General features: G+C 66.2%; 221 protein-coding genes, 6 tRNA genes, 1 other RNA gene, 1 pseudogene and 2 riboswitches (1 of these 231 cut by a window edge). Of the genes and pseudogenes, 129 read left to right on the top strand and 100 right to left on the bottom strand.

Going from position 1 to position 221407, the window contains the following annotated elements; translation table 11 throughout:
- Nucleotides 1-2143, top strand: the 3' portion of a protein-coding gene (locus tag VEA80_RS04260) for a DVUA0089 family protein (RefSeq protein WP_325059454.1). 92 nt of this gene lie to the left of the window's left edge; the window shows 2143 of its 2235 coding nt (coding positions 93-2235); its start codon lies beyond the left edge, outside the window; it ends in the stop codon at nucleotides 2141-2143.
- 123 nt (nucleotides 2144-2266) lie between these two features.
- Here the strand turns inward: VEA80_RS04260 and VEA80_RS04255 are convergent, their stop codons facing one another.
- From VEA80_RS04255 to lgt, 4 genes are all read right to left on the bottom strand, one after another.
- Nucleotides 2267-3202 carry a ribose-phosphate pyrophosphokinase gene (locus VEA80_RS04255; RefSeq protein WP_325059453.1) on the bottom strand — a complete coding sequence of 312 codons (936 nt, stop codon included), beginning with the start codon at nucleotides 3200-3202 and terminating at the stop codon, nucleotides 2267-2269.
- A 105-nt stretch (nucleotides 3203-3307) separates the two neighbouring features.
- Nucleotides 3308-4114, bottom strand: coding sequence for a peptidoglycan editing factor PgeF (gene pgeF / locus VEA80_RS04250; RefSeq protein WP_325059452.1), 807 nt, complete (start codon nucleotides 4112-4114; stop codon nucleotides 3308-3310).
- Nucleotides 4072-5115, bottom strand: a complete 1044-nt coding sequence (locus VEA80_RS04245) for a class I SAM-dependent methyltransferase (RefSeq protein ID WP_325059451.1) — start codon at nucleotides 5113-5115, stop codon at nucleotides 4072-4074. The genes pgeF and VEA80_RS04245 overlap by 43 nt, the downstream gene beginning before the upstream one ends.
- Nucleotides 5112-6179, bottom strand: coding sequence for a prolipoprotein diacylglyceryl transferase (gene lgt / locus VEA80_RS04240; protein ID WP_325059450.1), 1068 nt, complete (start codon nucleotides 6177-6179; stop codon nucleotides 5112-5114). The genes VEA80_RS04245 and lgt overlap by 4 nt, the downstream gene beginning before the upstream one ends.
- Nucleotides 6180-6254: 75 nt before the next feature.
- Between lgt and VEA80_RS04235 the strand changes: the two genes are divergently transcribed.
- From VEA80_RS04235 to VEA80_RS04210, 6 genes are all read left to right on the top strand, one after another.
- Nucleotides 6255-6509, top strand: coding sequence for an accessory factor UbiK family protein (locus VEA80_RS04235; protein ID WP_325059449.1), 255 nt, complete (start codon nucleotides 6255-6257; stop codon nucleotides 6507-6509).
- A gap of 249 nt (nucleotides 6510-6758) precedes the next feature.
- Nucleotides 6759-7265: a YbjN domain-containing protein gene (locus tag VEA80_RS04230; protein ID WP_325059448.1), complete on the top strand. Its 507-nt coding sequence runs from the start codon at nucleotides 6759-6761 to the stop codon at nucleotides 7263-7265.
- The gene (gene proC / locus VEA80_RS04225) at nucleotides 7262-8083 is read left to right on the top strand and encodes a pyrroline-5-carboxylate reductase (RefSeq protein WP_325059447.1); all 822 of its coding nucleotides are present in this window, start codon (nucleotides 7262-7264) and stop codon (nucleotides 8081-8083) included. The genes VEA80_RS04230 and proC overlap by 4 nt, the downstream gene beginning before the upstream one ends.
- Before the next feature lie 48 nt (nucleotides 8084-8131).
- Entirely contained in the window at nucleotides 8132-8743 is a 612-nt protein-coding gene (locus tag VEA80_RS04220) for a hypothetical protein (protein ID WP_325059446.1), read from the top strand.
- The gene (locus VEA80_RS04215) at nucleotides 8740-9084 is read left to right on the top strand and encodes a cupin domain-containing protein (RefSeq protein ID WP_325059445.1); all 345 of its coding nucleotides are present in this window, start codon (nucleotides 8740-8742) and stop codon (nucleotides 9082-9084) included. The genes VEA80_RS04220 and VEA80_RS04215 overlap by 4 nt, the downstream gene beginning before the upstream one ends.
- A gap of 98 nt (nucleotides 9085-9182) precedes the next feature.
- Nucleotides 9183-9401 carry a hypothetical protein gene (locus VEA80_RS04210; protein ID WP_325059444.1) on the top strand — a complete coding sequence of 73 codons (219 nt, stop codon included), beginning with the start codon at nucleotides 9183-9185 and terminating at the stop codon, nucleotides 9399-9401.
- Nucleotides 9402-9449: 48 nt separating this feature from the next.
- Here the strand turns inward: VEA80_RS04210 and VEA80_RS04205 are convergent, their stop codons facing one another.
- On the bottom strand, nucleotides 9450-10121 hold the full coding sequence (locus VEA80_RS04205; RefSeq protein ID WP_325059443.1) for a dihydrofolate reductase family protein: 672 nt from the start codon (nucleotides 10119-10121) through the stop codon (nucleotides 9450-9452).
- Nucleotides 10122-10225: 104 nt separating this feature from the next.
- Between VEA80_RS04205 and VEA80_RS04200 the strand changes: the two genes are divergently transcribed.
- A complete protein-coding gene (locus VEA80_RS04200) occupies nucleotides 10226-11209 on the top strand; it encodes an isopenicillin N synthase family dioxygenase (protein ID WP_325059442.1) in 984 nt (327 codons plus the stop codon).
- 74 nt (nucleotides 11210-11283) lie between these two features.
- On the opposite strand, the gene VEA80_RS04195 is transcribed toward VEA80_RS04200, so the two are convergent.
- The 3 genes from VEA80_RS04195 to VEA80_RS04185 form a co-directional block, all read right to left on the bottom strand.
- Entirely contained in the window at nucleotides 11284-12645 is a 1362-nt protein-coding gene (locus tag VEA80_RS04195) for an Hsp70 family protein (protein WP_325059441.1), read from the bottom strand.
- 246 nt (nucleotides 12646-12891) lie between these two features.
- On the bottom strand, nucleotides 12892-14229 hold the full coding sequence (locus VEA80_RS04190; RefSeq protein WP_325059440.1) for an ATP-binding protein: 1338 nt from the start codon (nucleotides 14227-14229) through the stop codon (nucleotides 12892-12894).
- Complete coding sequence (locus VEA80_RS04185) at nucleotides 14230-14937, bottom strand: response regulator (RefSeq protein ID WP_325059439.1); 708 nt, start codon at nucleotides 14935-14937, stop codon at nucleotides 14230-14232.
- A 204-nt stretch (nucleotides 14938-15141) separates the two neighbouring features.
- Here VEA80_RS04185 and VEA80_RS04180 point away from each other — a divergent pair, with 204 nt between their 5' ends.
- Nucleotides 15142-16017, top strand: a complete 876-nt coding sequence (locus VEA80_RS04180) for a branched-chain amino acid aminotransferase (RefSeq protein WP_325059438.1) — start codon at nucleotides 15142-15144, stop codon at nucleotides 16015-16017.
- A gap of 64 nt (nucleotides 16018-16081) precedes the next feature.
- Nucleotides 16082-16732 (top strand): hypothetical protein, encoded by a 651-nt coding sequence (locus VEA80_RS04175; RefSeq protein WP_325059437.1) that lies wholly within the window; start codon nucleotides 16082-16084, stop codon nucleotides 16730-16732.
- Between the two features lie 134 nt (nucleotides 16733-16866).
- Here the strand turns inward: VEA80_RS04175 and VEA80_RS04170 are convergent, their stop codons facing one another.
- Nucleotides 16867-17292 carry a PaaI family thioesterase gene (locus VEA80_RS04170; RefSeq protein ID WP_325059436.1) on the bottom strand — a complete coding sequence of 142 codons (426 nt, stop codon included), beginning with the start codon at nucleotides 17290-17292 and terminating at the stop codon, nucleotides 16867-16869.
- Nucleotides 17292-17789, bottom strand: a complete 498-nt coding sequence (locus tag VEA80_RS04165) for a PaaI family thioesterase (RefSeq protein ID WP_325059435.1) — start codon at nucleotides 17787-17789, stop codon at nucleotides 17292-17294. The genes VEA80_RS04170 and VEA80_RS04165 overlap by 1 nt, the downstream gene beginning before the upstream one ends.
- Before the next feature lie 97 nt (nucleotides 17790-17886).
- Here VEA80_RS04165 and VEA80_RS04160 point away from each other — a divergent pair, with 97 nt between their 5' ends.
- From VEA80_RS04160 to VEA80_RS04150, 3 genes are all read left to right on the top strand, one after another.
- A complete protein-coding gene (locus VEA80_RS04160; protein ID WP_325059434.1) occupies nucleotides 17887-18504 on the top strand; it encodes a TetR/AcrR family transcriptional regulator in 618 nt (205 codons plus the stop codon).
- A gap of 18 nt (nucleotides 18505-18522) precedes the next feature.
- On the top strand, nucleotides 18523-19557 hold the full coding sequence (locus VEA80_RS04155) for an alpha/beta hydrolase (protein WP_325059433.1): 1035 nt from the start codon (nucleotides 18523-18525) through the stop codon (nucleotides 19555-19557).
- 93 nt (nucleotides 19558-19650) lie between these two features.
- Nucleotides 19651-20940, top strand: a complete 1290-nt coding sequence (locus VEA80_RS04150) for an MFS transporter (protein WP_325059432.1) — start codon at nucleotides 19651-19653, stop codon at nucleotides 20938-20940.
- Here the strand turns inward: VEA80_RS04150 and VEA80_RS04145 are convergent.
- The 3 genes from VEA80_RS04145 to VEA80_RS04135 form a co-directional block, all read right to left on the bottom strand.
- A complete protein-coding gene (locus tag VEA80_RS04145) occupies nucleotides 20937-21830 on the bottom strand; it encodes a response regulator (RefSeq protein ID WP_325059431.1) in 894 nt (297 codons plus the stop codon). The two genes, VEA80_RS04150 and VEA80_RS04145, sit on opposite strands and share 4 nt — an antisense overlap.
- 88 nt (nucleotides 21831-21918) lie before the next feature.
- Nucleotides 21919-22611, bottom strand: coding sequence for a hypothetical protein (locus tag VEA80_RS04140; RefSeq protein ID WP_325059430.1), 693 nt, complete (start codon nucleotides 22609-22611; stop codon nucleotides 21919-21921).
- 31 nt (nucleotides 22612-22642) lie between these two features.
- Nucleotides 22643-23128, bottom strand: coding sequence for a Rid family hydrolase (locus VEA80_RS04135; RefSeq protein ID WP_325059429.1), 486 nt, complete (start codon nucleotides 23126-23128; stop codon nucleotides 22643-22645).
- Nucleotides 23129-23222: 94 nt separating this feature from the next.
- Here VEA80_RS04135 and VEA80_RS04130 point away from each other — a divergent pair, with 94 nt between their 5' ends.
- The 3 genes from VEA80_RS04130 to pdeM all read left to right on the top strand — a co-directional run bounded on the left by VEA80_RS04130 (nucleotide 23223) and on the right by pdeM (nucleotide 29354).
- The gene (locus VEA80_RS04130) at nucleotides 23223-25859 is read left to right on the top strand and encodes a ligase-associated DNA damage response DEXH box helicase (protein ID WP_325059428.1); all 2637 of its coding nucleotides are present in this window, start codon (nucleotides 23223-23225) and stop codon (nucleotides 25857-25859) included.
- 772 nt (nucleotides 25860-26631) lie between these two features.
- Nucleotides 26632-28566 carry an alkyl/aryl-sulfatase gene (locus tag VEA80_RS04125; protein WP_325059427.1) on the top strand — a complete coding sequence of 645 codons (1935 nt, stop codon included), beginning with the start codon at nucleotides 26632-26634 and terminating at the stop codon, nucleotides 28564-28566.
- Between the two features lie 23 nt (nucleotides 28567-28589).
- Nucleotides 28590-29354: a ligase-associated DNA damage response endonuclease PdeM gene (gene pdeM / locus VEA80_RS04120; RefSeq protein WP_325059426.1), complete on the top strand. Its 765-nt coding sequence runs from the start codon at nucleotides 28590-28592 to the stop codon at nucleotides 29352-29354.
- Here the strand turns inward: pdeM and VEA80_RS04115 are convergent.
- The 4 genes from VEA80_RS04115 to VEA80_RS04100 all read right to left on the bottom strand — a co-directional run bounded on the left by VEA80_RS04115 (nucleotide 29351) and on the right by VEA80_RS04100 (nucleotide 32090).
- Nucleotides 29351-29827, bottom strand: a complete 477-nt coding sequence (locus VEA80_RS04115; RefSeq protein ID WP_325059425.1) for a DUF3429 domain-containing protein — start codon at nucleotides 29825-29827, stop codon at nucleotides 29351-29353. The genes pdeM and VEA80_RS04115 overlap by 4 nt on opposite strands.
- The gene (locus VEA80_RS04110; protein WP_325059424.1) at nucleotides 29824-30597 is read right to left on the bottom strand and encodes a TIGR02186 family protein; all 774 of its coding nucleotides are present in this window, start codon (nucleotides 30595-30597) and stop codon (nucleotides 29824-29826) included. Before VEA80_RS04110 ends, VEA80_RS04115 begins: the two co-directional genes overlap by 4 nt.
- A complete protein-coding gene (locus tag VEA80_RS04105; protein ID WP_414731491.1) occupies nucleotides 30594-31484 on the bottom strand; it encodes a sulfite exporter TauE/SafE family protein in 891 nt (296 codons plus the stop codon). The genes VEA80_RS04110 and VEA80_RS04105 overlap by 4 nt, the downstream gene beginning before the upstream one ends.
- Nucleotides 31485-31625: 141 nt before the next feature.
- The gene (locus VEA80_RS04100) at nucleotides 31626-32090 is read right to left on the bottom strand and encodes a hypothetical protein (protein ID WP_325059422.1); all 465 of its coding nucleotides are present in this window, start codon (nucleotides 32088-32090) and stop codon (nucleotides 31626-31628) included.
- A gap of 98 nt (nucleotides 32091-32188) precedes the next feature.
- On the opposite strand from VEA80_RS04100, the gene VEA80_RS04095 reads away from it, so the two are divergent.
- Nucleotides 32189-32785, top strand: coding sequence for a DUF938 domain-containing protein (locus VEA80_RS04095; protein WP_325059421.1), 597 nt, complete (start codon nucleotides 32189-32191; stop codon nucleotides 32783-32785).
- A gap of 340 nt (nucleotides 32786-33125) precedes the next feature.
- On the opposite strand, the gene VEA80_RS04090 is transcribed toward VEA80_RS04095, so the two are convergent.
- The 3 genes from VEA80_RS04090 to VEA80_RS04080 form a co-directional block, all read right to left on the bottom strand.
- Nucleotides 33126-34004 (bottom strand): 3-hydroxybutyryl-CoA dehydrogenase, encoded by an 879-nt coding sequence (locus VEA80_RS04090; protein WP_325059420.1) that lies wholly within the window; start codon nucleotides 34002-34004, stop codon nucleotides 33126-33128.
- A 158-nt stretch (nucleotides 34005-34162) separates the two neighbouring features.
- Entirely contained in the window at nucleotides 34163-35107 is a 945-nt protein-coding gene (locus VEA80_RS04085; RefSeq protein ID WP_325059419.1) for an electron transfer flavoprotein subunit alpha/FixB family protein, read from the bottom strand.
- The gene (locus VEA80_RS04080) at nucleotides 35107-35871 is read right to left on the bottom strand and encodes an electron transfer flavoprotein subunit beta/FixA family protein (protein WP_325059418.1); all 765 of its coding nucleotides are present in this window, start codon (nucleotides 35869-35871) and stop codon (nucleotides 35107-35109) included. Before VEA80_RS04080 ends, VEA80_RS04085 begins: the two co-directional genes overlap by 1 nt.
- 120 nt (nucleotides 35872-35991) lie before the next feature.
- Here VEA80_RS04080 and VEA80_RS04075 point away from each other — a divergent pair, with 120 nt between their 5' ends.
- Nucleotides 35992-37398 (top strand): serine hydrolase domain-containing protein, encoded by a 1407-nt coding sequence (locus VEA80_RS04075; RefSeq protein ID WP_325059417.1) that lies wholly within the window; start codon nucleotides 35992-35994, stop codon nucleotides 37396-37398.
- Here the strand turns inward: VEA80_RS04075 and VEA80_RS04070 are convergent.
- The 7 genes from VEA80_RS04070 to VEA80_RS04040 form a co-directional block, all read right to left on the bottom strand.
- Entirely contained in the window at nucleotides 37395-37847 is a 453-nt protein-coding gene (locus VEA80_RS04070) for a YHS domain-containing (seleno)protein (RefSeq protein WP_325059416.1), read from the bottom strand. The two genes, VEA80_RS04075 and VEA80_RS04070, sit on opposite strands and share 4 nt — an antisense overlap.
- Nucleotide 37848: 1 nt before the next feature.
- Nucleotides 37849-38376, bottom strand: coding sequence for a hypothetical protein (locus tag VEA80_RS04065; RefSeq protein WP_325059415.1), 528 nt, complete (start codon nucleotides 38374-38376; stop codon nucleotides 37849-37851).
- Nucleotides 38377-38460: 84 nt separating this feature from the next.
- Nucleotides 38461-39228 (bottom strand): hypothetical protein, encoded by a 768-nt coding sequence (locus tag VEA80_RS04060; protein ID WP_325059414.1) that lies wholly within the window; start codon nucleotides 39226-39228, stop codon nucleotides 38461-38463.
- A gap of 114 nt (nucleotides 39229-39342) precedes the next feature.
- Nucleotides 39343-39978: a DUF1109 domain-containing protein gene (locus tag VEA80_RS04055; RefSeq protein WP_325059413.1), complete on the bottom strand. Its 636-nt coding sequence runs from the start codon at nucleotides 39976-39978 to the stop codon at nucleotides 39343-39345.
- On the bottom strand, nucleotides 39975-40517 hold the full coding sequence (locus tag VEA80_RS04050) for a sigma-70 family RNA polymerase sigma factor (protein ID WP_325059412.1): 543 nt from the start codon (nucleotides 40515-40517) through the stop codon (nucleotides 39975-39977). The genes VEA80_RS04055 and VEA80_RS04050 overlap by 4 nt, the downstream gene beginning before the upstream one ends.
- 178 nt (nucleotides 40518-40695) lie before the next feature.
- The gene (locus tag VEA80_RS04045; RefSeq protein WP_325059411.1) at nucleotides 40696-40956 is read right to left on the bottom strand and encodes a type II toxin-antitoxin system ParD family antitoxin; all 261 of its coding nucleotides are present in this window, start codon (nucleotides 40954-40956) and stop codon (nucleotides 40696-40698) included.
- 37 nt (nucleotides 40957-40993) lie between these two features.
- The gene (locus tag VEA80_RS04040) at nucleotides 40994-41830 is read right to left on the bottom strand and encodes a prephenate dehydratase (RefSeq protein WP_325059410.1); all 837 of its coding nucleotides are present in this window, start codon (nucleotides 41828-41830) and stop codon (nucleotides 40994-40996) included.
- A gap of 57 nt (nucleotides 41831-41887) precedes the next feature.
- On the opposite strand from VEA80_RS04040, the gene VEA80_RS04035 reads away from it, so the two are divergent.
- Together VEA80_RS04035 and VEA80_RS04030 are read left to right on the top strand one after the other, a co-directional pair.
- Nucleotides 41888-42754: an alpha/beta hydrolase gene (locus VEA80_RS04035; RefSeq protein WP_325059409.1), complete on the top strand. Its 867-nt coding sequence runs from the start codon at nucleotides 41888-41890 to the stop codon at nucleotides 42752-42754.
- A 28-nt stretch (nucleotides 42755-42782) separates the two neighbouring features.
- A complete protein-coding gene (locus VEA80_RS04030) occupies nucleotides 42783-43337 on the top strand; it encodes a penicillin acylase family protein (RefSeq protein ID WP_325059408.1) in 555 nt (184 codons plus the stop codon).
- Here the strand turns inward: VEA80_RS04030 and VEA80_RS04025 are convergent.
- Together VEA80_RS04025 and VEA80_RS04020 are read right to left on the bottom strand one after the other, a co-directional pair.
- Nucleotides 43334-45688, bottom strand: a complete 2355-nt coding sequence (locus VEA80_RS04025; RefSeq protein ID WP_325059407.1) for an ATP-binding response regulator — start codon at nucleotides 45686-45688, stop codon at nucleotides 43334-43336. The two genes, VEA80_RS04030 and VEA80_RS04025, sit on opposite strands and share 4 nt — an antisense overlap.
- Nucleotides 45689-45852: 164 nt before the next feature.
- Nucleotides 45853-46569, bottom strand: a complete 717-nt coding sequence (locus VEA80_RS04020; protein WP_325059406.1) for a 3-deoxy-manno-octulosonate cytidylyltransferase — start codon at nucleotides 46567-46569, stop codon at nucleotides 45853-45855.
- 142 nt (nucleotides 46570-46711) lie between these two features.
- On the opposite strand from VEA80_RS04020, the gene VEA80_RS04015 reads away from it, so the two are divergent.
- On the top strand, nucleotides 46712-47365 hold the full coding sequence (locus VEA80_RS04015) for a cytochrome c family protein (RefSeq protein ID WP_325059405.1): 654 nt from the start codon (nucleotides 46712-46714) through the stop codon (nucleotides 47363-47365).
- A gap of 33 nt (nucleotides 47366-47398) precedes the next feature.
- Here the strand turns inward: VEA80_RS04015 and VEA80_RS04010 are convergent, their stop codons facing one another.
- Both VEA80_RS04010 and VEA80_RS04005 read right to left on the bottom strand, forming a co-directional pair.
- Complete coding sequence (locus VEA80_RS04010; protein WP_325059404.1) at nucleotides 47399-48226, bottom strand: NlpC/P60 family protein; 828 nt, start codon at nucleotides 48224-48226, stop codon at nucleotides 47399-47401.
- Complete coding sequence (locus VEA80_RS04005) at nucleotides 48223-48597, bottom strand: MarR family transcriptional regulator (RefSeq protein WP_325059403.1); 375 nt, start codon at nucleotides 48595-48597, stop codon at nucleotides 48223-48225. Before VEA80_RS04005 ends, VEA80_RS04010 begins: the two co-directional genes overlap by 4 nt.
- Nucleotides 48598-48784: 187 nt before the next feature.
- On the opposite strand from VEA80_RS04005, the gene VEA80_RS04000 reads away from it, so the two are divergent.
- The 4 genes from VEA80_RS04000 (at nucleotide 48785) to VEA80_RS03985 (ending at nucleotide 50459) form a co-directional block, all read left to right on the top strand.
- Nucleotides 48785-49036, top strand: a complete 252-nt coding sequence (locus VEA80_RS04000; RefSeq protein WP_325059402.1) for a type II toxin-antitoxin system prevent-host-death family antitoxin — start codon at nucleotides 48785-48787, stop codon at nucleotides 49034-49036.
- Entirely contained in the window at nucleotides 49033-49446 is a 414-nt protein-coding gene (locus tag VEA80_RS03995) for a type II toxin-antitoxin system VapC family toxin (RefSeq protein ID WP_325059401.1), read from the top strand. Before VEA80_RS04000 ends, VEA80_RS03995 begins: the two co-directional genes overlap by 4 nt.
- Before the next feature lie 96 nt (nucleotides 49447-49542).
- On the top strand, nucleotides 49543-50085 hold the full coding sequence (locus tag VEA80_RS03990) for a sigma-70 family RNA polymerase sigma factor (protein WP_325059400.1): 543 nt from the start codon (nucleotides 49543-49545) through the stop codon (nucleotides 50083-50085).
- On the top strand, nucleotides 50082-50459 hold the full coding sequence (locus VEA80_RS03985; protein WP_325059399.1) for a DUF6768 family protein: 378 nt from the start codon (nucleotides 50082-50084) through the stop codon (nucleotides 50457-50459). Before VEA80_RS03990 ends, VEA80_RS03985 begins: the two co-directional genes overlap by 4 nt.
- Here VEA80_RS03985 and VEA80_RS03980 read toward each other — a convergent pair.
- Nucleotides 50450-51835, bottom strand: a complete 1386-nt coding sequence (locus VEA80_RS03980) for a leucyl aminopeptidase family protein (protein WP_325059398.1) — start codon at nucleotides 51833-51835, stop codon at nucleotides 50450-50452. The two genes, VEA80_RS03985 and VEA80_RS03980, sit on opposite strands and share 10 nt — an antisense overlap.
- Before the next feature lie 140 nt (nucleotides 51836-51975).
- Between VEA80_RS03980 and VEA80_RS03975 the strand changes: the two genes are divergently transcribed.
- Nucleotides 51976-52764, top strand: a complete 789-nt coding sequence (locus tag VEA80_RS03975; protein ID WP_325059397.1) for a tetratricopeptide repeat protein — start codon at nucleotides 51976-51978, stop codon at nucleotides 52762-52764.
- A 173-nt stretch (nucleotides 52765-52937) separates the two neighbouring features.
- Nucleotides 52938-53063 carry a hypothetical protein gene (locus tag VEA80_RS03970; RefSeq protein WP_325059396.1) on the top strand — a complete coding sequence of 42 codons (126 nt, stop codon included), beginning with the start codon at nucleotides 52938-52940 and terminating at the stop codon, nucleotides 53061-53063.
- Nucleotides 53064-53242: 179 nt separating this feature from the next.
- On the opposite strand, the gene VEA80_RS03965 is transcribed toward VEA80_RS03970, so the two are convergent.
- The 10 genes from VEA80_RS03965 to VEA80_RS03920 form a co-directional block, all read right to left on the bottom strand.
- The gene (locus VEA80_RS03965) at nucleotides 53243-54148 is read right to left on the bottom strand and encodes a hypothetical protein (protein ID WP_325059395.1); all 906 of its coding nucleotides are present in this window, start codon (nucleotides 54146-54148) and stop codon (nucleotides 53243-53245) included.
- Nucleotides 54149-54225: 77 nt separating this feature from the next.
- Entirely contained in the window at nucleotides 54226-55200 is a 975-nt protein-coding gene (locus VEA80_RS03960) for a type II secretion system F family protein (protein ID WP_325059394.1), read from the bottom strand.
- Between the two features lie 10 nt (nucleotides 55201-55210).
- Nucleotides 55211-56191, bottom strand: coding sequence for a type II secretion system F family protein (locus VEA80_RS03955; protein ID WP_325059393.1), 981 nt, complete (start codon nucleotides 56189-56191; stop codon nucleotides 55211-55213).
- On the bottom strand, nucleotides 56191-57708 hold the full coding sequence (locus tag VEA80_RS03950; RefSeq protein ID WP_325059392.1) for a CpaF family protein: 1518 nt from the start codon (nucleotides 57706-57708) through the stop codon (nucleotides 56191-56193). Before VEA80_RS03950 ends, VEA80_RS03955 begins: the two co-directional genes overlap by 1 nt.
- 9 nt (nucleotides 57709-57717) lie before the next feature.
- Entirely contained in the window at nucleotides 57718-59160 is a 1443-nt protein-coding gene (locus VEA80_RS03945; RefSeq protein ID WP_325059391.1) for an AAA family ATPase, read from the bottom strand.
- A 9-nt stretch (nucleotides 59161-59169) separates the two neighbouring features.
- Nucleotides 59170-59853, bottom strand: a complete 684-nt coding sequence (locus tag VEA80_RS03940) for a CpaD family pilus assembly protein (protein ID WP_325059390.1) — start codon at nucleotides 59851-59853, stop codon at nucleotides 59170-59172.
- Nucleotides 59854-59864: 11 nt separating this feature from the next.
- On the bottom strand, nucleotides 59865-61517 hold the full coding sequence (locus tag VEA80_RS03935; RefSeq protein ID WP_325059389.1) for a type II and III secretion system protein family protein: 1653 nt from the start codon (nucleotides 61515-61517) through the stop codon (nucleotides 59865-59867).
- Nucleotides 61514-62314 (bottom strand): Flp pilus assembly protein CpaB, encoded by an 801-nt coding sequence (cpaB, locus tag VEA80_RS03930; protein ID WP_325059388.1) that lies wholly within the window; start codon nucleotides 62312-62314, stop codon nucleotides 61514-61516. Before cpaB ends, VEA80_RS03935 begins: the two co-directional genes overlap by 4 nt.
- 60 nt (nucleotides 62315-62374) lie before the next feature.
- Nucleotides 62375-62881, bottom strand: coding sequence for an A24 family peptidase (locus VEA80_RS03925; protein WP_325059387.1), 507 nt, complete (start codon nucleotides 62879-62881; stop codon nucleotides 62375-62377).
- 172 nt (nucleotides 62882-63053) lie between these two features.
- On the bottom strand, nucleotides 63054-63218 hold the full coding sequence (locus VEA80_RS03920; RefSeq protein ID WP_325059386.1) for a Flp family type IVb pilin: 165 nt from the start codon (nucleotides 63216-63218) through the stop codon (nucleotides 63054-63056).
- 258 nt (nucleotides 63219-63476) lie between these two features.
- Between VEA80_RS03920 and VEA80_RS03915 the strand changes: the two genes are divergently transcribed.
- The 4 genes from VEA80_RS03915 (at nucleotide 63477) to VEA80_RS03900 (ending at nucleotide 66562) form a co-directional block, all read left to right on the top strand.
- Nucleotides 63477-63917 carry a pilus assembly protein N-terminal domain-containing protein gene (locus VEA80_RS03915; RefSeq protein WP_325059385.1) on the top strand — a complete coding sequence of 147 codons (441 nt, stop codon included), beginning with the start codon at nucleotides 63477-63479 and terminating at the stop codon, nucleotides 63915-63917.
- Nucleotides 63918-63988: 71 nt separating this feature from the next.
- Entirely contained in the window at nucleotides 63989-64540 is a 552-nt protein-coding gene (locus VEA80_RS03910; protein ID WP_325059384.1) for a TadE/TadG family type IV pilus assembly protein, read from the top strand.
- Nucleotides 64537-65079: a TadE/TadG family type IV pilus assembly protein gene (locus VEA80_RS03905; protein ID WP_325059383.1), complete on the top strand. Its 543-nt coding sequence runs from the start codon at nucleotides 64537-64539 to the stop codon at nucleotides 65077-65079. The genes VEA80_RS03910 and VEA80_RS03905 overlap by 4 nt, the downstream gene beginning before the upstream one ends.
- A gap of 37 nt (nucleotides 65080-65116) precedes the next feature.
- Nucleotides 65117-66562: an AMP nucleosidase gene (locus VEA80_RS03900; protein ID WP_325059381.1), complete on the top strand. Its 1446-nt coding sequence runs from the start codon at nucleotides 65117-65119 to the stop codon at nucleotides 66560-66562.
- A gap of 10 nt (nucleotides 66563-66572) precedes the next feature.
- Here VEA80_RS03900 and VEA80_RS03895 read toward each other — a convergent pair whose 3' ends face one another.
- Nucleotides 66573-66944, bottom strand: a complete 372-nt coding sequence (locus tag VEA80_RS03895; protein ID WP_325059380.1) for a four helix bundle protein — start codon at nucleotides 66942-66944, stop codon at nucleotides 66573-66575.
- Between the two features lie 57 nt (nucleotides 66945-67001).
- On the opposite strand from VEA80_RS03895, the gene VEA80_RS03890 reads away from it, so the two are divergent.
- Nucleotides 67002-67778, top strand: coding sequence for a tyrosine-protein phosphatase (locus tag VEA80_RS03890; RefSeq protein WP_325059379.1), 777 nt, complete (start codon nucleotides 67002-67004; stop codon nucleotides 67776-67778).
- A 168-nt stretch (nucleotides 67779-67946) separates the two neighbouring features.
- Here VEA80_RS03890 and VEA80_RS03885 read toward each other — a convergent pair whose 3' ends face one another.
- Nucleotides 67947-68978 carry a ribonucleotide-diphosphate reductase subunit beta gene (locus VEA80_RS03885; RefSeq protein ID WP_325059378.1) on the bottom strand — a complete coding sequence of 344 codons (1032 nt, stop codon included), beginning with the start codon at nucleotides 68976-68978 and terminating at the stop codon, nucleotides 67947-67949.
- A gap of 262 nt (nucleotides 68979-69240) precedes the next feature.
- Here VEA80_RS03885 and VEA80_RS03880 point away from each other — a divergent pair, with 262 nt between their 5' ends.
- Both VEA80_RS03880 and VEA80_RS03875 read left to right on the top strand, forming a co-directional pair.
- Nucleotides 69241-69471 carry a DUF433 domain-containing protein gene (locus VEA80_RS03880; protein WP_325059377.1) on the top strand — a complete coding sequence of 77 codons (231 nt, stop codon included), beginning with the start codon at nucleotides 69241-69243 and terminating at the stop codon, nucleotides 69469-69471.
- A complete protein-coding gene (locus VEA80_RS03875) occupies nucleotides 69468-69800 on the top strand; it encodes a DUF5615 family PIN-like protein (RefSeq protein WP_325059376.1) in 333 nt (110 codons plus the stop codon). Before VEA80_RS03880 ends, VEA80_RS03875 begins: the two co-directional genes overlap by 4 nt.
- A 773-nt stretch (nucleotides 69801-70573) precedes the next feature.
- On the opposite strand, the gene VEA80_RS03870 is transcribed toward VEA80_RS03875, so the two are convergent.
- The 3 genes from VEA80_RS03870 to VEA80_RS03860 all read right to left on the bottom strand — a co-directional run bounded on the left by VEA80_RS03870 (nucleotide 70574) and on the right by VEA80_RS03860 (nucleotide 72626).
- Nucleotides 70574-71233 carry a hypothetical protein gene (locus VEA80_RS03870; protein ID WP_325059375.1) on the bottom strand — a complete coding sequence of 220 codons (660 nt, stop codon included), beginning with the start codon at nucleotides 71231-71233 and terminating at the stop codon, nucleotides 70574-70576.
- Between the two features lie 131 nt (nucleotides 71234-71364).
- Nucleotides 71365-72045, bottom strand: a complete 681-nt coding sequence (locus tag VEA80_RS03865) for a hypothetical protein (RefSeq protein WP_325059374.1) — start codon at nucleotides 72043-72045, stop codon at nucleotides 71365-71367.
- 95 nt (nucleotides 72046-72140) lie between these two features.
- Nucleotides 72141-72626 carry a GNAT family N-acetyltransferase gene (locus tag VEA80_RS03860; RefSeq protein ID WP_325059373.1) on the bottom strand — a complete coding sequence of 162 codons (486 nt, stop codon included), beginning with the start codon at nucleotides 72624-72626 and terminating at the stop codon, nucleotides 72141-72143.
- Between VEA80_RS03860 and VEA80_RS03855 the strand changes: the two genes are divergently transcribed.
- The 6 genes from VEA80_RS03855 to VEA80_RS03830 all read left to right on the top strand — a co-directional run bounded on the left by VEA80_RS03855 (nucleotide 72603) and on the right by VEA80_RS03830 (nucleotide 77119).
- A complete protein-coding gene (locus tag VEA80_RS03855) occupies nucleotides 72603-73346 on the top strand; it encodes a CHAP domain-containing protein (RefSeq protein WP_325059372.1) in 744 nt (247 codons plus the stop codon). The two genes, VEA80_RS03860 and VEA80_RS03855, sit on opposite strands and share 24 nt — an antisense overlap.
- Before the next feature lie 213 nt (nucleotides 73347-73559).
- On the top strand, nucleotides 73560-74207 hold the full coding sequence (locus VEA80_RS03850) for a CHAP domain-containing protein (protein ID WP_325059371.1): 648 nt from the start codon (nucleotides 73560-73562) through the stop codon (nucleotides 74205-74207).
- 74 nt (nucleotides 74208-74281) lie between these two features.
- The gene (locus tag VEA80_RS03845) at nucleotides 74282-75196 is read left to right on the top strand and encodes an ion transporter (protein WP_325059370.1); all 915 of its coding nucleotides are present in this window, start codon (nucleotides 74282-74284) and stop codon (nucleotides 75194-75196) included.
- 67 nt (nucleotides 75197-75263) lie between these two features.
- Nucleotides 75264-75956 carry a molecular chaperone DjiA gene (locus VEA80_RS03840; protein ID WP_325059369.1) on the top strand — a complete coding sequence of 231 codons (693 nt, stop codon included), beginning with the start codon at nucleotides 75264-75266 and terminating at the stop codon, nucleotides 75954-75956.
- 81 nt (nucleotides 75957-76037) lie between these two features.
- Nucleotides 76038-76310 (top strand): hypothetical protein, encoded by a 273-nt coding sequence (locus VEA80_RS03835; protein WP_325059368.1) that lies wholly within the window; start codon nucleotides 76038-76040, stop codon nucleotides 76308-76310.
- A gap of 32 nt (nucleotides 76311-76342) precedes the next feature.
- Nucleotides 76343-77119, top strand: coding sequence for an N-acetylmuramoyl-L-alanine amidase (locus VEA80_RS03830; RefSeq protein ID WP_325059367.1), 777 nt, complete (start codon nucleotides 76343-76345; stop codon nucleotides 77117-77119).
- Here the strand turns inward: VEA80_RS03830 and VEA80_RS03825 are convergent.
- Nucleotides 77116-78126 carry a hypothetical protein gene (locus VEA80_RS03825; RefSeq protein WP_325059366.1) on the bottom strand — a complete coding sequence of 337 codons (1011 nt, stop codon included), beginning with the start codon at nucleotides 78124-78126 and terminating at the stop codon, nucleotides 77116-77118. The genes VEA80_RS03830 and VEA80_RS03825 overlap by 4 nt on opposite strands.
- An 89-nt stretch (nucleotides 78127-78215) precedes the next feature.
- Here VEA80_RS03825 and rnpB point away from each other — a divergent pair.
- An RNA gene (gene rnpB / locus VEA80_RS03820) (RNase P RNA component class A) lies at nucleotides 78216-78607 on the top strand.
- Between the two features lie 5 nt (nucleotides 78608-78612).
- On the opposite strand, the gene VEA80_RS03815 is transcribed toward rnpB, so the two are convergent.
- Nucleotides 78613-78987, bottom strand: coding sequence for a VOC family protein (locus VEA80_RS03815; protein WP_325059365.1), 375 nt, complete (start codon nucleotides 78985-78987; stop codon nucleotides 78613-78615).
- Nucleotides 78988-79086: 99 nt separating this feature from the next.
- On the opposite strand from VEA80_RS03815, the gene rsmH reads away from it, so the two are divergent.
- The 16 genes from rsmH (at nucleotide 79087) to VEA80_RS03735 (ending at nucleotide 93949) form a co-directional block, all read left to right on the top strand.
- Nucleotides 79087-80070 carry a 16S rRNA (cytosine(1402)-N(4))-methyltransferase RsmH gene (gene rsmH / locus VEA80_RS03810; protein WP_325059364.1) on the top strand — a complete coding sequence of 328 codons (984 nt, stop codon included), beginning with the start codon at nucleotides 79087-79089 and terminating at the stop codon, nucleotides 80068-80070.
- Nucleotides 80052-80378: a cell division protein FtsL gene (ftsL, locus tag VEA80_RS03805; RefSeq protein ID WP_325059363.1), complete on the top strand. Its 327-nt coding sequence runs from the start codon at nucleotides 80052-80054 to the stop codon at nucleotides 80376-80378. The genes rsmH and ftsL overlap by 19 nt, the downstream gene beginning before the upstream one ends.
- Nucleotides 80375-82012 carry a penicillin-binding protein 2 gene (locus tag VEA80_RS03800; RefSeq protein WP_325059362.1) on the top strand — a complete coding sequence of 546 codons (1638 nt, stop codon included), beginning with the start codon at nucleotides 80375-80377 and terminating at the stop codon, nucleotides 82010-82012. The genes ftsL and VEA80_RS03800 overlap by 4 nt, the downstream gene beginning before the upstream one ends.
- 23 nt (nucleotides 82013-82035) lie before the next feature.
- Complete coding sequence (locus VEA80_RS03795) at nucleotides 82036-83481, top strand: UDP-N-acetylmuramoyl-L-alanyl-D-glutamate--2,6-diaminopimelate ligase (RefSeq protein ID WP_325059361.1); 1446 nt, start codon at nucleotides 82036-82038, stop codon at nucleotides 83479-83481.
- Between the two features lie 2 nt (nucleotides 83482-83483).
- Nucleotides 83484-84887: a UDP-N-acetylmuramoylalanyl-D-glutamyl-2,6-diaminopimelate--D-alanyl-D-alanine ligase gene (locus tag VEA80_RS03790; protein ID WP_325059360.1), complete on the top strand. Its 1404-nt coding sequence runs from the start codon at nucleotides 83484-83486 to the stop codon at nucleotides 84885-84887.
- Nucleotides 84880-86025 (top strand): phospho-N-acetylmuramoyl-pentapeptide-transferase, encoded by a 1146-nt coding sequence (mraY, locus tag VEA80_RS03785; protein WP_325059359.1) that lies wholly within the window; start codon nucleotides 84880-84882, stop codon nucleotides 86023-86025. Before VEA80_RS03790 ends, mraY begins: the two co-directional genes overlap by 8 nt.
- A gap of 149 nt (nucleotides 86026-86174) precedes the next feature.
- Nucleotides 86175-87599 carry a UDP-N-acetylmuramoyl-L-alanine--D-glutamate ligase gene (gene murD, locus VEA80_RS03780; RefSeq protein ID WP_325059358.1) on the top strand — a complete coding sequence of 475 codons (1425 nt, stop codon included), beginning with the start codon at nucleotides 86175-86177 and terminating at the stop codon, nucleotides 87597-87599.
- Nucleotides 87596-88732, top strand: coding sequence for a putative peptidoglycan glycosyltransferase FtsW (locus tag VEA80_RS03775; protein ID WP_325059357.1), 1137 nt, complete (start codon nucleotides 87596-87598; stop codon nucleotides 88730-88732). The genes murD and VEA80_RS03775 overlap by 4 nt, the downstream gene beginning before the upstream one ends.
- A 6-nt stretch (nucleotides 88733-88738) precedes the next feature.
- Complete coding sequence (gene murG / locus VEA80_RS03770; protein WP_325059356.1) at nucleotides 88739-89830, top strand: undecaprenyldiphospho-muramoylpentapeptide beta-N-acetylglucosaminyltransferase; 1092 nt, start codon at nucleotides 88739-88741, stop codon at nucleotides 89828-89830.
- Nucleotides 89831-89919: 89 nt separating this feature from the next.
- On the top strand, nucleotides 89920-90063 hold the full coding sequence (locus tag VEA80_RS03765) for a hypothetical protein (protein WP_325059355.1): 144 nt from the start codon (nucleotides 89920-89922) through the stop codon (nucleotides 90061-90063).
- On the top strand, nucleotides 90063-90458 hold the full coding sequence (locus VEA80_RS03760) for a hypothetical protein (RefSeq protein WP_325059354.1): 396 nt from the start codon (nucleotides 90063-90065) through the stop codon (nucleotides 90456-90458). Before VEA80_RS03765 ends, VEA80_RS03760 begins: the two co-directional genes overlap by 1 nt.
- A gap of 6 nt (nucleotides 90459-90464) precedes the next feature.
- On the top strand, nucleotides 90465-91007 hold the full coding sequence (locus tag VEA80_RS03755) for an RNA polymerase sigma factor (RefSeq protein WP_325059353.1): 543 nt from the start codon (nucleotides 90465-90467) through the stop codon (nucleotides 91005-91007).
- Entirely contained in the window at nucleotides 91004-91345 is a 342-nt protein-coding gene (locus tag VEA80_RS03750) for a hypothetical protein (RefSeq protein WP_325059352.1), read from the top strand. The genes VEA80_RS03755 and VEA80_RS03750 overlap by 4 nt, the downstream gene beginning before the upstream one ends.
- An 11-nt stretch (nucleotides 91346-91356) precedes the next feature.
- A complete protein-coding gene (locus VEA80_RS03745) occupies nucleotides 91357-91557 on the top strand; it encodes a hypothetical protein (RefSeq protein ID WP_325059351.1) in 201 nt (66 codons plus the stop codon).
- Nucleotides 91558-91621: 64 nt separating this feature from the next.
- Nucleotides 91622-93037 carry a UDP-N-acetylmuramate--L-alanine ligase gene (gene murC / locus VEA80_RS03740; RefSeq protein ID WP_325059350.1) on the top strand — a complete coding sequence of 472 codons (1416 nt, stop codon included), beginning with the start codon at nucleotides 91622-91624 and terminating at the stop codon, nucleotides 93035-93037.
- Between the two features lie 51 nt (nucleotides 93038-93088).
- Nucleotides 93089-93949 carry an HAD family hydrolase gene (locus VEA80_RS03735; protein WP_325059349.1) on the top strand — a complete coding sequence of 287 codons (861 nt, stop codon included), beginning with the start codon at nucleotides 93089-93091 and terminating at the stop codon, nucleotides 93947-93949.
- 3 nt (nucleotides 93950-93952) lie between these two features.
- Here VEA80_RS03735 and VEA80_RS03730 read toward each other — a convergent pair whose 3' ends face one another.
- Together VEA80_RS03730 and VEA80_RS03725 are read right to left on the bottom strand one after the other, a co-directional pair.
- Nucleotides 93953-94318: a DUF6491 family protein gene (locus VEA80_RS03730; RefSeq protein ID WP_325059348.1), complete on the bottom strand. Its 366-nt coding sequence runs from the start codon at nucleotides 94316-94318 to the stop codon at nucleotides 93953-93955.
- 9 nt (nucleotides 94319-94327) lie between these two features.
- Nucleotides 94328-94690 (bottom strand): DUF6491 family protein, encoded by a 363-nt coding sequence (locus VEA80_RS03725; protein ID WP_325059347.1) that lies wholly within the window; start codon nucleotides 94688-94690, stop codon nucleotides 94328-94330.
- A 107-nt stretch (nucleotides 94691-94797) separates the two neighbouring features.
- On the opposite strand from VEA80_RS03725, the gene murB reads away from it, so the two are divergent.
- The 5 genes from murB (at nucleotide 94798) to VEA80_RS03700 (ending at nucleotide 100893) form a co-directional block, all read left to right on the top strand.
- The gene (gene murB, locus VEA80_RS03720) at nucleotides 94798-95712 is read left to right on the top strand and encodes a UDP-N-acetylmuramate dehydrogenase (protein ID WP_325059346.1); all 915 of its coding nucleotides are present in this window, start codon (nucleotides 94798-94800) and stop codon (nucleotides 95710-95712) included.
- 8 nt (nucleotides 95713-95720) lie between these two features.
- On the top strand, nucleotides 95721-95885 hold the full coding sequence (locus tag VEA80_RS03715; protein WP_325059345.1) for a hypothetical protein: 165 nt from the start codon (nucleotides 95721-95723) through the stop codon (nucleotides 95883-95885).
- A gap of 78 nt (nucleotides 95886-95963) precedes the next feature.
- Entirely contained in the window at nucleotides 95964-97334 is a 1371-nt protein-coding gene (locus VEA80_RS03710) for a pyridoxal-phosphate dependent enzyme (RefSeq protein ID WP_325059344.1), read from the top strand.
- Nucleotides 97335-97338: 4 nt separating this feature from the next.
- Nucleotides 97339-98496: a cystathionine gamma-synthase gene (locus VEA80_RS03705; protein WP_325059343.1), complete on the top strand. Its 1158-nt coding sequence runs from the start codon at nucleotides 97339-97341 to the stop codon at nucleotides 98494-98496.
- A 54-nt stretch (nucleotides 98497-98550) separates the two neighbouring features.
- Nucleotides 98551-100893: a glycogen debranching N-terminal domain-containing protein gene (locus tag VEA80_RS03700; protein WP_325059342.1), complete on the top strand. Its 2343-nt coding sequence runs from the start codon at nucleotides 98551-98553 to the stop codon at nucleotides 100891-100893.
- 22 nt (nucleotides 100894-100915) lie between these two features.
- On the opposite strand, the gene VEA80_RS03695 is transcribed toward VEA80_RS03700, so the two are convergent.
- The 3 genes from VEA80_RS03695 to VEA80_RS03685 all read right to left on the bottom strand — a co-directional run bounded on the left by VEA80_RS03695 (nucleotide 100916) and on the right by VEA80_RS03685 (nucleotide 102800).
- Complete coding sequence (locus VEA80_RS03695) at nucleotides 100916-101455, bottom strand: carboxymuconolactone decarboxylase family protein (protein ID WP_325059341.1); 540 nt, start codon at nucleotides 101453-101455, stop codon at nucleotides 100916-100918.
- Nucleotides 101456-101569: 114 nt separating this feature from the next.
- Nucleotides 101570-102124: a peroxiredoxin gene (locus VEA80_RS03690; protein ID WP_325059340.1), complete on the bottom strand. Its 555-nt coding sequence runs from the start codon at nucleotides 102122-102124 to the stop codon at nucleotides 101570-101572.
- 154 nt (nucleotides 102125-102278) lie between these two features.
- Nucleotides 102279-102800 carry a hypothetical protein gene (locus VEA80_RS03685; RefSeq protein WP_325059339.1) on the bottom strand — a complete coding sequence of 174 codons (522 nt, stop codon included), beginning with the start codon at nucleotides 102798-102800 and terminating at the stop codon, nucleotides 102279-102281.
- A gap of 565 nt (nucleotides 102801-103365) precedes the next feature.
- On the opposite strand from VEA80_RS03685, the gene VEA80_RS03680 reads away from it, so the two are divergent.
- The 5 genes from VEA80_RS03680 (at nucleotide 103366) to ftsZ (ending at nucleotide 108336) form a co-directional block, all read left to right on the top strand.
- Complete coding sequence (locus VEA80_RS03680; protein WP_325059338.1) at nucleotides 103366-104286, top strand: D-alanine--D-alanine ligase; 921 nt, start codon at nucleotides 103366-103368, stop codon at nucleotides 104284-104286.
- The gene (locus VEA80_RS03675) at nucleotides 104274-105227 is read left to right on the top strand and encodes a cell division protein FtsQ/DivIB (RefSeq protein WP_325059337.1); all 954 of its coding nucleotides are present in this window, start codon (nucleotides 104274-104276) and stop codon (nucleotides 105225-105227) included. The genes VEA80_RS03680 and VEA80_RS03675 overlap by 13 nt, the downstream gene beginning before the upstream one ends.
- Entirely contained in the window at nucleotides 105227-106546 is a 1320-nt protein-coding gene (gene ftsA, locus VEA80_RS03670) for a cell division protein FtsA (protein WP_325059336.1), read from the top strand. Before VEA80_RS03675 ends, ftsA begins: the two co-directional genes overlap by 1 nt.
- A gap of 60 nt (nucleotides 106547-106606) precedes the next feature.
- Nucleotides 106607-106804: a hypothetical protein gene (locus VEA80_RS03665; RefSeq protein WP_325059335.1), complete on the top strand. Its 198-nt coding sequence runs from the start codon at nucleotides 106607-106609 to the stop codon at nucleotides 106802-106804.
- Nucleotides 106805-106989: 185 nt separating this feature from the next.
- Nucleotides 106990-108336: a cell division protein FtsZ gene (gene ftsZ / locus VEA80_RS03660; protein WP_325059334.1), complete on the top strand. Its 1347-nt coding sequence runs from the start codon at nucleotides 106990-106992 to the stop codon at nucleotides 108334-108336.
- Here the strand turns inward: ftsZ and VEA80_RS03655 are convergent.
- Entirely contained in the window at nucleotides 108323-108853 is a 531-nt protein-coding gene (locus VEA80_RS03655; RefSeq protein WP_325059333.1) for a hypothetical protein, read from the bottom strand. The two genes, ftsZ and VEA80_RS03655, sit on opposite strands and share 14 nt — an antisense overlap.
- A gap of 56 nt (nucleotides 108854-108909) precedes the next feature.
- A complete protein-coding gene (locus VEA80_RS03650) occupies nucleotides 108910-110634 on the bottom strand; it encodes a hypothetical protein (protein ID WP_325059332.1) in 1725 nt (574 codons plus the stop codon).
- 130 nt (nucleotides 110635-110764) lie between these two features.
- On the opposite strand from VEA80_RS03650, the gene lpxC reads away from it, so the two are divergent.
- The 3 genes from lpxC (at nucleotide 110765) to ligA (ending at nucleotide 115050) form a co-directional block, all read left to right on the top strand.
- Nucleotides 110765-111697, top strand: coding sequence for a UDP-3-O-acyl-N-acetylglucosamine deacetylase (gene lpxC, locus VEA80_RS03645; protein WP_325059531.1), 933 nt, complete (start codon nucleotides 110765-110767; stop codon nucleotides 111695-111697).
- 112 nt (nucleotides 111698-111809) lie between these two features.
- Entirely contained in the window at nucleotides 111810-112664 is an 855-nt protein-coding gene (locus tag VEA80_RS03640; RefSeq protein WP_325059331.1) for an outer membrane protein assembly factor BamD, read from the top strand.
- Between the two features lie 64 nt (nucleotides 112665-112728).
- A complete protein-coding gene (ligA, locus tag VEA80_RS03635; RefSeq protein WP_325059330.1) occupies nucleotides 112729-115050 on the top strand; it encodes an NAD-dependent DNA ligase LigA in 2322 nt (773 codons plus the stop codon).
- Between the two features lie 49 nt (nucleotides 115051-115099).
- Here the strand turns inward: ligA and VEA80_RS03630 are convergent, their stop codons facing one another.
- Complete coding sequence (locus VEA80_RS03630; RefSeq protein ID WP_325059329.1) at nucleotides 115100-118909, bottom strand: hypothetical protein; 3810 nt, start codon at nucleotides 118907-118909, stop codon at nucleotides 115100-115102.
- Between the two features lie 199 nt (nucleotides 118910-119108).
- On the opposite strand from VEA80_RS03630, the gene VEA80_RS03625 reads away from it, so the two are divergent.
- The 9 genes from VEA80_RS03625 to VEA80_RS03585 all read left to right on the top strand — a co-directional run bounded on the left by VEA80_RS03625 (nucleotide 119109) and on the right by VEA80_RS03585 (nucleotide 129251).
- Nucleotides 119109-119465 carry an alpha-hydroxy-acid oxidizing protein gene (locus VEA80_RS03625; protein WP_325059328.1) on the top strand — a complete coding sequence of 119 codons (357 nt, stop codon included), beginning with the start codon at nucleotides 119109-119111 and terminating at the stop codon, nucleotides 119463-119465.
- A 447-nt stretch (nucleotides 119466-119912) separates the two neighbouring features.
- Nucleotides 119913-120362 carry a MerR family DNA-binding transcriptional regulator gene (locus VEA80_RS03620; protein WP_325059327.1) on the top strand — a complete coding sequence of 150 codons (450 nt, stop codon included), beginning with the start codon at nucleotides 119913-119915 and terminating at the stop codon, nucleotides 120360-120362.
- A gap of 90 nt (nucleotides 120363-120452) precedes the next feature.
- Complete coding sequence (locus VEA80_RS03615; RefSeq protein ID WP_325059326.1) at nucleotides 120453-122246, top strand: acyl-CoA dehydrogenase C-terminal domain-containing protein; 1794 nt, start codon at nucleotides 120453-120455, stop codon at nucleotides 122244-122246.
- Nucleotides 122246-122716 carry an OsmC family protein gene (locus VEA80_RS03610; protein WP_325059325.1) on the top strand — a complete coding sequence of 157 codons (471 nt, stop codon included), beginning with the start codon at nucleotides 122246-122248 and terminating at the stop codon, nucleotides 122714-122716. Before VEA80_RS03615 ends, VEA80_RS03610 begins: the two co-directional genes overlap by 1 nt.
- Before the next feature lie 122 nt (nucleotides 122717-122838).
- On the top strand, nucleotides 122839-124053 hold the full coding sequence (locus VEA80_RS03605; protein ID WP_325059324.1) for an acetyl-CoA C-acetyltransferase: 1215 nt from the start codon (nucleotides 122839-122841) through the stop codon (nucleotides 124051-124053).
- Nucleotides 124054-124251 (top strand): hypothetical protein, encoded by a 198-nt coding sequence (locus tag VEA80_RS03600; protein ID WP_325059323.1) that lies wholly within the window; start codon nucleotides 124054-124056, stop codon nucleotides 124249-124251.
- 1 nt (nucleotide 124252) lies between these two features.
- Complete coding sequence (locus tag VEA80_RS03595) at nucleotides 124253-126460, top strand: 3-hydroxyacyl-CoA dehydrogenase NAD-binding domain-containing protein (RefSeq protein WP_325059322.1); 2208 nt, start codon at nucleotides 124253-124255, stop codon at nucleotides 126458-126460.
- Between the two features lie 66 nt (nucleotides 126461-126526).
- Entirely contained in the window at nucleotides 126527-127594 is a 1068-nt protein-coding gene (locus tag VEA80_RS03590) for an NADH:flavin oxidoreductase (RefSeq protein ID WP_325059321.1), read from the top strand.
- A 256-nt stretch (nucleotides 127595-127850) separates the two neighbouring features.
- The gene (locus tag VEA80_RS03585) at nucleotides 127851-129251 is read left to right on the top strand and encodes a DEAD/DEAH box helicase (protein WP_325059320.1); all 1401 of its coding nucleotides are present in this window, start codon (nucleotides 127851-127853) and stop codon (nucleotides 129249-129251) included.
- Here the strand turns inward: VEA80_RS03585 and VEA80_RS03580 are convergent.
- The 5 genes from VEA80_RS03580 to VEA80_RS03560 all read right to left on the bottom strand — a co-directional run bounded on the left by VEA80_RS03580 (nucleotide 129248) and on the right by VEA80_RS03560 (nucleotide 132731).
- On the bottom strand, nucleotides 129248-130345 hold the full coding sequence (locus VEA80_RS03580) for a serine hydrolase domain-containing protein (protein ID WP_325059319.1): 1098 nt from the start codon (nucleotides 130343-130345) through the stop codon (nucleotides 129248-129250). The two genes, VEA80_RS03585 and VEA80_RS03580, sit on opposite strands and share 4 nt — an antisense overlap.
- Nucleotides 130346-130419: 74 nt before the next feature.
- On the bottom strand, nucleotides 130420-130842 hold the full coding sequence (locus VEA80_RS03575) for a hypothetical protein (RefSeq protein WP_325059318.1): 423 nt from the start codon (nucleotides 130840-130842) through the stop codon (nucleotides 130420-130422).
- Nucleotides 130843-130887: 45 nt separating this feature from the next.
- Entirely contained in the window at nucleotides 130888-131376 is a 489-nt protein-coding gene (locus tag VEA80_RS03570) for a hypothetical protein (RefSeq protein WP_325059317.1), read from the bottom strand.
- A gap of 77 nt (nucleotides 131377-131453) precedes the next feature.
- Nucleotides 131454-132101, bottom strand: a complete 648-nt coding sequence (locus VEA80_RS03565) for an OmpA family protein (protein ID WP_325059316.1) — start codon at nucleotides 132099-132101, stop codon at nucleotides 131454-131456.
- 90 nt (nucleotides 132102-132191) lie between these two features.
- Nucleotides 132192-132731 (bottom strand): hypothetical protein, encoded by a 540-nt coding sequence (locus tag VEA80_RS03560; protein ID WP_325059315.1) that lies wholly within the window; start codon nucleotides 132729-132731, stop codon nucleotides 132192-132194.
- Nucleotides 132732-132806: 75 nt separating this feature from the next.
- Between VEA80_RS03560 and VEA80_RS03555 the strand changes: the two genes are divergently transcribed.
- Nucleotides 132807-134219, top strand: a complete 1413-nt coding sequence (locus VEA80_RS03555; protein WP_325059314.1) for a HAMP domain-containing sensor histidine kinase — start codon at nucleotides 132807-132809, stop codon at nucleotides 134217-134219.
- Between the two features lie 259 nt (nucleotides 134220-134478).
- Here the strand turns inward: VEA80_RS03555 and VEA80_RS03550 are convergent, their stop codons facing one another.
- On the bottom strand, nucleotides 134479-134898 hold the full coding sequence (locus VEA80_RS03550) for a very short patch repair endonuclease (protein WP_325059313.1): 420 nt from the start codon (nucleotides 134896-134898) through the stop codon (nucleotides 134479-134481).
- Nucleotides 134898-136037, bottom strand: coding sequence for a DNA cytosine methyltransferase (locus VEA80_RS03545; RefSeq protein WP_325059312.1), 1140 nt, complete (start codon nucleotides 136035-136037; stop codon nucleotides 134898-134900). The genes VEA80_RS03550 and VEA80_RS03545 overlap by 1 nt, the downstream gene beginning before the upstream one ends.
- Nucleotides 136038-136101: 64 nt before the next feature.
- Between VEA80_RS03545 and VEA80_RS03540 the strand changes: the two genes are divergently transcribed.
- Nucleotides 136102-136944, top strand: coding sequence for a hypothetical protein (locus VEA80_RS03540; protein ID WP_325059311.1), 843 nt, complete (start codon nucleotides 136102-136104; stop codon nucleotides 136942-136944).
- 3 nt (nucleotides 136945-136947) lie between these two features.
- Here VEA80_RS03540 and VEA80_RS03535 read toward each other — a convergent pair whose 3' ends face one another.
- On the bottom strand, nucleotides 136948-137706 hold the full coding sequence (locus VEA80_RS03535; RefSeq protein WP_325059310.1) for an exopolysaccharide biosynthesis protein: 759 nt from the start codon (nucleotides 137704-137706) through the stop codon (nucleotides 136948-136950).
- Nucleotides 137707-137783: 77 nt separating this feature from the next.
- On the opposite strand from VEA80_RS03535, the gene VEA80_RS03530 reads away from it, so the two are divergent.
- Nucleotides 137784-138260, top strand: a complete 477-nt coding sequence (locus VEA80_RS03530) for a hypothetical protein (protein WP_325059309.1) — start codon at nucleotides 137784-137786, stop codon at nucleotides 138258-138260.
- Nucleotides 138261-138321: 61 nt separating this feature from the next.
- On the opposite strand, the gene VEA80_RS03525 is transcribed toward VEA80_RS03530, so the two are convergent.
- The gene (locus tag VEA80_RS03525; RefSeq protein WP_325059308.1) at nucleotides 138322-138660 is read right to left on the bottom strand and encodes a CC_3452 family protein; all 339 of its coding nucleotides are present in this window, start codon (nucleotides 138658-138660) and stop codon (nucleotides 138322-138324) included.
- A 241-nt stretch (nucleotides 138661-138901) separates the two neighbouring features.
- Here VEA80_RS03525 and VEA80_RS03520 point away from each other — a divergent pair, with 241 nt between their 5' ends.
- The 3 genes from VEA80_RS03520 (at nucleotide 138902) to VEA80_RS03510 (ending at nucleotide 141915) form a co-directional block, all read left to right on the top strand.
- A complete protein-coding gene (locus tag VEA80_RS03520) occupies nucleotides 138902-140038 on the top strand; it encodes a hypothetical protein (RefSeq protein WP_325059307.1) in 1137 nt (378 codons plus the stop codon).
- An 84-nt stretch (nucleotides 140039-140122) separates the two neighbouring features.
- Nucleotides 140123-141313 carry an acetyl-CoA C-acyltransferase gene (locus VEA80_RS03515; RefSeq protein ID WP_325059306.1) on the top strand — a complete coding sequence of 397 codons (1191 nt, stop codon included), beginning with the start codon at nucleotides 140123-140125 and terminating at the stop codon, nucleotides 141311-141313.
- On the top strand, nucleotides 141313-141915 hold the full coding sequence (locus tag VEA80_RS03510; RefSeq protein ID WP_325059305.1) for a hypothetical protein: 603 nt from the start codon (nucleotides 141313-141315) through the stop codon (nucleotides 141913-141915). Before VEA80_RS03515 ends, VEA80_RS03510 begins: the two co-directional genes overlap by 1 nt.
- Before the next feature lie 4 nt (nucleotides 141916-141919).
- On the opposite strand, the gene VEA80_RS03505 is transcribed toward VEA80_RS03510, so the two are convergent.
- The 4 genes from VEA80_RS03505 to VEA80_RS03490 are packed head-to-tail and all read right to left on the bottom strand — an operon-like array spanning nucleotide 141920 to nucleotide 143891.
- Nucleotides 141920-142159 (bottom strand): acyl-CoA thioesterase domain-containing protein, encoded by a 240-nt coding sequence (locus VEA80_RS03505; protein ID WP_325059304.1) that lies wholly within the window; start codon nucleotides 142157-142159, stop codon nucleotides 141920-141922.
- Nucleotides 142156-142680, bottom strand: a complete 525-nt coding sequence (gene ppa / locus VEA80_RS03500; RefSeq protein ID WP_325059303.1) for an inorganic diphosphatase — start codon at nucleotides 142678-142680, stop codon at nucleotides 142156-142158. The genes VEA80_RS03505 and ppa overlap by 4 nt, the downstream gene beginning before the upstream one ends.
- A gap of 11 nt (nucleotides 142681-142691) precedes the next feature.
- Nucleotides 142692-143045: a hypothetical protein gene (locus VEA80_RS03495; RefSeq protein ID WP_325059302.1), complete on the bottom strand. Its 354-nt coding sequence runs from the start codon at nucleotides 143043-143045 to the stop codon at nucleotides 142692-142694.
- Between the two features lie 6 nt (nucleotides 143046-143051).
- The gene (locus tag VEA80_RS03490; protein WP_325059301.1) at nucleotides 143052-143891 is read right to left on the bottom strand and encodes a crotonase/enoyl-CoA hydratase family protein; all 840 of its coding nucleotides are present in this window, start codon (nucleotides 143889-143891) and stop codon (nucleotides 143052-143054) included.
- A gap of 581 nt (nucleotides 143892-144472) precedes the next feature.
- Between VEA80_RS03490 and VEA80_RS03485 the strand changes: the two genes are divergently transcribed.
- The gene (locus VEA80_RS03485; protein WP_325059300.1) at nucleotides 144473-144706 is read left to right on the top strand and encodes a hypothetical protein; all 234 of its coding nucleotides are present in this window, start codon (nucleotides 144473-144475) and stop codon (nucleotides 144704-144706) included.
- A 42-nt stretch (nucleotides 144707-144748) separates the two neighbouring features.
- Here VEA80_RS03485 and trhA read toward each other — a convergent pair whose 3' ends face one another.
- Nucleotides 144749-145411, bottom strand: a complete 663-nt coding sequence (gene trhA, locus VEA80_RS03480; protein ID WP_325059299.1) for a PAQR family membrane homeostasis protein TrhA — start codon at nucleotides 145409-145411, stop codon at nucleotides 144749-144751.
- Between the two features lie 330 nt (nucleotides 145412-145741).
- Here trhA and VEA80_RS03475 point away from each other — a divergent pair, with 330 nt between their 5' ends.
- Nucleotides 145742-146614, top strand: a complete 873-nt coding sequence (locus VEA80_RS03475; protein WP_325059298.1) for an alpha/beta hydrolase — start codon at nucleotides 145742-145744, stop codon at nucleotides 146612-146614.
- A 67-nt stretch (nucleotides 146615-146681) separates the two neighbouring features.
- Here the strand turns inward: VEA80_RS03475 and VEA80_RS03470 are convergent, their stop codons facing one another.
- A complete protein-coding gene (locus tag VEA80_RS03470; RefSeq protein ID WP_325059297.1) occupies nucleotides 146682-147614 on the bottom strand; it encodes a thioesterase family protein in 933 nt (310 codons plus the stop codon).
- A complete protein-coding gene (locus VEA80_RS03465; RefSeq protein ID WP_325059296.1) occupies nucleotides 147611-148072 on the bottom strand; it encodes a transcriptional repressor in 462 nt (153 codons plus the stop codon). The genes VEA80_RS03470 and VEA80_RS03465 overlap by 4 nt, the downstream gene beginning before the upstream one ends.
- A 174-nt stretch (nucleotides 148073-148246) precedes the next feature.
- Here VEA80_RS03465 and VEA80_RS03460 point away from each other — a divergent pair, with 174 nt between their 5' ends.
- The gene (locus VEA80_RS03460; protein WP_325059295.1) at nucleotides 148247-148627 is read left to right on the top strand and encodes a hypothetical protein; all 381 of its coding nucleotides are present in this window, start codon (nucleotides 148247-148249) and stop codon (nucleotides 148625-148627) included.
- A gap of 103 nt (nucleotides 148628-148730) precedes the next feature.
- Nucleotides 148731-149954: a hypothetical protein gene (locus tag VEA80_RS03455; protein WP_325059294.1), complete on the top strand. Its 1224-nt coding sequence runs from the start codon at nucleotides 148731-148733 to the stop codon at nucleotides 149952-149954.
- Nucleotides 149955-150104: 150 nt separating this feature from the next.
- Here the strand turns inward: VEA80_RS03455 and VEA80_RS03450 are convergent, their stop codons facing one another.
- On the bottom strand, nucleotides 150105-151823 hold the full coding sequence (locus VEA80_RS03450) for a VWA domain-containing protein (RefSeq protein ID WP_325059293.1): 1719 nt from the start codon (nucleotides 151821-151823) through the stop codon (nucleotides 150105-150107).
- A gap of 184 nt (nucleotides 151824-152007) precedes the next feature.
- Complete coding sequence (locus VEA80_RS03445; protein ID WP_325059292.1) at nucleotides 152008-153876, bottom strand: DUF885 domain-containing protein; 1869 nt, start codon at nucleotides 153874-153876, stop codon at nucleotides 152008-152010.
- Between the two features lie 165 nt (nucleotides 153877-154041).
- Here VEA80_RS03445 and VEA80_RS03440 point away from each other — a divergent pair, with 165 nt between their 5' ends.
- The 3 genes from VEA80_RS03440 to VEA80_RS03430 all read left to right on the top strand — a co-directional run bounded on the left by VEA80_RS03440 (nucleotide 154042) and on the right by VEA80_RS03430 (nucleotide 157741).
- Nucleotides 154042-154857 (top strand): SapC family protein, encoded by an 816-nt coding sequence (locus tag VEA80_RS03440; RefSeq protein ID WP_325059291.1) that lies wholly within the window; start codon nucleotides 154042-154044, stop codon nucleotides 154855-154857.
- Nucleotides 154858-155003: 146 nt separating this feature from the next.
- Nucleotides 155004-157091, top strand: coding sequence for a protein-disulfide reductase DsbD family protein (locus VEA80_RS03435; RefSeq protein WP_325059290.1), 2088 nt, complete (start codon nucleotides 155004-155006; stop codon nucleotides 157089-157091).
- Nucleotides 157088-157741, top strand: coding sequence for a thioredoxin family protein (locus VEA80_RS03430; RefSeq protein WP_325059289.1), 654 nt, complete (start codon nucleotides 157088-157090; stop codon nucleotides 157739-157741). The genes VEA80_RS03435 and VEA80_RS03430 overlap by 4 nt, the downstream gene beginning before the upstream one ends.
- A 78-nt stretch (nucleotides 157742-157819) precedes the next feature.
- Here VEA80_RS03430 and VEA80_RS03425 read toward each other — a convergent pair whose 3' ends face one another.
- Nucleotides 157820-158218 carry a hypothetical protein gene (locus VEA80_RS03425; RefSeq protein WP_325059288.1) on the bottom strand — a complete coding sequence of 133 codons (399 nt, stop codon included), beginning with the start codon at nucleotides 158216-158218 and terminating at the stop codon, nucleotides 157820-157822.
- Between the two features lie 120 nt (nucleotides 158219-158338).
- Between VEA80_RS03425 and VEA80_RS03420 the strand changes: the two genes are divergently transcribed.
- Both VEA80_RS03420 and hisS read left to right on the top strand, forming a co-directional pair.
- On the top strand, nucleotides 158339-159967 hold the full coding sequence (locus tag VEA80_RS03420; RefSeq protein WP_325059287.1) for an aromatic amino acid ammonia-lyase: 1629 nt from the start codon (nucleotides 158339-158341) through the stop codon (nucleotides 159965-159967).
- A gap of 67 nt (nucleotides 159968-160034) precedes the next feature.
- Nucleotides 160035-161504 (top strand): histidine--tRNA ligase, encoded by a 1470-nt coding sequence (hisS, locus tag VEA80_RS03415; RefSeq protein WP_325059286.1) that lies wholly within the window; start codon nucleotides 160035-160037, stop codon nucleotides 161502-161504.
- 162 nt (nucleotides 161505-161666) lie between these two features.
- On the opposite strand, the gene nhaA is transcribed toward hisS, so the two are convergent.
- Nucleotides 161667-162920 carry a Na+/H+ antiporter NhaA gene (gene nhaA / locus VEA80_RS03410; RefSeq protein ID WP_325059285.1) on the bottom strand — a complete coding sequence of 418 codons (1254 nt, stop codon included), beginning with the start codon at nucleotides 162918-162920 and terminating at the stop codon, nucleotides 161667-161669.
- 880 nt (nucleotides 162921-163800) lie between these two features.
- Nucleotides 163801-164829, bottom strand: a complete 1029-nt coding sequence (locus VEA80_RS03405; protein ID WP_325059284.1) for a DUF2272 domain-containing protein — start codon at nucleotides 164827-164829, stop codon at nucleotides 163801-163803.
- A 93-nt stretch (nucleotides 164830-164922) separates the two neighbouring features.
- Between VEA80_RS03405 and VEA80_RS03400 the strand changes: the two genes are divergently transcribed.
- The 3 genes from VEA80_RS03400 (at nucleotide 164923) to VEA80_RS03390 (ending at nucleotide 166837) form a co-directional block, all read left to right on the top strand.
- Complete coding sequence (locus VEA80_RS03400) at nucleotides 164923-165180, top strand: hypothetical protein (RefSeq protein WP_325059283.1); 258 nt, start codon at nucleotides 164923-164925, stop codon at nucleotides 165178-165180.
- Nucleotides 165181-165182: 2 nt separating this feature from the next.
- Nucleotides 165183-165479, top strand: a complete 297-nt coding sequence (locus tag VEA80_RS03395; protein WP_325059282.1) for a type II toxin-antitoxin system RelE/ParE family toxin — start codon at nucleotides 165183-165185, stop codon at nucleotides 165477-165479.
- Between the two features lie 584 nt (nucleotides 165480-166063).
- Entirely contained in the window at nucleotides 166064-166837 is a 774-nt protein-coding gene (locus tag VEA80_RS03390) for a DpnI domain-containing protein (RefSeq protein WP_325059281.1), read from the top strand.
- Nucleotides 166838-166967: 130 nt separating this feature from the next.
- On the opposite strand, the gene groL is transcribed toward VEA80_RS03390, so the two are convergent.
- Together groL and groES are read right to left on the bottom strand one after the other, a co-directional pair.
- Nucleotides 166968-168611, bottom strand: coding sequence for a chaperonin GroEL (gene groL / locus VEA80_RS03385; RefSeq protein ID WP_325059280.1), 1644 nt, complete (start codon nucleotides 168609-168611; stop codon nucleotides 166968-166970).
- Between the two features lie 139 nt (nucleotides 168612-168750).
- Nucleotides 168751-169068 (bottom strand): co-chaperone GroES, encoded by a 318-nt coding sequence (gene groES, locus VEA80_RS03380; RefSeq protein ID WP_325059279.1) that lies wholly within the window; start codon nucleotides 169066-169068, stop codon nucleotides 168751-168753.
- 173 nt (nucleotides 169069-169241) lie between these two features.
- Here groES and VEA80_RS03375 point away from each other — a divergent pair, with 173 nt between their 5' ends.
- Nucleotides 169242-169772 carry a DUF2306 domain-containing protein gene (locus VEA80_RS03375; RefSeq protein WP_325059278.1) on the top strand — a complete coding sequence of 177 codons (531 nt, stop codon included), beginning with the start codon at nucleotides 169242-169244 and terminating at the stop codon, nucleotides 169770-169772.
- Between the two features lie 73 nt (nucleotides 169773-169845).
- Here VEA80_RS03375 and VEA80_RS03370 read toward each other — a convergent pair whose 3' ends face one another.
- From VEA80_RS03370 to VEA80_RS03360, 3 genes are all read right to left on the bottom strand, one after another.
- Nucleotides 169846-170988, bottom strand: a complete 1143-nt coding sequence (locus VEA80_RS03370) for a hypothetical protein (protein WP_325059277.1) — start codon at nucleotides 170986-170988, stop codon at nucleotides 169846-169848.
- A 113-nt stretch (nucleotides 170989-171101) separates the two neighbouring features.
- Nucleotides 171102-171743: a TetR/AcrR family transcriptional regulator gene (locus VEA80_RS03365; RefSeq protein ID WP_325059276.1), complete on the bottom strand. Its 642-nt coding sequence runs from the start codon at nucleotides 171741-171743 to the stop codon at nucleotides 171102-171104.
- A 182-nt stretch (nucleotides 171744-171925) separates the two neighbouring features.
- Nucleotides 171926-172414, bottom strand: coding sequence for a glutathione peroxidase (locus VEA80_RS03360; RefSeq protein ID WP_325059275.1), 489 nt, complete (start codon nucleotides 172412-172414; stop codon nucleotides 171926-171928).
- 228 nt (nucleotides 172415-172642) lie between these two features.
- On the opposite strand from VEA80_RS03360, the gene ileS reads away from it, so the two are divergent.
- The 7 genes from ileS to VEA80_RS03325 all read left to right on the top strand — a co-directional run bounded on the left by ileS (nucleotide 172643) and on the right by VEA80_RS03325 (nucleotide 182475).
- Nucleotides 172643-175867, top strand: a complete 3225-nt coding sequence (gene ileS / locus VEA80_RS03355) for an isoleucine--tRNA ligase (protein ID WP_325059274.1) — start codon at nucleotides 172643-172645, stop codon at nucleotides 175865-175867.
- A gap of 194 nt (nucleotides 175868-176061) precedes the next feature.
- Nucleotides 176062-176631 carry a signal peptidase II gene (lspA, locus tag VEA80_RS03350; RefSeq protein ID WP_325059273.1) on the top strand — a complete coding sequence of 190 codons (570 nt, stop codon included), beginning with the start codon at nucleotides 176062-176064 and terminating at the stop codon, nucleotides 176629-176631.
- A gap of 128 nt (nucleotides 176632-176759) precedes the next feature.
- Nucleotides 176760-177296, top strand: coding sequence for a DUF3035 domain-containing protein (locus tag VEA80_RS03345; protein WP_325059272.1), 537 nt, complete (start codon nucleotides 176760-176762; stop codon nucleotides 177294-177296).
- 8 nt (nucleotides 177297-177304) lie between these two features.
- On the top strand, nucleotides 177305-178651 hold the full coding sequence (locus VEA80_RS03340) for a pitrilysin family protein (RefSeq protein ID WP_325059271.1): 1347 nt from the start codon (nucleotides 177305-177307) through the stop codon (nucleotides 178649-178651).
- Nucleotides 178648-180012: a pitrilysin family protein gene (locus tag VEA80_RS03335; RefSeq protein ID WP_325059270.1), complete on the top strand. Its 1365-nt coding sequence runs from the start codon at nucleotides 178648-178650 to the stop codon at nucleotides 180010-180012. The genes VEA80_RS03340 and VEA80_RS03335 overlap by 4 nt, the downstream gene beginning before the upstream one ends.
- Nucleotides 180013-180214: 202 nt before the next feature.
- On the top strand, nucleotides 180215-181402 hold the full coding sequence (locus tag VEA80_RS03330; protein WP_325059269.1) for an acyl-CoA dehydrogenase family protein: 1188 nt from the start codon (nucleotides 180215-180217) through the stop codon (nucleotides 181400-181402).
- Nucleotides 181399-182475 carry an acyl-CoA dehydrogenase family protein gene (locus VEA80_RS03325; RefSeq protein WP_325059268.1) on the top strand — a complete coding sequence of 359 codons (1077 nt, stop codon included), beginning with the start codon at nucleotides 181399-181401 and terminating at the stop codon, nucleotides 182473-182475. Before VEA80_RS03330 ends, VEA80_RS03325 begins: the two co-directional genes overlap by 4 nt.
- Nucleotides 182476-182593: 118 nt before the next feature.
- On the opposite strand, the gene VEA80_RS03320 is transcribed toward VEA80_RS03325, so the two are convergent.
- Nucleotides 182594-183178 carry a hypothetical protein gene (locus VEA80_RS03320; protein ID WP_325059267.1) on the bottom strand — a complete coding sequence of 195 codons (585 nt, stop codon included), beginning with the start codon at nucleotides 183176-183178 and terminating at the stop codon, nucleotides 182594-182596.
- 85 nt (nucleotides 183179-183263) lie between these two features.
- On the opposite strand from VEA80_RS03320, the gene VEA80_RS03315 reads away from it, so the two are divergent.
- A complete protein-coding gene (locus VEA80_RS03315; RefSeq protein ID WP_325059266.1) occupies nucleotides 183264-184313 on the top strand; it encodes a transcriptional regulator in 1050 nt (349 codons plus the stop codon).
- Between the two features lie 169 nt (nucleotides 184314-184482).
- Here VEA80_RS03315 and VEA80_RS03310 read toward each other — a convergent pair whose 3' ends face one another.
- On the bottom strand, nucleotides 184483-185334 hold the full coding sequence (locus VEA80_RS03310; RefSeq protein ID WP_325059265.1) for a metal-dependent hydrolase: 852 nt from the start codon (nucleotides 185332-185334) through the stop codon (nucleotides 184483-184485).
- Between the two features lie 62 nt (nucleotides 185335-185396).
- On the opposite strand from VEA80_RS03310, the gene VEA80_RS03305 reads away from it, so the two are divergent.
- Nucleotides 185397-185999, top strand: coding sequence for a TetR family transcriptional regulator (locus VEA80_RS03305; protein WP_325059264.1), 603 nt, complete (start codon nucleotides 185397-185399; stop codon nucleotides 185997-185999).
- Nucleotide 186000: 1 nt separating this feature from the next.
- Here the strand turns inward: VEA80_RS03305 and VEA80_RS03300 are convergent.
- From VEA80_RS03300 to VEA80_RS03255, 10 genes are all read right to left on the bottom strand, one after another.
- Nucleotides 186001-186076, bottom strand: a tRNA-Arg gene (locus tag VEA80_RS03300).
- A gap of 3 nt (nucleotides 186077-186079) precedes the next feature.
- Nucleotides 186080-186154, bottom strand: a tRNA-Glu gene (locus VEA80_RS03295).
- A gap of 35 nt (nucleotides 186155-186189) precedes the next feature.
- Nucleotides 186190-186267 (bottom strand) — tRNA-Pro (locus VEA80_RS03290).
- Nucleotides 186268-186369: 102 nt separating this feature from the next.
- A tRNA-Met gene (locus tag VEA80_RS03285) sits at nucleotides 186370-186456 on the bottom strand.
- Nucleotides 186457-186475: 19 nt separating this feature from the next.
- Nucleotides 186476-186561 (bottom strand) — tRNA-Tyr (locus VEA80_RS03280).
- Nucleotides 186562-186697: 136 nt separating this feature from the next.
- Nucleotides 186698-187906 carry an RtcB family protein gene (locus tag VEA80_RS03275; RefSeq protein ID WP_325059263.1) on the bottom strand — a complete coding sequence of 403 codons (1209 nt, stop codon included), beginning with the start codon at nucleotides 187904-187906 and terminating at the stop codon, nucleotides 186698-186700.
- A 22-nt stretch (nucleotides 187907-187928) separates the two neighbouring features.
- Nucleotides 187929-188003 (bottom strand) — tRNA-Gly (locus VEA80_RS03270).
- 260 nt (nucleotides 188004-188263) lie between these two features.
- Nucleotides 188264-189283, bottom strand: a complete 1020-nt coding sequence (locus VEA80_RS03265) for a GlxA family transcriptional regulator (protein ID WP_325059262.1) — start codon at nucleotides 189281-189283, stop codon at nucleotides 188264-188266.
- 52 nt (nucleotides 189284-189335) lie between these two features.
- Entirely contained in the window at nucleotides 189336-189611 is a 276-nt protein-coding gene (locus VEA80_RS03260) for a DUF4242 domain-containing protein (RefSeq protein WP_325059261.1), read from the bottom strand.
- A 92-nt stretch (nucleotides 189612-189703) separates the two neighbouring features.
- On the bottom strand, nucleotides 189704-190510 hold the full coding sequence (locus VEA80_RS03255) for an LOG family protein (RefSeq protein ID WP_325059260.1): 807 nt from the start codon (nucleotides 190508-190510) through the stop codon (nucleotides 189704-189706).
- A 65-nt stretch (nucleotides 190511-190575) separates the two neighbouring features.
- Here VEA80_RS03255 and mutL point away from each other — a divergent pair, with 65 nt between their 5' ends.
- Nucleotides 190576-192456 carry a DNA mismatch repair endonuclease MutL gene (gene mutL, locus VEA80_RS03250; RefSeq protein WP_325059259.1) on the top strand — a complete coding sequence of 627 codons (1881 nt, stop codon included), beginning with the start codon at nucleotides 190576-190578 and terminating at the stop codon, nucleotides 192454-192456.
- 73 nt (nucleotides 192457-192529) lie between these two features.
- Nucleotides 192530-193447 (top strand): hypothetical protein, encoded by a 918-nt coding sequence (locus tag VEA80_RS03245; RefSeq protein ID WP_325059258.1) that lies wholly within the window; start codon nucleotides 192530-192532, stop codon nucleotides 193445-193447.
- Between the two features lie 55 nt (nucleotides 193448-193502).
- Here the strand turns inward: VEA80_RS03245 and VEA80_RS03240 are convergent, their stop codons facing one another.
- Together VEA80_RS03240 and VEA80_RS03235 are read right to left on the bottom strand one after the other, a co-directional pair.
- On the bottom strand, nucleotides 193503-193943 hold the full coding sequence (locus tag VEA80_RS03240) for a VOC family protein (RefSeq protein ID WP_325059257.1): 441 nt from the start codon (nucleotides 193941-193943) through the stop codon (nucleotides 193503-193505).
- Between the two features lie 40 nt (nucleotides 193944-193983).
- On the bottom strand, nucleotides 193984-194457 hold the full coding sequence (locus VEA80_RS03235) for an NUDIX domain-containing protein (RefSeq protein ID WP_325059256.1): 474 nt from the start codon (nucleotides 194455-194457) through the stop codon (nucleotides 193984-193986).
- A gap of 161 nt (nucleotides 194458-194618) precedes the next feature.
- Here VEA80_RS03235 and folP point away from each other — a divergent pair, with 161 nt between their 5' ends.
- Nucleotides 194619-195446: a dihydropteroate synthase gene (folP, locus tag VEA80_RS03230; RefSeq protein ID WP_325059255.1), complete on the top strand. Its 828-nt coding sequence runs from the start codon at nucleotides 194619-194621 to the stop codon at nucleotides 195444-195446.
- A gap of 1 nt (nucleotide 195447) precedes the next feature.
- Here folP and VEA80_RS03225 read toward each other — a convergent pair whose 3' ends face one another.
- Nucleotides 195448-197046 (bottom strand): lytic transglycosylase domain-containing protein, encoded by a 1599-nt coding sequence (locus VEA80_RS03225; protein ID WP_325059254.1) that lies wholly within the window; start codon nucleotides 197044-197046, stop codon nucleotides 195448-195450.
- 22 nt (nucleotides 197047-197068) lie between these two features.
- Nucleotides 197069-197914 carry a uracil-DNA glycosylase gene (locus VEA80_RS03220; protein WP_325059253.1) on the bottom strand — a complete coding sequence of 282 codons (846 nt, stop codon included), beginning with the start codon at nucleotides 197912-197914 and terminating at the stop codon, nucleotides 197069-197071.
- A gap of 99 nt (nucleotides 197915-198013) precedes the next feature.
- On the opposite strand from VEA80_RS03220, the gene VEA80_RS03215 reads away from it, so the two are divergent.
- The 10 genes from VEA80_RS03215 (at nucleotide 198014) to VEA80_RS03170 (ending at nucleotide 208439) form a co-directional block, all read left to right on the top strand.
- A complete protein-coding gene (locus VEA80_RS03215) occupies nucleotides 198014-199690 on the top strand; it encodes an electron transfer flavoprotein-ubiquinone oxidoreductase (protein ID WP_325059252.1) in 1677 nt (558 codons plus the stop codon).
- A gap of 43 nt (nucleotides 199691-199733) precedes the next feature.
- The gene (locus VEA80_RS03210; RefSeq protein ID WP_325059251.1) at nucleotides 199734-201647 is read left to right on the top strand and encodes a tetratricopeptide repeat protein; all 1914 of its coding nucleotides are present in this window, start codon (nucleotides 199734-199736) and stop codon (nucleotides 201645-201647) included.
- Entirely contained in the window at nucleotides 201647-203305 is a 1659-nt protein-coding gene (locus VEA80_RS03205; protein ID WP_325059250.1) for a tetratricopeptide repeat protein, read from the top strand. The genes VEA80_RS03210 and VEA80_RS03205 overlap by 1 nt, the downstream gene beginning before the upstream one ends.
- On the top strand, nucleotides 203302-204168 hold the full coding sequence (locus tag VEA80_RS03200; RefSeq protein WP_325059249.1) for a 4-(cytidine 5'-diphospho)-2-C-methyl-D-erythritol kinase: 867 nt from the start codon (nucleotides 203302-203304) through the stop codon (nucleotides 204166-204168). The genes VEA80_RS03205 and VEA80_RS03200 overlap by 4 nt, the downstream gene beginning before the upstream one ends.
- Before the next feature lie 44 nt (nucleotides 204169-204212).
- The gene (locus VEA80_RS03195; RefSeq protein WP_325059248.1) at nucleotides 204213-205262 is read left to right on the top strand and encodes a hypothetical protein; all 1050 of its coding nucleotides are present in this window, start codon (nucleotides 204213-204215) and stop codon (nucleotides 205260-205262) included.
- 154 nt (nucleotides 205263-205416) lie between these two features.
- Nucleotides 205417-205788 carry an ArsR/SmtB family transcription factor gene (locus VEA80_RS03190; RefSeq protein ID WP_325059247.1) on the top strand — a complete coding sequence of 124 codons (372 nt, stop codon included), beginning with the start codon at nucleotides 205417-205419 and terminating at the stop codon, nucleotides 205786-205788.
- A gap of 74 nt (nucleotides 205789-205862) precedes the next feature.
- On the top strand, nucleotides 205863-206363 hold the full coding sequence (locus tag VEA80_RS03185) for an SRPBCC family protein (RefSeq protein ID WP_325059246.1): 501 nt from the start codon (nucleotides 205863-205865) through the stop codon (nucleotides 206361-206363).
- Nucleotides 206364-206377: 14 nt separating this feature from the next.
- Nucleotides 206378-206878, top strand: a complete 501-nt coding sequence (locus VEA80_RS03180; protein ID WP_325059245.1) for an SRPBCC family protein — start codon at nucleotides 206378-206380, stop codon at nucleotides 206876-206878.
- Between the two features lie 11 nt (nucleotides 206879-206889).
- Entirely contained in the window at nucleotides 206890-207363 is a 474-nt protein-coding gene (locus tag VEA80_RS03175; protein ID WP_325059244.1) for a VOC family protein, read from the top strand.
- Between the two features lie 5 nt (nucleotides 207364-207368).
- Complete coding sequence (locus VEA80_RS03170; protein ID WP_325059243.1) at nucleotides 207369-208439, top strand: DNA alkylation repair protein; 1071 nt, start codon at nucleotides 207369-207371, stop codon at nucleotides 208437-208439.
- 215 nt (nucleotides 208440-208654) lie between these two features.
- Here VEA80_RS03170 and VEA80_RS03165 read toward each other — a convergent pair whose 3' ends face one another.
- Entirely contained in the window at nucleotides 208655-209647 is a 993-nt protein-coding gene (locus VEA80_RS03165; protein ID WP_325059242.1) for a polyprenyl synthetase family protein, read from the bottom strand.
- Between the two features lie 128 nt (nucleotides 209648-209775).
- Between VEA80_RS03165 and VEA80_RS03160 the strand changes: the two genes are divergently transcribed.
- The 9 genes and pseudogenes from VEA80_RS03160 to VEA80_RS03120 form a co-directional block, all read left to right on the top strand.
- Nucleotides 209776-210525: a tRNA1(Val) (adenine(37)-N6)-methyltransferase gene (locus VEA80_RS03160; protein ID WP_325059241.1), complete on the top strand. Its 750-nt coding sequence runs from the start codon at nucleotides 209776-209778 to the stop codon at nucleotides 210523-210525.
- Between the two features lie 75 nt (nucleotides 210526-210600).
- A riboswitch (glycine riboswitch) is annotated at nucleotides 210601-210691 on the top strand.
- A riboswitch (glycine riboswitch) is annotated at nucleotides 210692-210791 on the top strand.
- Between the two features lie 41 nt (nucleotides 210792-210832).
- Nucleotides 210833-211999: a glycine cleavage system aminomethyltransferase GcvT gene (gcvT, locus tag VEA80_RS03155; protein WP_325059240.1), complete on the top strand. Its 1167-nt coding sequence runs from the start codon at nucleotides 210833-210835 to the stop codon at nucleotides 211997-211999.
- Complete coding sequence (gene gcvH, locus VEA80_RS03150) at nucleotides 211996-212370, top strand: glycine cleavage system protein GcvH (RefSeq protein WP_325059239.1); 375 nt, start codon at nucleotides 211996-211998, stop codon at nucleotides 212368-212370. Before gcvT ends, gcvH begins: the two co-directional genes overlap by 4 nt.
- The gene (locus VEA80_RS03145) at nucleotides 212370-212876 is read left to right on the top strand and encodes a hypothetical protein (RefSeq protein ID WP_325059238.1); all 507 of its coding nucleotides are present in this window, start codon (nucleotides 212370-212372) and stop codon (nucleotides 212874-212876) included. Before gcvH ends, VEA80_RS03145 begins: the two co-directional genes overlap by 1 nt.
- Nucleotides 212877-214220 (top strand): aminomethyl-transferring glycine dehydrogenase subunit GcvPA, encoded by a 1344-nt coding sequence (gene gcvPA / locus VEA80_RS03140; RefSeq protein WP_325059237.1) that lies wholly within the window; start codon nucleotides 212877-212879, stop codon nucleotides 214218-214220.
- Nucleotides 214221-214428: 208 nt separating this feature from the next.
- On the top strand, nucleotides 214429-215946 hold the full coding sequence (gene gcvPB, locus VEA80_RS03135; protein WP_325059236.1) for an aminomethyl-transferring glycine dehydrogenase subunit GcvPB: 1518 nt from the start codon (nucleotides 214429-214431) through the stop codon (nucleotides 215944-215946).
- Between the two features lie 86 nt (nucleotides 215947-216032).
- The gene (locus VEA80_RS03130; protein WP_325059235.1) at nucleotides 216033-218177 is read left to right on the top strand and encodes an FG-GAP-like repeat-containing protein; all 2145 of its coding nucleotides are present in this window, start codon (nucleotides 216033-216035) and stop codon (nucleotides 218175-218177) included.
- Nucleotides 218178-218257: 80 nt separating this feature from the next.
- Complete coding sequence (locus VEA80_RS03125) at nucleotides 218258-220627, top strand: PQQ-dependent sugar dehydrogenase (protein WP_325059234.1); 2370 nt, start codon at nucleotides 218258-218260, stop codon at nucleotides 220625-220627.
- Nucleotides 220628-221035: 408 nt separating this feature from the next.
- Nucleotides 221036-221407, top strand: a pseudogene (locus tag VEA80_RS03120) (hypothetical protein); the annotation flags it as partial.

Below are 221407 nucleotides of genomic sequence, written 5' to 3'. Positions count from 1 at the left end.
TACCGCACGCGCGCCGAACGCGTCTTTCCAGCTGCAGCTCGAGGCTGGTCAGATCGTCAATCTCACGACCTCTTCCGCCGAGGACCTCGACACGGTCCTGAGGCTGACCGACCCCGGCGGCAGAACGGTCGCCGAGAACGACGACTGGCAAGAAGGCGATCTCTCGTCGCGCATCGTCTATGTCGCGCGCACGCGCGGCCGGCACACGGCCGTCGTCAGCGGCTATGGCGACGCAACGGGCGCGTTCCAGCTGCAGGTCTCGTATGGGTTGGATGTCGGACTGTCCGACGCTGCGCGCACGCTGCGCGAGGAGAGGCTGTCGTTCAACGCCCAGCGCCGGGAGGCCCGGTTCGATGTGGATCTTGGCTCCGGCGACGTTTTCGTCGCCTCCACTTTCGCTTTGAGCGATGGTCTCGACACGATCCTCACGCTGCGTGACTCGACTGGCGCCATCCTTGCCCAGAGCGACGACCGCGGCGATGGAACGCTGAACTCCCAGATCATCTACGAAGCGGCCGCCGCGGGCCGCTACACGGTGGTCGTGGGCACATACGACGGCAAGGGCGTGGGCGATTACATCCTTTCGCTCGCACTCGATCCGAACGCTGAGGCGCCGTTCAACTTCGCCGCGATCGAAGGCGCGCCGCTCGCGCAATACGACGGCGAACTCGGCGATGCTCAGCCTTCGCGCAGCTACAGCGTCAATCTCGCCGCCGGTCAGACTCTGTTTGCGAGAAGCGACGTCCTCAGCGGCAACCTGGATCCGGTGCTGCGGCTGACTGGTCCGGATGGACACCCGGTCGCGCTCAATGACGATCGCGGCGACGGTTCGCTCAACTCGGCGCTCGCTTATACAGCGCCGGCGGACGGCGCGTACACGCTGGAGATTTCTCGCTATCGCCAGAGTGGGACAGGCGGCGCATACCGGATCGTGCTGTTGTCGACCGACAGATCCTTGGTCACGACGCTGCAAGCTTTGGTCGAGAACCAGGTGACGCTCAGCGGCCCCGAGCGGATTATCGAAACGGCGGATTTTCGACTGCACTACACGCTCGAGGGCCAGGACGCCTCGACGTCGGAATATGCGCAGGCGACGGCGGAGGCGTTGCAGGCCGCGCTCGAGGAGCAGGTCGAGCGCCTCGGCTGGGCGGCGCCGATCCGCGGGGAGGACGGCCGGATTCGCGCCTACGTCGCCCACGCCGACGGTTCGATGGGCTACGTGAAAGCGGTGCAAATGGTGTTCGACAATCCGAGCACTCCAGGCGTCCGCGAAACGGCGGCCGCGCGGGGCGTACTGGTGATCGACAACGACTTCCGCGGTACGGGAAAGAGCGCTTCTCCGGAAAGTCTGATGCGCGCAACCGTCGCGCACGAGCTCAATCACATACTGCAGCACGGCTACGACTCGCAGGAGGGCTTGAGCTGGCTCTACGAGTCGACCGCATCATGGATGGAAACGGCCACCGCAGGCAGCGATCAAGACGCCACTGGCTACGTGGAGACCGATTTCGCCGCTCCCGAGCGGTGTTGGACGACCTCCGCGGAGGGGCACAACTACGCGCAATGGACGCTGCTGCAATCGCTCGCGGACAGTCACGGCGACCGCATCGTCGTAGGGATTTGGGAAAACAGCGTCCGTTACGACGGCTTCGAAACGATGTCGCGGACACTTGCCGGCGTGGGTACGACCATCCCCGATGCGATTCAGCGCTGGCGGGCGCAGAACTTCGCCCGTGATTACGATTTGGCGCCGCTGTTCGGACGCTCGGTGCGCCTCCATGGCTCGATCGCACGCGACGGCGCATGGACGCCGAACGGGCGCGTCGAGCAGCTCGGCGCACACTATGTCGCTGTCAATCTGCGAGGCGCTCGTACTTACGCGTTGCAGGGAGACGCGAATTTGGAGCTGGTCGGGCTCGGTCGGCGAAACGGCGCCATCGAGGTCATTCCGCTGGGACGCGGCGGCGTCTTCGACGCCTCGGCGTTCGAGAACGCCGCGCTCATGGTGTTCCACCGCGCTTTGCCGGATGCGCCGGGTGTATGTCGCGGCGTGAGCTATTCCATTCAAGTGAGCGGGGCGCGCGGAAGCATGGCGCGTGCGCGATATCAGTTCAGCGCCGAACACTTCGCGCCGCCGTCGTAGCGCAAGTCCACACGCGCACCCGCCTTGGCCGCTAGGCCAAGGCGGGGCGCGGCTCTCGGGAAATCTGCTGAGAGGATGTGGCCAAGCTCGGCCGCTGCACGGCCCAGCGCGTCTGCGGCATGGTTATTCGAACAGCGAGCTGACGCTTTCCTCGTGCGCGATGCGCCAGATCGCATCGCCCATCAGCGGCGCCACCGAGACGGTGCGGACCCTGCCGCTGGCCGACTTACGCGCGTTCGGGTCGATGGAGTTGGTGACGACCAATTCCTTCAGCTTGGAATCTTCCACCCGCTTGATCGCGCCGTTGGAGAGCACGCCGTGCGTGCAATAAGCCGAGACCGAGGCCGCGCCTTCCTTCAGCAGCGCCTCCGCGGCGTTGCAGAGCGTGCCGCCGCTGTCGACGATATCGTCGACCAGGATGCAGTCGCGGCCCGAGACGTCGCCGATAATGTGCATCACCTCGCTGACGCCGGCCTTCGGGCGGCGCTTGTCGACGATGGCGAGATCGGCCCCCAGGCGGTTGGCCAGCGCGCGTGCGCGAACGACGCCGCCGACGTCCGGCGAGATGATCATCAGCTTGTTCACGTCGGCGCAATGTTCGCGGATATCGCGCTCCAGCACCGGCGTGGAGAAGAGGTTGTCGGTCGGGATGTCGAAGAAGCCCTGGATCTGCCCGGCGTGCAGTTCGAGCGTCAGCACGCGGTTTGCGCCGGCGGTGACGATGAGGTTCGCCACCAGCTTGGCCGAGATTGGCGTGCGGCCGCCGACCTTCCGGTCCTGACGGCCGTAGCCGTAATAGGGGATCACCGCGGTGATGCGGCGCGCCGATGCGCGGCGCAGCGCGTCGATGCCGATCAGCAATTCCATCAAATGATCGTTGGCGGGAAACGAGGTCGACTGGATGAAGAACACGTCCTCGCCGCGAACGTTCTCCTGAATCTCGACGAAGATCTCGTTGTCCTTGAACCGGCGCACTTCCGCCTGCGCCAGCGGCGTGTCGAGGTGCTCGGCGATCGCTTTCGCGAGCGTCTCGTTCGAATTGCCGGCGATGAGTTTCATGGGAGCGGGCCCCGCGCGTCCTGATCGGGCCTCCCTTACTCTTCGACTCGGGGGCGGGGAAAGGGATTTGCTGCAGTTTCGTGACGGCAACGGCTTCTGTGGCGCCTAGAGCGCAATCGCCGCGCAATTGCGGCCGTAGTCGCCTTCGCGGCGATGGACCGAGCGGCGGTGGCTGAAGCAGTCGCCCTCGCGGGCGTAGGTGTCGAGCGCCAGCGTCTCCACCTGGCGCACGCCGGCCGCACACAGCCGATCGGCGCAGAATCCGGGCAGATCGAACTGGAAATGTCCTACATCGCCCGGCGCGAAGTAGCGGGCGTAAGCGCCGTCTTCGTCGCGGAATCGCTGCTCGAACTCGGCGCCGACTTCGTACGAGCCCTGATGGATGCACGGGCCGATCGCCGCGGCGATCCGCTCGCGCGCCGCGCCGTGTTCTTGCATCAGCGCAACGGCGGCTTCCAGTACGCCGCCGATGGCGCCTTTCCAGCCCGCATGCGCCGCGCCGATCACGCCGGCTTCGGCGTCGGCCAGCAGCACCGGCGCGCAATCGGCGGTCAGCACCGAAATGACGAGGCCCGGCGTCGTGGTGACCAGCGCATCCGCGTGCGGGCGCTCGCCGCGCCATGGTCCGTTCACGAACACGGCGTGCGGCGAATGCACCTGGTGCACGCCGAGCAGATGCTCGAGCGGCGCGGCGAACGCCGCAGCTATGCGCGTGCGGTTCTCCCGCGTCGCTTCACGATCGTCATTCGAGCCCGTGCCTGCATTGAGCGTGGCGTAGATGCCGCCCGAGACGCCGCCGCGGCGGCCGAAGAAGCCGTGGCGCACGCGCGCCAGCGCATCCGCCGTCCAATGCGGCGGCGCGTCCGCGCTCAGAAGCCCGCGGGCGGAGGAAGGTTGGGGCTCGACAGGCATATTACTTTGAAGAGGGCGCCCATTTGTTCGGGCGAGATCAAACGGTGCAGTTCGCGCGCCAGCCGCTCGGCGTGCGCGGGATTGGCTTCGGCCAGCGCTTTGAAGCGGAGTTCGATGCCGAGCGCGCGCAGGAACTCGCCCTGCGTCACCGGCCCGTACACGGCGAGATCGGCTTGCCGCGCGAGATGGGCGACGCGCGCGAAATCGACATGCGCCGTCAAATCCGCTTCCCCCGGCGTCTCGATCGGATCAATTTTCGTGTGGCTCTTCAGCGCCTGCAGCGTATCGGCGCCTTCGGGCGTCACGTAGCCGTAGTCGATCAGCAGCACGCGGCCGGGCGCATCGTGCAGGCGGCGCTCGATCTCATAAATGAGGCTTTCAAGCCCGGTGGCGATCTCGCGCACCACGCCTGGTTCGTCTTCGCTCTCCGGCGCGGGCAGGGCGGCGCTCAGACCGAAGGTGAGCCGCCCATCCTCGGTGACGCCGACGAGCTTTTCATGCCAGCCGTCTTCGCCGCGCAGGAACTGGCGGATCGGTAGGCAGTCGAGGAATTCATTGCCGATGATGAGCGAAGCTCCGGGCGGCGCGTCCTCTAGTCTCTGCGCCCATTCCGCTTCCGGCACGCGCTCGCCTTGCTCCTCGCGCAGCGGCGCGCTCATCTCCACCAGCACGATGCTGGATGAATCGTGGAAGCCTTCGACACGCCGCGTCGCGCGTAAGATGTCCTGCATCAGCACGCCGCGCCCCGGGCCGAGCTCGATCAGGTTGAACGCCGGCTTGCCCAGCTGATCCCATTCGTGAGCGCACCAGAGCCCGATCAGCTCGCCGAACATCTGGCTCGCTTCCGGCGCGGTGAGGAAATCGGCGCCTGCGCCGCCAATTGACGGGCGGGTGGCGTAATAGCCGTCTTCCGGATCATAGAGGCACGCGGCCATATAGTCCGCGACCGTCATCGGCCCGTTCTCGCGGATGTGTTCGACGAGTTTTTCGCGCAGGCTCACGCCGGCGCCAGTTTTGGTTGCTTCAGCGCGCGGTTAATCAGCCAGGCGCCGGCGAGGATCATCGGAATCGAGAGCAGCATGCCCATAGTGACATAGCCCTGCAGCGCCTCTGGCATATGCGAATCCGGCTCGCGCACGGTTTCGAGCACGGCGCGGAAGAGGCCGTAGAACACCAGGAACAAGCCGACATTCATCCCTGGCCGGCGCAGCGACTCGAAACGAAGTGTGGCGATGTTGATAATGGCGAACAGCGCGACGCCCTCGAGCGCCGCTTCGTAGAGCTGGCTCGGATGCCGCGGGACTTCCTGGCCTGTCCATATCCACTGACCCGTTGTCCAGTCGTAGCCGCCCTGTGGAAACAGCACGCCGAACGGGCCGTCCGTCTCGCGCCCCCACAATTCGCCGTTGATGAAGTTGGCGATGCGGCCAAAGAACAAACCGATCGGCGCGGCCGCCGCCGCAAGATCGCCCAAGCGCAGCAGATCGACCGTATCGGTGCGCGCTTTTTCACGCAGCTCGGTTGCTTCCGCTTTCTTCAGCCAGCCCTGCGGGCCGATGCGCTCGTATTCGCTCTTCTTGTCCGCCGGCGGTTCGGCGACGACGCGTTTCTTCGCGAGGCCCGCGAACTGCTCTTCGTTCACATGCTTCTGCCGCGTGAACCAGTACGCCGCGAGCGCGACCCCGATCAGACCGCCATGGAAGCTCATGCCGCCCTGCCAAATCTGGAACACTTCGAGCGGGTTCAGCCAGATCATGTCCGGCTTGTAGAACAGCACGTACCCGAGCCGGCCGCCGGCGATGACGCCGAGCGTCGCCCAGAATAGAAAGTCATCCGCTTGCGGCACGCTGAGCGCCGGCCGGCCCGGCGCCCAGAGCTTGTCGCGCCGGATCAGCCAGACCATCCAGCGCCAGCCGAGCACGAGGCCGACAATGTAGGCGAGCGCGTACCAGCGCAGGTGGAATGGCCCCCACGTGTTGCCGAACAGCTCGAACGACGGCAGCGTCAGCGCCGCGGGATTAAAATCGGGAAATTGGAACGCCGCCTCGATCATGCCCGCTAACATCCTGACTTCAGCCGTTTCGCCGCATTGCCCCGGCCGTGAGCCGGGTTTCTAAGTAGGCCGAAAGGTTCGGTCCACATGCAAACGACAAGCTCCGTGTTCGACGATCTGGCCCGTTTGATGACCGGCGCGATGGGTATGGCCCAGGGCATGGGCGATGAGGCCAAGAGCTTCATGCGCGCCCAGGCGGACCGTCTCGTCGCCGAAATGGACCTCGTCAGCCGCGACGAGTTCGAAGCGGTGAAGCAGATGGCCGCCGAAGCCCGCGCTGAAGCCGATGCGCTGCGCGACCGCATCGCCGCGCTGGAAGCGGCGCTGAGCGCGAAAGAGTAGCGCCACAGCGGATCGCGCGCGCTAGCTCGTCAGTCCGGGGCTCGTCCAAGCCGAACACGGAACCCAGGGCCGCCGCAATGCACGCGCCGCTCGGGGATAACCTGTCGCGTTAAGTTTCGCGCAACACTCGCGGCGCTTACCTTGTAGGCAGGGGCTTGATTCGACGCGTCCGCTCAAAGCGCGCACCCAAGGCGAAGAGATCGACCACCCGGCCGCCGCTCGCGGCCCTTGAGCTCGAAGGGGACGCTCATGGATCTCTGGCTCGACGACGAACCTGAAGCAGCGGTCGATCCGCTGGACACGGTTGAGTCCGTCATCGCTTCCGACGACCGCTTCAAGAGCGAACGCGCGCCTGACGGGGACGTCCACTTCTCCTTCCGCTGCCATTGGGGCGAGAGCGTCGGCTACTTCTCCTATCGCGGCGAGCTGCCGGCGCTGTTGTTCACGCTCGGGTTCGACATCCAGGCGCCGAAATCGCGCCTCGCCGAAGCGATCCGCCTCGCCGGGCTCATCAACGAGAACCTCTGGCTCGGTCATTTCGACGTCTGGTCCGACGACGGCACCATCATCTTCCGTCACGCCATGCCGATGATCGGCCGCGAGGAAATCTCCATCGGCGAGGTGCAGGCGATGATGGCCGCAGCGATGGATGCGGCGGAGCGCTTCCAGCCGGCGTTCCAATTCCTTATTCTCGGCGGCATGTCGGCGGAGGACGCTTCCAAAGCGGCCTTGTTCGAAGTCTGCGGAGAAGCGTGAGCGGCCTCGAGTCTCCATCGATCGCTCTGGTCGGCGCGGGCGCCATGGGCGGCGCGCTGGTCCGCGGCTGGATCGAGGCCGTCCGCAAGGGCGGCGGGCTGACGCTAACCGTCGTCGAGCCCCATTTCGATCCCGACCTGGAGCGCGAGCTCGACGCCGCCGGCGCGGTGATCAATCCGCCGGACGCGGGCCCCGTCGACGTGCTGGTGCTGGCGGTCAAGCCGCAGACGTTTCCTTCCGTCGTCGAAAGCGCGCGCAAGTTCGTCGGCGAGGACACCCGCATCATGTCGATCATGGCCGGCGTCACGCTGGAGACGCTCGGCCGCGCCTTCAACGCCCAGCGCGTTGTGCGCTGCATGCCGAACAGCCCGGCCCGCATCGGACGCGGCGTCACCGCCTATGTCGCAACGCCCGCCTGCACGGCCGAGGACCGCCGGCTGATCGAGCAATTGCTGGAGCCGCTGGGTGCGGTCGAGCCGATCGCGGCGGAGCGGCTGATGGACGTCGTCACCGCGGTCTCCGGCTCCGGCCCGGCCTACGTCTTCCTGCTCGCCGAAGTGCTGGCCGCGGCGGCCGAGCAGGAGGGGCTGGACCGCGAAGCGGCGATGCGCCTTGCGAGCCGCACGGTCGCGGGCGCCGGCGCGCTGATGCTCGAGACCGGCGAAGCGCCCGGCGCGCTGCGCAAGCAAGTCGCCTCGGCCGGCGGCACCACCGAAGCCGCGCTCGACATTCTCGGCGCCGGCGACGGTCTCGGCCCTTTGCTCCGCCGCGCCGTCTCCGCCGCCGCCCAACGCTCCCGCGACCTCGGCAAGGGCTGAGACTGGTTTCGCCTTGACGGCGTCCGCCGCCGTCGCCTTGATCGTCTCATGTCCCTGCACGATCCCGCGCTCCGGCGCGACCTCGCCCGCGCCGCGCTTTCGCTGGCGTCCTCGGGCGCTTGGCGCGAAGCGACTTTGGTGAAGCTCGCCGACGCGGCCAGCCGCCCGGTCTCCGATTTCTACGGCGCCAGCCTCGGCGAAGCGGCCGATTGCGTCGAGGAGGCGTTCGACCGCGCCATCGGCGAGAACCTCGATCAGCTGACGGCCGGCCAAAGCGTGCGCGACCGTTTGTTCGATCTCATCATGCGCCGGTTCGAAGCGATGGAGCCGCACCGCGAGGCGGTGCTGGCGATGGAGCACGGGCACGATCGCGATCCCACTCTGCTCGCCGCCGCGCACCAACGTCACGTCCGCTGCGCCCGCTGGGTGCTGGCGCTCGCCGGTCTCGAAGCCGACGGCATGACCGGCAATGCGCGCGCGCAGGGCTTGGGCGTCATCATCGGCCAGGCCCGCGCCGCTTGGCGCGGCGACGACGCCGGCGACTTCGCCAAGACCATGGCCTCGCTCGACAAGAACCTCCGCCGCGCGGAGGAGATGTTCGGCAGATGGGCGGGGTTCGAGGCGAAGCCGAAAAGCAGCGACGAAGTCAGTCCGGCGTGAGCGGTAAGCTCCACCCCATCCGCGGCGAGGGCGCGCCCGACTTCAAGCCGATCGACGCCGACCGCATCGTCGACGGCGCGCCGATGACGGAGACGCGGCTCGATTACGAGCGCGATGGAACGTACGTCGGCGAATGGGCCGCCGATGTTGGCGCGTGGCGCGTCCGTTACGACGAGTGGGAGTTCTGTCATATGCTGGAAGGCGTATGCGAATTGACGCCCGAGGGCGGCGGCGCGCAACGCTACCAAGCCGGCGACAGTTTTGTGATCGAGGCGGGCTTCGTCGGCGTATGGCGCGTCGTCGAACCGATGCGCAAGCGCTTCGTCGTGCGCATCGGCTGACAATCAACTGCATTTCGTCCGCGCGTAAACTTTTTGGTCAGCTCTTATTTACGCTTCGCGCGCAATGATGAACGCGCATTAGCCAAGAGGCGCGCGTGATGTTCGGTTATGTCATCGATCTGAGCGGTGTGAAGTCTCGGCTACGTCGCCTCGCCGATGCGCAGTGGCGCATGCTCGGCGGCCTCGCCTTCATGCTCATCGCCATGGCGGCGATCCAGTACGACGAGCTGGTCGCCCCGGAAGTCAGCCGTCTGTCCGACAGCTGGTCCACCGCCGCCACGGACTTCAGCCGCAAGCTCGCAAGCTTCACGCTGTAACGCCGCCGCCGGACGACGGCTCCCCTATCGAAGGGGAGCAGGGGGACGTCAGCCTTCGCGCTTCATCCGCTCGCGCCGCTTCAGTTCGAGTTCGTTCGGCGGAACGATCATGGCGATGTCGCCAGGCTTGACCTCGCCGGCGCGTTCATAGCGGGCGATGACGATGCCGTTCTGCGAGACCTTGCTGTGCGTCAGCTTGAACGCCATCGGCGGCAGGCCTTCCTCGAACAGTTTTTTGCCTTTGCCGAGCACGAGCGGAAAGGTGAGCGTCCTGATCTCGTCGATCAGGTCGTTGGCCAGCAGCGTCTGGATCAGATTGCCGCTGCCCTGGGTGACGAGCGCCGGGCCGTCTTCCTGCTTCAGTTTGGCGACGTCGGCGGCGGCGTCCTTCAGATGCACAGAGTTCTTCCACGTCAGATCGACGCCCTTGCGACTCGCGACATATTTCGTGCAGGCGTTGAAGGGCTTGGCGATCTCGTCCATGCCGAGGCCTTCGGCGAACGGCCAGTGCGCCGCGAAGATCTCGTAGGTCTTGCGCCCGAGCAGCAGGTCGAACGGCTCGCCGAACAAGCTGTCGACCTCCTTGCCGAACTCCTCATCAATGAGCGGCGCGACCCAGCCGCCCTTGTCGAAGCCGCCGGTCGGATCTTCTTCCGGCCCGCCCGGCGCCTGCATGACGCCGTCCATGGAAATGAAGGCGGCGGTGATCACTTTGCGCATGACATGTCTCCTTCGGTTCGACCCTAGGACGAGCGGCGCCGGGATGATCCGACAACGTGGCGCGATTTCTTGCGTTGTCGGACGCCCGTGCTTTGATGCGGGTTATGACCGCCGCTCCACTCCCTGTCATCGACGTTGCGCCCCTGCTGGCCGGCGAGGGGGAACATGCCGCGCGCGAGATCGGCAGCGCCTGTCGCGAACTCGGCTTCTTCTATGCGGCGGGTCATGGCGTCAGCGCCGCAACGCTGGCCGCGCTCGACGCTGCGAGCCGGCGCTTCTTCGCGTTGCCGGAAGCGCGCAAGATGGACATCGCCATGGCGAAGGGCGGCCGCGCCTGGCGCGGCTACTTTCCAGTCGGCGGCGAGCTGACCTCGGGCAAGCCGGACTTGAAGCAGGGCTTGTATTTCGGCGAAGAGCTTGGCCCCGACGATCCGCGCGTCGCCGCCGGCCTGCCGCTGCATGGCGCAAATCTGTTCCCGGCGGACGCGCCCGACCTGAAGCCGGCGGTGCTGCTTTTCATGGACGAAGCCGCACGTGCGGCGCACGCGATCATGGAAGGCGTGGCGCTGAGCCTTGGTCTCGAGCGCCAGTATTTTCGCCGCACGTACACGGCCCGGCCGACCTTGCTGTTCCGCATCTTCGAGTATCCCGCCGCGGCGCACGATCGCGAAAGTTGGGGCGTCGGCGAGCACACCGATTACGGCCTGCTGACATTGCTGGCGCAGGACGAGAATGGCGGACTGCAGGTGAAGACGCCGAACGGCTGGACCGACGCGCCGCCAATCGAAGGCGCGCTCGTCTGCAATATCGGCGACATGCTCGATCGGCTGACTGGCGGGCGCTACAAATCGACGCCGCACCGCGTGCGCAACATCAGCGGCAAGAGCCGGCTCTCGTTTCCGTTCTTCTTCGATCCCGGTTGGGACGCCGAGATTGTCCCACTCCCCGCGCACGCCAACGCGCAAGACGACAGCGGCGAACGCTGGGACCGCGCCAACGTCCACGCTTGGAGCGGCACATACGGCGACTACCTGCTCGGTAAAGTGTCGAAGGTGTTTCCGGAGCTGGCGGGGAAGGTGAGTGAGTAGCGAATAGTGAGTAGCGAATGGGGTGCTGAGGGCTTTTGGCGCCCTATTCGCTACTCACTACTCCCTATTCACCTCTAGGCCGCCGGCATCATCTCCACCAGCGCCCCGCCAACGGACATCGAGATTTGCGGGAAGGCGTCGCGCAGCGAGTGATCGACGCTGGAATAGAGCGAGTTGGCCGGTGAGAGCGGGCCGATGCGCAAGCCGACGCGGCTCGGCTTCATCTGCCCGGCGCTCTTGACCAGATCGATCATGAACGGCAGCCGCGAGCCGCCGCCGGCCAACACCACGTCGACGACATCGGCGCCCTGCGATTCAGCGCGGGCGATGACGCGTTGCAAGCTGGCGGCGATGGTCTGGCGCAGGGCGCCCAGATAGGTGCGGAAGTTCGGGTCTTCCATCAGCTCGTTGGCGCGGATGGTGGTGGCCATCCAGCCGGTCTTCAGCGAGCACTTGCCGGTGGCGAACAGTTCGCGCTTCAAATCGCGCGCCGCGAGCACGATGGTGCGCTTCAGCTTCAGTTCGTCCTCGCGCGTCTTCTCGCCGCCGCGCTTGCGGATGTAGAGCTCGGCCAAGATGCGGTCGATCTCGTCGCCGGCGAGCGCGCTGCATTGGCGCGCTTCCTTGATCTCGGAGAGCGCCGGCGGATCGGTGCGCTCGTCGAACTCGAACGCGGCCATGTCCACAGTGCCGGCGCCCATGTCGAACACAAGCACGTAGCGGGTCGGCGCGTTGGTGAAGGCGAGCGCGGTCGCGGCCGCGGCGTGCGGTTCGAACACGCCGGTTTCCATGAGGCCATTGCCGGGCTGCGCGGCGGCGCGGTCGAGCGCGTCCTTGGCTTGCGCGATCGAGACGCCCTCGGGTTCGATCAGAAGGCGGCTCAAACGCTGTGACACCGCGGCGGCTTCGTTGAAGATCGCTTCGAACGTCTTGTCGACGCCGCTGCCGGGGCGCCACACCGGGCTCGTATAACGCCGGCGCGCATTGGCGGCGATGTTCGGAATGTTGGGCGCAAGATCGATCGCTTCGCGGATCAGCTGGTCGAGATAGGCCAGATAGAGCACGAGCGCATCGCGCGCCTTGAATGTGCCCGTCGGGTCCATGGACGGACGCAGCTTCGCCGCCAGCGCCGCGTTCGGGTCGGTGGCGCCCAGCACAGTTTTGAACGAGAGCAGCGGATCACGCGCGCTGTCGACGCCCCGCCGCGCATGTTCCAATGCGGCTGGGCCGAAGAAAATTCGGCCCTGGTCGACGTAGAGAACCGATGGCGTCAGCAGCGGATGTTCCGCGCGCGCAATGGCGCCAATCGGCAGCGGCTTCACGCCCACTTCGAGCGGCATCAGCGGATCGAGGCAGATCGAGGCCTTCGACAGCGCGGTGCCGAAGTCGATGCAGATCCGCGCGCGCTCGAAGCGCATGCTTTCACCGTCATCCATCGCCGACACCCTGCTTCGAACCCCGCGGTCCCCGCCGAACCCAAGCCTTAAAACTATCCTAACGGCTTTGGAAGCGCCGCGGCGCAGAGATCGGGCTTACTCACAGCCCGAAAGCCAGCGCCGCGCGCAGTGCGGGTTCGGCTAAACCGGCTTAAAGAGCAAAGGCATAGCAGCGCGGGCGAGGCCGGCCGCTGCGCCGTCCACAGCCGCGAACATTGCCGGGCGAGGCGCAATCGTCGCTACAGCTCATGCCGGCCGCGGCAGGCGCAAGGTCGCGCGCAGGCCGCCGAGCGGGCTGCGGCTCAGCAGGATGTCGCCACCATGGCTGCGCGCCACGTCGCGGGCGATGGCGAGGCCAAGACCGACGCCCTTCTGGTTGCGCGAACGGGTGGCGTCGAGCCGGGAGAAGGGGCGGAACGCCTCCTCGTACAAATCCTCGGGGATGCCGGCGCCATTGTCGTCGACGCAGACGAGCACGGCGTCGTCCTCGCCTTGCACCTTGATGCGCACCCGGTCGCCGTGCGCGGCGGCGTTGTCGATCAGGTTGGCGAGGCAGCGCTTGAGCGCGCGGGCGCGCCCAGGCGAGGTCACATCGCCGCTGGTTTCAACCGCCACATCGGCCGCGCCGTTGCGCTCGGCGTTCTCGACGATGTCGTCGACCAGCGCGCCGACATCGACCCGCTCCGGCGCCTCTTCTGCAAGCCCCTTGGCGAAGGCGAGGTATTCGTCGAGCGTCTCTTCCATATCGGCGAGATCGCGTTTGGCGTCATCGATCTCGGGCGCGGGCGGCATCAAGGCCAGCTGCAGCTTGAGGCGCGTCAGCGGCGTGCGCAAGTCGTGGCTGACGCCCGCGAGCAATTGCGAGCGCTGCTCGATGTGACGCGAAATGCGCTCGCGCATGTCGAAGAAGGCGTTGGTTGCGCCGCGGACTTCGCGCGCGCCGCGCACGCGGAAGCGGCCGGTGTCCTCGCCCCGCCCAAACTGCTCCATCGCGTCGGCCAACAGCTCGATCGGCCGCACCTGGTTGCGGATGAAGATCACCGACACGATGATGAGAAACACGGTCGCGCCGGAAATCCAGGCGACGAACAGCGGGCCCGAACGCGCCTGCAGCCGGTCACGGAAAGCTTTCAGCTGCAGCACGCCGCGCGGCGTCTGCACGCGGATGATCACCTGCGGGCCGGGGCAGGTGGAATCATAGAAGATCTCGCGGCCGATATCCTGGCGCAGCGCGCGCAGGAAGTGGCGGTCGAGCGTGGAGCCCCAGGGCCGGCAGCGCGGAATCTCCAGCGGCGCGCCGGGCTGCAGTTCGACTTCGAGCCGGAGCGGGCGCATCGCCAACGCCTGCAAGTCTTCCAGGTTTTCCGCCGTCGGATTGCGCTCGAACAATTGAATGATCAGCGCGACATCGGCGGCGACGCCCTGGCTCATGCGCTTCGACGTCGCCTGCCAGTGATCGTCCAAAAAGACGAGCGTGATGATCAGCTGCAGCAGCGCCGCCGGCGCCACGATGATCAGCAGCGTCCGCCAGTACAAACCCTTCGGCAGGATGTCGCGGATACGGAACTTGGGTTGCGGCTCCATTCAATCCGCCGCCAGCTTGTAGCCGACGCCGCGCACGGTCTGCAGATAGATCGGCGCGCGCGGATCTGTTTCCGTTTTGCGCCGAAGCCGCGTCACCTGGACGTCGACCGAACGCTCGAGCCCGGCGCCGGTGCGCTTGGCCAGCTCTTCGCGGCTCACCACTTCGCCCGGCCGCGCCGCCAGGACGCGCAGCAGCGCGACTTCCGCTTCCGTCAGCCGAACCGGCGCGCCGTCGCGCGAAAGCTCGCCGCGCGCGCTGTTGAAGCTGAATGGGCCGAACGTCACCAGCTCCGGCGTTTCGCCGCGCTGGGCGACGGTGCGGCGGAGGATCGCGTTGATCCTGAGCGCCAGCTCCGCCGGCTCGAACGGCTTCGGCACATAATCATCCGCGCCGATCGAGAGGCCGCGGATGCGGTCTTCGGCAAGGCCGCGCGCGGTCAAGAGCACGATCGGCACTTTCGAGCTGCGCCGCACGCTTTCGGCCAGCGAGAACCCGTCCTCGACCGGCATCATCACGTCGAGGATGAGGAGGTCGAAATCCATGCTCTCGAGCAGCTTGCGCGCCCCGGCGGCGTCGGCGGCAGCCGAGACCCGCGCGCCGGCCTGAGATAAGTAGCGCTTCAGAAGCTCGCGGATGCGGTCGTCGTCATCGACCAGCAGCAGATGCGGCGGCCGGTCGAGCGCGTCGAAGGCGGGCGCGGCACTCATGTGCGGGTGAGCCCATCGGAATGCCGCGACTGAGGCTTATCCATTCGCTTTTGGCTCGGTTTTGAGGCATAGATCGCCGCCACCGCCGCGGCTTGATTGACAGGCATGTCGCGCGACACCGATTATCCTCAAAAACCAACCCTGGCCGCCGGACCTTCCCATTCGTCCGCCGGCTCGGCAAGGGGATCATAGCAGGAGGAACGTATGGCGCAGCCCTATGACGACCGCGACGGCTGGATGTGGATGGATGGCGAATTCATCCAGCACCGCGAGGCGCGCGTCCACGTGCTGACCCACGCCATGCACTACGCTTCGGCCGTGTTCGAGGGCGAGCGCGCCTATGACGGCGTCGTGTTCAAAAGCCGCGAGCACAGCGAACGCTTGCACAAGTCCGCGCGCATCCTCGGCTTCAGCCTGCCGTACAGCGCCGAAGAGATCGACCGCGTCAAAGCCGACCTGATCGCCAAGCAGAACATGCCGAACTGCTACCTGCGCGCCATCGCCTGGCGCGGCTCCGAGCAGATGGGCGTCTCGGCCAAGCGCGATGACGTGCACGTGGCCGTGGCCGCCTGGGAGTGGGGCGATTACTTCGCCGACAAGATGAAGGGCGTGCGGCTCATGATCGCGCCGTGGCGCCGCCCGGCGCCGGACACCGCGCCCGCAAACTCGAAAGCTGCCGGCCTCTACATGATCTGCACGCTCTCGCGCCACGCCGCGACCGACGCCGGCTTCGACGACGCGATGATGTTCGACTGGCGCGGCCAGATCGCCGAAGGCACTGGCGCCAACATTTTCTTCGTCCGCGAGGGCGTGTTGCACACGCCGTACCCGGATTGCTTCTTGAACGGCATCACCCGCCAAACCGTTATCGGTCTCGCGCGCCAGCGCGGGATCGAAGTGGTCGAGCGCGCGATGTGGCCGAACGAGCTGCCGACATTCAGCGAATGCTTCCTCACCGGCTCGGCCGCCGAGATCACCCCGGTGCGCGAAATCGCCGGGCTGACCTTCAAGCCGGGCGCCGTCACCGAGCAGCTGCTGCACGATTTCGCCGCGCTCACCCGGCGCAAGAACGCTGCTTAGGTAGGGGAACGGAACCGGCGGGCACACGTTACCGGTCGAGCAATATTCGACCGGAGGGACGTCCATGGTCGCCTACCTGTTTGAGCCCGACTACACCACGGCGGGGCGCCACTACGCGCATCCATTGATCCAATGGCCGACGATCGTCGCCGGCGCCGTCGCCGCGATCGCGATCGGCTTTCTGTTGAACGTGCTCGGCCTCGCCATCGGCGCTTCGGCGTTCAACCCGTTCGAGATCAACCGCCAGGACGAGACCATCAGCATCGGCGGCGGGCTTTACGTGATCTTCGCGCAGCTGGTGGCGTTCCAGATCGGCGCCTACATCGCCGCGCGCGGCGCGCGCTTTCCCGATCATTTCGGCGGCCTGCTCACCGGCTTCATGGTGTGGGCGCTCGCCGTCGTCGTCGCCATCCTGATCGCGACCTTCACCGCGGGCGCAACCGCGAGCGGCGACGCCATTCCATCGGGCGTCGCCGAAACCATCGGCGAATTGAGCGACGCCACCGACGCCGAGGGCGCCGCCCCGAGCGAACTCGCGACCGCCGAAGACACGGCCGACGCGCTCGCAACGATCGCCTGGTGGACCGTTGGCGCGCTCTCGCTAGGGCTTGCCGGATCGATCGCCGGCGCCTGGCTCGGCTCGCATCACCCGAAATGGGAAACGCGCCCGCGCCTCGACGACGGCGTTGCGTATCAGAGCAAACCCCGGATCTGAGGAGACGCCGCCATGGAAGAACTCGGCAAAGGCTGCATCCTCTGGGCCATCGGCATCCCGCTGCCGATCATCATTCTCTTGTTTCTGTTCGGCGTGCTGAATTAGGGCGCAGCGGGTCGGCTTAGCTCAAGCAGCTACCCGCCCTCCACCTCCGGCGTCATGAAATGTCCGTGCAGCGTGGCGATTGGCTGGCTCTTTTCGCCTTGCCAGGCTTCCGCCTGCACGTTCGCAACGCGTCGTCCAATTTTCACGACGCGCGCCCGTGCGAACGTGTCGACCGGCCGGCCTGAGCGCAGATAATCGATGCCGATGTCGATCGTCTTCGGGAAGCGTTCGCTTTTCGACGCAATCGCCAGTTGCGTCAGCGCCGTCACTTCCATCAGCGCGCCGACCACGCCGCCATGCAAGGCGGGCAGCATCGGATTGCCGATCAGGTGTTCGCTGTACGGCATCACCAAAGTGAGTTCATCGCCTTTGAGTTCGGCGCGCAGATTGAGGAAGCGCGCATAAGGAATGCGCTCCAACGCGGCCGCGACGCGCTGTTGCGGCGTGTCGCTCATCACGTCTTCTTCCGCACGTTCGCGCCGAACTTACGGCCTGCGCTCGAATTGACCATGAAGGCGCACGCCACGTGCGCGATCGGATTGTCGGGACTATCCTCGTAGGCGACGGCGCGCACGAACGCGATCGAGCGGCCGAGCTTGTAGCAGTGCGCCTCCGCCAGCACGTCGCGGCCGGGTTCGGCCGCGCGCATGTAGTCGATGCGAAGATCGATCGTCGCCACCGTGGTCGGGCTCTCCATCGCCGCCACCGCGGCCATGCCGCAAATCGTGTCGAGCAGCGTCGTCAGCACGCCGCCGGCGATGACGCCGGTCTCCGGATCGCCCACCAGATCCGGCCGGTAGGGCACGCGGCCCCAGACCCTTGCCGGCTCGATCCGCGTCACCTCCATGCCGAGCGCGGCGGCCTGCGGCGTAAACCGGATCATCGCCTTGACCCGCTCGAGCGGGTCGTTGCCTGCGGCGTAGGCGGCGGGCGGGGGCGTTTCGTCGCTCATGCCCTTGGCTACCAGCGCCCGCCGCCTGTCGCCAACCATAGAAATTGACGGCGCGTCACTCTTGTGCCGCCATAACGTTGGACATTAAGAGATGCACATGAACGAGACGGCGATCGTCGAGCCGATCGGCAAGCGCGAGCGGACCAAGGTGGCCAACCGGCAGGCCATTCTCGTGGCCGCCCGGCGGGTCTTCGCCCAGCTCGGCTACGAGGCGGCGACCGTGCGCGACATTATCCGCGGCACCGAGCTCGCCTCCGGCACCTTCTACAACTACTTCCGCTCGAAAGAAGAGGTGTTCGAGGCCCTGGCCGACGACGGCGCCCGCCGCTTCCGGCCGATCCTCCGCCATGCTCGTGAGAACGCGAAGTCCTTCGATGACTATCTCCACAGCGCGTTCGTCGCCTACTTCCGCTTCATCGTCGAGGACAACGCGCCCGAAGGCCTACCGATCGACCAGCGCCGACCGCATGTGCGGATGGACACGCCGGAGATGATGGCGGTTTACCAAGAGGTGCGGCAAAGCCTCGAGGACGCCATCGCCCATGGCGATGCGCCGCGCGTCGACGCCGATTATCTGGCTTGCGCCTGCATCGGCATCGCGCAAGAGGTGGGTTCGGCCATGTTGCGCCGTTCGCCGCCGGACATCGACGCGGCTGCGGACTTCGCCACTGGACTCATCCTAAAGGGCCTCGACGGCGCGCCGCGCCAAGGCTGACCCGAGGAGACGCAAGACTTGTCCTGGCTGCGCAAGGCGCTTGTCCATCTTGCTTTGTCGCGTTCGAACGAGGCGCTTGTGAAGGCGTCCGGCGGCGAGCCGCGCACGGTGCGCGGTATGACGCTCGATCCGCGCTTCCAGTTCCTGGAGGCGCAGGCGCGCGCCCGGGCGCTTCCGTGGGAGCGGATGACGGTCGACATCCTGCGCGCGCAGACCGACGCCGGCTCGGACCTGTTCGGCGGCAAGCCGGTCGGCGGCGTTCGCATCGAGAAGCAGTACGTGACGGGCCGCAGCCATTCGGTGCCGACGCGGCTCTATCTGCCCACCGTGCGCGACAATTCCGCGGCGATGCTGGTCTATTTTCATTTCGGCGGCGGCGTCGTCGGATCGCTGGAAACGGCGCACCGCTTCTGCAGCATGCTCGCGAAGGAGGCCGGCGCGCCGGTCATGTCGGTCGAGTATCGGCTTGCGCCCGAGTACAAGTTTCCGGTCGGCCTCGAAGACTGCATCGCAGCCTATCAATGGGCGGTCGACAACGCCGCGCGCTTCGGCGCGCCGGTCGGCAAGGCCGCTGTCGGCGGCGACTCGATGGGCGGGCACTTTGCTGCGATCATCGCTCAGGAATTTCGCAAAACGAAACCGCCGGTGCTGCAGCTCTTGATCTATCCGGCGGTCGATTTCACCTCCGAAACACCGTCGATGCACGATTTCGCCGACGCCTGGCCGCTGACGGCGGAGACAGTCGACTTCTTCATGAAGCAATACCTGCCCGGCGCCGTCGACCCGGGCGACCCACGCATCTCGCCGCTGCGCACCGAGGATCTGCGCGGCCTTGCGCCGGCTCTGGTCTACACCGCCGGCTTCGACATGCTGCTCGACCAAGGCAAGCAATACGCCGATCGTCTACAGGAGGCCGGCGTGAAGACGAGCTATCATTGCTTCGAGTCGCTGCCGCACGGCTTCATCGCGTTTCCCACCGCATCGCCCGCCGCTGAAGCCGCACTGCGGCGCATCGCCGGCGAAACCGCCGCCGCACTCAAAGGAACCCACTAGCTGCCGCCGTCCGCTCGCATCGACCGCGGCGCCTGGAGCTGGGCGCTCTACGAGTGGGCGCGCAACCCGTACGTTCTTTTGTGCGTCATCTACGTGCTGGGCCCGTACATCTCGACCGTCGTTGTCGGCGATCCTGTGCGCGGCCAGGCGATGGTCACCGGCTGGCACAAGATATCGGGCCTGTTCGTCGCCTTCACCGCGCCCTTTCTCGGCGCAGCGACCGATCGCATGGGCCGCCGCAAGCCGATGCTGGCGGCGGTGACGCTTACGCTCGCAGCGAGCGTAGCTGCGCAATATTGGGCGATGCCGGGCGGACAAGGGTTACCGCTTTGGGGCGTCGGCGCCGCTGTCATCTTCGCCGGCATTTCGTTCGCGTATTCCGAGGTGCTGCACAATTCGATGATCACCCGCGCGGCGCATCATGACGTGCTGCCGCACGTTTCCGGCCTCGGCCTCGCGCTCGGCAATCTCTCGTCGGTGCTGCTGCTGATCTTCGTGCTGCTGACGATTGCGTTGCCGGGGCAGGTGGATTGGGCGTTTCTGCCGAACGCGCCGCTGTTCGGGCTCGATCCGGCCGCGCATGAGCCCAGCCGCAGCGTCGCCATCGTCTGTGCGCTCTGGCTGCTCGTCTTCGCCGCGCCGATCTTCCTCTACACGCGCGATCTCGACACGACCGGCGAGCGCTTCTTCGACGCCATGCGCCACGGCGTCGGCAACGTCGTGCGCACCATCCGCAAGCTGCGCGATTATCGCAACGTCGCGCTCTTTCTCCTGGCCCGCATGTTCTACGCCGACGGCAAGACCGCGATCCTGATCGTCAGCGGCATCTACGCCGCCGGCGTGATGGGCTGGGGCCTCATCGAGATGCTCGCCTTCGGCGTCATCCTGACGATTTTCGCCGTGCTCGGCGGCTTTGTCGGCGGCTGGCTCGATCACGGCGTCGGCCCCAAGCGCGCGGTGACATTGGAGATCGGCGTCACCTTTCTCTGTTTGATCGCCATGGTGTCGATGACGCCGACATCGATGCTGTTCTTCATCCCGGTCGATCCCAATGCGATCGCCTGGGACGGCCCGTTCTTTCGCACCGCGCCCGAGCTTGGCTACATGGCCTTCGCCGTCATCATCGCCATCTCCATCACCGCCGCCTATGCCTCCAGCCGCACTCTGATGGCGCGGCTTGCGCCCGCCGGCATGGAAGGGGAGCTGTTCGGCCTCTACGCGCTCGCCGGATCCGCCACCGTCTGGCTCGGACCGCTGCTCGTCGAAACCTTCACCAACGCGTACCAAAGCCAACGCGCCGGCTTCGCCTCGATCGCCATCCTGCTGATCGCGGGTTTTGCGCTGCTGCTGTTCGTGAAGCCGCCCGAGCGGCGTGCGGACTAAGCCGCGTCGCTCGCGAGCTGGCGCAGCTTCTTGTCCACCATCCGCTTCAGGCTCTTGGCCACGGCTTCGCGCTCGCCGCCCAAAGCGTGCGGCAGGTGCGCGAGCTGGTGCAGCGCCGCGACGTGCGTGCGCACGACTTCGGGATCGAGCCGCTCGGTCGCGCCTTGCGCCTGCAGATAGCGCGCCATTTCCCGCGTCGCCGAGGCGAGCATCGCATCGCCGATCTGTTCGGCCACTTCGATCAGCCCTTGCGCCGCCTTGAACACGTGCCGCGCCGCCTTCGCGTCGCCCGAGGTCAGCGCCTTCGCGTGCGCCTCGAGCGCGGCGACGCTGGCGCGAGCGAGCTGCGCCTTCACCTCGATCTCGGCGTCGTCGAGCGAGGCGTCGGCGGCGTCGTCGAGCCGGCGGCGCGGGCCGAGATAGTTGAGGTCCGGCCGCCGCCTGCGCCGGCAGGGGCCGACATAGGTGGGCGTCGCGATGAAGGGCTGGGGATTAGTGACGACCGTGCGCACGCGCTGCTGCAGCGCCAGCGCCGAGATCGGTTTCCTCAAATAGCCGTCGACGCCCGCGCGCCGCGCCGTTTCGACATCGGCCAAAGCGCCGCGCGAGGTCAGCATGAAAATGCTGGCGGCCCGGTTCGGCGCCTCTTCGCTCTGGCGCACGCGGCGGACGAAATCGAGCCCGTCGCCCGCACCGTCGAACCATTCCAGCATGATGACGTCGGGATTCGCCTTCTTGAGCGTGTCCCAGCCTTCCATCGTGTTGGCGGCGCCCAGAGCGCGGCGAAAGCCCATGCTGCGCAGCTGGTCGAGCGAGATGCCGCGTTCGAAATGGTTGTCGTCGACGACCAGCGCGGTCAATCCGGACGGATCGAATTCGTCGCCGTTCATGACTGCGCAAGGCCCCCGAGACAGCCCGCTAAGCTAACGGCGATTGCTTAGAATTCGCTGAAAGGAAGGGTTTACGACTGGTAAAAGCTCAGCCGTGTTTGCCTTCCTCCAGTTCGCCGATCAGCGAGACTTTCTGCCAGATCTTGCGCGCAAGACCGGTGGTCAGGTTCTCAATCTCGGTGACGGCCTCGATCACCACCGGATCGCGCACCCGCTCGGCGTAAAGCGCCGCCAGCTTGCCGATCAGCGCCAGCATCTCGGCGCAATAATCGAGATAGCGCGTCAGCTGGAACGCCGTCATCGCACGTGGCGGCGCCCGCTCCTGCACCAGGGCGGTAGGGTCCTTGGTCAGCTGGTGCATGTCTATGACGTGCGCCAGCGAGCGCAGTTCGTGCAGCGCATCGAGCGCCTGCTGGCGCTTGAACCGCTCCTCCAGCGTCAGCAAAAACCAGGCCGCGCCGCCAAACAGGATGAGCAGGTTGACCGCGGCCTCGAGGCTTCCGAGCAGGCTGATATTGGCCTCGAACCGCTCCAGGTGCAGAAGCTTCGCCGCCGCGAACTGAGCAGCGACGCCGAGCGCCAGGATCACGCCGACGGTGATCCTGAGCGGCCAGTTGCGCTCCGCCAGCTTTGCGGCGTGGCCTGAGGATTGATGCGCGGTCGCCAACAGCTCGCCGCAGACGCGCGAGAGCCCGGCGCCCGGAAAGCGGCTGTCGATCCGCTCCTGCAGCCGCTCGATGGTTTTGACGATATGGCGCGGATCGAGCGACCGATAGCTCATACCACCTTGATGCCATGCGCCGTCGCGCCGCTCAATCGCCGTCGCGCGGCGCGTAGGCAATGACGCGAATCTCGACCATGCCGTCGTCCGGCAACAGCCGGTCGACATCGATCGCGGTCCAAGCCGGATAGGGCTCGGGGACATAGCGGTCCTTCACCCGCGAGAACGCCTCGAACTGCGCCGGCAGATCGGTGTGATAGGTGGTGATCTCGACCACATCGCTCCACTCGGCGCCGGCCTCGCCGAGCACCATTCCGACGATGCGGAAGGCGCGCTCGTACGCTGCGTCCACCGCCGCTGGATCACCGCGCTGGCTCTCGGGCAAGCCGGCGACGACGCCGGACAAGAACACGTAATCCCCGGCCCGCATCGCCGGCGAGAAGTGCAGCTCGTCATAGGCCCGCTGCGCCTGCGCCGGCACGATGGATTCCCGCACGCTCGGCCGCCCCGTTTCGGTGACGTCGACGGCGACGCAGCCGGCCAGCGCCGCGGCGGCGGCCAAGAACACAAAACGCATATTGAAACTCCACATCGGCCCGCCACGTTGGCGGCGCGGGCCGCTTGCGCAATAGGGCGTCGACAAGCGCGCGCCAAGCGAGGATCAACGGTCGATGGACGCCCGCGTCCCCGTTCTGTCGGAGCCGTTCGCCGCCTGGTTCGCCAGCCGCGGCTGGGCCCCGCGCGCGCATCAGCTCGAACTGGTGCGGCGGGCGCAAGATGGGCTCTCGACGCTGCTGATCGCGCCGACCGGCGCAGGCAAGACGCTCGCCGGCTTCCTGCCCAGCCTGATCGAGCTGGCGCCTTTGGCCGAGCAGGGCGGGCTGCGCCGGCCGCACAAGCTGCACACGCTCTACATCTCGCCGCTGAAGGCGCTGACCACCGATGTCGCGCGCAATCTCGAGACGCCGGTGCGCGAAATGAAACTCAGCGTGCGGATCGAAACGCGCACCGGCGACACGCCGCCGCACAAGCGCCAACGCCAGCGCGCGCATCCGCCGGATATTCTGCTGACGACGCCCGAGCAGCTCTGCCTGCTGATCGCCTCCGAACACGCGCGCGTCTTCTTCGAAGACCTGCAGACGATCGTCATCGACGAAGCCCACGCGCTCGCCCCGACGAAGCGCGGCGATCTCCTCGCCCTCGCCATGGCGCGCCTGCAACGCTGGGCGCCGGCGCATCGCCGCGTCGGCCTGAGCGCGACGGTGGCGGACGAAGAGGGACTGGTGCGTTGGCTGTTGGGCTCGCGCGAACAAACCTCCCCCCTTGCGGGGGAGATGGCCGCGAAGCGGCCGGAGGGGGGGCGTTCCGCCGCGCAGGCGCCTGATCGTCTGCACGCCCCCCGCCCCCCAACCCCCTCCCCGCAAGGGGGAGGGGGAATAGCTGGCGTGATTGTCCGCGCTCCGCCCGGCGCGCAGCCGGTCGTCGATGTGCTCGATTCCGACGCGCGCATCCCCTGGGCTGGCCACACCGCGCGCCACGCGATGCCGGAAATCTACGAAGCCATCAAACGTACGAAGCTGGCGCTCGTCTTCGTCAACACGCGCGCACAAGCGGAGATGACGTTCCAGGAGCTCTGGCGCATCAACGACGACGCGCTGCCGATCGCGCTGCATCACGGCTCGCTCGATGTCGGCCAGCGGCGCAAGGTCGAAGCGGCGATGGCCGCGGGCCAGCTCCGCGCCGTGGTCTGCACCTCGACGCTCGATCTCGGCATCGACTGGGGCGATGTCGACCTCGTTATCCAGATCGGCGCACCCAAAGGCTGCTCGCGCCTGGTGCAGCGGATCGGCCGCGCCAATCACCGCTACAACGAACCCTCGCGCGCGTTGCTCGCGCCGAGCAACCGTTTCGAAGTGCTCGAATGCCGCTGTGCGCAGGATGCGGTGATGGACGGCGAACTCGACGGCGAACAGCGCCGCATCGGCGGCCTCGATTGCCTGGCGCAGCACATCATGGGCTGCGCCTGCGGCGAACCGTTCGACGCCGACGAGCTCTACGAGGAAGTGGTCTCAACGGCGCCTTATGCCGATCTTCCGCGCGCGCAGTTCGATCGCACGATCGATCTCGTCGCCACCGGCGGCTACGCGCTCAGGGCCTACGACCGCTACCGCCGCATCGTCCAGGATCCGCACACCCACCGCTGGCGCGCGCGCAACGCCAGCGTCGCGCAGCAGCATCGCATGAATGTCGGCGCCATCGTCGAATCGGAGATGCTCGACGTGCGCATGGCGCACAGTGTCGGCGCCCGCCCGCGGCCGGGCACGCCGAAAAGCGAAGGTCCGCGCCCGCTCGTCGCCGGCCGCAGGCTCGGGCAGATCGAAGAATATTTCATCGAAGGCCTGACGCCCGGCGACACCTTCATCTTCGCTGGCCAGGTGCTGCGCTTCATCGGCCAGCGCGAAACCGACGCGCTGGTCGTGCCCGCCGTCGGCGCCGAGAACCCAAGCATTCCGTCGTACGCCGGCGGCAAGTTTCCGCTCTCGACCTTCCTCGCCGATCGCGTGCGGCAGATGCTGCACGAGCCGAAGAAGCAGAAGAACCTGCCGCCGCAAGTGCGCGAATGGATCAAGCTGCAGAAGCGGCGCTCGATCGTGCCGGCGCCGGACGAGATGCTGGTCGAAACCTTCCCGCGCGCCAACAAGCATTATCTCGTCGCCTATCCGTTCGATGGCCGCCTCGCGCAGCAGACGCTGGGCGTCCTCATCACGCGCCGCCTCGAACGCGCCGGCAAGCATCCGCTCGGCTTCCTCGCCAGTGAATACGCGATGGCGGTGTGGGGCTTGGAGCCCATGGGCGATCTCGATCTCGACGCGCTGTTCGACGAGGACATGCTGGGCGACGATCTCGAAAGCTGGCTGGCGGAATCGACGCTGATGAAGTCGACATTCTCGAAATGCGCCGTCATCGCCGGCATGATCGAGCGCAAGATGCCGGGCGCGGCCAAGAAGACCGGCCGCCAAGTCACGTTCTCATCCGACCTCATCTACGACGTGCTGAAGCAGTATGAGCCCGATCACATCCTGATGCAGGCCGCGTTCGCCGACGCCGGCGAAGGCTATCTCGATCTCCGCCGCGTCGGCGCGCTGCTGCGGCGCGTCAAAGGCCGCATCATCCACCGCGACCTGCCCCACGTCTCGCCGTTCGCCGCGCCGGTGATGCTGGAAATGGGCCGCGTCGGCGTCCAAGGCGAGGCGGAGGAGGCCATCCTGGCGGATGCCGCGGCGCTGATCGAAGAAGCGATGAGCTGACGGCCTTTCGGGCATGGGGCTAGAGCATCCGCCCAAATAGCTACAGCCGCGCCAAGCATAGCGCCCCGCTCCTCCTCGATGGAGGAGCTGTCATCGCGCGCAAGCGCGATGACAGAGGAGGTGAGGCCCGCCGAACTTGCGGAACCGAGTCTGGAGGCGGGGCCTTTCGGCATATTTGGCGAGGCGCCGGCGAGTCCGATCTGCTTCTGAAGCGTCAAGCTCCACGCCTGGATGCGGGGATAGCAACCGCCTCTATCCACGGCTTTTCGCGCGCAACCCGCTGAAAACAAACGAGCCGAACAAAATCAATCCGACCGCTGGAAAGCTGAAGTATAATGCGCTTGCTCTCACACGAGAGGGTTTCGAAGAGCTCCGAAGCTTTGAAATGTGAGGGCTGCGGTCGAGCGTGAGGCGTTGCGAAAGCGAAGCCTGAAGCCGGCGGGGTCATAACCGCTGGGGCCTGCGTCTTCTTCGGGGAAGGCGACACACGCCGCCGGCCGAGCCGCCTCCAGGAGTGAATACACCTCCCGCGACGGCGCCGGCGAGCACAGACCGCAACGGGGCGCGTTCGACGCGCAGCGTTGTCTGGCGACAGCCAACGCACACTAGAGACTACCTCAGCGCGTCCGACGCGCCCCGCCTCTCGCTCTCGCGTGAGGATGGCTACTGCGAACAGAGCGGGTCGCGCCGCTCGCGAGCCATGCGCGCGACGCAACGTCAGCATTGCGCTCGGCCCTGAGCCGGCGCAGCTTGCAACAAGACGGGGGAGACGATGCGCAGCATACTGATAGCGGCGCTCGGCATCGCGCTGATCGGCGCGGCCGAAGCTCAGGTCACCGACGCCACGCGCGCCGCGAATGCGGAGTTTTCGCGCACGCTGCCATGGAGCGATCGCGAGGACGAGGATTTCGCCGCGCGCGGCTTCATCGCCGCCAACCCAGAGCCGCAGATCCGCACCGCCGACGGCCGCGTGGTGTGGGACTTCACGGCGTATGATTTTCTGCGAGGTCCGGCGCCGGAAACGGTGAACCCGAGCCTGTGGCGTCACGCTGGCCTGCTCGCGCGCGCCGGCCTCTTCCAGGTCACCGACCGAGTCTACCAGGTGCGCGGTTTCGATGTGTCGAACATGACGATCATCGTCGGCGACACTGGCCTCATCATCGTCGATCCGCTGACCAGCGCCGAATCCGCGTTCGCAGCGCTGATGCTCGCGCGTCATCGCGAGGACATCGGCGCCAAACCGGTCGTCGCCGTCATCTATACGCATAGCCACGTCGATCATTTCGGCGGCGTGCGCGGTGTGGTGGATGAGGCTGCTCTGGCGGCAGGGCGCGTCGAGATCATCGCGCCGGATGGTTTCATGGAGCACGCGGTGACGGAGAACGTCATCGCCGGCAACGCGATGGGCCGGCGTGCGCTCTACCAATTTGGTTCTGGGCTCACGCCCGGACCCGAGGGACAAATGAGCTCCGGCATCGGTCTCGCCATCTCGGCCGGCACGTTCACGCTGATCCCGCCGACTCGCACGATCGCGCGCACCGGCGAGACGCTGGCGATCGACGGTGTCCGCATCGTGTTTCAGCTGACGCCCGAGACCGAAGCGCCGGCGGAGATGAACTTCTTCCTGCCCGATCTCGGCGTGCTGTGCCTCGCCGAGAACGCCAACGTCTCGATGCACAACGTGCTGACGCCGCGCGGCGCGCTCGTGCGCGATGCGAAGGCGTGGGCGGACTATCTCACCGAGTCGCTGCGCCTCTACGGCGATCAATCGCAGGTCATGGTCACGAGCCACGGCTGGCCGCGCTTCGGCAACGCGCGGGTGCGCGATTTCATCGCCAGCCATCGCGACGCTTACAAATATCTACACGATCAGACCGTGCGGCTGATGAATTCCGGCTACACCGACCGCGAGATCGCCGAGCAGGTGCGGCTTCCGGAGCCGCTCGCCAGCCGCTGGTTCAACCGCGGCTATTACGGCACGATGATGCACAATTCCCGCGCCATCTATCAGCGTTACATGGGCTGGTACGACGCCAATCCCGCCAATCTCAATCCATTGCCGCCGGAGGAGGAGGCGACGCGCTTCGTGCGCGCCATGGGCGGCGCCGAGCGTGTATTGGCGGAAGGCCAGCGCGCGTTCGATGAAGGCGATTATCGCTGGGCTGCGCGCGTGCTCAATCACCTCGTCTTCGCCGCGCCGGACAACGCCGCGGCGCGCCAGCTGCTCGCGCGTACGCACCGGCAAATGGCGTATCAGGCCGAGAGCGCGATCTGGCGCAACATGTATCTGGTCGCCGCGCGCGAGCTGGAAGAGGGGCCGCCGAACCGGCCGAGCCAGGTGCAGAGCGCCGATCTCGTCGCCGCCACGCCGACTTCGTACATCCTCGATCTGCTGGCCGTGCGCCTCAATCCCGAGCGGCTGGGCGAGCGGCGCTTCGCCTTCAACCTGGTCTTCCCGGAGCGCAACGAGCGCTTCGCCGTCAGCATCGCCAATGGCGTCTTGGTGCACGAGCGCGACGTGACGCTGGAGCGGGCTCCCACGCTTACGGCATCCCGCGCCGACTTCCTTCGGGCGATGGCGACCGGGACGATGCGGCGGGCGGTGATATCCGGAACCATCCGCATCAGCGGCGACAGACGCGCCCTTGAAGGCTTGAACCAGGTGTTCGATACACCGGACCCCAACTTTCCCATCGTCACGCCCTGAAGAATCCGGTCTGATCGCCGCCCATGCCGATGCTGCATCGCCCCGCCGCGAAGCCGGAACGTCCGCGCCGTAAGAGCGCGCGGGCGATGCCGCCGATGGCGATCGCGGGCGCCAATGTCGAATTCAAGCTCGGCGACACGCTGGCGACGGCGCTGCCGGAAGGCGCGCTCTGGGTCGCCGACGCGAAGACGCTGATCGTCTCCGACATCCACTTCGAAAAGGGCTCGGCCTACGCGATCCGCGGTCAGATGCTGCCGCCCTACGACACGCACGCGGCGCTGATGAAGCTCACCGATCTCATGCTGCGCCTCTCGCCCGACATCATCGTCTCGCTCGGCGACTCGTTCCACGACGGCGGCGGCCCGCAGCGCATGGATGCGCGTGACCGCGATCTGCTGAAGCTGCTCATGTCGCGCTGCGATTGGATCTGGGTCGAAGGCAATCACGACGGCCGCGCGCCGGAAACGCTCGGTGGCGCTGTGCGCGAGGTGCTGCACATCGGCTCGCTCGTGCTGCGACACGAACCGACGGAAGGCGCCGCGCCCGGCGAGATCGCCGGCCATCTGCATCCGTGCGCGAAAGTCAGCGGCCGCGGCCGCAGTGTGCGGCGGAGGTGCTTCGCGACAGATGGGACGCGCTTGGTCATGCCGGCGTTCGGCGCGTTCACCGGCGGGCTCAATGTGTGTGACGACGTCTACGCGCCGCTCTTCGCTGACGGCGTGACGGCGCTGGTGCTGGGCAAAGACCGCGTGCTGCCGGTGGTGGGCGATCGGCTGCTCGCCGACTAGATCCGGTGCAAAGCCGTCGCGAGAGGAATGAGCAAGCAGATGATCATCGCCCCGCCCGTCAGCACTTGGCGCAGCAGCGGATACCAGAGCGGCGCGCCCGCGTCGGCGGCGCTGCGGTGATCCCAGGCATATTGCGCCGCGAACAGTCCCGCGAACGCGGAGGCCGCCGCAATCGCCGCGGGCACGAGCACGACCAACAACGCCAGCGCCCACCCGGCAAGCGCCGGCAAAGCGCTGAACAGAAGCCGCAAACCCTCCGGCGCCTGCGGCGCGCGCATCAGTTCGAAGCCGCAGCGGACGCCGCCCAGAAACGAAAGCAACACCGCCGCATAGAGTGAAAACCCAATCGCCCCCAACAGCGCCGTTTCGTGATGCTGCGACAACGACACCAGTGCGCCGACCGCAAGCGGCGCAAGGCCGAGGAAACCCAGCCGCAGCGCGGCGCGCGGAAGAAGGGGCGGCGGCTCGTTCACGTGCGCCGGAACAGAAACGCCGCGACCCATCCCGCGGCAAGCGCGAGCATCACCGTCAAAAGCCCATAAATGAAGGGAAACTTGGTAGCGAGATCATGGATGCGCCGTTCGATGCCGACACGTCTGATGCTGATCGGAATGCGTTGCGCCGAAATCAGCCGCCCGTCGCGGAAAAGATAAGTGTCGGCGTGATATTGCGCGATCGGCGCATTCGCGGGCAAGCGCACGACGGCGCGGAAGAGCCCGCCCTGGTACATGGTGAGCCCGCTGCGCTGATCCGGCGTCGCGCCGCTGGCGAACTCCTGATACAACCCTTGCGCCCGCCGCAACCGCACCAAGGCGGCGCGGTAGGCCGAAGGGTCGGTGTCGCCCGTCGAACTCTCGAGCTGAGCCGACGCCGCAGGATCGAGCTGATAACGCCAGATCGATTGCGGACTCGCGATCGAGCGGAGCGGCCGGTTGCTCAAGACCGCGAAGAACGAGGGCGCTTCGCTGAAGCGCACGGGATCGCCGTTGACCAAAAGCCCGAACACACGCCGTTTCTGCATCACCACGGCGCTTTCGTTCGGCCCGCGTACGACGACGACGATGTCGCCGCGCCCGCGGCGGTCGGGATTGACGCCGAACACCGTCACGTAGGAGCCGCGGTAATCCGAACTCACGACGATGGATTCTTCGGCGACGCCCGCGGGCAAGTCGGCTACGTCCGCCGGCGCCTGCGCCGCCGCCGGCGAGCAGAGCAAGAAGAGCGCGAGAACGAGCCGCTTCACCACAGCCCCCCGCCCAACACGTACCGTTCGGCCGGCGGCACCACGAGATCCCAAAGGAATTTGGCGCTCGCCGCCAGCAGCAGCGCACCGAGCACGCCGCGAACGGTCTCGCCTTTGAGGCCTGCGCCCAGCCGTACGCCCATCTGGGCGCCGATGACGCCGCCGAGCATCAGCAGGCCCGCGAGCACGAGATCCACTGTTTGCGTCGCCGCCGACTGCAGCACGACGATGAGCGAGGCCGTGATGAGCACCTGAAACAGCGACGTGCCGATGACGACGTTCGTCGGCATCCGCAGGAGATAGATCATCGCCGGGATCAGGATGAAGCCGCCGCCGATGCCCATGATCGCCGCCAGCGCGCCGATGCCGAAGCCGAGCACGAGCGGAGGAATGACGCTGATATAGAGTCCCGAACGCGGAAACCGCAGGCGAAAGGGCAAGGTGTGCGCCACTGTCTTGATCGGGCGGCGCAGGATTGAAACGCCCTGCGCCTCGCGGCCGCGCCAATGATGATAGCTCTCGCGCAGCATGAGAAAGCCGACGCTCGCGAGCAGCAGCAGATAGAGGAGCGAAACGATGAGATCGAGCTGGCCGAGCGCGAGCAAACGCTCGAACAGCCACACGCCCGAGGCGCTGCCGACGATGCCGCCCGTCGACAACAGCATGCCCATGCGCCAGTCGACCGACTTGCGCCGGGTCTGCGTCATGATGCCGGAGAACGAAGTCGCCGCGATCTGGCTCGCGCCGGTCGCGACGGCGACGGGAGCAGGCACGCCCATGAACATCAGCGCCGGCGTCATGATGAAGCCGCCGCCGACGCCGACGAGACCGGACACGAAGCCGACCCCGCCGCTCACCAACAAGATGAGCAGCACGTTCACCGGCATTTCGGCGATCGGCAGGTAGATCAATTGTCCAGCTCTGTACCTGGGAGCGTCCCGCGCCAGCGCTCCTTATGGGCGCCGTCCGCTTCCGGCGCAACGGCGGCGAACGGGAAAATGCCGGCGCCCGCAACGGCGCCGAAATGTCTAGGTCTGCGCGCCGCGCGCCAACGCGAGCCAGGCGAAGACGACGCCCGAGACGGTCGCGATGGGGAGGCCGACAATCAGCGCAAGCGGAGCCATCGCCACGCCGAGCGAGACGGCGGAAACGGCGCCCGATTCGAGCCCCGTTTGCCCCGATGCCGCGGCGAGCAGCTCGGTCAGCGCGAAGGGCGCCAGCAGGGCGACCGCCGCGCCCGCGCCGACGACGTGGAGAACGGCGGTCAGCCGCGTCCTCGGCGCGCGTCCCAGCGTCCAGCTCGCGCCAAGCGAGCAGAGCGCCAGCGCGAATACGATCATGCCGGCCGCCAGCGTCAGCCGCTGTATGTTCGGCTCTTGCCAGAAGGCCGCGGCGGGCCAGCCGATCGCGCAGATCAGCGCAAGCGGCGTGCAAAGCACGGCCGGCTTGCGCCAAGTCAGCGGCGCGATGCGTTGCGGGATGGGCGCGCGCATGCCGCGGACCATAATGGCCGAGCCCAACGCGTCACCAGCGCGCAACCAAAGGGCGCTGCGCTTTCCTCTGGAGTGTGGCTAATGGTTGTCGTCCTGCCATGACCGACGCCCGACAGCGCTCGCCCTCCACAGCCCGCAATCAGGATGCGATCCTGGCCGTGCTGCGGCGTGTGCTCCCACGTGAGGCGCGCGTCCTGGAGATCGCCTCGGGAACGGGCGAGCACGCCGCCTTCTTCGCCAAGGCCGAGCCCGGCTGGCGCTGGCAGCCGAGCGACCCCGACGCCTCGGCGCGCACGAGCATAGCCGCATGGACCGAAGGGCTGCCCAATGTCGCGCCGCCGCTTGCGATCGACGTGCGCGAGCCGGAGTGGGGCGTCGAAGGCCTGTTCGACGCCATCCTCGCGATCAACATGATCCACATCTCGCCCTGGGAGGCCACGCTTGGGCTCATGGCCGGCGCGGGCCGGCTGTTGCGCGAAGGCGGCGTGCTCTACACTTATGGCGCCTACAAACGCGGCGGCGCCCACACCGCGCCCTCCAACGAACAGTTCGAGCAATGGCTCAAAGCCCGCGATCCGGCTTTCGGCGTCCGCGACGTCGCTGACGTCGAAGCGGCGGCAAATGCGCAGGGCTTGCGCCTGCGCGAAATCATCGAGATGCCTGCGAACAACTTCTCTCTGGTGTTCGAGCGCTGAGCGCGTGGCTCGAGCAGCTGTTGCATCCTTGCAAGCGCTGGGATGAAAGCGGGCGAATTCAACGCGATTTAACGCTGGCGCCATTTTGCCGTTGCGCATCGCCCTTATCTCCGCGGCGCGGACACCTCCCCGTCCGTGTTGCCGAGGGACATCAATGCGCAAAGCAATCACACTGCTCGAACTCGCCATCGGCGGCGCGTTCGCCATCGCCGTCGCGGCGTATGTGGCGCACGGCTATGTGCTGATGGCGGGCATGGCCGCGTGACGCGCATGAAGCGGGGCGCGTGGGCAGAACGCCCGCGCGCCCGCACTTCTCTCGATGTGAAAAAGCCGACGGCTGTCAGCGCGTCGGCGTCGGAGGATCGGTGCGATAGTCGTAGAAGCCGCGCTGAGTCTTGCGGCCAAGCCAGCCGGCTTCGACGTATTTAACGAGCAGCGGGCAGGGGCGATACTTGGAGTCCGCGAGGCCCTCGTAAAGCACCTGCATGATCGAAAGGCAGGTATCGAGGCCGATGAAATCCGCAAGTTCGAGCGGACCCATCGGATGGTGCGCGCCGAGCCGCATCGATTTGTCGATCGCCTCGACCGAACCCACGCCTTCATAGAGTGTGTAGATCGCCTCGTTAATCATCGGCACCAGCACGCGGTTGACGATGAACGCCGGGAAATCCTCGGCGTTGGCGATGTTCTTGCCGAGGCTGTTCACGAACGCGATTGACGTGTCGTACGTCTCCTGGCTCGTGGCGAGACCGCGGATGATCTCGACCAACTCCATGACCGGCGCGGGGTTCATGAAGTGAACGCCGATGAATTTATCCGGGCGGTCCGTCGTGGCCGCAAGGCGCGTGATCGAGATAGAAGAGGTGTTCGACGCAAGGATCGCTTCCGGCTTCAGCACGCTGCGCAGGTCGGCGAATACCTTTTTCTTGGCGTCGTCCTGCTCGACGATGGATTCGATCACGAAGTCCGCAGCGCCGAACTCCTTCAGCGAGGCCGCCGGCTTGATCCGCTTCAGGGCGGTATCTGCGTCCGCCTGGCTGATCGTCTCGCGGTGGACTTGGCGGCCGAGGTTCTTGCCGATGGTTCCCAGCGCCGCGTCGATTCGGGCGGTATCGGCGTCGTGCAGCAGCACGTCGTAGCCGGCCAGCGCGCAGACGTGCGCGATGCCGTTGCCCATTTGCCCGGCGCCCACCACGCCGACCGTTTTAATGTTGGTCATGTTACCAGCCATAGGCGCTCAGGCGCCGCTGAAATGCAAATCTTGTTGCAGTGCAGCATAGGGCCGGGCGGCGCGCAAGGGTTCTGTGGAGCGCGTGCGTCGCCGCCCGCGCTCTCGATGGCAAAGAATAGCGCGGGCGAGGACGCCCGCGCTCCACTTCAGACGCCCGCTTTGCTCAGTTCGTCCATCAGCTCTGGCACCGCGGTCTTGTAGTCCGCCACTAGGCCATAGTCGGCGACTTGGAAGATCGGCGCGTCTTCGTCCTTATTGATGGCGACGATGACCTTGCTGTCCTTCATGCCGGCGAGGTGCTGGATCGCGCCGGAAATGCCGACCGCGACGTAGAGTTCCGGGGCAACCACCTTGCCGGTCTGGCCGACCTGATAGTCGTTCGGCGCGTAGCCGGCGTCGACCGCCGCGCGCGACGCGCCGACCGCGGCGCCCAGCTTGTCGGCCAGCGGCTCGAGCACTTTGTGGAACTCTTCGCTCGAGCCCAGCGCACGTCCGCCCGAGACGATCCGCTTCGCGGCCGTCAGTTCCGGGCGATCCGACTTCGCCAACTCTTCGCCGACGAACGCCGACTTGAACGGACCCGATGGGGCGGCGGTGGTTTCGACCGCGGCGTCGCCGCTGGCGCCGGCCGCCTTGAACGCAGTCGGCTGCACCGTCAGCACCTTCTTCGGCTGGCTGTCCTGCACGGTGATGATCGCATTGCCGGCGTAGATCGGGCGCACGAACGTGTCGGCGCCTTCGACGCCGATCACGTTCGACACTTGCATGACGTCGAGCTTCGCCGCCACGCGCGGGGCGACGTTCTTGCCCGTCGTCGTCGCCGGGAAGAGCACAGCGTCGTAGTTTGCCATCAACGGCGTGATCAAGGCTTCCATCGGCTCGGCCAATTGCTTCGCCAAAGTCGCGCCGTCGGCGTGCAGCACCTTACGCACGCCGTCGATCTTCGCCGCCGCCTGCGCCGCGGCGCCGGCGTTCGAGCCGGCGACCAGCACGTCGACATCGCCGCCCATCGCCTTCGCGGCGGTCACGACCTTGTTGGTCGCGTCCTTCACCGACGTATTGTCGTGCTCTGCAACAACGAGAACGGCCATCAGAGAACTCCCGCTTCCTTGAGCTTGCCGACCAGTTCAGCGGCAGTCTTGACCTTGATGCCGGCCTGACGCTTGCCCGGCTCGGCCGTCTTCACCGTCTTCAAACGCGGCGCTGTGTCGACGCCGAAATCGGCCGGCGTCTTGACGTCGATCGGCTTCTTCTTCGCCTTCATGATATTCGGCAGCGAAGCATAGCGCGGCTCATTCAAGCGCAGGTCGGTCGTGATGATCGCCGGCAGGTCGACGTCGATCGTCTGCAGGCCGCCGTCGACTTCGCGTGTCACTGTCGCCTTGCCGTCGGCGAGCACGATCTTCGAGGCGAACGTCGCTTGCGGCCAATCGAGCAGGGCGGCGAGCATCTGGCCCGTCGCGTTGTTGTCGTCGTCGATCGCTTGTTTGCCGAGGATCACGAGGTCCGGCTTCTCGGCGTCGATCACGCCCTTGAGAATCTTCGCGACCGCGAGCGGTTCGACTTCGCCTTCGGCTTTCACCAGGATGCCGCGGTCGGCGCCGATGGCGAGCGCGTTGCGGATCGTCTCTTGCGCCTGCTCCGGGCCGATCGAAACGGCGACGACTTCCGTCGCCGCATCTTTCGCGTGTCCGCCGCCGCCTTCCTTCATGCGCACGGCTTCCTCGACCGCGATTTCGCAGAACGGATTGATCGACATTTTGAGGTTCGACAGATCGACGCCCGATCCGTCCGGCTTGACCCGGACCTTCAAATTGAAATCGAGCACCCGCTTGACCGGGACGAGGACTTTCATCGTTGAAATCCTTGAGGATTGGGCCGTGTTTCCACAGCTGCGCGCGAGGCGGACATAAACCCCGTCATAAATCCCGCGTCAATGCGACTATAGGGACAGGGCAAAGGCGAGGGAGAACTCATGTTGACGCGCAGACCGCTTATTCTAGGCGCCCTAGCGGCATGGCTGCCGTGGTCGGCGGCGTGCGCGCAGGAGGCCGCGCCCGGCGCGTTCGCCGGCGAATGGAACGGCGTGCTCGAAGCTGGGTCGCAGCGGCTGCGGCTGCGCCTCGTCGTCCGCGAGGGCGGCGCCGATCTCTACAGCCTCGACCAGGGCGAGGATGCTATCCCGGCGAACTCCGTCCGGGTCGAAGGCGATCGGCTGCGGTTGCGCTTCCCGTCGATCAACGCCTCTTACGAAGGCCGGCTCGTCAACGGACGCATCGACGGCGTGTTCACGCAGGGCGCCCGGCTGCCGCTCGTGTTCGCGCGCGGCGAAGTGCAGGCCGCGCCGGTTCAGCCGCTGACGATCGAGCGCTTGCGGGCGCTTCGCGCAGAAGCCGGTGCACCGGCGCTTGCGGCTGCAGCGGCGCATCGTGACGGCCGCCGTCTCGATCTCGCCGATGGCGTTCGCGTCCAGGGCCGTAGTGAGCAGGTAACGACTCAAGATGTCTGGCACCTCGGCTCGATCACAAAGTCGATGACATCGACTTTGGTCGCGCGCTGCGTCGAGGCCGGCGCCGTCTCGTGGGACGATACAGTGGGCGCCGTCCTCGCTGGCGCGATCGCTGACATGCGGCCTGAGTATCGCGACGCCAACTTCCGGCATTTGCTCAGCCACCGCGCCGGCCTCCAGGCGAACCTGCCGATCACCGATTTCGTCCGCTATCGGCGCGAGAACGAGGATCCGCGTGAGGAGCGCGTGGCGTTTGCGCGCCAAGCGCTGCGGCAAGAGCCGATCGGGCCGAAAGAGCAGAGCTTTCTCTATTCCAACAACGGCTACGTCATCGCCGGCGCCATGCTGGAAGCCAAGCTCGGCGCCTCCTGGGAGACGCTGATCCGCCGCCACGTGTTCGAGCCGCTCGGCATGGCGAGCGCCGGCTTCGGCGCGCCAGGCGCGCGCGCGGCTTACGATCAGCCGGCGGGGCACGCGGGCGGGCTCGTCGGCGGCCTGCGCCCGCACCTGCCCGGCGACGCAATCACGGATAATCCCGCCGTGCTCGGCCCCGCCGGGCGCGTGCACGCCGCGTTCGACGACGTGCTCAAGTATCTCGCCGCGCATCGCGACGGCGCTGCGTTCCTGAACGCCGAAAGCTGGCGCACTCTGCACACGCCGCCGTTCGGGGGTGACTACGCCATGGGCTGGGTCAAGCGCGGCGACGCGCTCTGGCACAACGGCTCGAACACGCTCTGGTACGCCGAAGTGACGTTCGATCGCACGAGCGGCGTCGCCGCCGTCGCGGCGGCGAACGACGGCCGTCTGCAGCGCGTCACGCCCGCGGTCGGCTCAGCGCTCGCGGGCGCTGCGGCGGCGGTTCAGACCGGCTAGCGCCGCAACACGCCCGGCCAGTTCGCGTTCGCGCTGCGGATGAAGCCCGGAATGCCGCGCTCCCAGCGTGATTGAATCTCGTCATTGTAGTTCAGATAGAGCTTGCCATCGACGATGCGCCAGTTCTGCGGATTGCCAGCGGCGGTGTAGCCGTTCGCCACCGCCCAGGCGCAATAGCCGCCATATTGCGGCAGGTAGCGCGCAGGCGCGGCGCGGAAGGCGGCGGCGTTCGCGGCGCTGGCGAAGCGATACTCGTAGCCCTGGTGCGTCACGCGATGCTCGGCGCTGCCGCGCACGGGGCGGCCGTCGGTGAAATACGCCACCGGATCGTAACCGCCGACGGCGACGCGCGAGAGCAGGCCTGTGTGCACCGGCGGGGTGTCGGCGTGGGCGGGCGTCGTCATGAGCGGGGCGAATCCTAAAACGAGAGCGAAGACGAGTTTGCGCATGTTATCCTCGAGCGTGAGCAGGCGCGCGCATGGGCGCAGAGAGCGGTTGCGGGGAGGGGACGAAGGCGCAGGCGAGATCGGTCAACAGTCCGGCGATCTCGTTGCGGCGGATGACGAGCAGCGCGATCGACGTGAGCCAGATCGTCACCGCCGCCGCGAACAGACCGCCGCCGTCATTGTTCGGATCGATGCCGAGCGGCGTGAAGAGATGAAAGCTCACCGCCCCGGTCATGACAGCGAACCCGATCGCGGCGCCGAGCGCATTGAGCCGGGCGAAGCGGGGGAGGAGGCCGAGCAGCAGCAGCGTCGAAGCGGCGAGTTCAGCGCTGCCGATTGCGTATTGGCTGAAAAGGCCCGTGTGGGCGAACAGGCCCGGCGCGCCGAGCGAGCCGGCCCAGCCGTCGAGCCGGCCGAAAATTTCCTGCGTGTTCGGGTGATCGGTGAATTTGTAGCGCAGGCTGTCGAGAAAGACGGCAGCCGCGAACAGCGAAATCGCGGTGGGAGCGTAGCGTTTGACACGAGCCAACATGGGCGGCGGCCCTCCTTGGTGGGAAGGTCGCGCGGAGGATGCGTGCGGTTACACCACCGCATCGCTTTTCTTAGGCTGAATGACTCAGCGATGTTGCGCCAGTGCTTCGCGGAGCCGAGTTAAAAGAGGGTCGGTGTTGTCCCTAATCGGGATCAAGGATTGCATGTTGAAGGACACGCGCTCCCTGAGACCCCGTGATCGAAATTCCGCGTCGATTGTCAGCGGAAAGCCGCCGGAAGAAGGATAGAGCCGCCCAATATTGTCACGGAGCGCAATGAAGGTTTGACCGACGTCGACGAAGTAGGGGCCGTTGCATTCGCCGAGGCCAAGCCCTGCTTCTTGTGTCGCCCCGCCGGTGAACGCCGTGCCGTTGTCGCCCGGGCGCTCCGGTAGCCAGTCGGGCAGCCGATTTGGGTGCGAGGCGACGGCGTCCGCTTGCCGACCATATGCTTGGAAAAGCTCCGTTGCACCGTACGCCAGAATGCGAGGATTCTGTTCGTACAGGAACGACGCCGTGTCCGTTGCGCCCTTCAGAGTCTCGACCACGGAGAGCGCATAGACGAACTGATCAACGTACTCCGGTTCGTGATCAGGGACGTTGGTATCTCCGTTGCGTAAGTACCACTCTCCTTCCGTATAAGTACGCCAAACGAGGTGCCGCGCTGTGACGCGAACAATCTGAATGGTGTCCGCTTTACGTGCGATTTGCGTGATGAGGTCGCCGCCAACATAGCGCCCATCATCTTCATACGCGGGCAAAGAGCAGGCCTTGGCGGGTTCAACCGCAGCTAGTGTCACCGCCGCCGTCAGGGGGGCGATCACTGATCGGAGCAGATTGAGCGGGCGTGACATACGCGAATCTTCGCCGGGCGGTGCTGTCCATGCAAGAGCCAACTATGCCTTCCGCCTCACCCGCACGTGAATGTTACATCCGAGGCTGCTAGAGCTGCGCCGACTCGCTGGGCGTCACCACCGCAAAAACCGCGACACCACAACCGCCCCCAGCGCCGCGCTCACGGCAATGCCCAGCGCATACCACGTCGTCACGAATGCCACCGAATCCACGGGGCAATACATCGCGTACGCCATCGCGCCGACGCCGCCGGAGAGCGCGCCGATCGCGGCGCCGGCGAGCGTGAGGCGCGTCGGCGCGAAGGCGCGCATCAGCAGCGTCAGCAGCACGGCCGCGGGCGCGGCGAGCAGCGGAATCAGCACGACGCACCATGGCATCGAGCCGCCCATCCACGCTTCCCAGCGCCGCTCCGGCATTTCGCCCATGAGCGCGATCCAGGTCGCCAGCGCGCAAAGCGCAACGAACAGAACCACCGCGCCGATGCGCCAACCGAGCGGCCGGCCCGGCCGCATCAACTGCACCGTCAGCGGCAGCACCACCGCGGCGGCGGCGGCCGAGAAGATCGCCTTCCACATGATCGGCATGCGCGCCGCGCCGATGTCGGGCCGCACGCCCAGCCAGATCGCCACCAGCGCAACAGCGACCACGAGCCCCGTCGCCAGCGTGATCGCCAGCTTGCGCCGCCAGTGCGGGCGCTCGGCTGGCCCGGCGCCGCGCGCGAGCGCATCGATGAGGTCGTTGGTGTTCACGTCGCCTGCTCCCCGGCCATCAGCCGCATCAGCGTCTTCAAGCCGCGATGGATCGAGATCTTGATGTCGGATTCGCTGAGGCCGGTGGCGTCGGCGGTTTCGCGCACGCTCCTTTCCTCGAGCTTCACCATTCGGATGGCGGTGCGCTGCTTCTCAGGCAGCTTGTCGAGCAGCACTTTGATGTCGTGCTTGGCGTCGGCCGCATCGTACTCCGGATCGGGTTCGCCGAAATCGTGCCCGTCGAGCCCTGCATGGTCGCGGTGCTTGGCCCGGCGCAGGAAATCGATCAGCCGATAGCGGGCGATGGCGTAGAGCCAGGCGGTCAGCGGATAATTCGGATCGTAGCTGTCGCGGCGCGTGTGCAGCGCCACCAAAGTCTCCTGCACCAGATCCTCCGCGTCTTCGGCGCGGCCGCGCAAGCGGTTGCGGAAATAGGCGCGCAGCAGCGCCGCCGCTTCGGTCAGAAACGCGCGGTGCGCCGCCTCTTCGCCGGCCAGCCCCTTGAGCAGCAGGGCCCTCAATGCGGCTTCGTCCGCCATTCGCCTCCGGGAGGTTTATACGTGAAGACGAGGCGGCGGGTTACGTCTCGTTCGCATCTCGACCGGCTCGTCAAAAAGGTCGTCGACGTATGCGTTCGCCTGACGTTCGGACCAAGTCTCTGCGGTGTACTCCCAGATCTCGCGCACATCTCTGTCGGCGAGTGGACTGAGGTCCAGCCTAGGCATTGCGCTTCTTGGCGCTGTACTCGCTGCGTACTTCGGCGAAGAATTTCTCTCGATCGAGCGGGATCGACTCGCCGCTCTCGTCGCCTTCGCGGATCAGTTCGCGCAGCTTTTGCAGTTTCGCTTCGCGCTCTTCGAGCAGGCGCAGCCCGTCGCGCACGACTTCGCTGGCCGAGCCGTAACGCCCTGAGGCGACCAGGGACTCGATGAAATCCGTGAAGTGAGCGCTGAAGGAGATCGAGGTGTTTTTGCTCATAATAGCGAGAGTACCAAAAATTGGTACTCGCTGCAACTCACGTCCGGCGGAACGGATCGGCCGGGTAGACGCCCAGCACTTTCAGCGAGGCGGAGAAGAACGCCAGCTCCTCCATCGCCAGCTTCACGTGCCGCTCTTCCGGATGCCCCTCGATCTCGGCGAAGAACATGGCCGCCGAGAAGGCGCCGCCTTCGATATAGCTCTCGAGCTTGGTCATGTTGACGCCGTTGGTGGCGAAGCCGCCGAGCGCCTTATAGAGCGCCGCCGGCACGTTGCGGACGCGGAAGACAAAGCTCGTCATGCAGGGGCCGGAGCCAAGCGCCGCGTTCTGCTCGGTGCGCGCGAACACCAGGAAGCGCGTCGTGTTGTGCGGCGCATCGGCGATGTCGGCCTTCAGCACCTTGAGCCCATAGATTTCGCCCGCCAGCGAAGAGGCGAGGGCGCCGACGCGCGGATCGCCAAGCTCGGCGATCTCGCGCGCCGCGCCGGCCGTGTCCGCCGTCTTCACCGCCGCGACGCCGAGCGCGCGCAGCTGCTTGCGGCATTGGCCCAGCGCCTGCGGATGCGAGCGCACGTGCGTCAGGCCTTCGAGCGTTGCGTCCTTCAATCCCAGCAGCTGATGCCGGATCGGTACGAAGCGCTCGCCGACGATGTAGAGCCCGCTTTCGGGGATGAGCGTATGCACGTCCGCGACGCGGCCGGCGACCGAGTTCTCGACCGGGATCATCGCATAGCGCGCCTGGCCCTCGGTGACGGCGGCGAACGCGTCCTCGAAGCTGGCGCACGGCAGCGGCTCCAGGTCCGGATAGGCTTCGCGCGCGGCGATGTGTGAGTTCGCCCCAGGTTCGCCTTGAAACGAGATATAGTCAGTCATCGGCGGCGAGCGTTAGCGTAAGCGCCGCTGCTGCGGTAGGGCGAAAGCGCAATGGGCGTGGCGCAGAGTGTCGAGAGGGCGATCCTGGCGCAGACGCGCCGGGGGCTGCGCACGCTGCTTGCCGTGCCGGCCGCGCGCGCCGCTGGCCTAAAGCGCGTCGAGGATCTCGAAATCTCCGGCGCCGCCGGGCCTCTGCGCGCCCGCTATTACGAAGCGCAGGACGCGCCGCCGCAGCCGCTGATCGTCTTCTTCCATGGCGGCGGCTTCGTCTGCGGCGATATCGACACGCACGATTCGGTCTGCTCTTGGCTTGCGAAGTGTTCGCACGGCCGTGTGCTTTCCGTCGGCTATCGGCTGGCGCCCGAGACGCCATTTCCCGGCCAGCTGCACGATGCGCGCGCGGCGTGCGCTTGGGCGTTCCAGAACGCGCATCTTTTCGGCGCCGAGTCCAACCGCATCGCGCTCGCCGGCGACAGCGCCGGCGCTTATCTCGCGGCGACGATGGCGCTGGAGCTCAATCGTGCGACGCCGGGCGCGGTCGCGCTGCAGGCGCTGCTCTACCCACTGATTCATGTTCAGGACACGATGTGGGCCGACGAGGAGCTGCGCAATTTCCGTTTTCTCGGCCGCGTCGCCTGCATCTACATCGCCAAGAGTCTCGGCGCGGAAGCGCTGCCGTCGCTCTTGGATATCGACCTCGCCGCAGCGCCGCCGACGATCGTCGCCGGCGGCGGCCCCTTGGATCCCGTCCGCGCCGACGTGCGCGCCTTCGTGCATGCGCTCGGCGCCGCCGGCGTGCGCGTCACCGAGAAGAAGTATCCCGCTTTGATGCACGGCGGCCTCAACTTCACCGCGTATTCGAAGACTGCGACATCGGCGCTGCAGGACGTCGGCGCACTGGTGCATGCGGAATTCGGCGGCTAGGCTCGCCCGAACTGGGAGGGACTACACGATGCGTACTCTGTTGAGCCTTGGCGCACTCGCGCTTGCCGCCGCATGCGCGCCTGCCGAAATGGCGCAAACGGCGTCGGTCCGCGGCTGCGATGCCGTGGCGACCGAAAGCTGGCAAGCCGGCGCGGAAACGCTGACCATTCAAGCCACAGCGGCCGGTCCCGATTGCGAACATGCAGTGGCGACGCTCGTCGTCCGCAACAGCGAAGGCGCGGTCTGGTGGACCGCCGCGCACCCGACGGCGCAAATCATGACGCTCGCCGGCGCGCGCGACATCGAAGCGATGCAAACGGCGCTGCGCGAATGGATCGCGCCGGCCAACAACACCATGCAAAGCACCTCGGCGCTGCCGGTATGGCCCGAGAATGCCGACTCGCCCGCGGCGGGCGAATTTCCGTTCCACGTCGCCGACGGCTGGGACCGCACCAGCTACGAAAGCATCCGCGCGGACGATCGGGCGCTCTTCTGCTACGTGCAAGGCATGGAAAGCCTCGCCTGCGCCGCCGCCGTCGACGGGCGCCTCGATCTCGTCGGCGTGCAGCAGTTTCCCGGCTAAGCGCTGAGCTTCAGCGCAGTCGCTCGCGGCTGCGGGCGGATGCGCGCGAGCCGCAGCGCGGCGGCGCAAAGCAAGTCCCGCGTCGCCGGCTTCACCAGGTGCTCGGCCGCGCCCAGCTCGATCGAGCGGCGGCGGTCTTCCTCGATCGACAGTACGACGATCGGAATCGGCGCCGTCTCCGGGTCGACGCTCAGATCGGAGATCACCTCCCAGCCTTCGCGGTCGGGCAGGTTGATATCGAGCACGATCAGCGCCGGCTTAAGCGTCCGCGCCAGCGTGATGCCCGCATCCGCCGTGCGTGCGCACTGGACGGCGAAGCCGACCTGCGTCAACGCTCGCACCGCCAGATCGCGGGCGCTGGCCTGATCGTCGATCACCACCGCAAGCGGCGCGTCCTCGTCGCCCTCGCGCTCGAACACGTCGCCGCTGCCGCTCGCGCCGAAACCCTGATAGAATTGCGGCACCCAGAGCGTGAACACGGCGCCTTTGCCGAGTTCACTGGCGACGCTGACGTCCCCGCCCATCATCTGCGCCATCCGGCGCGTGATCATGAGCCCAAGCCCGGTTCCGCCGAACTCGCGCGCCGTGTTCGCGCTGGCTTGCTCGAACGCCTGGAACAGGCGGCCAATCTGCTCTTCGCTGAGGCCGATCCCCGTGTCGGCGACGGTGAAGACGAGGCGCGCGCCGCTGTCGTGCTGCTCGCGCCGCATGGCCAGTTTCACCTCGCCCTGCTTGGTGAACTTGCAGGCGTTCGAGAGCAGGTTGAGCAGGCACTGGCGGAGCTTCTGCGCGTCAACGAACGCTTCTGCGACCTCTTCGATGTCGCAATCGAGGGCGTTCTGGTTCTTGCTGGCGAGCGGACGCGCCGTAGCCATAGCTTCGGCGGCGACAGCGCGCGGATCGGTCGGCGCCGCCAGCACGTCCATGCGGCCCGCTTCGATCTTGGAGAGGTCGAGGATGTCGTTGATCACCGCAAGCAGGTGACGCGCGGCCATGTTGATGCGCTGCAGGTCGGCGATCGAGGCGCTATCGCCGCGGTCTTCGGCGTCTTCCGCTAGGATCTCCGCATAACCTATGATCGCGTTCAGCGGCGTGCGCAGCTCGTGGCTCATGTTGGCGACGAATTGCGATTTGGCGCGGTTGGCCGTCTCGGCGGCGATGCGCGCGGCGTCGGCGCTGATCCGCGCTTCGGCGGCGTCGCGTAGCACCGCGAGCGCGCGCGCCATCTCGCCGATCTCGTCGCCGCGGGTCAGCGCCGGAATCTCCGAATCATAATTGCCGTCGGCGATGGCGCGGATCGAAGCGGAGATCGAGTCGATCGGCTGCACCAGGCCGACCCGCAGCAGCGCCACGACGAAGCCTAGCACGACGATGAACAGCGCCGCCGCCAGCAGCAGCGTGCCGGTGCGCTCGTCGGCCAGCCGCTTGGCGCGCGCTTGAAGCATCGTGTCGAGCGCGGTGGAGACGCGGCCGCTCAGATCGGACAGCGCGAACTGCGCGCCGGCTTCCGTGGCGATCAGTTCCTCCAGATCGAGTCGCCCGCGCCCCAGCGCCCGTTCGACGGAGCTGCGATAAACCGCGAAATTGGTCAGCACCGCATAGACCGGTGGCTCGAGTGAATTGCTGAGTCTTTGATTGGCGGCGCTCTCCGTCATGGACGTCATCGCGTTGCTGAGCGCGCCGGACGTGCTTTCAAGGAGAGCGAGGTGCTGCAACAGCTCCGTGCGCTCGCCTTCGCCGATGCGTCGATCCGCAAACACGGTCTCAGTGAGCGCGGCGAGCTCCCGCGCCTGCTGCGCCAACATCGGTGCGCGTTCGATGACGACGCCCGCCGCAAAGTGGCTCGCGCGTTCGGGGTCACGGACCAAATGCGCCCGGTCGCCCACCTTGTGTGCGAGATCGCAGAGCGCCATCACCGCCGCTCCGGCGGCCGTGGTCCGCGCGCGATCGTTGTTCAGCACCGTGCGCATCGCCGTGATCGCGCGATCGGATATTTCGGCTGTCTCCAGACCCTCGCCATAGCGGCGCTCGGCCGAGCGCAGCGCGCGGATGGCGGCGGAAATGTTGTCGACATTCTCATGGCCGAGCTGCTGGGCGCGCATTTGCATGTTGAGCAGCGTGTGCGCTTCGTTGATGACGCGCAGATAAGCCGCGCCATCGCGCTCCTGGCGTACGACATCGACCGAATGCTGCTGCTCGTCAGCCAGTTTGCCGGCGACGTACGCCAGCGGGATCAGGAACAGCGCGAACGCGACGGCAAGCTTCTGGCTGGTGGAGGCCGACTGCACCATTTTCCAGGCGCCTTGCCGCGCGGTCGCCAAACGGCGCACGATTGCTTCTTTCGCGTCCATTCTTTCCCCCCGCCGCGTACGCGTGCGCGGGACGACTAAACGCGCGCAGGTGATAACGAGCGCTGAAGGGAAATCACAAAAACGAGAGCCAAGAGTGTGCAAATCGCAAACGCGACTGCCTCGTCTATTAATCCGCGCTCACACCTGTGCGCGAAGCGTAAACGTCAGCGGCCGGCCAACGTCGCGCGCGCCGCTTCGAGATCGGGCGGGCTGTCGACGCCCTTGGGAAAGTCCTCGATCGCGTCCGCGGTGATGATCATCCCCATCTCCAGCGCGCGCAATTGTTCGAGCTTCTCGCGCAGCTCGAGCGGCGAGGGCGGCGCCGCCACGAAGCGCGCCAGCGCCGCACGGCGATAGACGTAAATTCCAACGTGTCGCTCGATCGGTCCTTCGCCCCATGGCGCCGGCGCGCGCGTGAACGCAAGACAGCGCCCATCGGCGGCGCGGATCGCCTTCACGATATTCGGATTGCTGCGCTCGCCCTCGTCGCGCGAGGGCGACACCAGAGTGGCGATGTCGGCCCCTGGTCTCAGCGCCGCCACCGCGCGCGCGACATCGGCCGCGCGCATGGTCGGCATGTCGCCTTGCAGGTTTACCGCAACGTCGAAGCGCCGCTCGGGATCGAACGCCTCCAACGCGGCGTGCACGCGATCCGAGCCCGACGGCAGATCCGGGTCGGTCAGCGTCACGTGCGCGCCGGCCTTCAGCGCCGCTTCGGCGACTTCCTCCTCCGCCGCCGCCACCAGCACCGGCCCGGCGTTCGCCGCCTTTGCCAGTTCGATCACCCAGGCGATCATCGGTCGCCCGTGGATATCGGCGAGCGGCTTACCGGGCAGACGCGTGGAGGCCATGCGCGCGGGGATCACGACGACAGAGTTCATCGCCTCCGATTGCCGTGCGGCGGTTCGCCGCGCAAGGCCGATGCGGCGCGTCCGCGTCACAGCCGCCGCTTGGCGCGGCGCGCAACGCACGCCATAACCCGCCCGTCAGTTTGGGCCGGACCGGGCCAGCCAGGGCAGGGCAATGAGCGATCTGCGGATGAATTCGATTTTCGGAGCCGTGTTGGCTTCGGTTCTCGGCGTCATGGGCGTCGGGGTGTTGGCCGATTCCGTGGTTCAGTCGCACTATCCTGAGAAGGCCGGCTGGCTCCCAGAGGTGCAGCTCGAGACCGCCGGCGGCGGCGCCGCGACGCCCGCCGGTCCGCCGGACTTCGGCCGCCTCTTCGCCGACGAGGCGCAGCTGCAGGAACTGATCGCCCGCGGTCAGCGCGTCAGCGCCCAGTGCACGGCTTGCCACACGCTCGAAGCCGGCGGCCCCAATCGCATTGGCCCCAACCTCGCCGACGTGTTCGGCCGCGCCGTCGCCAGCCATGCCGGCTTCGAGTTTTCGGACTCGATGCAGGCCCACGGCGGCGCCTGGGACTATTTTGCTCTGAACGATTTCCTGCTCTCGCCGGCGCGCGACGTGCCCGGCACCAAGATGGCGTTCGCCGGCGTGCGCAATGAGCAGGATCGCGTCGCGCTGATCGCCTATTTGCGCTCGATCTCGCCGCACAACGTGCCGCTTCCGGCGCCGTTTCCGGAAGCCGCGCCGGCCGAGGGCGAAGCGCCCGCCGAAGGCGCCGCTCCCACCGAAGCGGCTGCGCCGGCCGCGCCAGCGCCAGCGGGCGGCCACTAAAAAGAGCGAGGGTCTAAACGCCCGCGCGCTCCTCTAAAGCCTGCGGATCGTCCGCGGCGGGCCAATGCGCGTGATCGCGTCGGCCAACGGCTCCGCCACCGTCTGCATGTGAAAGCCATTGGCGTGCAGCAATTCCGTTTCGCTGCGCATGAGCCCCACATGGCCGGGCCAGAACACGAGGTCGCCCCGGCGCAGCTTGGAATCGAGCGGGATCGCTTTCCCAACCACGGCTTCCTGCATGTCCGCATCGCGCGGCGCGCGCACGCCGGCGGTCTCCAGCGCGCTCTCCACAAGTCCTGAGCAATCGACCGCGCTCGAATCCTTGCCGCCCCATAAATAAGGCAGGCCAATAAAGCGCTCGGCGCTCGCCACCCAATCGTCGACCTTCGTCTCTAGCGGCGCGATGTGCGCGGCGTAGACCCAACCGCCGCGCGAGAGCGGGGCGAACCCGTTCTCGATCGGCCCGTTCACACTGACCTTCGCGTTGAGGCTGAGCGGTGAGGGCGGCTGCGATTTCTTATCTGGCGCCGGGAACACCAATGTCCGCAGCACCGCGATGCGATGCGTCGGCGCGTGAATGTCCGTGTCGAAACTTTCGGCGCGCGCGTAGCCGACGTAGCCGTCGAGCTGGGCCTGGCCCCACACCCATCCATCGTCGTCGCGATCGTAGACGTCGAAAACTTCGCCGTAGAGCAGCTGTGTCTCCAGCCGCGCCTGAAAATCCGGCGCCTCCCGCAGAACGGTGGCGCCGACTTTCACTTGATGCGGAACGGCTTCGACGAACCGTTCCGCATCAACTTTGCCTTTGAGCTTCGCCGCCGCCACATCGCTGCGCGCCGGCGTCAGCCGCGGATCATTCATGAGACCGCTTGTAGCATCGGCCGCTGCTGCGCGCCGCCCTCATCCTGCAGAATGGTCGCGCCCAGTTGTTCCAGGAACGCATCGCCCTTTTCGGTGCGCTCGACGAACACGTTGCGCCCGTCCTTCGGGTCGCGCCGGCGCTGGACGAAGCCGAGGCGCGACAGCGTGTCGAGCGCCCGGGTAATCGCCGGCTTGCCGACATTCAGCGTGGCCGCGAGGCCGCGCACCGTGTGCGGCGCCGGCTGCAGCCGCACCGTCATCAGCACCGCCAACTGGCGGGCTGTCAGGTCCGGGGCGTCCGAACGCACCGTGCTGACGGTGACCCGCCGCCAAAGATCCAGGGCTTCCACTTTATTTTGGACGAGGTCCATGCCGCTCCCCTCCGGTTGAATCGCAAGTGGAAGATTCGCTGATTTGGTGGTCCTTGCAAGCGCGAAACCACAACATGTTGTGGAAGATAAGAGATGATTAACGCGATATGTTGTTTGGCTCCTGGAACGAGCCTCCGCCACGCAAGAGTAGGCTAGAAATTAGCCGGAGACTGGCTATATCTGGCGCATGAAGCAGGTTGCGCTCTACGACGCCAAAAACAAGCTCTCCTCGCTCATCCAAGAGGTCGAGGAAAAGGGCGTGGAGGTGATCATCACGCGACACGGAAAGCCGGTCGCGCGGCTGTCGCCGGTGCGGAGGCTTTCTGCCGCTGACCGTTCGGCGGCGATCGAGCGCATGATCTATTTGCGCGATGGCTTCACCGATGCCGGCCTGGAGCCGTTCGATTGGAAAGCTGCAGTTGAGGATGGGCGCGAGTGAACGTCGTCATCGACGCGTCACTCGCGATTGCGTGGACGGTCGCATCTCAGCGCACATCAGCGGCGGATTCCTTATTGCGCACAGCCAACGCGGTGTTTGTCGCGCCTTCGATCTTTGCTTTCGAGGTGCGAAACGCCTTGGTGAAGGCGGAGCGGCAGCAGAGGATTACCCGGGAAATCGCCGACGAAGCGATAGCCTTCATAGCCAATCAGCTGACGGCGCTCGAAGCTCTGCCGGACGAGAGTCTGCTGGCCGACATAGTCGCGCTCGCGCGTGGCGAGGGTCTCTCGTTCTATGATGCCTGTTATCTTGAAGCCGCATCGCGTTTGTCGGCAACTCTGGCAAGTCGCGATGCGCCTTTGTTGGCGGCAGCCGCGCGGCGCAATGTGGTGATCTACGATGCACGTTGAGGTGCGGCCTGCCTACGGGCGCCCGCATCGCTGACGTTAAGCCATCGAACCGTTTGGCCCGAACCAGCGACTTAAGAGCCGGAAAGGGCATGCATCGTGCTGCGGGGTCTGGATCAGGCGTTGGACGAGTATCTCGTCCTGTTGGCCCAGGCCGGCGAGCGCGAGGCGTTCGAGCGTCTTGCCGCACGCTGGAGCCCGAGATTGCTGGCGTTCGCCGCCCGCAGTCTCGGCGATCCGGAAACGGCGCGCGATGCGATGCAAGAGACTTGGATGAGCGCCTGGCGCACCATCGATCGGCTCGATGATCCGGCCAAGCTGCGGCCGTGGCTCTACGCCATCGCCGCGCGCAAGTGCACCGACGCGCTGCGGCAATCGTATCGCCGCCGCCGCATCGCCGACGCGCTACCGGCGCCGCACGAACCGCCGCCGCCGGCCGACGCGTCCGACGCGCGACTGGACCTCGCCGCGGCGTTGAAACGGCTGCCGCCGGAGCAGCGTATCGCCGTCGGTCTGTTCTTCGGCGAGGACATGAGCGTCGCCGAAATCGCCGCAGCGACTGGCGTTCCGGCCGGCACTGTGAAGTCACGTTTGTTCGCCGCGCGCAAAGCATTGCGCGCGAGCTTTGGAGAAGGGCAATGACCAATCTCGATCAAGCCATCCGTCAGGCCTTGTCGGCCGAGGACGCCGAATTTCTGGCGCGTTTCGACAAGGAAGCGCCGCTGCATTCGCAAGTGCTCGGGACCTTCAGCGGCCCGATGGGGGCGCTCAATGTGTTCGCCGCCATCATCACGTTCGCGATGTTCGGCGCGGCCGTGTACTGCGCCTACAATCTCTTCTTGGCGTCGGATGCGCGGACGGCCGTGCTGTGGAGCGTCGGCGTCGTCGTCAGCATGCTCGCGGTGGCGATGCTGAAAATCTATTTCTGGATGGAGATCAACAAGAGCGCCGTGCTGCGCGAAGTGAAACGGCTCGAGCTTCAAGTCGCGCGGCTTGCGGCGCGCGCTCAGGCTTGAGCTTTCGCAAACCGCCCCTTGATTACCCGGTACGCCGCCCGCAGCGCCTGCGCTTCGCCGCCTTGCGGGCGGCTGGGCTTCTCTTTCGGGGCCCAAGCGAACACGTCGAAATGCGCCCAGGCCGGCGTCGTCACGAAGCGGCGCAAGAACAGCGCGCCGAAAATCGCCCCGGCGAACGCGCCGTCGCCTGTGTTCTTCAGGTCGGCGATCGGCGAATCCATGTCGCCCTCGTAAGCGTCCCACAGCGGCAGCCGCCAGATCGGATCGTTGGTCTCGAGCGATGCGGACGCGAGTTCCGCCGCGAGCGCTTCGTCGCCGGTGAAGAAGGGCGGAATGTCCGGCCCTAGCGCCGTGCGCGCCGCGCCCGTCAGCGTCGCGAAATCCAGCAGCAGCGCCGGCGCATCTTCACACGCGCGCGCCAGCGCGTCCGCCAGCACTAGGCGGCCCTCGGCGTCGGTGTTGTCGATCTCGACGCTCAGCCCCTTGCGGCTGACGATGACGTCGCCTGGGCGGAATGCGTCGCCCGAAATCGCGTTCTCGGCGACGGCCAGGAACACGTCGAGCTTCACGTTGAGCTTCGACTGCATGATGAGCTGGCCGAGCGCCAGCGCATGCGCGGCCCCGCCCATGTCCTTCTTCATCATGCGCATGCCGGCGGCGGGCTTGATGTCGAGCCCGCCGGTGTCGAACGTGATGCCTTTGCCGACCAGCGCCACGCGCGGCGCGCCATCGTCGCCCCAACTCAAATGCAGTAGCCGCGGCGCCTGCGCCGCCGCGCGGCCGACCGCGTGCAGCAGCGGATAGTTCTGCGCCAGCAAGTCCTCGCCGACGATCGCCTCGAACGCCGCGCCATTTTCCCGCGCGACCTTCTCCGCCGCCGCCTGTAGGTCATCTGGCCCCATGTCGTTGGTCGGCGTGTTGACGAGATCGCGCGCCAGCCATGAGGCTTCGACAACGCGCCGCGCCTCATCTAAGTCCGCGCCTTCCGGCGTCGCCAGCCGCGGCGCTGGCCGCTTGCGCTTCTTGTAGCGATCGAACGCATACGCCCCGAGGCCCCAGGCGATGGCGATCGAGGCGCCAGCGAACTCGCGAGGCGCGAAGGCGATGCGGTAGTCGCCCGCCGGCAGGTGCTGCGCCAGCGCGCCCATCACCATGACGTTGGCCTTGTCGCCGACGCCGAACAGTACCCGCTCGATCGATCCGTCCGTCGCCGGAACGAGCAGGATGCGCGCGTTCTGCGCCTGAAAGTCGTGCGCCGCCGCCAGCCGCCGCAGCGTCTCCGAATGCCGCTCCGCCCAGTTTTTCCACTCGCCCGAGCGGATGGCGTGAATGGGAACGGCGGAGCCGTTGGCGTCGGGGAGGAAGGGGAGAGTCATTGGGGTCTAGGTTCTAGGGGTTAGGTTTTAGGTGTCCGGAGAGGGCCGCGGGACAGCCCCGAGTCACCCCTAACACCTAGAACCTAAAAGCTAACACCTATTAGCTCTTTATTGAGCAAATCCCCGCAGCCTCCGCGCCTATGCACCGTCTGCCCCTCGCGCTGCTCGCCGTGTCCGCGCTCGCCGCCTGCGCCACCAGCGGGGGCGGCGAACAGGCGGTCGACACGACCGGGGCGCTGCAGGGCGTGCGCCCCGTCGACCGCGAGGCGCGCGAGCGCATCGTCCGTGAGGACATGCTGACGCAAATGGCGTTCTGGGCCGGCGAGTATCAGACGTTCCCGAACGATCTCGAAGCCGCGCAGCGTTTCTCGGAATCGTTGCGCAAAGGCGGCCGCGCCGACCGCGCCGTACAGATCGCCGGCGAAGCGCTCGGCCGCTTCCCGGACGATCGCCAGCTCCTCACCACGTACGGGCTCGCGCAGATCGCCTCGTCGCGCCCGCACGAAGCGTTGCGCCCGCTAGCGGTCGTCGCCGCGGCGGAACCGGAGAATTGGCGCGTCCGCTCGGCGCTCGGCGCCGCGCTCGATCAGCTCGGCCGCTTCCCCGAAGCGCGCCGCGCCTATCAGGAAGCGTTGGCGCTGCAGCCGAACGATCCGCGCATCCTCACCAATATGGGCGTCTCGCACATCATGGCCGGCGAACCGGCCGAGGCCGAGCCGCTTCTGCGCCAGGCCGCCGAGCTGCCGAACGCGCCGCCGGAAGCGCGCGCCAATCTCGCCATCGCCATCGCCCTGCAAGGCCGCTTCGACGAAGCCGAACAGATCGAACGCATCGACCTGCCTCCCGCGCAAGCCGCGCAAAACATCGAATACCTCCGCGGCCTACTGAGCGACCCCCGGCGGTGGGGTGATCTGGGGCGCGCGGGGTAGGTCGCGCCGGGTGAGGCGACGTGACATACAGTCATACCTACGTGTACGACTATATTGTACAACTCGCGCCGTGAGTGTGTGTCACCCCGCATTGGCGGACGGAACAAGAATGTGTTCGCCCTTTCAGATGCTGGGAGATCTGTTTTGGGCGCCGTGATCGCGGCCTGTGTGTCATGAACATTGAAGATCTTCGCGCCGACGAGTTCAACACAATCGCAGACGTCATCATGATAGCGATCCTGCTGCTTGGCGTCCCTTTGGGATTGCGGAACTTCGCCTCTATCGCCGGTCACGTGTGAGGCTTGCGCGAGCCGGAATACTACATCGCTATTGGTGGTCCGTGTCTGCGATGGTCGTGCTTCTGGTCGGAACGCTGCTTCTTTCTGCTCTCATACCCGGGCATGACTGGGAGAGCAGACGAGCGTTATCGATTGTAGCCGGCGTGTTGTTCGTCGCGATTGGTGTTTTTCGCTTCGCCTTAATCAAGCACCGATGACGCCAACCAAACCCCTGGAAAATGCGAGGCGCAGGCCATTACGTGCGTGATCGCTTCCCGGTCGTACTCGTCGCCGGATCGGTAGCTTTCGAAATAGGCGTTCAGCCGCTCGACCCGGTCGAGATGCTGGCCCGCCGCCTGCAGGCCGATGGACACGCCGTAATTGGTGAAGGCGAAACGCAGATCGCGTTGGCGCCGGCTGCGGCCGAAATAGCCCGGCGGATCGACCCACAAGCGGTCGAGCGCAGTTAAAGCCCGCGCCGCATGCAGCTTCGCCCAGTCTTCTTCGGGGAAGAAGTGCGCGAGCCACAACATCATCCCGAGTCCCAGATCCTGATCGATGTCGAGCTTCCTGTAGCTCGCCTCGATCAGCGCCTTCATGTCCGCGATCTCGTGCGCCAGGGCCTGCTCATCGAGCAGCCGATAAGCGATGTAGCCGTCGAACGCATCCATCGCGCCGAGCCCGTAGCCAGGATAGGGGCCGCTCAGATCCTCCTCCATCTTCCAGATCACGCCGACGCCGGGAACCACGAAGGCGGCGTGAATGTCCTTGGCGATGGCGATGGCGCGCGCGCGATAGTCGGGCCTGTGCTCGCCCAGCCGCGCCAGCGCGAACAGCCACATCGCTAGATAATGATAATATTGCCCGTCCCGATCGGGCGCTTCGCCGATCCGCAGCCCGCGCGGCCGGCCGAGCACGCGCTCGACATCTCTCACCAGTTCTTCGGCGCGCTCGAGCCAAGCGTTCTCGCCCAGCTTGCGGTAGAGCGACACGAACAGCACGACGCCGAACGCGTCGGTCCAGAGATAGCGCAAGCCGTTCGGCCAGATGCGCTCTGCACGCATCCAATCGAGCTTGGCCAAAACACGATCGATCTCTTCGAGCATCGGGCTTGCGCCCTCGCGTGCGGTTCTCCGCAATCACGAACAACGGCCCGCCGGGGAGAGCGTTCCGCGGAAGACGACTACTGGCTGCCGAGGATCTCGTTGATCTGGATGATCGCGGGGCCGATGATCACCGCGAACAGCACCGGCAGGAAGAATAGGATCATCGGCACGGTCAGCTTCGGCGGCAGCGAAGCCGCTTTCTTCTCCGCTTCCGACAAGCGTAGCTCGCGGTTTTCCTTCGCCATCACCCGCAGCGCCTGGCCGACTGGCGTGCCGTATTTTTCCGCCTGCGTCAGCGCCATGGCGACGGCCTTCACGCCCGGGTGGTTGGTCCGGCGGGCCAGGTTCTCGTACGCCATGCGCCGTTCGGGCAGATAGGAAAGCTCCGCCGTCGTCAGCGCGAATTCTTCCGCCAGCTCCACCGAGGCCGGCGCGATCTCCTGGCCGACGCGGCCCAGCGCCATTTCGATCGACATGCCGCTCTCGACGCAGATCAGCATCATGTCGAGGCTATCCGGAAACGCCTCCATGATCTTCGTGCGCCGTTTGTCGGCGAGGTTCTTCAGATAAAGGTTGGGGCCGTAGAAGCCGGCCGCGACGCCGCCGACCACGGCGATCAGCTTGAGGTGCAGCGGCATCTGCGCGCCGAGCGCCAGCACGTAGAGCAGGGCGAGCACGCCGAAGCCGATCGGCAGCGCCGCGCGATAGAAATAGAACATCGTCTGCGCAGCCTGGCCGCGGAGGCCCGCGCGGATCAGCTTCTCGGCCAGCGAATCGTCCGCCAGCGCCTTCTGCAGGTTGAGCTTGTCGACCAGACCCTTGGCGAACTGGTTGGCGTTTTTGTGCTGCAGCGAAGCGCCGCTCTTGGCGAGATCGGCGCGGCTCTTCTTGCGCAGCTCTTCGCGCTTCTTCGCCACTTCCTTCAAACGCGAGCCGAGCCTGTCTTCCGACATCGCCGGCGCCGCGACGGTGACGATGGTGGCAAAGCACGCGCCGGCGGCGAGAACGCCGGCGATGGTCAGCGGATCGGTGAGGAGCTTGACGAAATCCACGCTCGCGCCCTCAGAACTTGAAGTTGACCATCTTGTGCATCACGAAGATGCCCATCGACATCATCACCGCGCAGCCCAAGAGGATGAGATTGCCGACCGGATGCTCGAACAGCACCGCGATGTAGGCCGGGCGCGTGAACCAGACGAGAATGCCCACCAACACTGGCAGCGAGCCGATGATGCCCGCCGAGGCTTTGGCTTCGGCCGAGAGCGCCTTCACCTTCTCCTTCATCAGCTTGCGCGAGCGCAGCACGGATGAAAGATTGCCCAGCGATTCCGACAGGTTGCCGCCGGTCTTCTGCTGAATCACCAGCACGATCGAAAAGAAGTTCACTTCCGGCAGCGGCATGCGGTCGTACATGCGCTGCATGCCGGTTTCGAGCGGCACGCCCATGGCCTGCGAATCCACCAGCGCCTGGAATTCGCTGCGCAGCGGCTCGGGGCTTTCGCTCGCGATGATGCGCAGACATTGGCCGAGCGGCAGGCCCGACTTCACGCCGCGCACGATCACGTCGATCGCGTCAGCGAGCTGGTTGGAGAATTTCTTCTGCCGTCCGCCGACCATGACGCTCAGCACCCAACGGGGCAGGCCGAGCGCGCCGATGAACAGGCCCGCGAGCGCGCCGACCGGATGCTTGCTGACCAGAAAGCCGACCAGCGCCAGCGCCAAGCCCGCGGCCACGGCCATCATCCAATAAGCAGGGACGGAGAGCTTTATGCCGGCCTGGGCGATCTGGCCTTTGACCGAAAAGCGCCGCTTGCGCGACTGCTTCTCGCTGGCCGAGAGTTCGCGCAGGGCTTCCTGCGTGGTTTGCTTGCGCTTCAGCGCCGCCATTTCCGTAGCTTGCTTGCGGCGATCGACTTTGGTCGCGCCGGCGACCGCTTTCACGCGCTTGGACGCCGCCGCGGGTTGTCCGCCGCCGCTGAAGGCGATGCCGGCGCCGCCAATCGCGACGAAGGCAAGCACGGCCGCGACAATGGCCGGATCCATCAGCTCGACTCCGACTCGTCCAGCGCCTGCGCCAGTTCCTTCTCGAGGCCGAAATAGCGCGCGCGCTCCCAGAAGCGGGGGCGGCCGACGCCGGTGCCGCGGTGGCGGCCCTGGATGCGGCCGTTCTGATCTTCGCCCTGGATCTCGTAGACCATCAGATCCTGCGTGATGATCGTGTCGCCTTCGAGCCCGAGCACTTCGGTGATCTGGGTGATGCGGCGCGAACCGTCGCGCAGGCGCGCGGCCTGGATGACGACGTCGACGGCGGCGACGATGATTTCGCGGATCGTCTTCGGCGGTAGCGAGAAGCCGCCCATCGTGATCATCGACTCCAGACGCGAGAGCGCTTCACGCGGCGTGTTGGCGTGCAGCGTGCCCATCGAGCCGTCGTGACCGGTGTTCATGGCCTGCAGCAAGTCGAACGCCTCGCTGCCGCGGACTTCGCCGACGATGATCCGCTCAGGACGCATCCGCAGACAGTTCTTGACCAGGTCGCGCATGGTGACCTGGCCCGAGCCCTCGAGGTTCGGCGGCCGCGTTTCCAGGCGCACTACGTGCGGCTGCTGCAGCTGCAGTTCTGCCGCGTCTTCGCAGGTGATGACGCGTTCGGTCGGATCGATGAACGCAGTCAGCGTGTTCAGAAGCGTGGTCTTGCCCGAACCGGTGCCGCCCGAGATCAGCACGTTGCAGCGGCACGCGCCGATGATCTGCAGGATCTTCGCGCCGGCGGGCGAGATCGAGCCGAACTCGACCAGGTTCGAGAGCTTCAGCTTGTCCTTTTTGAACTTCCGGATCGTCAGCGTCGGCCCGTCGATTGCGAGAGGCGGCACGATGACGTTGACACGCGAGCCGTCCGGCAAGCGCGCGTCGCAGATTGGGCTCGATTCATCCACCCGCCGGCCGACTTGGCTCACGATGCGTTGGCAGATGTTCATCAGCTGGCCGTTGTCGCGGAAGCGGATGCCCGTCTTCGAAATCTTGCCGCTGACTTCGATGAACACGGCGTTGGCGCCGTTGACCATGATGTCGGCGATGTCGTCGCGCGCCAGCAGTGGCTCGAGCGGGCCGTATCCCAAAACGTCGTTGCAAATGTCGTCGAGCAGCGATTCCTGCTCGGCAATCGACATGACGACGTTCTTGATCGAGATGATCTCCGCGACGATGTCGCGGATTTCGTCGCGCGAAGATTCCGGGTCGAGCTGCGCCAGCTGCGTCAGGTCGATGGTTTCGATCAGCGCGTTGAAGATCGTCGATTTGACCCGGTAATACGCTTCGGAGCGATATTCAGGCTGTTCCGACGGGTCGGGCTCACGCTGGCGCACGGCGGGCGCGCTCGCCGATGGCGCGGCTGGACGCGGCGCAGCGGGCGCGGGCGTGGCTGAGCGCGGACTCGGCGCGGCGGCGGGGCGCGGTGACGGCGCAGTCGCGGCCGGGCGCGCGCCAACGCTGGCCGGCGCGGCGGCGGGCGCCGCCGGCGCAGCGTTCGGTGCATCGCCTATGCCTCGCTTGCCGAACATTCAAATTCCCTAGCGCTTCAGGAACGGGATCTTGTCGGCGAGAGACGCCTTCTTCGCCTCCACCGGCTTGCGTCCCGTGAGCGATGCCGCGAGGTCATCGAGAATAAGCGCAGTCTTCGACTGCGCGGCGACTTCGCCGACCATCTGGCCGTTGTTCGCGGCCATGCCGAACAGCTGCGGATCGAACGGAATCGAGGCGATCGGCTCGGCGCCCAGCGCCTCGGCGAAGTCCTTGAACGGAATCTCCGGCCGCTTCGGCACGCCGACCATCGACAGCACCACCGTCGGCGGCGAGTCGTAGGGGCGCATCGCCTTCAACAGGTCCATGATGTTCTTGGTGTTGCGCAGGCTGGCCAGGTCCGGCCCCGCGACGATGATCGCATCGTCGGCCGAGAGTAGCGTGTGCTTCACCCAGGAGGTCCAGATGTGCGGCAGATCGAGCACGACATAGGGGCTGGTGCGCCGCACACGCTCGATCACCATTTCGTAGGACTGCGGATCGAGTTCGAACTCGCGCTCCAACGTCGCCGGCGCTGTCAGCATCTGCAGGCGCTGCGTCTGCTTGGTCGTCACCCGCTCGAGGAAAATGTCGTCGACCCGGTCGGGCGCCATCAGCGCGTCGGCGATCGACTGTGGCGGGTCCTGGTTGAAGTCGAGCGCAGCGGTGCCGAACGAGAGGTCGAGATCGAGCAGGGTGGCGCTCGATTCCTGCCGCTCGGCGATCGACCAGGCGAGATTGTGCGCCACTGTCGACGCGCCGATGCCGCCGCGCGCGCCGATCACGGCGACGACGCGGCCGGCGAACGGCTTGTCTGGATGCACGTAAAGCCCGCACACGGTGCGGATCAGGTCGAGCGGCTGCAGCGGCGGCACGATGTATTCGCTGACGCCGCGCGCCATCAGCTCGCGGAAGAGGGCGATGTCGTTGACCGCGCCGATGATGACGACCTTTGTGCCTTCCTCGATCACCTGCGCCAGGCGGTCGAGGTGGTGCAGCATCGCCGCGCCCTGCAGCAGCGTGTCGATGATGAGGAGATTGGGGCTGCCTTGCGCCGCGAAGCGCGCGACCGCCGCGTCGATGCCGCCGGGCTCCACTGTCACTTCCGCGCGCGCCATGCGGCGGTCGGCGGCGATGCCGGCGATCAGATCGGAGATTTCCGGCCTGTCGCAGCTTGCATGAATGCTGATGCGCGGCACCGGCTGTTCGGTGACGCGCCCGGTTTCACGCGGCGTCGCCGGCAGCGCGGCGGCGACCACGGCCGGCGCGCCGAGGCCGAACGGATCCTCGTCGGTCAAGGGCGATGCCGGCGCTTCAGTCGCATGCGCAGCTGCGCCGTCATCGAACGGCGGCAACTCGGCGCCTTCGAGGTCGCCGACGCCGAAGCTCTCGTCATCTTCGAGCACGAAGTCGTCGTCCGTGCCGAGGCTCCAGGCGGGATCGGGGTTGCTCATCCGCTTTCCCTAATTGCTGACCGCGTTGCTGATGGCGACGCGCTCGTCGCTGCTCCGCTCGGCGTGCGTCGGATCGCCGTTGCGATAAGCGTCCATGACCGTCTCGCGGCGCCCGCTGTCGCGCGGATCGGCGTTGCGCGGGCGCAGCAGGTCGGCCGGGTCCTCGACCAAAGCGGCGAGATTGGCTTGGGTGGCGCAGCCGAAGCTGGCCCACGGCTGGTTGTTGCTTTGATGCGCCAGGTCTTGCTCCCACAGCGGCGCGCATTCCGGCGCGTGCGCTTCGAACCGGGTGAAGCTTGCGACGATCGGCGCGTCGCCGCCGGACCCGTCATAGGTGGAGCCGGCCACCGCGGCGTAGGAAACGCCCGCATCGACCAGCGACATGCGCGCTTCGTGCGCCAGCACGGACGCGGCGTCGGTGTTGGCGCCGCCCGACGGCGAACTCAGCACCAGCGGTCCGTGGCCGTAGCGCAGGTAATTGCTCGCGAGCATGCGCAGGTGTGCGCGCGCTTCGGGCGAAAGCGAAACGTCGCCGGACTCCACCAGAATTTCGACGCGCTCCGCCGTTTGCGTCACCTCGATGCGATGGCGGTCGGCGGCGCTGGCGACCGGCGGGCCCTCGGGCGTCGGCACGCTTGCGCAGGCGGCGAGGGTGCTGACGCCGAGCAGCAGAACAGGCAGGCGGGATTTCATGGCGTGCCTCATCATTCGATCACGTGGCCATGCGGGCCCTGGAGGCGCGCATTCTCGCGCGCGCCGTCGGAGCCGCGCGCGGGGCGGTAGATGGAGTTGAGCCGGCCGGTGAGCAGGCTTTCGCCTTCGCTCGGGTTCATGAAGCCGTCGGCCGGCGTGCGCAGCTGATCCGGGCTCGTCGGCCGCACAAGGTACGGCGTCACAATGATGACGAGTTCGGTTTCGTTGTTGACGAAGTCGCGCGAGCGGAAGAGCGAGCCCAGCACCGGCGTGTTCATCACGCCCGGCACGCCTTCGAGCGCATGGCGCGTGCGTTCTTGGATCAGGCCCGCGAGCACGATCGAGCTGCCGGACGACATTTCCAGCGTCGTCTCCGCGCGCCGCACCTGCAGGGCAGGGATGGTGATGCCGCGGATCACGGTGGTGGTGCCGTCTTCATTGCGGATTGGCGTGTCGCCGGTCGAGATCGCGCCTTCCGTGGTGAGTTCGCTGACTTCGGTCGCGACCTTGAGCGAGATGCGCCCGCCCGACATCACCACGGGGGTGAAGGCGAGGCCGACGCCGAACGGCTTGAACTCGACCGAGATCTGGCCGTCTTCGGAATTGACCGGCACCGGGAATTCGCCGCCGGCCAGGAAACGCGCCGCTTCGCCGGAGATCGCCGTCAGATTTGGCTCGGCCAGCACGCGCAGCAGGCCCGCCCGCTCGAACGCTTCGATCGAAGCGTCAGTGCGGCGGGCGCTCTGCACCGAAGCGGGTCCGTACGTGATTTGCCCCGTGTCCGGATCGAACTCGTACCCGCCGACTCCGGCATCGCCCGTCGTAATGTTGGGGTCGACCGTGCCGGAAGGGTAGGTGTAGCTGTTCGGTCTCAGAATATTCTCGGCGACGCCGCCTGCGGCGCTGAGGCCGCCGAGCAGCGATCCGTTGATCGAGAAGCCGTTGCGGGTGGCGATGTCGATGAAATCGTCTTCGCCGACCAACTGGTTGATCAGCTCCTCGTAGTTCGTGTTGATGCCGAGCTGGCGCACCAAAGTGCGGCTCATCTCGACGACGCGAACGCGCACCAGCACCTGTTCGCTGCCCTGAACCTGGATCAGATTCACGATGCGATCAGGGCTTTCCGCTCCGCCGGATGCGCCCCCGCCCGTGGTGGCGACGTATTGCGTGGCGATCTGGTGCGCGCGATCGGCTTCTCCGGCGCTGCGCGCCGTGCCCGAGAGCACGATCGAGCCGTTCACGGCCTCCGCTGTGATGTTCGCATCCGGCGTGTATCGGCTCAGGATGTCGTTGAGCGGCTCCACGTCCGGTTCGACGCGGATCTCCACGTTGGCGATCTGGCGCCCGCTGGCGTCGAAGAAGAAGATATTGGTCTGGCCGAGCTGGCGGCCGATCACATAAGCGCGCCGCGCCGTGCGCACGGTGGCGTCGGCGATCTGCGGGTTCGAGATCAGGATGTCGCGCGCGTCCGCGGGCAAGTCGATGATCGCCGACTTGCCGAAGGGGAGAACGAGCGACGCCGATTGCGCGCCGCCGCCCCCGGTGATGCGCATGCTCGTTGCGCTGGCCGGCTCGACCTGCGCAACGACCTGGCCGGGCGTCAACGCCACGGCTGCGGTCAGCGCCGTGGCGAGCGATACGCGAAGGGACCTGCCCCGATTCATCTGCCACCCCCGAGCACCGAGCCGTATGCGTGTATCCGCACAGCGCCCGACGATTGGCCGACACCATTGTTGCGTCGCGTGCTGGTCATGCCGACTGTGTCGACCTGCACGCCGCGCAGCGCGAGCGAGATGTCGCCGAGCTGATCGGCCTGCGCGAGGACGCGCGCGTCATCGGCGGAGAGCTCGAGCACCGCGAAGTTCGCGTCCACAGTCGCCGGCGCTTCGCCGCTGGTCTGCGTTTGCGTCGTATCGCCCAACGCGAGCACCCGGATATCCTCGAGCACGATCTCGCTGGCGACGCGCTCCTCTGAACCCTCGTTGAACTTGTGCGACATGATCACGTCGACGCGGTCGTTCGGCTGGACATAGCCCCCGACCGCCGTCTCGCGCTCGATCTCGATCGCCACGGCGCGGAAGCCTGGCTGCAGCTGCGCCGCCAGGAAGCCGCGCCCTTCGGGCTGCACGATGTAGTTGGTGGTGATCGGCTCGCCTTGAACGAACGCGCGGCGCGTCACCGCGCCAACGAAGTCGGATTGCGCCGACGGGTTGTCGGCCACGCGCACGAAGCTCGGCGCGACGGATTCTTCGGGAAACAAGGCCACGGCGAGGTCGCTCGGGGTCAGCGCCGCGCCTTGCGGCACGTCGCGCGCCGCGACGAGAACCTGCTGGCCCGCAATCGGCGACGCTTCCTCGGACGTGGCGGTGTCGTCGTCGCCGCCCATGCTGCGGATGAGAAAAAGCGCGCCGATCGCCGCGATCGCGGCGATGACCAGGACAATCAGCTGACGCGCTGACATACTCTCACTCCCCGCGTGATCCGGCCCCGAACACCCCGGCCGAACAGACCACGCTCATGGCTAAGGCAGGGTTAACGGGCTCGTCATGAACGGAAGGGCCGGAATCGCCATCAGGCCGCCGGCCATGATGGCCACGCCGTAGGGGATTCCGCCTTTGTGCTTTAACAATCGATTTACGAACGAGGGGTTCGTCTCCGCTTGCTTGATGAAAGTGCGCGCCGCGAGCAGCGCGAGCGCCATCACGCCGCCGGCGAGCGCGGTCCAGAACACGAACGGCGCGAACGCCGGAAAGCCGGTCCACACCGTCGCCGCCGCGAGCAGCTTGGCGTCGCCGCCGCCAATGATGTTGGCTTGAAACAGAAAGAAGCCGACGACGAGCACGCCGAGGCCGAAGAGGAGGTGCAAGCCGATTTGGTAGAGCGGGGCGCCGGCGAGCATCGCCGCCGGAACGAACAGCCCCGCCATCGCGAGCGAAACCCAATTCGGAATGGTCAGGCTCGCGACGTCCGAGCACGCCGCGTAGATCAGCAGAGCCGCGAAAACACAAAGGGCGAGCGCTTCGACCATAGCCGCGGAGCATGTCGCGCCGCCTCTCAAGAAAGAGTTTAAGGAGAGAAACGACGCGCTAATTTCCGCCGAAAAAACAAAAGCGCCGCCCGAGGGGCGGCGCGAGGAGGAGGGGAACTTGAAAGGACGCTCGCGCTGCGCGCCCGAGGGACGCGCAGCGCGGCCATAGCGATTAGTTCGCGTTGTTGAGGTCCGTCGAGATCTGCGTGAACACGCCTTCGAGGCTGTCGCCGACCAGCGTGACGGCGGTGATGATCGCGACGCCGATCAGGGCGGCGATCAGGCCGTATTCGATCGCGGTGGCGCCGTCTTCATTCTTCAGGAAACGCTTCAACATGTGACTACTCCAGTTTGTCGAGTGCTTTTTCACCGGCCCGGTGGAGGCGTCGCACCCGACACCCATCCCAGACGCGAAGTCGACGATACGCGGAAGTGTTTAACGGCCCGCCCAACGAGAAGAGATAATTCTAGATTAACAACGAATGCGATTTTTCAGCGCGTACGCATTTGTAATGCGCCTGCGTGAAGCGCCTCTTAGCGATCCCGCAATAAATGGCGCGTAGCTCTCTATGAGAGCATTACGAGGAAACGCCCCATGCGCGCCTTGCGCACGTTCGCCGCCGCCCTTGCGGTCGTTTGTACTGTCGCAACGCCCGCGCTCGCGCGCGACGTGCGCGTCGCGCTCGATCAAGCCTTTCCGATCCGATTAGCCGAGCCGGCCGAAGGCGTCGCCATCGGCAATCCCGCGATCGCCGGCGTTTCCGTGCAGAATGATCGTTTCCTGTTCGTCACCGGCCGCTCCTACGGTTCGACCAACCTGGTCGTCGTCGGCGCCGAGGGCCGGGTGCTCTATTCCGGCCGCGTCGTGGTGACGCCGGACGAGACCGACGTCGTCATGGTCACGCGCGGCGTCGAAACCGCGCGGCTCGAGTGCACGCCGCTCTGCCGGCCGCGTCCCGACATCGGCGACGGCGCCGCCTCCGAGGCGGTCACCGAACAGATCACCAGCCGCGCGGCGGCGAGCGGGGTCCGGTAAATCGCCGATTTACCTCTTGGTTTGACGGTTTCTCAGCCCTTCGGCGCCTAAGCTGCGCGTTCGGAGGCGCCATGGCCGCGGCCAAATCATCGATGAAAGCGTCGCTGCGCCGCTTCAAGCGCGCACGCAAGGGCTCGGCCGCGGTCGAGTTCGCGCTCGTCGTGTTTCCGTTTTTCCTATTCCTGTTCGGCCTCGCCGAAGTCGCCATGATCGGCTTCGCCCAGACCAGCCTCAATTATGCCGTCGCCGAAACGGCTCGCCAGATCCGCACGGGCGAGGCGCAAATGTCCGGCGCGTCGGCGGGCGACATCCGCCAGGAGCTCTGCGACGAGCTCAACAAGTTCATGATCATGACCTGCGAGGGCAACCTCTATCTCGACGTCGATCGTTTCGACTCCTTCACCAGCGCCAGCAATGACGAAGCCGACCCGATCCAGAACGGCGAGTTCAGCGAAAGCGGCTTCGGCTACACCCCGGGCGCGCCGTCCGACATCGTCGTCGTGCGGGCCTATTATCGCTGGGAAGTCATGACGCCGATGTTCGCGCCCGTGTTCTCGAACGTTTCGCACGGTCAACGGATCATGGTCTCCACCATGATGTTCCGCAACGAGCCCTACCAATGAGCCTGAAGCTTCGCCTGCGCCGCTTCGGCCGCGACAACAACGGCGCCGCCGCCGTCGAGTTCGCGCTCGTCGCCGTCTTCATCATGGTGCCCTTGCTGCTGGGCTCGGTCGACCTGATCGATGCGATGAACGTCAACAGCCGCGCCCAGAACGTCGCCGCTTCGCTCGCGGACGTGGTCGCGCGCGACACCGAAGTGTCCGACGCCGAAGTCGCCGGCTATTGGGACGCGCTCGACGTCCTCATGTATCCAAGCGACGGCGCCGATGTCGGCGTGCGCATCACCAGCATCCGCATCGTCAACAACAGCACCGCGACTGTGGTCTGGAGCGAGGGCCACGGCATGTCGCCGCGCGGCGCGGGCGATCCCGTGCAGGGGCTCGCCGACGGGATGATGAACCCCGGCACCAGCATCATCATGGCGGAATCGAGCTACACGTACGAAACGCCGCTTGGTTTCCTGTTCAAGGATGGCGTGACGCTCGAGCACACCGCCTACCGCCGCTCGCGCCTGGTCGATCCGATTCCGCGGGTCGACTAGGCCTTGACGCCGCGCGCGGGTAGGGGATGCTCTCGCGATGGAAGATCCCAAGACGCCCGCTGAAGCCGTCGATCGCCTCGAGTTCCTGCACAACCGCGCCGTCACTGCGCTGATCGAATCCGTCCGCCGCTTTTCCGAAGGCGGCGCGCCGCCTTCGTTCGAGGAGCGCGCGCTCTTCCGCTATCCCGAACTGCGCGTCACCTATCTGCCCGGCGCGCCGGCGCCGCGTCTGGCGCGCGCCTACGGCCAGCTCACTTGGCCCGGCGAATACGCCGTCACCATCACGCAGCCGAACTTCTACCGCGAGTATTTGATCGAACAGCTCACGCTTCTCGTGCAGGATTACGGTGCCGAACTCAGCGTCCGCGTCAGCGAAAGCGAAATTCCCTATTCCTACGTGCTCGACGCCGCTGGCGCCGCGGCTTACGAAAAAGTCCCGGCCGAAGAGCTCGCGCGCTATTTCCCCCACCCGCGTCTCACCCAAGTCGGCGACGCCGTCGTCGATGGCCTCCGCATCGATCGCCTCGACGGGTCGCGGCCGCTCGCTCTGTTCGATGCGCTGCGCACCGATTATTCGCTGAAGCGCATCCAGCACTATACCGGCGCGCCATGGGCCGATGTGCAGCCCTGGATTCTCTTCACCAACTACCAGCGCTACGTCGATGAATTCATCCGCTGGGCCGCCGCCGGCGTCGCCAACGGCCCGAAAGGGTGGAGCCTCTCATGCCCCGGAAACGTCCACATCGAAGCGGGCGATAAAGACGCCGAACAAAAAGCGCTCGCCGCGCCCTGGCGCAAATACCAGATGCCGGCCTATCACCTGACGACGCCCGAACGCGACGGCGTCACGCTCGTGAACATCGGCGTCGGCCCCTCCAACGCGAAGACGATCACCGATCACCTCGCGGTGTTGCGTCCGCATTGCTGGCTGATGATCGGCCATTGCGGCGGTCTGCGCCACACCCAGCGCATCGGCGATTACGTGCTCGCGCACGCCTATCTGCGCCGCGACAAAATCTTAGACGACCGCGTGCCGCTCGAAGTGCCGATCCCCGCCATCGCCGAAGTGCAGATCGCGCTGCAGAATGCGGCGAACTCAGTGCTCGGCGGCGACAAGGAAGAGCTGCGCCGGCGCCTCCGCACCGGCACCGTCGTCTCCTACGCCGACCGCAATTGGGAGCTCAACTACAACCAGGAGCGCCAGCTGCTCAGCCAATCGCGCGCCGTCGCCGTCGACATGGAAAGCGCCTGCGTCGCCACGCAAGGCTTCCGTCTGCGCGTGCCGTACGGCGTTCTGCTCTGCATCTCCGACAAGCCAGCGCACGGCGAGATCAAGCTCCCCGGCGTCGCCGATCGCTTCTACGACAGCGCCATCGGCGCGCACCTGCGCATCGGCCTCGAAACCGTCGCGCTGCTCAAACAACAGCGCGATCGCCTGCATAGCCGCAAACTCCGCGCCTTCGACGAGCCGCCGTTCCGGTAGGTCTTAGGCGTTAGGGGTTAGGGGTGGCTTTGAGTTTGGCGTGGAGGGCGTTCAGCATCCGGCCAACTTCTTCAATGTCTGACAGTACGGGATCGACGTCGCGAGCTGAAAGGAAGGCGACATCCACCGCCAGCATCAGCAACGTTTCAAGCTCAGCAGTGGATCCGCGTGCGATTGAAATGAAGTGAGCAAAGTCCTTGCGGGTTGCCCTGGTGCGGCCTTCAGCGATATTGGCGGGAACTGAAATCGCCGCGCGGATCATCTGCGCCGTTAGCCGATACTCTTCCTTCTTCGGCATTAGCTCCGCTAAGGCGTAAACTGCCTTCGCCACGCCCATGGCCTTCGTCCACACCGCAAGATCGCGGTAATTTCGAATTGTCATGGGGCCCGTCCATCCCTAACACCCAACACCTAACACCTAACACCTAAAACCTCCCAAATGCACGACCGCCTCATCCCCTTCGACCGCATCCTCAATTTCCGCGACTACGGCGGTTGGGAAACGCCGCACGGCAAGATCACGCGCGGCAAGCTCTTTCGCTCCGCGTCCTTCCATGACGCCACGGAAGCCGACATCGCCAAGCTCAACACGATGGACCTCCGCTTCCTCGTCGACCTCCGCCGTCCCGAAGAGCGCGCGCACGAACCGAGCAAGTGGTCGAACGAAAGCTGCCGCATCATCTTCAATGACGAGGGCGGCGGCGGCCACGCGCTGCCGCCGCATCTCGTCGCGCTGATGCAGAGCGAACTGACGCCGCAATCGACGCGTGACTACATGCTCAGTCTCTATCGCGAAATCCCGTTCGATCCGCGCCTCGTCGGGCTCTATCGCGACTGGTTCGCCGCTTTGGGCGAGGGCGGCGCGGGCGTCGTCCACTGCGCCGCCGGCAAGGACCGCACCGGCATCATCTGCGCGCTGACTTTGACCGCGCTCGGCGTCGACGAGGACGCCATCTTCGCCGACTACGAATTCACCAACGAGGCCGTCGATCTCGAAGCCCGCATGCCGCGCATCCAGCAGCGCATCGAAGAACGCCTCGGCCGCAAACTCGACAGCGCCGCGCTCAAGCCGATGCTCGGCGTCCACGTCGATTATCTCCGCGAAGCGCTGAATGCGATCGACGCGAAATATGGTTCTGCGCTGAATTACATCGAGCAGGAGCTCGGCGTAGGCGCAAGCGCGCTTGCGAAGCTGCGCGATAATCTGAGCGCTTGAACTCCACCCATTCCCGGGGCTTCGCGCAGCGAAGAGCTCGGGACCCATAAACACGAATGTGCGCGATTTTGAGCGCAGCGCTCAGATACATCCCATTCGCGTTTATGGGTCCCGGACTTGGCGCTTCGCGCCAATCCGGGAATGGGTGGTGTAACGAGAAGCGCGAAACTAACCCGCCGCCTTCCGCTTCTCCATCATCTGATCGAAGTTCGACCACACGCCTTCGCCGCCGTGCCAATCGCCCTTGGTCGCGGCTTTCGAATATTCCGTCGCCCGCGCTTCGAAGAAGTTCGCGTGCTCGACGCCGTTCAAAATCGCCGTCAGCCACGGGATCGGGTGCTCGGTCACGCCATAAATCTTCGGCAGCCCCAGCTGACCCAAGCGCCAATCGGCGATGTAACGGATGTATTTTTTGATGTCGTCCGCCGTCATCCCCTGCACCGGGCCCATCTCGAAGGCGAGATCGATGAACTTGTCTTCCATGCCGACGACGGTCTTGCAGCATTCGATGATGTCGGCCTTCACCGCGTCCGTCAGCGCGCCGGTTTCCTTCGCGTACGCATGGAAGAGCTTGATCATGCCTTCACAGTGCAGGCTCTCGTCGCGCACGGACCAGGTGATGATCTGGCCCATGCCCTTCATCTTGTTGAAGCGCGGGAAGTTCATCAGCATCGCGAACGACGCGAACAGCTGCAGCCCCTCGGTGAAGGCGCCGAACATGGCGAGCGTGCGCAGAATGTCTTCATCCGTGTCGACGCCGAACTTGCCCATGTAATCGTGCTTGTCGCGCATCGCCTGGTAGTCATAGAAGGCGGCGAATTCGCTATCCGGCATGCCGATGGTTTCGAGCAGCAGCGCGTAAGCGGCGATGTGCACCGTCTCGATGTTCGAGAACGACGCGAGCATCATCTTGATCTCGGTCGGTTTGAACACGCGCGCATAGCGCTCCATGTAATTGTCGTTCACCTCGACATCGCTCTGAGTGAAGAAGCGGAAGATCTGCGTCAGCAGATTGCGCTCCTCGTCGCTGAGCTTCGAAGCCCAGTCCTTCACGTCCTCGCCGAGCGGCACTTCTTCCGGCAGCCAGTGCACCTGCTGTTGGCGGCGCCAGAATTCGTACGCCCACGGATAGCGGAACGGCTTGTAGCCCACCGATGGCGTGCGGAGCCCCGTCAGCTTGCTCCCGTTTTCACCAGCCATCCGCGAAACTCCCTTTCGAAGCCGAAACGTAACCCTAGATATAGGGATTTTGTGACCCGCGGGCCACCACATATGGCGCATGAGGGCGCGAGTCGCCTTTCAAAAAGGTTACCGCCGCCCGGGTCCGACCATGCAGCGATTCACCGGCCTAGCGAGCCGAGCAGGGGCTGCCAGCTGTGGATTAAGGCAGCCGGCCTCTGAGCGCGCCGCTCCGGCGGAGCCCTCCTCGCTGCGGGGCCGGAAAGCGTGCTATATTTGCTCTATGACCGCAGACTATCACGGCATTATCACCCAGGAGCCGGGCAAGCGCGGCGGCCGTCCCTGCATAAGGGGCATGCGGATCGCCGTTGCCGACATTCTGGGATGGCTCGCGGCCGGCATGACGCCGGCGGAGATCGTAACGGACTATCCTGAACTGACGGAAACGGACATTCGCGCGGCGCTGGCCTACGCCGCCGATCGCGAACGCCGCATCATGACCGCGACAGCGTGAAGCTGCTGTTCGATCAAAATCTCAGCCATCGTCTCTGCCGCATGCTGGCGGACATTTTTCCTGCGACCGCGCAGGTGAAAGCGCTCGGACTCGATCAGGCAAGCGACGACGCAATATGGGACTTCGCGCGCCGCGAAAGCTGCACGATCGTCACTTTGGACGCGGACTTTGCGGAGCTGGCGGCGCTCCGAGGGGCGCCGCCCAAGGTCATCTGGCTGCGCTGCGGCAATCAGCCGACACGCGTCGTCGAACGTCTCATGCGCGATCGAGCCGTGCTGATCACAGACTTCATCGAAAGCCACGACGCCGCGTGCCTTGAACTCTACTGATCGCAGCAGCAGGCAAGGAAGAACGGGGATAGCCGCGCCATCTATCCTACACTTTCGCGCGCAAAATCCCAGCGCAATCAACGATCGCGGCAAAATCAATCCGACCGCGCCAAAGCTGGGGTATAATGCTCTCGTTCTCACATGAGAGGATTTCGAAGAGCTCCGAAGCTTTGAAAGGTGAGAGCGTCAGCTGGCGCGGCAGGCGTCGCTTCGATGGAAGGGAGAAGCTTTGTGATCGTTGTGCGGCCTTTGCGCCTTCGTGTTGAAAAACACAAAGACACAAGGAGACTCACGAAGGACACGAAGCGACAGCTTCCCATCGTTGAGGAAGTCCGCGGACGTGGGAATGTCGAGAGGGCCCTTGCAGAGGGTACGACGCTTTCCAGGCCCGAAGGGCGAAGCGAACGATGTCTGCATTGCCTGCGGGGCGTGAAACCGCAGGGTCCAGAGTTTTTTCGGAAGACTCTGACGCGCTGAACCGGCTCGTGGCCATAAGGAGCCAAGGCCCCTGCGTGCTTTCCATGCTGGTGCGCCACAAACTCCTGGTCGCCAATCCGGGACAAACAGCCGATGTGCGGGGCGCGTTCGACGCGCGCGTCGTTCGAGCGATCGGGCGACGCATTCTAGAAACTAACTCGGCGCGTCCGACGCGCCCCGTCCTCTTGTTGGGGGAGTAGGCAATGGCTGGAAATTCGAGAACCGGCATCGGCCGGCGCACGAACGCGCCTATTGCCTACTGCCCATTGCCTATTGCCTGTGACACGCGCAGCGCGTCACCGCCGCATCGTCACGGTTACGCCAGTGAAGCTCTCGTCCTGGCTGTAGGTCTGATTGCCGACGCGGGTGGATTCTTCGCGCTCGACATAGGCGAGCGAGGTCTGCACGCCGTTGCGCTCCCAAGTGACGCCGGCGGCGAGATCGCCGACTTCGACTTGGTCCTGCAGCGCGAACGAGGCGCCTTGGCCGCCGAACTCGTTGCGCGAGCCGGGCTGCCAAGTCAGCGCTTCGTCTTCGGAAGCGACGAACACATAAGTGGAGGAGCCGCGATTGCCGCTGTCACGCTCACCGACGAGGCCGCGACCGACGCGCAGTTCCGAACCGCGCCCACGTCTGTCGATGTCGCCATCGGCGTTGGCGCCGATCGAGGCGCGCTGGGCGATCGAGACGTCGAGCGGAGAATCGCCGCCGCCGGCCGCGAGTTCGAGTTCGACGCCGCGGCGATCGCCGTCGCCTTGCGTCGGGCCGATCGGTGAAATCGGTTGGCTGTTGTCGTCACGGACGGAAAGGTTGAGCGCGGCGCCTTCCGGCAGGTCCGCTTCGGGATCCATCAGATTGACCAAGAGCGCCGGTTGCGCAGCTTCCTGCGCGCCCGCGAGGGTCACGCCCACCGCGCTCGCCGCGATCACGGCGCCTGCCAGCAGTGCTGTTCGCAAGACTTTCGTCCCACCCATTACAGCCTCGTACTGAAACGATCCAACGAAGCGGCAATGCACAATGGCTGCCACGGGTTCCGGCGCATGTGAAGACCTGACGGGGGCGTGATGAAAAGGAATCACAGCGATTTTCAGTGTCGCATGGTTAGCGTCAGACCGGTGAAGTCCTCGTCGTGAGAAATCGTGCGGGCTCCGGTGCGGACGCTGACTTCGCGCTGCACATAAGCCACCGAGGCCTGCCAGCCGTCGCGCTCGTAGGTGACGCCAGCCTGCATATCGCCGATCTCGACCCGGTCCTGCACCGTGAACGAGGAGCCCCGGCCGCCGAAATCGTTGCGGACGCCCGGCCGCCAAGTCAGCGCTTCGTCCTCGGAAGCGGCAAAGAAGTACCAGGTCGGCTCGGAGCTCGGCTCGTCGCTGCGAACCCGGCCGAACCGAAGTTCGGAGCCGCGGCTCTCACGCTCGAGATCGCCGTGCCGGTTGAAGCCCAGTCCCGCACGCTGGGCGAAGGCGACGTCAAATCCGGCGCCCGCATGGGCGACCAGTTCGACTTCGTAACGGCGATAATCGGAACGGTTCGCAGCGTCGTCGCCGGAGGGCGAGGGGGCGAAATTGATGAAGCGGGGGTCTGATGCTTCGCCGAAACTCAGATCGAAACGATCGGCGAATGCCTCGCTCGGATCGACAAAACTGGCGTTGTCGACGCCAACCAAAGTGGAGTGAGGCCCGCCCGCGTCTTCGGCTGTGGCGATATTGGCAGCGAAACTTACGAACCCGACCAACCCAACGACCACGAGCTTGCGTAAAAGCATCGCGATCTCCTCCCAATGCGCACGAGCATGAAGTCGGCATGGTTACCGATTTCTTACTCGCGCTGGGCGCGCGCTGCAGTCGATTTACAGTCGGCTCAGGTCGACGACCCGAGCGGAGGAATGCTGCGCTGCATCACGACGACGTCGAGCAAGCGTCCGAATTTCTCGCCGACATTCGTCAGCGTGCCGACATGGCGGAAGCCGAGCTTGGCGTGCAGGCCGATCGAGGCGGCGTTGTAACTGTCGCCGATGAACGCCAGCGCTTCGCGCACGCCATCGGTCTGCAGCGTGCCGAGCAGATTGCGCAGCAAGAGCGCGCCCACGCCTTGGCGCATCGTCGTCGGGGCGCTGTAGATCGAGACCTCGAACGTCTTCGCGTAAGCGGCCCGATCCCGGTACTGCGTGGCATAGGCGAAGCCCATCACCCGGCTCAGATTGTCGGCCGGGGAGGCGACCAGGAACGGCCAGCCGCGCTGCACCACATGGCCCCAGCGGGCGCCGATCTCGTCGAGGCTGGGCGGCTCGATCTCGAACGTGCCGGTCCCGGTCAGGACGTGGTGGGCGTAAATAAGCTGAACCATTTCCAGGTCTTGCTGGAAACAGGGCCGGACGATCAGGGCGGGGCGCTCGCTCATCGCTCCGGCCTGACGCGGAAACCGCCGCCCGGTCAAGTGCGGCGGCAGGGCGCATTCACCCAATACCAACCGCCCTGGTCTAAGATCGGCGCCGAAATGATGAGTCTGAGGTTAACCTGGCCGGCGAAGGCGCTGGGCCTGGCGGGGCTGGCGTTTGCGCTCGCCGCCTGCGCCTCGGCGCCGGCGCCGATCAGCGCCACCGCCGTGTCGGCGCCGCGGCTGGACCTTCCGTACGAGCCCTCGGCGCCGCCGCAGGTCGCCGATTATGCGGCCCGGCTCCAGTGCGTCCCCTTCGCCCGCCGCGCCTCCGGGGTGGAAATCTACGGCAACGCCAACACCTGGTGGCGCCAAGCCGAAGGCCGCTACCCGCGCTCCAACTCCCCAGCCCCCGGCTCGGTATTCGTGCTGCGCGGCCACAACACCCCCCACCGGGGCCACGTCGCCGTGGTCAAAGAGATCGTCTCCAACCGCGTCATCCGCGTCGATCACGCCAATTGGCTGAACGGCGGCGAGATCAGCGTCAACGTGCCGGTGATGGACGTGTCGGCGGCGAACGATTGGAGCGAGGTCCGCGTCTGGCACATCCCCGGCGGCCATTGGGGCGGGCGGACCTACAGCGCCGAAGGCTTCATCCACCCGTTCACGATGCATGCGGCGACGAGTTAGTGAGCGGCGTTAAGATTTATTGATGAGGTCGCCAGACTAAAATTAAGAAGTATTACTGCGAACACTGAACTAGATGTAGTTCTTCTGCGCTTCCATTTACCATATTCAACGCACCTTTCTAAGAGTTCAGCTTCGCAATTAAGCGTTCTTTAAGTCCGTTGGCGCGTTTGTGTGTGCCAGTTTGGGGCAAAGGCCTCGCCTGGGCATCAGGGCATGTTGGATTCCCGCGCGCTTCTCCTCGCCGCCGCGGCCGTCGCCGGTTTCGCGGCGCCGTCCGATGCGAGCGCTTTGACGCCGCTGTCGATGGATTTGGCCATCGATCCGAGCGTCACGGACGGAGCGTCCGATCATTCCAGGCTCGCGCCCAGCGCGTTCGAGCGCCTGCCGGACGAAGTCTACGAACCGACCGCCCGGGTCACCAACGGCCGGGCGCGGCTGCAATGCGTCCCATTCGCCCGCCGCGAATCCGGCGTCGATCTCTACGGCAACGCCAACACCTGGTGGCGCCAAGCCGCCGGCCGCTACGAAACCGCGGAAGACCCGAGCGAAGGCGCGGTGCTCGTTCTGCACGGCTACGCCACGTCGAGCCGCGGCCACGTGGCGGTGGTGAAGGAAATCGTCTCTTCGCGCATGATTATCGTCGATCACGCCAACTGGTTGAACGCCGGCGAAATCACCCGCGACGTGCCGATCCAGGATGTCTCAGAAGCCGGCGACTGGTCCGAAGTGCGCGTCTGGCATGTGCCCGGCCGGCATTGGGGCGGGCGCACCTATCGCGTGCAGGGCTTCATTCTGAATGTCCTCGCCGAAGCGGCTCGTCAGCAAACGGCGGCGAGCGCCGCCGGGGTTCCGGTCGGCTAAAGCTTTCCCGACGCATTGCAAACGCGCTAACCTGCGCTGCCGGTGGAGGGACCGGCGGTGGAGGGGAAGTCGACATGGCCAACGGCGCTGCGACGGCGACGGTAGGCGTGCAAACGCCTGTGGGGAAAGTCAAAGCGAAGAAGGCGCGTCGCGGCGGCATCGCGCTTTTTCGCTGGCTCACGCGCAACTGGCTCTGGGACGGCTTCATCCTTGGCTGCATCATCGCGAACGCAGCGATCCTCGGCTACGATGCGCACTACGGAGAGGCCAACCCGTATCACGCGCAGATCGATCAGTGGAATGTCTACTTCCTCTGGATCTTCACCGCCGAACTCGTGCTCGAGTTTTTCGCCCAAGGTCCGAGGCGCTACTTCAAGAGCGGCTGGAATTGGTTCGACATCATCGTCATTGGCCTCAGCTACGTCGCCGTGAACCCGGCGATCTCGGCGCTGCGCACCTTGCGCGTCGTTCGCGTTTTCCGCCTGGTCAGCGCGGTGCCGCAGATGCGGCGCGTGGTGGAGGCGTTGTTCGGCGCGATGCCCGGCATCCTCGCCACGCTCGCGATCCTTGCGATCGTGTTCTACATCGGCGCGGTGATGGGCACGACGCTCTTCCACGAGGAGGAGGGCTTCCGCGATCTCGGCGAAAGCGCGCTTTCGCTCTTTGCTTTGTCGCAGTTCGACGGCTGGGGCGACACGATCGCCCGGTTGCAGCCTGAATATCCGTACGCTTGGTTCTTCGTCCTGAGCTTCACCGTGATCGCCGCGTTTGCGGTGCTGAACCTCTTCATCGGCGTCATCGTCGAAGCGGTGCAGCAGGCGCCGCAGGAGGCGATCAAGGAAGAGCTCGAGGACGTGCAAGAAGACGTCGAGGAGATCGCCGAGGCGCAGGAAGACGCCGCTGTCGTGCAGCACCGCATCCTCGACGAGGTGCGCGCCCTGCGTTCGGAAGTGGCGGCTCTGCGCGGCGCCGCGCCGCCCGCCGGCTGAGACAATGGTCGGCTGATCTGCGACCGGCGGGGTGGCGCCGGCGTCCGCCATCGGCGACAATGGCGTCATGTCAGTTTGGTCCCGCATTGTGGAAATGGCGGCGAAGGCCTTCGATCCGGAGGCCGAGCCGCCGGAGTTTGCCGAGGAGTGCGCGCCGCGCCCGAACGATGTCGGCTTCACCGCAGCCGTCATCGGGCTTGCGGCGAAAATGGCTAAAGCGGACGGTGCGGTAAGCGAAGCCGAGCTCCACGCTGCGGCGCAGGTGTTCCGGCCGCCGCCCGGGGAAGAGCAGAACTTCCGCCGCGCATTTTCGCTGGCGAAGCAGACGGTTCTAGGATTTGAATCCTATGCAAAGCAGATCGGGCGCAAGTACCGCGCTCGGCCTTGCCTGCTTGAGGACGTGCTGGACGGCCTGTTCCACATCGCCGGCGCCGACGGCGCCGTCGGCGACGCGGAACTGGCCTATCTCGAGCAGGTCGCTGCGCATTTCGGGTTCAGCGAGATGGAGTTCCGCCGGATCAAGGCCACCAATCTCGGCCCCGAGGTGGGCGATCCCTATGCCATCCTGGGCCTGCTGCCGGGCGCGGACATGGACGAGGTGCGCCACGCTTGGCGGCGGATGGCGGCGGAAAACCACCCCGATCGGATGACTCAGCGCGGCGCCCCGCCCGAGTTCGTCGAGATCGCCCGCGACAAGACGGCGGCGATCAACGCCGCCTACGCGCGAATTCGTGAAGAGCTCAGCGTCGCGGCGAAGTGAGCGGCGAGGGACCCCGCCGTAGGAGCGCCGCATTGAACCAGCAGACTCACCAGCCATATTGAAGCGAGGAGCTGTTCCTTCATGACCGCTAACGCTGTTGATTTCGGGTCCGCTGCGCTGTCCGCCTTCCTGCGCGCGGCAGGGCTCGCGGTCCTCGCGGTCGGGGCGGCCCTCGCTCTCTTTTTCGCGTTCGCCGCGGCGGTGATCGTCGGGTTGATGGTCACCGGCGCTGCGGTCGCCATGCGGTTTTGGCCGCGGCGGCGCGAAGCCCGGAGGGGCGGCCCCGACGTGCTCGAGGCGCGCAGCACTCCAGCCGGCTGGGTGGTCGAAACGGCCGCCAAACGCCAGGCCTGACGGATCAGCTCGGAACGCGCATAGTGCGCGCCGTGACTCGATACATCGAACGACCCTCGCCGAACTTCGACGCGCGCACGCGGCCGATCGATCTTGTCGTGCTGCATTATACCGGCATGCAGGACGCCGAGACGGCGCTGGCGCGCCTGACCGACCCGGCGCCCGTGGCCAGGCGATATCCGGGGCCGTGGCAGAGCGATGACGCGCTGCCCGATGCGCCGTTGCCGAAAGTGTCGGCGCATTATGTGGTCGATGAGAGCGGACAGATCTTCAGCCTCGTGCCGGAAGAGCATCGCGCTTGGCACGCCGGGGCGTCGAGCTGGGAAGGCGAAGGCGATGTGAACGCCCGCGCGATCGGCATCGAAATCGTCAACGGCGGACATGATTTCGGGCTGCCGGAGTTTCCCGACACGCAGATCGAAGCCGTGATCCAATTGCTGCGCGACATCTTCGAACGCTGGCCTGATTTGAAGCCTGCGCGCGTGGTTGCGCATTCCGATATCGCGCCCGACCGCAAGTCCGACCCAGGCGAGAAGTTTCCGTGGAAACGGCTCGCTGACGCAGGCGTTTCGATCTGGCCGAATCCGGCGCACACCGTGCTCGCAATCGACGACGATCCCATTCCCCATGTGCAGCAGCAGCTCTCCATCATCGGCTATAACGTGCGCCAAACCGGCGTTATGGATGGCGAGACCAGGGCGGCGCTTATCGCCTTCCAGCGCCGCTTCCGTCCGTCGGACACGAGCGGCGCAGCGGATCAGGAAACGCGCCGCTTGCTGGCGGCGCTCTCGCGTCAGCTCTCGGTCTAGTCGATCGATCCGCCGCGTCGTTGCGCTTCGGCCCCGTAGGCCTGAGACATGTAAGTCCATTGCGCTTCGGTGCTTTGCACCATCTGCCGCGCCAGCGAGAGTGCGCGCTGAGCACTGGCGCAACGGGCGGGCTCATCGACGCCGGATTCGAACTCCATCAGCGCTCCCATCATGCCCAGGACCGCGCTCATGCTCGTTTCCGTGTGCCGCGCGAATTGGGGGTCGCCCAGGAGCCGGAGGCCGAACTGACTGGAGTCTTCTTCGGTCCATAAGCCTTGGGCGATCATCTGGCGGCTCTTCCAATGCATGAGCGTCTCATTGTATCGCGCCGCTTCGCTCCCATAAGCCATGATGTCTTCCATGCGGCCGTAGAAATCGGCGACGAACGCCGCGCGCGCGTCGCTCGCCTCGCAAACGCCGGCTGGAAGCGCGGCCGGAAGTGCGAGTTGCGGCGGCGCCGGCTGCGGGGAATCCGCAGTGACGTCGCGGCCTGCGATCTCGTCCATGGTGCGCTGGAAGAGAGCGGCGTCGACGCAGAAGAGCGAGAGTTCGCGGCCCATCAGCGAGACCTCGGCGCGGAAGCCGGAGGCAGCCTCAGGCGGGCCGCTGTAATAAGTGACGCTGTCCTCGTACTCGCTGGCTTGCGAGGCGAAGCGCTGATCCTGGTCGAAAGCGTCGAGCGCCGCATCGTAGGCGGCGCCTGCTTCCTCTTCGCTGTCGAAGCGGGCAATGCCGGTGATGGTGTGGACCAGCCGAGAGCGGTGAGTAACGACCACTTCGGCTTGGTTGAATGGCGCGTGCGCGGCGTCGAGCGTGACGAATTGCGAGTTCATCATGCGCATGCCGAGGCCGCGCTGGCCGGCCGGCGCTTCGGCGCCGAAACTGACCCCGAACGCGCCTGTGCTCGTGCACTGAGCGGCCATCGCCGCGCCGTTCACTTCGGCTACGGCTGCGCCGCACCACATCAAGGCGATCGCTGCTGTGATCGCCGCGCCAAGCCGCTGCATCCGCATGTCCTCCCCGGAGCGGCACTTTGGCTGGCGTGCGGTAACGGTCAAGCTTTGTGGTTTGACCTTGCGATCCTATATTGGCGGCGCCAGTCGGCTGGACGGCCGCGAGCGCAAGTCCCGAAAGGGCGCGTTCGAGGAAAGTCCGGGCTCCACGCGGATACGGCGGCGGGTAACGCCCGCCGGAAGCAATTCTAGGGATAGCGCCACAGAGAACAGTCTGCCGATGGCCGGCGAAAGCCGGCACAGGTCAGGGTGAAACGGTGGGGTAAGAGCCCACCGCCGCGACTGTAAGGAAGCGGGCACGGCAAGCCCCGCCGGGAGCAAGACCGAATAGGGATGCGCGCAGCGCACGCTGCAAGCCCGTCCGCGGGTTGCATCCGGGTTGGTCGCGAGAACCATGCGGCGACGCATGGTCCAGAGGAATGGTCGTCGCCTCGGCAACGAGGAACAGAACCCGGCTTACAGGCCGACTGGCGTTTTTCTCTACATGCTGTTGATGTGCAGGATGTTGCCGTCCGGATCTTTGAACCAGGCGGCCTTGAAACCGTCCTGAACGTGCATGTCGCCTTCGATCTTCATGCCAAGTTCGGGATAGTGTTCGAACTGCACGCCACGCTTCTTCAACTCGGCGACAATCTCGTCGATCTCGTCGCCACAGTCCCAGACCACGGCGTTGGCCCGGTTGGTGCCGGCCTCTTGGCTCCGATACACATTGAGGTGGGTCGCGCCGGTCTTAACGCTGAACACCTCGTCAGATTCATCGGCAAGCTCAAGTCCAAGCGTTTCGGTGTAGAACCTTTTCGCTTTGTCGAGATCGCGGCTGGCGACGATCGCGCTGGAGTTCTGATCGCTTAGCATGTGGTATGCCTCCGCCCGTTGAACGCGGGCGGGCGGCATTTGCTCCGACGTGAGAACGATCGGTGACCGGCGGTTCGGGACTCGTTGTAGACTGGCGCCATGAACTCCGGACATGCTCCCGTCCTCCTCGCAGAAGCCATGGACGCGCTCGCCCTGAAGGATGGCGGCGTATACGTCGACGCGACGTTCGGGGGCGGGGGCTATTCGCGCGAGATGCTGCGGCGGGCGAATTGCCGGGTCATTGCGTTCGATCGCGATCCGGACGCGATTGCGCGCGGGGCGGAGCTGACTGCCGAGGCCAAAGGTAAATTCACGCTTCATCAAGGCCGGTTTGGCGATCTCTCGCTGGATGAGCCGGTGGACGGCGTCGTGTTCGATCTGGGCGTTTCCTCGTTCCAGCTCGACCAGGCCGAACGCGGGTTTTCGTTTCAGGCGGACGCGGATCTCGACATGCGGATGGAGAAGGAGGGACCAAGCGCCGCCGACGCCGTCAACGGCTTGAGCGAAACCGCGCTCGCCGAACTGATCTACCGCTACGGCGAAGATGACGAGAGCCGCCGTATCGCCCGCGGCGTCGTGCGCGAACGCGCCGCGGGCAAGATCACGCGGACGTTGCAGCTGGCGAAGATCGTCGAAGACAGTGTCGGCGGCCGCAAAGGCGCGCGCACGCATCCGGCGACGAAGACGTTTCAAGCCTTGCGCATGCTGGTGAACGATGAGCTGGGCGAACTGGCGCGCGGACTTTCGGCGGCGGAGCGGGCGCTAAAGCCGGGCGGGCGGCTCGTTGTGGTTTCGTTTCACTCGCTCGAAGATCGGATGGTGAAGCTCTTCATCACCGCGCGCGCCGACGCGCAGGGGCGCGGCTCGCGCTATGCGCCGGACCTGCCGCCGGAGCGGGCGCCGAGCTTCACGCTTGAACGCAAACGTGCAACTGCGCCCAGTGATGAGGAGACCGCGGTGAACCCGCGCGCGCGCTCTGCGTCCCTGCGCTGGGCGACGCGCACCGATGCGCCGGCATGGGATGAACTCGAGCCGCCGTCGCTCGCGCCGAAAGCGGAGGCCGAATGGGCAAAGCTCAGCTGATCCGCATGCTGCAGATCATCGCCGCGGTCGTTATCGTGGTGCTGGCTGTCGGGCTTTACCGCGCCAAGAGCGATGCTGCGCGCACGCAGGCGCATGTGCGCGAGTTGCAGAACGAGATCGAGGCCCGCGAAGCGGCGCTGCGGGAGCTGCGCGCGGAGATCGCCGAGCGCGAAAGCCCGGCGAACGTCGAACAGCTAGCGCAGGATCGACTGGGCGTCGCGCCCGGCAGCGCGAACGCAACCCTTCCGGAAGGCGAGATCGCACGGCGCTTGCCGGCGCCCGAGCGAGCGCGGGAGCCGCGCTCTTGAGGCCGTTCGGCGCGACTGGCGCGGTCGGTCCGCAACAGGCCTATGTCGCCGCCGAGGCGGCGCCAGCGCGCAACCGCGTGCGCGCGCTAGCGCTCGGCATCTTTGCGCTATTGCTGCTACTGGCGGGCCGCGCAGTGCAGCTCGCATTCTCCGACGATCCGCTGGCGGAGCCGCGCGCCCCTGGCGCAGCCATCGTTCTGCCGCGTGGCGACATCGTCGATCGCAACGGCGTCTTGCTTGCGACCACCGTGCGCGCCTATGCGCTGACGGCGACGCCGGCGCGCGTGTGGGATGCGCCTGCGATCGCCGACGCGCTGCGGCGCGTCTTTCCCGATCTCGACCGCGAAACGACGATCCGTCGGCTGACCGACACGTCGCGGCGGCTGGTTTATCTGCGCCGGGGGTTAACGCCGGAGCAGCGCACGCGTGTGCACGAGCTCGGCCTCGCGGGCGTCGGTTTCGAAGCCGAGCATCACCGCGCGTACCCACAAGGCGCGTTGGCGGCGCATGCGCTTGGGTTCACGGATGTCGATCTCAATGCGTTGTCCGGCGTCGAGCGCGGCCTCGACGCGGAAATTCGCGCCGCTGGCGCTGAGGGCCGTGCAGTGCGGCTCTCGATAGACATCCGCATGCAGTACGCGCTCGAAGAAGAACTCGGCGCAGCGGCGCGCGCGGCGAACGCATCGGGCGGGGCGGCGATTTTGCTCGATGGGCGCACTGGCGAAACGCTGGCGCTCGCCTCGTGGCCGGCGTTCGATCCGAATGAAGCGGGCGCGGCGCCGGCGAGCGCGCGGCGCGATCGCGTCGCCGGCGACCTGCACGAGTTGGGCTCGACGATTAAGCCGTTCACGGTGGCGATGGCGCTGCAGGAGCAGGTGACGCGCAGCGGCGAGCTGTTCGACCTGATGACGCCGTACGTGGTCGACAGCAGCACGATCATCGATCACGAACGCATCGAGGGCGCCTCGACGCTCGGCGACATTCTCGCGCACTCTTCGAACATTGGCGCGGCGCGGCTCGCCGTGCGGCTGGGCGGCGCGCGGCAGCGTTCCTATCTCGATCGGCTTGGTCTGACGGCGGCGGCCGGCCTCGAACTTGGCCGCAACCAGGCGCCGCTGGCGCCGATGGCGCGCACGCGGCGCGACATCGCCGGCCTCGGCTTTGGCTACGGGCTTGCGGCGACGCCGGCGGCGCTCGCGGGCGCGTACACGGTGTTCACCAACGAAGGCGCGCGGGTGATCCCGACTTTGCGCGCTCTGGCGCCCGACGCGGCGGTCGAACGCGCGCCGGTGTTTTCGCCGGAGGTGACGCGGCAGCTTTTGATCTATATGCGGCAGGCGGTCACCGAAGGCACCGGGCGTGCGGCGGACGTGCCAGGCCTCCTTGTCGCCGGCAAGACCGGAACGGCAGAGAAGCTGGACGGCGCGGCCGGCTATGACGAAGGCCGCAATTTCTCCTCGTTCGCAGGCGTATTTCCGGCGAACGATCCGCGCTACGTCATCGTGTTGGCGCTCGACGACACCGGCGAGGGCGCGGCCGGCGGCATGGTCGCGGCGCCGGCGGTGGCGCGGACGCTGCGGCGGATAGCGCCCATGCTCGGATTGCGTGTGGAGGCCCGCGCCCAGAACCGCTAATGAGGGCGCGCTACGGAGAAGGAATGAAACTCGGCGCACTCTTCTCGACCGGCGTGCCATCAGGCGCCGCCGAGGTCGAGATCACCGGCCTCACCGCCGACTCCCGCAAAGTGAAGCCTGGCTTCTTGTTCGCGGCGCTCGCAGGCGCTGCGGCGCACGGGCGCGATTTCGTTGCGCAGGCCAAAGCCAACGGCGCGGCGGCGGTGTTGTCGGCGGGCGATTTGGGCGCCGACCCTGGAATCGCGCATGTGGTTGCGGGCAATCCGCGGCGCGCGTTCGCGTTGGCGGCCTCGGCCTGTTATCCGGCGCGGCCGGAGACGATCGTCGCCGTCACCGGCACCAACGGCAAGAGCTCGACCGTCGACTTTCTGCGTCAGATCTGGACGCACGCGGGCAGGCGCGCGGCGAGCCTCGGCACGCTGGGCGCTATCGCGCCAAGTGGCGTGATCGATCTTGGCCACACGACGCCCGATCCGGCGGCGGTGCATGCAACGCTTTCGGCGCTTGCTGCGGACGGGGTCACGCACGCGGCAATGGAAGCGTCGAGCCATGGGCTCGAACAGCACCGCATCGACGGGCTGACGTTCGCGGCCGGCGCGTTTACGAACCTGACCCAGGATCATCTCGACTATCACATCGACATGAGCCGCTATCGCGCCGCGAAAATGAAGCTGTGGGCGCTGGTGCGCGACGGCGGCGTTGCGGTGGTGAACGCCGACGCGGCGGAGGGCGAAGCGTTCGAGCAGGGCGCCGAAGCGCGCGGTCTCCGTGTCGTGCTGTGCGGCTGGAGGGCGCCGCGGGGCGATGCGCTGAAGATCGTCGAGATCCAGCCGCGCCCGAACGCGCAGACGATGGCGCTCTGCTGGCAAGGGCAAGATTACAAGAGTATCGAGCTGCCGCTGATCGGCGAGTTTCAGGCGATCAATGCGGTCACCGCGGCGGCGCTCGCGCTTTCGCTCGGCGAAGCGCCGGAGGCGGTGTTTGCGGCGATGCAGACGCTGAAGCCGGTGAAGGGGCGCATGGAGCATGTCGGCCAATCGAAAACCGGCGGGCACGTGTTCGTCGACTATGCGCACACGCCAGATGGCTTGGACGTGCTGCTGCGCGCGGCGCGGCCGCATGCGCCGGGGCGGATCATCGTCGTGTTCGGCTGCGGCGGCGACCGCGACACCGACAAGCGCCCGAAGATGGGCGCAATCGCCGCGCGGCAGGCGGATGTCGTGATCGTCACCGACGACAATCCGCGCAGCGAAGAGCCAGGCGCGATCCGCAAGCAGATTCTGGCGGCGGCGCCGGGGGCGCTGGAGATCGGCGACCGCGCGCAGGCGATCAAGGAGGCGGTCGCGATGCTGAAAGCAGGCGATGCGCTGATGATCGCCGGCAAGGGCCACGAGACTGGGCAAATCATCAAGGGCGTCACGCATCCGTTTTCGGATCAGGACGTCGCGCGCGGGGCGCTGGAGAGCTGAATATGAGTGAACTCTGGTCCGCACGCGAAGCCATGAAGGCCACGGGCGGGCGTCTGATCAATGGCGATAGCTGGAACGTCAGCGGCGTTTCGATCGATACGCGCACGCTGGAGCCGGGCGATCTGTTCGTTGCGTTGAAGGACGTGCGCGATGGGCACGACTTTCTCGCGCAAGCCTATGTCAGCGGCGCCAGCGCAGCTTTGATTTCCGATGCGGATAAGGTGGAAGGCTTGGGGCCAGCGCTGGTCGTGCCTGACGTGCTGGAGGGGTTGCGCAAGCTCGGCGAGGCGGCGCGCGATCGCAGCATGGCAAAACGCGTCGCGGTGACCGGCTCGGTCGGCAAGACATCGACGAAGGAAGCGCTTGCGGTGTGCCTCTCCGCCAGCGGGCAGACGCACCGCTCAGTGAAGAGCTACAACAATCATTGGGGCGTGCCGCTCACGCTCTCGAGGATGCCGCGCGAAGCGCAGTTCGCCGTGTTCGAGATCGGCATGAATCATCGCGGCGAGATCCTGCCCCTGACGCAATTGGTGAAGCCGCACGCGGCTTTGGTGACGACGATCGCGCCCGCGCACGTGGAGAATCTGGGCTCGCTCGAAGCCGTCGCCGACGAGAAGGGCGACATCTATGCGGGGCTCGAGCCCGGCGGGGCGGCCATCGTTCCCAACGAAGCGCCGCACGCGAGCCGGCTGATCGCAGCGGCCGAGCGCAATGGCGCGACTCTGGTTCGTTTCGGGCGCGGCGAGGAATGCGAAGCGCGGCTCACAAGGTTCGACATGGACGAGACCGGTTCGACCGCGGAGGCGGAAATCCTGGGGCGCACCATCCGCTATCGCATCGGCGTCGAGGGCGCGCATTGGGCGCTGAATTCGGTGGCGGCGTTGGCGGCCGCGGACGTGGTCGGGGCCGATCTCGATGCGGCGGCGCATGCGCTGGAACATTTGCGCGCGTTCGACGGCCGTGGGGTCGCGGCCAAGATCGAAGCGCCGTTCGGCGCCTTCATGCTTGTGGATGATTCCTACAACGCCAACCCCGCTTCGATGGCGGCGGCGTTCGCAACGCTCGCGGCGAGAAAGCCAGGGCCAGGCGGGCGGCGCATCGTCGCGCTTGGGGATATGTTGGAGTTGGGACCGGACGAGCGCGCCTACCACGCCGGCCTCGCTGCGCCGCTGGAACAAGCTGGCGTCGATCTCGTGTTTTGCGCAGGTCCGCGCATGGCCGCGCTCATGGAGGCGCTTCCGCCGGCGCGCCGCGGCGGCTATGCCGAAACTTCGGACGCGCTGATTCCGGTCATTGCCAATGCGCTACGACCTGGGGACATCGTGCTCGTGAAGGGATCGAACGGCTCGAAGATGAGCCGCGTGGTGAGCGCGCTGCAGCGGCTCAAAGGGGACGCGAATGCTTGAGCTGTTAGGCCAGTACGCAGAGCAGTCCCAGTTCTTCAACCTCTTCAACTACATCACCTTCCGCACCGGCGGCGCGATGTTCACGGCGATGATCATGGCGTTCGCCATCGGCGCGCCGTTCATCCACTGGCTGCGCAAGAAGCAAGGCAAGGGCCAGCCGATCCGCACCGACGGCCCCGAAGGCCATCTGCTGACCAAGAAGGGCACGCCGACCATGGGCGGGCTCATCATCTTGATCAGCCTCGGCATTTCCGCGCTGCTTTGGTCCGACCTTCAAAACCCCTACGTCTGGGCCGTGCTGATCGTGACGGTCGGTTTCGGCGCGATCGGCTTCGTCGACGATTTCGCGAAAGTGACGAAGCAGCACCATGGCGGACTGTCGGCGAAGCTCAGGCTCTTCTTCGAGTTTTCGATCGCGCTTGTCGCGATCATCGCGATGCTGGCGGCGGAATGGGTGGCGACGACGCCTGGCCAGACGCACGACGTCATGGGGTTCCTGAATGCACTGATGGCGTCGGAGCCTCTGACGGCGGTGGCGCTGCCGTTCGTGAACGGCTGGGGCATCCAATTGCTGGCGTTCTACGTGCTGTTCGCGATGTTCGTGGTCGTGGGCTTCGGCAACGCCGTTAACTTGACCGACGGTCTCGACGGATTGGCGATCGTTCCGGTGATGATCGCGGCCGGCACGTTCGGCATGATTTGCTATCTCGTCGGCCGCGTCGACTATTCGGAATATCTGGGCATTCCGCACGTCGCCGGCGTCTCGGAACTGGCGACGCTGCTGGGCGCGCTGCTCGGCGCCTCGCTCGGGTTCCTCTGGTACAATGCGCCGCCCGCGCGGGTTTTCATGGGCGACACCGGGTCTTTGGCGCTGGGCGGTTTGCTGGGCGCGGTGGCGGTGGCGACCAAGCACGAGATCGTGCTGGCGATTGTCGGCGGCCTGTTCGTGCTGGAAACGCTCTCGGTGATGCTGCAGGTGGCGGTGTTCAAGCGCACCGGCAAACGCCTCTTCCTGATGGCGCCGGTGCACCACCATTTCGAGAAGCTCGGCTGGCAGGAACCGACCATTGTGATCCGGTTCTGGATCATCTCAGTGATCTTCGCGCTGGCGGGACTTGCAACGCTGAAGTTGCGTTAAGGACGCGAAGCAGCGCAGGAGTCCGCTGGTTGGAGGCGGCGCGTGATTCTGAACCAAGGCAGTAGGCAGTGGGCAGTAGGCAGTAGTGCGTCGCGCACCGCTGCGTTCTACTGCCTACTGCCGAGTGCCTATTGCCTCATGGCGAAGCCATGATCCCCATCACGGAATTCAAAGGCCGCGACGTCGCCGTGTTCGGGCTCGCACGCACGGGGCTGGCGGCCGCGCGGGCGCTGACGGCGGGCGGGGCGCGCGTGCATGCGTGGGACGATAACGACGTTACCCGCGCCAAGGCGGAAGCGGCGGGCGTGCCGGTGTCCGACATCAACAGCCGCGACTGGCGTTCGTTCGCGGCGCTGGTGCTCTCGCCGGGCGTGCCGCTCACGTTTCCTGAGCCGCACCGCGTCGTCACGCTTGCGGATGCGACCGGCGTGCCGATCGTCAGCGACATCGAATTGTTCGCGCGCGCCGTGAACGCGCTGCCGGCGACGCAGCGGCCAAAGCTGATCGGCGTCACCGGGACGAACGGCAAGTCGACCACCTCGGCGCTGATCGCGCACATCCTCAAGGAAGCCGGCAAGGACGTGCGGCTTGGCGGCAATATCGGCGAGGCGATCCTCGACCTGCCGCCGCTGCATCCAGGCGCCTACTACGTGATCGAGCTGAGCTCGTATCAGCTCGATCTCACTTCGAGTTTGCGGCTTGACGCGGCTGTCTGGCTCAACACGACGCCGGATCACCTGGACCGCCACGGCGACATGAACGCCTATGTCGCCGCCAAGAAGCGAATCTTCCTGAACCAGGGCGCGGCGGATTGGGCGATCATCGGCGTCGACGATCTCTATTGCGCCAAGGTCTGCACCGATCTCACGCGCGCGGCGGTGCAGCACGTTGCGCCAATCTCGTCCGGCCAGGCGCTCGGTCGCGGCGTGTGCGCGCTCGACGGCAAGATCGTCGACGCACTGAGCGGACGCTCGGAGATCGTCGCCGATCTCGCGCAGGCGCCGGCGCTGGCGGGCAAGCACAACGCTCAGAACGCCGCGGCCGCCTATGCGGCGACGCGTGTGCTCGGCGTCGATGCCAAGGCGATCGCTCAGGCGATGAACACATTCCCGGGCCTGCCGCACCGGCTGGAGCGCGTCGCCTCGATCGGCGGCGTGCGCTTCATCAATGACAGCAAGGCGACCAACGCGAATGCGGCGGCGCAGGCGCTTGCTGTCTATCCGCGGGTCTATTGGATCGCCGGCGGCGTCGCCAAGGAAGGCGGCATCGAGGAGCTGGCGCCGTTCTTCCCGCGCATCGCCAAGGCGTATCTGATCGGCCAGTCCGCCGGCGATTTCTCGGACACGCTGCGCGGCAAGGTCCCGGTGACGATGGCTGGGCACCTGGAGGCCGCGGTGAGACTTGCGTTCAACGATGCGCGCGCCTCCGGCGAACCGCATCCGGTCGTATTGCTCTCTCCCGCCTGCGCCTCGTTCGACCAGTTCAAGAGCTACGAGGATCGCGGCCAGCAATTCAAAGCGTTCGTCGCCGCCTTGGCGGACGCGCAGGCGCAGCGCAACGGAGGCGCCGCTTGAACGCGGCCTCCGAGCGGTTGGGCGCCGCGCTCGATCGCGTCCGCAGCTACGACCGCCCGCTCCTGATCATCGCCGCGGCGCTGTTTGCGCTCGGCATTCTGTTCTCGATGGCTGCGAGCCCGGCGGCGACCGCCCGCATCCGCATCGAGGAGGCGTTCTATTTCGCCGGCCGCCAGGCCGCCTACGCCGCCGTCGGCGTGATGGTCATGCTGGGGGCGGCGGCGCTCGATCCGCGCCAGGTGCGGCGCATGGCGACGATCCTAGCGGCGATCATGCTGCCGCTCTGCGCGCTTGCCGCCCTGTTCGGCCCCGAGATCAAAGGCGCGCAGCGTTGGTTCGATTTCGGCGTCTTCTCGCTGCAGCCATCCGAAATCCTCAAACCCGCCTTGATCGTGGTGTGGGCTTGGATGCTCGGGGAGAGTATGAAGCAACGCCAGTTTCCTGGCCGCCTCGTATCGCTTGGCCTATTCGCGCTCGCGGCCGCCGCGTTGCTCGCTCAACCGGATGTTGGACAAACCGCTCTCCTGGCGCTGTGCCTTGCGCCTTTGTTGGCGCTCTCCGGCATCGCGTTGCGTTGGATGCTCGGGGCCGGCGTTCTCGCCAGTGTGAGCGCATGGGCGATCTACAGGTTCTATCCGCACGCGCGCGAACGCGTCGACACGTGGCTCAATCCGGAGGGCGACGGGGCCTATCAGGTCAACCGCGCGCTCGACGCGATCGCCGCGGGCGGCGTGTTCGGGCGCGGGCCGGGCGAGGGAATCATCAAACGATCGCTGCCGGACGCACATGCGGACTTCGTGTTCGCCGTCGCTTCCGAGGAGTTCGGACTGCTTGCTTCGCTTGGGCTCATCGCGCTGTTCGGCGCGCTCGCGTTCCGCGGGCTTTCGCGCGCGAGCCGGTTGAACGAACCGTTCGAACAGCTTGCGGCCGCCGGCCTGATCACGCTTCTGGTCTTGCAGGCGAGCATTCACATTGCAGTTAACTTGAGTTTGCTCCCGGCCAAGGGCATGACGCTGCCGTTTATTTCGTTCGGGGGTTCCTCGATGATCGGCTCGGCGCTGGCATTGGGGTTCTGTCTTTCCCTTCTGCGCAACCGTCCCGGCGCCTATCTCTTTGCCGGACGTGGGACGTAAGTGTCGATGGCAAAGAAGATCGTCGTCATTGCTGCGGGCGGAACGGGCGGTCACCTGTTTCCCGCCGCTGCGTTCGCGGAGGAGATGTTCCGCCGCGGCTGGCGCGTGGTGCTGATGACAGACGCGCGCGGGCGCCGCTACGCCGAAGGTTTTCCGGCCGAGCGCATCATGGACGTGCCAGCGGCATCGCTGTCGATGAATCCGTTCACGGCGCTTCCGGCGATGATCAAAATCTCGCGCGGCATCGACGCGTCGAAGAAGGTGTTCGACGAGTTGAAGCCGTCACTGGTGGCGGGCTTCGGCGGCTACCCTTCGTTTCCCGCTTTGATGGCGGCGCGCGCCAAGCACGTGCCGATCATCATCCACGAGCAGAACTCCGTGCTCGGCCGCGTCAACCGCACGATGGCCGCCAGCGCGGCGATCGTCGCCTGCGGCTTCGAGCGGCTCGACCGTCTGCCGGCGAAGGCGGCGGACCGAAAGCGCGTCGTCGGCAACCCGGTGCGACTGCCGATCCTGGCGGTGCGCGAGCGGCCGTATCCGGAAGCGCCCGCCGGCGGGCGGATGAACCTGCTCATCATCGGCGGCAGTCAGGGTGCGCGGCTGTTCGGCGAGGTTATTCCGGCGGCGATCGCGCTGCTGCCGCAGGTGCTGCGCGCCCGGCTCGATGTCGTGCATCAGGTGCGCGAGGAGCAGGTCGCGCAGGCGAAGAAGGTCTACCAGAAGGCCAACGTGAACGCCGAGGTGTCGCCGTTCTTCAGCGACATGGGCCAGCGGTTGGGCGCGGCGCATCTGGTGATCTCGCGCGCCGGCGCATCGTCCGTGACAGAGCTGCAGGTGGCCGGCCGGCCGGCCATCCTGGTGCCGTTCGCGGCCGCTGCGGACGATCACCAGACGGCCAACGCCGAAGGGCTGACGGCTGTCGGCGCGGCCGATCTCTTCACTGAGGACGACTTCGAGGCCGCGCCGCTCGCGGCCACGCTCGAACGGCGCCTCGCCGATCCGCACGGGCTTGCGGTCCGCGCGGCGGCCGCCCGCGCCGCAGCCAAGCCCGAAGCGGCCAGCACCTTGGCCGACCTGGCCGAAAGCATCGCCGCTTAACCAAGATATTTTCACGTCCCTGCATCCAGGCCTCCGCCGTGCGGCGATTAAGGGTCAGAGCGCCTGTTTTGGCGCTGGAGGGTTGGACGATGACCGAAGAGCTTTTCCGTGATTTCTGGTGGCTCATGTTCCCGGTGTTCGGGATGGTGATGGCGCTGATCGGTCTGCTGCAGGACGGCGCGAGCCGCGACCACATTATCGAGAACGCCCGTCATGAGCTGGAGCGCAAGTGATGACCTTCGAGGAGTTCTTCCACGATTATTGGTGGCTGATGTTTCCCGTGTTCGGGATGATCATCGCGCTGATCGGGATGTTTCAGGCCGAAGGGCGCAACCGCAAGGTCATGGATCTCATCAAGGCGTACGTCGACCAAGGCAAGGAGCCGCCTCCGGAGCTGCTCAAGCTTGCCGGCGAGAACAGCGACTACGACATGAGCTTTCAATCGCCGAAGCCGCGGCACAGCAGCGCCTGGTCATTCGTCGTCTTTCTGGCTCTCGCCGCCGGTTTTTCGGTTGGCTACTGGTTCGTGCGAACTGAGGATTATGCGTTCGCCTTTGCGATCGTAGCGGTGACGATGGGCGTCATGGCACTGGGCGCACTGCTGTTGCTGCTGCTCGGCCGCAAGTAGTGCGACATGGACGCGGGCGAAGAAGCGCGCCTGATCGGACTGGCCCGCAACGGCGACATGCGCGCCTTCGGTCATCTGGTCGATGCGCACCAGCCGGCGGTGCGGGCGTTTCTGCGCCGCCTGGTCGGCAATTACGCCGATGCGGACGATCTGGCGCAGGATGCTTTCGCCCGCACCTGGGAGGTGCTCGAGCGCTATGACGGCAGCTCCAGCCTGCGCACTTTCATTTGCGGCGTTGCGTTCCAATACTGGCGCCGGGCGCGGCGGTCGCAATCGCGCCGCCAAGCGCGCGAGGACGCTTATGCCGAACTCGCCGATACCGAGAGTGAGCCGCCGGCGCGCGCAGCGGCTCGTCTTGCCCTCAGGAAAGCGATGGACGATCTTCCAGGGGACCAGCGCGCGGCGCTTGCGCTGTGCCTGGGTCAGGATTTCACCCATGCGGAGGCGGCCGAAGTGCTGAAGCTTCCGCTGGGCACGGTGAAGTCGCATGTGACGCGCGGACGCGCGCGGCTGCAGGCGGCGCTGGGTGTGACGGAGAAGGCGTCATGAACGACGATCTCGAATTGGCCGATCTGCTGGGCGAGGCGCCGCCGCGCGGCCCCGATCCCGGCTTCCGCTTCGATGTGCTGGCGCGTGTCGCCGAGCGCAATCGCCGCCGGTCAATGGCGGCGCGGGCGCTGCGGCAGGTGGCGGTGTTCTTCGCGATCGGCCTCGTGTTCCCGGTCGTGCAGGCGGCGGGACTCGACTGGAGCTCGGCGCAACCGGTGCTGATCGTGGCGGGCGCTTTGACGGCCGCCGCCGCCACGGCGCTCTTGACCATCGGTGGGCCGGGCTTAGTGGTCTCCCGCTCGCGGGCGCTGCTGCGCGCGCCGTTGCTGCGGGTGTGACGGAGGGGGGAATGAAGCGGTTTACGATCGTGTCGCGGCTCTTGGTGACGCCGGCGCCGAGCGTCGTTGGTTATGCCGATACGCCGCAGGAGGCCGTCAGCATCGCGCATAAGGCCACCCAGGACGGCAAGCGAGATGTGCGCATCGGCGACAATCAAGCCGAAAAGCATTTCGACACCGAGAGCTTCGCCAAGCAATACGGCGTCCGCTGATCCGCCTTTGATACGCCCCGGACGCGCGCCTATAGTGGCGCGCGTTCCCGTTTTCGGAGCATCCATGTTGCGACGCGCCATTCCGTTCGACACCGGCCCCATCCATTTCGTCGGCATCGGCGGCATCGGCATGTCGGGCATCGCGTCGGTGATGAAGAACCTCGGCTACGACGTCACCGGCTCGGACGCCAAGGAAGGCGCCAACATCGAACGGCTGCGCCAATGCGGCATCGCCGTGCACATCGGCCACAAGCCTGAGAACGCCGCGCACGCCGGCGTGGTCGTGATCTCGTCGGCGATCAAAGAGGGCAATGCCGAGGTGGATGCCGCCCGGGCGCGCGGCGCGCCGATCGTCAAGCGCGCCGAGATGCTGGCCGAGATCATGCGGCTGAAATGGACCGTCGCGGTGGGCGGCACGCACGGAAAAACCACGACGACCTCGATGATCGCCGCGCTGCTCGACGCCGGCGGCAAAGACCCGACGGTCATCAATGGCGGCATCATCAACGCCTATGGCGCAAACGCCCGCATGGGCGAGGGCGAGTGGATGGTCGTCGAAGCCGACGAGAGCGACGGCACCTTCACGCGCCTGCGCGCCACGGCGACGGTCGTCACTAACATGGATCCTGAGCATCTCGACCATTACGGCTCGGTCGAGGCGATGAATGAGGCGTACCGGCAATTCGTCGAGAACATCCCGTTTTACGGCTTCGCCGTGATGTGCCTCGATCATCCGCAGGTGCAGGCGCTGGCGGCGCACGTGCGCGACCGGCGGGTGATCTCCTACGGCTTCAATCCGCAGGCCGATGTCTGCGCCGTGAACGTTCGGCCCTCGCGCGAGGGCTCAACCTTCGATGTCGTGGCGCGCAAGAAGGGCGAGGGGCCCGGCGTCACGCTGCACGATCTTTTCCTGCCGGTGGCGGGACGCCACAACGTCCAGAACGCGGTCGCTGCGATTGCGGTGGCGCGCGAGCTGGGCGTGACCGACGCCGGCATCCGCAACGGCTTGAAGAGATTCTCCGGCGTCAAGCGCCGCTTCACCACCACCGGCTACTGGAACGAAGTGCGCATCGTCGACGATTACGGCCACCATCCGGTGGAAATCGCGGCCGTTCTCTCCGCTGCCCGGGAAATGACGGGCGGGCGCGTGCTCGCCGTCGTGCAGCCGCACCGCTACACGCGCCTGCGCGATCTGTTCCAGGACTTCTCAACCTGCTTCAACGACGCCGACATCGTCTGCGTCGCGGACGTCTACAGCGCGGGGGAGGCGCCGATCAAGGGGATCAACGCCGATGCGTTGGTGATCAGCCTGAAGAGCCATGGCCACCGCGACGCGCGCCGGATCGCCAATTTGGATTCGCTTCCGGAATTCGTGCGCGCGGAGGCCAAGCCGGGTGACATCGTCGTCTGCCTCGGCGCGGGCGACATCACGGCCTATGCGAATGCCCTGCCGGGTAAGCTCGGCGCTGCGGCGGCGTGAGTCGCAGCCGAAACATTTGACCCGCGCCGCGACTCTGCGCAGCCGGGTAGAATGCCGGACACAGCCCACCGCGCGCCGAAGCCGCTCCGCGCCGCGATCGTCTATGATTTCGACGGCACCCTGGCGCGGGGCAATCTGCAGGAGCTCAGCTTCATTCCTGAACTCGGCATCGACCACGACGTGTTCTGGAAGGATGTCCGCCGGCTCGCCCGCACGTCGGACGCGGACGAGATCCTCGTCTACATGCAGCAGATGATCGAGCGCTCGCGCGCGCTGGGCCGCATCGTCACGCGCGACATGCTGCGCCGGCACGGCTGCGAGCCCTCGTATTTCGACGGTGTTGAAAGCTGGTTCGCGCGGATCGATTCGTTCGCGGCGGATCAGGGGCTTGAACTCGACCATTACGTCGTCTCTTCCGGCATCGAGGAGATGATCGAAGGCTGCTCGATCTATCCGCACTTTTCGCGCGTATTCGCCTCACGCTTCATTTACAACGAGAAGGGCGAAGCGGTCTGGCCGGCGGTGGCGGTCAACTACACCAACAAGACGCAGTTCCTCTTCCGCATCAACAAAGGCATCCAGAACGTCTGGGACACCCAAGCGATCAATCGCTGGATGCGCGCCGAGGAGCGACCGCTACCGTTCGACCGCATGATCTTCATCGGCGACGGCGACACCGATATACCGTCGATGAAGATGGTCACCGAGCAGGGCGGCACGGCCGTGGCGGTGCTCGATCCGGACCGCTGGAACGATCCGCTTAAAGTCAGTCACATCCACATGCTGATCGCGGAGGACCGCGTGAACTATGTGGCGCCGGCGGACTATCTGCCGTCGAGCCAGCTCGACGTCATCGTGAAGGGGGCGCTGCAGCGGATCGCGCTCCGTGCTGGCCTTCCGATCGTGAGCTGACGTCTAACTGCCGGGCGGCGTGTCGTCCGGCGCGCGCTCGATACGCGTCACCTGATACGGAATCGCCGGATCGCCGCCGAGCACCTGAACGCCGGCGCCGTTGCCGACGCAGATGAAGCTGGTCGTCGAGCGAATCGCGATGGCGTGATTCCAGTCGAGATCGCGCGTGTTCTGCGCGATGGTTAGATAGTATTCGCGCGAGGTGCTGACACGGGCGCGGATACGGTGCTCGTCGACGACGCCGTAACCACGGACATCGACCGTGCGGAAGCAGTCGCGGCCTTCGGCGGAGCTTGCGGTGTCGGTGGTCGCCGACGCGCAGGCGCCAAGGGCGAGCAGGGCGGCGGCGGCGGCAAGTTTGCGAAGCATGTGTTCTCCTCAGCTGCCTTGTGCGGCCGGCTCTTCCGGCGCTCTGGTGATGGATGTGATCGGATAGGTGCGGCGCGGCTCGCCGCCGATGACCTCGACGCCAAGCCCGTTGCCGGTGCAAATCCAGCCGGTGCTGGAGCGGATGGCGATGGCGTGAGTCCAGTCCAGGTCTCGGGCGTTCCAAGTCGTGCTCAGGATGTAGTCGCGGCTTGCGCCGACGCTGACGCGGACATTGTGGTCGTCGATCACGCTGTAGCCATTGATGTTGCTGGCGCGAAAGCAATCGCGGTCGGCGGCGGCGCTCGTGCCGGCCGGTTGTGTCGCGCAGGCCGAAAGCAGGAGCGCGGCGGCGATAAAGCCCTTGCGGCGCATGTGGGCGTCTCCGTCCTCTGTCGTATGCCAGTATGGCGCGGTCTCATGACGCCGACGAGCGGACCCGGCTTTGCCGGCGTTCAAAAGCGTGAGATAGGCCATCAACTATGAGTGAACTTGATCTGCCGAGCGTCCGCGGCCAGCTGCTGCGCGGCGAAAGCCTGGCGCCCTACACTTGGTTCCGGGTCGGCGGTCCGGCCGACGCGATCTTCTTGCCGACGGACGAGGAGGATCTCGCCGCATTCCTAGCAGCTTTGCCCACAAGCGTGCCAATTCTGCCGATCGGCGTGGGCTCGAACGTGATCGTGCGCGACGGCGGCGTGCCGGGCGTCGTGATCAGGCTGGCTGGCCGGGCGTGGGCGCAGATCGATACGCTGGACGGCGCCCGCGTCCGCGCAGGCGCTGGCGCGCTCGACGCCATGGTGGCGAAGGCGGCGGCGAAGGCGGGAATTACCGGACTCGAATTCTACGCGGGCATTCCTGGCACGATCGGTGGCGCGCTGACCATGAACGCCGGCTGCTACTGCGCCGAAACGAAGGACGTGCTGGTCGACGCCGTCGCGCTCGATCGCACGGGCAAGCGCCACGTGTTCAGCAACGCCGAGTTCGGCTTCACCTATCGCCACAATGCGCTGCCCGAGGGGCTCATCTTCTTGAGCGCAACGTATCAGGGCCGGCCGGATGATCCGGCGGCGGTAACCGCGCGCATGACTGAGATCACGGCCAAACGCGAAGCGTCGCAGCCGATCCGCGAGAAGACGGGCGGCTCGACGTTCAAGAATCCCATCGCTGCGAATGGCGAGAAGCTCTCGGCGTGGAAGCTGAACGACGAAGCCGGCATGCGCGGCTATCGCCGCGGCGGCGCGCAGGTCAGCGAGAAGCACGCGAACTTCCTGATCAACACCGGCGATGCGACGGCGGCGGATATCGAGGGACTCGGCGAGGATGTGCGCGCCGCGGTGAAAGCCAAGCATGGCATCGAGCTCGAATGGGAAATCAAGCGCGTGGGCCGCCCGGCATGATGCGGCTCATGCGCGTCGCCTTCGGCGCGCTGTTCGTTTTGCTGGGCCTCGCGATGCTGGTTGTGGTGCTGCGCCGGGGCGGGCCGGACGCCAGCCAGGCTATGATCGGCCCGCTGGCGCTCATGGGCGCGGGCGCGCTCGCGATTTCCAGCTCCCGCAAGCGCAAACCGTGAACAGCGGCGTCCTGTGCGCTGGCTAGGCGCTCCGCAAATGGCTAAACAGCGGCCCAACTTCCTCCACGAGAGCTTTCGATGAGACTGAAACCGAACATCCTCGCCGCGATCGGCAACACGCCGCTCGTGAAGCTCAACAAGGTCGTGCCGAAGGGCGCGGCGGAAGTCTGGGTGAAGTGCGAGTACCTCAATCCCGCCGGGTCGATCAAAGATCGGATGGCCAATTATATCATCGAGAAGGCTGAGGCTGCCGGCGTGCTGAAGCCGGGCGGGCTCATCGTCGAGAACACGTCAGGAAATACGGGGCAGGGTCTCGCGATGGCGGCGGCGATCAAGGGCTATCGCTGCGTCTTCACCATGCCGGACAAGATGAGCAAGGAGAAGCAGGACTCTTTGCGCGCGTACGGCGCCGAAGTGATCATCACGCCGACGGATGTGCCGGGGGACTCGCCAGAGCATTACGTCAACGTCGCCAAGAAGATCGCCGAAGATACCCCGGGCGCGTTCTACGTCGATCAGTATCATTCGCAGTGGAATATCGAGGCGCACTATCATTCGACCGGGCGCGAGATCTTTGAGGATACGGACGGCGGCAAGTTCGACGCCTTCGTCGGCGGCACCGGCACGGGCGGCACCGTTTCCGGGGTCGGGCGCTGGTTCAAGGAGCACGCGCCGCACGTGAGGATCATCGGCGCCGATCCGCTGGGCTCGGTGCACTATCATCTCTTCCACACCAAGACGCTGCCGACGGCGCACGTCTACATGGTCGAAGGCATCGGCGAAGACATCGAATGCCGGGCGATGGACTTCTCCGTCGTCGACGACATGCGCCAAGTGAACGACCGCGACTCGTTCGTGATGGCGCGGCGGCTGGTGAAGGAAGAAGGCCTCTTCTGCGGCGGCTCATCAGGCTCGAACGTGCATGTGGCGATCGAGATCGCCAAGGAGCTTGGGCCCGGCAAGGTGGTCGTCACTGTGCTGCCGGATCACGGCAATCGGTACGTGTCGAAATTCCTCTCCGACAGCTGGATGAAAGAGCACGGCTTCACCGAAACCGAGCAGGAGCTGGGCTTTGTCGAGGAGCTTCTGAAGGGGCGGACGGTAAGGCCGATCACAGCCGACGCAGAAGCGCCGCTGCGCAACGTCGTCGACCTCATGCGCGAGCACGGTGTCAGCCAGATACCACTGATCGAACGAGGCAAGCTCAACGCCATCGTGCACGAAAGCGACATCCTGGCGAAGATGCAGAAGCGCGACTTCGATCTTGATGCGCCCGCAAAATCGATCGCCTCGCCGATTGCCGGACTGATCTATCCCAAAGCCCGGATCGAAGAGCTGTTCCATATCTTCGCCACCGATCACGTCGCCGTCGTTGTCGACGCCTCGAACGTTGTCGGTGTGATCTCGAAGATCGATCTGATCGAATATCTCGCCGCCAAGGGCCGCTAAGACCATGCACCACGACAACAAACGCTTCGGCACCCGCTGTATCCATGCCGGTCAGCAGCCTGATCCGACCACCGGCGCGATCATGACGCCGGTCTATCAAACCTCCACGTATGTTCAGAAAAGCCCGGGAGTCGTGATCGAGGATTACGATTACGCGCGCTCGGCTAATCCCACGCGCAAGGCGCTGGAGGCCAACATCGCCTCGCTCGAAGGCGGGCGACACGGCGTCATGTTCGCCTCCGGCCTCGCTTCGCTCGCCGCCTGCATCCACTTGCTGCAGAGCGGCGATCATGTCGTGTTGTGCGACGATGTTTATGGCGGCACCTATCGTTCACTCGACAAAGTATTCAAGCAGTTCGGCGTCACCTACACCCGCGTCGACATGCTCGATCTCGACGCCACCGAGGCGGCGTTCACGGCGAAGACGAAGCTGGTCTGGATCGAGACGCCGACCAATCCGCTGCTGAAGGTGATCGACATCGAGGCCGTGGCTCGGATCGGCAAGGCGCGCGGCGCCATCGTCTGTGTCGATAACACGTTCGCGACGCCGGTGCTGCAGAACCCGCTTTCGCTGGGCGCCGATATCGTCAGCCATTCCTGCACGAAGTATATCGGCGGCCACTCCGACGTGATCGGTGGCGTGCTGATCACCAATAGCGACGAGCTGGCGGAGCGGCTGCACTACATCCAGAACGCCGTCGGCGCTGTCAGCGCGCCGTGGGACTGCTTCCTGCTGCTGCGCTCGACCAAGACGCTGCACGTGCGGGTGCAGCGCCATTGCGAGAACGCCGCCAGAATCGCGGACTTCCTGGCCGAGCAGCCGCAGATCGAGCGGGTGATCTATCCGGGGCGCGCCGATCACCCGCAACACGCCATCGCCAAGAAGCAGATGCGCGGCGGCTATGGCGGCATGATCACGGCGACGCTGAGGGGCGGGCTGCCGGCGGCGCGCTCGTTCTTGGAGAAGGTGCAGCTCTTCTCATTGGCGGAGTCGCTGGGCGGGGTGGAATCGCTGATCGAGCATCCGGCGATCATGACGCACGCCTCGATCGACAAGCCGCTGCGCGAAGCGCTCGGCATCAGCGACGGCCTCGTGCGCTTCTCGGTCGGCATCGAAGACGTCGACGACCTGATCGCCGATATTGCCGAGGCGCTGGGCTAATCGGCCGCTTGCCCAGTCGGGGAACGCCGTGGCCGAATCCCGTGTTGAGCAGCCATGCGTCGGGAAGTCCGTCCGGCGTCGGGCCAGCCCGACGTCAGCCTCGTCAAGCTGCGTCCGCGCGCCGACACGCTCTATGTGAGCAGCGGGCGCACTGTGCTGGCGACGGACCGTGACGGGTTCATCGACGATGGTCCGGACATGGGCCTATTCGTGCATGAAACGCGACTGCTCTCGACCTATCGCTATCGGATCGAAGATCGCGCGCTGCACCCGGTTGCGGCGAGCAATGTCTCGCAACGTTCCTGGCTTGGCTATTACATCGCGCCCGCGCCGCTGCGCGAAGATGCGAGTTGTTTCGCCGCTACGGCGGCTGCGAACATCTACAAAGCGGCGCAGCAGACGGTCGAGCTTCGGCTGTCGCGCTTCGTCGGCGAAGGCATGCACGAGGATGTCGACGTTTCCAACTTCACTCAAGAGCCGGTTCGATTCCGGCTCTTGCTGGAGATAGGCTCGGACTTCGCCGACCAGGCCGAAACGCACGATGAGCGTCGCCAGCGCGGGCGCGTGGCGTCACACTGGACACCCGGCGAACGGAGCTGGGAATTGCGCGCTGACTACGAGGTCACGCATTCGTACAGCCATCAGGGGGAAGTCGGAGTGGCGCGCCTTCGGCGGGGCTTGGCTACTCGTTTTTCGAATGCAGGTTCGCCGCCCGTTTGGAAAGACGGGGTTGTCGCCTTCGACATCGTGCTTGAGCCGCAGGGCGCCTGGCACTGTTGCGTCGATCACGCGCCGATCATTGAGAACGAGCGAATGTCGCCGCGTTATGGATGCCGCTCGTTCGCGTCGCAGGACAACGATTACGACCGGCGTTCGCGCATCTTTCTCGATGAGTCCACGCGTTTCGCCAGCGCCGAAAGCGATGCTTTGTCGGGCGTGGTCGTGGGCGCGCTGGAACAGGGCAAGCGCGACCTCGCGGCGCTGCGCCTGTTCGATCTCGACTGCAACGACCGCGCCTGGATCACGGCGGCAGGCCTGCCGCTTTACGTCGCGTTGTTCGGCCGCGACACGCTAACGGCGGCCTGGGAGGCCGCGCCGCTGGGGCCAGAATTGATGCAGGGCACGCTGCCGGTTCTGGTCGATTGGCAAGGGCGCGCCTCTAATCCGTGGCGCGACGAGGAACCTGGCCGCATGCTGCACGAGGCGCATTCCGGTCCGCTTGCTGCGCTCAACTACATTCCACAGGGCCGCAACTACGGCTCGGTCACCACGTCAGGATTTTTTCCCTTCGTCGTGGCGCAGCTCTGGCACTGGACGGCCGACAAGGCGCTCGTTCGGCCTTATCTCGAGCCTGCCTTGGCTGCGCTCGAATGGCTCGACAAGCGCTGCGACACCGATCGGGACGGTTTCTGCGCTTATCACACCAAGTCCGAACAGGGCGTCGAAAACCAGGGCTGGAAGGATTCCGGCGACGCCATCGTCTACGAAGACGGGTCGCAAACGCGCCCGCCGATCGCCACGTGCGAGGAGCAGGGCATCGTCTATTCGGCCAAGGCCAATCTTGCCGAAGTGCTCTGGTGGATGGGACGGAAGGACGAGGCCAAGCGGCTCTTGCACGAGGCGAGCGAACTGAAGAAGCGCTTCAACGAAGCCTTCTGGATGGAGGACGAGGGCTTCTTCGCCATGGCGCTGGATTCGGATCGCCGGCAAGTGCGATCCATCGGCTCAAATGCACTGCATTGCGTCGCAACCGGCATTGCCGACAAGGCGCTGGTGCCGCGGACGATGCGTCGGCTGTTTGCGCCGGACATGTTCACAGGCTGGGGCGTGCGCACGCTTTCCGCGGCGCACCCCGCTTACAATCCCTACGCCTATCACCGCGGCACAGTGTGGCCTGTCGAGCATGGACCGTTCGCAGTGGGCGCCTATCGCTACGGCCTTCACGACGATGTCGAACGGATTTGTCGCGGCCAGTTCGAGGCCGCGGCTTTCTTCGAGCATCATCGCCTGCCCGAATGCTTCGCCGGCCATCAACGTGACGATGACCATCCGTTTCCCGCGCCCTATCCGGCAGCGAACTCGCCGCAGGCATGGTCGGCGACCACGGTTTACACGCTTCTGCAGGCGATGCTCGGTCTCCAGCCTTATGCGCCGCTGCGTGTGCTTTTCGTCGATCCGTTCCTGCCGGCATGGCTGCCGGAGATCACGATCTCAGGCTTGCGGGTCGCAAACGCGACAATCTCCATTCGCTTCCGCCGCAAGCGAAGCGGGCGTACGGACTACGAGATTCTGAGCCAGCGCGGCCTGCTCTTCGTGGTGCGCCAGCCGAGCTATTGGTCGATGACCGCCGGCCTTGGCGAGCGCATCGGCGACGCCGCGAGCAGTCTGTTCCATTGATCGCAATGGGGGCGGCCGTTGATCACGACGCGATCGCGTGAGCACTTTCGGCGCGTAGGACGGCGGCGCCGGCGTTCACCACCGCCGCGATCTTCAGCGCCGCTTGCACTTGCACCGCGCTGAATCCGCGCTTGCGCAGCTCTGCTTCGTGACTGTCCAGGCACATGCCGCAGCCGTTCACGGCCGAGACGGCCAGCGACCAGAGTTCGAAGTCGCCCTTGTCGACACCCGGATTGGCGATGATGTTCATCCGGAGGCCTGCGCGCAGTGTGCGATACTCTTCGTTCTTCATCAGGTGCAGCGAACGATAATAGACATTGTTCATGCCCATGATCGCCGCGGCTGCCTTGGCGGCGTTCGCTGCCGCCGGCTCGAGCTTGCTCACGACCTCAGCTTCGATCGCGCGCAGCAGCGAAGGTTCGCCGATTGCGTGCGCGCAGGCCAGAAACGCGCCCCACTTCTGCTGCTCGTTCAGCGTCGTGTCGCCGGCGAGCGAGCCGAGGTTCAGTTTTATGTCCTTCGCATAGTCCGGAAGAGTGTCGCGCAGCGTGTCGAAGGCCATGGCTGGATTCCTCTGTGACTAACAAGCGCCGGCGGGACGCTTGAGCCCAAACGTCCCGCCGGTTCTCCCGCGCGCTCTCGGGGGGAGGGTGAGTGGCGCGCAGTGTTCTGTGCGTTAAGCCGCCTTCAGCGTCTCACCGCCAACTTGGCGATTGCACGGGCACAGTTCATCGGTCTGCAGCGCGTCAAGAACGCGCAGCGTGTCCTGCGGATTGCGGCCGACATTGAGGTTCGTGACGTAGACGTGCTGGATCGTGTTGTCCGGATCGACGATGAACGTCGCGCGCAGCGCAACGCCGTCTGCCGAACGCACGCCAAGACCGTCGACGAGCGAGCCGTTGGTGTCAGCGAACTGCCAATGCGCGAGGTTGGCGAGATCCTTGTGATCGCGCCGCCAGGCGAGCTTGCAGAATTCGTTGTCGGTCGAGCCGCCGAGCACGACGGCGTCGCGCTCTTCGAATTCCTTGTTGAGCTTGGCGAACTCGGCGATCTCGGTCGGGCATACGAAGGTGAAGTCCTTCGGATAGAAATAGATGACCTTCCACTTGCCCTCGAAGCTCTTCTCGGTGACCTCTTCAAACGCCGAGACGCCGTTTTCTTCGTGCTGCATGAACTTGGGCTTCACGCCCGTGACTTTGAAAGACGGCAGCTTCTGGCCGATCCCCAGCATGTGGTGCTCCTCGGTGTTTTGGGTGGTTCGAGGCGCATATGTAACCCTGCCTACGCGGTGTTCAAATTGATCGTGAGCAAACGCAGCATAGGAAAAACCTATGCAGCACTTATGCTTAGGTCGCGGGACTGGTCTGCATTTTTGCAGTGCGGAATCATGAGCAGGGGCTCTCGCTGGGCGCTTCGAGCCCGAGCAGCGCTCGCAGCGTGACGGCTTCGCCAGCGCCGGGCGTCGGTTCGTCGTGAACATCGACGGCGACGATGTCGTCTATGCGCCATTCGCCGTTGGGCAGACGGCACATATTCCAAGTCAGGTTCATGCCCCCAGTCAGGCCGGTTTGCGTGAATCGGGTATTGATCTCGGAGCGGTTTTGCGTCGCGTGCTGGCCGACGGCGTAGCGGATGTCGACGATCTCGGGATCATTGGCCCAAGAGCGGAAGTCGAAATCGAGCCGATCGGCGTCCGGACCGGTCGCGTTGGCGACGATCGCCGTGGCGAGTTCGTGGCTGAACCAGACGGTGAGCTGCTCCTTGTCGGTGCGCGCGATCTCGCCGGAGTCGTAGAAGCCGGCGACGACTGGCATCGGCCCCATATCGACCGCGCCTTCAGTCGTGCTCTGTTGTTGTTGGCAGGCGGCGGTGAAAAGCGCCGCGGCGGCGATTACGAACGTACGCATCAGAGTCCCTCCCCGTTTCATTGATCAGTCTTGCGGCGCCCTAGTGACACAGCGTGCCGCATCGGTCTCGATCGTCGCGACGTCTGCGTCATCCTGTACGGCGACGCTACTGGCTTCGTATTGCGCAAGCTCGCTGGCGCTGAGCGCATCGTCTGCGGCGGCGCGCCACGCTTCGAGCGCTGTGCCACTGCCGCTTCATCGTCCCGGGAGCAGCCTTCGGCGATCGCAGTGCGCTGGAGCAAGGGCCGCGCAAGCGGGGACGAAGTGTGGCCGCATCAATTCAGTTCCCTTGGCGCTGCTCGCGCGACAGCATTGTGCGTGCTGCGCGTGTCAGAAGTACAGCGAAGTAACTTTCGTTCGGCTTCAAAGGCCAAACGTCCCGCGAATTTGGCCGGGGCATGGTTAAGCGGCGACAATACGTCTGAAGTGAAATTTACCATAAAAATCAGCAACTAAAGCCTTTGCCCTCATCATGCCTTAACCCTGGAGCGTTTCATTATGACACTCCCGGAATGAGGCGCGGCGAACGCGTCCGGCGGGGTTTGGTGTTGGACGCGAGGCGCAAATGGCGCGGGTGGCGGTGCTTCTTGGGGGCTTGAGCCCCGAACGGCCAGTGAGCCTGAGCTCGGGCAAGGGCTGTGCTGACGCGCTGCGTCGGCTCGGTCACGAAGTGATCGAGATCGATCCGCAGCACCACGGCTGGATCGCCGAGCTTCAGGACGTTCGTCCCGACAAGGTGTTCAACGCCCTGCACGGCGAATGGGGCGAGGACGGCCGCACCCAAGGCGTGCTCGATTATCTCAAGCTCCCCTACACCCATTCCGGCTGCCTCGCTTCGGCGCTGGCGATGGACAAGGATAAGTCCAAAGCCGTGTTCGCGCAGGCGGGGCTTCCGCTCGCCAACGGCAAGCTGATGCATCGGCTTGACGCCGCGAAGGCGCACCCGATGCCGGCGCCGTATGTCGTGAAGCCGAACGCGCAAGGCTCGTCGGTCGGCATCTTCATCGTCCGCGAAGGCGCCAATCGCCCGCCTGAACAATTGCTCGATCCGGACTGGACCTTCGGCGAGGAGGTGCTGGTCGAGGAATTCATCGACGGCAAAGAACTGACCGTCGCCGTGATGCACGAGCGCGGCGCGCTAGCCGTCACGGAAATCTTCGTCACCAGCGACGGCGATTGGTACGATTTCGACGCCAAGTACGCCGAAGGCGGATCGCGCCACGTCGTGCCGGCGAACATTCCGCAAGGCGTCGCCGATCAGCTCATGCGCGCGGCGGAAGCGGCGCACCACGCGCTCGGCTGCCGCGGCGTGACGCGCGCCGACTTCCGTTATGATCCCAAGCGCGACCGCATCGCGCTGCTCGAAGTCAATACGCAGCCCGGCATGACGCCGACTTCGCTCGTGCCGGAGCAGGCCGCCCATATCGGCATGTCCTACGACGATCTGGTCGCCTGGATTCTGGAGGACGCGTCATGGCCGCGGTGAGAGCACGCCGATCCGGCGGGCGCGCCGCTGAGCCCGCGCGCGGCAAGCGCCGCAAGACGCCGGCTGTGTCGTCTTACGACAACATGCCGCGTCTAGCGCGGATCAAGCTGTCCGGCGGTCTGACGCCGGACGACGTGCAAGTTACGTCGAAGAGCCTGCTGGTGGCGTTGACGGGCGCGGTGCTGTTCGTCGGTATCGCTGTGGCCTCTGCCGCGTGGCTCGGCTCATCCTTGTTCGACGCGCGCGAAGCGTTCGCGCGTTCGGCCGATTCTGCAGCCGCGGGCGTTGGCTTCAACATCGCGTCTGTCGACGTCGACGCGACCCCCGGCGGCCCGGCGATCACCGATGCGCGCCGTGAGGAAGTGCGCGCGCTGATCGTGCCGGACGGCCGCCGCTCGATCCTCGCGCTCGAACCGAACGAGGTGAAGGCGCGCGTCGAGAGCCTCGACTGGGTCGCGTCCGCGCGCGTGCGCCGGCTGTGGCCGTCGACGCTCGAGGTCGCGGTGGAGCGGCGTCAGGAATACGCGCTGTGGGAAGAGGACGGGCACGTTTCCGTCATCGACATCAATGGCGAACGTCTGCTCGCCGAACGCGCGGCGGATCATCCGAATTTGCCCCTGATCGTCGGCCGCGGCGCTGGACCTGCGGCCGAGCCGCTGCTCCAGGCGCTGGAGAGCCTGCCCAACGTGCGCTCACGGCTGGTGCAAATTGTGCGCGTCGGCGACCGGCGCTGGAATCTGGAACTGAACTCCGGCGCTATGGTCGCACTGCCGGAGGAGGGCGCGCCGGCGGCTCTGGCGCGGCTGGAGTCGCTGCACGCGCGTTACGCCTTGCTCGACCGGCCGGTGCGGCAGCTCGACCTGCGCACGCCGGGACAGCTCGCCGTCCGCGTCCATCCCACTCTCGCCGGCGGGCTCAATCCGCTGCTCGGAGGCGTGTGATGACCGCGCTTCTCGACCGCATCGAAGAGGGCCAAGCCGAGCCGAACCCGCTGGCGCCGCTGCTGGCCGCGCTCGATGTAGGCGTCTCGAAGACCATCTGCCTCGCCGCGCGGCGTGATCCGGTGCTGGAGATGCATCCGGAGCGGCCGCTGCGCGTGCTTGGCGTCGGCTTGCAGACCGCGCCGGCGATCGCATCTGGCAAGGCCGCCGACTTCGACGCCTGCGCGCGCGCCATACAGGTTGCGATCGAAGAGGCCTCGGCCATGGCCGGCGCGCCGATCAAGCGCGTTGTCGCGTCCTATGCCGGCCCGGGCATGCGCGCCGATATCGTACGCGCCGCGGTGCGGGTGAAGCGCGGGACCATCACCGGCGCCGACGTCGAGAATGCGATCAACGCGGCGATGAAGTCGCTGCCGACGCCGCAGCGTTCATTTCTGCACGTCGAGCCGCTGAGCTATTCGATCGACGATGGCGAGCCGATTGCCGATCCGCACGGCCACAGCGGCAAGATGCTGGCGGTGGAGGCCTGCGCCGTCACTGCCCCGACCGAGGCGCTGAACGCGCTGCGCGCCTGCATTCAGCAGGCCGGCGCAGAGGTGGAAGACATTATCGCCGCGCCGAAGGCCGCGGCGCTCGCGGTGCTGACGCCGGAGGAACGCGAAGAAGGCGTGCTCGTCATCGATCTGGGCGCGGGATCGACCGGCGTTTCGATCATCATGCAGGACACGCTCGTGCACGCCGAGACGATCTCCATCGGCGGCGTGCGGCTGACGCGCGATCTCGCCGCCAGGCTGCAGACGACGTTTGCCGCCGCCGAGCGGGTGAAGCTGCATTTCGGCGCTGTCGGCGCCGCCTGCGATCCGCGAGAGGCGGTGCAGGCGCCGAAGCTGGGCGAAGACGGCCGCCTCGAGGCGTCGACGACGCTGCGCGGCGTCATTGCCGACACCATGAGCCCCAGGCTGCAGGAGATGTTCTTGCAAGTGCGCGATCAGCTGCGCCGCGCCGGTTTCGATCATGAAGATGGCCCCCAGCGCGTGGTGCTGGTCGGCGGCGGCTCGCTCATTCCCGGCGTCCGCGAGCTGGCGATCGAGTCGCTGGCGATGCCGGTGCGTATCGGCCGCCCCTTCGAACTCTGCGGCTTCGATCACGGCGACGCCGGCCCGGCATACGCTGTTGCCGCCGGCATGCTGCGCCACCGCTTCGACACTCCCTCGCTTGAGGATGTGGAAGACAGTTTCCAGCCGTCGTTGACTCAGCTCGCGGCGGCGATGCGCAATACCGCGCGTGGCGCCTGGGCTTGGCTGCGCGAGAACTTCTGATCCTTGGAACACGCGCGGGCGGCGGGCCGTTTGCCCGTCGTGAGTACGCGTAAGGTTGAGATGGACACGCCGAACGGGCGTGACGAAGTGCCGGCCGCTACGGACCGCCTCCGTGGGGCGGACCGTAGCGGCCTTCACGACGAGGGCTGGGCGGAAGTGCCGGCTGACGGCGTCGGTCATCCGGACGACAACAATGTCGGACCGGAATACTACGAGGATGCTTCGCTCCTGCCGGCCAATCCAGAACAGCGCACCTGAGCTCTTCTGCGGGGGCTGGAAGCGCCTACATTTCCTTTGCCAGCCGGGTTTGGACGCCGCAGCGCCGCAAAAGCGCCGTGTAATGTTTCGATGGCTTAACAAAGGCTCAAGCACCGTCGCGGACGGTGCAGTACGAGTGGGCGAATCGTGAGATCGATCGTCTTGGAGCGGGTAAGAGCGCGAAAATGCAGGAATTGAGACCGCGCATCGTGGTGTTCGGCGTCGGCGGCGCCGGCGGCAACGCCGTCAACAACATGATCGACGCCAAGCTTCAGGGCGTCGAGTTCGTGGTCGCGAACACGGACGCGCAGGCGCTGACGCGCGCGCGTACGCCGAACAGGCTACAATTGGGCCATTCCATCACCGAAGGCCTCGGCGCCGGCGCCCGTCCTGAAGTAGGGCAGGCGGCCGCGCAGGAAAGCCAGCCCGAGATCATCGAATTCCTCGACGGCGCGCACATGGTGTTCGTCGCCGCCGGCATGGGTGGCGGCACCGGCACCGGCGCGGCGCCGGTGATCGCGCGCACCGCGCGCGAGCGCGGCATTCTGACGATCGCGGTGGTGACCAAGCCGTTCCACTTCGAAGGCCAGCGCCGCATGCAGCTCGCCGAGCAGGGCGTGCAGGAGCTGCGCAAGCACGTCGACACGCTGATCGTCATCCCGAACCAGAACCTCTTCCGCGTCGCCAACGAGCGCACGACGTTCGCCGAAGCATTCCAGCTGGCGGACCAAGTGCTGTACTCGGGCGTGCGCGGCGTCACCGACCTCATGGTGATGCCGGGCCTGATCAACTTGGACTTCGCCGACGTGCGCACGGTGATGGCCGAGATGGGCACGGCGATGATGGGCACCGGAGAAGCGCAGGGCCCGAACCGGGCGCTACAAGCGGCGCATGGCGCCATGGCCAATCCGCTGCTGGACATCGTCTCGATGCGCGGCGCGAAGGGCGTGCTGATCAATATCACCGGCGGCTTCGACATGACGCTGTACGAGGTCGATCAGGCCGCCAACGAGATCCGCGCCGAAGTCGATCCGAACGCGAACATCATCCTGGGCTCAACGTTCGACGAGAACCTGGAAGGGTCGATCCGCGTCTCGGTGGTGGCGACCGGCATCGATGACGAGGCGATCGTCACGCAGCAGACGGTGGTCGAGCCCGCGCGCCGCGCCAGCGAGGCGCCTGTGCGTCGACCGGTGGTCACGCCGCGCGCTGAGCCGACGCCGGCGCCCGAGCCAGTGCGCGAAACGTACGAAGACACGCGGCCGAGCTTCGCCAACGACATAGAACCCGAGCCGCGCCGCAGCGGCGGCGGTGGCGGCGGTTTCAGCCTGTTCGGTTGGAAAAAGCCCGAGCCGCGCGAGGAGGCGCCGACCTCGTACCGCGAGTTCAATCTGGACGAACCGGCGGCGGTGGAGCCCGCGCTTGAGCCGGCGCCGCCCCGGCGTGCCCACGAAGACGTGGTGCGTGACCCCGCGCTTGACGAAGAGCTGGAAATCCCGGCCTTCCTCCGCCGCCAGATCAACCCGCGCTAGGAACCAGCAAGAGAAGCGAGGCCGCGGCCGCGCCTGCGACGGCGCCGACCACGACTTCGTTCAGTGTGTGCCGCTTCAGTTCAAGTCGCGACCAAGCCACAGCGGCGGCGAACAGAGACAGCAGAACGGCGGCGATCGGCATCGCTGGCCAGAGCACGCCTGCGCCGAATGCGGCGAACGCCACGTGAAGCGAGAGCTTGAGGAGGTGGCGCAAGGCCAGGGCGGCAAGCACGATCGCGCCGGCAAGCGCGAAACCTGCGACAAGTCTGATCGGCTCGCCGTTCATATACGACAGCGCGGCCGTCCCGGCGAGTAATGCGGCGAGGAAGAGATTCAGCTCCACACGCTCACTCGGCGCCGATGCGTCGCTGTCCCGCCACCGTCCGGCGCGGACCTGCATCATGCCAAACACGACCACACTCGCCGCAACTGCAGCCGTCACGGCGACCGAGAGCAGCTTCGTGCGCTCGGCGGCGTCTGCGCTGGCGCTTATGGCTGCGAGTGCGACGAGCGGCATCACTAGAGCGGGATGACTCGCAAGCGAGAGCGCACGAGCCGTTGCGCGAAGCGCGTTCATCCGCGCCACAGCCGTTTTCTCAGCTCGGCTTCGCGCTCCGTCATGGCGCCCGCCTTCGCGAGTTCGTCAAAGCGCGCAAGAGCTGATTTGCGGTGGGCTTCAGCGCTAAGCGGATCAGCCACGCCGAACAGATGCGTCTCGACGATCGCACGAAAGCGCAGCGCCTCGATGTCATGCTCGTCGCTGAAGATGCGATCGGCGAGGATGAGTTCGTCTTCCCAAGCCGCGCACGCTGTCGCCTTGTCGCCTTGCGCCAGCGCGACTAGGCCGAGTCGTTCCAGCGCGACAGCGAGCGCTTGCGCCGCCCTCGGATCCTCCGGCGCGGCGTCATACATCGTGAGCCGCATTGTAGCGCTTTCCTGGAACGCTGCGCGCGCGCCCGCTAAAGCGCCGGCTTCGAGAGCGGCCTCCCCGTGCTTCACCAGCGCCGCCGCCAGTCCGCGGGCGGAGCGCGCATTGTCCGGCTCACGATCGAGCGCCATCCGCCTGAACTCCACCGCGCGCGCGAACGCCCCTTGCGCCTGGTTCAAGGCCCGCAGTCCGCGCGCCACCTCGCCGAGACGGTCCCAGGCGGCGGCGATATCGGTGAGCCAAATGGGCGCCGACAGTGGAATACGCGCGACTGTTTCCGCGTGCATGCGGGCCGTGTCCGCCGCTTCACGGGCGAGATTGGTCTCACCCGTGCGCAGCGCGTGGTCGGCCTGGTCGAGCAGCGTGTGGATGAAGAAGCGGGCGGCCGCTTCGGGGCAGGGGGGCGCGGCCAATTGCTCCGCAAGCAGTCGCGCCTGACAGAGGGACTCCGCAGCTGCCTGATGATCGCCCAACGCCGCCCGCAACGCGCCGCGGATGCGCCATGTGCCCGCTAGCGCCCATGCTTCGCGCGGGTTCTTCGCCGCGAGCCGCAGCCGCGCCTGCAGCGCTTTGTCCATGGCCTCGCGAGCGCGGTCGTGCGCGCCGCGCGCGTAATCGGCTTCTGCGGCGAGCGCCCACGCGTCCGACAAGACCGCCCGCCAGTGCGGTTCGTCCGGCTCGGTGACGGCTAGCGCTTCGTAGCGCCCGATCGCCTCGGCGAATCGGCGCCGCGCCGATGCCGCTTGGCGCTCGTCCAGTTCAAGCGCTCCGAGGCGGAGCTCAGCGTCGGCGATGTCGGCGGCGAGCACCGGGGGCTCGCCAATGGCTGCCGCCGTCGCCCGCAGCATCGCCAGCGCGCCCTCGGCGCCCACCCGGGCGCGCTCGCGCTGGCCTTCGCTAGCGTCGAGCTCCGCCAGACGGCCGCGGGCTCGGGCGTACCAACGAGCGGCCGTGGCGTCGGCCCGGTTTGCGCGAAGGATCTCATCCTCGATCCGCAGCACAGCCGTGTAACATTCGCGCGCGGCGACCAAATCGCCTTCAACCCTTGCGATCTCCGCGACGATGAAGGCGGCGCGGGCGCGGGCGGCTTGGTCCACGGCTTCGTCCATGACCCCGCGGGCCTCGGCCCTGGCGGTGCCAAGGTCGCCTTGTTCCGCCGCCAGGCGCGCGAGCGCCAGGCGCGGCGCCGGGTCCATCGGCTCGAGCCGGATGGCGACCGTGAGCGCCTCGCGCGCCAGGGCTGGGTCGTCGCGCTCCGCCAGCCAGGCCGCACGCCGCGCAGCCACCGCCGCATGCGCGCCGCCGGCCCTTGCCGCCGCTAACAGGGCGGCCGCGTCGGGGGCGCTCGGAGGAGGCGGATTTGTGACCATTTTCAGAGACTTCCGCCTATTCGCTTAACAGTCACAAACCGTAACGCAACGTGTGTTGTTGGGACCGGAACCGGCGCCTTACATCAAACGTCGGGTCGGGGGGCCCAGAGCCCTGCGGGGGGACAAAAAGGTGACTTCGTTGCGTAAGCAGCAGACCATAGCTGGTCCCGCTATGTGTGCGGGTGTGGGCGTCCATTCCGGCACGCACGTGCGCCTCGCGCTGACGCCGGCGCCGGCGGACGCCGGGATCGTGTTCGTCCGCTCCGACGTGCGCGGTGTGGATAATGTCATTCGTGCCCATGCCGATAGCGTCCACGATACCCGCAGCTGCACCACCATCCGTAACACCTCGGGCGTGGAGCTGGCGACGGTTGAGCACCTGATGTCGGCCTGCGCTGGCCTCGGCATCGACAATCTGATTGTGGAAGTGGACGGCCCGGAACTGCCGATCCTGGACGGCTCGTCCGCCCAGTTCGTGCAGGTGCTGCTGAACGCCGGAATCAAGCAACAGCACGCACCGCAACGGTTCATCCGAATTCTCGAGCCGATCGAAGTCCGTATGGGCGCGAAAAGCGCGGCCTTGACGCCATCGGAAGGCTTCGAAGGCCTCGATATGGATGTGACGATTCGCTTCGCCGACGCCGCTATCGGCGTGCAGCGCCGCCGCGTCCATCTCACGCCGGAAAGCTTCCTGCACGATATCGCCGACGCGCGCACGTTCGGCTTCCTGGCCGACGCCGAAGCAATGCGCGCGGCGGGGCTTGGCCTCGGCGCCTCGATGGCGAACACGCTGGTGGTGGATTCTGGCCGCGTCGTGAACCCCGAAGGACTTCGCTTCGACGACGAATTTGTCCGTCACAAGATGCTCGACGCGGTGGGCGATCTGGCTATGGCCGGTGCGCCGATTTGTGGCCGCTTTGTGGCTGACCAGCCGGGCCATGCGCTCAACGCGCTGCTGGTGCGGGCTCTGCTGGATACGCCGGAAGCATGGCGTTGGGAGTACGACTCCGAGGCCGAAACGGTTCGCGAGCATGCGCCGGCGCTGATCGCAGCTGCGGGCTGAAACAGCTGTTCGTCCCACAGCCGCAGGCGCTTTGCGGCGCGGCTTTCATCCTGTATCAGGCCAGGGCAGCGTTTCGCTGCGCGTCCTTCCTGAGCAAGAAGAGGCCAGGTAAATGAACTCTCGACAGTTGCACGCCGCCCGCATGCTGGGCGCCGCCCTGTTGGCCGCCGGCCTTGGGGCATGCGCTTCGCTGAACCGCGAGCAGGCGGAGCAGCAGCAGTATGTCGATGAGCCGGTCGAGCGCATCTACAATCGCGGCACAGACGCCTTGGATCAGGGCCGCTATCCGCGCGCACTGCGCAATTTCGAGGAAGTCGAGCGCCAGCACCCGTATTCGTCTTGGGCGCGCCGCGCGATGCTGATGGAAGCGTACGCGCACTATCAGAACAACCAGTACGATGAGGCGATCGAGGACGCGCAGCGCTTCATAGCGCTCCACCCCGGCAACGAAAGCGCGCCGTACGCTTATTACCTGGTCGCCATTTGCCACTTCGAGCGCATCCTCGATGTCGGCCGCGACCAAGCGACGACCGAGCGGGCGCTGCAGGCGCTGAACGATGTCGTGCGCCGCTATCCGGAGAGCTCCTACGCGCGCGACGCGCGGCTGAAAATCGACATGGTCTATGACCAACTCGCCGGCAAGGAGATGGCGGTCGGCCGCTTCTATCTCGAGCGCGACATGCACCTCGCCGCCATCAACCGCTTCCGCAATGTGGTCGAGAACGAGAATTATCAGCGCACCTCGCACACGCCGGAAGCGCTGCACCGGCTCGTCGAAGCTTATCTCTCGGTCGGCATGACCGAGGAGGCGCAACGCATGGCCGCGATCTCCGGCCACAACTTCCCGGGCAACGAATGGTATCAGCGCTCCTACACGCTGATGACCGATTCCGGCGTCGCCCCAGTTGCGGAAGAGGAGGCCGAACGCCGCGGCTGGTTCGGACGCACCTTCGGCGCGGTGTTCTGATAACGAGCTTGGGGGCGCTTAGGGCCTTGATCCGCCCCGCGGACTCCCGCCTAAGATGCCGCCGATGGCGGACAAGGCAGTCGAGAAGCTGACGGAGAAGGAGGCGGCCGCCGAGTTGGAGCGGCTCGCGGCCGAAATCGCGCGGCACGACAACCTCTACTACCTGAAAGACGCGCCGGCGATTTCCGACGCCGAGTACGACAAGCTGCGCGTGCGCAATTCGGCCATCGAGGCGCGCTTTCCCGAACTCGTCCGCGACGACAGTCCCTCGATGCGGGTGGGCGCAGCCCCGACAGAGAAGTTCGGCAAGGTCCGCCACAGCGTGGCGATGCTGTCGCTAGACAATGCGTTCGACGCCGACGACGCGCGCGCGTTCGTGCAGCGCGTGCAGCGCTTCCTCAATCTGGGCAAACCGCCTGTGCTTACGGCCGAGCCCAAGATCGATGGCCTGTCGGCATCGCTGCGCTACGAAAACGGCCGCTTCGTGCAGGGCGCGACGCGCGGCGACGGGCGCGAGGGCGAGGACGTCACCGCCAACCTGCGCACTATCGGCGACATCCCGCAGACGATCAAAGGGGCGCCCGCCGTGCTCGAAGTACGTGGCGAGGTTTACATGGAGAAAACCGCGTTCGCGAAGATGAACGCAAAGCTCGAAGCCGAAGGCAAACAGACCTACGTCAATCCACGCAACAGCGCCGCCGGCGCGCTGCGCCAGCTCGATCCGAAGATCACGGCGTCGCGGCCGCTGCGCTTTTTCGTGCATGGCTGGGGCGAGCTATCCGAGCCCTTCGCGGCGACGCAATACGACGCGATGCGGCGCCTGGGCGATTTCGGTTTCCCGCTCGCCTCCATCAAGCGCGCCAAGGACGCCGAGGAGTTGCTGTCGTTCTATGAGCACATCCTCGCCGGCCGACAGAAGCTCGCCTACGAGATCGACGGCGTCGTTTACAAGGTCGATGAACTCGCGCTGCAGCAACGGCTTGGCTTCGTCTCGCGCAGTCCGCGCTGGGCCATCGCGCACAAGTTCGCGGCCGAGCAGGCGGAAACGACGCTCGAAGCCATCGACATTCAGGTCGGCCGCACCGGGGCGATGACGCCAGTTGGGCGCTTGAAGCCGGTGTTCGTCGGCGGCGTCACGGTCACCAACGTGACGCTGCACAATCCAGACTACATCGCCGGCGTCGGCGCCGATGGCGGGCCGATCCGCGGCGGCAAGGATCTGCGCATCGGCGATACGGTGATCATTCAGCGTGCGGGCGATGTGATTCCGCAGATCGTCGACGTCATCGAGTCAAAACGCGCGCGCACCGCCAAGCGCTACGATTTTCCCGATGTCTGCCCGTGCCCGCTGAAGACGCCGGTCTCGGCCGAAGAAAGCTCGGTACGGCGCTGCACCGGCGAGTTTGCTTGCCCTTACCAGCGCATCGAACATCTCCGACACTTCGTGTCGAGGCGGGCGCTGGACATCGAGGGGCTCGGCGCGAAGCAGATCGAGGAGTTCTTCGAAGCGGGCTTCATTAAAGAGCCGGCGGACATCTTCACACTATCGAAGCACAAGACGGCGATCCTCGAGCGCGAGGGCTATGGCGATAAGAGCCTCGCCAATCTGTTCGCCTCGATCGAAGCGCGCCGCGAAGTGGAGCTGTCGCGCTTCATTTACGCGCTCGGCATCCGTGATATCGGCGAGACGACGGCTGGCGTGTTGGCGCGCAGGTTCGAGACCTGGGCGGCGTTCCGCGATGCGGTGGACGCCGCCGTCGCGGCGCGGCCGGGCGAGGAATACGAAGCGCTCGAGCTTATCGAAGGACTGGGCGAGGGTGCGCGCAACAATCTCGTCGCCGCCGCGCCGACGCTGAAGGCCGGCGGGGGCGATCTGTTCGAAGATGCGGAACCGCCGAAGATCAAAGGGGTCAGCGCCAAGGCCTGGGAGTCGCTGAAAGCCCATTACGGTTCGCTCAGCGACGCGTTCGCGGCCGTAAGGAAGGCCGCTAGGCAAATTCCTGGCGAGGATTATCTCGATCTTGCGCGCGTCGACGGCGTGGGTCCGGTGGCGGCGGGCCATCTCGTCGACTTCTTCGCCGAGAAACACAATCGCGCCGCGCTCGAGCGCCTGTTGAAACAGGTGACGCCGAAGGCTGAGCCCAAGGCGGCGACTTCGAGCAAGGTTGCCGGTCTCACGATCGTGTTCACCGGCACGCTGGAGAAGATGACGCGCGATGAAGCCAAAGCGCGCGCGGTGGCGCTCGGCGCCAAGGTTTCCGGCAGCGTGTCGAAGAAGACCGATCTCGTCGTCGCCGGGCCGGGCGCCGGCTCGAAACTCGCCGAGGCGGAGAAGTTGGGCGTCAAAGTGATCGACGAAGACGCTTGGATCGCAATGAGCAAGTGACATCGTAAGCGGCACGGGCCGCTCACGATGTCACATTGATCTCTGGCGCTTACGTTCCGGCGCGCGCCCAGGCGCGTTGCCCGAATTCACCGTTGGCGACGGCGCTGGCGGCGCGCGGGCGGAATGCTTGTGCGCGGGCTCGGGCTTGCTGCACCTGAATCTGCGGCAGCTGCGATTCCAGCGCGGTGGCGCGTGCGCCAGCGTCCTGATCCCCTTGGCGTGCGGCGACCAAGAACCAGAACAAGGCTTCCGACGGGCTCGCGTTCACGCCCCGGCCCTGCTGGTAGAGGACGCCCAGGTTGTACTGGCTGTCGGCGACGCCCAGTTCGGCCGCTTGCCTGAACCAGCGGAACGCCGCCGCTTCGTCGAGCGGCGCGCCTTCGCCGCGGGCGAAGTAGACGCCGAGATCGTGCATCGCGCGACGATTTCCTGCGGCGGCGGCGCGTTCGGTCCACTGCCGCGCCACGGCGAGATCCGCCTGCACGCCTTCGCCGCGCTCGTAGAGCTTGGCGAGGCGATATTGCGCCATCGGAAAGCCGCGGTCGGCAGCGCGGCGCAGCATGGTGACGCCTTCCTGCGTGCGCCCGGCCGCGATGCGCTGCAGCGAAAGTTCGTACTGCGCGGTGAGGTCGCCCGCTTGTGCGGCTTGTTCGAGCGAGACGTTGCGCGGCGGCAGCGGACCGGCGACGGTTGGCTGCGCTTGCGGCGTCGCGGCGGCGATCGGCGTGTCGTTGGCGCCGGTTGCGGTTTCGGCGTTACTAGGCGCTTGTGCGAACGGGTCGTCCGCGGGCGCTTCGAACGGGGCGTTCGGATCGACAGCTTCCGAAGCCGGCGGCGCAGCCTGCATTGCCGGCGCAGGCGGCGGCGCTTCCGGTTCAGCTTGGGTATCGGCGCCGGTGTCGCCGCCGCGAATGTAGAGCGCGCCGCCGACAAGCAGGGCGGCGACGATGCCTGTCGCGCCCCACAGCACGACGCGGCTCGATCCGCGCAAGCTGAGCTTCGGCGTCGCCGCTTGCTCCTTCTCGCGCGTCTTCGGCAGCGATTGCGCCTGCGCGGCTTTGCGTGCTTGGGCGAGATAGTCGTTCTTGCCTGGCGGCGTCTCCGGCGCCGGCGGATCGGTGAGGTCGAGCGTCGGCGGCTCGAACGCAGGCGATTCCGGCAACGGCGGCAGCGGATCGGGCTCGGCGCCGGCGTGCTCGCTCATGAGCGGCTCGAACGCGTCGTCTTCAAAAGCCGGTTGGGTGACCGTCGGCGTGTCGGACGGCGCCGACAGATCGAGATCATCCGGCGACCAGAACGGATCGTCGTCTGCCGGCGGCGGCGCAGCGACGGCGTCGGCGGCTTCCAGCTCCGGTTCGTCAATCAGCAAATCGTCGTCAGGGGAGACGATGGGCCTGGCTTCGATCGGCGCTTCGGCCTGCAGCGCGTCCAGCGTGTCGGAGGTGAACGGGTCTTCGCCGAGATCGTCGGTCAAGAGATCGTCGACGTCTTCGGCGAAATAGATGTCGTTGTCGGCCTCGGTCTGCCGCAGCACCGGCGCGGCGGTCGGTGTCGCTGTCGCGAGCGGCGGCAAGGGCGCTGCGCGCACCGGCTGCGCGGCGTCCAAGGGGGCGACGTACGGCTGGGGCTCGGGATCGGAGAGATCGTCGCCGAAGTTCGGGAAGTCCTCGATACGGCGCGCGGGCGTCGGAATGCTCGCGAGCGGGGGATTGTCGTCCTTGGCGCTCTCGAACTGTTCGAGTTTCGAGGCGACCGAGGAAACCGCCTTCTGCACTGGCGCGATCGCTTCCTGCGAGTGCTCTTCCACCTCCCGGAGGCGCTGCATGATCGAGCCGATCGCTTCGGCGACACGCGCGCCGGAGCGCTCCTCGCTGTCGAGCATCCGCTCGGAGAGCTCGCGCGACAGCAGTTCGTGGCGCTGGTTGAAGCGCTCGGCCATGCGCGCGACTTGTTCGCCCACATGTTCGATCGCTTGGGCGCTGCGGGTCTCGACCGCGCCGACGCGCTCTTCGAGGCGCTCGGAGAGGCGGCCGACCTCGAGGCCCATCCGGTCGAAGGCGGCGGCTTCTCGGCGCTCGATGTCGTCGAAGCGCTGCTCGAGTGTTTGCGCCATGCGCGAAAGCTCTTCGCGAACCGCCGACGCGGCTGCGTCATCGTTGCGGGCCTCGACAGCGCGTAGGCGCTGATCGACGCCTTCGCTCATGCGCTTGATCTCAAGCGAGATGGCTTCGATCGTTTGCGCTTGGCGACGCTCAGCGGCGGCGAGGCGGCGGTTCACGTCCGCCAGTGCGCCTTCAAGACCTTCGCCGGCGACGCCTTCGAGCGCCGCTTGCAGTTGGCCCGCGAGTTCGTTGCGCGCTTCGCCGACCATCTGTCCGACGGATTGCGCCATCGAATCGAGGCGGTGCTCCAGCAGGGCGCGCAGCGCCTCGGTCTCCTGTGCGGCGCCGCCGCCTTGCTCGACCTTGGCGCCGAGCGACGAGACGGTTTCTTCGAGCGTGCGGATCGCCGTGTTGGCGGTGTTTTCGGTCTCGGCGATGCGGTCGGCCAGGCGCTGCAGCGCCTGATCGAGCGTCTTTACCGCACCGTCGACTTCGTCGAGCTTTTGCGTGCTCGCGCCGGCGGTCTCGACCGACGCGAGGCGGCGCTCAAACGCGGCGAGCGCGTCCGCGACCGGGTTCGTTTCGGTTTTGCTTTCGAGCGTCGAGAGGCGTTCGGCAATATCGGCTTGGGCGTGGCGCAGATCGGACAGGTCGACCGCGCCGCTTTGACCGGCGATGTCCTCAACCTGCTTGACGCGCGCGGCAAGTGTGAGCTGCGAATTGCGCAGATCGGCGATCGCGGCCCCGGCGGCTTGACGCAGGCCCGCGGTGCTTTCGCGCGCGCCGGCCTCGGCCCGCTCAATCCGCGCGATGAGCGCGGCGTGCTCGCTCCTCAGCTCATCGACGCTGCCGACGCGGCGCGCGATCTCGCCTTCGAGGCGGACGACCTCTTCCAGCAGCGCTTCGCGCGTGCCGCGACTGTCGGCGCTGACCTCGGCGACGGCGGTTTCGATGGCGCGGCGGGTGGAGGTTTCGCTCTCCTCGACGCGTTCGGTGAGCTCCTGCTGCAACCGGCGCAGTTCGGCGACGGCGTCGGCCGATGCTTGCGCGGCCTGACGCGCGGCCTCCTCGGCGACGCTGCGCGCTTCCACGAGCGTCTGCGCGACAGCCGCGTCGCGGTTTTCCATCTCACCGGTGAGGTAGCTCGCGGCGGCTTCGGCGCGGCGGGCGACTTCCTCGGCGACGGTCACTTGCTGTTCGAGGCGGTGTTTCACGCTTTCGATGCCGCCGGTCGCGCCATCGAAAGCTTTTTTCGCTTCGACCGCTTCGTATTCGGCGCGCTCCAACTTCCCGCTCAGCGTCTCGCCGGCGATGCGGAATTGTTCGAGCGCCTCGCTGACGCGCTCAGCCGCCTCGTTGGAGACAGCTTCGGCGTCGTCGATGCGGGCGGCGAGGCCCATGACCGAGCGGTCGATGGTGGACACGGCGCGGTCGAGACCGGTGACAGCGAGTTGGGTGCGGCGCTCGATCGACTCAAGACGTTGCGCGAGGCGGGACGGATCGCTGAGGCGCGGTCCGCCGACAGCCCAATCTTCGTCGTCGTGATCGATGGTGGCGGGTAGGCTCGAATAGCGCGGCCGCGGGCGCGGCGGCTGTGGCCCCGCCTGCGGCGCCTGCGGCGGCGCCTGGCCGTGGCCGGCGAGCGCTTGGTTCAGATATTCGCCGAGGCTCATGCCCTGTCGAGCGGCGGCTTCGCGCGCAGCCTCTCGCACTTTCGGGTCGATGCCCTTTACGCTCCAGCTTTGCGCGCCGCTCATTTTGCCCTCGCCGCATGTCGCCGCGCGTCCGCGGCTCACGCCCTAACCCCAATCGCCGTGGAAGATTCGAGAATCGCTCACGACTTTGCAGTGTCGATCAAAGGGGTTGGCGTGTTAATGGCCGGTAAAGTCGTAAACGTGGATTAGCCATGTCGGACACGCCCCGCGATTTCGAGTCCGAATCCAGGGCTCCATCTACGTGCGCGGACTGGGCGGCGTAACGCCCGAGATCCCGACGCACTTCACTGCGCTCGAAGCGGCGGCGCAGAAGAAGATGGCGCCGCAAGCGTGGGCCTACACCGCAGGCGGCGCGGGTTTGGAAGCCTCGATGGACGCCAATCGCGCGGCGTTTTCGCGCTTTCCGAGCGCGCCGCGCATGCTGGTCGAGGCGAGGCAGTGTGATCTCGCTTGCGAAATATTCGGCGTCACGCATTGCGGCGCCGACCATGTCGTCACCGACCAGCGTGCTGGAGATGATGCGCGCGGAAGCGGACCTTGCCGTTGCGCGGGCGATGGCGCGCCTCAACCTCCCTGTCCAACCTGGCGTACCGACTGATGCTTCCGCAGCTGCCGGAGGAAGACCCGCAAAGCCGCGGCGAGCGGATCGCCAAGACCAGATCGTAAACGAAACTGCCCGTGGTGCTGAGGGGAGCCATGTGCATGACGGTGCGGCATGGCCTCCGCCGAGGGGTGTGACGGCATCATGGTCCTCGAACGGTGGTGCCTCAGCTGCCCCCTGGGGCGCAGGCAGTCCGGATCGGCCCTCCTTAAGTTTATGGCATGCGATGACGCTTGGCGGCGACCAGGGTGTGTAGGCGATGATGACGCGCCTGGCGGCTGAGTTCGACATTACTATGGGCTGAACGGCTGCCCGACGCCGGTTCGGCACTTAAAGGCAAGCTTGCCGTGAACTCGGATTAATGACGCCGCCGTCAACTTGAATTGACGCTTCCGTAAACGGAAGCTACCGTCGGGTCTGCTGGGCGAACCCGAGGGACTTCCGATGACCAAAACCGAGCGCACCTACACGATCTCACAACTGGCCCGTGAGTTCGACGTCACCCCGCGCGCGCTCCGCTTCTATGAGGACAAGGGGCTTCTGACCCCGCGCCGCGACGGCATGAACCGGGTCTACTCGCATCGCGATCGCGCGCGCCTTCAGCTCATCCTGCGCGGCAAACGCGTTGGTCTTTCGCTGATCGAGATCAAGGAGATCCTCGACTTGTACAAAGTCGATCAGCGCGCCCAGGCGCAGACGGCGCTGAAGAAATACAAAGCGCGCATTGTCGCGCTCGAAGCCCAGCGCGAAGACATCGACGCCGCGATCGAGACGCTGACGGATTCGATCGCCAAGCTCGAGAAGTTCCTGGCCAAGCCCGCGGCGCCGGCGGCGATGGGCGCGGCGCGCGCGTTCGAAGCCGAAGCCAAGAAGCGGCTCGAAGAAGTGCACTAAAGGCAGTAGGCAATAGGCAGTAGGCAATAGGGCCGCCGCTGCCGCTATTGCCCATTGCCGATCTGCCTATTGCCTCGTTCGGAGCAGCCGATGCCGACGTACACCGCCCCGCTTCGTGAATATCGCTTCCTGTTGAAGGACGTGCTCGACATCGAGCGCTATTCCAATCTGCCGGGCTTCGCCGAGGCGCCGATGGATCTGATCGATCAGGTGCTCGAGGAGGGCGCGAAGTTTTGTGAGGGCGTTTTGGCGCCGCTGAACAAGGTCGGCGACGAGCACGGCTGTGTGCGTCACGACGATGGCTCGGTGACGACGCCGCCTGGGTTCAAGGAAGCGTATCAGAAATTCGTCGAAGCGGGTTGGCCCTCGCTTTCGAGCGATCCCGCTTATGGCGGACAGGGTCTGCCGCACGTCGTCGGGCTTGCCTGGAACGAGATGGTCGCGAGCGCGAATATGGCGTTCGGCATGTATCCGGGCCTTTCGCACGGCGCCTATGAGGCAATCCATCAGCACGGCAGCGATGAGCAAAAGCAAACCTATTTGCCGAAACTGGTCAGCGGCGAGTGGACCGGCACGATGAATCTGACGGAGCCGCATTGCGGCACCGATCTCGGCATGCTGCGCACCAAGGCGATCCCGCAAGCCGATGGCTCCTATCGCATCACCGGCCAGAAGATTTTCATCTCCGCCGGCGAACACGATCTCGCATCGAACATCATCCATCTCGTGCTGGCGCGCATTGAAGGCGCGCCACAGGGCACGAAGGGCATCTCGCTCTTCATTGTGCCGAAGTTCATCCTCGACAAGGATGGCAATCCCGGTCAGCGCAACGGCGTCGTCTGCGGCAAGATCGAAGAGAAGATGGGCATTCACGGCAATTCGACGTGCGTGCTGAACTACGACGACGCGACCGGATACCTGATCGGCCAGGAGAACAAGGGCCTCATGGCCATGTTCGTGATGATGAACGTGGCGCGTTTGGGCGTCGGCCTGCAGGGGCTGTCTCAGTCGGAAGTCGCGTATCAGAACGGCGTCGCCTACGCGAAGGATCGGCTGCAGGGCCGCTCGATCACCGGCGCAAAGAATCCGAACGGCCCGGCCGATCCAATTATCGTGCACCCGGACATCCGCCGCATGTTGATGGACGCCAAGGCATTCAACGAAGGCGCGCGCGCGTTTGCGTTCTGGACGGCGATCCATGGCGATCTGCTGCACGCCTCGCCGGACGAGGAGGTGCGCGAGAAAGCCGGTGATTACATGGGCCTGATGACACCCGTGATCAAAAGCTATCTGACCGACAAGGGCTACGCCAACGCCACCAATTGCCAGCAAATCTACGGCGGTCACGGCTACATCGAAGAACATGGCATGAGCCAGTTCGTGCGCGATGCGCGCATCACCATGATCTACGAAGGCGCGAACGGCATCCAGGCGCTCGACCTCGTCGGCCGCAAGCTGGGCGCTAATGGCGGTCGCGCGATCTTCTCATTCTTCAACGAGATCGACGATTTCGTGCATAATCACGAAGACGACGCGGAACTGAAGGAGTTCACGACGGCGCTCGCCGGCGTGAAGGGCCAGCTGCAGGACGGCACGATGTGGCTGATGCAGAACGGCATGACCAATTTCGACAATGCCGGTGCGGCGAGCCATGACTATCTCAACCTCTTCGGCATCACGGCGCTGACCTACATGTGGGCGCTGCAGGCCAAGGCGGCGTTGGCGGCGAAGAAGAACGGCGGCGCGTCTGATCCCTACTTCGACACGAAGCTGGCGACGGCGCGTTATTTCCTGGCTCGGACGCTGCCTGACGCTGGCGCGCATTTGGCGAAGCTGAAGAGCGGGGCCGATCCCGTGATGGCGCTAGCGGCGGAGGCGTTCTGATGGGCGCCTACACCGCAACGCTCACCTGGACGCGCGGCGAGCAGCCGTTCAGCGACGGCAAGTATTCACGCGGGCATGACATCGCGTTCGACGCCGGGTTCTCGATTCCCGGCTCGTCGTCCCCGCATGTGGTGCGTCCGCCGCTTTCCCGCGAAGACGCCGCCGATCCGGAAGAATTGTTCGTGGCGGCGCTGTCGTCCTGCCACATGCTGTTCTTCCTAGATTTCGCACGCAAAGCCGGGTTCGTGATCGATTCCTACATCGATAAGGCCGAAGGCGAACTGGCGAAAGGCGCCGACGGGCGCATGCAGATGACGCGCATCCAACTCAATCCGGTGATCGCATGGGCCGGCGAAACGGCGCCGACGCCTGAGCAATTGCGCGAATTGCATCACAAGGCGCACGACGCCTGTTTCATCGCCAACTCGTTCAAAGGTGATGTCGATATCGCCGGCGGGGAGGCGCACTAAATTTACCGCGCTGTCGCCGGCCCGGCGGCAGCGGTCAGCGGAGTAGGCGCGGTTCGCGCCGGGGACGACTCCGGTCCCAACAGGGTGCGAAGCGGCCGATGCCGCTGGTTGGAGTGAAGACGATGGCTGAAGCCTATATCTATGACGCGGTGCGTACGCCGCGCGGCAAAGGCAAGAACACGGGCGCGCTGCACGAGGTGACGGCGCTGTCGCTGGCTACGCAGGCCCTGCAGGCGGTGCGTGACCGCAACAATCTGGACACGTCGAAGGTCGACGACGTCTATCTCGGCTGCGTCTCGCCGGTGGGCGAGCAGGGCTCGGACATCGCCCGCATCGCGGTGCTGAATGCGGATTACGCCGAGAGCGTCGCCGGCGTGCAGGTCGACCGCTTCTGCGCCTCGGGGCTCGAAGCCGTGAACATCGCTGCGGCGAAGGTGAAGTCGGGCGAAGCGGAGATGGCGATCGGCGGCGGCGTCGAGAGCATGAGCCGCGTGCCGATGGGCTCGAACGGCGGCTCCTGGGCGACCGATCCCTCGATCGCGATGAAGACCTATTTCACGCCGCAAGGCGTCGGCGCCGACTTGATCGCCACCAAGTACGGCTTCTCGCGTACGGACGTCGATGCGTACGCGGTGCAAAGTCAGCAACGCGCGGCGAAGGCGTGGAAGGAAGGCCGGTTCAAGAAGTCGATCGTGCCTGTCAAGGATCAGCTGGGCGCTACCTTGCTCGATCACGACGAGCACATGCGGCCGGACACCACGCTGCAATCGCTCGGCGCGCTCGAAGCCAGCTTCAAGATGCAAGGCGAAGTGATGCCGGGCTTCGACGGCGTCATTCAGCAGCGCTATCCGGAAGTGGAGAAGGTCAATCACGTCCACCATGCCGGCAATTCATCCGGCATCGTCGACGGCGCGGCGGCGGTGCTAATCGGGACGAAGGAGATGGGCGATGCACTGGGCCTGAAGCCCCGCGCGCGCATCCTGGGTGGCGCTTCGATCGGATCGGAGCCGGCGATCATGCTGACGGGTCCCGAGTTCGTGACCAAGAAGCTGCTCACCAAACTCGGCATGACGCAGAAGGACATTGATCTGTGGGAGCTCAACGAAGCTTTCGCGGCGGTGGTGCTGCGCTGGGTGCAGGCGCTCGATCTCGATATGGAGAAGGTCAACGTCAATGGCGGCGCCATCGCCATGGGCCACCCGCTGGGCGCAACCGGCGCGATGATCCTCGGCACCGTGGTCGATGAACTGGAGCGCTCGAACAAAGAGCGCGCGCTGATCACGCTCTGCGTCGGCGCAGGGATGGGCACCGCGACAGTGATTGAACGGGTGAACTGAATGAACGGCGGGGTATTCGCAGCCGGCATTGGGTTCGGCATCGCCATCGGCGTTGCGATCGGGCTCTCGACGGGCAACCTCGCGTTAGGTCTTGCGGCCGGCGTCGCCCTCGGCGTCGGCCTCGGGACTGCGCTCGGCGTCGCTACGGCGAAGAAGAACAGCAACGACGGGTCGGATAAGACCGGGAAGGATGGGTAGGATGGAAAACTTCAAGATCGACGTCGACAGCGACGGCATCGCGCTCATCACGTTCGACGTGCCGGGCCGCTCCATGAACACGATCACCGCAAGCGTGATCAAAGACATTTACGAGATCGTCGGCCGCATCAAGAGCGACGACGCGATCAAGGGCGTCGTCTTCACCTCGGGCAAGGCGAGCGGCTTCTGCGCCGGCGCCGATCTCGGCGAGATGAACGAGCGCGGCGTCGGTGGGGGCGGCGAGCCGAAGAGCGAAGACGAAAAGCTGAAGGCGAATTTTGAGCGCGGCTTCGGTCTGAACCGCGTCTATCGCGATCTTGAAACCTGCGGAAAGCCGGTGGCGTTCGCGCTCGAAGGCTTGGCGCTCGGCGGCGGCTTGGAATTCGCGCTGGCGGGCCATTACCGCGTCGCGGCGGACAACCCGAAGATCAAGCTCGGCCTGCCGGAAGCGAAGGTGGGTCTGCTGCCGGGCGCTGGCGGCACGCAGCGTCTGCCGCGCCTCATCGGAGTGCAGAACGCGGCGATGATGATCCTGCAAGGCGCTGACAAATCACCGCAAGAAGCCAAGGGGCTTGGCTTCATCAATGAAGTCGCGCCCGCTGGCCAAACGGTCGAAGCGTGCAAGACGTGGTTGAAAGGCAAGCCGAACCACGTCGCGCCATGGGACGTGAAGGGCTACAAGGTGAAGGACGGTCCGTTCACGCCCGGCGGCGCGATGGCGAGCGTCGGCGGCAACGCTATGGTCTCCAAGCAGACCAACCTCAACTATCCGGCCCAGCGCAACATCCTCTCGTGCATCTACGAAGGCGTGCAAGTGCCGATCGACGCGGCGTTGCGGATCGAGTCTCGATACTTCTTGAAGACGGCGGCGACGCCGCAAGCCAAGGGCATGGTGCGTTCGCTGTTCGTGAACATGCAGGCGCTCGGCAAAGGCGGAAATCGCCCCGAAGGCTATCCGACTTACGAGATCAAGAAGGTCGCCGTCCTCGGCGCGGGACTGATGGGCGCGGGCATCGCCTATGTGCAAGCCAAGGCCGGCATCGAAACGGTGCTATTGGACGTAAGCCAAGAGAGCGCCGAGAAGGGCAAAGCCTACTCGCAGCGCATCGTCGATAAAGACGTCTCGCGCGGCAAGATCACGAAAGAGAAGGGCGATGAGATCCTCGCCCGCATCACGCCCTCGACCGATTATTCGCTGATCAAGGGCAGCGATCTCGTGGTCGAAGCGGTGTTCGAGAGCCCGGCGCTGAAGGCCGAAGTGACCAAAAAAGCAGAAGCCTTCCTCGGCGACACCGCGGTGTTCGGCACCAACACATCGACACTGCCAATCACCGGTCTCGCCGAAGCGTCGGTTCGTCCGAAGAACTTCATCGGCATCCACTTCTTCTCGCCGGTCGAGCGCATGGGCCTGGTCGAGCTGATCATGGGCAAGGAGACGAGCGCCGAAACCCAAGCCAAAGCGATCGATTACGTCATCAAGATCAGGAAGACACCGATCACGGTGAACGATTTCCGCGGCTTCTACACCTCGCGCTGCTTCGGTACTTATCCGGCCGAAGGCGTCGAGATGCTGATGGAAGGCATTGCGCCGGCAATCATCGAGAATGTCGGCCGCCAGTGCGGCATGCCGATGGGGCCGCTGGAAGTGTCCGACTCCGTGGGCCTCGATACAGCGCTGAAAATCGGCAAGACCAACGCCGAACTGACGCAGCAGGATTACAAGAAGGACCCGCGCGCGAACCTGCTCTCATGGATCGTCGAGGACAAAGGCCGCGTCGGCCGTAAGGGCGGCAAGGGCTATTATGAATACGGCGACGACGGCAAACCGACGCGCATCTGGCCAGGCATTTCCGAACGCATCGAAGTGAAGGTGAAGGAATGCCCGCCGGCGCTGAAGCAGGAGCTCACCAAGCGCTTCCTCTTCCGCCAGTGCATCGAAGTGGCGCGCTGCTTCGAGGAAGGCGTCATCACCGATCCGCGCGACGCGGACGTCGGCTCGATCCTCGCCTGGGGCTTTGCGCCCTACAGCGGCGGCTGCATCAGCTACATCGACCTCTTCTGGGGCACGAAGAAGTTCGTGGAAGAAGCCGATCGCCTGGCTGACGCCTACGGCGATCGCTTCCGCCCGAACAAGCTGCTGCGCGACATGGCCGCCAAGAACGAGAGCTTCTACGAGCGGTTCGGCGCGAAAGCGAAGCAGGCGGCTTAACCCACGGTTTAGCGATTGAACTGAGTTAGGGGGTGCGCTTTTCGCGCGCCCCCTTATCTTTGGCCGATGACCTCGCTCTCCGATCCGCTGACGTTCTCCTCCGGCGCCGTGCTGAAGAACAGGTTCGTTCTCGCGCCACTGACGAATTTGCAGTCGCATCCGGATGGGGTGCTCAGCGAAGACGAGTATCGCTGGTTGACAATGCGCGCCGAAGGCGGCTTTGCCCTGACGATGACCTGCGCGGCGTCAGTGCAGGAAAGCGGCGTCGGCTTTCCCGGCCAGCTTGGGTTTCATGACGAGAGGCATTTGCCAGGCCTCTCCAGACTGGCGGCAGGTATCAAGCGACACGGCTCTCTTGCGATCGCGCAGCTGCATCATGGCGGCCTTCGCGCGCTGAAGAACCCGAAGGCGCCGTCGGCGGATGAAAAGCTCAAAGCGGAGGGCATGACGATCGATGAAGTGCACGCCTCGCGCGATTGCTTCATCGAGGCGGCGGCGCGGGCTGAGCGGGCGGGCTTCGACGGCGCCGAGCTGCACGGCGCGCATGGTTATCTGATCTGCTCCTTTCTGTCGCCGGAGCTGAACCGGCGTGAGGACACGTATGGCGGCTCGCCGGAAAACCGGGCGCGTTTCCTGTTCGAGATTATCGATGGCGTGCGCGCGGCGACCAAGCCGGGTTTCTCGCTGGGCGTACGCCTCTCGCCGGAACGCTGGGGCATCGATCTGATGGAAATTCGCCATGTGGCGCAGCGGCTGATGCGCGAAGGGAAGATCGACTTTCTCGACATGTCGCTCTGGGATTTGCGCAAGGAGCCGAACGACGAAGCGTATCAGGGCCGCACGTTGGCCTCGTACTTCGCCGAGTTGGAGCGCGGTCAGGTCCGCCTCGGCGCTGCGGGCAAGATCATGCGCGCCCAGGATGCGCGCGATGTGCTGGCGATGGGCTTCGATTTTTCGGTGATCGGCCGCGCCGCCATCCTGCACCACGATTTCCCCACGCGCGTTGCGATGGATCCGAACTTCGCCGCGATCGCGACTCCGGTGAGCGAGGCGTACTTGCGCGAGGAGGGCCTGGGGACGGCCTTCGTGCAGTACATGCGCACCTGGAAAGGCTTCGTCGCCGAAGCGGCGTGACGTGGTTTTGCCGTATTCGGGCTTCGGCCGACGGGCAGCTATGCCCTTTGGCGTTATTGACTTTGTAACCTTCTACCCTGATATCCGCACTCAGCGACCGTTCCTGGCTGCGCAAATTGCCTGGAACGCGGTCCCTTCTGGAACGCCACCATCGACGTTCGGCTTTGAGCCTCTCGCTCGCCGCCCTTCTTCGCCGTCGCATCGTTCCGAGCTGATAGAGTCGCCCGCGATGACGCGCGCGGCTGAAAGATTTTACGTGACCACTTTCCAAGATCTCGGCGTTTCCACGCCGATCCTCAAGGCGCTCGACGCCGAGGGCTATTCCAAGCCGACTCCGATCCAGATCCAGGCGCTGCCGATCGTGCAGACGGGCAAGGACCTAATCGGCCTCGCCCAAACCGGCACCGGCAAGACGGCTGCGTTCGCGCTGCCAATTCTTGATCGCCTGCACAAGGACCGCAAGCACGCGGGCGAGAAATCGTGCCGTACCTTGGTGCTGGCGCCCACGCGCGAACTCGCCGCGCAGATCGGCGACAGCTTTCGGGCCTACGGCAAATTCCTTGGGCTCTCGACCGCCGTCGTGTTCGGCGGCGCCTCGATGTTCAAACAGAAGCAGGCGATGTATCGCGGCGTCGACGTCCTCGTGGCGACGCCGGGCCGGCTGCTCGACCATGTCAGCCAGCGTTCGATCCGGCTCGACAAGGTCGAAATCCTCGTCCTCGACGAAGCCGATCACATGCTCGACATGGGCTTCATCCACGACTTGCGCAAAATCGCAACGATCCTGCCGCGCACGCGCCAGACGCTGTTCTTCTCCGCCACCATGCCGCCGGCGATCGAAGAGCTCGCAGCCCAGTTCTTGGATCGCCCTGAGAAGATCGCGGTGACGCCGGTCAGTTCGACCGCCGAGCGCGTCGAGCAGGCGGTGATCCACGTCGACCAGGCCAAGAAGCAAGATCTGCTGCACGCGCTGCTGGCCGACAAGTCGATCAAACGCGCGCTCGTGTTCGCCCGCACCAAGCACGGCGCTGACCGCGTCGTGAAGAAGCTCGAAAGCGGCGGCTTCGAAGCGGAAGCGATCCACGGCAACAAGAGCCAGGGCCAGCGCATGCGCGCGCTCGAAGCGTTCAAGAAGGGCCATGCGCGTTTGCTGGTCGCGACGGAAGTCGCCGCGCGCGGCATCGACGTTGACGACATCACCCATGTCATCAACTACGACCTGCCGAACGTGCCGGAGCAATACGTCCACCGCATTGGCCGCACCGCGCGCGCGGGCGCCCGCGGCGTCGCGATCTCGTTCTGTGCGCCGGACGAGCGCGCATACCTGAAGGACATCGAGCGGCTGACGAAGCAAGCGGTGCCGGTGATGGAGACGGATTTCTCGCTCGCTGCGCCGAGGAAGGACGAGCGTCCGGCGCGGCCGAAGGGCCCCTCCGGCCGTTCCGGCTCGGCGCATCCGGCGCGCAAACATGCGCCAAAGAAGCATCACGCTTCGGAAGCGCACGGCCAAGCGCACGCGAAGCAGGGCCATGCGCCGTCGCGCGCCCGCGAGGATGCGGCGCGAGATCGCGGCGACCGCCGCGACCGCAAGGGAAACGCCGTCTGGTCGAACAGCGCGCCGCCGAAATATCGCAAGCAGCGCAAGCCGACAGTCTAACGCCTCTCCTCGTCGCGCAGCGTTATGTCCTGGATCGGGTCGAGCAGCGTCCGGGTCCAGACGTTCTCGCGCGAGCCGTTGGTGAGATAGACGATCACATAATGATCGCTCAGAGACTCATCGCGGAAGACGATGCGCACGCGCACCTTGACGCCGCCGTCGAGACCAACCTCGCGGTAGCGGCCGCTCTCGCCATAGTCCCAGCCCGCGGCGAAAACGCCGTCCTCGCCGCTCCGTAGCTGGTAGGGGCGCCACGCGCGAACGAGCGTTTCTTGCCGAACCAATTCGCCTTGCGCGACCGCTGTCAGGAAGGCGCCCAGATCGTCCGGCGTCGTGTAGAGTTCGGCGTGAGCGATGCTGTAGTCCTGCCATGGCGGGGTCGGATCGGGAACGAGTTCGCCGTTCTCGCCGCGATAGGGTGAAACGAGCCGGCCGCGCGGCGCGTGCGCGAGCCCTAGGTAGGTGTCGTTGAGCGCGAGAGGCCGGAGAATGCGATCACGAACGATGTCGCGATAGGACGCTCCGTGAAGGTTCTCCAGAATGGAGAGCAACACCACATAATTGGTTTGGCCGTAGCGGGTTTCGGCGCCAGGCGCGAACAAGAGCGGCCTGTCGGCGAGACTCCTAAAAACATCCTCCTTCGTCGGCGGAAGCGCACGCTGCGGATCGGCGCCGTCGAAGAAATCCGGGAGGCCGGAGGTGTGGCTCAGCAACTGGCCGACGGTGACTTCGCTCCATGCCTCGGGCAGATCGGGTGCGTAAAGCCGGGCAGGCTGCTCCAAATCCAGTCGGTTCTGATCGACCAATTGCAGGATGAGAATGCTGGCGAACAGCTTGCTCACCGAGTAGACGGCATAAACGTCGTCGGCCGCGACTGCGCGGCCAGTGGCCGTGTCCGCGAGCCCTCGCTGAGTGCGATAGAGAACTTCGCCGTTCCGCATCACGAGCACCGATTGCGCCGGAATGCCGTATCGCTGAGCGTCAGCCGCCAGCTTCGCATCGATTGACGGGCGAAGATCCGCAGAGCTAGTCGCGCTCGAGCAGGCCGTCAGCAGCAACACACAGAAGACGCTGGCGATACGCTTAAGAGTCATTCCAACACCCCGCAGCGAAAAAGAAGCGCATACCTGTCGAAAGCGAGATCAAGAAGCGCTGCGCTGAGCGCAGGCTAGAAGCCGCGTCCGCAGCCGGTGAACACCCGGTCGTCCAACCTTATCTCGACCCTGATCGGATAGACCGCGCGATCCGCGCGCTCGCATGGGCGATCGTTGCGGATAGCGACGTAGAGCTCGTGCGTCCCGGCGGTCGTCGCATAGATCGAGCCGTTCCAGCGCGGAAGTTGCGGTTCAGGCTTTGCGAACGTGAGCGTCTCGCCGCTCGCGGTCTGCGTCAATCGAATGACGTCCTCGCGCATGATCTCCAGCACGAACCCCTCGCCGACGCCGCGGAACTCGACGCCCTCGGCGCGCGCGGCGACGAGCGGATCGACGCCGGCGCGCTGCGGCAGCTCCGGCGGCGGAAGCTCGCGCGGCGGCGCGCTCGAACAAGCGGCGCACGCGAACGCGGCGATTAGCGTGAAGCGAAACGGCATGCTGGAGTTTTCTCCCGGTTGATTTCGGATGACGGCGGAAGGGCTTTAGACGCTCTTGCCGCAGCCGTTCAATGTGCGCCCGTCGATCACCACTTCGACAGTGCTCGGATAGGGCGCGCCGCTCATGGCGTCCTGACACGGCGCGCGGCGAATGGTGACGGCGAGGGTGCGTCCGTTCTGTGCGGCTTCGTAGCGCGTAGCGCCTTCTTGCGGATAAGTCGGCGGTGTCAGCGGAAAATCCGCGGCGCTTTCGCCGTAATCCCAAACCAGCCGCATGCGCCGTTCCGTGTAGATGTCGAGAATCCAGCCGGGCTCTTGGCCGACGGCGCGAAAATCCACGCCCGCGGCGCGCGCGCCTTCCCAGCTCGGCATCCGTGCAAGTGCGTCCTGCGCCGTGATCGGCTGCTGCGTTTGCGTCGCCGCCGCGTCCGCTTGCGGCTGATCCGGCGCTTCTGCGCCGCCGTCCGCCTCGGACGAAGGCGCTTCGCCTTGCGTGCAAGCGGCCAACGCGAGTGCGAGAAGAATGGCGCGCATCACCGTCTCCTGATTGTGGAAACGCCGCCGCGTGCGCACGCGACGGCGTTTCTCATGGTCATCGGCGCTCGCTCAGCTCAGCCCTGGAAGGCGCTGATATAGACTTCGACGCGGCGATTGCCGGCGGCGCTGCACGGTTCGTAGCGCGGCTGGCTCTCGCCATAGCCCTGCACAGCGAGGCGCTGACGGATCACGCCGCCCTGCATCAGCACCGATGAGACGTTCATCGCGCGGCGCTCGGACAAATCCTGATTGTGCGCATCGGTGCCCGTGCAATCGGCGTGGCCGTAAACGTCGACCGTGGTCTGATCGTATTCGCGCAAGATGGAGCCCACGTCGCGCAGCGTCGGCACGAACTGGCTCTTCACTGCGTCCCGATCGAGGTCGAACGTCAGATCGGCCGGGAAGTTCAACAGGATCTGCGACTGGTTCACGCGCGTGACGCCGACGCCGCTGCCGGCGAGACGTTCGCGCAGGTTCTGATAGGTGCGGTCCATGTAATTGCCGATCGCAGCGCCCGCGAGCGCGCCGACGCCGGCGCCGATCATGGCGTTGCGGCGGTCGTCGCCGCCGGCGAGTGCGCCGGCGCCTGCGCCGACGATCGCGCCGATGATGGCGCCCGTGCCGGTGCGGTTGGTGGTGCGCTCGCCGGTGACCGGATCGACGTTGGTGCAGCCGACCAGCGTCAGCGCGGCGGCGGCGATGGCCACATATTTGCGGATCATGAAATCCCTCCAAACGAAAAGGCGGGCGGGCAGGCCCGGTCCGCTGCGGAACTTCCTACCACCATCCTGAGCCGGCGATGAACGTTCCTTCTAATCGGGCGAGCCCGACGCCGTATATCGGCTGAGACGCCCGAACTGTTCCATGAGGACTTGGTCGACGAGCGGCGCCAGCCGATCAAGGTTGAGTCCCGGCTCTCCTGAAACGCGATAGCTCATCGTGATCTTCGCGCCTGAGGCGTGCGGCGCGACGGTGAAGGTCAACACGCCGCTGACGCCCAGCTCCTGCAACGGGCCCAGACCGCCCACCAAGCGCAACGTGCGCACCCCCTCGTGCTCCATCACCAGCGCGACCCGCCCGTGCTCCACCGACTGGCCGTCTCCCCAGCGCTCGCACCAGCAGCCGCCGGCGCGGGGCTCGAGCGTCATCCGGCGCGCATCGCCCGAATATGTATGGGAAGAACTCCACCAGCGATTCAGCCGGGTGAGGTCGCGCCAGGCTTTCTCGGGGGAAGCGGCGACATCCGCCTCAGCCTCGATCAGGAACGCTGCAGAGGAGGCCGATGCGACCTCCGCCCGCGCCGGCGAAATGAAAACGGCGGCGAACGCCGCGGCGGCGATCACAAAACGCATGCTGCTTCTCCCCGGACAAACTCGCGTCCTTCGCCCCATGAGAGCGCTTGTTTGAATGATCATTCAAGTGGACGCTTGTTAACGTCCGGGCAGGGCTGCGACGGCCACACTGGCGGCGCTTTGATGGGCGGGATGGGCACCTTGGACGCGCAACAGACGCGCGCGGGCCGGGCGCGGGCGATGGTCGCGGTCGGCCGGGCGCGCGTGTCCAATGCGATGCTGAGACTGGCCGCGTGCGGCGTGGTCGCCTTGGTGGCGATCTCCGCCGTCGGTCACGCTTGGCCGCTGCTCTGGTTCGCGGGCCTCATCGCGGTGATCCTCGCCGACCGAGCCATCTTCGCGCGCGTGCTGGCCAAAGCCGAAGCCGGCGAGCCGCCGGCGCGCACGGCGCCGCTGGTCGCGTGGACCGCTGCGCAGAGCCTCTACGGAAATTTCCTCGGCGCCGTGCTCTGGTTCTCGACCTATCTGCCGGGCGAGACGCTGGCGATGATGTACGTGCTTGGCGGGCTCGCCAACGCGGCTGCGACGCTGCGCTATTCGCACGCACTCTCGATCGCGGGCGCAGGCCCGACGATTGCCTTCATGCTCGGCCTGCCGCTCGTCGATTATGCGCTCAGCGGCGCCAACCCGACCGATCTCTTGCAGGTGGTCGCGGGTCTGCTCGTGCTCGGCTTCGGCATTCCGCTGTGGCGCAGCCTTCTCGCGTCCGACGCCGCGCAGGCGCAGGCGGAAGCGGCGGTGCTGCGCGAACGGCAAACCGCTGCGGCCGCCGCAGCCGCCAAATCTGACATGATTCAGCGCATGAACGACGAGTTGCGCACGCCCATGGCCGCGCTTGTCGGCGCAGCCGAGCACTTGCGCCGCGCGGCGGCCTCGCCGCAAGCGCGCGCGCATATCGCCACGATCGTGCAAGCCGGCGAAGTGCTGCAGCTTGTGCTCGGCGATTTCTCGGATCTCGATAGGCTCGAGAACGGGCAGCTGCGCATCGAGACCAAACCCGCCGATCCGCGCGACATTGCGCGCAGCGTCGTCGCCGCCTTTCGGCCGGCGGCGCAGGACAAGCATCTTGAACTCTTCCTCGACGTGGCCGCGCACGTGCCGGCGCAAGTCGAGATTGACGCGCTGCGCGTGCGCCAAGTGTTGTTCAATCTGCTCGCCAACGCAGTGCGCTACACGACGCATGGCGGCGTGCGCATCGGCCTCAGCGCCGAGCCGTCCGAGATCGAAGGGCGAACCGTTCTGACGTTCGTCGTCGCTGACACTGGGGCAGGCATGTCGCGTTCGCAGCTGGCCATGATCTTCGGCCGCGGGCGCGTCTGCGGCGAAGGCGAGGGGCCGGGGCTAGGGCTGTCGATATCGCTGCGGCTCGCGAAGCTGATGGGCGGCCAGCTGCAGGCGAGGAGCGAATTGGGCGAAGGTTCGGCGTTTTCCTTCAGCTTGGAGACGCCGGTGGTCGCCGCAGCGCGCGCGCCGCGCACCGCAGCCTGAGCGCGCGATTGGCTTGACGAGCGGTTGCCGCCGTGGTCTGCTAATGCGAAGCAGTCGCACAATAGGAGCCGCATGACCGCACTTGGCCCGCTTCTGCGGCGCGAACGCTGATGCCGGCGCTGCTCATGTTCGGCGCCGGCCCGCTGGCTGCGGTGATGGCGGCCGAACGTCTCCAGTCGGGTCGCGCAGGCGCGTCCTCCCGCGTGGCGCGCCCCGACGAGGCTCCCGCCGGCGCCGCGTCTTCGCCGGCGGGAGCGCTTCAGTCCGCGAGGAACGCGCCCAGCTTGCGCGACAGCGCCGAGTTATCGCGCGTTTCGCACTCCCACACCACGAGCGCCGACCAGCCGTCCGCGCGCAGAGCTATGAGCGAAGCGGCGTCGCGCGCGCGGTTACGTGCGATCTTCGCGCGCCAGTAGCTCGCATTGTCCTTCGGCTGACGCGCGCCGCGCTTGCAGTCATGCCCATGCCAGAAACAGCCGTGCACGAACACGACCTTGCCGAGCGACGTGAACACGAGATCCGGCTTGCCCGGCAGCTGCGCGCCATTGAGCCGATAACGCCGGCCGTAACCAAGCCCGCGCACGGCCGCGCGCACCGCCAGCTCCGGCGAGGTGTCGCGCGACTTCACCGCGCGCATGATTGCGGAGCGCTTGTCGCTGTCGAAAATGTCGGCGCGCATCAGGCTGTTTTGCGCTGAGACGCGGCGCCCGCAAGCGGGGCGAGCAGGTGCTGCGACAGCCAGCGCACGGCCGGCACGCACACGGCGTCGCCGACGAGATGCAGCGCTTGGGTCTGGCTGGCCGGCAGCGGATAGTGATCCGGAGCGCCCATCAAGCGCGCGGCTTCGCGCGGCGAAAGCAGGCGCGAACGCGTCGTTTCGCCCTCCACGAACAACAGCAACTGCCGGCTCGATCCGCCCGCCGGCGTGCGCAAACAACCCGCAATCCCGTCAAATCGCGCTTCGGCACGCTGCACTCGCTTGCCGTGTTCGACGCGGATGCGTCGAAAAACTGCGCCAATCTCGCGCCGGCCCGTCTCCCTTAGGGCCTCGACCCGCATGCGCTGTAGCGGGCTCATTTGCATGAGCAATCGCGCGGTCTGGTCCTCGCTCTGCCACGCGACCGCGGCGTCGTCGTCAAGAAGATCGACAAGTCGCGCATTGCGCTTCGGCGGCGCCGGGATGCGCCACCAGACGAAATGCTTGCGCAAGCCTTCCGGCAGACGGGCCGCTACGCCGCGCAGCGCTTGTGTGTGAAATGGTTCGATTGGGCCCGACGATGTGAGGTGCGCCGGCGCGTGACGGGCGGCGACGATGAACAGCCGCGGCCGCGACTGCGGCGTGAACAAGGAAGCGTCGATCTCGAGCGCGCCGGCGCGATAGCCGAGATCGTCGAGCGCATGGATCAGCGCCGTGAAATCGGCGCCCCCGTGCGAACTCAGCAACCCCGTCACGTTCTCCAGCGCCAGCACGTCGGGCGCGCGGCCCTCGTGCGTCAGCTTCTCGATCAGGCGGTGGAAGCCCCAGAACGCGCCTGACCGCGGCGCGGCCAAGCCGCGGCGGGCGCCGGCGAGCGAGAGGTCCTGGCAGGGAAACGAAGCCCAGGCGAGCGCCGCCTGACCCGGCAGGTCGCCCGCGTTCAGCTTCCAGATGTCGCCTTGGCGCATGTCGTCGTCGCCGAAGGCGGCGCGATAGGCGGCGGCCTTGGCCGGTTCGATGTCGTTGGCGAAAACGCAGGCGAAATCCGGCTCCAAACCGAGCCGCGCCAGCCCACCGCCCGCGAAAAACTCGTAAAGTGGGGCGCCGGAATCACGCTGCATGGGTCTATACTACACTCAAGCGGCGCGAGCGGCCTCCGCCGTCTGCGCCGAACGGGGGGATGCCATGCGGACCGTGATCCGCGGCCTATGCTTGGGCGCCGCGCTCGTGCTCGGCGGCGCCGCGCTTTCAGCCTGCCAGCGTCAGAGCGAAGCGCCGGCCGAAGCGCCGGCCGCGCCAAGCGACGCCGAACGCGAGGCCGCCATCGCCGCCGAACAGCTTGCCGCGCTTGGCGGTCCCGCCAGCGCCGAACAGCGCGCGGCCTACGCAGGCGATTTCCAGGCCTCTGGCGGCCTCGACGCGCTGAGCATGGGCGAGGGCGCCTGGGAACTGCGGCTGCTCGAGGACTACGCGCAATTCTCCCGCCCCGGCCTCGGCGAGGACGGCGGCATCCCAGGTGAACGCGATTACCGCGAACGCGGCATGCGCGTGGTCGCCGGCGCGGTCACGATCACGATTATGCAGCAGCCGTGTACGGCGAGCGGACTCCAGCTGCCTTATGTCGCGCACGTGCTGTACGAAGGCGTCGCCTACCAAGGCTGCGCGCGGCGCGGCATCAACGAAGGCGAAGGCGGCGGCTGGGCCGCGGTGCTGCCAGATCTCATTCCGGCCATCGACACCTGCATCGCGCGCGCCGAGGCGCAGCCGGCGCGGGTGACGTTCGCCACGCCGCTCGGCGAAGGCGAGACCGCCGTGCGTCTGCGCGAAGCCAACGGCTCGCGCCGCGAATGCATCGCCGCCGGCGGCCAGGTCACCGTGTATGAAACGCTCTCCGACGTCGACAGCCGCCGCAGCGAGGGCGATCCCGAATTCCAGCGCGGCGGCGCGCGTCCCGCAGGTGCGTGCGTCGAACCGGCGGTGTCCGGTTCGGGCGCTCAGCTGGGTTGGTTGATCAGGCGCTCCTGCTGACGCTCAGAACAGGTTGACCGCGGGCAGCACGCCTTCGAGCCAATTGCCGAGCCATGCGGCGGCCATGACGCCATACTTCGTGAACAGATAAACCCACACGATCGACCCGATCGCGCAGGGCACCGAAAGCAGCATCAAAACGCCGTCGCGCTGCATCAGCGCGAGCGCGGTGAGCGTCACGGTCACGCCGGGCGTGAGATTGGCGCCCCAGATCGGCAGGATCAGCACCAGCGCCATCAGCAGCGTCTGGAAGCCGACCGCCGACGTCACCGGCCAGCGGGTCAGGAGCGACAGCCGCGGCTTGATTAGGAATTCCACGCGCCGCAAACCGGCGATGGCGACGTTGAGCGCGCGCGTGAATCCCTCGCGCGAAAACTTCCAGTCGCGGACCTTCTGCGGCACCCAGAGGCGCCGCTGGCCGAACAGCAGACCGAGCGCCGGCGCGATCATCAGCACGCCGAAAATGGTCGAAATGCCCGGAATGTTCGGGATGCACATCGGCAGCGCGAGGATCAGCAGCAGCACCCCGTGCGCGCGCGAATCCAATCGATCCAGCAATTCGCCGACGCTGATTTTGTCGCCCTCGAACGCTTCAGTCAGTTCCTTCAGCACTTCGGAGGCGGTGCGGCCTTCGAACTGGGTCGGACGCGGCGGCGGCTGTTGCGGCGGCGCAGCTGCAGGCGGTGCTTCGATCACCGCATGACCGGCGTCGGGGGGAGGGGCGGAGGCCGGCATATCCATCTTCGGTGCGATTTGTGACATGGGGCGCCGGGCGGAAATAAGCCAGAGGCGTAGCGACGTTCAGACACCTTCAACCATACGAGCGTAGCGAAGGCGCCATGGCGCGTGCGGCCATCGCCTTGTTTGGCCTTTTTTTGCTCGGATGCGCCGGACCGCGTCCGCCTCAGGAATTGGCTGGTCTTTGGAGCGTCGGACCGGCGGCGTGCGCCGCCGGCGTCGGCGTGCGCTTCCGCGCGGGCGCCATCGAGGCGGTGTACGACGATGAAGCGGAAACGCTGTTCTCGCGCCCGCGATATGAAATCCAGGACAGAACCGAGACCGAGTTTCGGGTGCGCATCGTTTACGATTTGCCGCCCGCGCCCGGCGGGGCCGGCATCGCCGGCGCGCACGGCGTGTTGATCCTGGCGCGGCAGCCGGACGGCGGCATCGCGCCGGAAGCGCACACGCTGATAGATGGCCTCACCGGGGCGGCGCGCGTGCGCATCGCCGACGATCCGGCGACGGCGCTGCTTTCGCTCGGGCCGTGCGGCGCCCACCCGTGGCGCGAGGATCTGCGCGGGCGCGTCTCAGCGTGACGAAAACGGGCCGCCGGCTCTGCGCCAGCGGCCCGTCCGATCAGCCAAACGGCCGTGCGTTTCAGTTCTGCGCCTGGTGCGTCACCGCCGGCGCGGCGTCGCCGTTGCAGCGCGCGAGTTCGTCGGCGGTCAGTTCGCCGCCTTCCGGGCCGTAGGCGAGGATGCGGGCGCCGCCGAGTTCGCGCGCGATTTGGCGGCAGGCGCGGACGCTGGCGGCGTGGTTCGGGCGGGCGCGGCAGGTGTCGCCTTCGCAGAGCCAGACTGTGTTTTGGGCGATGACTTGGCGCTCGGCCGCCGCGCCTTCGATTTGCACGGTGAAGACGACGTCGCGGGCGGAGGCGGCGCCGGCGAAGCTCATGCTGGCGAGGGCGGCGATCACGATCGAACGGAGGGCGGACATCTCGAAAACTCCTGGGCTCAAGTCGCGCTGTCGGGGAGGAGCGCAAAACCACCCTGCCATTGCCGCTGACTGCTGACAAGAGAAAACTGAAGGAAACGAAAAATATTCACTGGTGATCGATTACGCCACGGCAAGGAAGCGGCGCCTCCGCGAGTGTGGTTAAAAAAGCGCAACTGTTCCAAGCAACCGGGCTAAGGTGCGGGACCGCTGGGAGAGCGCGCAGCAGGGGGAGTGGCCGGCGATGACCTTCTACAAATTCGGCGTGGGCGTGGTGCTGGCGGCGGTGATGATCGCCGTGCTGGTGATGGGCGCGCTCGTGTTCAGCGCGCGCGACTTCCAGTTCGGCGTGCAGCAGCTGTCGCCTCAAACCGGCGGCATGATCTCGTTCGAAAAGCTCGAACGCGCCAATGCCGGCATCGACGAGATCGAAGCGGCGACGAGCGGCCCGCGCGGCGAAGCGCGCGATCTCGCCAACCAGCTCGCCGGGCTCGATGCGCAGATTCAGACGCTCACCAACGACGCGGACGAGGCGCGCGCCGCCATCGTCGGCGCCATCGCCGAGATCGAGCGCAATGCGAACATCCAAGCGGCGAGCGCTGCCGTCGACACCTCCGCGCGAGCCTTGACGCAGCGCGTGAACAGCCTCGCCGCCCGGCAAGGTCTGTCGCCGACCGACCAACAGCGCGTGGCGCAATTGCGCGCGCAAGCGCAACAGCTGACAGAGCAGGAAGCGGCGTTGGACGAACGTGACGCCGAGCGCGCCGCCTTGGTGGCGCGCCAGCGGCTGGTGAACGGGCAAGTGCAGGAAGCCGACCGCCGCGTGCTGGCGCTGCAGGCGAGCGTCGTGCCGGAAACCGATCAATACGCGCGGGTGCGCGGCGAAGCCGAGGCGCTGCAATCGATGAGCCCGTTCGGCGTCAGCGCGCACCTGGCGCAGGGCCATCCGGCGCTGCTCTCCAGCGCGCTCGTGCTGCTGATGGGCTCGCTCGGCGCGCTGCTTTATCTCTTTCCGGCCTATCTCACGCGTCCCGCGCCGGTGACGATCGCCGAGATCATCGTGCGCGTGATCTTCGGCATGTGCGCGGCGCTGGCGTTCTACGTTCTGGCGAATGCGGCCATCACCGGCTTCGCCGTCGGTTCGACCACAGCCGCTGCGGCGACCACGTCGGCCTCGCTCAATCCGTTCACGGTCTCGCTGGTGGGAATCGTCGCCGGCGTCATGTCGGAGGACATCGCCAAGTGGATTCAGGAGCGCGGCCGCGGCTTCTTGCAACAGGGCGGCAGGCCGGCGACAGCGGGCGCGCCGGCGTCCGCTCCAGCCGCCGGCGAAACCGCGCCGGGCGGCGGGCTCGTGAACAACCAGGCGATCTCCAACTAGAACCGGCGGGGCTGACGCCGCGAAACGCGCTTCCGCGCGCGGATGTGCGCGACTAGGGTGCGGGCCGCATTGACGGAGAATTTCATGGGACGCGCAGTCATCGTTTCTTACGCACGCACGGGCCTCGCCAAATCCGGCCGCGGCGGCTTCAACGAAACGCACGGCGCGGTGATGACCGGCCACGCGATCAAGCATGCGGTGCAGCGCTCGGGGCTCGATCCGGCGGAGATCGAGGATGTCGTGATCGGCTGCGGCGCGCCGGAAGGGGCGACGGGCCAGAACATCGCGCGGCTTTCGCTGATCCGCGCCGGACTGCCGGTGACGACCTCGGGAACGACCGTGAACCGGTTCTGCTCCTCGGGCCTGCAGGCGATCGCGCAGGCTTCGCACTACATCATGAACGAAGGCGCGAAGGCGGCTGTGGGCGGCGGCGTCGAATCGATCTCGCTGGTGCAGTTGAGCGGGAAGGCGAACCGGTTTCACATCACCGAAGAAGAGCTGATGAAGACCAAGCCCGAGCTTTGGATGACGATGATCGAGACCGCCGACATCGTCGCCAAGCGCTACAATGTGAGCCGCGACTATCAAGACGAATACTCCTTGCGCTCGCAGCAGCGTATCGCCGCCGCGCAAGCGAACGGGACGTTCAAGGACGAGATCGTGCCGCTGCCGACGAAGATGAAGGTGATCAACAAGGAGACCAAGGAAGAGAGCCTCGTCGACTACACAGTGACGAAAGACGAGTGCAATCGCCCGGACACGACGCTCGAAGGGCTGCAAAAGCTCGAGCCGGTGCGCGGGCCGGGCAATTTCGTCACCGCTGGCAATGCGAGCCAGCTCTCCGATGGCGCAGCGGCTGTCGTCATCATGGACGAGAAGGAAGCGGAGCGGCGCGGCGCCGAGCCGCTTGGGCTGTTCAAGGGCTTCGCCATCGCCGGTTGCGAGCCGGACGAGATGGGCATCGGCCCGGTGTTCGCCGTGCCGCGCCTCTTGGAGCGGCAGGGCATGAAGGTCGACGACATCGATTTGTGGGAGCTCAACGAAGCGTTCGCGTCGCAGTGTTTGTACTGCCGCGACAAGCTCGGCATCGATCCGGAGAAGTACAACGTCAATGGCGGTTCGATCGCGATCGGCCATCCGTTCGGCATGACTGGGGCGCGGCTGGTTGGCCACGTGCTGATGGAAGGCAAGCGGCGCAAAGCCAAGCACGCGGTCGTCACCATGTGCATCGGCGGCGGCATGGGCGCGGCCGGCCTCTTCGAGGTGTTCAGCTGATGCGCGTCGCCGCGCTTGCGCTGATGGCCTGCGCGCTTGCCGCTTGCGGCGAGGCGCAGCAGAGCGCCGATAGCGCAAACGCGACCAGCAGCGCGCTGGAGGGGCCGAACAAGACGATCGGCCCCGACGGCGCGGCTGGACTCACGTCGGCGTTGCCGATGGATGTCGCGGCGATCAGCCGGGCCGCGCCGCACTTCGCGGTGGCGGAGGTGCAGGACCAGGTGGAGGGCGATCCCTTCACCGCGATCACGCTCTCGGAAGGCGCCGACGAGATCTTCCGCCTCACGCCGACGGCGGACCGCCGGCGCGTGCATTCGGTGGTGACGCGCTCGCCGCAGGTCCGCGGGCCGGCGGCGGACATTATCGGCGAAGTGCGCTTTGCCGTGGCGCCGCCTGAGCAGGTGTCGTTCTGCCGCGCCGAGACCATCGACGGTGCGCCGGGCTTCGCTTGTTCGACGGCGCCCAACGGCCAGTTCTGGCGCGTCTACAAGCTGCCGGAAGGCTACACCGGGCCGAGCGCCGCGTTCGAGGAGATCGATCCGGACGTGCTGCACGATGCGTTGCTGGCGGAGATGCGCTGGATCGCGCCGCGGGCGGAGTGACACCTTAGCTCTTGATCTTGTGCACGCTGGAGGCGGTGGCGATCGGCGCGCCGTCCGGCGATGTCGCATCGGCCGTGACGAACACGAGTGTGCGCGTCTTGCGCGCGAGCTTGGCGGTGACGCGCGCATCGGCGGCTTCGCCCACGAATTCCACCGACACGGAAACGAGCGGCGCTTCGGCGCCGGCGCTTGCATTGGCGCAGGCTTTCAGCGCGGCGATCAGTTGCGCGGAGAGATCGCTCATTTCTTGCGCTTGATCGCCAGCATGATGCGCTCGTGCGCTTTTTCGAGCGTCGCCCACTCGCCGACGCTGGCGCGTTTGCCGGGTTCGAGATCCTTGTAGTGGGTGAAGAAGTGCTTGATCTGCTCGACCAGAAGCGGCGGCAAGTCTTCGTGCGTCTTCACGTCCTTGTAGAAGGGATTGAGCGCATCGACGGGGACGGCGAGGATTTTCTCGTCGACGCCCTTTTCGTCGTCCATCAGCAGAACGCCGACCGGGCGTGAGCGGATGAGACAGCCGGGCACGACCGGCATCGGCGTGACGACCAGAATGTCGAGCGGATCGCCGTCTTCGCCGAGCGTGTTGGGGATGAAGCCGTAATTGCTCGGGTAGAGCATCGAGGTGTGCAGGAAGCGGTCGACGAAGAGCGCGCCGCTCTTTTGATCCAACTCGTATTTTACGGGCAGCCCGCCTTGTGGAATCTCTACGAAGGCGTTGACTTCCTGCGGAGGGTTCGGGCCGGGCGTGATGAAGCGGATATCCATGATGAATCTGTCTAACCGTTGGGAAGGAAGTAGAGGTCATAGCCCTCGCTCGCGAACGCTTGAAGAGCTCTGAGCTCCTTTAGATAGTCGTCAGCAAACTCGAGCGGTGAGAGCAGGGTCGTGAGGGCGTCGAAGTCGATCGTCTGCGGATCAACCTTGTGCTGATTGAAGTCCCAGGGATTGTCGATCCCTAGGGCGAGAGCGAATTCAGTTCCGACGTGCGTACCTTCAAGGATGCCGAACAGCTTGCGCACGACTGGCACGCCCTCTTTTGTGCGGGCGTAATGCTCGGCGGGATATTCGTAGTGAGGCACCAGTTCATGCTTGAACGGGCCGACCGCGAACATTTCGACAAAGAGCACCACGACGCGTCACATCTCCTTCCTAATCGGCGCCAAGTCCGGAAATATCGGCTCGCGCTTCTGCGCTTTGGCGGCGAAGGCTTCCATCATGTGCGGGGGCGAGAACATGCCGGCTTGCCAGGTGGCGATGTAGTCGAGGCCATCGGCAATGGAGTGATCGCGCGCGTGATTGATCATGCGCTTGGAGCCGGCGACGGCGACTGGGGCTTTGGTTGCGATCTCGCGCGCCAGGTCCATCACGTGCGCGAGCATGTCTTCGTGCGTGGCGAAGACGTCGTTGACGAGGCCGATCTCTTTGGCGCGCTGCGCCGGCAGGCGGCGACCGCTATAAGCGAGTTCGCGCACCCAGCCTTCCGGGATCAGTTTGCACAGGCGCGGGAAGGTGCCGACATCGGCGGTCATGCCGATATTGATTTCGGCGACCTGGAAAAACGCGTCTGCGGTCGCATAGCGGATGTCGCAGGCGCTGGTCATGTCGACGCCGGCGCCGATGCAGCCACCTTGAATCGCGGCGATCACCGGCATGCGGGCGGTGTCGAGACAATTGAAGCTGCCCTGCAGCGTCAGCACGAATTGGCGGAACGCCTCGGCGCGCGTGTGCTGATCGCCGCCTTGGGCGGTGATGCTTTCGCCATCGGTGAAGACGGAAATGTCCATGCCGGCGGTGAAATGCTTGCCGGTGGAGGAGATGACGATGACGCGCGCTTTGGCGTTGTCGTTGATGTCGTTGACGATCTTCGGAAGCTCGTTCCAGAACGGGCGCGGCATCGCGTTGAACGCCTTCGGGCGATTCAGCACGATGTGGGCGATGTTGTTCTCGATGCTGACGGCGAAACAGGATTCGGTCATGCGGCGTGCCTCCGGACATTCAGATTAGAGCGAATGGCGAATAGCGAATAGGGGATTGCGCGCAGCAGTCGCGAGCGGCGCGACCCGCTCTACTCGCTACTCGCTACTCGCTACTCGCTCCCCAAGGGGAGACGGGGCGCGCGATCCGCGCTTGGTTTGCTCTTAGGGGTGCGCTGATCGTCTCCGACCAACGCCGCGCGCTTCGCGCGCCCCGTTGCGATCTGTGCTCGCCAGGCTTGGGTCTGCGCTGTTCACGCAGGTGAACCCCAAGTCCCTGGCGGCGTGCGGGCCTGCCATGGTCCCGGACCCCGGCGCTTATGTGGGTCTACCACCTCCACACGCCGGCTATCTCACGCTCGACCGCGTCCCTCGCATCCGCTCGGCTCGGCTAGCCAAATGAACCTCCCGTGCGAGGGACGAGCGCATTATACGCCAGGACTCCGCCCGGTCGGATTGATTCCGCCGCTTTTTTTCGATGCGGTTGATTTTGCTGGGAATGCGTGCGCGAGAGTGTGGGATTGGGCAGGATTCTATCCCCCTATTTTCGCCGCTGAGCGATCTATCGATGGGACTGCGCGATAATGGACTTCAAAGACCTGTCGGATCGAGATCGCCTGATCCTAGGGCTGCGCTTTCGCTTGAAGCATATCCGCTTGGCGATGGCGGAGGTCGATGCAGGGCGCGCGCCCGACGGGTTCGAGTTTTCGGAGGACGACAGCGCAGAAGAAATGCGCGCGCAGCTCCGAACGCTCGAGGCCGAAGTGCAGGGCATGCTTCGCAACCACGGCGCCGATGAGAGCGGCTTGCTGAACTAGGTAAGCGCCACGTGTTTCGGCCGGCGCACGACGCCGTCTTCCTTACGCAAACACGACGCCCGTCAGCACGGCGGCGTAGTGCACGGCCGCCGCGGCCATGACGAAGCCGTGCCAGATGGCGCGGCGGAAGGGGAGTTTTTCGGCGATGTAGAACGGCACGCCGGCCATGTAGAGGAGGCCGCCGATCGCGAGCAGGATGATTCCGGCGAGCGGCACGCCTTCGACCAGCGGCCCCATCGCGGCGACGACGAGCCAGCCCATGGCGATGTAGAAGACGAGCCAGACCCGCTTGGCGATGCCGGGCAGGAAGAGCTTGCCGGCCGCGCCGATGAGCGCGAGCGCCCAGACGATGCTCGTCATCGAGATCGCCCAGGCGCCGTCGAAACGGATGGTGGTGAAGGGCGTGTAGGTGCCGGCGATCATCAGGAAGATGGCGGCGTGATCGAAGCGGCGCAGCAGCGATTTGCGCTTGTGGTTCTCGGCCAGATTGTAGGCCATCGAACAGCCGATCATGGTCATGACGCAGATCGCGTAGATCAGGACGGCCATCGCCATGCTGAGCCCGCCTTGCCAGATGGCGAGGCCGATGGCTGCGCCCACCGCGAACGTGAACAGCACGGCGGCGACACCGTGCACCCAGCCGTCGACGAGCTTTTCGAGGCGGGTGGGGTAGTGGAGCTTGGGCAGGAGGTCAGAGAGCGTCATCGCGGAGGACAATGACGCGGCGGCGTGGGTTTGTCAGGGCGCTCGTAAGGTCAATCTTGGCGACGGAATGTGACGCATGCCGCCCGGCCGGTGCGTGGCGTCGTGCTTCGACAGGCTCAGCATGACGCCATTTCAAGCTGCAGCGAACCCGCCGACCATGGCGTCAGCGGCTGCATTCGCGTCACCCTGAGCTTGTCGAAGGGCGACGCGACGCGCCGACGGCTGGAGTTGCGCTGACTTGCGCGCAGGCGGCGGGTGTGGCCTTACGTCAGCTGGATGACAGAATTTACAGGCTTCCGTCGCGTGAGCTTCGACGTGCGGGGCGGGCGCATGGCTGGGATCGCGTTCGGGGCGGAGACGCCGAACCCCGACATCGTGTTCTCGCACGCGACCGGGTTCAACGCGCTGACCTACCGGTCGCTGCTGGCGCCGCTGGGGGAGAAATTCCACGTGTTGGCGCTCGATGCGCGCGGACATGGGCGCACGGAGCTGCCGGCGAAGCTGTGGGGCTATACGTCCTGGGCGCGCCATCGCGACGATCTGATTGCGGTGCTGGAGCATTTCAGCGCGCCGGTGACGCTCGCTGGCCATTCGATGGGCGCGACGGTGAGTTTGCTCGCGGCCGGCAAGCGCAACGATCTGGCGTGCGGGCTGGCGCTGATCGAGCCGGTGATCCTGCCGGCAGCGATGTATGCGGGCGCGCAGCTGCCGCTCGGGCCGCTCGTGCAGCGCTACAACATGCCGCTGGCCAAGGGCGCGCTGAAGCGGCGCAACGCGTTCGCGTCGAAGGAGGAAGCCGTCGCGGCGCTGACGGGGCGGGGCGTGTTCAAGACGTTTCCGGCCGAAGTGGTCGCCGATTACGTCGAGGACGGCCTGGTCGAGGACGGCAAGGGCGGCTTCAAGCTCGCGTGCGCGCCGGCGTTCGAGGCGGCGACCTATTGCGCGCAGCGGCACGATCCATGGGGCGCGCTGCGCAGAGTGACCGATCCCCTGGTGCTGCTGCGGGCGGAGAGCCATTCCACCATCAGCGAAGCGGCGATGCACCGGATGGCCGCGATCAAAGCGGACGCGCGCGTGGCGACGGTGGAGGGCGCGGGGCACATGCTGCCGATGGAGCGCCCGGACCGCGCGCGCACGGCGATCGAAACGGCGCTGATGCTGGGGCGCGCGGGCCGGAAGTTTCACGACGCGGCGTTGGAGTAACTCGGGGTTCGGTTATCGCTTATCGGGATTCGACCGGCTCACCGATAACCGACAACCGATAACCGCATCAGGCGCTCAGCCCGGCCACCACCAGCTTCGCCACCCGCTTGCGCGCTTCGGCGCTGGGCGCGAGCGCTTTGCGCGTCACAGTGTCGAAGGTCAGCGCGACGGCTTCCATGCTGGCCCAGCAGGCGCCGCTTTCGGGATCGACGAGCCAGTGGACGAGACGCAGCGTCTTGTCGCCGACCTCGATGATGCCGGAATGCACTTCGATCAGATCGCCGGCGCGGGGAAAGCGGCGGAAGACGAGACGCGCTTCGACCACGGCGCCGGCAGGCGAGGCGCCGTTGTCGGCGGCGGCTTTGCGCCAGTCGGCGAGCAAGTTCGGCACCGAATCGGAGACGCGGCCGACGACGTGTTCGCCGCGCAGGCGGCCGAACGCGTCGCACTGATCTGGCGTGACCAAAGCTGCGCCGATGCGCCTAGCGCCGAGCTCGATTGCGCGTTGGCGCGAGGCTTCGGCAGGCGGTTTGCCCAAGTCGATCGAGCGCGGCTTGCTGTGCTCGGGGGCGGCGATGAGCAAGCGCTCCGCGGCTTCGCGGGTGCGCGCGGACCAGGGGAACGGCCGCAGTGCGCGCGTTTCGACATGCGCGGCGCGGAGCGTGAAGCACGACGCGGGCGCGCCGTCGGCGTGGCGCATGTCGAGGCAGAAGGCGGCCTCGCTCTCGCCGAGTTCGACGACGCCGCCGTGCATGATGAGCGCAGCGCCCGGACGGGCCTCCTTGAGGAAACGGATGTGCGCTTCGATCGGCAAGAGCGTCGAGCTGGCGGCTTCGCCGAATGCGCGCGGGAGTTCAAGCGCGGCGGCCATGTGCGCGAGGCCGGCGAACGCGCGCTCGAGATGGAAGCGCACGTTCAAATGGCCGCCGTCGTCGCATTCCCAGGTGTTGACGCTGCCCTGATACAAAGGCGCGGGCAGGGGCGCAGGATGTGCGCTCATGCGGCCGCGTGCTGGCAGGCGGAGCAGAGACCGCTGGCTTCGATCATGGTGCGGCGGATGGAAAAACCGTCTTTCTTCGCCGCTTCGGCGAGATCGACCAGCGCGTGGCCGGCGTCGAACTCCTCGGCGGCGCCGCAATTCTCGCAGATGAGGAAGATGGTCGAGCGCGCGCAGGCGCCGACATCGCAGGCGACGAAGGCGTTGAGGCTTTCGATGCGGTGGGCGAGGCCCATGCGGACGAGAAAGTCGAGCGCGCGATAGATGGTTGGCGGCTTGGCGGTCTTCTCGTCGTTGAGGAGCGGCAGCAGGTCGTAGGCTTTGGCCGGGCCGTGCTGATCGAGCAGCAGTTCCAACACGCGCTTCCTGAGCGGGGTCAGGCTTTCGCCCGCCGCGCTGCAGCGTTGTTCGGCTTCGGTGAGTTGCGCGGCGCGATCGTGCGCGCCGTGGTCGTGCGGCATGGGCGCCATGATCGCAGGCTCCGGGGTCACGCGAAAGGTGGGGAGGAGGCGGCGAGAATTTGAGATCGGAATTTTGAGATCGCGGACGCAACAGAACTTTACAAGAACACCTGAGTCGCGTATCAAATCAGAACATTCAGCGAACGATAGTGATTGAGAAGACGGGGGCGTCCGATGTCCGAAGCTATTTTCCGTGGAATTTCAGGCCGTTTGCACCGCTTCAGCGCGCATCGCCCGCACGAGCAGTTCGCGGCCGCGCCGGCCGTGTACTGCTTTGCGCGGCCGGGGCCGGGCGGGCGCGGCTGGACGCCGCTGTTCCTGTCGCGGACCGGCAACTTGGCCAAGCGCCTGGCGGCGCACGAGCAATGGCCGGAGGCGACGCTCCTGGGCGCGACGCACATCCTGGTGCACGAGCACGACGAGCGCGACGCGCGCGAATATGTCGAGGCCGATCTCGCCGAGGCGCTGCGGCCGGTGATGAACGGGCCGATGTTCGAAGCGGAACTGGAAGAGCGGGTCGAGGCCGGCGGCGTACGATTGATCTGGGCCGCTTAGCGTTTGATGTGGAGGCGCTTCGGCGTCTCGGCTAGCGTGCCCAGCGGGCGGGACCGGCGGCGCATCTTTTCGGTGCGCTGCGAGCAAAAGCTGGGGCCCGCCGATGACCGACGCTGAACCGTCGCCGCTTCAGAAAGCGCGAATCTTTTCCCGTTACGCTTATGTGCCCGAGCCGGACTGGAGCGTCTTGCGGCTGTTCGCGGACGACGTGTTCGCCGAACAAAAGCGCGAGTTCGCCGCCCGTAGCATCGCCGAGCTGTTCAAGCTTGCCGACGCGCAAGCGCGCGCGGTGTTCGCGGACGCGTTCGACGGCCTTTCCGGCGACATCGTCATTCCCCTGAGCGGCGGCCGCGACAGCCGCTTCATCCTGGCGATGGCGCTGGAAGCGGGGCTGGGGCCGCGCGTCACCACGCTGACCTGGGGCGTGCCGGGCGGACTCGATTTCGAGATCGGCCCCAAGATCGCGCGCTATCTGGGCGTCCGGCACGAGTCGGTGAACGTTCTCGCAACGCCGCTCAAGTTCGAGGATCTGCAGCGCGCCTACGACACCGGCGGGCGTTGGACTGACCTCGTCTTCGCGCACTACAACCGGGTTTGGCGCAGCATCGCGCCCGGCGCGCAGGCGGTGATCGGCTATCTCGGCGGGCCGCCGGTGGGCTGCCATTACAAGCTCGGCGACGAGCATCTCGATTTAGACGCCGCGGTCGCGGCGTTCGAAGCGGTGAACCGGCGTATGCCGCGCGGCGCGCCGATGTTCGGCGACGTGCGTGATCGGCTGATCGGGGCCGAGCGTGTGTCGCTGCCGGAGCAGCTCGATCTGGTTTTCCGGCAGGAGGGATATCTCCGCCGCATCGTCGCCTCGCACAGCGCGGACGTGCGCACGCCGTTCGCGCATCCGCAATGGCTGCGTTTCATGTACGCGCTGCCGGGCCGGCTGCGCGACGACAGCCGCTTCTTCTCCGCCTATCTGCAGCAGCGTTTCCCGCGCGCATTCAGCCTCGGCGTGGCGAAATCGTATGGCGCGCGGGCCAACGGAGCGGTGTGGGAGCGGCGGGCGATGCGTCAGCTGGTGAAACTGTCCCACACCGGCGCCAACGCCTTCCGCGAACGCGGTTTCCGCACCTTCGACAAGTACGGCGACGCGCGCGATCTCTGTCTGCTCCTCACGCCGGGCGGCGGGCCGCACGCGTACGAGCGCCTGCTCACGCGAAGGCCGCAGCGGCCGACGATCAGCCAGGCTGCGGATTGGCGCCTGCACGCAATGCTGATCGCCAACCTGCTTTGCTCCGGCGTAAGCGCCGCGCGCAACGAGGTGCGCGCGGCGTAGTGGGCGCCAGGTTTCACCCACTCCCGGGCCGCCGCGCAGCGGCGAGCCCGGGAAACACGAACGCCTGAGGCTACCCCCGAGCGATCAGTGTTATGGGGACTTGCGCTTCGCGCAATCCGGGGATGGGTGATCTGACCTGACACCTGAGCTTCAGCGCGTCGTGCGCGGCTGCGGGTCGGGGGCGCCGCCGGCGGTTTGCGTCGGCAGCGCCGCCGCGGTCTGCGCATTGCGGGCCAGTTGGATGAACTCGGCGCGCCAGCCGAATTCGTCATTGCCGCGGGCGGACTGGGCGAGGCTGATGACGTCGTCATAGCCGTAGCCTTGGCGCAGATAGGCGTCGCCGCGCAGCAATTGGCCGTAACCGGCGACGGCCGCCGCCCAGCGCGTCGATTCCGAAGCGCGCATGATGTCCGGCACGATGTCGGCGTTGGTGATCGGCCGCTCGATCAGGCGTGAGTCGTCCTCGCCCGGGAGCTTGTAGCGGATGCGCAGGAAGGCGAGTTCGCTGGCCGTGCTCGGGGCCTGGCGCGCGCCTTCCTGGTAGCGCAGCGGCTCGGTGAAGGTCGGCCCGCCGACGGGCGTGATCTCGTAGATCGCCGTCACCGAATGGCCGGAGCCGATCTCGCCGGCGTCGATCTGATCGTTGTTGAAGTCCTCGCGGCGGAGCATGCGCGTTTCGTAACCGATCAGGCGATATTCGGCGACGCGGGCGGGATTGAACTCGACCTGAATTTTCACGTCGTTGGCGATCGTGAACATGTTCGAGGCCATCTCGTCGCGCAGCACGCGGCGGGCTTCGTTCAGCGTATCGATGTAGGTGGCGACGCCGTTGCCGTTCTGCGCCAGGCGCTGCATCAGGGCGTCGTTGTAATTGCCGCCGCCGAAGCCGAACACGGAGAGATAGATTCCGGTTTCGCGCTTGCGCGAGACGAAGTCCTGCAGCTGTTCGGGATCGGCGATGCCGACGTTGAAGTCGCCGTCGGTGCCGATGATGACGCGGTTGACGGCGTTGCGGTCGAAGTTCTGCTCGGCCAGGGCGTAGGCTTGCCGCAGGCCCTCGGCGCCGGCGGTCGAGCCGCCGGGGGTCAGGCTGTCGAGCGCGGCGAGGATGCGGCCGCGTTGGTTGCCGGGCGTGGGCTCCAGCACCGTGCCGGCGGCGCCGGCATAGACGACGATGGCGACGCGATCGCGTTCGTTGAGCTGGTCGATCAGAAGGCGGAAGCTCTGCTGCAGCAGCGGCAGCTTGTTCGGTGCGTTCATCGAACCGGAAACATCGAGCAAGAGCACCAGATTGAGCGGCGGACGCTCGCGCGGGACGATGTCGTAGCCTTGCAGGCCGATGTGCACGAGTTGGCGGCCTTCGGCCCAAGGCGAGGGCGCGACGGTGACGTTGGTGGAGAAGGGCTGCGCGCGGGTTTGCGGCAGCGGGTAGGCGTAATCGAAATAGTTGATCAGTTCTTCGGTGCGCACCGCATCGGATGGAGGCAGGCGGCCTTCGCTCAGAAAGCGGCGCACGTTGGAATAGGAGGCGGTGTCCACGTCGATCGAGAAGGTCGAGACCGGCTCTTCGGCGACGAGATGGATCGGATTGGTGTCGACGTCTTCATACTGATCGCGATCGACATCACCCGGCATCGGCTGCGGCGCCATTTGCGCGTACGGCGCGACTCCGCGCGCACGCCCGGCTTCCATCGCCATCACGGGCGGCGGAGGCGGCGACAGCGGCGCGACGACTGCTTCTTGATCTTGTCGCACTGTGCGATTGCCGGTGACGACAATGCCGTCATCCGCGGTTTGCGTGGATTGCGCGCATGAAGCGAGCAGGATTGCGCACAGCACAAAGCCGATGCGCCGAGTGTTTCTCAGCATGGATGGTCCCTCCCGACCCGTCCGGACACTGGGTGTGTGACGCGGTAAACGAGCACGCCGAACGCGGCCAGTTTGAGGCGCGTGCGCGGCGTTTTACGCACGAGCGCGTGAATCACGCGGATGTGTGCAAGCGGTGACGTCGCCGTTCGACGAGCTCAGGGTGACGGGACGCGCCCGCGCCTCGTCACTCCGCCCGCCCGGTCCGCCGTTGTTCGGGGATCCAGTCGCGCACCAGGCCTTCGAGCACGCTCAGCGGCACTTCGCCGTGGAGCAGCACGGTGTCGTGGAAGCCGCGCAGATCGAAGTCGGGGCCGAGTTCGTTGCGGGCCATTTCGCGTAGTCGTGAAATCTCGCGGCGGCCGAGTTCGTAGCCGCAGGCCTGGCCCGGCCAGACGATGTAGCGATCGACCTCGGTGACGATCACGCCGGGCGCGTCGCCAGTTGTTCGAATGAGATAATCGATCGCCTGCTGGCGCGACCAATCCTTGGAGTGGAGGCCGGTGTCGACCACGAGCCGCGCCGCGCGCCAGAGCTGCCAGCGCAGATAGCCGATGCGGCCGACCGGATCGGTGTCGTAGAAGCCGAGTTCGTCGGCGAGTTCTTCCGCGTAGAGGCCCCAGCCTTCGCTATAGGCGTTGAAGCTGATGAGCCGCGTCAAGAGCGGCGCGTCGGTGATCTCCTGCGCCAGCGCGATCTGGAAGTGATGGCCGGGGACGGCTTCGTGATAATCCTGCGTCGGCAGATCGATGCGCGTCATCTCGGCGAGATTGCGCAGGTTGATGTAGTAGATGCCGGGCTGGGCGCCGTCCAAGGAGGGCGGCGAATAATAGGCGCCGGGAGAGCCCGCTTCCGCGAACACCGGCACGCGGCGCACTTCGAGCGGCGCGCGCGGCAGGCGGCCGAACCATTGCGGCGCGCGCTCGAGCATGCGGTTCACCCGCCCTTGCACGTCGGCGATCAGCTGAGCTCGGCCTTCGTCGCTGTCGGGATAGAAGTAGCGCGGATCGGCGGTCATTTGCGTGAGGCGCTCGCCGACGGGCCCTTGCGTGAGGCCAATGCGGCGTAGCGCGATGTCGAGCTGGGTGGTGAGCGCGCCGACGCGCTGCAGGCCGATGCGGTGGATCTCGTCCGGCGTCAGATCGGTGGTGGTCTCGATCTTCAGCGCGGCGGCGTAGAACTCGGCCCCGCGCGGCAGGCGCGAGACGCTGGGCAGATCGCCGGCGTTGGCGCGGTCGGCGCGCAGGAACGCGGCGGCGCGCGCATGCGCCGGCAGCACGTGATCGCGGACGATGACTTCGGCGCGGGCGATGTAGGCGAGGTTGCGCCGCTCCATCTCCGGGCGCGCGTTCGCCGGCGCTGCGGCGAGCAGCGCATCGAGCTTGCGGCGGAAGCCGGTGACGTAGGGCTGTGCGATGGCCGGCTGCGACAGCACGTTCTGCAGCATCGCGAGCGTCGTATCCATGATGAAGAGCGGCGGGCGCACGCCGTTCTCGGCGTCGCGGCGCGCGCGCTCTGTCTCCTGATCGATCGCATCGGCGACGGCGCGCAGGCGCCGCAGGTACGCTTCCGCATCGGCCGGCGTCTGCACCGGATGGCGTTCGTCGAGGAACGAGGGAAGGGTGATGAAGGCGCTATCGAGCTGGTTCAGCACGTAGGGCTGGACGCCGCCGAGCGGGGAGAAATTGCCGTAGCTGAAGGCGGCGCCCTCGGCGGCGTTGGCGAATTGCGCGGCGAGGATGTCGTAGGTCAGCTGGTCGTCTTGGCGGACGCTGGTCTCGTCGAGCGCGCGCAGTTCGGCGTAGCGGCGGAGGGCCGCGCCGCGCCGCGCCTCGACGGCGATGGCGGAGCGGTCGTCGAGGCGATCGTTGAACGGCCCGCCCGCCTCCGCGGCGCTGACGCCGGCTTGGGAGGCGAGTTCGGGGCTGTCGGCGAGAAGCTGCTGCGCCCAATCGACGAGGCGGCCGTCGAAGGCGGTGAGGGGTTGCGCCTGGCGCGGGCCGCAGGCGGCCGTTGCGGCCAAAGTCAACGCCAAAGCCCAATGGATCGGCTTCATTCCATCCCTCGCCCAAATCGCCGCTGAATTTCCGGCGCGGGCCACGACATAGCATGCGTCGCCAACGGGGAAAGCGCGCCCGAGGCAGCGGACGACTGTTGCAGAAAGCGCGCATTCGTGGTTGGACAGCGCCTCTGGTTTTTAGGGAACTCGCGGAGATACCCAATGACGACCGCCAGCGGCGGCCAGCAGACGCTGGGCTCAGTCCTCTTCTATCGCCAGCTCGAGCCGCTCTCGATCGAGAAGCACCGCTCTCTCGGCGTCAGCCAAGTCTCCAACCCGTTCTCGTTCCTGGCCGACACGCACCTCGTGCCGCTCACGGTCGACGAGTTCGGCCTTGCGGCGGTCTGTTATCCAATCATCTTCGACACGCAGTCGAAGACGCCGCTTGCGGTGATGGGGCTGCGTCCGGGCATGAACGTGTTCTTGGGCGCCGACGGCTCGCTCGACCCGGAAGTCTATCTGCCGGCGTTCGCGCGCCGCTATCCGTTCCTGCCAGTGATGGCCGGCCAACAGGGCCAGCCGCAGCCGGCTCAGGGCCAAGAAGGCGACCGCGTGCTCGTCTGCATCGACCGCGCCGCGAAGATGCTGTCGTCGACGCCGGAGCTGCCGTTCTTCGAAGGCGACAAACCCTCGCGCTACACGCAGGAAGCAATCCAGTTCTGCCGCGAGTTCGACATGCTGGGTAAGCGCACCCAGGAATTCGTGAAGCTGATCGAAGAGAACGGCTTGTTCGAGCTGACGCCGCTCTCGCTGCCGAGGGCGAACGCCGACGGCACGCCAGGCGAGCCGCAGAAGATCGGCGAATACCTGCGTATTTCGGAATCGAAGCTGAACGCGCTGCCGCAGGACAAGTACCTGCAACTGCGCGACCGCGGCGTTACCGCAGTGATGCACGCGCACCTGCTCTCGCTGGGGCTCTGGCCAAAGATCCTGAGCCGTGCGGCGCGGATCCAAGCATCGACGCCGCTCAGCAACTGATCGACCATCTCTTGCGTATGAATGAGCGCCTCTCCCAAGCCGGGAGGGGCGCTTTTTCTTTGCCGCATTGGCGGCGTCAGGCAGCTCGGGTTATCTCGCCGGCGATGGTGCGTCTCTTCTCCCTGTTTGCGTTGTGGTTTTTGGCCATGCTGGCCCCGGCCGCGGCGCAGGCGCCGCCGCTGCCAGGCGAGCGGCAGGTGGATGGGAGCCTGCATTCTGCGCGCGCGGCGGTCGCGCCGGGCGAGACCTTCACCATCGTGCTCAGGCAGGACATCCGCGAGCATTGGCACACGTACTGGGTCAATCCGGGCTCGAGCGGCGAACCGACCGAGCTGACATGGACCGCGCCCGCCGGAGCAAGCGTGGGCGAGATTCAATGGCCGGCGCCGAAGGCCATCCCGTTCGCGATGCTGGTGAACTTCGGCTACGAGGGCGAAGTTCTCTTCCCGATCGAGATCACCGCGCCGGCGAATGCAGAGCCGGGGCAGGTGCTGAACTTCGTCGCCGACGCATATTGGCTCGTCTGCTCCGACATCTGCATTCCGGAAGAGGCGCGGCTGCAGCTCTCCGTGCCGGTGGCGCCCGAGGGGCGTGACGATGCGACGTGGGGCCCGCGCGTCGCGGCTGCGGTCGCGGCGTTGCCGCGGGCGCAGGAGGGCGTCCAGGCGCACATCACGGCGGGATCGCCGGCGCGGCTCAGCGTTGCGCTGCCGAACGCCGCCGATGTGCGCAACGCGCGCTTCTTCGCCTTCAACCGCGACGTGGTCGCGCCGGCGGAGCCGCAACGGCCGCGCATGGGCGCAAGCGGGTTGAGCTTCGATCTGGCGCCGGGCGTAGCCAACAATCTAGGCCAAGTCCCGCTCGAAGGCGTTGTCGCGTTCGACGTGCAGGAAGGCGGCGCCTGGGTGCGGCGCGGCGTGGAGATCACGGCGGAGCCCGGTGAGACGCTGGCGGGCACGAACGACGAGGCCGCGCTGTTCACCGACGATTACGCGCTGGCCGAACTCGAAGGCGCGGCGCGACCTGGGGCGGCGGCTGGCGAGAGCATGACGGCGTTCGCGTTGTTCGCGGCGTTGGGGCTCGCGCTCGTGGGCGGGCTCATCCTCAACGTCATGCCGTGCGTCCTGCCGGTGCTTTCGGTGAAGGCGCTGTCGTTCGCGGGCGGCGTGCAGGCGGGCGACGCGCGCCGGCACGGGCTGCTCTATTTCGCCGGCGTGATGGCGACGTTCCTGGCGCTTGCTGCACTGCTGATCGCGCTGCGTGAAGCGGGCGAAGCGGTGGGCTGGGGCTTCCAGTTGCAGGCGCCATGGGTAACGAGCGCGCTGGCGCTGCTGTTCTTCGTCATCGGCCTCAATCTGCTCGGCGTGTTCGGTTTCGGCGGTTCGCTGCAGAACGCCGGGGGCAATCTCACAGTGCGCGGCGGCGACGCCGGCGCGTTTTTTACGGGCGCGCTCGCGGTGATCGCGGCGACGCCATGCACGGCGCCGTTCATGGCCGGCGCCATCGGCGCGGCGCTGACGCAATCAGCTGGCGTGACGTTGCTCATCTTCGCCGCGCTTGGTCTCGGCTTTGCGCTGCCGCTGACGCTGCTGCATTTCGCGCCGGGTTTGCAACGGCTGATCCCGAAGCCGGGACCGTGGATGGAGCGGGTGCGCAACGTGCTGGCGTTCCCGATGTTCGCCGCGGCGGTCTGGCTGGTCTGGGTGCTGGCGGCGCAGACCGGCGCGGATGGCGTCGCGGCTTTGCTCGGCGTGATGGCGGCGATCGGCTTTGCGCTGTTCGTCGCGCGTTGGGGGCGCGGCTGGATGGTTGCGGGCGCTGTCGCGATTGCGCTGACGGTGACGTTCACCTGGCGGCCGCTGGTCGGCGCGGAGACGCGTGCGCTGCTGACGTCGGAGCCGTGGAGCGTCGCGCGCGTGGAAGCGCTGCGCGCCGAAGGCCGCGGCGTGTTCGTGAACTTCACCGCGGCTTGGTGCGTGACCTGCAAAGTGAACGAAGCGGCGGCGTTGACGACGCCGGCGGTGGCACAGGCGTTCGCGGATCACAACGTCGCTTATCTGGTCGGCGACTGGACCAACCGCGATGAAGACATTGCGGCGGCTTTGGCGGACAACGGTCGCGCCGGCGTGCCGCTTTATCTCTATTTCCCGCCTGGAGGAGGCGAGGCCGTTGTCTTGCCGCAGATGCTGAGCCAGGATTTAGTCATCGCAACGGTTTCAGGAGACACGCCATGAAGGAAGCATCACGACGCGCTCTACTGATCGGCGGCGCGGCCCTTGGCGCATTCGGCGTCGCCGGCGGCGTCAGCATGCTGCTGGGCGGCGATACCGCGCAGGCGGCGGTCGCGAACGGCGCCCAGGCGCCGAACTTCTCCGCGCCGGATGCGAACGGGCAGACGCGCTCCTTGCAGGAGTTCCGCGGCCGCACCGTCGTGCTCGAATGGACCAATCACGGCTGCCCGTACGTGCGCAAGCACTATGACAGTCGCAACATGCAGACGCTGCAGCAAGAAGCGACGGCGAACGGCGTCGTGTGGCTGCAGATCATCTCTTCCGCGCCAGGCGAGCAGGGCCATCTCGACGGCGCCGGCGCGCGTGCGCGCGTGCAAACCGACGGCGCGCATCCGACGGCGACGCTGCTCGACCCGTCCGGAACTATCGGCCGGACGTACGGCGCGGCGACCACGCCGCATATGTATGTCATCAACCCGCAAGGCGTGCTGGTGTACCAAGGCGCGATCGACGATCGCCCCTCCGCGCGTCCGTCCTCTCTCGAGGGCGCGAACAATTATGTGCGCGCCGCGCTCGCCGATCTCGCCGCCGGCCGCGCCGTCACGACGGCGCAGACGACGCCGTATGGGTGCAATGTGAAGTACGCTGGATGAGGCAGTAGGGGAGTAGGGCAGTATGTGAGCGTGAAGCCTCGCCTACTCCCTTATTCACTACTCCCATACTCCCTTCCCTTAGTCCCGCAACGCCGTGTTGCGCGTCTGCGCCGCGTCGGCGGCGGCGCTGGCGGCCATTGGCGCGATCAGGATGGCGTCGTCCAACAAGATGCGCAGATTGGTGAATGCGGTTTCGCGTTCGGCGGCGGTGTTGGCGGCCTGAAGCTCGGCGGCGCGTTCGCGCGCGTCCTCGGAGATGCCGTGGAAGATGCAGGGCAGATCCTGCTCGACGCCGGCTTCGCGGAGGCCCGCCGAGAGGCGCTCGGCGTCGGCGGAGAAATCTTCGATGTTGGCGATCAGCGCCGGTGTGACTTCGGTTTGCGCCGTGAGCGCGCGGGCTTCGGTCTCGACCTCGGTGGCGAGGGCGGGGATTTCGGTCAGGTTGACGCTAAGCATAAAAGCGAGACAGGTGAGCATGGGCGGGCGCCTTCTCCGGATTGGTGAAGGGGCGTTGAGCAAGAGCGGCGCCGGGCGCCGCCCTCGCATCGCGCCATGGTTTACGCTAGGGCTTCGCGCCTCCGGGCGAGGATGATTTCAATGCGCACGATCATGCTGGATCAGGCGGGCAGCCTGACCATCGCGGATGTTGAAAACGTGGCCTACGGGCGCGCCAAAGTGGGGCTCGACCCCGCCGCGCGCGATCGCTTGGCCGCGTTCCGCGCCAGGGCCGAAAGCGAGCTGAAGACCGCTCTGGATCGGGACTCGGACACGCGCGTCTACGGCCTCAACACCGGCTTTGGCTCCAACTTCAAGGAATATGTCAGCCCCGGCGATCTCAAGCAGCTGCAGGAGAACCTGATCCTTTCGCACTGCGCCGGCACGGGCCCCAGCGCGCCAGCGCCGGTGGTGCGCGCCACCATGCTGCTGCGCGCCGCTTCGCTGGCGCGCGGGCGCAGCATCGTCCGTCCGGTCGTGGTCGAGACGCTGGTCGACATGCTGAACACCGGCGTGACGCCGGCCGTGCCGCGTTATGGGACAGTCTCGGCCAGCGGCGATCTCGCGCCGCTTTCGCATGTCGCCGCCGTGGTTATCGGCCGCGGCCGTGTGCTCGACGGCGAGGGCCGCGCCGTGCCGACGGCAGATTTTCTGAAGACGGCGAAGGGCGCCTTCACGCCGATTGCGCTGGAGATGAAGGAAGGCCTCGCCCTCAACAATGGCTGCCAGTACTCCAACGCGTGGGGCGCGCTGGCCGCGACGATGATGCGCCGGCTGATCGAAGCAGCGGCGCTCAATGCGGCCATCGGCGTGCAAGTGATGCGCGGGGCCGGCCGGCCGTTCCGGGCCGATCTGCATGCGCTGCGGCCGCATTCTGGTTCGCAGCAGGTGGCGGCCTGGGTGTTCGATCTGCTCGACGGCTATCAGTTCCGCGATGTCGGCACGGACGCGAAGTACGATTACGATCAGAAAATCCAGGATCCCTACAATCTGCGCTGCGCCGCCCAGGTGCTGGGCCCATGCCTCGATCTGATCGAGCGTGCGGAGACGACGCTGACGATCGAGGCGCGCAGCGTCACCGACAACCCGATCGACCTGAACACGGACGTCGACAGCTACGATCTCGATCTCATCACGTCCGGCGGCCATTTCCACGGCATGCCGCTGGCGGTCGATACTTATGGATTGCTGCAGGCGGCGGCGATCATGGCGCGGCTCTCGAACCTACGCTGCATGCGCATCGTCGATGCGGCGCGCAATAAGGGGCTGGGGCCGCAGGTGCGCGGCGCCAATGCGAAGGCGACCGAGTCCGGGCTGATGATCAGCGAGTACACGACGGCGGGCCTCTGCAATCACATATGGGGGCTCGCGGCGCCCTCGCACGTGATGTCGATCTCGACCGACAGCGGCCAGGAGGACCATGTCAGCATGGCCGCCAATGTGGCGATGCGGGCCTACGAGGCGGCGGAGCGGCTGGCGGAACTGTTCGCGATCGAGCTGGCGTTCGCGGCGCAGGCCGAGCGGGTCAGGCAGGCGGAAATGGGCGAGCCGCACGCGCTCGCCCCGGCCGCGCTTGGCAAGGCGACGCAGGCTGCTCTAAAAGCGGTCGACAAAGCGTTCCCGCCGCTCGATGGCGATCGAGAGCTCTCCTGGGATTTGATGCAATTGGCTGAGAAGGTGCTCACCGGCGAGATCGCGCAAGCGAGCGGCTACGCCTTCGCGCGACATTGAAGCGCGTCCGAACGGCGCGCAAAGGCGCCCGCACTGATCACGCCAGCATGCAGTCCAGGAAATCATCATGAGCACCGAACCTAAACTCGTCACCGCTGAAAAGCCGCGCGGCTTCGCCGACAAGCTCGGCGAAGAAGCCGGCGCCGAGGAGCGCATCGTTACGGCCGTCGGACGCGTTTTCGAGAAGTGGGGCTTCGATCGGCTGGAGACGCCGGCGATCGAATACACCGGCGCGCTCGGCAAGTTCCTGCCCGACACCGACCGGCCGAACGAAGGCGTGTTCTCGTTCCAGGACGACGAGCGCTGGCTTTCGCTTCGCTATGATCTCACCGCGCCGCTGGCGCGCTTTGCGGCTGAGAACCGCGATGCGCTGCCGAAGCCGTTCCGGCGCTGGCAGACCGGGCCGGTGTGGCGCAACGAGAAGCCGGGGCCGGGGCGTTTCCGCCAGTTCGTACAATGCGACGCCGACACCGTGGGCTCCGATAGTCCGGCGGCGGACGCCGAGATCGTCGCCATGGCCGGCGAGGCGCTGGAAGCGATCGGCGTGTCGCGCGAGGGTTATCAGTTCAAGATCAACTCGCGCCGGATCCTCAACGGCGTTCTGCTCGGCGTCGGCGCCGCCGACGACAAGGCGCGTCTCACGGTGATGCGCGCGATCGACAAGCTCGACCGCGTCGGCGTCGACGGCGTCGCGGCGCTGCTCGGCACGGGGCGCAAGGACGAATCCGGCGATTTCACGCCGGGCGCCAATCTCGATCCGGCCAGCGTCAAGAAGGTGATCGACTTCGTGACGCTGCCGACGGACTCGCGCGCCGCCGTGCTGAGCGGACTCGAGCGGATTGTCGGCGACAATGACGAAGGCAAGGCGGGTTTGAAGGAGCTTGCCGGCATCGATGCGGTGCTGAGCGCGCTCGGAGTCGGTGACGCGCGCGCGCGGATCGATCCGTCGGTGGTGCGCGGGCTCGAATACTATACCGGCGCCGTCTACGAGGCCGAGCTCACCGCGACGGTGCAGGACGAGAGCGGGCGGCTCGTCCGCTTCGGCTCTGTCGGCGGCGGCGGGCGCTATGACGATCTGATCGCGCGCTTCACCGGCGAACGCGTGCCGGCGACCGGCTTTTCGATCGGCGTCAGCCGTTTGATCGCGGCGCAACGGGCGCTGGGCCTCGGCGGCGCGCATGGCGCCGATCCGCTCGTGATCGTGCTGGCGATGGATCGCGAGCGTATGGGCGATTACTTCGCCATCGCCGGCGATCTGCGCGCCGGCGGCGTGCGCGCCGAAGTCTATCTCGGCGGGGCCGGGATGAAGGCGCAGCTCAAATACGCCGATAAGCGCGATGCGCGAATCGCCGTGATCCAGGGCGGGGACGAACTGGCCAAAGGCGTGGTGACGCTGAAGGATCTGAAGCTCGGCGCGGAGATCGCCTCCAAGCTGGGCGAGGACCGCGAGGCCTACGCCAAGGCGCGCGAGCAGGTGCAAAGAGAGGTTCCACGCGCCGAGGTTGTAGCCGCGGTGCAGCAAATGCTCGCCCGCTGACGGCAAGCGGGCAAATACGACACTCGGCGCTTGACCGGTCGTCTTGTAGGCGTAATTTCGCCTTGATCGTCGCCGTCGCGGGCGGTCGCGTTTCGGGGAGGAGACGCCTTCAAATTGCGACGTGAAGCGGCCGCGCCAGGGAATGGTGCGGCCGTTTTATTTTCAGCGCTTACGCGGCGCGTCGATGTCTTCGAGCAGGCCGTGGCGCTCGGCCGCTTCTTCGTCAGGACCCAGGGTCGCGTGCGCGGCGCCGGCGCGCCGGCACGCCCACGCCAACACGGCCAGCCCCGCGCATGCGGAGATGAGCGAGCCGCCCAGCACGCCGAAACGCACCGGCGTCGCAAGCTCGCCCGAACCGAATGCGAGCGTGCCGATGAAGAGGCTCATGGTGAAGCCGATGCCGGCGAGCATCGCCGTGCCGAGCATTTGCGCGAACGTGCCCGGCGCCCGCTGCTTCATGATCGCGCAAGCGAGGTAGGAGCTCAGCGTGATGCCGATCGGCTTGCCGAGCACAAGTCCGGCGGCGACGCCGAGCGCGATCGGATGCAGAAGCGTCGCGGCGCCGGCGCCGGCGAGCACGACGCCGGCGTTCGCCAGCGCGAAGATCGGCATGATGCCGAACTGCACCCAATATTTGAGCGTGTGCTCGGCGGCGACGAGCGGCGAGCGTCCGTCCGGGCGGCGCATCGGGATGGTCATGGCGGTGAGCACGCCGGCGATGGTGGCGTGCACGCCGGAGAGCAGCATGAAACCCCAGAGCACGAGCCCGAGCAGCCAGAACGGCGCCAGCGCCTTCACACCAGCGCGGTTCATCAGCAACAGCGCGCCGAACGTCACCGCCGCGCCGCCGAGCGCCCAGCCGGTGAGCTGCGTGGAGTAGAACAAGGCGATGACGAGAATGGCGCCGAGATCGTCGATGATGGCGAGCGCCAGCAGGAAGAGACGCAAGCCGCCGGGCACGCGCGAGCCGAGCAGCGACATGACGCCGACCGCAAACGCGATGTCGGTCGCCGCCGGAATGGCCCAGCCGCGCAGATAAGCCGGCTCGTGCGCGTTGAGTGCGACGTAGATCAGGGCCGGCGCGGCCATGCCGCCGAGCGCGCCGACCATTGGCAGCGCCGCTTCGCGCGGGTTTTTGAACGGGCCCTCGACGGTCTCGCGCTTCAGCTCGAGGCCGACATAGAGAAAGAAGATCACCATCAGCCCGTCATTGATGACGAGGTGGAGGTTCAGCGGATGGGCCGCCGCGCCGAAGCCGACGCTGAGGCCAGCGATCTGGTCATCGAGCAGGTGGTGGAAGGCTTCGCCGGTCGGGCCGTTCAGCAGGATGAAGGAGAGGATGGTCGCCGCGACGAGGACATAACCAGGCGTCGTGTCGCGTTCCCACCAGTGCTTCGTCTCGCCCGTTGCCGCCATTTTATCCGCTTCTCTCGATTTGAAGGGCGCAACCTAATGCGCTGCGCCGATTGGACAACATAAACCGAAGGCGGCGCGCGCGTTCGCCGCAACGTGGAGCGCCGTCGCCCTCGCAGACGCTTGCGCACGCAAAGCGCGCAGCGTTCGCGAGCGGCGCGACCCGCTCCATTCGCCATTCGCTATTCGCCATTCGCTCGCGCAGCGAGAGGCGGGGCGCGTCGGACGCGCTGGGGTAGTGCCGAGTGCGCTACGCATCGCTGCGCAACGCTGCGCGTCGAACGCGCCCCGTATCGACCGTTTGTCCCGGATTGGCGACCAGGAGTTTTTGGCTCACCAGCGCACAGAGCACGCAGGGGCCTTGGCTCCTTATGGCCACGAGCCGGTTCAGCGCGTCGGAGTCTTCCGAAAGACTCCGGACCCTGCGGTTTCACGCCCCGCAGGCAATGCAGACCTCGTTCGCTTCGCCCTACGAACCTGGAAAGCGTCGTACCCTCTGCAAGGGCCCTCTCGACATCCCACGTCCGCGGACTTCCTCAACGATGGGCGTCACGTCGTTTCTTTGTGAACGGTGTGCCTTCGTGTTTTTTTACCACGGCGACACGACGACTTCACAGCGATCACAACGCTCCTCCTCCATCGAAGCGACGCCTGCCGCGCCGGTCGATGCGCTCACATTCCAAAGTTTCGGAGCTCTTCGAAATCCTCTCGTGTGAGAGCAAGGGCATTATACGCCAGCTCAGGCGCGGTCGGATTTCTTTTGTGCGCTGCGTGTGTTTTCAACGGCTTGCGCGAAAAAGCGCGGGGATAGAGACGCCGCCCATCCCCGCAAAGGCCCCGCCAAGCGGCAAGCGTGAGCGGCCAACTCGCGAGCCAAACCTTGCTATCGGAAGCGCGGCGGCGGTTGCTCCGGGCGGGCCGTGAGATGAGGCGCGCGCATGAGCGCAGCGTCGCTGGCGGGCGCGTCGAGCGCGAGCACGGCGAACAGGCGCTCATCGGAGCAGAGCTTTTCTCCATGGCAGACCGAGCGCACGCGCCAGGCGCCGCCGATGAAAGTGAGGCGATAGGGGACGAGCGAGACGGCGTTGTCGACATTGCCGCCGATGGCGAGCGCGAGGCCGGTCGGCCCATCGATGGCGACGACAAGATCGCAATGCATCTGCGCCTCGTCGCGGTTGTCGCGGCGGGCGGCGAGACCGTTCGGGCGATAGTCGGCGCGGCCGCTGCAGAGCAGATCGCCGATGGTCGGCAGGCGATCGGTTTCGTGTGCAAGATAGCGATGCGCGGCGCGTTCATCGCTGGCGGCGATGGCGGCGTCGACATAGTCGCGGTGGGCCCAGGAGCGGCGGAAGTTTTCGGCGCCGGCTTCGCACATGAGCCAGGAGATGAACGCAGCCGACCACGGCGTCGACCAGCCCGGATTGGCGCGGTGCTCGCGCGCGTGGCGGCGCCAGAGCGCGTTGGCGTTGCGGATTTCGTAGCGGCCGGTGTTGGCGACGCGGCCGCTGCGCACGCCGCTGAGCGCCGCCCAATAGCCGCCGACCGCTTGCAGCATGACCGGATCGCGTTCGGTGTAGGGGCGCGCGTTGGTGTGCGGCAGTTCGGGGAAGACGTGGCGCAGCTCGCTCGCGCTGGCGCGCTGCGACAGCGGATAGCCGAAGCGCGCCCATTCCTGCACGGCGAGATCGACCAGGCGCTGACGGAGATCGCCTTGCGGCGCGGGCGCGCAAGTCTGCGCGCGGTGCGCCCGGTAGGTGGGATATTGTGCGCCGTTGGCGGCGCGGCGGAAGCTGATTTCGCCGCGCGCGAGCGGGGAGAAGCGCGGGTAGGTGTGGCGCGGCGCGTCCGCATGCGCGCAGGCGGCGAGGAGCGCTGCGGCGCAGAGGGCGGCGATGCGGCGGAGGAAGATCACGGGGCAGTTTTGGCCGCTGGGCTCGGTGAAGGTCAAATCGGGCGGAGGCGCCGGGCGCTGGCTCGGGAGCCGCTGGCGTGATAAAAGGACGCCATGCAGGTGGTGCTGTCCCCCGAGTTGTCCGCCATTGTCGCGCGGCTGCGCGCGACTGGTCAGTTCGAGAGTGACGAGGCGATTTTCCGAGCCGCGCTGGTCGATCTCGACCGTCGCGCCAGTGCTTGGGAAGAAAAGCGCGGCGCTCTTAAAGCCGCGATCGCCGAAGGCGTCGACGGGCCGTTCGAGGACTGGGACATGGACGACGTGCGCCGGGAAGTGGCCGCACGCCTCGCCGAACGCGCTGCTGCCGAATAGGCATGATACGGCGGTCGAGCAGAGCGCGGGCCGACCTTATCGAACTTGCGCTTTTTTATGGCGAACGCAGCCCGGCCGCGGCGTACAAGCTGCTTGATCGCATCGAACAGGGCGCGCGATTGCTGGAGGAGCATCCTCTTGTCGGCCGCCTGAGGCCGGAACTCCGTCAGGACTTGCGCTCTTTCCCTGTGCGACCGCTCGTGCTGTTTTATTTGCCGCGCGTGGACGGGATCGAGATCATCCGTGTGTTGCACGGCTCCCGCGACATCGGCTCGGACATGTTCGAGGACGTGCAGTAGCGCGGACCTGAGCGGTTACATGTCGAAGAGCGCCGCTTTCTTCACGGAAGCCGAATGGTGCGTAGGTCTTCCAAGACTCCCTGCGGGTGCCCGAGGCCGTCGGGCCCTTGCGCGTGCCGCGTGCCGAGGGCAATGCCGCCGCCGCACGCCGTCCGCGCCTCCCTCCTTGCGCGTCTTCTACCAGACGTTGGATTTGTGATTGAAGGTGGGTAGATTGGCGCGCGCAGATATGGAGCCGTTGCTCATGCACGTACCGCGTCCGCGACTTCCCGAAAATCCACCGGACTGGCTCGATTCAGTCGACAATCCGGATGGCTTCGATCCGCCGTGGCCGCCGGAGTTTGGCGTATATTTTGAACGCCGGTTCGAGTGCGAATGCGGCGAGGTGTGGGTCGATCTTCACGACTGCGACTGCAATGATCGCTGCCCCTCGTGCAATCTAGAAGTTGAGCCGAGCGAAACGAAAGAGAGGGACGCCTTAACAGGCGCTTATCTTTGACGGCTTTGCGTGGCGCGCGAGTCCGTTTGAATGATCATTAACCGGGCGAGACGATCCTCGGCGCTGCGTAAGGTCGAGGGCGAAGGTGAGGCTCGGATTTCGCGAAGAGAGCGTTCCGTATGATAGCGGAAGTCAGCGCGCCCGTTTCTGGACTGAGGAATGGGCGGGGCGGGAGCTCTATTGCCTGAATTGCGGCGCGGAACGACTGCGCCAGCTTCCGAACAATACGCCTGTGGGCGATCTCGTTTGCGACACCTGCAAGGAAGAATACGAACTCAAGAGTCAGGCGCGGAAGAGCGACCGAGTGCCGGATGGCGCGTACCGAACGATGTTGGAGCGGCTGGCCGCCGGCAACAATCCGAGCCTTATGCTGCTCTCGTACGATCGTGCGCGGCATGCGGTGACCAATGTCGCTGTGGTGCCGAAGCACTTCTTCGTGCCGGACATCATCGAGGCGCGAAAGCCGCTGAAGGCGACCGCGCGCCGCGCGGGTTGGGTCGGCTGTAACATCTTGCTGAGCAAGGTGCCCGAGGCTGGCCGCATTTACGTCGTGCGTAACGGCGCAGCTCTGCCGAAGGACTTGGTTCTTGAGAATTGGAGCAGGACTGCGTTCCTGCAAGACATGCGGCTGGAGAGCCGAGGTTGGCTGCTGGAAGTGCTGAAGTGCACTGAGTCTATCGGACGCGCCGAGTTCGAGTTGTCCGATGTGTATGCGTTCGAAGCGCACATGCAGCAGCTCTATCCTGGCAATCAGCACGTACGAGAGAAGATGCGTCAGCAGCTTCAGGTGTTGCGAGACAAAGGCTTCATCGAGTTCCTGGGCCGGGGGCGTTATCGGATGGCGAAAGGCGTAGCCTGAAATATGGACCGGGAGCGGTCACAAGAAAAACGGCGGAGCTTGCGCTCCGCCGTTTCCGTTTTGGTGCTTGGTCTTGCATGGACCCCGGAATGGCGATGTGTCGCCATCCGGGGTGATCGGCTGTGGCCGATCAGAAATCCATGCCGCCCATGCCGCCCATGCCGCCGCCGGGCATGCCGCCGCCGGCGGCTTCCTTCTTCGGCGCTTCGGCGATCGAGGCTTCCGTGGTGATGATGAGGCCGGCGACCGAGGCTGCGTCTTGCAGCGCGGTGCGGACCACCTTCACCGGGTCGATGATGCCCGCCTTCACCAGGTCGACATATTCTTCGGTTTGCGCATTGAAGCCGAAATTGTCGTCCTTGGAGTCGCGCAGCTTGCCGACCACGATCGAGCCTTCGACGCCGGCGTTTTCCACGATCTGACGGATCGGGGCTTCCAGCGCCTTTTTGACGATGGTGATGCCGACGTTCTGGTCTTCGTTGTCGCCCTTGAGGTTGAGCTTGAACGCCGCGCGCAGCAGCGCGGTGCCGCCGCCGGGGACGATGCCTTCTTCCACCGCGGCGCGGGTGGCGTTCAGCGCGTCGTCAACGCGGTCCTTGCGCTCCTTCACTTCGACTTCGGTCGCGCCGCCGACCTTGATCACCGCAACGCCGCCGGCGAGCTTGGCCAGACGTTCTTGCAGCTTCTCGCGGTCATAGTCGGACGTGGTGTCCTCGATCTGGCGGCGGATCTGGCCGATGCGGCCTTCGATGTCGGCCTTGGCGCCGGCGCCGTCGACGACGGTGGTGTCGTCCTTCTTCACGACGACCTTCTTGGCCTTGCCGAGCATGTCGAGGGTAACGTTCTCGAGCTTGATGCCGAGGTCTTCGCTGATGACTTGGCCGCCCGTCAGGATGGCGATGTCTTCCAGCATGGCCTTGCGGCGGTCGCCGAAGCCCGGCGCCTTCACCGCCGCGACCTTCAAGCCGCCGCGCAGCTTGTTGACGACGAGCGTGGCGAGGGCTTCGCCTTCGACGTCTTCAGCGATGATCAGCAGCGGGCGCTGCGATTGCACCACGGCTTCGAGCACCGGGAGCATCGGCTGCAGCGAGCTGAGCTTCTTCTCGAACAGAAGAATCATCGGGTCGTCGAGCGTCGCTTCCATCTTGTCGGCGTTGGTGATGAAGTACGGGCTCAAGTAGCCGCGGTCGAACTGCATGCCTTCGACCACTTCGAGTTCGGTCTCGAGCGACTTTGCTTCTTCGACCGTGATGACGCCTTCGTTGCCGACCTTGGCCATCGCGTCGGCCAGGAACTTGCCGATGTCGGTGTCGCCGTTGGCCGAGATGGTGCCGACTTGGGCGATCTCTTCGGAGCCCTTCACTTTGCGCGAGCGGGTCTTTAGGTCTTCGACGATGGCGGCGGTCGCCTTGTCGATGCCGCGGCGCAGATCCATCGGATTGCGGCCCGAGGCGACGGCCTTCATGCCTTCGCGGACGATGGCTTGGGCGAGCACGGTGGCGGTGGTGGTGCCGTCGCCGGCTTCGTCATTGGTCTTCGAAGCGACTTCACGAATGAGCTGAGCGCCCATGTTCATGAACTTGTCTTCGAGTTCGATTTCCTTGGCGACGGTGACGCCGTCCTTGGTGGTGCGCGGGGCGCCGAACGACTTTTCGATCACGACGTTGCGGCCCTTCGGGCCGAGCGTGACCTTCACCGCGTTGGCGAGGATGTCGACGCCTTGGAGCATGCGCTCGCGGGCGTCGGAGCCGAAGTTGACTACTTTGGCAGCCATGGTGTGTGTACCTCTGAGTTTGAATTCAACCGATGGAGAAGGGCAGTAGGCAGTAGGCAGTGGGCAGTAGGGGCGCTGAGCGTGAGGCTGGCGCGGTGCGCCTACTGCCTATTGCCCACTGCCTACTGCCCGGCAGCCGTTAGGCCGCTTCCTTCTTCGCCTTCTTCGTCTCGATGACGCCCATGATGTCGGACTCCTTCATGATGAGGAGGTCCTCGCCGTCGATCTTCACTTCCGTGCCCGACCATTTGCCGAACAGGATGCGGTCGCCGACCTTCACGTCCATCTTGATGTACTCGCCGTCTTCATCGCGGGCGCCCGGGCCGACGGCGACGACTTCGCCTTCTTGCGGCTTTTCCTGAGCGGTGTCCGGGATGATGATCCCGCCCTTGGTCTTCTCTTCTTCCTTGACGCGCTTCACGACGACGCGGTCGTGCAGGGGACGAAAGTTCGCCACGTAGCTACTCCCTTGTTTTAAGGCCTTTTAGCTCCGAGCGGCCAGTTTGGCACTCGCCGCGCTCGGTTGCTAACGGGCGGCATTTAGGGGCCCGGCCGCGGGAGGTCAACAGCCGCGCGGCGGTAAGATTTTCTCATTGCCATGACAGAGAACTTTGTATATCAAAGTAACTCATGGATTTGCCGCTGAAGCATTCCGACAGCGCCCGCGACCGTCGCACGAGCCTCGTCATTTTCATTGGCTGCTTCGTCGTGATGGTGGCGGTGCTCGCGCTGACGCCCGGCGCGCTCGGCGTGGCGGCGCCGCAGCGGCTCAAGTTCGACCTCGCGCCGTTGCTGCAACAGAGCTGGCTGGTGCAATTCCACGTCTGGACGGTCGCGACTGCGCTGCTGCTGGGGCCGGTTCAATTCGTGCTGCCGAAGGGGACGGGCGCGCACCGCGTGTTCGGCTGGATCTGGGCGAGCGCAATGTTGGCGACGGCGATCGCGACGTTTTTCATTCGCGACATGCGCGACGGTCAGTTGAGCCCGATCCACATCTTCTCACTAATGGCGCTGATCGGCGTGCCGCTGGCGGTCTGGCTCGCGCGTGTGAAGGCGATGTCGCACGCGCGGGCCATGACCGGGCTCTATATCGGCCTCGTCATCGCCGGCGTGACGGCGATTGCGCCGGGGCGGGTGATCTGGGCGATGTTCTTCAGCTGATCGCTGGCAAAGAAAAGAGCCGCCCCTTGCGGGGCGGCTCCAGTTTCTGTGCGTACAGAGACGATGCGCTGGGTCAGTAATACATCAGCGCATCGAGGATCAGGCCGCTCGACACCACGATAAGCAGGATGTCGCGATCGACCATCACATAGCGGCAGCCGTACGGGGCAGGCGGCAGCCGGTAGTAGAGATCGTAGGGGATCGGCTCCCAGTAGAGCTCGTACGGCAGCACGTAGCCGACGCGCCACGGGCGGTACGGACGGCGCCAGCCGTCGTAGCCCCACCAATAATAATTGTGGCCCCAGAAGCCGCCGACGATGATCGAATAGCCGCGATCGAAGTAGTAGCCGTGCCGGACATGGCGCCAGTCGCGGTAGCGCGGGCGATCCCAGTCGCGGTGGGTGTGGCGCCAGCGGCGCCAGCGATCGTCGTCGCGGTGACGATCGCGGCCCCAATCGCCGTGCGAGAAGTCGCGCCCGCGGCCGCGCCAGTGACCGTCGTTGTCGCCGCGCCCGCGTCCGTCCCAGTCGCCGCGTCCGCGGCCATCGTTGTCGCGGCCACGTCCGTCCCAGTCGCCGCGGCCACGGCCGTCGTTGTCACGACCGCGACCGTCCCAATCGCCGCGGCCATGGCCGTTGTTGTCGCGACCGCGCCAGTCGCCACGGCCGTCATTGTCGCCGCGACCGCGGCCGTCCCAGTCGCCGCGTCCGCGGCCGTCATGGTCGCGGCCACGGCCGCTGTGGTCGCCACGGCCCCGGCCGTCCCAATTGCGGCCGTCGTTGTTGTCGCCGCGTCCGCGGCCGAAATCGCCATGACCTCGGCCGTCATTGTCGCCGCGGCCACGCCATTCGCCACGACCGCGGCCACGCTCGTCGCCGCGGCCCTGGTTGACGACCGCCGGCTGTTGCGGGCGGTGACGCGGCGCATCCGCGCGCGGGCCGCCATGGTCGCGGGGCCCGCCGCGCAGTCCGGAATTGTCGCCGCCGCGCCGGCCGCGATCGCCGTTGTCGTGATCGCGTCCGCGATCGCCGCGATCGCCGCGGTCGCGGTTGCCGTCGCCGCGGCCGCGATGATTGTCATTGTCGCCGCGCCGGCCGCCGCGGTCGTCGTCGCCGCGTTCGTGCCTGCCTCGGTCGTCGCGCTGAGCATAGGCAGGCGTCGCTACCCAGGCTGTCGCGCTCAAAGCGGCCAGCGCCGCAATGAGGGCTTTCTTCATGTTGAGGCTCCCTGTGTGTCGCACGGACACACCCTCGCAATGTTGAAGATGCGGGAGCGCGGCTGAACCGTAGCTGAATGAACGCTGAACGCGCCGCGGCGCCAAGATTCAGCTCAGTAGAGACGCAGGCCGTTGACGATGAAGCGGACGGCGTGGCCGACATGCGCCGCGAATTCGGCGTCGCTCAGCGCATAAGCGTCGTCGGCGAGCGCGCGGTATTGATGGCGGCTGCGCAGCACTTCGAGGAAATAGGAGGCGACGGAATCGTAGTCGCCTTTGAACTCGGGCGCGGCGTGGCGGAGGTACTTGACCACCACTTCGCGGACCTTGTCGGCGCCGGTGAAGACGTAACGCTGCACCGATTGCGGGAATTTGCGTCCTTCGCCGACGACGATGCGGAAGAACGCGAGGCTTTCGCGGGTCAGGATCGTGCGCAGGAATTGCTCGCCGATCTGCTGCAGGCCCTGCTCAAGCGGCAGGTGATCGACGCATTTCGGCGTCATCGCTTCGGTGAGGCGTTCGTGCTCGTCCTGGATGATCGCGAGGAAGAGGCCTTCCTTGTTGCCGAACTGAGCGTAGAGCGTCGCCAGCGATCCGCCGGCGAGGCGCACGACATCGTTGACGCTGGCGGCTTCGTAGCCCTGCTCCAGGAATACCGTGCGCGCTGCGTGGAGGAAGGCCTGCCGCCGGGCGACGCCCCGATCGGGCGCGCGCGCGACCGTTTTTTCGTCTGCACGATGTGCGCTAGCGTTCATAATCCATCCGCCAATGGCACAATAAACCTGCGGGAATACGACGCAAGCACTGCTTGAAGCGGCCAGCGATTGCACCCGGTGTCGTGAGAATGCTTCGCGTTCGCGTACGCGCTGCGCGGAAGAACTCAGAACGACGTAGCCTGGGCAGTTCAGTGTTTCGCGCCCGACGCGCTGTTTTGGTCTTAGGCCGCGAGCGCGTGATTGATGGCTTCGAGCATGTCGGGGCCGAGCGGCGCCGCTTTGGACGGGAAGGCTTCGAGCAGCGCGCCGTCCTTGCCGATCAGGTATTTGTGGAAGTTCCAGCGCGGCAGCGCGCCGTCGCCCAGTTCATCGGCGACCCACTGATAGAATGGATGGCGCCGCGCCGACGGCACGATTTCGACTTTGGCCGTCATCGGAAACGTCACGTGATAAGAGGCGTCGCAGAATTCGCGGATCTCGCGCTCGCTGCCGGATTCCTGATGGCCGAAATCGTTGCATGGCACGCCGACGACGACGAGGCCCTTGCCGACCTTGGCCTCGTAGAGCGCTTCGAGCTCGCGATACTGCGAGGTGAAACCACACGCCGAGGCGACGTTCACCACCAGCACAGCTTTGCCGGCGTAATCGGCCAGCTTGATCTCGCCGGGCTCGTTCAATTTGACGAAGGAGAAGTCGTGGGCGGTGGTCATCGGAACGGTTGCTGTTCTTAACGGGCGGCGGGGCATGTAAACCTCTCGGGTCCCCGGAGCAATGCATGTGGCGTTCCGCGGACGGGAATGTTACAGCCGAACGCATGGCCGCCGTTTCGCGTTTCCGTCGCATAGCGCCTCGAATTTGAGGCCCGGCCCGCGTCGAGCTCTCGCTCCGCGGGACCGGGATCGGCTAGATCACATTCGCTTCACTGGAGAACCAGACCGATGGCCGATGCGCCAACTGGTCGCGATTATCGCGAGACCGTGTTTTTGCCCGACCTGCCGGGCGATCCCTTTCCGCTGCGCGCAGGGCTGCCGAAGAAGGAGCCCGAGCGCGTGAAGCGCTGGGCCGAGATCGGGCTTTATCATTTGCTGCGCAAGGAAGCGGCGGATCGGCCGAAGGTCGTGTTTCACGATGGGCCTCCGTACGCGAACGGGCCGATCCATATCGGGCACGCCGAGAACAAGATCCTCAAGGACTTCGTTGTCCGCACCAAGCAGATGGCGGGCTACGATTGCGATTATGTGCCGGGCTGGGACTGCCACGGCCTGCCGATCGAGTGGAAGGTCGAAGAGGATTTCCGCAAGGCGGGACGGAAGAAGGCGGACGTGCCGGCGGTCGAGTTTCGCCGCGCCTGCCGCGCGTATGCGGACAAGTGGATCCCGCTGCAGCGCGAAGAGTTCAAGCGCCTCGGCATCGAAGCGGATTGGGACAAGTATTACACGACGATGAGCTTCGAAGCCGAAGCGGCGATCGCGCGTGAGTTCTTGCGCGTGGTGCGGACGGGGCTGGTGTATCGCGGCAGCAAGCCCGTGATGTGGAGCCCGGTGGAGCGGACTTCGCTGGCGGAAGCGGAAGTGGAGTACGCGGAGAAAACGAGCCCGACGATTTGGGTGAAGTTTCCGGTGGTCGGACATCGCCCTGCTGTCGCGGCGGGGGCGACTCGCGCGAAGAAAATCGCGGCTGAATACGAAGAAACTTACTTCGTCAGCGACAAGCCTATCTCCGTCGTCATCTGGACGACAACGCCGTGGACGATCCCGGGCAACCGCGCGATCTCGTTTTCGCCGGCGATCAAATACGGCGTCTATCAAGTGGAGAGCATCGAGCAGGGCTTGGCGTTCGAGCCTTGGGTGAAAGTCGGCGAGCAACTGGCGATCGCCGACAAACTTGCTGAAGACGTGATGCGCGCGGCGAAAGCTGCGTCGTGGAAGCGCGTGGCGGACTTCGATCCAAGCGGTTTGATTTGCGCGCATCCGCTGCGTGACTGGCGACCCTCCCCCCTTGCGGGGGAGGGTAGGGAGGGGGGGCGTTCCGACGCGCAGGCGCCGGAGCGTTTGCACGCCCCCCACCCCCCAACCCCCGCCCCGCAAGGGGGCGGGGGAGTCGCTTACGAATTCGACGTTCCGCTGCTTGCTGGCGATCACGTCACCGACGACGCGGGGACGGGGTTTGTGCATACGGCGCCTGGACACGGCCAAGATGACTTCAACATCTGGGTCGCGAACTTCGGCCAGGAGGGGATTCCGTTCACGGTCGATGAAGACGGGCGCTTCACGAAGGAAGCGCCGGGCTTCGAGGGGCTCGAAATCCTGCAGCTTGAGGGCAAGAACCTCGGCAAGGATGGGCCGGCCAACAAAGCGGTGATGGATAAGCTGATCGAAGTCGGCGCGCTGCTCGCGCGCGGGCAGTTGAAGCACTCCTATCCGCACTCGTGGCGCTCCAAGGCGCCGCTGATCTTCCGCAACACGCCGCAATGGTTCATCGCGCTGGATAAGCCGTTCCACGGCGGCAAGACGCTCCGCCAGATTGCGCTCGATGAAATCGACCGCGTCGACTGGGGGCAGAAGCGCACGGGCGAGACGAAGGACTACAACCGCATCCGCGGCATGATCGAGGATCGGCCGGACTGGCTGGTGTCGCGCCAGCGCGCCTGGGGCGTGCCGCTGCCGATCTTCGTGAAAAAGAGTGACGGCTCGATCCTGCAGGACGACGAAGTCGATGCGCGCATCTTCGCGGCGATGAGAGAAGGCGGCGCTGACGTGTGGTGGGCGACGCCGGCGCAGGAGTTTCTCGGCAGTAAGTACAAGGCCGAGGAATTCGAGAAGGTCGAGGACATCCTGGATGTCTGGTTCGACTCAGGCTCCACGCACGCCTTCGTCATCGGCAATCCCGAGGCGCCGACGCGTCCGTCCTTCGTGAACCCGGTCTCGACCATCTATCTCGAAGGCTCGGACCAGCATCGCGGCTGGTTTCATTCGTCGCTGCTGGAGAGCTGCGCCACGCGCGGGCGCGCGCCGTACGACGAAGTGATCACGCACGGCTTCACGATGGACGAGGAGGGCAAGAAGATGTCCAAGTCCATCGGCAACACGGTCGAGCCGCAAAAGGTCGCCGAGCAGAACGGGATCGAGATTCTGCGCTTGTTGATCGCAGCGGCCGAATACGGCGACGATCTCAGGCTCGGCAAGACCATCCTCGATCAGTCGAGCGAGATGTATCGCAAGCTGCGCAACACGCTGCGGTATTTGCTGGGGGCGACGAAGGGGTTTGAGGAGAGTGAGCGCGTTCATGCTCCCCCGCTCGCGGGGGAGCTGTCGAGCGCGCAGCGCGAGACTGAGGGGGGAGTCGACAACACCCCCCTCCCGCTCGCTTCGCTCGCGACCTCCCCCGCAAGCGGGGGAGGAGAAGCGTTGCCGCTGCTCGAACGCTGGCTCTTGCATCGCCTTTGGGAGCTGGACCGCACCGTGCGCGACGCCTACGCGACGTATCAGTTCCGCGTCGCGCTCTCGGCGATCGTCGAGTTCTGCAACGTCGATCTTTCGGCCTTCTACGTGGATGTGCGCAAGGACGCGCTTTATTGCGATGCGCCGTCCTCGTTCCGGCGCCGCGCCTGCCGCACGGTGTTGGATGAGACGTTCTCGCGGCTCACGGCTTGGCTTGCGCCGATCCTGCCGTTCACTGCGGAGGAGGCGTGGCTGGTGCGCTTCCCGGAGACGATGTCGGTACACCTGCGCACGTTCCCCGAGACGCCGGCGAGCTGGGAAGACGATTTCGCCGGCGAGGAGATGGCCAAGCTCCGCGAGGCGCGCGCGGTGGTCACCGGCGCGCTCGAAGTGGCGCGGCGCGACAAGGTGATCGGCGCGGCGCTCGAAGCGGCGCCGCGCGTGTTCGTCGCCGACGACGGCTTGCGCGCGAAGCTGCGTGCGGTGGACTTCGCCGAGCTTTGCATCACCAGCGGGATCAGCATCGTTGAAGGAGATGGGCCTGCCGATGCGTTCCGCTTGCCGGAAACGGCAGGGATTGCGGTGGTCGTGGAGAAAGCGCCCGGCGTGAAGTGCGCGCGGTCGTGGAAGTATTTCGATCCCGCGACCGCCGATCCGGCCTATCCCGACATCACCCCGCGCGACGCGGAAGCGGTGCGGACTTGGGACGCAGCGCGGGGTTAGCGAGGAGCGACGTGCATTTGGCGCCGGTGGGTGGCGTCGCCCTTCGACAGGCTCCGGGTGACGCCACTTCCTCAGGCGGCGCGGCTCCGTCAGTAGCGTCAGCCTGAGCTTGTCGACGGCGGCGCGGCCAAGAACGCGGTGGACCGAACGCCCCGCCTTGCCGCCGCCTTGCGGCGCAGCCATAACCCGCGGCCATGTTGCGCTTCGGCTTGTCCCTGTCGGCCATCGTTTTGGTGGCGGACCAGATCACCAAATGGATCGTGCTCGAGCGCGCCAATTTCAGCCCGCCGGGCTGTCTGGAAGCCAATTACGGCTGCCGCTTCATCGAGCTTTCCCCGTTCTTCGACCTGCAAATGGTCTGGAACCGCGGCGTCAGCTTCGGCCTCTTGCGCGCCGATCAGGACCTTGCGCGCTGGGGATTGGTGGCGCTTTCCTTCGTGATTTCAGGCGTTTTCCTGTGGTGGCTGCGGGGCGCGGAGCGGAAGCTGACGGCGGTGGCGCTGGGGCTCGTGATCGGCGGGGCGCTGGGCAATGTGATCGACCGCATCCGGTTCGGCGCGGTCGCCGACTTCCTCGACTTCAACGGCCTTTGGTTCCCGTGGGTGTTCAACGTGGCCGACGCGGCCATCACCGTAGGCGCGATCCTCTTGGCCGCCGACATGATCTTCCTGGCCGAGACCGAGCCGGGGAAGGGCACGGCCTGGAGCCAAATCAAGGCCTGGTGGCGCGGGGTGCGCTCCGGCTCTCGCGGCTCAGGCAGCTGAAACAGCGACGGATTCGCCCCAGAACGGTCAAACTGAAGCGGGATGCCTCGTCGCTGCTGTCCGGCTTGGCTTGGGAGCCGGGGCTCAGCTAGAACCTGCGCTGAAGATTTGAGGGAGGCGGACGTCCGATGTCCAAACTAGCACTGATGGCGGTCCTGGCCGCGGCTACGGCGGCGAGCGGCTGCGCGAGCGTTTCGCGCGCCATCGGCGCGACCAAGACCTCGCCGGACGAATTCCGTGTCGTGACCCAAGCGCCGCTGACGCTGCCGCCGGACTATAATCTGCGTCCGCCGCGTCCGGGCGAGCCGCGCCCGTCCGAGATCGAGCCGACGCAAGAGGCGCGCACGGCGCTGTTCGGTGAGACCACCGGCGCCGCCGCCAGCCAGGGCGAGCGCACTTTGGTCGCAGCCGCCGGCGCAACGGCAGCCGATCCGGAAATCCGCGACACGATCGATTTTGAAAGCCAGGGCGTCGTCCGCCGCAGCGAAGGCTTTGTCGATCGCCTGCTGGCGTTCGGCGGTTCGAGCGCGCCGCGCTCGGCGCCGCTCAACGCCGAGGAAGAGGCGCGCCGTCTGCAGGATGACGAAGCAATCCGCCGCGCCACCGGCGGCGGCCAAGTCGTGATCGAGCGCGATCGCGGCGGCTTCAAGCTGCCGGGCACCTGAGCGCTTTGTTGAGGGCAGGCCTTCGCGCCGCCTTCGCGGCGTGCGCTCTGGCATTTGCGTTCGTCGCGAACGCCGATGCGCGCGAGCTGCCGCGGCCGGAGACTTTCACGCTTCGCAACGGGCTGCAGGTCGTGGTGATCACCGATCGCCGCGCGCCGGTGGTCACGCACATGCTCTGGTATCGCGTCGGCGCCGCGGACGAGCCGCGCGGTTCGTCCGGCGTGGCGCACTTCTTCGAACACCTGATGTTCAAGGGCACGCGCCGGATCGCGCCGGGCGAGTTCTCGCGCACCGTTGCGCGGAATGGCGGCGACGACAACGCGTTCACCGCGCAGGATTACACGGCCTATTACGAGCGCATCGCCCGTGACCGGCTCGAGCTCGTCATGAGCATGGAAGCGGACCGGATGCGCAATCTGCGTTTTTCGGACGAGACCTTCGCGTCCGAGCGCGACGTGATCGCCGAGGAGCGGCGCCAGCGCATCGACAACAATCCGGGCGCGGTGCTCGGCGAGCGCATGCGGGCGATGCTGTGGCCGCATCATCCGTACGGCACGCCGGTGATCGGCTGGCTGCACGAGATCAACGCGCTCGACCGCGAGACGGCGCTGCAATTCTATCAAACCTGGTACGCGCCCAATAACGCGATCCTCGTCGTCGCCGGCGATGTCGACGCGGCCGAGCTGCGGCCGCTGGTCGAGCGCCATTACGGGCGCCTCCGGCCGACGCGCGATCTGCCGGCGCGCGAATGGGTCAGCGATCCGCCGAGCGTCGGGCCGATGCGGGTGACGCATCGCGACGAGAAAGTGCGCCAGCCATCGCTGTCGCGCATGTACCGCGCTGTCAGCTACGGCACCGACGAGGGCCGCCAAGCGCATGCGCTCGACGTGACCATCGAGATACTCGGCGGCTCGGAAACGAGCCGGCTCTATCGCGCATTGGTGGAAGAGCAGCGCATCGCCGTGAGCGCCGGCGCCGGCGCCAACGCGTCCGGCCTCGGCGGCGGCAGCGTGTCGGTTTATGCGACGCCGGTCGAAGGCGTGTCGCTGGAGCGGTTGGAAGCGGCGGTCGATGACGTGATCGCGCAATATCTGCGCGAAGGGCCGACGCAAGCGGAACTCGATCGCGCCAAGTCCTCGCTGTCGGCGGCGGCGATCTATTCGCGCGACAGCCAAGAGAGCATGGCCAACATCTACGGCGCTTCGCTGGCGCAGGGCGAAAGCATCGACGATGTGGTGAATTGGCCGAACGACATCGAAGCGGTGACGCGCGAGGAAGCGCTGACGATGGCGCGCGCGACGCTGGTGCTGGATGCGTCTGTGACGGGTTGGCTGATGCCGGAGGGTGAGCAGTGAGGGCGTTCGTCGCGCTCGCGCTGGCGCTCGGGTTGGCGGCGGCGCCGCTCGCGCCGGCGCACGCGCAGCCGCGCGCCGAAAGCGCCGCGGCGCGGCACGCGATCCCGGTGCGCGAGATCACTTCGCCGGGCGGGGTCAGCGCCTGGCTGGTTTCCGATTCCACGGTGCCGATCATCATCATGCGCGCCTATTGGCGCGGCGGTTCGGCGATCGAGCCGGCGAACCTGACCGGCGTCACCGGCGTGATGACGGACATGATGACGGAAGGGTCCGGCGCGCTCGACGCCAACGCGTTCAAGGAGCGGCTGCAGGAGCTCAACATGTCGGTGGGCTTCGCCGCCGGCTGGGACGGCGTCGCCATGAGCCTGACGACGCTCAGTGAAAACCGCGAGGCGGCCGTCGAAATGGCGCGCCTGGCGCTCAACCAGCCGCGCTTCGACGCCGAGCCTTTGGCGCGGATCAAGCGGCAGATGCTGGTCGGCATCCGCACCCGCGAGACCAATCCGAGCTACATCGCCAACCTGGCGCTGGATCAGGCGATGTATCCGGATCATCCCTACGCGCGCCGCACCTCGCGCGAGAGCGTCGAGGCGATCAATCGCGCGGCGCTGCAGGAACGCCGCGCCGCTCTGTTCAACCGCGCCACGCTGCAGGTGACGATCGTCGGCGACATCGACGAAGCTGCGGCCGGGGCGATGCTCGATGCGATCTTCGGGCCGCTGCCGCAAGGCTCGGCGCCGCCGACGCCGGCGGAGACGCAATTTGCGCCGCCGACGCCGCTGATCGTGCGCGAGCTGCCGCAGCCGCAGAGCCTCGTGCTGTTCTCGGCGCCCGGCATCCAGGACGAGGATCCCGATTGGGTGCCGCTGGCGGTCGCCAACTACATTCTGGGCGGCGGCGGATTTTCCTCGCGGCTGATGAGCGAAGTGCGCGAGCAGCGTGGGCTGGTCTACGGCATCGGCATGAGCCCCTCGGTGCGCGATTTTTCCGCCGTCATCCGCGGCTCGGCGCAAAGCGAGAACGGCGACGTGCGTGAGGCGATCGAAGTCACCCGCGCGGAGATGGCCCGGCTCTACAACGAAGGCGCGACACAGGCCGAGGTCGATGACGCCATCACCTATCTGACCGGCTCGTTCGCGCTCGATCTCGATTCCAACGCCAAGATCGCTTCGGTCGTGCATTCCTATCAGGCCGCCGGCCGCGACGCGGATTACGTCAACCGCCGCAACGATCTGATCCGGGCGGTGACGCTGGAGGACGTCAACCGCGTCATCCGCCGGCTGTTCAATCCGGAGGCCTACACGTTCGTGGTCGTGGGCCAGCCGGAAGGGCTGGAGGGCGCAGAGGCGCCCTCCAACTGAGGTGCGACGCGTCGCCCTTCGACGGGCTCAGGGTGACGCGACTGACAAGCCTGAGCCTATTCTTCTCAGCGTCTGACTAAATCTCCAGCGTCAGCCTGAGCTTGTCGAAGGCGGGTCCTCCTAGCGCTCGCACGCCCTTACCGAACGTGATGGTGACGTACACCTCTGTATGGTGCTAACTCGCGCGCGAGGAAGACGCGCGATGACCGATCACTTGGAAACCTTCCGCGCCGAGACGCGGGCTTGGCTGGAAGAGAATTGTCCCGCTTCGATGCGGACGCCGCTGGCGGGCGAAGAGGACTTCGTCTGGGGCGGACGCAATTACGAATTCAAGCACCCGGACCAGAAGCTCTGGCTCGAGCGCATGGGCGCCAAGGGCTGGACCGCGCCGACTTGGCCGGCAGCGTACGGCGGCGGCGGCTTGAGCGCCGACGAAAACCGCGTGCTGCAGAGCGAGCTGAAGCGCATCAATGCGCGGCCGGCCCTGTTCTCGTTCGGCATCTGGATGCTGGGGCCGGTGCTGCTCGAATATGCCAACGAGGAGCAGAAGAAGGAGCACTTGCCGAAGATCGTGCGCGGCGAAATCCGCTGGTGCCAAGGTTATTCCGAGCCAGGCGCCGGCAGCGATCTCGCCGGGCTGCAGACGAAGTGCGAGGACAAGGGCGATCACTGGCTGATCAACGGTCAGAAGGTGTGGACCTCGTACGCGAACTACGCCGATTGGTGCTTCTGCCTGGTGCGCACCGATACGAGCGTGAAGCACGAAGGCATCTCGTTCGTGCTGATCGATATGACGACCAAAGGCGTCGAGACGCGGCCGATCAAGCTGATCTCGGGCTCATCGCCGTTCTGCGAAACCTTCTTCAGCGACGTGAAGATCCCGAAGGGCAATATGGTCGGCCGCCTGAACGGCGGCTGGGAAATTGCCAAGCGTCTCTTGCAGTACGAGCGCACCAATATTTCCGGCTTCGGCTCCGGCGCGCGCGTCGATGTGGTCGACATCGCGCGCCAGCATGTCGGGCTGGAGGATGGCGCGCTGGCCGATCGTGATCTCCGCGCGCGCATCGCCGCGCACAAGATGACCGAACGCGCCTACGCGCTGACGACGCAGCGCGCGCAGGAAGAGGCGAAGGCGGGCGGGAATGTCAGCCATATGGCCTCGATGTTCAAAGTCGCGGGCGCGACGTTGAACCAGGAGCGTTGCGAGCTGATGGTGGAAGCGGCGGGCAACCGCGCGCTCGGCTGGGCCGGCGAAGGCTTTGCGCCGGACGATCTCGCCATCACCCGCGGCTGGCTGCGCTCGAAAGGCAATTCGATCGAAGGCGGCACCACTGAAATCAATCTCAACGTCGTCGCCAAGCGCGTGCTGGGCCTGAGGGACACGCAATGACGTTCACACTCACTGACGACGCGCGCATGCTGAAAGAGTCCGCGCGCGATTTCTTCCGCGAGCAGGCGCCGGTGGCGCGGCTGCGCAAGCAACGCGACGCCAAGCAGAACGGGCGCGACCCGGAGCTCTGGCGCGAAATCGCGGCGCTCGGTTTTGCCGGGGTGATCGTGCCGGAAGAATACGGCGGCGCGGGGCTTGGCCATGTCGCGCTGGGCGCGGTGCTGGAAGAGGCGGGGCGGACGCTGGTGGCGTCGCCGCTGCATTCGAGCGCGTGCGCGGGCGCGAGCGCGCTGCTGCTCGCCGGCACGGACGCGCAGCAGGCGGAGTGGTTGCCGAAGATCGCTGCGGGCGACGTGATCGCGACGATTGCGATCGAGGAGACGGCGCACCATGCGCCGGGCAAATCGAAGCTCGAGTTCGAGGGAGGCAAGCTGAGCGGCGAAAAGAAGTATGTCGCCGACGGCCATATCGCCGATCTCTTCATCGTCGCCGGCGCCGATGCGCTTTATCTGGTGAAGGGCGATGCTGCGGGGCTCACGCGTCGCGAGCTGATCACGGCCGATTCGCGCGGCGCGGCGGATTTGAAGTTCGATGCGGTTGCTGCCGAGAAGATGAACGGCGGCGCCGAAATCGTCGACGCCATTCTCGACCGCGCCCGCATCGGACTTGCCGCGGAAATGGTGGGACAGGCGAGCGAAGCGTTCGAGCTCACCAGTGAGTATCTCAAGACACGCCGCCAGTTCGGCCAGGTGATCGGGGGCTTCCAGGCGCTGCAGCACCGCGCGGCAAAGCTGTTCACCGATCTTGAATTGACGCGCTCGTGCGTGCTCGCCGCGCTCGATGCGCTGGATCGCAGCTCGAGTAACATTGCCGAATACGCCAGCCTCGCAAAGGCGCGCGCTTCGGAGACGGTGCATCTCGCCAGCAACGAAATGGTGCAACTGCACGGCGGCATCGGCATGACCGATGAACACGACGCGGGCCTTTACCTGAAGCGCGCACGAGTCACTGAGGCGCTGTACGGCGGCGCAAGCTTCCATCGCGATCGGTATGCCGGTTTGCTCGGGTTCTAAAGCGTCATCGTCAATGCGGGGCAATGCGAAGCATTGAACCCGGATCCCAGGGGCAACTGACGCGCGTCGTGGCCCCTGGGTTCCGGGTTCGCGCTCCGCGCGCCCCGGAATGACGAAATTATTCTTTCGCTGAAGCGCGGCGCAGCGCTTCGTGGAAGAGCCGCGCCGAGAGCAGCCAGCCGATGGTGAGGACGCCGGTGGCGGCGATGACTTCAGGCGCGAGTACGTCGCGGCGCGGATCGGCGACGCCGGCATAGTAGGCGATGAACGGAACGGCGGCGGTCGCCAATGCGACGACGGCCATCGCCCATCGCATCCATGCGGCGGCGCCGAGGGTGAGGATCGCGCCGAGGATCGCCAGCGCCACCGTGCCGAGATAAAGCAGATTGCCCGGATTGTTCTCGCTGCCGATGATGCCGACGGCGCCGGTCACCCACATGGTGAGCACGCCCGTTCCCAAGGCGACGACGACGCCGGCTTGATAGGCCAGGTTTCCAACCCGCGCGGCCAGCTCATAGGTGATGCCGGAGCCGAGCAGCAGGGCGCCGGCGAACACGAAATCGCCGACCGTCCAGTTCACTTCGTCGGTGAACTGCATCGCGACCAGCGGCGTCAGCAGGATGATGACGCTGATCGTGGTCCACGCCATCGTCAGCCATTTGTTGCCGCCGCGTCTGCTGGAATTCTGCACATTGTCGGCCATTGCCACATCTCTCCTGTTTACGAGAGCTCGAGTCTTGCCGCGGCGCGCGGTGAGCGGCATGAGCAAGGCCTGAGGTTTCGCTGATTTGACGCCGGGCGCCTTCCATTTCGACCGTTTCCGGCTCGATCCGGCTGACCGGCGGCTCTGCCGCGGCGAAGCGCCGGTGGAGCTGAACGCGCGCTATCTCGATGCGCTGGCGCTGCTGGTGCGTGAGCAGGGCAAGCTGGTGTCGAAAGAACGCTTCCTCGAAGAAGTGTGGCAGGGCGTGCCCGTCACCGACGAAGCGCTGACGCAATGCATCAAGACGCTGCGCAAGCAGCTCGGCGATGATGCGGCGCGGCCGCGCTTCATCGAGACCGTGCCGAAGCACGGCTACCGCTTCATTGCGCCGGTCGAATGGGTTGAAGGCGGGGTGGCGGCGGGCTCGGCGCCGGCGAGAGAAACGACGCGCGCATTCATCCAGCTCGGCCTCGCCGGGATGTTGGGCGGCGGCGCGGCCGGCGCGATCGGCGGCTTGCTCTACAGCTTCGTCAGCGCCTGGGAGCCGGCCGCGCCGGGCGGGGCGGCCTCGTTGGTGTTGGTGCTGGTCTGCATTACGACGCTCATCGGCTTGCTGGGCGGCGCCGGCGTGGGGTTCGGCATCGCTGCCGCGCGCTTTGCGCGGGGACGGCTCGGGCAATGGAGCGTGCTCGGCGGCGCTTTGGGCGGATTGATCGTGGGCGGCGCCGTGAAGCTGATTGGGCTCGATGCGTTCAATCTCTTGTTCGGCCAGACGCCGGGAAACATCACCGGCGCGCCGGAAGGCGCGTTGCTCGGCGGCGCGGTCGGGCTTGGCGTTTGGCTCGCGGCGCGCGGCGGCGCATCGTTTCGGCGCAGCGTGGCCTTGGCGGCGCTCGCGGGCGCAGTCGCGGGCGTGCTGATCCACTTGCTCGGCGGGCGGCTGATGGCCGGCAGCCTTGCCTTGCTGGCGGAGCAGTTTCCGAACTCGCGGCTGCGGCTCGATGCGATGGGGCGGCTGTTTGGCGAGGACGGCTTTGGCCCGATCAGCCAGATGGTGACCGGCGGCCTCGAAGGCGCGCTGTTCGGCGCGTGCGTGGTCGGCGCGATGTTGTTGGCGCAGCGGCGCTTGGGTTAGTGCAATTCACGTTTTGCTTGGCGCACGAAATTACCCATCCCCGGAGGCTCGCGAAGCGAGCGGTCCGGGGCCCATAAACACCACTGTCGCAGTTTTACGCTGAAGCCGTCGTGTTTATGGGGCCCGGGCTCGACGCTTCGCGTCGCCCCGGGAATGGGTGGAATAGCGGTTAGGCCGGCGCGGGCGCTGCGGCGGCGGCGTCGAACTCGGCTTTCCATTCGGCGACCAGCGCGCGATTGTCTTCGTCCCAGGGATGGAAGCCAGGGCGATACCAGGCGAAGTAGGTCTTGGCGTTGCGGCTGAAGAGGCCCGGCTTACGCCAGACATACGCCTTCACGGCTTTCAGCGCATCCTTGTAGGAATAGCCGTCCGCTTCGAGCAGACGCGCGGCATAGTGCGAGATGTTGCGGGTGAAAAAGTAAGTGATCAGCGCCATCGCCAAAGTGCGGCGGAAGTAACGCTGCCACGGCGACCAATGCCGCGTTGCGTGCAGGAACACATCGTAGGCGACCGCTTTGTGCTCGGTCTCTTCCACCGCATGCCAGCGCCACATGCGCTCGATGCCGGGATCGACGTCGTCGAACAAATCTTCGTGCCGCGCGTGCGCATCGGCCATCATCGCGGTGAAATGTTCGAGCGCGATGGTGGAGATCAGCATCCGCATCGGCCCGCGCGAGCGGGCGAAGGCGACGCGCTCGCGGATCGCCGCTTCGATCTCGTTGACCGGATAGCGGTTGCGATCGATCAGCTGATTGAGCTGGTGATGTTCGCGCGAATGGATCGCTTCCTGGGCGATGAAGCCTTTCACGTCGTCCGCCAGCTTGCCGCCGAGTTCGCCGCGATATTGGCGCACCGCGTCGATGAACATGCGCTCGCCGTCCGGGAAGGTGAGCGAGAGCGCGTTGAACACCGCAGTGCCGACCGGATCGCCGCCGAGCCAATGGCTGGACTTGGCGGCGTCGACATCGAAGCGGATGTCGCGCGGCGGGATATTGACGTCGGCGGGCGTGGTTTTGGTCATGGGGCGCCTGGGAGGAGTGGGCGAACTTGCGCTTTCCGGCGAATTTCGCTTTACTGACAAAAATGTCAATAGTGAAAGAGCGTAAGAGTCGCGTCCGCCGCGCGCCTGAAGCGGCGCGGGACAACATTCTGGCCGCGGCGGAGCGGCTCTTGGTCGAGCGGGGGCCGCTGGCGCTGAAGCTGGCGGATGTCGCCGCCGCGGCCGGCGTCGCCAACGCGTCGGTGCTGCATCATTTCGGCTCGATCGACGGCGTGCACGCGGCGCTGATGGACCGGATGGTGCAGCAGCTCGTCGCCGACGTGCTCGCCATCGCCGAACAGCCCGGCGCGCGCGAAGAGCATCAGGAAGCCGTGGTGCGGAAATTGTTCGACGTGTTCGAAACCCGCGGCGCGGCGCGGCTCGCCGCCTGGCTCGAACTCACCGGCGAATGGCGCCGGCTGACGCATGTGCGCGAGGCGGTGCAGAGCGTCGTGATGAAGCGCGCGTCGTTCGGCGACAGAAGCGTGGAAGAGACCGAAGACCTGGTGCTGATCAGCGTCGTGCTGGCGATGGGCGCGGGCCTGTTCGGCGGCTCGTTGGCGCAGCTGGTGGGCAAGCCGGGAGGGCACACGCGCGCAGTCGCGGCGGATGTGCTGCGGGCTTATGTCGGAAGGCAGAAAACGTGACTGGCGTTCGCGGCAGGACTCAAACCCACATCTCGGCGTTCGTAGCGCCGCATTCTCTTCAGTTGAACTACGCGAACGAGTGGCAGCGCCGACGGGACTCGAACCCGTTTCCCCGCGGTGAAAGCGCAGGATCCTAACCCATAGACGACGGCGCCGTGTGCAAACGGGCGCTCATGTCGCTTTGAAAGAATGGTCTGGGCGGCTGGATTTGAACCAACGACCTCCTGCGTCCAAAGCAGGCGCTCTTCGCATGCTGAGCTACGCCCAGGCATGCGCTAGCGCCACATGAGCGCTAGCGCATCTCTCGGAGGGAGGGGGTCGGTCGAAACATGATGTTGTACAACATAGTCGAAGTCACGTCCGTTTGCAATGGTCGACAGGGTTGGATTCGAACCAACGCGCCCTTTCGGGAACGAGATTATGAGTCTCGGGGCTTCGACCGCTCGCCCACCTGTCAGCACTTCCTTTCGCAAAACTGGTGGAGAGAGTTGGATTCGAACCAACGCGCCGATTAAGGACGGGGTCTACAATCCCGCGGTTTCAGCCACTCACCCATCTCTCCAAGCTTTCGTCATTCCGGACGCGCGAAGCGCGATCCGGAACCCAGGGGCGACAGCTCGTCGCTTGCCCCTGGGTTCCGGGTTCTTCGCTGCGCGATGCCCCGGAATGACGAGGTGTGAGATCACTCACACTTCGCTTCACCCCTTCACGCACACCACCTGGCGCAGCGTGTGCACCACGTCGATCAAGTCGGCTTGCGCGGCGATGACGGCGTCGATGTCCTTGTAGGCCATCGGCGTTTCATCGATCACGCCCGCGTCCTTGCGGCACTCCACGCCTTCGGTCGCCTTCTTGTGGTCGGCGAGCGTGAAGCGGCGCTTGGCTTCGGTGCGGCTCATCGCCCGGCCTGCGCCGTGCGAGCAGGTGCAGAACGAATCCGGGTTGCCCTTGCCGCGCACGATGAACGATTTGGCGCCCATCGAGCCCGGGATGATCCCGAGTTCGCCCTCGCCGGCGCGCACCGCGCCCTTGCGGGTCACGAACACGTCGGCGCCGAAGTGCCGTTCACGCGCCACGTAATTGTGGTGGCAGTTCACGGCGTGCTTCTCGAGCTTGAACTTCGGCAGGTTGTCGCGGAGCGCACGCAGAGTACGCTCCATCATCACCTCGCGGTTGGCGCGCGCATAATCTTGCGCCCAGCCCACCGCCGCCACGTAATCGTCGAACAGCTCTTCGCCTTCGAGGAAGAAGGCGAGATCCTTGTCCGGCACGTGGTAGCCGAGCTCACGGCGGAGCAATTCATCGCGCGCTCGCTCGATGAAGTACTTGCCGATCGCATTGCCCGAGCCGCGCGAACCCGAGTGCAGCATCACCCAGACGCGATCCGCTTCGTCGAGGCAGACCTCGATGAAGTGGTTGCCGCCGCCGAGCGTCGCCAATTGCGCGGTTTGCGCCTTGGCCGACGCCTTCGGGTGCTTGTCGATGATGCGCTCATAGCGTTCATCGAGGCCGGAGCTGCGATAAGCGGTCTCCACCGCAGACGGCGTGTCGCGGTGATTGCCGTTCGGGCCGTTGCCGTGCGGCACGTTCCGCTCGATCGCGCCGCGCAAGCGGGACAGCGAGTCCGGCAGATCGTTCGCCGTGAGCGAGGTGCGCACAGCCATCATCCCGCAGCCGATGTCCACGCCGACCGCGGCCGGAATGATCGCGCCCTTGGTCGGGATCACGGAGCCCACGGTTGCGCCAATACCGAAGTGTACGTCCGGCATCACCGCGATGTGGCTATGGATGAACGGCAGCGAAGCCACGTTGCGCAATTGGTTTTGCGCCTCGTGCTCCACCGGCACGCCTTCGATCCAGGCCTTGATCGGCGCACGCGCGCCCAGAATTTCTTCATAACCGGCCATGACCGGTTCTCCTTCCAAAAGTTGGAGCGGATAGTGGGAGTCGAACCCACCACCTCCACGATGGCAACGTGGCGCTCTACCGCTGAGCTACATCCGCGAAATAGTCAGACTGCAAGCGGCCTGGAGCGCATATGAAAAACCCCTCCAGGCCGCGCCTTGGAGGGGTTCTTCATGCTCCGATGTCCGAAGACGTCAGTTCGCCGAACTCCTCCGCGCGTGCGTACCCTCTTGCGCGCCGCGATCTGCGACGAGCATCGGGTAGCAGGGGATTTGGTTCAGCGTTTTCACGACACGTCTCCGAAAGGACGGCGCGTGTAACACAGGATTTGCGGCGATTCAACGCAGAAAATGCGAGGCTCACACGGTGGTGCGATCCGGCTCGTCGTGCTGGCGCACGTTCATGCTGGCGAAGCGGGCGCGATACTCGGCCGGAGTCATGCCGGTCTCGCGCTTGAATACGGCTCGGAAGAACGAAACGTCGTCGTAGCCGACAGTGGATGCGACGGTCTGCACCGAAGCGCGCTCACGCTCCAGCATCGCCTTGGCGGTTTCAACGCGGACGGCTTGCAAGTAGGCGCCCGGCAGGCGGCGCGTCGCGGCCTTGAACCGGCGCAGGAACGTGCGCGAACTGACGCCGACGCTTTCCGCCAGCGCGTCGACGGGAATGTTCTCGCGAAACCGCGTCTGCAGCATACGCTCCGCCTCGCGCACCTGCACGTCGTTGTGCGGCGGCGAGAGCGGCAGCATCGCGTAGCCGGACTGGCACGCGCGCGGCATCGTCAGCAGCAGCGCCTTCGCCGTCTGCACGGCGATCTCGTGGCCGCAGAGTTTCTCGACCAGATAGAGGCTCACGTCCGCGGCCGCTGTGAGGCCGCCGCTGCATAGGAGCCGCGAGTCTTCGGTGACGAACTCGTTGGGCCGCCAGAGCACTTTTGGATAACGCTGCGCGAGATCGGGGGCGACCGCCCAGTGCGTGGTCGCGCGCTTGCCGTCGAGCAGGCCGGCCTCGGCGAGATAGGCCGAGCCCATGCAGACGCCGGCGATATAGGCGCCCGCCGCATAGTGCTTGCGCAGCCACGGCAACAGCACGCTGTTCTCGATCAGCTTCTCGTCGAGCGCGAGGCCCGAGGTCGGCACGATGACGATGTCGGTGCGGACGACGCTGTCGAGCCCTCCCTGCGGCGTCATCATCAAGCCGGCGTAAGGACTGCGCACGGCCTGGCCGTCGAGCGACACGGTGGTGACGTGGAAGCGCGGCTCGGGCGCCTCGCCTTTCAGCTCGCGCCAGAGTGCGCCGGCGGAGTGAAAAATCTCGATCGGCATCAGCGCCGTCGAGGCGTAGCCGTCATCCAGCAGCACCACCGTGACGTCGAGCATGCGAGCCCTCCGACGATCGCCGAACTCTAGATCAGGACGCCGCCGCACGCCATCAGGCGCGCGCCGTTGTGGGATCGATCACGCCGGTGATTTCGGTGATCTTGTTGGCCGGGAAGCCGGAAATCCGCGCGTGTTCGCGGATCGCGTCCTCGCTCTCGGCCAGATAGACGCAGAAGGTCTTGTCCTTGGCGACGTAGGACTGCACCCACTGCGCCTTGGGCGCCAGTTGGGCCAATGCCGCGTTCGATGTCTTCGCCGCGCCGGCGAGGTCGGCCGAACCCATACGGTCGACGCCCGGAATGTCCCGCTCGATGATGTACTTACGCATGTCGTCCTCCTTGACGCGCGGACACTGCCGCGGCGTAAGGCGACCGGGGAGCGGCTAAGTTGACATTGAGCGGGGGCGATTCCGCCAATCGCTCAGATGTCTTTCTGCACCACGTCCGGCGCGCTTTCGTCGTGCGCGCGGCCGAAGCCTTGTTCCACGAGCGCCTCCCAGGCGGCTTCCGCCGTGTCGGCATAGCGGAAGAGCGTGAGGTCGGCGGCGTCGATGGTGCGATGCTCGACCAGTTTGTCGAAATTGATGATCGAACGCCAATAGGCCTCGTCGAACAAGACGATGGGCACCAGCGGCGCCTTGCGCGTTTGCCGAAGCGTCAGAATTTCAAACAGCTCGTCCAACGTGCCGAACCCGCCGGGAAATACGACCAAGCCGTTCGCGCGCATCGCGAGGTGCATCTTGCGCATCGCGAAATAGTGGAAGTTGAAGGTGAGCGCGGGCGTTGTGTACGCATTCGGGAATTGCTCGTGCGGCAAGGTGATGTTGAAGCCGATCGAAGGCGCGCCAACCTCGATCGCGCCGCGATTGGCCGCCTCCATGCAGCCCGGGCCGCCGCCGGTGGCGATGACATTCTTGCACTGCTTGTCCGGACCATGCAGCGCGCCGCCGCGCTCGGAAGCCAAGCGGCCGAACTTGCGCGCCTCGGCGTACCAGTGCGCTTCCTTGCCGGGCCCGTTCTCGCGCACGCGCGCGCCGCCGAACACCACGAGAGTCGACAGCACGCCCGCTCTTTTCAGCGCGAGCTCCGCCTTGGAATATTCCAGCAGGAACCGAACCCCGCGCATGTCTTCGCTCAGCAGGAAATCCTGATCGAGCGCCGCCAGGCGATAGGTCGGCGAGTTGATCTGGTCGAGACTCTGGATAGGGGGCAGGTTCTTTTCTGTCATGTGAGCCAACATAAGGCGCATGGCCGCTTTGTCTGCTAGCTTGCCGGCTCATCCCGCGAATCGCCATGACCATCCGCCGCCTGCCCCCCGAAGCCGTCAACCGCATCGCCGCGGGTGAAGTGATCGAGCGTCCCGCCGCCGCGGTGAAGGAGCTCGTGGAAAATGCGCTCGACGCGGGGGCGAAGCGCATTGCGGTGCGGATCGAGCGCGGCGGTCTGGGCCTCATCGCCATCGAAGACGACGGCTGCGGCATCCCGCGTGAGGAGCTGCCGCTGGCGGTCGAGCGGCACGCGACCTCGAAGCTGCAGGCGGGCGCCGGCGGCGATGTCGATCTGCTGAATATCCACACGATGGGTTTCCGCGGCGAAGCGCTGCCCTCGATCGGCGCCGTGGCGCGGCTTTCGATCACCTCTCGCGCCCGCAGCGAGGCCGACGCTTGGACGCTCGATGTCGAAGGCGGCGCGCTGCAGGCGACGCGTCCGGCGGCATGGGCGGCGCTGAGCCAGCACGGCACGCGTGTCGAAGTGCGCGATCTCTTCTTCGCGACGCCGGCGCGGCTCAAATTCATGAAGTCCGAGCGCGCCGAGATGATGGCGGTGTCGGATGTGGTGAAGCGCCTCGCCATGGCGCGGCCGGACGTCGCGTTCTCGCTGGAGCATGATGGGCGCGTTTCTCTGCGTTACGCCGCCGAAGCCGATCCCGAGAACGAGGGCCGCCGCGCCCGCCTCGCCGCAATCCTTGGCGCGGAGTTCGCGCCGAACTGCATCGCTCTAGACCAGACCCGCGCCGACGTGCGACTCTCCGGCTTCGCCGGTTTGCCGACGTTCCACCGCGGCACGCGCGAGCACCAGCATTTGTTCGTCAACGGCCGGCCGGTGAAGGATAAGCTCATCGTCGGCGCCGTGCGCGCGGCCTATCAGGATCTGCTGGCGCGTGACCGGCATCCGGTCGCCGCGCTCTTCCTCGATCTGCCGGCGTCTGACGTCGACGTGAACGTGCATCCGGCGAAGACGGAAGTGCGCTTCCGCGATGCGGCGCTGGTGCGCGGGCTCATCGTCGGCGCGCTGTCGCATGCACTCGCCGGCGCCGGGCATCGCGCCTCGACGACGACCGCGGCGACGATCTTCACCGCGGCGCGTCCGCACTATGCGCCGCAGCCGGCGCTGCGCGTCTGGGGTGTGGCGGAGCAGGCGATCGCGGACGCCGACTTCATCATGCCGAGCGGGCGTGTGGAATCCTCCCCCGCGTACGGAGGAGGCGCCGAGCGGAGCGAAGCGGAGGGGAGCGTCGCGCCACTTTCGGCTCAATCCGCTTCGCTGACAGCTCTCCCGCAGGCGGGGCACTATTCAGACGCCGACGCGCAATACTTCCCGCTCGGCGCGGCGCGCGCGCAAATCCATGAGACCTACATCGTCGCGCAGACCGAAGACGGCATCGTCATCGTCGACCAGCACGCCGCGCACGAGCGGCTCGTCTATGAGCGGATGAAGCAGATGCTGGCGAACGGCGGCGTGCGCCGGCAGGCGCTGCTGATCCCGGAAGTGGTCGAACTCGATCCCGGCGAGGCCGAAGCGTTGGCGACGCGCGCCGAGGAGCTGGCGCACCTGGGCCTTGTGATCGAGCCGTTCGGCCCTGGCGCGATCCTGGTGCGCGAGACGCCGGCGCTGCTCGGCCACACCGACTCCGCCGGTTTGCTGAAGGATCTCGTCGACGACATCGCCGAGCTTGGCGAAGCGCACGCCTTGAAAGAGCGGCTGGAGGAGGTGTGCTCGTCGATGGCCTGCCGCGGCTCGGTGCGCGCCGGCCGCCGGCTCACCGCCGATGAAATGAACGCTTTGCTTCGCCAGATGGAAGCGACGCCATTCTCCGGCCAATGCAATCACGGCCGCCCCACCTACGTGGAGTTGAAGCTCGCCGACATCGAGAAGCTGTTCGGCCGCCGATGAGGCGCGACTGGATTTCGCTTGCCTTCGGCAAAGCGTGGCAGATGATGCGCGGGCGAGGATTCAGGGGACCTACATGACAGCACTCGGACGGGTTATGGCCGCCGCGGCGGCGCTCACGCTGCTTGCGGCGCCGGCGTACGCCCAACAGCTCAACAGCGGCGCCAGCGGCCGCTACGGCCAAGTCTCATTGCGTTCGGGCTTCACGCCCGATCCGCACAACAGCACGGTGAGCGCGGGCGGCGCCTATGACGCGGCGCAAGTCGGCGAAAGCTGCCGCGGTTACATCGACACCCGCGCGAGCTTCACTTTGCGCTATCGCGCCGGCGAGCTGCCGCTCTTTATCGGCGCGGTCTCCGACGCCGACACCACCATCGTCGTGCGCGCGCCGGACGGCTCCTGGCATTGCGACGACGACAGCGGCGGCAATCTCAATCCGGTCGTCAGCTGGGAAACGCCGCGCAGCGGCCGCTATCAAGTCTGGGTCGGCCGCTTCGGCGTGCAGAGCGAGTTGGCGGCGGCGGCGGTGCACATCTCCGAGGTCGGCGGGCCGTCGCAGCCGGAGCAAGCTGGCGAACCCGACTATTCGCTCGACCCCGCGTATGGCGCGATCGATCTGGCCGCGGGCTTCATGCCAGATCCGCATTCAGTTGAGGTCGCAGCCGGCGGCGGCTTCGACGCCTCAGCGATCAGTTGCGCCGGCTGGATCGCGACCGCGCCGGATTTTCGCGTGAACTGGACCGCGGGTTCCGGCGAGCTGCCCTTGACCTTCCACGTCACGTCCGAGGCGGACACGACGCTGGTGATCAACGACGCGCAAGGCAATTGGGTCTGCAACGACGATACGGACGGGCTGAACCCGGTCGTCTCCTTCGCCAATGCGCCGAGCGGCCAGTACGATGTCTGGGTCGGCACCTTCATGCAGGGCGAGCTGCAGAATTCGACGCTGCACGTGACGGAAGTCTATGCCGGCGGCGAAGGCGACGAACACTAAGGCGGCGCGCGCGAGCGTGAAGCAAGGCCGCGTCCTCGAGGGCGCGGCCTTTTGCTTACCAGCTGCCCGTGTTCGGCATCGACGCCCAGGGCTCCTGCGGCGGCAGGCGATCGCCCTCCTGCAAGAGTTCGATCGAAATGCCGTCGGGCGAGCGCACGAATGCCATGTGCCCGTCGCGCGGCGGCCGGTTGATGGCGACGCCGCCGTCCATCAGCTTCTGACAGGTCGCGTAGATGTCGTTCACGCGATAGGCGAGGTGGCCGAAATTGCGGCCGCCGCCGTATTCGCGTTCGTCCCAATTGTAGGTCAGCTCGACCATCGGCGCCTTGCGCTGTCGGGCCATCTCGACGTCGTCAGGCGCAGCGAGAAACACAAGCGTGAAACGCCCGGCTTCGTTCTCCATCCGCGACATCTCAACAAGCCCGAGCTTGGCGCAGAAAAAATCCAAAGCGGCGTCGAGATCGCCGACGCGGATCATGGTGTGCAGATATCGCATAAAGGCATCCTCGCTCGTTACTTAGGCGCGCTGTCCGCCGTCACCAATCCGGACTGACCGGCGCGCTCGCGAACATTTCCTTCAAGCGCCGCCGCGTGCCCTTGGTGACATCCTCCGGCAGCGCGTCGAGCGCGAAGAAGCCGCGCTCGGCGATCTCCTGATCGGCGCGCGGCGGGCAGGGCCGCCACGTGTCGAACATGTAGAGCGCGATGTGGTCGTTCGGGAAGTTCGCGTGGTTGGCGTAGAAGCCGATCAGCTTCGGCGGACTGACGGCCTCGACGCCCCCTTCTTCCGCCATTTCACGCACCACCGCCTCGACTGCTGTTTCGCGGTGTTCGACGCCGCCGCCGGGCAAGTGCCAGCCCGCAGCGTAGGTGTGCCGGACCAGCAGCACCCGTCCGGCCTCGTCCTGCGCTACGCCACGCACGCCGAGCGTCGCGCCGCGCCGCAGCCGCCACCACCAGCGGAAAACCGGCGTGATCATAGGCTCAAAGCGGATGCGCCAGCTGCTCATGTTTGCAGCCGTGCTCTGCGCCAGCGGCGGGCGAAGCGCTCGCCGCGCCGGTAATCACTTGATCTTGTTGCTCTCATGATCGTGAAGCGCGACACCTGCGCGCGGTAGCCGCTGCGCGTCAAGCTTGCGCATGGAGGTGGGCTTTGTCATCCGCGCCGCCGATGAAACCGATTTTCTTGCCGCCGCCGAAGCTTGCGGGCGGTCCGTATGTCATGGGCATCCTCAACGTGACGCCGGATTCCTTTTCCGACGGCGGCGTCTGGGAGGGCGCGGCCGCGCCGCGCGCCCTGGCGATGCTGGAAGCGGGCGCCGACATCATCGACATCGGCGGGGAGTCGACGCGTCCGGGCGCCGAACCGGTGGACGCCTCCGAAGAGATCGCCCGCGTGATCCCGGTGATCGCGGCGCTGCGCGCCTCCACCACTGCGCCGATCTCCGTCGACACGATGAAACCGCACGTCGCCATGGCGGCGATCTCGGCGGGGGCCTCGATCTGGAACGACGTCAATGCGCTCCGCGCGCCGGGCGCACTGGAGACGGCGGCGTCGCTGCATCGACCGGCGATCTTGATGCACATGCTGGGCGAGCCGCGCACGATGCAGGCCGATCCGCGCTACGACGACGTCGTCGCGGAGGTGATCGCGTTCTTGCGCCATCGCGTCGACGCCGCCCGCGCGCGTGGGCTCGAAACGGTCTGGGTCGATCCCGGCATCGGCTTCGGCAAGACGCTCGAGCACAATCTGGCGCTCTTGAACGCGACGCAGCGCATCGCCGACGAAACCGGCGCGCCGGTCGTCGTCGGCGCGTCACGCAAGCGTTTCATCGCCGCGATCGATGCGCGGGCGAAGCTGGCCGGCAGCGATCGCCTCGGCGGTTCGGTGGCGGCGGCGCTGATCGCCGCGCAGAAGGGCGCGGCCATGGTGCGCGTCCATGACGTCGCCGAGACGGTTCAGGCGCTCAAGGTCTGGCGCGCGCTGACGCCGGCCTAGGTCAGCGCGCGGCCGCCGTGCGCATGTCGAGCGGCGTGTAGACCGCGGCGCCGCCGCTGGCGATGCGGTCGAGCTCAGGCGTCGGCTGGCCATAGCGCTTGCGGCAGAGCGCCATGTGCGAGAGCGCGCGTTCGGCGTAGTCGCGGCTCTCAGCGCGCGGCATCGTCTCCAGCAGCAGCAGCGGATCGATGTCCGCCGGCTGCGTCGCCAGCCAGCGCGAGAGCCAGCCCGGGCCGCCATTATAGGCGGCGAACACGCGGCCGAGATCGCCGTCATCGTGGAATTCGGTCATCAGCCATTCGATGTAGCTTTGACCCAAGCGCATGTTGAGGCCTGGCTCGAACAGCGGCGCCGGCGCGCGGCGATAATTGTGCGAACGGTCCATGTCGCGCGCGGTGGAGGGCAAAAGCTGCATCAGCCCGCGCGCGTTCGAAACGCTCACCGCCTTCGGATTGAAATAGCTCTCCTGGCGCACGATGGCGTAGATCAGCGCGCGATCGAGCGAGAAGCCGTTCTCGGGCTCGAAAGACGTCGTCGGGCAAAATCCCGCGGCGACGTCCCTGCCGCCGTATTCAGCCGCGCGCAATTGGGCGGCAGGCGCCTGCAGCGCGATGGCGAGGGCCAGGAAGGTGCGGTCATCCTGCGGCGTCAGGTCGGCGTGCAGCCGACGCAACTCCGCTTCGACCTCGGAAAGCCGGCCGAGCTGCGCCAAAGCCGCCGCGCGCCGTGCCCCGGGGTAGCGCTCGACGAACTGGGCGAGCGTGTCCTGATCCACTTCCGGCGGCGTGAAGTCGAGCGGGCTTTCGCGTCCGAGCTGCGCTTCGGCCAATTGTCCGTAGAACGTCCATGGCCGCTGCGCCGCCGCATCGAGATGGGCGTAGACGCCGTCGGTCTCGCCCGCGGCGAGCCGTGCGCGTGCGGCCCAATAGTGCGCCGCCGCCATCGCCCAGCCGCCGTGATGGCGCCATTGCGCCGCGGCTTCGAAGTGGCGCACGGCTGCGGCGTAATCGTGTTGACGATACGCGATCAGACCGAGCTGCCAGTGCGCTTGGCCGCCGCGCGGGCCGTCGATCTGGGCGTAGGCGAGCGCGCGCGCGCCTTCCAGGTCGCCCGCGCCGATGCGTTCGTGAATGCGTTCGATGCCGATACGCGCGGACGAACTGTCGCTCGGGATCGGCGGCGGCGTACCCGGCAACAGGCGCGTTCCGCCGTCGACAGGCGAAGGCGCGCGCGCGCCATTGCGCCGCGCCCGGCGCGAGCGCGAAGCCATGGCGCGGTCGTAAACGGCGGACGCCATGCCGTACTCGCCATGGCGGTTGAGCCAGGTCGTGAACTCGCCCCAGCCCGGCCGATACGAGCGCGCCAGCAGCTGGCGGCCGCGTACGACGCCCTCGAGCACGTCATCTTCCGTCCGCGACAGCGCCGCGCCGACGCCCCGCCAATTGCCGGATTCGACCGCTTCGAACGCGGCGCGATAAGCGGCCTCGTCCTCCTCGGAGAGTGCGACGACGCGCTGTTGGGCGGCGGCGGGCGTGGCCAGGGCGAAAAGGGCCAGCACGAGGGAGGAGAGGGCGGCGAAGGCGAAACGCAACGTCGTCATCTGGGCTCGTTCTAATAGGACGTTAAGACTGAGCGATCCGGGCCACGCCGAGCTCGTCGAGCCAGCTTTCCGCAGCCAACAGATCGGCCCACGCCAGCCGTTTCTCCTGCGGCCGGCGCAACAGATATGCGGGATGAAGCATGACCATCGTGTTGATGGGCGCCGCCAACCCCTCGCGGTTGTAGCTGAGCCGCCGCCCCCGCAGTCGGGTCACCGCCTCATCCCGCTTAAGAACCGTATTGGCGGCCGCTTTTCCAGCCAGAATCAGCAGCTTGGGCTGCTTCAGCTCGATCAGCCGCTCGACGAAGGGCAGGCAGGTCAGGATTTCCCCAGGCGTCGGGTCGCGATTGCCGGGCGGGCGCCAATAAATCGTATTGGAAATCAGCACGTTGGACTGGCGGCTCAAGCCGATCGTCGCCAGCATACGGTCCAGCAACTGGCCTGAGCGGCCGACGAACGGCCGGCCCTGCTCGTCCTCGTCCTTGCCGGGCGCCTCGCCGATGATCAGCACCGGCGCGTCGTCGACGCCGTCCGAGAAAACGGTGTTGCGCGCAGTGGCCTTGAGAGCGCAGCCGTCAAATCCCTCAACCGCCGCCCGAAGCCCGGCCACGCTCTGCGCGGCTTTGGCCAGCAGGCCGGCGTTATCCACCGCTGAGGACGCTTTGGCCCGCACCTTCGGGGCCGGCCTGGGCGCTATCGGTGTCGCCGCCGGCGCGGCCGGGCGCCTGGCGGGGGCTGGCCTGGCGGTCGCGGCGTAAACCGCTTCCGCCTCGTCCATGTCGACGCCCGCCGCCCGCCAGAAGGCGAGCAGCGCACGGGCGGCCGCCTGGACCTGGATTGGGGGTTCCGGCGCGTTCATCGCGGCCATTGTGCAGGGACTCGCGCGAGTCGACAAAGCAACGCACCCGCCTTGCGTCTCATCGCATCAGCTTTGATAAGTCCGAGCGAAGCAGATGAAGGGATTGCAATGGCCGAGGAAGACATCGTTCGGGACTCGATGGAGTACGATGTCGTCATCGTTGGGGCAGGGCCTGCGGGGCTTTCGGCCGCGATCCGCCTGAAGCAACTGGCCGCCGAGAGCGGCAATGAGATCACCGTCGCCGTGCTGGAGAAAGGCGCGGAAGTCGGCGCCCACATTCTCTCCGGCGCGGTAATCGATCCGATCACGCTGAACGAACTGATCCCGGACTGGAAAGAAAAGGGCGCGCCGCTCGACACGCCCGTGACCGCCGACGAGTTCAAGATTCTCGGCCCCGCTGGCGCCGCCTCGTTGCCGACGTTCCTGATGCCGCCGCTGATGAACAATCACGGCAACTATATCGGCTCGCTGTCGAACTTCACGAAGTGGCTCGGCCAGCAGGCCGAAGCGCTCGGCGTCGAGATCTATCCGGGCATGGCTGCATCGGAAGCGGTGTTCGATGAAGCCGGCGCGCTCAAGGGAGTGGTCGCCGGCGTATTCGGGATCGCCAGGGACGGTCACAAGAAGCCGGATTTTCAGCCTGGGATGGAATTGCACGGCAAGTATGTGCTGATCGCCGAGGGCGCGCGCGGCTCGCTCTCGAAAACGCTGCAAAACAAATACGATCTCTGCGCCAAGAGCGGTCCGCAGAAATACGGCATCGGCATCAAGGAGCTGTGGGAGGTCCCGAAGGAAAAGCACAAGCCGGGCTTGGTGCTGCACACCGTCGGCTGGCCGCTCGACGACAAGACCGGCGGCGGTTCGTTCATGTACCACTGGGGCGAGCGCTACGTTTCCGTCGGCTTCGTCGTCCACCTCAACTACAAGAACCCGTACATCTCGCCGTTCGACGAATTCCAGCGCCACAAGCTGCACCCGGAGATCGCCCAACATCTCGAAGGCGGCAAGCGCGTCGCCTATGGCGCGCGCGCGATCACCGAAGGCGGCCAGCAGGCCGTGCCGCGGCTTGCGTTCCCGGGCGGGGCGCTGATCGGCTGCGCGGCGGGCTTTGTGAACGTGCCGCGCATCAAGGGCACGCACAACGCGATGAAGACGGGCATGCTCGCCGCCGAGGAAGTGGCTTGGGCGCTCTCGGAAGGCCGCCAGCGCGACGTGCTCGAAACCTACGAGCGCGCCTACCGCAAGAGCCGAGTGTTCGAGGATCTCAACCGCGTTCGCAACGCCAAGCCACTGCTCTCGCGCTTCGGTACGTTCTGGGGCGGCGTCTTCGGCATGATGGATATGTGGACGACGACGCTCTTGGGCGGCGTCTCGTTCTTCGGCACGCTGAAGCACGGCAAGTCGGACGCGGCGGCCACCGAGAAGGCCGCCAAGCACAAGCCGATCGACTACCCCAAGCCCGACGGCGTGCTGACGTTCGACAAGCTTTCGTCAGTCTATCTCTCAAACACCAACCACGAGGAAGACCAGCCTTCGCACCTTAAGCTGAAGGACCCGAGCGTTCCGATCGGGGTTAATCTGCCTGAATATGCCGAGCCGGCGCGGCTCTATTGTCCGGCGGGCGTCTATGAGGTGCTCTATGACGAGGCGGGCCTGAACCCGCGCTTTCAGATCAACGCGCAGAACTGCGTCCACTGCAAAACGTGCGATATCAAGGACCCCAGTCAGAATATCATCTGGACCACGCCGGAGGGCGGCGGCGGACCCAATTACGCCAATCTCTGAGCTAGTGTGGACCGCCCGAACGGCGGAGAAAGGGACGAGACACATGCGTTGGCAGGCGATCCTCGCAGCAAGCATCGCAGCGGCAGCCGGCGTGACGGGCGCCGCTTACGCGAGACAGCCCGAAAGCGCCTTGCAGCAGGCGGCGCTCACCGAGGAACGCGTGCCGAACGAGGCGCTGCGCCGCACTTCGCCGCCCAACGCGGCGGCAGACCGCACCTATGAGGGGCCGGAGCAGGCGCTGATCGAGGCCGATATCGATTATCTTGTCCGTGAAGGCCGCCGCGCCATCGCCCGGGGCGAGAACACCGCGCTCTGGACCGCCATCGTATTCGCGGACGATCTCGCGTCCGGCCGCAACGCCGAGGCGCGCCGCACCCTCGAAGCGGCGCCGGGCGGATTGAGCGGTGGCATTGCCGACATGCTCGAACCGTTCCTGCTAGCGGCCGAGGGTCGCGCCGACCGCGGCGTCGAGCGCATTGATGCCGGCCAAGACAATCTGCCGGCGCCGCTGCCGGAGGTCGCGCGCGGGCTCGTGTTCGAATCCGCTGGCCGGTTGGAAGAAGCCGCCGCGGTTTACGCCGCCATGGTGGAGCGGCTCGATACGACGCCGCCGGGCGAAGCCGAGCCGCGCACGCCTGAGGAGTTCGAGCGCACGCTCAACGCGGCGCGCGTCACCAATTCGGTGTATCGCGCCGCGCTCGTCCATCACCGCCTCGGCCGCACTGAGGAAGCGCGCCGCTATTACGGCATCTATCGCGAGTTCATGCCGCGCTCTGCGGATGTGATCGCGAACCTGGCGCGCCTCGAGGCCGGTCAGCCGCCCTTCGAGCCGGCCCTCGACGCCAAGAGTGCGACCGGCCGCTGGATGCTGTTCGTCTCGGAATATCTGACGCAGCAGGAGATGCTGCAGGCGCTGATGGCGCAGCAGGATCCGACCGGCGGGCTCGCCTCCGCGTCGGGCACGGCGCTGCTGCAGGTCGGCGTGTTGCTGGCGCCCGACGCCAACGACTGGCGCCTCTACGCGGCGCAGCAAGTTCTGGAAGCCGGCGGCGCCGAAGGCGCAGAGCGCATCCTCGCCATGGTGCCGGAATCGAGCATCTACGCGCCGGACGCCGAGATCGTGCGCGCCGACATCGCTCTCGAACGGCGCAACGACGAAGCGGCCATGGCCGCCGCGCAGCGCGCACTGGCGTGCGCGGGCGACCGCTGGTCGATCATCGCCTCGGCCGGCGACATCTATCGCCGCGCCGGCCACGCCGACCGCGCCATCCCCGCGTTCGACCGCGCGCTCGGCATGGTCAGCGATCCAAAGGACCGCGCCGACGTGCTCGGCTGGCGCGCCTATGCGCATCGCTTCGCCGGCAACATCTCCGCCGCGTCGGCGGATGCGCGCGCGGCGCTCGAAATCGATCCCAGCGTCGACACCCGCTTTCTCTATGTTTCGATCCTGATGGACGATCCGCAGGGTTGGGCGGACGGCATTCGCGTTGCGCGCGGTCTCTTCGCCGAACAGCCCGACTCGGTGCTGCGCCTCAACGCGCTCGGCTATGCGCTGATCCAGCGTCCGGAAGGATTGGAGGAGGGCTACCGGCTGCTATGGCGCGGCTTCAATAACGGCCAGCAGGACTACGCCGTGATCGATAGCTTGGGCTGGGCCTACTATCAGTACGGCCACTTCGATCAAGCGCGCGCGCTGATCGAGCGCTCCAACGATCTCTCGGCCCACGAACCGAATGCGGAAGTGCTCGACCATTTGGGCGACGTGTACTGGCGCCTGAACCGGCGCGACGACGCCCGCACCCAGTGGCGCGCGGCGCTCGAGGCGCGGCCCGACGCGCTCCGGCGGCGCGATCTCGAGCAGAAGCTGCAGCGCGGGTTGACCACGCCTGCGCCGCGCCAGCGCGAGTTGCCGCAAGTGTCTCTGCCGGAAGGGCCGACGCAACGGGACGAGCTGTGATGCTCCGTGCGGCCGCGGCGCTGGCGGCGGGCTTCAGTCTCGCCGCCTGCGCCACGATCGGCGCGCCGCCGCAGCCGCGTCAGTCCGGCGCTTACGCCGACTACCTGATCGGCCGCGTCGCCAACGAGCGCAACGATCACACCGCGGCGGCTGACCGCTACTTCGCCGCTTTGACGCGCGCGCCCGACGACGCGACGCTGCTGAACGGCGCGCTGGTCGCTTCGCTCGCCGCAGGCGACGAAGCGCGTGCGCGCCGCGCCGCCCGTATGGCGGCGCGCAACGATGCGCCCGCTTATGCGCATTTGATCCGCGGCGCGGATGCGATCGTCGCGCGCCGCTGGAACGTCGCCGGGCGCGAACTGCAGCAGGCCGAGGGCTTGGCGGCCGAGGAATTGGTCGCGCGCATGCTTCTCGTCTGGGCGCGCACCGGCGAGGGTCGTGTCGACGACGTCACCGTCGATCTCGCGCCGCTCGCGCAGATCCGTCCCTATGGCGGCCTGTTCGCGTATCAGCAGGCGATGGCGCTCGACTATGCGGGCCGGCGCGAGGAGGCGCTCTCCGCCTATGAAACCGCGCTGCAAGGCGGGCTCTGGCTCCCCGCCGGCATCGAGCGTCACGCCGATCTGCTCGTGCGCATGGGCGATCGCGAGAACGCCATTCGTTTGCTCAGCGCGGAGGTCAACCGTCCGAACCCTGCGCTGATGGCGGCTCTCGAGCGCGTGCAGGCCGGCAGCGCCGCAGCCGCGGAGCCGCTGACGCCCGCGCGCGGCGCCGCGATCGGACTCTACGGCATCTCCGCTGTCTTCCTGCAGGAGTCCGACTCTACCAACGGGCTCGCCGCGCTCACACTAGCGCTGATGCTCGATCCGGCGTTCGACGGCGCGCGGCTCGCCTTCGCGCAGCAGCAGACGCGGATCGGCCATATCGACGCCGCCCGCCGTATGCTGGCGAGCGTGTCCGCCGACTCGCCATATCACGGCAGCGCGCGCGTGATGGAATCGTGGGCGCTGCTGGACTCCGGAGCGGAAGCGGAGGCGATCGCGCTGGCGCAAGCGAACGCCGAAAGCGGCGACACGCGCGCCACGCGCACGCTCGCGGACATGTACCGCAATCTCGGCCGCTACGATGAAGCCGAGCCGATCTACACGAGGCTGATCGCGCAGCACGGCGACGATTGGCGGCTTTACTTCGCCCGCGCCAATGCGCGCGAGCGGCTCGGCCGCTGGCCCGAAGCGGAGGCCGATCTGCAGCGCGCGCTCGAACTCTCCCCGGAGCAGCCCGACGTGATGAACTATCTCGGCTATTCCTGGGTCGACCGCGGCGAGAACTTGCAGGAGGGGCTCGCCATGATCCGCCGCGCGGTGGACCTGCGGCCCACCTCCGGCGCCATCATCGACAGCCTGGGCTGGGCCTATTATCGCATGGGCGACTACGCCCAGGCGCTCGACCAGCTCGAGCGCGCGGTGGAGATCGAACCCGCCGATCCGACGCTCAACGATCATCTCGGCGACGTCTATTGGCGCCTCGGCCGCCGCATCGAAGCGCGCTTCCAATGGCAGCGTGCGCTGACGCTCGAGCCCGACAACGCCGAGGCGATCCGCGCCAAGCTCGAAAACGGGCTGCCGGCGCCGGCGCCGTCGCATTCGGCCAACCGATGAGCGTGCGCATCTTCGCCCCGGCGAAGATCAATCTGACGCTGAAGGTCGCGCGTCCGCGCGCCGACGGCATGCATCCGCTGCAGAGCGTGGTCGCCTTCGCCGACGTCGGCGACATGGTCGAAGCGACGCCGTCGGACGGGCTCTCGCTCAAAGTCGTCGGCGATTTCGCCGACCAGATCGGGCCAGACGACGACAATCTCGTGCTGCGCGCCGCGCGCGCGCTTGGCGAAGCCGCCGGCAGGCGCGCCAATGCCAACCTGACGTTGGAGAAGAATCTCCCCGTCGCTTCCGGCATCGGCGGCGGGTCAGCCGACGCCGCCGCGACGCTGCGTGCGCTGAACGACCTCTGGGGCCTCAACTGGAGCAACGCGCAGCTTGCGGAGGTCGGCGCCCGGCTTGGTTCGGATGTGCCCGTCTTCTTCACCCGCGCCAGCGCCGCTTACATGACGGGCGCCGGCGAAACGTGTGCGCCATTCCATCTGTGGCCGATGCCGGGTGTGCTGATCAATCCGCTGAAGCCGCTCGCCACGCCGGACGTGTTTCGCGCATTCGATCAAATGCGGCTCGGCTCAGATCTGACCGACGACGCTCCGCCCGAGTGGGATGGTGAGGACGAGGCCATCGCCGCCATGCGCATGCTCGGCAACGATCTCGAACCGGCCGCGCGCGCGCTGATGCCGGAGATCGGCGACATCCTCACTGATCTCGCCGCTTCCGAGCACGTGCGCCACGCCGCGCTCTCAGGTAGCGGCGCCACGGTGTTCGCGATCGCCCACGATTGGGACGGCGCCGAAACGCTCGCCGACGAGCTGATCGATCGCCATCCCGCCTGGTGGATCGCCGAAGCGACGCTCGGCGCTTGACCGCGGGGCAGGCGCACTTTAGCCCGGCCGGCGCGAGGTGGTGAGTGATCGAGGAATTGGCCGGCGGCGCCGCGATCGCGGCTTTGCTCAGCCTCGCCGTGTGCCGCATCCAGATGCGGGCCGGCCCTGTCGACGCCGCCGATGAAACGCACAAGACCCACGCTCGGCCAACGCCGACCAGCGGCGGCATTGGCATTGCCTTGGGCTATACGGCCGGCTTGATCGCCATGGCGCAGCTCTTCGCGCCCGCAGATTTGCTGAACCGGCAAGCCGAAGCGCTGATCTCGCTCGCGTCGGCGTTCGCCTTCGTTTTTCTGCTGATCGGTTTCATCGACGACACCCGTCCGATCGGCCCGCGCTTCAAGTTTTTGTTGTTCGCGCTGCTCTCCATCGGCGCTTCGATCACCATGGGCATCGTCGATGCGCTGCCGATCCGAGAGAACGAGACGCTGAAGCTCGGGCTTTCGCTCGGGCTTCTCGGCACTGCGCTCTGGGTGTTCGTGCTGGTGAACTGCGTGAACTTCATGGACGGCGCGAACGGCCTCGCGATGGGGTCGATGGTCGTTGGCTTGAGCGCGCTCGCGGCGATCGGTTACGCCAACGGCTCCAACACCGTGCTGGCGATGACAATATGCGCCGCCGCGGCGCTGATCGGCTTCCTGGTCTGGAATTTCCCGCGGGGCAAGATCTTCGCCGGCGACTCGGGCGCGCTGTTCGCTGGGGCCGTGGCTGCAATCGCATCGTTGATTCTGATCGCGCGCGCCGATCTATCGCCGTTCATTCCGCCGATCCTGTTCATGCCGCTGCTCGCCGATGCGCTGCTGACGCTCGCCTGGCGCGTGCGCCATCGCCGCAAACTGCTGGTTGGCCACCAGGAGCATTTCTACCAAATCCTGATCCGCGCCGGCTGGAGCCACGCGCGCGTCTCGCTGCTCTACTGGGCCGTGATGGCGCTTTGCGGCGCGATCGGTTACGCGCTTTCGCAATCGCAGGACGTGAGCGCGCCCTGGATCGCGCTCGCCGCCGCCGCCGGCCTTTCGCTCGCTGTCTCGATCTTCGTGCGCAAATACGCCCGTACGCACGGGATGTCCTGAAGTTCGGGGTTGGGTTTTCGGGATTGGGGCTTGGGGCGATGCAGCTCTAGCTCCGCAGTCCGCGGCCAATCCGCAATCCCTAATCCCCGATCCCGTTGCTTCGCGGTTTCTCCTTGACGCGCCGCCGCTCGCCTCTATATATAACCAAGTAGTTATGGAACAAATTTCGGCCGCCGACCGCCTGGATGCGGTGTTTGCAGCGCTCGCCGATCCGACGCGCCGCGCCATCGTCGCGCGGCTGGCGGAAGGCGAGGCGACGGTGAGCGAACTCGGCGAACCGTTCGACATGAGCCAGCCCGCCATCTCCAAGCACCTCAAAGTGCTCGAACGCGCGGGCCTCATCTCGACCGGTCAGGACGCGCAGCGGCGCCCGCGCAAGCTCGAACCCGAGCCGTTGGAGGAAGCCGTGGATTGGATCGAACGCTACCGTGAGATCTGGGAAGAGAATTATCAGCGCCTCGATGCATTGCTGGAAGAGCTCAAACGCCAAACCGCGCCAGCCAGGCGCAAGCGAAGAAAGAAATAGCGCTGGGGATGTCGGCGCAAACCAGCGCTGTTCGTCCTTAAGGTGGGTGAACGATTGAACCAAGGAGAAGGAAAGTGCCCAAGCCCCTCGAAGTCACATTGCCGAGTGATCGCGAAGTCCGCGTCACGCGCACCTTCAACGCACCGCGCGAGTTGGTGTGGGACGCGCACACGAAACCAGATTTGGTGCAGAAGTGGATGCTCGGTCCGCCGGGCTGGTCGATGCCTGTGTGTGAAATGGATGTGCGGCCGGGCGGCGCCTATAAGTGGCGCTGGCGGAGCGACGAAGACGGCAAGCAGTTCGGTTTCCACGGCACGTTCGGCGACGTGAACGCGCCGGCGCGGCTGACGCACGATGAATACTACGACCCGGGCGATGTCGGCGGCGACATGCCGTCGAACGATCCGGCGCTGATTACGCTGGAGCTGAGCGAATCCGGCGGCGTCACGACGCTCGTTTGCACGATGAAGTTCTCGTCGAAGGAAGCGCGAGACGGCGCCGTCTCCACCGGCATGACCGACGGCATGGAAATGGGATACGCGCGCCTCGACGACATGTTCAAGCAAACAGCGTGAAAGGAGAGAGGGCAATGCCAGCACCCGCACAAGTCACGCTGCCGAGCGATCGCGAAGTTCGCGTCACGCGCCAATTCAACGCGCCGCGCCAGCTCGTATGGGATGCGCATACGAAGTCTGAACTGCTTCCGAAATGGCTCGGCTACCCTGGTTGGGATATGCCGGTCCGCGAGATGGACGTACGCGTTGGCGGCAAATATCGCTGGCAGTGGAAGAACCAGGGGGACGGCAAGCAGTTCGGCTTCTTCGGCACGTTCACTGAAGTGAACGCGCCCTCGAAGCTTGCGCACGACCAATATTATGATCCGGGCGATATGGGCGGCGCCATGCCGACGGGCGATCCGTGCATCGTTTCGCTGGATCTCGGTGAGCAGGCCGGCGTCACCACGCTCGTCTGCACCATGAAGTTCGCGTCGAAAGAAGCGCGCGACGACGCCGTCTCTACCGGCATGACCGACGGCATGGAGTTTAGCTACGCGCGTCTCGACGACATGTTCAAAGCCAAAGCCGCCTGAAGGAGGAGACCATGCAGAAGATCTCGCCCATGCTGTGGTTCGACAAGGAAGCCGAACCGGCCGCGAACCATTACGTGTCGATCTTCAAGAACTCGAAGATCAAAACGATCGCACGCTATCCGGAAGGGACGCCATACGAGCCGGGCAGCGTCATGACGGTCGAGTTCGAACTCGACGGCCAGCACTTCACCGCGCTCAACGGCGGGCCGCACTTCAGGTTCGACGAGGCCATTTCCTTTGTCATCGACTGCAAGGACCAGGCTGAAGTCGACTATTACTGGGCCGCGCTGCTGGAGGGGGGCGGCAAGGAAAGCCAGTGCGGCTGGCTGAAGGACAAGTTCGGCCTCTCCTGGCAGGTTGTGCCGCGGCAATTGATCGAGCTCAGCACCAGCCCGGACAAGGCGCAAAACGCGCGGGTGTTCGGCGCCATGATGAAGATGGTGAAGATCGACGTCGCCGAACTTGAGCGGGCGGCGAAAGGCTGACGCGCATGTCAGCCAGGGATGCGGACGCCTATCTCGCCACGCTCAGCGCCGACAAACGGGCGACGCTCGAGAAGGTGAGGCAGGCGATCCGCGCCGCCGCGCCCGAAGCGGAGGAGGGTCTGAGCTACGGTATGCCGGCCTTCATTCTGGGCAAGCCCATCGCCGGATACTCGGCGAGCGCCAACCATTGCTCCTATTTTCCAATGAGCGGCCAAGTCATCGCTAAGCTCGCCGAAGAGCTCAACGGCTACGAGATCAGCAAAGGCGGCTTCCGCTTCCCGATCGGCAAACCCCCGCCCGCGACGCTCATTCGCAAGCTGGTGAAAGCGCGCCTGGCGGAGATCGACGGCGCGGCCGCAGCGAAGAAAGCGCCGACCAGGCGCGCGGCCGCAAAGAAGGCAACGGTCGCGCCGCCCGAAGTCGGCGCCATTCTCGCCGAACTGAAACGCGGCGCATCGCCGGCCTACAAGGCGGACATGGCCAAGCGCTACGGCATCGTCACCAAGGCGGCAGTCTATGGCGCGCCTGTCGCAACGCTCCGCGCCCTCGCCAAGAAGATTGGTTACGACCACGCGCTCGCCGAGAAGCTCTGGGCCAGCGGTGTCCACGACGCACGCATGCTGGCGACCATGGTCGATGATCCCGCACTCGTCACACCTGCGCAGATGAATCGCTGGGTCAAGGACTGCGATAACTGGGCGCTGGTCGACACCGCGTGCTTCCACTATTGGGACCGCACCCCGCACGCGTTCAAGCAAATCGAGAAGTGGTCGAAAGCGAAAGACGAGTTCGTCAAGCGCGCCGCCTTCGCACTGCTCGCCAGCTGCGCGCTGCACGGTCAGGGGAGTGACGCCGATCACCTTCGCGGCCTTCAACTAATCGAACGCGAAGCCTCGGACCTGCGTAACTTCGTCAAGAAAGCCGTGAACTGGGCGCTCCGCGCCATCGGCGGCAAGAAAAGCCCCAAGCTCCGAACTGCGGCGCGCGCACTGGCGCAAAAGCTAGCGGCGTCGGAGGACGCCACCGCACGCTGGAACGGCAAGGACGCACTGCGCGCATTCGGGAAGGGCGCGTGATCTCACGGCGTCAAAACTCGCGCCGCATCCCGGCCGAAGGCGCGGCACGCGCCGTGGAGCTGGGATTCAGCGCCGTAGGCGTCGGGCGTTTGCCCCTGGGTCCCGGATCGCGTTTCGCGCCCGGGATGACGGTTGGTTGTGCCTGCTAGATCGAGTGCAGGAGCGCAGCTGTCGACGCAACTCGCGAACTCCCCCCAATCCCTAATCCACAATCCCTAAAACGCCCGCTCCACCACGAACTCCGGTAGCGCTTCCAGCGCTTCGCAGTAGGCATTTGCCGGCAGCGCCGAAAGCGCGTGCCGCGCCGCATCGGCATGCGCGCGGGCCGCGTCGAGCGTCAGCGCGATCGCATCATGCCGCTTCACCAGCGCCACCGCGCGGTGGAAATCATCATCGGTCCGCTCGCCGCTGACGACGCGGCGCCAGAATGCGCGCTCGCTTTCATCGCCCGCATCGCGCGCGAAGATCACCGGCAGCGTGACCTTGCCTTCGCGGAAATCGTCGCCGGCGTTCTTGCCCATCGCCGCGGCGAGGCCGCCATAATCCAACGCATCGTCCACGAGTTGGAACGCCAGCCCCAGCTCGCGCCCGTACGTCTCCAGAGCCGTCGCCTCTGCGCCTGGCCGCCCGGCCGCAACAGCGCCCGCTTTCGCCGCCGCCGCGAACAGCGCCGCCGTCTTCGCGGCGATGATCTCCATGTAGCGCTCGCGGCTCGTTTCGGCGTCGTTGGCCGCCGCGAGCTGCATCACTTCGCCCTCGGCGATCACGCTCGAGGCGCGGGCCAGAATGTCGAGCACCTGGATGTCGCCGCTCTCGACCATCAGGTTGAAGGAGCGCGCGAACAGAAAATCGCCGACCAGCACGCTGGCCGAATTGCCCCAAACCAGGTTCGCCGCCTTCTTGCCGCGGCGCATCGAGGAGAGATCGACCACGTCGTCGTGCAGCAGCGTGGCGCTGTGAATAAATTCCACCGCCGCCGCCAGCTTCCGCGGCCCGTCGCCGCCGCCGCCCAATAACCGCGCCGCCGCAAGCGTGATCAGCGGCCGGATCCGCTTGCCGCCGGCGTCGATCAGGTGCGCCGCGAGATTCGGGATCACCCCAACGGGGCTCGTCATGTAGTCGTGGATGATGGCGTCGACGGCGGCGAGGTCCTCGGCCAAAAGCGCCGCCAGCCGGTCGACCGCGTGCGGCGCGCCCGGGGCTTGCATGGCTGGTCCGACCGCCGGTCCCAAAGGGCCTCCGCTTGCCTTCATCTGACACTGAAACGATGCTCAGCCGCGCGCAAAGGGTCAAGGTGAGTTCCCGCCCCAGCGCTTAAGGGTCGCATCCGCGGTTTATGGAACAAGAACTTACCGAAGACGCGCTGCTCGGCGGCCGCATCCGCATCCGCCAGCCCAAGCGCGGCTACCGCGTCAACGCCGACACGCTACTGCTGGCGGCGGCCGTCGAAGCAAAACCGGGCATGTGCGTGCTCGAAGCCGGCTGCGGCGTCGGCGCCGCTTTGATTGCAGTTGCGGCACGCAGCGAGAACGCAAAATTTGTCGGACTCGAACGCGATGCGAACATGGCCGCGCTCGCACGCGAAAATCTCGCCATGAACGGGATGTCCACAATTGCGGAAATCGTCACAGGCGATGTGCTTGGACGCGACGCGAATCGACCAAGGCTCAACGGCGTGTACGACGGCGTCTTCTTCAATCCGCCGTTCGACGCGGAAGGCGAGGGCCGCGCGCCGTCCGAGGCGCGCCGCCACGCCTACATCGCCGACGAACCGCTCGAACGCTGGATCGCCGCGCTCGCCGATCGTCTCACCGGCGGCGCGGCGCTGACGCTCATTCATCGCGCGCGCAAGCTGCCGGACATCCTGACCGCGCTGGAGGGGCGCCTTGGCGGTATCGAAATCCTACCTATCCGACCGCGCGCCGAAGAGCCCGCCAAGCGCGTTTTGGTGCGGGCGCGCAAAGGCTCGCGCGCGCCGCTCAAGCTATTGAAAGGCCTCGATCTCCACGACGCCTCCGGCGCCAAGCACACGCCCGAAGCCGAGGCGCTGCTGCGGGGCGAAACGACCCTGACTTGGGCCGATTGACTCTAAAGAGGCGCCGCACCAGTTTCCGCCGCAACGGAGCCGCCCGACGCGAGTCGCGCCCATCCGGCCAGACAAGCGAACCCCGTGGGAGAGCGCGGCGAATAATGCCGCCCCCGAAGGAGCAACCGCCCCGGAAACTCTCAGGGAACCGGACCGCGGGGGGATGAAAACGCTGGATAGAGCCGCGCACCCCCAAAGAACGTTTTAGGGGGAGTGCGGCCGCCGAAGGAGTAAATCTCTCAGGCGCCAGGGACAGCGGGGGCTGCACGCAATGCGAACGCGTGCGCCGCGCAAACCTGGGAATGACATGGCCGAAGCCGGATCACCGATCAAACTGCCGCTCGACGCACTCTGGCGCGCGCGCACCTCGAAGTTCGGCGATTTCGCCGGCTACGACATGCCGCTCCAGTTCGAGGGCCTGATCCCCGAACACAATTGGACGCGCACGCACGCCGGCCTGTTCGACGTCAGCCATATGGGACCATGCTTCTTCGCGCTGCCGAAGGGCCATGGCTTCGAAGGCGAGGACGCGCACAAGAAGGTGGCCTCGCTGATCGAGCGCATCGTGCCGGCGGACATCCAGGGCCTGAAGCCCGGCCAAGTCCGCTACACGATGATCACCAACGACGCGGGCGGCGTGCTCGACGATCTGATGATCGCGCGCCCCGCCGAACCTGGCGCGGCGGGCGATCTCTACATCGTCGTCAACGCCGGCTGTAAGCACGATGACTGGGCGCTGATCGAAGCGACCACCGCCGGCGAAGCCAATCTCGTCCGCGCCGACGATCGCTGCCTGCTCGCGCTGCAAGGCCCGAGCGCACACGTCGTTGCGTCGGAAGTGATCGATCCCGCGCTCGCCGACATGAACTTCATGACGGTGAAGCGCTTCGACACATTCGGCCGCATCACCGTCACCCGCTCGGGCTACACCGGCGAGGACGGCTATGAAATCCTCGTCCGCGCCGAGAACGCGACTGAGCTCGCCGAAGCTCTGCTCTCGCACGCCGAAGTAAAGCCGATCGGCCTCGGCGCGCGCGACAGCTTGCGCCTCGAAGCCGGCCTTTGCCTCTACGGCCACGATCTCGATCCCACCACCTCGCCGATCGAGGCCGATCTCGCTTGGACCATTCAAAAGCGCCGCCGCGAAGCTAAGGATTTCCCTGGCGCCAAGCGCATCCTGCGCGAATACGAGCTCGGCCCCGCGCGTAAACGCGTCGGCATCCGCCCGAACGATCGCGCCCCCGCGCGCGAAGGCGTCGAGATCATGAAGGACGGCAAGCAGATCGGCGTCGTCACCAGCGGCGGCTTCTCGCCCACGCTGAACGGCCCGATCTCCATGGGCTATGTCGAGGCCACCCACGCCGAGCCCGGCCATGTCGTCGACCTGATGATCCGCGGCGTCCCACGCCCCGCCACCATCACGCCGTTGCCGTTCGTTCCGCACAAATACGTTCGCAAGGGGAAAGCCCAATGACTACGCGCTACACCAAAGACCACGAATGGGTGCGAATGGAAGGCGACATCGCCGTCGTCGGCATCAGCACCTACGCCGCCGAGCAATTGGGCGACGTCGTCTACGCCGAGCTTCCCGCCGTCGGCAAAAGCTTCGCCCAAGGCGACGACATGGCTGTCGTCGAAAGCGCAAAAACCGCCTCCGATGTCTACGCCCCGATCTCCGGCGAAGTGGTGGAAGCAAACGCCGAGATCGCCAACGAAAACTGGCAGATCATCAACGACGCCCCGCAGGCCGCCGGCTGGTTCGTGAAACTGAAGCCGAGCGACAAAAGCGAGCTCGACGCGCTGATGGATGAAGCCGCGTACGCCGACTACGTGAAGGGGCTTTGATGCTCATGGCGACCACCGCGCGCGACACTCTTGCAGAGGATGCAGTGCGCGGCTGGCTGCGTGCGCCTTGGGTGAGCTTCGACTATCAATGCGCGATGGTGCGCGCGTTGGGTGTCGAAGTGTCGTTCGATCCCAATCTCATAGACACAATGGGGCCGAAGGGTGCGCTCGTTCCAAGTCTGGCCGCTGTCGCAATGCTGAATGAGGGAAACCTATCGGGCATGGCGTTTGGCGAGTTTGATTTTCCTAGTCCGACAGGCCCGCAACCCTCCTACTTTCGAGAACTCTGGTTTCTCAAAGCATCTGACGAGCGCCCCTGGTTCGACTTTTTGAGCGAGGAAATGGCCTCGGATCCACACGCGAAGGATGAGCCGACCGACCCTCCGATCCGCAGTTGGATGTGGGCTCATCCCAGGCGCGAAGCGCACTGGGTGCGCCTCGTTTGCTATCCCGGCGGCGGCATCAAGATTTCGCAGATTAACAGAATTCAGAACGAGCAAGGCTGAATGAGATACCTCCCCCTCACCGACGTCGACCGCAAACAAATGCTCGACGTCATCGGCGCCAAGCACGTCGACGATCTTTTCGTCGACGTCCCTAAAGGCGCGCTGCTCAAGACCCTCGTCGACTTGCCGACAAAGCAAGGCGAGATCGAAGTCCACCGCCACCTGCAACGCCTGGCGGAAAAGAACACGCCGGCCGGCCGCACCGCTTTCTTCCTCGGCGCCGGCGCTTATCGCCATCACGTGCCGGCGAGCGTCGATCACCTGATCCAGCGCAGCGAATTTCTCACCGCCTACACGCCGTACCAGCCCGAAATCGCGCAAGGCACGTTGCAGGCGCTCTACGAATTTCAATCCCAAGTCGCGCAATTGCTCGACATGGAAGTCGCCAACGCCTCGATGTACGACGGCTCCACCGCCTGCGCCGAAGCGGCAATGATGGCCGCGCGCGTCACCAAGCGGAAAAAGATCGTCTTCTCCGGCGGCGTCCACCCGCACTATGTCGACACCGCCCGCACCGCCTGCGAAGCGCTCGGCCTCGAAATCGTCGCGCTGCCGGCGGCGATCGATGACGAAGCGGCGGTCACGAAAGAACTTGGCGCCGATGTCGCCGCCGTCATCGTCCAATCGCCGAACGTGTTCGGCACCGTCACCGACCTCACCAAGATCGGCGAAGCCGCCCGCGGGCAGGGCGCGCTGATGGTCGCCACGTTCACCGAATGCGTCTCATTCGGCCTGATCGAACCGGCCGGCGCCTACGGCGCCGACATCGTTTGCGGCGAGGGCCAATCGATCGGCAATGCGCTGAATTTCGGCGGTCCGTATGTCGGCCTCTTCGCCGTGAAGGAAAAATACATCCGCCAGATGCCAGGCCGCGTCGCCGGCGAGACGCTCGACGCCGACGGCAAGCGCGGCTTCGTGCTGACGCTCTCCACCCGCGAACAGCACATCCGCCGCGAGAAGGCGACCAGCAACATCTGCACGAATAGCGGCCTCTGCCAGCTCGCCTGGACCATCCACATGACGCTGCTCGGCGAGAAGGGCCTCCGCCAGCTGGCCACGCTCAATCACGAGAGAGCCATCGCGCTTGCCGATGCGCTCGCCGGCGTCAAAGGCGTTGAAGTGCTGACCAAGCGCTTCTTCAACGAAATCGCCGTGAAGCTGACGAAGCCCGCGCAAGAAGTGGTCGACGCGCTCGCCGCACAAGGCGTCATCGCCGGCGTCGCCATGAGCCGCCTAAATCCGAAAGCAGGCATGGAGGATGTGCTCATCACATGCGCCACGGAAATGAACGCGGATGAGGACATTGCCGCCTACGCTAAGGCGCTGCAACGGGTGCTGGCGTGATCACTTTCGCGCTCCGCCCAGCCTCCTCCTCGATGGAGGAGGTGGCCGCGAAGCGGCCGGAGGAGGTGCGCGCGCCAACGGTAAAGAAGGAGCCTCTCGAGGCTCACTCGGCATCACCATTGGCCTCACCTCCTCAGTCAGTCGCTGGCGCGACTGACAGCTCCTCCATCGAGGAGGAGCATTCGCTCCCCTTCAAGGTTTTCGCTCAATGATCACCAACACCACCTCCGGCAATCGCGGCTTGCTGCAAGCTGAGCCGCTGATCTTCGAAACCGGCCACGCCACCGGCACGGGCGTCGATCTGCCCGAGCCGAAGAACACGCCGACGAAGCTCAACGGCCTCACCCGCAAAGCCGCGCTCGATCTGCCCGGCCTCTCCGAGCCGGAGACGATGCGCCACTTCGTGCGCTTAAGCCAAAAGAACTACGCCATCGATCTCGGCCTTTTCCCGCTCGGCTCGTGCACGATGAAGCACAATCCGCGCTTGAACGAACGCGCTGCACGCTTCGAAGGCTTCGCCGATCTCCATCCGCTGCAGCCGACCTCGACAATCCAAGGCGCGCTCGAACTGATGGACGAACTCGCGCACTGGCTCTGCACGCTCACCGGCATGCCCGCGGTCGCGCTGTCGCCGAAAGCCGGCGCGCACGGCGAATTCGCCGGCATGCTCGCGATCAAGGCGGCGCTCGAAGCGAAAGGCGAGGGCCATCGCAAGCGCGTGCTGGTGCCAAGCTCCGCGCACGGCACCAATCCCGCCACCGCCGCCGCCGCTGGTTTTAGCGTCGACGAAATCCCCGCGCGCGACGACGGCCGCGTCCATCTCGACGACGTCAAAGCCAAGCTCGGCCCCGACGTCGCCGCCATCATGATCACCAACCCGAACACGTGCGGTCTGTTCGAGCCGGAGATCAAAAACATCGCCGACGCCATCCACGCGGCGGGCGCGTACTTCTATTGCGACGGCGCCAATTACAACGCCATCGTCGGCAAAGTGCGCCCCGGCGATCTCGGCATCGATGCGATGCACATCAACTTGCACAAAACATTTTCGACGCCCCATGGCGGCGGCGGCCCCGGCGCCGGCCCGACCGTGTTGAGCGCAGCGCTCGCGCCGTTCGCGCCGGTGCCGCACATCGTCATGCGCGGCGACAAGCGCGAGCTGCGCGAACACGCCGAAGGCACGCAAGCCTTCGGCCGCATGTGCGCCTTCCACGGCCAAATGGGCATGTTCACCCGCGCGCTCGCCTACATGCTGAGCCACGGCAGCGATGGCCTGCGCCAAGTCGCGGAGGACGCGGTGCTCAACGCCAATTATCTTCTGGCGCGCCTCAAGCCGCACTTCAGCGCGCCGTTCGGCGAGCGCCCGTGCATGCACGAAGTGCTGCTCGACGACGAAAGCATCAAGCCGAAGGGCGTCGAAACCATCGACATGGCCAAAGCCCTGCTCGACGAAGGCTACCACCCGTTCACGACCTATTTCCCGCTGGTCGTCCACGGCGCCATGCTGATCGAGCCCACCGAAACCGAACCCAAACGCGAACTCGACCGCTTCGCCGACGTGATGATCGCGCTCGCCGAACGCGTGAACGCAGGTGACGTCGCGTTTTTCAAACAAGCGCCAACGCTCACGCCGATGCGGCGTTTGGACGACACGCGCGCCGCACGGCAGCCGAAACTCCGCTGGCGCAGGGGGGATAACACCAGCGCGAAATACGCGGCGGAGTAGGGGCGCGGCGTCGCGGGGCTGTTGGCGTCCAGGCAAGGGGGCTATAAGCCTCTGAGGGTGTGAGCGCCCGCGGGATGAAACAGTCAATGCCTACGATCAGAAGCAGCGCGCCCTTCTCCTTTGACCCTTCATCGTCGGCAGGTGATGACAACTTCCTTGCGCTGCTCGGCAGCGCGGCGACCTACACAGTTACGCAGAACACAAGCACGCAGTGGACGGTCGAGCTTAGCAACGGCGTCGTGGTGACCTTTCGACCCGCAGCCGGGTTCAGCTTCACGCCTGCTGCTGACGCAACGCCGCCGACTGGCCGAGTCGGTTCAATCTCTCTGGCCCTTCCTGGCGGCGACGCACAATTCTCTGGCTTGTCGGTTCTCAATCGCAGCATCGCTGACTTGATAGCTACGCCGACGCTGCTGGTTTCAGGTGTCGATACGTTTGAGGGCGGAGCCGAAGCGGATCTGTTTCATGCCGGCGTCGGCGCGGACGTACTATGGGCCGACTTCACATTCAGCGGTTCGCCAGCAGGCGACGCACTCCATGGCGAGGGCGGTGACGACGAGCTTTATGGCGCCGGCGGCGCTGATTTCCTGTACGGCGACGATGGCGACGATCAGATCGTCGGCTATGCCGACGCCGATGTGATCGATGGCGGCGCCGGCTTCGATTACGTCTCCTACGACACCAATGGAGGCGTCGTCGTTAACCTGATGGTCGGCACGGCGTCCGACGGCGACGTTCTCAGCAATATTGAAGCTGCGGCGGGGACTAACGAAAACGACGAACTCGTTGGCGATGACGGTGATAATCTTCTGTCGGGCAACGGCGGCGATGACGTGCTTCGAGGCATGGGCGGCTCCGACTACTTGTTGGCCGGCGATGGAATTGATTTGCTTGAGGGCGGGGCTGGCGCAGACCACCATTCCGGATCTGGTGTCGGCAAGACGGCAACATATTCAAGCTCCCCTGCGGGCGTGCAAATCGACTTGCTCGCCGATCCCAATCCGGGTGACGGGATATTCGGCGTGGCGCACGGCGGCGATGCGGAAGGCGACACCTTCAGTAACTTTTTCCATAACCTCATTGGTTCGGATTTCGGCGACGAATTGCTCGGTAATGACGCCGATAACGTATTCAGCGCTCAAGGCGGCAACGATCTGCTGAATGGCCGCAACAACGATGACACGTTGGACGGCGGCGTTGGCATCGACAGCTCTCTTTATAGCGTTGCCTCGACATCAGCGACCTGGGTGCGCGATGTGAACGGCGTCTGGACGGTCGCCACTGGCGCCGACGGGACGGACACCCTTACGAACATCGAGATCCTCTCCTTCACCGACCGCGACGTCCAGCTCCAGCAAGCCGCGCAAACGTTCTCCGGCGACGGCACGTCGGACATCCTCTTCCGCCGCGATGACGGCTTGATCGTCGGCTGGGACGTCAGCGGTTCAACGCTCGATTCCGCTTCCATCTTCGCGGTCATCGGCGACGAATGGACCGCGCTCGGGACGGGCGATTTCGACGGCGACGGCAAGGACGACATCGCCTGGCGCCACGATAATGGCGGCGTGTTCACCTGGCATATGAACGACGCCAGCATCGCTAGCGCCGATGCGGTGACCAGCCTCGGCGCCGAATGGTCGCTCCTCTCGATCGCCGATATCGACGGCGATCGCCGCGACGACATGATCTGGCAGAACTCTGGTGGCCTCGTCTTCGCTTGGGAGATGAACGGGCGCGCGATCGAGAACGCGGCCGCGCTGGCCGTACTCGGCGCAGAATGGTCGCTCGCCGGCCACGGCGACTTCAACGGCGACGGCCAGGAGGATTTCATCTGGCGGCGCGACGACGGCCTCTCGGTCATCTGGCAGATGGACGGCGCCGCGATCGAAACCAGCTACGCCACCTCCGCTCAAGCTGGCGCCGAATGGAGCGTCGTCGGCGTCGGCGATACGAACTGCGACGGCTATGACGATCTGATCTGGCAGCGCGACGACGGCCTCATCGTCGCCTGGCTGATGGAGGACGGCGCCCTCGCCAGCTCCGGCATCCTCGCCGCCGTCGCTCCGAACGAATGGAGCGTGGTCGCGATGGGCGATTATAACGGCGACGGCTGCGACGATCTCCTCTTCCAAAGCAGCAACGGCACGGTGTTCGCCTGGATGCTCGACGGCGCGACGATCGAAAGCGCCGGCCCCATCGCCACCATCGGCGACGAGTGGGGCTTCATCTGAACCTGTCCCGGTTCTAATCCGGCGCATCTGTCGGTTGCAGCAGGGTGAGCTATAGTCGCATCGACGATGCGAGGTGGCCCATGCCGACGTTCACCGGAGATCAATCCGCCAACACACTCGCCGGCTCGGCCAGCGCCGACACAATGTCCGGACTCGGCGGCGCCGATACGCTGAACGGCGGCGGCGGCAACGACACGCTCTACGGCCACAGCGCCGGCGCCTCGAGCGCCATCAATGTCAGCGTCTTCGCTAGCGGTTTCGCGCAGCCCGTGGCCGCGGCCTCGACCGCCGCCGATCCGGGATTTCTCTACGTGGTGGAGAAGGCGAGCGGCGTGATCTGGCGCGTGGACGCGTCCTCCGGCTCGCGCACGGCGTTTCTCGACATCCCCAACGCGCAATTCCTGGCCGACGGCGAGCGCGGCGTGCTCGGCCTCGCCCTTCATCCAGACTACGAGAGCAATGGCCGCTTCTTCGTTTGCCTCACCGACGCGCAAGGCGACATTCAGGTGCGCGAATACACGCGCTCCGCCGATCCCGCCGTCGCCAACACGAGCTTTTCCGTCGTCATTGAAATCCCGAAGCAGACCGGATTTTCCAACCACAATGGCGGCTGGATCGGCTTCTCGCCGGAGGACGGCCATCTCTATATCGCCACCGGCGACGGCGGCGGCGGCGGCGATCCCGGCAACCGCGCGCAGAATCTGAATGACCTGCTCGGCAAGATTCTGCGCATTGATGTCGATGCCGATGATTTCCCGACCGACGACGTCCGCAATTACGCAATCCCTGACGACAATCCGTTCGTCGGCGTCGCCGGCGCCGACGAGATCTGGATGTCGGGCGTGCGCAATCCATGGCGCAACGCCTTCGATCCGCGCAATGGCGATTTCTACATCGCCGATGTCGGCCAGGGCGAACGCGAGGAGGTCAATTTCTTCGCCGCCGGCACGGGCGCGGGCGCCAATCTCGGCTGGCGCATCATGGAAGGGTCGCTGCCGTTCAATCCCGGGCCGCCCGGCACGCCGCAGCCCGGCGATCCCGCGCTTACTCTGCCCGTGTTCGAATACGATCACGACCTCGGTATTTCCATCACCGGCGGCGAAGTCTATGTCGGCGCCGCCGCGAGTTTTGTCGGCCAATACGTGTTCGCCGACTTCGGCAGCAATCGGCTCTGGACTTATTCGGCCGAGACCGGCGGCGTGCTGCGCTCACCGCAGCTGACCGGCGCATCGCTGTCGAGCGTCGTCGAGTTCGTCACCGGCGCCGACGGCGCGCTCTACGCCATCGGCATCGGCGGGACGATCTGGCGCATCACCCCCGGCGCAGGTTCGGAAGACGTCGCCGATGTGCTGAACGGCGGCGGCGGCGCCGATCGCCTTGTCGGCCATGCCGGCAATGACGTGCTCGACGGCGGCGTCGGCGCTGATACGGCGACCTATGCAAGCGCTTCGACGGCGGCGTCCTGGGCGCGCACGCCCGACGGCGCATGGATTGTTACGTCCGGCGTCGAAGGCGTCGATACGCTCACGACCGTCGAATTCCTCGATTTCACCGACCGCGACGTGTTCCTCGATCGCGCTGCGCAGACGTTTTCCGGCGACGGCACGTCCGACATGCTCTTCCGCCGCGACGATGGGGTGATCGTCGGCTGGGACGTTGCGGGGACGGCGATCGATTCTGCTTCCGTGTTCGCCGTGGTCGGCGACGAATGGACCGCGCTCGGCGCAGGCGATTTCAACGGCGACAGCAGGGACGACATCGCTTGGCGCCACGACAACGGCGCCGTGCTCACTTGGCATATGAACGGCGCCGCCATCGCCAGCGCCGCCTTCGTCGCGTCAATCGGCGCCGAATGGTCGCTCCTAGCCATCGCCGACCTCGATGGCGATACTAGAGACGACATGATCTGGCGCAGCGAGGCCGGCGCCGTGCTGGCGTGGCGCATGGATGAGCGCGAAATCGAAAGCGCCGCCGTCGTCGCGAGCGTCGGCGACGAATGGGCGCTCGCGGGCGACGGCGATTTCAACGGCGACGGCCAAGCCGATTTCGTCTGGCGCCGCGACGACGGCTACACGCTGATCTGGCAGATGGACCGCGCCGCGATCGAGAGCGCGTACGCGCCATCGGTTCAGGTCGGCGAAGAGTGGAGCGTCGTCGGCGCCGGCGACGCCAACAACGACGGCTACGATGACTTGTTTTGGCGACACGACAATGGCGCCGTCGTGGTGTGGCTGATGCAGAACGGCGCCGTGGCAAGCTCAGGCGTCCTGGGCGCCGCAGATCCCGTGGAATGGCAAGTCATGGCTGTTGGCGATTACAACGGCGACGGCCGCGACGATCTCCTGTTTCAGAACACGTCCGGCACGGTGTTCGCCTGGATGCTGGACGGCGCCTCGATCGAAAGCGCCGGCGCGATCGCTACGATTGGCGACGAGTGGGGCTTTATCTGAGCACGAGCGGTTAGGCCGAGGATGGATCGACTTGCACGGCGCGCCGCACGCGGTTTTGCCCATCAGTGTTGCGCACACGAAACACAAGTGAGAGGTCAGCACAGAAGCGCCGAATTAACATTAACTAGAGATTAACGCGTTATCTCGGTGGTCGTTGGAAATAATTGCTAGGAACGCGGAGAATACGAAGCCGCGTGAAGTTTGCAAATGCACTGATTCAAGTCGAACCATAGTGAAATTTAGACAGATTTGCCCAGAACTGCATAAGTTCTATGCCTGTAATTTGACATCACGAGTTCGTGAGCACTCGAAATCTGTCTGAAAACTGTATCTCCAGTTACGGTTGCTTACCAAAACTTACTGTGAGTAAAAGTTCCCCAAGCGGAATTAACCGTTGGGGGGAAATCCATGGCGTTCCACTTCGTCAACCCGGGCGATTCGATTCAGGCTGCCATCGACGCAGCGGCGCCGGGCGACACCATCCTCATCGGCTCGGGCGTCTACAACGAGAGCTTCACGGTCAATAAGGATCTGACGATCCAGGGTTTCGACACCGGCGGCGGAATGCCGATCATCGAAGGTCCGTTGCTCAGCCAACTCGGCGTGCCGGACGGCACTGCGCTCAACGATTTCTTCGAGGCCAACCACCCCGGCTATTCCGCTTCGACGGGCGTCACCGTCGCCGCCGACGGCGTCACGCTCACCGGCCTCACCATCACCGGCTTCAGCACCGCGCTCCAACTCGGCACGTCCGACGGCGTCGAGATCAGCGGCAACACC

Origin of the sequence: Vitreimonas sp. (genome assembly GCF_035627415.1) — a bacterium.
In the GTDB taxonomy this organism is placed as follows: Bacteria; Pseudomonadota; Alphaproteobacteria; order Caulobacterales; family Aquidulcibacteraceae; genus Vitreimonas.
The sequence above is the reverse complement of the archived record's forward strand: the minus strand, read 5'-3'. Positions and strand labels throughout refer to the sequence as shown.

Bases quoted from the DNA above. Each gene is read 5' to 3' on its own strand.
- VEA80_RS04255 (WP_325059453.1), bottom strand. From the start codon at position 3,202: ATGAAACTCATCGCCGGCAATTCGAACGAGACGCTCGCGAAAGCGATC.
- pgeF (WP_325059452.1), bottom strand. From the start codon at position 4,114: ATGCCTGTCGAGCCCCAACCTTCCTCCGCCCGCGGGCTTCTGAGCGCG.
- lgt (WP_325059450.1), bottom strand. From the start codon at position 6,179: ATGTTAGCGGGCATGATCGAGGCGGCGTTCCAATTTCCCGATTTTAAT.
- VEA80_RS04235 (WP_325059449.1), top strand. From the start codon at position 6,255: ATGCAAACGACAAGCTCCGTGTTCGACGATCTGGCCCGTTTGATGACC.
- VEA80_RS04230 (WP_325059448.1), top strand. From the start codon at position 6,759: ATGGATCTCTGGCTCGACGACGAACCTGAAGCAGCGGTCGATCCGCTG.
- VEA80_RS04220 (WP_325059446.1), top strand. From the start codon at position 8,132: ATGTCCCTGCACGATCCCGCGCTCCGGCGCGACCTCGCCCGCGCCGCG.
- VEA80_RS04210 (WP_325059444.1), top strand. From the start codon at position 9,183: ATGTTCGGTTATGTCATCGATCTGAGCGGTGTGAAGTCTCGGCTACGT.
- VEA80_RS04205 (WP_325059443.1), bottom strand. From the start codon at position 10,121: ATGCGCAAAGTGATCACCGCCGCCTTCATTTCCATGGACGGCGTCATG.
- VEA80_RS04200 (WP_325059442.1), top strand. From the start codon at position 10,226: ATGACCGCCGCTCCACTCCCTGTCATCGACGTTGCGCCCCTGCTGGCC.
- VEA80_RS04195 (WP_325059441.1), bottom strand. From the start codon at position 12,645: ATGGATGACGGTGAAAGCATGCGCTTCGAGCGCGCGCGGATCTGCATC.
- VEA80_RS04190 (WP_325059440.1), bottom strand. From the start codon at position 14,229: ATGGAGCCGCAACCCAAGTTCCGTATCCGCGACATCCTGCCGAAGGGT.
- VEA80_RS04185 (WP_325059439.1), bottom strand. From the start codon at position 14,937: ATGAGTGCCGCGCCCGCCTTCGACGCGCTCGACCGGCCGCCGCATCTG.
- VEA80_RS04180 (WP_325059438.1), top strand. From the start codon at position 15,142: ATGGCGCAGCCCTATGACGACCGCGACGGCTGGATGTGGATGGATGGC.
- VEA80_RS04175 (WP_325059437.1), top strand. From the start codon at position 16,082: ATGGTCGCCTACCTGTTTGAGCCCGACTACACCACGGCGGGGCGCCAC.
- VEA80_RS04170 (WP_325059436.1), bottom strand. From the start codon at position 17,292: ATGAGCGACACGCCGCAACAGCGCGTCGCGGCCGCGTTGGAGCGCATT.
- VEA80_RS04165 (WP_325059435.1), bottom strand. From the start codon at position 17,789: ATGAGCGACGAAACGCCCCCGCCCGCCGCCTACGCCGCAGGCAACGAC.
- VEA80_RS04160 (WP_325059434.1), top strand. From the start codon at position 17,887: ATGAACGAGACGGCGATCGTCGAGCCGATCGGCAAGCGCGAGCGGACC.
- VEA80_RS04145 (WP_325059431.1), bottom strand. From the start codon at position 21,830: ATGAACGGCGACGAATTCGATCCGTCCGGATTGACCGCGCTGGTCGTC.
- VEA80_RS04140 (WP_325059430.1), bottom strand. From the start codon at position 22,611: ATGAGCTATCGGTCGCTCGATCCGCGCCATATCGTCAAAACCATCGAG.
- VEA80_RS04135 (WP_325059429.1), bottom strand. From the start codon at position 23,128: ATGCGTTTTGTGTTCTTGGCCGCCGCCGCGGCGCTGGCCGGCTGCGTC.
- VEA80_RS04130 (WP_325059428.1), top strand. From the start codon at position 23,223: ATGGACGCCCGCGTCCCCGTTCTGTCGGAGCCGTTCGCCGCCTGGTTC.
- VEA80_RS04125 (WP_325059427.1), top strand. From the start codon at position 26,632: ATGCGCAGCATACTGATAGCGGCGCTCGGCATCGCGCTGATCGGCGCG.
- pdeM (WP_325059426.1), top strand. From the start codon at position 28,590: ATGCCGATGCTGCATCGCCCCGCCGCGAAGCCGGAACGTCCGCGCCGT.
- VEA80_RS04105 (WP_414731491.1), bottom strand. From the start codon at position 31,484: ATGCCGGTGAACGTGCTGCTCATCTTGTTGGTGAGCGGCGGGGTCGGC.
- VEA80_RS04100 (WP_325059422.1), bottom strand. From the start codon at position 32,090: ATGCGCGCGCCCATCCCGCAACGCATCGCGCCGCTGACTTGGCGCAAG.
- VEA80_RS04095 (WP_325059421.1), top strand. From the start codon at position 32,189: ATGACCGACGCCCGACAGCGCTCGCCCTCCACAGCCCGCAATCAGGAT.
- VEA80_RS04090 (WP_325059420.1), bottom strand. From the start codon at position 34,004: ATGACCAACATTAAAACGGTCGGCGTGGTGGGCGCCGGGCAAATGGGC.
- VEA80_RS04085 (WP_325059419.1), bottom strand. From the start codon at position 35,107: ATGGCCGTTCTCGTTGTTGCAGAGCACGACAATACGTCGGTGAAGGAC.
- VEA80_RS04080 (WP_325059418.1), bottom strand. From the start codon at position 35,871: ATGAAAGTCCTCGTCCCGGTCAAGCGGGTGCTCGATTTCAATTTGAAG.
- VEA80_RS04075 (WP_325059417.1), top strand. From the start codon at position 35,992: ATGTTGACGCGCAGACCGCTTATTCTAGGCGCCCTAGCGGCATGGCTG.
- VEA80_RS04070 (WP_325059416.1), bottom strand. From the start codon at position 37,847: ATGCGCAAACTCGTCTTCGCTCTCGTTTTAGGATTCGCCCCGCTCATG.
- VEA80_RS04065 (WP_325059415.1), bottom strand. From the start codon at position 38,376: ATGTTGGCTCGTGTCAAACGCTACGCTCCCACCGCGATTTCGCTGTTC.
- VEA80_RS04060 (WP_325059414.1), bottom strand. From the start codon at position 39,228: ATGTCACGCCCGCTCAATCTGCTCCGATCAGTGATCGCCCCCCTGACG.
- VEA80_RS04050 (WP_325059412.1), bottom strand. From the start codon at position 40,517: ATGGCGGACGAAGCCGCATTGAGGGCCCTGCTGCTCAAGGGGCTGGCC.
- VEA80_RS04045 (WP_325059411.1), bottom strand. From the start codon at position 40,956: ATGAGCAAAAACACCTCGATCTCCTTCAGCGCTCACTTCACGGATTTC.
- VEA80_RS04040 (WP_325059410.1), bottom strand. From the start codon at position 41,830: ATGACTGACTATATCTCGTTTCAAGGCGAACCTGGGGCGAACTCACAC.
- VEA80_RS04030 (WP_325059408.1), top strand. From the start codon at position 42,783: ATGCGTACTCTGTTGAGCCTTGGCGCACTCGCGCTTGCCGCCGCATGC.
- VEA80_RS04025 (WP_325059407.1), bottom strand. From the start codon at position 45,688: ATGGACGCGAAAGAAGCAATCGTGCGCCGTTTGGCGACCGCGCGGCAA.
- VEA80_RS04020 (WP_325059406.1), bottom strand. From the start codon at position 46,569: ATGAACTCTGTCGTCGTGATCCCCGCGCGCATGGCCTCCACGCGTCTG.
- VEA80_RS04015 (WP_325059405.1), top strand. From the start codon at position 46,712: ATGAGCGATCTGCGGATGAATTCGATTTTCGGAGCCGTGTTGGCTTCG.
- VEA80_RS04010 (WP_325059404.1), bottom strand. From the start codon at position 48,226: ATGAATGATCCGCGGCTGACGCCGGCGCGCAGCGATGTGGCGGCGGCG.
- VEA80_RS04005 (WP_325059403.1), bottom strand. From the start codon at position 48,597: ATGGACCTCGTCCAAAATAAAGTGGAAGCCCTGGATCTTTGGCGGCGG.
- VEA80_RS04000 (WP_325059402.1), top strand. From the start codon at position 48,785: ATGAAGCAGGTTGCGCTCTACGACGCCAAAAACAAGCTCTCCTCGCTC.
- VEA80_RS03985 (WP_325059399.1), top strand. From the start codon at position 50,082: ATGACCAATCTCGATCAAGCCATCCGTCAGGCCTTGTCGGCCGAGGAC.
- VEA80_RS03980 (WP_325059398.1), bottom strand. From the start codon at position 51,835: ATGACTCTCCCCTTCCTCCCCGACGCCAACGGCTCCGCCGTTCCCATT.
- VEA80_RS03975 (WP_325059397.1), top strand. From the start codon at position 51,976: ATGCACCGTCTGCCCCTCGCGCTGCTCGCCGTGTCCGCGCTCGCCGCC.
- VEA80_RS03970 (WP_325059396.1), top strand. From the start codon at position 52,938: ATGAACATTGAAGATCTTCGCGCCGACGAGTTCAACACAATCGCAGAC.
- VEA80_RS03965 (WP_325059395.1), bottom strand. From the start codon at position 54,148: ATGCTCGAAGAGATCGATCGTGTTTTGGCCAAGCTCGATTGGATGCGT.
- VEA80_RS03955 (WP_325059393.1), bottom strand. From the start codon at position 56,191: ATGGATCCGGCCATTGTCGCGGCCGTGCTTGCCTTCGTCGCGATTGGC.
- VEA80_RS03950 (WP_325059392.1), bottom strand. From the start codon at position 57,708: ATGTTCGGCAAGCGAGGCATAGGCGATGCACCGAACGCTGCGCCGGCG.
- VEA80_RS03945 (WP_325059391.1), bottom strand. From the start codon at position 59,160: ATGAGCAACCCCGATCCCGCCTGGAGCCTCGGCACGGACGACGACTTC.
- VEA80_RS03940 (WP_325059390.1), bottom strand. From the start codon at position 59,853: ATGAAATCCCGCCTGCCTGTTCTGCTGCTCGGCGTCAGCACCCTCGCC.
- VEA80_RS03935 (WP_325059389.1), bottom strand. From the start codon at position 61,517: ATGAATCGGGGCAGGTCCCTTCGCGTATCGCTCGCCACGGCGCTGACC.
- cpaB (WP_325059388.1), bottom strand. From the start codon at position 62,314: ATGTCAGCGCGTCAGCTGATTGTCCTGGTCATCGCCGCGATCGCGGCG.
- VEA80_RS03925 (WP_325059387.1), bottom strand. From the start codon at position 62,881: ATGGTCGAAGCGCTCGCCCTTTGTGTTTTCGCGGCTCTGCTGATCTAC.
- VEA80_RS03920 (WP_325059386.1), bottom strand. From the start codon at position 63,218: ATGTTGAAGCGTTTCCTGAAGAATGAAGACGGCGCCACCGCGATCGAA.
- VEA80_RS03915 (WP_325059385.1), top strand. From the start codon at position 63,477: ATGCGCGCCTTGCGCACGTTCGCCGCCGCCCTTGCGGTCGTTTGTACT.
- VEA80_RS03910 (WP_325059384.1), top strand. From the start codon at position 63,989: ATGGCCGCGGCCAAATCATCGATGAAAGCGTCGCTGCGCCGCTTCAAG.
- VEA80_RS03905 (WP_325059383.1), top strand. From the start codon at position 64,537: ATGAGCCTGAAGCTTCGCCTGCGCCGCTTCGGCCGCGACAACAACGGC.
- VEA80_RS03900 (WP_325059381.1), top strand. From the start codon at position 65,117: ATGGAAGATCCCAAGACGCCCGCTGAAGCCGTCGATCGCCTCGAGTTC.
- VEA80_RS03895 (WP_325059380.1), bottom strand. From the start codon at position 66,944: ATGACAATTCGAAATTACCGCGATCTTGCGGTGTGGACGAAGGCCATG.
- VEA80_RS03890 (WP_325059379.1), top strand. From the start codon at position 67,002: ATGCACGACCGCCTCATCCCCTTCGACCGCATCCTCAATTTCCGCGAC.
- VEA80_RS03885 (WP_325059378.1), bottom strand. From the start codon at position 68,978: ATGGCTGGTGAAAACGGGAGCAAGCTGACGGGGCTCCGCACGCCATCG.
- VEA80_RS03880 (WP_325059377.1), top strand. From the start codon at position 69,241: ATGACCGCAGACTATCACGGCATTATCACCCAGGAGCCGGGCAAGCGC.
- VEA80_RS03865 (WP_325059374.1), bottom strand. From the start codon at position 72,045: ATGCTTTTACGCAAGCTCGTGGTCGTTGGGTTGGTCGGGTTCGTAAGT.
- VEA80_RS03860 (WP_325059373.1), bottom strand. From the start codon at position 72,626: ATGGTTCAGCTTATTTACGCCCACCACGTCCTGACCGGGACCGGCACG.
- VEA80_RS03850 (WP_325059371.1), top strand. From the start codon at position 73,560: ATGTTGGATTCCCGCGCGCTTCTCCTCGCCGCCGCGGCCGTCGCCGGT.
- VEA80_RS03845 (WP_325059370.1), top strand. From the start codon at position 74,282: ATGGCCAACGGCGCTGCGACGGCGACGGTAGGCGTGCAAACGCCTGTG.
- VEA80_RS03840 (WP_325059369.1), top strand. From the start codon at position 75,264: ATGTCAGTTTGGTCCCGCATTGTGGAAATGGCGGCGAAGGCCTTCGAT.
- VEA80_RS03835 (WP_325059368.1), top strand. From the start codon at position 76,038: ATGACCGCTAACGCTGTTGATTTCGGGTCCGCTGCGCTGTCCGCCTTC.
- VEA80_RS03825 (WP_325059366.1), bottom strand. From the start codon at position 78,126: ATGCAGCGGCTTGGCGCGGCGATCACAGCAGCGATCGCCTTGATGTGG.
- VEA80_RS03815 (WP_325059365.1), bottom strand. From the start codon at position 78,987: ATGCTAAGCGATCAGAACTCCAGCGCGATCGTCGCCAGCCGCGATCTC.
- rsmH (WP_325059364.1), top strand. From the start codon at position 79,087: ATGAACTCCGGACATGCTCCCGTCCTCCTCGCAGAAGCCATGGACGCG.
- ftsL (WP_325059363.1), top strand. From the start codon at position 80,052: ATGGGCAAAGCTCAGCTGATCCGCATGCTGCAGATCATCGCCGCGGTC.
- VEA80_RS03795 (WP_325059361.1), top strand. From the start codon at position 82,036: ATGAAACTCGGCGCACTCTTCTCGACCGGCGTGCCATCAGGCGCCGCC.
- VEA80_RS03790 (WP_325059360.1), top strand. From the start codon at position 83,484: ATGAGTGAACTCTGGTCCGCACGCGAAGCCATGAAGGCCACGGGCGGG.
- mraY (WP_325059359.1), top strand. From the start codon at position 84,880: ATGCTTGAGCTGTTAGGCCAGTACGCAGAGCAGTCCCAGTTCTTCAAC.
- murD (WP_325059358.1), top strand. From the start codon at position 86,175: ATGATCCCCATCACGGAATTCAAAGGCCGCGACGTCGCCGTGTTCGGG.
- murG (WP_325059356.1), top strand. From the start codon at position 88,739: ATGGCAAAGAAGATCGTCGTCATTGCTGCGGGCGGAACGGGCGGTCAC.
- VEA80_RS03765 (WP_325059355.1), top strand. From the start codon at position 89,920: ATGACCGAAGAGCTTTTCCGTGATTTCTGGTGGCTCATGTTCCCGGTG.
- VEA80_RS03760 (WP_325059354.1), top strand. From the start codon at position 90,063: ATGACCTTCGAGGAGTTCTTCCACGATTATTGGTGGCTGATGTTTCCC.
- VEA80_RS03755 (WP_325059353.1), top strand. From the start codon at position 90,465: ATGGACGCGGGCGAAGAAGCGCGCCTGATCGGACTGGCCCGCAACGGC.
- VEA80_RS03750 (WP_325059352.1), top strand. From the start codon at position 91,004: ATGAACGACGATCTCGAATTGGCCGATCTGCTGGGCGAGGCGCCGCCG.
- VEA80_RS03745 (WP_325059351.1), top strand. From the start codon at position 91,357: ATGAAGCGGTTTACGATCGTGTCGCGGCTCTTGGTGACGCCGGCGCCG.
- murC (WP_325059350.1), top strand. From the start codon at position 91,622: ATGTTGCGACGCGCCATTCCGTTCGACACCGGCCCCATCCATTTCGTC.
- VEA80_RS03735 (WP_325059349.1), top strand. From the start codon at position 93,089: ATGCCGGACACAGCCCACCGCGCGCCGAAGCCGCTCCGCGCCGCGATC.
- VEA80_RS03730 (WP_325059348.1), bottom strand. From the start codon at position 94,318: ATGCTTCGCAAACTTGCCGCCGCCGCCGCCCTGCTCGCCCTTGGCGCC.
- VEA80_RS03725 (WP_325059347.1), bottom strand. From the start codon at position 94,690: ATGCGCCGCAAGGGCTTTATCGCCGCCGCGCTCCTGCTTTCGGCCTGC.
- murB (WP_325059346.1), top strand. From the start codon at position 94,798: ATGAGTGAACTTGATCTGCCGAGCGTCCGCGGCCAGCTGCTGCGCGGC.
- VEA80_RS03715 (WP_325059345.1), top strand. From the start codon at position 95,721: ATGCGCGTCGCCTTCGGCGCGCTGTTCGTTTTGCTGGGCCTCGCGATG.
- VEA80_RS03710 (WP_325059344.1), top strand. From the start codon at position 95,964: ATGAGACTGAAACCGAACATCCTCGCCGCGATCGGCAACACGCCGCTC.
- VEA80_RS03705 (WP_325059343.1), top strand. From the start codon at position 97,339: ATGCACCACGACAACAAACGCTTCGGCACCCGCTGTATCCATGCCGGT.
- VEA80_RS03700 (WP_325059342.1), top strand. From the start codon at position 98,551: ATGCGTCGGGAAGTCCGTCCGGCGTCGGGCCAGCCCGACGTCAGCCTC.
- VEA80_RS03695 (WP_325059341.1), bottom strand. From the start codon at position 101,455: ATGGCCTTCGACACGCTGCGCGACACTCTTCCGGACTATGCGAAGGAC.
- VEA80_RS03690 (WP_325059340.1), bottom strand. From the start codon at position 102,124: ATGCTGGGGATCGGCCAGAAGCTGCCGTCTTTCAAAGTCACGGGCGTG.
- VEA80_RS03685 (WP_325059339.1), bottom strand. From the start codon at position 102,800: ATGCGTACGTTCGTAATCGCCGCCGCGGCGCTTTTCACCGCCGCCTGC.
- VEA80_RS03680 (WP_325059338.1), top strand. From the start codon at position 103,366: ATGGCGCGGGTGGCGGTGCTTCTTGGGGGCTTGAGCCCCGAACGGCCA.
- VEA80_RS03675 (WP_325059337.1), top strand. From the start codon at position 104,274: ATGGCCGCGGTGAGAGCACGCCGATCCGGCGGGCGCGCCGCTGAGCCC.
- ftsA (WP_325059336.1), top strand. From the start codon at position 105,227: ATGACCGCGCTTCTCGACCGCATCGAAGAGGGCCAAGCCGAGCCGAAC.
- VEA80_RS03665 (WP_325059335.1), top strand. From the start codon at position 106,607: ATGGACACGCCGAACGGGCGTGACGAAGTGCCGGCCGCTACGGACCGC.
- ftsZ (WP_325059334.1), top strand. From the start codon at position 106,990: ATGCAGGAATTGAGACCGCGCATCGTGGTGTTCGGCGTCGGCGGCGCC.
- VEA80_RS03655 (WP_325059333.1), bottom strand. From the start codon at position 108,853: ATGCCGCTCGTCGCACTCGCAGCCATAAGCGCCAGCGCAGACGCCGCC.
- VEA80_RS03650 (WP_325059332.1), bottom strand. From the start codon at position 110,634: ATGGTCACAAATCCGCCTCCTCCGAGCGCCCCCGACGCGGCCGCCCTG.
- VEA80_RS03640 (WP_325059331.1), top strand. From the start codon at position 111,810: ATGAACTCTCGACAGTTGCACGCCGCCCGCATGCTGGGCGCCGCCCTG.
- ligA (WP_325059330.1), top strand. From the start codon at position 112,729: ATGGCGGACAAGGCAGTCGAGAAGCTGACGGAGAAGGAGGCGGCCGCC.
- VEA80_RS03630 (WP_325059329.1), bottom strand. From the start codon at position 118,909: ATGAGCGGCGCGCAAAGCTGGAGCGTAAAGGGCATCGACCCGAAAGTG.
- VEA80_RS03620 (WP_325059327.1), top strand. From the start codon at position 119,913: ATGACCAAAACCGAGCGCACCTACACGATCTCACAACTGGCCCGTGAG.
- VEA80_RS03615 (WP_325059326.1), top strand. From the start codon at position 120,453: ATGCCGACGTACACCGCCCCGCTTCGTGAATATCGCTTCCTGTTGAAG.
- VEA80_RS03610 (WP_325059325.1), top strand. From the start codon at position 122,246: ATGGGCGCCTACACCGCAACGCTCACCTGGACGCGCGGCGAGCAGCCG.
- VEA80_RS03605 (WP_325059324.1), top strand. From the start codon at position 122,839: ATGGCTGAAGCCTATATCTATGACGCGGTGCGTACGCCGCGCGGCAAA.
- VEA80_RS03600 (WP_325059323.1), top strand. From the start codon at position 124,054: ATGAACGGCGGGGTATTCGCAGCCGGCATTGGGTTCGGCATCGCCATC.
- VEA80_RS03595 (WP_325059322.1), top strand. From the start codon at position 124,253: ATGGAAAACTTCAAGATCGACGTCGACAGCGACGGCATCGCGCTCATC.
- VEA80_RS03590 (WP_325059321.1), top strand. From the start codon at position 126,527: ATGACCTCGCTCTCCGATCCGCTGACGTTCTCCTCCGGCGCCGTGCTG.
- VEA80_RS03580 (WP_325059319.1), bottom strand. From the start codon at position 130,345: ATGACTCTTAAGCGTATCGCCAGCGTCTTCTGTGTGTTGCTGCTGACG.
- VEA80_RS03575 (WP_325059318.1), bottom strand. From the start codon at position 130,842: ATGCCGTTTCGCTTCACGCTAATCGCCGCGTTCGCGTGCGCCGCTTGT.
- VEA80_RS03570 (WP_325059317.1), bottom strand. From the start codon at position 131,376: ATGCGCGCCATTCTTCTCGCACTCGCGTTGGCCGCTTGCACGCAAGGC.
- VEA80_RS03565 (WP_325059316.1), bottom strand. From the start codon at position 132,101: ATGATCCGCAAATATGTGGCCATCGCCGCCGCCGCGCTGACGCTGGTC.
- VEA80_RS03560 (WP_325059315.1), bottom strand. From the start codon at position 132,731: ATGCGTTTTGTGATCGCCGCCGCGGCGTTCGCCGCCGTTTTCATTTCG.
- VEA80_RS03550 (WP_325059313.1), bottom strand. From the start codon at position 134,898: ATGCGCGCCGACATTTTCGACAGCGACAAGCGCTCCGCAATCATGCGC.
- VEA80_RS03545 (WP_325059312.1), bottom strand. From the start codon at position 136,037: ATGCAGCGTGATTCCGGCGCCCCACTTTACGAGTTTTTCGCGGGCGGT.
- VEA80_RS03540 (WP_325059311.1), top strand. From the start codon at position 136,102: ATGCGGACCGTGATCCGCGGCCTATGCTTGGGCGCCGCGCTCGTGCTC.
- VEA80_RS03535 (WP_325059310.1), bottom strand. From the start codon at position 137,706: ATGTCACAAATCGCACCGAAGATGGATATGCCGGCCTCCGCCCCTCCC.
- VEA80_RS03530 (WP_325059309.1), top strand. From the start codon at position 137,784: ATGGCGCGTGCGGCCATCGCCTTGTTTGGCCTTTTTTTGCTCGGATGC.
- VEA80_RS03525 (WP_325059308.1), bottom strand. From the start codon at position 138,660: ATGTCCGCCCTCCGTTCGATCGTGATCGCCGCCCTCGCCAGCATGAGC.
- VEA80_RS03520 (WP_325059307.1), top strand. From the start codon at position 138,902: ATGACCTTCTACAAATTCGGCGTGGGCGTGGTGCTGGCGGCGGTGATG.
- VEA80_RS03515 (WP_325059306.1), top strand. From the start codon at position 140,123: ATGGGACGCGCAGTCATCGTTTCTTACGCACGCACGGGCCTCGCCAAA.
- VEA80_RS03510 (WP_325059305.1), top strand. From the start codon at position 141,313: ATGCGCGTCGCCGCGCTTGCGCTGATGGCCTGCGCGCTTGCCGCTTGC.
- VEA80_RS03505 (WP_325059304.1), bottom strand. From the start codon at position 142,159: ATGAGCGATCTCTCCGCGCAACTGATCGCCGCGCTGAAAGCCTGCGCC.
- ppa (WP_325059303.1), bottom strand. From the start codon at position 142,680: ATGGATATCCGCTTCATCACGCCCGGCCCGAACCCTCCGCAGGAAGTC.
- VEA80_RS03490 (WP_325059301.1), bottom strand. From the start codon at position 143,891: ATGACCGAATCCTGTTTCGCCGTCAGCATCGAGAACAACATCGCCCAC.
- VEA80_RS03485 (WP_325059300.1), top strand. From the start codon at position 144,473: ATGGACTTCAAAGACCTGTCGGATCGAGATCGCCTGATCCTAGGGCTG.
- trhA (WP_325059299.1), bottom strand. From the start codon at position 145,411: ATGACGCTCTCTGACCTCCTGCCCAAGCTCCACTACCCCACCCGCCTC.
- VEA80_RS03475 (WP_325059298.1), top strand. From the start codon at position 145,742: ATGGCTGGGATCGCGTTCGGGGCGGAGACGCCGAACCCCGACATCGTG.
- VEA80_RS03470 (WP_325059297.1), bottom strand. From the start codon at position 147,614: ATGAGCGCACATCCTGCGCCCCTGCCCGCGCCTTTGTATCAGGGCAGC.
- VEA80_RS03465 (WP_325059296.1), bottom strand. From the start codon at position 148,072: ATGCCGCACGACCACGGCGCGCACGATCGCGCCGCGCAACTCACCGAA.
- VEA80_RS03460 (WP_325059295.1), top strand. From the start codon at position 148,247: ATGTCCGAAGCTATTTTCCGTGGAATTTCAGGCCGTTTGCACCGCTTC.
- VEA80_RS03455 (WP_325059294.1), top strand. From the start codon at position 148,731: ATGACCGACGCTGAACCGTCGCCGCTTCAGAAAGCGCGAATCTTTTCC.
- VEA80_RS03450 (WP_325059293.1), bottom strand. From the start codon at position 151,823: ATGCTGAGAAACACTCGGCGCATCGGCTTTGTGCTGTGCGCAATCCTG.
- VEA80_RS03445 (WP_325059292.1), bottom strand. From the start codon at position 153,876: ATGAAGCCGATCCATTGGGCTTTGGCGTTGACTTTGGCCGCAACGGCC.
- VEA80_RS03440 (WP_325059291.1), top strand. From the start codon at position 154,042: ATGACGACCGCCAGCGGCGGCCAGCAGACGCTGGGCTCAGTCCTCTTC.
- VEA80_RS03435 (WP_325059290.1), top strand. From the start codon at position 155,004: ATGCTGGCCCCGGCCGCGGCGCAGGCGCCGCCGCTGCCAGGCGAGCGG.
- VEA80_RS03430 (WP_325059289.1), top strand. From the start codon at position 157,088: ATGAAGGAAGCATCACGACGCGCTCTACTGATCGGCGGCGCGGCCCTT.
- VEA80_RS03425 (WP_325059288.1), bottom strand. From the start codon at position 158,218: ATGCTCACCTGTCTCGCTTTTATGCTTAGCGTCAACCTGACCGAAATC.
- VEA80_RS03420 (WP_325059287.1), top strand. From the start codon at position 158,339: ATGCGCACGATCATGCTGGATCAGGCGGGCAGCCTGACCATCGCGGAT.
- hisS (WP_325059286.1), top strand. From the start codon at position 160,035: ATGAGCACCGAACCTAAACTCGTCACCGCTGAAAAGCCGCGCGGCTTC.
- nhaA (WP_325059285.1), bottom strand. From the start codon at position 162,920: ATGGCGGCAACGGGCGAGACGAAGCACTGGTGGGAACGCGACACGACG.
- VEA80_RS03400 (WP_325059283.1), top strand. From the start codon at position 164,923: ATGCAGGTGGTGCTGTCCCCCGAGTTGTCCGCCATTGTCGCGCGGCTG.
- VEA80_RS03395 (WP_325059282.1), top strand. From the start codon at position 165,183: ATGATACGGCGGTCGAGCAGAGCGCGGGCCGACCTTATCGAACTTGCG.
- groL (WP_325059280.1), bottom strand. From the start codon at position 168,611: ATGGCTGCCAAAGTAGTCAACTTCGGCTCCGACGCCCGCGAGCGCATG.
- VEA80_RS03375 (WP_325059278.1), top strand. From the start codon at position 169,242: ATGGATTTGCCGCTGAAGCATTCCGACAGCGCCCGCGACCGTCGCACG.
- VEA80_RS03370 (WP_325059277.1), bottom strand. From the start codon at position 170,988: ATGAAGAAAGCCCTCATTGCGGCGCTGGCCGCTTTGAGCGCGACAGCC.
- VEA80_RS03365 (WP_325059276.1), bottom strand. From the start codon at position 171,743: ATGAACGCTAGCGCACATCGTGCAGACGAAAAAACGGTCGCGCGCGCG.
- VEA80_RS03360 (WP_325059275.1), bottom strand. From the start codon at position 172,414: ATGACCACCGCCCACGACTTCTCCTTCGTCAAATTGAACGAGCCCGGC.
- ileS (WP_325059274.1), top strand. From the start codon at position 172,643: ATGGCCGATGCGCCAACTGGTCGCGATTATCGCGAGACCGTGTTTTTG.
- lspA (WP_325059273.1), top strand. From the start codon at position 176,062: ATGTTGCGCTTCGGCTTGTCCCTGTCGGCCATCGTTTTGGTGGCGGAC.
- VEA80_RS03345 (WP_325059272.1), top strand. From the start codon at position 176,760: ATGTCCAAACTAGCACTGATGGCGGTCCTGGCCGCGGCTACGGCGGCG.
- VEA80_RS03330 (WP_325059269.1), top strand. From the start codon at position 180,215: ATGACCGATCACTTGGAAACCTTCCGCGCCGAGACGCGGGCTTGGCTG.
- VEA80_RS03325 (WP_325059268.1), top strand. From the start codon at position 181,399: ATGACGTTCACACTCACTGACGACGCGCGCATGCTGAAAGAGTCCGCG.
- VEA80_RS03320 (WP_325059267.1), bottom strand. From the start codon at position 183,178: ATGGCCGACAATGTGCAGAATTCCAGCAGACGCGGCGGCAACAAATGG.
- VEA80_RS03310 (WP_325059265.1), bottom strand. From the start codon at position 185,334: ATGACCAAAACCACGCCCGCCGACGTCAATATCCCGCCGCGCGACATC.
- VEA80_RS03305 (WP_325059264.1), top strand. From the start codon at position 185,397: ATGTCAATAGTGAAAGAGCGTAAGAGTCGCGTCCGCCGCGCGCCTGAA.
- VEA80_RS03275 (WP_325059263.1), bottom strand. From the start codon at position 187,906: ATGGCCGGTTATGAAGAAATTCTGGGCGCGCGTGCGCCGATCAAGGCC.
- VEA80_RS03265 (WP_325059262.1), bottom strand. From the start codon at position 189,283: ATGCTCGACGTCACGGTGGTGCTGCTGGATGACGGCTACGCCTCGACG.
- VEA80_RS03260 (WP_325059261.1), bottom strand. From the start codon at position 189,611: ATGCGTAAGTACATCATCGAGCGGGACATTCCGGGCGTCGACCGTATG.
- VEA80_RS03255 (WP_325059260.1), bottom strand. From the start codon at position 190,510: ATGACAGAAAAGAACCTGCCCCCTATCCAGAGTCTCGACCAGATCAAC.
- mutL (WP_325059259.1), top strand. From the start codon at position 190,576: ATGACCATCCGCCGCCTGCCCCCCGAAGCCGTCAACCGCATCGCCGCG.
- VEA80_RS03245 (WP_325059258.1), top strand. From the start codon at position 192,530: ATGACAGCACTCGGACGGGTTATGGCCGCCGCGGCGGCGCTCACGCTG.
- VEA80_RS03240 (WP_325059257.1), bottom strand. From the start codon at position 193,943: ATGCGATATCTGCACACCATGATCCGCGTCGGCGATCTCGACGCCGCT.
- VEA80_RS03235 (WP_325059256.1), bottom strand. From the start codon at position 194,457: ATGAGCAGCTGGCGCATCCGCTTTGAGCCTATGATCACGCCGGTTTTC.
- folP (WP_325059255.1), top strand. From the start codon at position 194,619: ATGAAACCGATTTTCTTGCCGCCGCCGAAGCTTGCGGGCGGTCCGTAT.
- VEA80_RS03225 (WP_325059254.1), bottom strand. From the start codon at position 197,046: ATGACGACGTTGCGTTTCGCCTTCGCCGCCCTCTCCTCCCTCGTGCTG.
- VEA80_RS03220 (WP_325059253.1), bottom strand. From the start codon at position 197,914: ATGGCCGCGATGAACGCGCCGGAACCCCCAATCCAGGTCCAGGCGGCC.
- VEA80_RS03215 (WP_325059252.1), top strand. From the start codon at position 198,014: ATGGCCGAGGAAGACATCGTTCGGGACTCGATGGAGTACGATGTCGTC.
- VEA80_RS03210 (WP_325059251.1), top strand. From the start codon at position 199,734: ATGCGTTGGCAGGCGATCCTCGCAGCAAGCATCGCAGCGGCAGCCGGC.
- VEA80_RS03205 (WP_325059250.1), top strand. From the start codon at position 201,647: ATGCTCCGTGCGGCCGCGGCGCTGGCGGCGGGCTTCAGTCTCGCCGCC.
- VEA80_RS03200 (WP_325059249.1), top strand. From the start codon at position 203,302: ATGAGCGTGCGCATCTTCGCCCCGGCGAAGATCAATCTGACGCTGAAG.
- VEA80_RS03190 (WP_325059247.1), top strand. From the start codon at position 205,417: ATGGAACAAATTTCGGCCGCCGACCGCCTGGATGCGGTGTTTGCAGCG.
- VEA80_RS03180 (WP_325059245.1), top strand. From the start codon at position 206,378: ATGCCAGCACCCGCACAAGTCACGCTGCCGAGCGATCGCGAAGTTCGC.
- VEA80_RS03175 (WP_325059244.1), top strand. From the start codon at position 206,890: ATGCAGAAGATCTCGCCCATGCTGTGGTTCGACAAGGAAGCCGAACCG.
- VEA80_RS03170 (WP_325059243.1), top strand. From the start codon at position 207,369: ATGTCAGCCAGGGATGCGGACGCCTATCTCGCCACGCTCAGCGCCGAC.
- VEA80_RS03165 (WP_325059242.1), bottom strand. From the start codon at position 209,647: ATGCAAGCCCCGGGCGCGCCGCACGCGGTCGACCGGCTGGCGGCGCTT.
- VEA80_RS03160 (WP_325059241.1), top strand. From the start codon at position 209,776: ATGGAACAAGAACTTACCGAAGACGCGCTGCTCGGCGGCCGCATCCGC.
- gcvT (WP_325059240.1), top strand. From the start codon at position 210,833: ATGGCCGAAGCCGGATCACCGATCAAACTGCCGCTCGACGCACTCTGG.
- gcvH (WP_325059239.1), top strand. From the start codon at position 211,996: ATGACTACGCGCTACACCAAAGACCACGAATGGGTGCGAATGGAAGGC.
- VEA80_RS03145 (WP_325059238.1), top strand. From the start codon at position 212,370: ATGCTCATGGCGACCACCGCGCGCGACACTCTTGCAGAGGATGCAGTG.
- gcvPA (WP_325059237.1), top strand. From the start codon at position 212,877: ATGAGATACCTCCCCCTCACCGACGTCGACCGCAAACAAATGCTCGAC.
- gcvPB (WP_325059236.1), top strand. From the start codon at position 214,429: ATGATCACCAACACCACCTCCGGCAATCGCGGCTTGCTGCAAGCTGAG.
- VEA80_RS03130 (WP_325059235.1), top strand. From the start codon at position 216,033: ATGCCTACGATCAGAAGCAGCGCGCCCTTCTCCTTTGACCCTTCATCG.
- VEA80_RS03125 (WP_325059234.1), top strand. From the start codon at position 218,258: ATGCCGACGTTCACCGGAGATCAATCCGCCAACACACTCGCCGGCTCG.